This is a genomic window from Cyanobium sp. Cruz CV13-4-11, from assembly GCF_024346055.1.
Lineage (GTDB): Bacteria > Cyanobacteriota > Cyanobacteriia > PCC-6307 > Cyanobiaceae > Cyanobium.
Genome location: NZ_JAGQCH010000001.1, coordinates 53,025 through 273,030, shown reverse-complemented (window position 1 = coordinate 273,030; position 220,006 = coordinate 53,025). Strand labels below are relative to the sequence as shown.

222 protein-coding genes, 2 tRNA genes and 3 pseudogenes (2 of these 227 only partly in view) are annotated in these 220,006 nt (G+C 68.6%); 119 read left to right on the top strand and 108 right to left on the bottom strand.

What is annotated here, in order from left to right:
- On the top strand, positions 1–1,069 hold the 3' portion of the coding sequence (locus KBZ12_RS01470) for a type III polyketide synthase (protein WP_254955900.1). Its footprint begins 29 nt before the window's first position; 1,069 of the gene's 1,098 nt are visible here — the last part of the coding sequence; its start codon lies beyond the left edge, outside the window; the stop codon is at positions 1,067–1,069.
- Here KBZ12_RS01470 and glyS read toward each other — a convergent pair whose 3' ends face one another.
- Positions 1,070–3,235, bottom strand: a complete 2,166-nt coding sequence (gene glyS, locus KBZ12_RS01465) for a glycine--tRNA ligase subunit beta (protein WP_254955899.1) — start codon at positions 3,233–3,235, stop codon at positions 1,070–1,072.
- Positions 3,236–3,348: 113 nt separating this feature from the next.
- On the opposite strand from glyS, the gene sir reads away from it, so the two are divergent.
- Together sir and KBZ12_RS01455 are read left to right on the top strand one after the other, a co-directional pair.
- Positions 3,349–5,118, top strand: coding sequence for a sulfite reductase, ferredoxin dependent (sir, locus tag KBZ12_RS01460; RefSeq protein WP_254956027.1), 1,770 nt, complete (start codon positions 3,349–3,351; stop codon positions 5,116–5,118).
- Between the two features lie 53 nt (positions 5,119–5,171).
- Positions 5,172–5,585: a hypothetical protein gene (locus KBZ12_RS01455; protein ID WP_254955898.1), complete on the top strand. Its 414-nt coding sequence runs from the start codon at positions 5,172–5,174 to the stop codon at positions 5,583–5,585.
- On the opposite strand, the gene KBZ12_RS01450 is transcribed toward KBZ12_RS01455, so the two are convergent.
- The 11 genes from KBZ12_RS01450 to KBZ12_RS01400 all read right to left on the bottom strand — a co-directional run bounded on the left by KBZ12_RS01450 (position 5,558) and on the right by KBZ12_RS01400 (position 16,261).
- Positions 5,558–6,265 carry a M15 family metallopeptidase gene (locus KBZ12_RS01450; RefSeq protein WP_254955897.1) on the bottom strand — a complete coding sequence of 236 codons (708 nt, stop codon included), beginning with the start codon at positions 6,263–6,265 and terminating at the stop codon, positions 5,558–5,560. The two genes, KBZ12_RS01455 and KBZ12_RS01450, sit on opposite strands and share 28 nt — an antisense overlap.
- A gap of 35 nt (positions 6,266–6,300) precedes the next feature.
- Complete coding sequence (recG, locus tag KBZ12_RS01445; RefSeq protein WP_254955896.1) at positions 6,301–8,787, bottom strand: ATP-dependent DNA helicase RecG; 2,487 nt, start codon at positions 8,785–8,787, stop codon at positions 6,301–6,303.
- A gap of 23 nt (positions 8,788–8,810) precedes the next feature.
- Positions 8,811–9,902, bottom strand: coding sequence for a hypothetical protein (locus tag KBZ12_RS01440; RefSeq protein ID WP_254955895.1), 1,092 nt, complete (start codon positions 9,900–9,902; stop codon positions 8,811–8,813).
- Between the two features lie 10 nt (positions 9,903–9,912).
- A complete protein-coding gene (tsf, locus tag KBZ12_RS01435) occupies positions 9,913–10,572 on the bottom strand; it encodes a translation elongation factor Ts (RefSeq protein WP_254955893.1) in 660 nt (219 codons plus the stop codon).
- 38 nt (positions 10,573–10,610) lie between these two features.
- Complete coding sequence (rpsB, locus tag KBZ12_RS01430; RefSeq protein ID WP_216908544.1) at positions 10,611–11,327, bottom strand: 30S ribosomal protein S2; 717 nt, start codon at positions 11,325–11,327, stop codon at positions 10,611–10,613.
- A 110-nt stretch (positions 11,328–11,437) separates the two neighbouring features.
- The gene (locus tag KBZ12_RS01425) at positions 11,438–12,376 is read right to left on the bottom strand and encodes a glycosyltransferase family 2 protein (RefSeq protein WP_254956026.1); all 939 of its coding nucleotides are present in this window, start codon (positions 12,374–12,376) and stop codon (positions 11,438–11,440) included.
- A 117-nt stretch (positions 12,377–12,493) separates the two neighbouring features.
- The gene (locus tag KBZ12_RS01420) at positions 12,494–12,649 is read right to left on the bottom strand and encodes a hypothetical protein (protein ID WP_011293689.1); all 156 of its coding nucleotides are present in this window, start codon (positions 12,647–12,649) and stop codon (positions 12,494–12,496) included.
- A 70-nt stretch (positions 12,650–12,719) separates the two neighbouring features.
- Positions 12,720–13,463: a DevA family ABC transporter ATP-binding protein gene (locus tag KBZ12_RS01415; protein WP_254955892.1), complete on the bottom strand. Its 744-nt coding sequence runs from the start codon at positions 13,461–13,463 to the stop codon at positions 12,720–12,722.
- A gap of 4 nt (positions 13,464–13,467) precedes the next feature.
- Positions 13,468–14,634 carry an ABC transporter permease DevC gene (devC, locus tag KBZ12_RS01410; protein WP_254955891.1) on the bottom strand — a complete coding sequence of 389 codons (1,167 nt, stop codon included), beginning with the start codon at positions 14,632–14,634 and terminating at the stop codon, positions 13,468–13,470.
- Positions 14,631–15,497, bottom strand: a complete 867-nt coding sequence (locus KBZ12_RS01405) for an efflux RND transporter periplasmic adaptor subunit (RefSeq protein ID WP_254955890.1) — start codon at positions 15,495–15,497, stop codon at positions 14,631–14,633. The genes devC and KBZ12_RS01405 overlap by 4 nt, the downstream gene beginning before the upstream one ends.
- An 11-nt stretch (positions 15,498–15,508) precedes the next feature.
- Positions 15,509–16,261: a phycocyanobilin:ferredoxin oxidoreductase gene (locus tag KBZ12_RS01400; protein WP_254955888.1), complete on the bottom strand. Its 753-nt coding sequence runs from the start codon at positions 16,259–16,261 to the stop codon at positions 15,509–15,511.
- 42 nt (positions 16,262–16,303) lie between these two features.
- Here KBZ12_RS01400 and KBZ12_RS01395 point away from each other — a divergent pair, with 42 nt between their 5' ends.
- Complete coding sequence (locus KBZ12_RS01395; RefSeq protein WP_254955886.1) at positions 16,304–17,578, top strand: pitrilysin family protein; 1,275 nt, start codon at positions 16,304–16,306, stop codon at positions 17,576–17,578.
- Positions 17,575–18,900, top strand: coding sequence for a pitrilysin family protein (locus KBZ12_RS01390; protein WP_254955885.1), 1,326 nt, complete (start codon positions 17,575–17,577; stop codon positions 18,898–18,900). The genes KBZ12_RS01395 and KBZ12_RS01390 overlap by 4 nt, the downstream gene beginning before the upstream one ends.
- Here the strand turns inward: KBZ12_RS01390 and KBZ12_RS01385 are convergent.
- Positions 18,860–19,147, bottom strand: a complete 288-nt coding sequence (locus tag KBZ12_RS01385) for an NAD(P)H dehydrogenase assembly family protein (protein WP_254955884.1) — start codon at positions 19,145–19,147, stop codon at positions 18,860–18,862. The two genes, KBZ12_RS01390 and KBZ12_RS01385, sit on opposite strands and share 41 nt — an antisense overlap.
- A gap of 82 nt (positions 19,148–19,229) precedes the next feature.
- Between KBZ12_RS01385 and KBZ12_RS01380 the strand changes: the two genes are divergently transcribed.
- From KBZ12_RS01380 to KBZ12_RS01365, 4 genes are read left to right on the top strand one after another with little or no spacing between them, the layout of a single operon-like run.
- Positions 19,230–19,799 carry a biotin transporter BioY gene (locus tag KBZ12_RS01380; RefSeq protein WP_254955882.1) on the top strand — a complete coding sequence of 190 codons (570 nt, stop codon included), beginning with the start codon at positions 19,230–19,232 and terminating at the stop codon, positions 19,797–19,799.
- Complete coding sequence (lspA, locus tag KBZ12_RS01375; RefSeq protein WP_254955880.1) at positions 19,799–20,275, top strand: signal peptidase II; 477 nt, start codon at positions 19,799–19,801, stop codon at positions 20,273–20,275. The genes KBZ12_RS01380 and lspA overlap by 1 nt, the downstream gene beginning before the upstream one ends.
- Positions 20,256–22,448: a transglycosylase domain-containing protein gene (locus KBZ12_RS01370; RefSeq protein ID WP_254955879.1), complete on the top strand. Its 2,193-nt coding sequence runs from the start codon at positions 20,256–20,258 to the stop codon at positions 22,446–22,448. Before lspA ends, KBZ12_RS01370 begins: the two co-directional genes overlap by 20 nt.
- Entirely contained in the window at positions 22,445–24,040 is a 1,596-nt protein-coding gene (locus tag KBZ12_RS01365; protein ID WP_254955877.1) for a YcjF family protein, read from the top strand. The genes KBZ12_RS01370 and KBZ12_RS01365 overlap by 4 nt, the downstream gene beginning before the upstream one ends.
- A gap of 128 nt (positions 24,041–24,168) precedes the next feature.
- On the opposite strand, the gene KBZ12_RS01360 is transcribed toward KBZ12_RS01365, so the two are convergent.
- The gene (locus KBZ12_RS01360; protein ID WP_396100391.1) at positions 24,169–25,626 is read right to left on the bottom strand and encodes a pyridoxal phosphate-dependent decarboxylase family protein; all 1,458 of its coding nucleotides are present in this window, start codon (positions 25,624–25,626) and stop codon (positions 24,169–24,171) included.
- Positions 25,627–25,667: 41 nt separating this feature from the next.
- Here KBZ12_RS01360 and KBZ12_RS01355 point away from each other — a divergent pair, with 41 nt between their 5' ends.
- Complete coding sequence (locus KBZ12_RS01355; RefSeq protein WP_254955874.1) at positions 25,668–26,174, top strand: nucleoside deaminase; 507 nt, start codon at positions 25,668–25,670, stop codon at positions 26,172–26,174.
- Here the strand turns inward: KBZ12_RS01355 and KBZ12_RS01350 are convergent.
- Together KBZ12_RS01350 and KBZ12_RS01345 are read right to left on the bottom strand one after the other, a co-directional pair.
- Positions 26,135–27,316, bottom strand: coding sequence for an alanine--glyoxylate aminotransferase family protein (locus KBZ12_RS01350; protein WP_254955873.1), 1,182 nt, complete (start codon positions 27,314–27,316; stop codon positions 26,135–26,137). The genes KBZ12_RS01355 and KBZ12_RS01350 overlap by 40 nt on opposite strands.
- A gap of 61 nt (positions 27,317–27,377) precedes the next feature.
- Positions 27,378–27,896, bottom strand: a complete 519-nt coding sequence (locus tag KBZ12_RS01345) for an allophycocyanin subunit beta (RefSeq protein WP_254955872.1) — start codon at positions 27,894–27,896, stop codon at positions 27,378–27,380.
- Positions 27,897–28,059: 163 nt separating this feature from the next.
- Between KBZ12_RS01345 and KBZ12_RS01340 the strand changes: the two genes are divergently transcribed.
- On the top strand, positions 28,060–29,388 hold the full coding sequence (locus KBZ12_RS01340; protein WP_254955870.1) for a glutamine synthetase family protein: 1,329 nt from the start codon (positions 28,060–28,062) through the stop codon (positions 29,386–29,388).
- A 1-nt stretch (position 29,389) separates the two neighbouring features.
- Here the strand turns inward: KBZ12_RS01340 and KBZ12_RS01335 are convergent, their stop codons facing one another.
- The gene (locus tag KBZ12_RS01335) at positions 29,390–29,659 is read right to left on the bottom strand and encodes a hypothetical protein (protein ID WP_254955869.1); all 270 of its coding nucleotides are present in this window, start codon (positions 29,657–29,659) and stop codon (positions 29,390–29,392) included.
- Positions 29,660–29,724: 65 nt separating this feature from the next.
- Between KBZ12_RS01335 and KBZ12_RS01330 the strand changes: the two genes are divergently transcribed.
- The gene (locus KBZ12_RS01330; RefSeq protein ID WP_315859261.1) at positions 29,725–30,060 is read left to right on the top strand and encodes a DUF6439 family protein; all 336 of its coding nucleotides are present in this window, start codon (positions 29,725–29,727) and stop codon (positions 30,058–30,060) included.
- Here KBZ12_RS01330 and KBZ12_RS01325 read toward each other — a convergent pair.
- Both KBZ12_RS01325 and KBZ12_RS01320 read right to left on the bottom strand, forming a co-directional pair.
- The gene (locus tag KBZ12_RS01325; protein WP_254955868.1) at positions 30,026–30,451 is read right to left on the bottom strand and encodes an ATP-binding protein; all 426 of its coding nucleotides are present in this window, start codon (positions 30,449–30,451) and stop codon (positions 30,026–30,028) included. The genes KBZ12_RS01330 and KBZ12_RS01325 overlap by 35 nt on opposite strands.
- A 32-nt stretch (positions 30,452–30,483) precedes the next feature.
- Positions 30,484–31,230 carry a GUN4 domain-containing protein gene (locus KBZ12_RS01320; RefSeq protein ID WP_254955867.1) on the bottom strand — a complete coding sequence of 249 codons (747 nt, stop codon included), beginning with the start codon at positions 31,228–31,230 and terminating at the stop codon, positions 30,484–30,486.
- A 118-nt stretch (positions 31,231–31,348) separates the two neighbouring features.
- Between KBZ12_RS01320 and psb28 the strand changes: the two genes are divergently transcribed.
- Genes psb28 through KBZ12_RS01305 form a run of 3 tightly spaced genes read left to right on the top strand, consistent with a single transcriptional unit; the run spans position 31,349 to position 33,797 of the window.
- Positions 31,349–31,723: a photosystem II reaction center protein Psb28 gene (psb28, locus tag KBZ12_RS01315; RefSeq protein WP_254955866.1), complete on the top strand. Its 375-nt coding sequence runs from the start codon at positions 31,349–31,351 to the stop codon at positions 31,721–31,723.
- Positions 31,720–32,793 carry an AI-2E family transporter gene (locus tag KBZ12_RS01310; protein WP_254955865.1) on the top strand — a complete coding sequence of 358 codons (1,074 nt, stop codon included), beginning with the start codon at positions 31,720–31,722 and terminating at the stop codon, positions 32,791–32,793. The genes psb28 and KBZ12_RS01310 overlap by 4 nt, the downstream gene beginning before the upstream one ends.
- Positions 32,790–33,797 (top strand): AI-2E family transporter, encoded by a 1,008-nt coding sequence (locus KBZ12_RS01305; protein WP_254955864.1) that lies wholly within the window; start codon positions 32,790–32,792, stop codon positions 33,795–33,797. The genes KBZ12_RS01310 and KBZ12_RS01305 overlap by 4 nt, the downstream gene beginning before the upstream one ends.
- A 27-nt stretch (positions 33,798–33,824) precedes the next feature.
- Here KBZ12_RS01305 and KBZ12_RS01300 read toward each other — a convergent pair whose 3' ends face one another.
- From KBZ12_RS01300 to rsmA, 7 genes are all read right to left on the bottom strand, one after another.
- Positions 33,825–34,004 carry a hypothetical protein gene (locus KBZ12_RS01300; RefSeq protein WP_315859262.1) on the bottom strand — a complete coding sequence of 60 codons (180 nt, stop codon included), beginning with the start codon at positions 34,002–34,004 and terminating at the stop codon, positions 33,825–33,827.
- A gap of 41 nt (positions 34,005–34,045) precedes the next feature.
- On the bottom strand, positions 34,046–34,999 hold the full coding sequence (gene secF / locus KBZ12_RS01295) for a protein translocase subunit SecF (protein ID WP_254955861.1): 954 nt from the start codon (positions 34,997–34,999) through the stop codon (positions 34,046–34,048).
- A gap of 9 nt (positions 35,000–35,008) precedes the next feature.
- Entirely contained in the window at positions 35,009–36,535 is a 1,527-nt protein-coding gene (gene secD, locus KBZ12_RS01290) for a protein translocase subunit SecD (RefSeq protein WP_254955860.1), read from the bottom strand.
- A 1-nt stretch (position 36,536) separates the two neighbouring features.
- Positions 36,537–37,520 (bottom strand): pyruvate dehydrogenase complex E1 component subunit beta, encoded by a 984-nt coding sequence (locus KBZ12_RS01285; RefSeq protein ID WP_254955859.1) that lies wholly within the window; start codon positions 37,518–37,520, stop codon positions 36,537–36,539.
- A gap of 154 nt (positions 37,521–37,674) precedes the next feature.
- Entirely contained in the window at positions 37,675–37,977 is a 303-nt protein-coding gene (locus KBZ12_RS01280) for a DUF3082 domain-containing protein (protein ID WP_254955858.1), read from the bottom strand.
- Entirely contained in the window at positions 37,974–38,924 is a 951-nt protein-coding gene (gene ispE / locus KBZ12_RS01275; protein WP_254956024.1) for a 4-(cytidine 5'-diphospho)-2-C-methyl-D-erythritol kinase, read from the bottom strand. Before ispE ends, KBZ12_RS01280 begins: the two co-directional genes overlap by 4 nt.
- 5 nt (positions 38,925–38,929) lie before the next feature.
- A complete protein-coding gene (gene rsmA, locus KBZ12_RS01270) occupies positions 38,930–39,775 on the bottom strand; it encodes a 16S rRNA (adenine(1518)-N(6)/adenine(1519)-N(6))-dimethyltransferase RsmA (RefSeq protein ID WP_254955857.1) in 846 nt (281 codons plus the stop codon).
- A gap of 77 nt (positions 39,776–39,852) precedes the next feature.
- On the opposite strand from rsmA, the gene KBZ12_RS01265 reads away from it, so the two are divergent.
- Positions 39,853–40,164, top strand: coding sequence for a hypothetical protein (locus KBZ12_RS01265; RefSeq protein ID WP_254955856.1), 312 nt, complete (start codon positions 39,853–39,855; stop codon positions 40,162–40,164).
- A 25-nt stretch (positions 40,165–40,189) separates the two neighbouring features.
- On the opposite strand, the gene KBZ12_RS01260 is transcribed toward KBZ12_RS01265, so the two are convergent.
- Together KBZ12_RS01260 and KBZ12_RS01255 are read right to left on the bottom strand one after the other, a co-directional pair.
- Positions 40,190–40,555 (bottom strand): YraN family protein, encoded by a 366-nt coding sequence (locus KBZ12_RS01260; protein ID WP_254955855.1) that lies wholly within the window; start codon positions 40,553–40,555, stop codon positions 40,190–40,192.
- A gap of 172 nt (positions 40,556–40,727) precedes the next feature.
- A complete protein-coding gene (locus tag KBZ12_RS01255) occupies positions 40,728–41,249 on the bottom strand; it encodes an EAL domain-containing protein (RefSeq protein ID WP_254955854.1) in 522 nt (173 codons plus the stop codon).
- Between the two features lie 153 nt (positions 41,250–41,402).
- Here KBZ12_RS01255 and KBZ12_RS01250 point away from each other — a divergent pair, with 153 nt between their 5' ends.
- The 4 genes from KBZ12_RS01250 to KBZ12_RS01235 are packed head-to-tail and all read left to right on the top strand — an operon-like array spanning position 41,403 to position 44,017.
- The gene (locus KBZ12_RS01250; RefSeq protein ID WP_315859263.1) at positions 41,403–41,930 is read left to right on the top strand and encodes a pentapeptide repeat-containing protein; all 528 of its coding nucleotides are present in this window, start codon (positions 41,403–41,405) and stop codon (positions 41,928–41,930) included.
- Positions 41,931–41,940: 10 nt separating this feature from the next.
- Complete coding sequence (locus tag KBZ12_RS01245) at positions 41,941–42,369, top strand: hypothetical protein (RefSeq protein ID WP_254955853.1); 429 nt, start codon at positions 41,941–41,943, stop codon at positions 42,367–42,369.
- Between the two features lie 44 nt (positions 42,370–42,413).
- Complete coding sequence (locus tag KBZ12_RS01240; RefSeq protein WP_254955850.1) at positions 42,414–42,740, top strand: LexA family transcriptional regulator; 327 nt, start codon at positions 42,414–42,416, stop codon at positions 42,738–42,740.
- A complete protein-coding gene (locus KBZ12_RS01235; protein WP_254955848.1) occupies positions 42,737–44,017 on the top strand; it encodes a Y-family DNA polymerase in 1,281 nt (426 codons plus the stop codon). The genes KBZ12_RS01240 and KBZ12_RS01235 overlap by 4 nt, the downstream gene beginning before the upstream one ends.
- Positions 44,018–44,034: 17 nt before the next feature.
- Here KBZ12_RS01235 and KBZ12_RS01230 read toward each other — a convergent pair whose 3' ends face one another.
- Entirely contained in the window at positions 44,035–44,880 is an 846-nt protein-coding gene (locus KBZ12_RS01230; RefSeq protein ID WP_254955846.1) for a hypothetical protein, read from the bottom strand.
- Between the two features lie 446 nt (positions 44,881–45,326).
- Between KBZ12_RS01230 and KBZ12_RS01225 the strand changes: the two genes are divergently transcribed.
- Positions 45,327–46,196, top strand: coding sequence for a hypothetical protein (locus KBZ12_RS01225; protein WP_254955844.1), 870 nt, complete (start codon positions 45,327–45,329; stop codon positions 46,194–46,196).
- Between the two features lie 90 nt (positions 46,197–46,286).
- On the opposite strand, the gene KBZ12_RS01220 is transcribed toward KBZ12_RS01225, so the two are convergent.
- The 3 genes from KBZ12_RS01220 to dnaG form a co-directional block, all read right to left on the bottom strand.
- Positions 46,287–46,547 (bottom strand): hypothetical protein, encoded by a 261-nt coding sequence (locus tag KBZ12_RS01220; protein WP_254955842.1) that lies wholly within the window; start codon positions 46,545–46,547, stop codon positions 46,287–46,289.
- A gap of 13 nt (positions 46,548–46,560) precedes the next feature.
- On the bottom strand, positions 46,561–47,559 hold the full coding sequence (locus tag KBZ12_RS01215; protein ID WP_254955841.1) for a sensor domain-containing diguanylate cyclase: 999 nt from the start codon (positions 47,557–47,559) through the stop codon (positions 46,561–46,563).
- A 73-nt stretch (positions 47,560–47,632) separates the two neighbouring features.
- Entirely contained in the window at positions 47,633–49,717 is a 2,085-nt protein-coding gene (gene dnaG, locus KBZ12_RS01210; protein WP_254955840.1) for a DNA primase, read from the bottom strand.
- Between the two features lie 175 nt (positions 49,718–49,892).
- On the opposite strand from dnaG, the gene KBZ12_RS01205 reads away from it, so the two are divergent.
- Both KBZ12_RS01205 and KBZ12_RS01200 read left to right on the top strand, forming a co-directional pair.
- Entirely contained in the window at positions 49,893–50,714 is an 822-nt protein-coding gene (locus KBZ12_RS01205) for a DMT family transporter (protein WP_254956022.1), read from the top strand.
- Positions 50,715–50,734: 20 nt separating this feature from the next.
- A complete protein-coding gene (locus KBZ12_RS01200) occupies positions 50,735–52,126 on the top strand; it encodes a cation:proton antiporter (RefSeq protein WP_254955839.1) in 1,392 nt (463 codons plus the stop codon).
- Here the strand turns inward: KBZ12_RS01200 and KBZ12_RS01195 are convergent.
- Entirely contained in the window at positions 52,092–52,553 is a 462-nt protein-coding gene (locus KBZ12_RS01195; RefSeq protein WP_254955838.1) for a hypothetical protein, read from the bottom strand. The two genes, KBZ12_RS01200 and KBZ12_RS01195, sit on opposite strands and share 35 nt — an antisense overlap.
- Before the next feature lie 22 nt (positions 52,554–52,575).
- On the opposite strand from KBZ12_RS01195, the gene ruvA reads away from it, so the two are divergent.
- The 3 genes from ruvA (at position 52,576) to KBZ12_RS01180 (ending at position 54,009) form a co-directional block, all read left to right on the top strand.
- The gene (ruvA, locus tag KBZ12_RS01190; RefSeq protein ID WP_254956021.1) at positions 52,576–53,229 is read left to right on the top strand and encodes a Holliday junction branch migration protein RuvA; all 654 of its coding nucleotides are present in this window, start codon (positions 52,576–52,578) and stop codon (positions 53,227–53,229) included.
- Positions 53,230–53,306: 77 nt separating this feature from the next.
- A complete protein-coding gene (rpsO, locus tag KBZ12_RS01185) occupies positions 53,307–53,576 on the top strand; it encodes a 30S ribosomal protein S15 (RefSeq protein ID WP_015108092.1) in 270 nt (89 codons plus the stop codon).
- A 10-nt stretch (positions 53,577–53,586) separates the two neighbouring features.
- Positions 53,587–54,009, top strand: a complete 423-nt coding sequence (locus KBZ12_RS01180) for a PAM68 family protein (protein WP_254955837.1) — start codon at positions 53,587–53,589, stop codon at positions 54,007–54,009.
- On the opposite strand, the gene KBZ12_RS01175 is transcribed toward KBZ12_RS01180, so the two are convergent.
- The 22 genes and pseudogenes from KBZ12_RS01175 to KBZ12_RS01065 all read right to left on the bottom strand — a co-directional run bounded on the left by KBZ12_RS01175 (position 53,989) and on the right by KBZ12_RS01065 (position 76,007).
- Complete coding sequence (locus KBZ12_RS01175; RefSeq protein WP_254955836.1) at positions 53,989–57,519, bottom strand: DNA polymerase III subunit alpha; 3,531 nt, start codon at positions 57,517–57,519, stop codon at positions 53,989–53,991. The genes KBZ12_RS01180 and KBZ12_RS01175 overlap by 21 nt on opposite strands.
- Positions 57,520–57,628: 109 nt before the next feature.
- Positions 57,629–62,623, bottom strand: a complete 4,995-nt coding sequence (locus KBZ12_RS01165) for an FG-GAP-like repeat-containing protein (RefSeq protein ID WP_315859265.1) — start codon at positions 62,621–62,623, stop codon at positions 57,629–57,631.
- 326 nt (positions 62,624–62,949) lie between these two features.
- Entirely contained in the window at positions 62,950–63,336 is a 387-nt protein-coding gene (locus tag KBZ12_RS01160; protein ID WP_254955835.1) for a type II toxin-antitoxin system VapC family toxin, read from the bottom strand.
- Positions 63,336–63,590, bottom strand: a complete 255-nt coding sequence (locus tag KBZ12_RS01155) for a type II toxin-antitoxin system Phd/YefM family antitoxin (protein WP_254955833.1) — start codon at positions 63,588–63,590, stop codon at positions 63,336–63,338. Before KBZ12_RS01155 ends, KBZ12_RS01160 begins: the two co-directional genes overlap by 1 nt.
- Before the next feature lie 96 nt (positions 63,591–63,686).
- Complete coding sequence (locus KBZ12_RS01150; protein ID WP_254955832.1) at positions 63,687–64,079, bottom strand: type II toxin-antitoxin system VapC family toxin; 393 nt, start codon at positions 64,077–64,079, stop codon at positions 63,687–63,689.
- Complete coding sequence (locus KBZ12_RS01145; protein ID WP_254955831.1) at positions 64,076–64,318, bottom strand: type II toxin-antitoxin system Phd/YefM family antitoxin; 243 nt, start codon at positions 64,316–64,318, stop codon at positions 64,076–64,078. The genes KBZ12_RS01150 and KBZ12_RS01145 overlap by 4 nt, the downstream gene beginning before the upstream one ends.
- Before the next feature lie 106 nt (positions 64,319–64,424).
- Positions 64,425–64,691, bottom strand: coding sequence for a hypothetical protein (locus tag KBZ12_RS01140; protein ID WP_254955829.1), 267 nt, complete (start codon positions 64,689–64,691; stop codon positions 64,425–64,427).
- Between the two features lie 3 nt (positions 64,692–64,694).
- The gene (locus KBZ12_RS01135; protein WP_254956020.1) at positions 64,695–65,117 is read right to left on the bottom strand and encodes a hypothetical protein; all 423 of its coding nucleotides are present in this window, start codon (positions 65,115–65,117) and stop codon (positions 64,695–64,697) included.
- A gap of 9 nt (positions 65,118–65,126) precedes the next feature.
- Positions 65,127–65,588 (bottom strand): annotated as a pseudogene (locus KBZ12_RS01130) (hypothetical protein); the annotation flags it as partial.
- A gap of 232 nt (positions 65,589–65,820) precedes the next feature.
- Positions 65,821–65,946, bottom strand: a pseudogene (locus tag KBZ12_RS18605) (hypothetical protein); the annotation flags it as partial.
- A 196-nt stretch (positions 65,947–66,142) separates the two neighbouring features.
- Positions 66,143–67,624 carry a tetratricopeptide repeat protein gene (locus KBZ12_RS01120; RefSeq protein WP_254955825.1) on the bottom strand — a complete coding sequence of 494 codons (1,482 nt, stop codon included), beginning with the start codon at positions 67,622–67,624 and terminating at the stop codon, positions 66,143–66,145.
- Complete coding sequence (locus tag KBZ12_RS01115; RefSeq protein ID WP_254955823.1) at positions 67,624–67,767, bottom strand: hypothetical protein; 144 nt, start codon at positions 67,765–67,767, stop codon at positions 67,624–67,626. Before KBZ12_RS01115 ends, KBZ12_RS01120 begins: the two co-directional genes overlap by 1 nt.
- Positions 67,768–67,830: 63 nt before the next feature.
- Complete coding sequence (locus tag KBZ12_RS01110) at positions 67,831–68,283, bottom strand: hypothetical protein (protein ID WP_254955821.1); 453 nt, start codon at positions 68,281–68,283, stop codon at positions 67,831–67,833.
- Positions 68,284–68,424: 141 nt separating this feature from the next.
- Entirely contained in the window at positions 68,425–68,823 is a 399-nt protein-coding gene (locus KBZ12_RS01105; protein WP_254955820.1) for a nuclear transport factor 2 family protein, read from the bottom strand.
- Positions 68,824–68,861: 38 nt separating this feature from the next.
- A complete protein-coding gene (gatA, locus tag KBZ12_RS01100; protein WP_254955818.1) occupies positions 68,862–70,334 on the bottom strand; it encodes an Asp-tRNA(Asn)/Glu-tRNA(Gln) amidotransferase subunit GatA in 1,473 nt (490 codons plus the stop codon).
- 44 nt (positions 70,335–70,378) lie between these two features.
- Entirely contained in the window at positions 70,379–70,630 is a 252-nt protein-coding gene (locus KBZ12_RS01095) for a DUF1816 domain-containing protein (protein WP_190541154.1), read from the bottom strand.
- A gap of 61 nt (positions 70,631–70,691) precedes the next feature.
- Positions 70,692–72,389 carry a 23S rRNA (guanosine(2251)-2'-O)-methyltransferase RlmB gene (rlmB, locus tag KBZ12_RS01090; RefSeq protein WP_254955814.1) on the bottom strand — a complete coding sequence of 566 codons (1,698 nt, stop codon included), beginning with the start codon at positions 72,387–72,389 and terminating at the stop codon, positions 70,692–70,694.
- On the bottom strand, positions 72,386–72,793 hold the full coding sequence (locus tag KBZ12_RS01085) for a ribonuclease III domain-containing protein (RefSeq protein ID WP_254956019.1): 408 nt from the start codon (positions 72,791–72,793) through the stop codon (positions 72,386–72,388). The genes rlmB and KBZ12_RS01085 overlap by 4 nt, the downstream gene beginning before the upstream one ends.
- Before the next feature lie 16 nt (positions 72,794–72,809).
- Positions 72,810–73,193 (bottom strand): STAS domain-containing protein, encoded by a 384-nt coding sequence (locus tag KBZ12_RS01080; protein WP_254955813.1) that lies wholly within the window; start codon positions 73,191–73,193, stop codon positions 72,810–72,812.
- Between the two features lie 68 nt (positions 73,194–73,261).
- Positions 73,262–74,461 carry a glutamine-hydrolyzing carbamoyl-phosphate synthase small subunit gene (carA, locus tag KBZ12_RS01075; RefSeq protein WP_254955812.1) on the bottom strand — a complete coding sequence of 400 codons (1,200 nt, stop codon included), beginning with the start codon at positions 74,459–74,461 and terminating at the stop codon, positions 73,262–73,264.
- Positions 74,458–75,498 (bottom strand): anthranilate phosphoribosyltransferase, encoded by a 1,041-nt coding sequence (gene trpD / locus KBZ12_RS01070; RefSeq protein ID WP_254955809.1) that lies wholly within the window; start codon positions 75,496–75,498, stop codon positions 74,458–74,460. Before trpD ends, carA begins: the two co-directional genes overlap by 4 nt.
- A 185-nt stretch (positions 75,499–75,683) precedes the next feature.
- Positions 75,684–76,007, bottom strand: a complete 324-nt coding sequence (locus KBZ12_RS01065; protein ID WP_254955807.1) for a DUF3288 family protein — start codon at positions 76,005–76,007, stop codon at positions 75,684–75,686.
- Between the two features lie 55 nt (positions 76,008–76,062).
- Between KBZ12_RS01065 and KBZ12_RS01060 the strand changes: the two genes are divergently transcribed.
- From KBZ12_RS01060 to KBZ12_RS01030, 7 genes are all read left to right on the top strand, one after another.
- Positions 76,063–77,811 carry an ABC transporter ATP-binding protein gene (locus KBZ12_RS01060; protein WP_254956017.1) on the top strand — a complete coding sequence of 583 codons (1,749 nt, stop codon included), beginning with the start codon at positions 76,063–76,065 and terminating at the stop codon, positions 77,809–77,811.
- A gap of 128 nt (positions 77,812–77,939) precedes the next feature.
- Positions 77,940–78,218: a hypothetical protein gene (locus KBZ12_RS01055; protein WP_254955806.1), complete on the top strand. Its 279-nt coding sequence runs from the start codon at positions 77,940–77,942 to the stop codon at positions 78,216–78,218.
- 26 nt (positions 78,219–78,244) lie between these two features.
- Positions 78,245–78,982: a peptide-methionine (S)-S-oxide reductase MsrA gene (gene msrA / locus KBZ12_RS01050; protein ID WP_261359695.1), complete on the top strand. Its 738-nt coding sequence runs from the start codon at positions 78,245–78,247 to the stop codon at positions 78,980–78,982.
- Between the two features lie 11 nt (positions 78,983–78,993).
- A complete protein-coding gene (locus KBZ12_RS01045) occupies positions 78,994–79,302 on the top strand; it encodes a hypothetical protein (RefSeq protein ID WP_254955805.1) in 309 nt (102 codons plus the stop codon).
- Complete coding sequence (locus KBZ12_RS01040) at positions 79,299–79,460, top strand: hypothetical protein (RefSeq protein ID WP_254955804.1); 162 nt, start codon at positions 79,299–79,301, stop codon at positions 79,458–79,460. Before KBZ12_RS01045 ends, KBZ12_RS01040 begins: the two co-directional genes overlap by 4 nt.
- The gene (locus KBZ12_RS01035; RefSeq protein ID WP_254955803.1) at positions 79,457–79,813 is read left to right on the top strand and encodes a hypothetical protein; all 357 of its coding nucleotides are present in this window, start codon (positions 79,457–79,459) and stop codon (positions 79,811–79,813) included. Before KBZ12_RS01040 ends, KBZ12_RS01035 begins: the two co-directional genes overlap by 4 nt.
- A 14-nt stretch (positions 79,814–79,827) precedes the next feature.
- Positions 79,828–79,901 (top strand) — tRNA-Pro (locus KBZ12_RS01030).
- 119 nt (positions 79,902–80,020) lie between these two features.
- Here the strand turns inward: KBZ12_RS01030 and KBZ12_RS01025 are convergent.
- Together KBZ12_RS01025 and KBZ12_RS01020 are read right to left on the bottom strand one after the other, a co-directional pair.
- A complete protein-coding gene (locus KBZ12_RS01025; protein WP_254956015.1) occupies positions 80,021–80,275 on the bottom strand; it encodes a hypothetical protein in 255 nt (84 codons plus the stop codon).
- Positions 80,276–80,386: 111 nt separating this feature from the next.
- Positions 80,387–81,316 carry a 3'-5' exonuclease gene (locus KBZ12_RS01020; protein WP_254955802.1) on the bottom strand — a complete coding sequence of 310 codons (930 nt, stop codon included), beginning with the start codon at positions 81,314–81,316 and terminating at the stop codon, positions 80,387–80,389.
- A 101-nt stretch (positions 81,317–81,417) separates the two neighbouring features.
- Between KBZ12_RS01020 and KBZ12_RS01015 the strand changes: the two genes are divergently transcribed.
- From KBZ12_RS01015 to KBZ12_RS01000, 4 genes are all read left to right on the top strand, one after another.
- On the top strand, positions 81,418–81,882 hold the full coding sequence (locus KBZ12_RS01015) for a peroxiredoxin (protein WP_254955801.1): 465 nt from the start codon (positions 81,418–81,420) through the stop codon (positions 81,880–81,882).
- 34 nt (positions 81,883–81,916) lie between these two features.
- On the top strand, positions 81,917–82,651 hold the full coding sequence (locus KBZ12_RS01010; RefSeq protein ID WP_254955800.1) for a DUF1350 family protein: 735 nt from the start codon (positions 81,917–81,919) through the stop codon (positions 82,649–82,651).
- 201 nt (positions 82,652–82,852) lie between these two features.
- Positions 82,853–83,920: an FIST N-terminal domain-containing protein gene (locus KBZ12_RS01005; protein WP_254955798.1), complete on the top strand. Its 1,068-nt coding sequence runs from the start codon at positions 82,853–82,855 to the stop codon at positions 83,918–83,920.
- Positions 83,920–85,656: a bifunctional diguanylate cyclase/phosphodiesterase gene (locus tag KBZ12_RS01000; RefSeq protein WP_254955797.1), complete on the top strand. Its 1,737-nt coding sequence runs from the start codon at positions 83,920–83,922 to the stop codon at positions 85,654–85,656. Before KBZ12_RS01005 ends, KBZ12_RS01000 begins: the two co-directional genes overlap by 1 nt.
- A 1-nt stretch (position 85,657) precedes the next feature.
- Here the strand turns inward: KBZ12_RS01000 and acs are convergent, their stop codons facing one another.
- Positions 85,658–87,631, bottom strand: a complete 1,974-nt coding sequence (gene acs / locus KBZ12_RS00995) for an acetate--CoA ligase (protein WP_254955796.1) — start codon at positions 87,629–87,631, stop codon at positions 85,658–85,660.
- A gap of 80 nt (positions 87,632–87,711) precedes the next feature.
- Between acs and KBZ12_RS00990 the strand changes: the two genes are divergently transcribed.
- The 3 genes from KBZ12_RS00990 (at position 87,712) to KBZ12_RS00980 (ending at position 89,262) form a co-directional block, all read left to right on the top strand.
- The gene (locus KBZ12_RS00990; RefSeq protein WP_254955795.1) at positions 87,712–88,164 is read left to right on the top strand and encodes a tryptophan-rich sensory protein; all 453 of its coding nucleotides are present in this window, start codon (positions 87,712–87,714) and stop codon (positions 88,162–88,164) included.
- 115 nt (positions 88,165–88,279) lie between these two features.
- Positions 88,280–88,591: a hypothetical protein gene (locus KBZ12_RS00985; RefSeq protein ID WP_254955794.1), complete on the top strand. Its 312-nt coding sequence runs from the start codon at positions 88,280–88,282 to the stop codon at positions 88,589–88,591.
- 14 nt (positions 88,592–88,605) lie between these two features.
- A complete protein-coding gene (locus tag KBZ12_RS00980; protein ID WP_254955793.1) occupies positions 88,606–89,262 on the top strand; it encodes an HAD family phosphatase in 657 nt (218 codons plus the stop codon).
- Here KBZ12_RS00980 and sds read toward each other — a convergent pair.
- From sds to KBZ12_RS00955, 5 genes are all read right to left on the bottom strand, one after another.
- Positions 89,259–90,230, bottom strand: a complete 972-nt coding sequence (sds, locus tag KBZ12_RS00975) for a solanesyl diphosphate synthase (protein ID WP_216908406.1) — start codon at positions 90,228–90,230, stop codon at positions 89,259–89,261. The two genes, KBZ12_RS00980 and sds, sit on opposite strands and share 4 nt — an antisense overlap.
- Before the next feature lie 37 nt (positions 90,231–90,267).
- Positions 90,268–91,092: a glutamate racemase gene (murI, locus tag KBZ12_RS00970; protein WP_254955792.1), complete on the bottom strand. Its 825-nt coding sequence runs from the start codon at positions 91,090–91,092 to the stop codon at positions 90,268–90,270.
- Entirely contained in the window at positions 91,089–92,189 is a 1,101-nt protein-coding gene (locus tag KBZ12_RS00965) for an N-acetylmuramoyl-L-alanine amidase (RefSeq protein WP_254955791.1), read from the bottom strand. Before KBZ12_RS00965 ends, murI begins: the two co-directional genes overlap by 4 nt.
- A gap of 6 nt (positions 92,190–92,195) precedes the next feature.
- Positions 92,196–93,014: a carbon-nitrogen hydrolase family protein gene (locus tag KBZ12_RS00960; RefSeq protein WP_254955790.1), complete on the bottom strand. Its 819-nt coding sequence runs from the start codon at positions 93,012–93,014 to the stop codon at positions 92,196–92,198.
- Between the two features lie 61 nt (positions 93,015–93,075).
- A complete protein-coding gene (locus KBZ12_RS00955; RefSeq protein WP_254955788.1) occupies positions 93,076–93,831 on the bottom strand; it encodes a 2-phosphosulfolactate phosphatase family protein in 756 nt (251 codons plus the stop codon).
- A 72-nt stretch (positions 93,832–93,903) separates the two neighbouring features.
- On the opposite strand from KBZ12_RS00955, the gene KBZ12_RS00950 reads away from it, so the two are divergent.
- Both KBZ12_RS00950 and KBZ12_RS00945 read left to right on the top strand, forming a co-directional pair.
- A complete protein-coding gene (locus KBZ12_RS00950; RefSeq protein ID WP_254955786.1) occupies positions 93,904–95,478 on the top strand; it encodes a UbiD family decarboxylase in 1,575 nt (524 codons plus the stop codon).
- Positions 95,478–95,924, top strand: coding sequence for an Rrf2 family transcriptional regulator (locus KBZ12_RS00945; RefSeq protein WP_254955785.1), 447 nt, complete (start codon positions 95,478–95,480; stop codon positions 95,922–95,924). The genes KBZ12_RS00950 and KBZ12_RS00945 overlap by 1 nt, the downstream gene beginning before the upstream one ends.
- Here KBZ12_RS00945 and ubiG read toward each other — a convergent pair.
- Complete coding sequence (gene ubiG, locus KBZ12_RS00940; RefSeq protein ID WP_254955783.1) at positions 95,893–96,678, bottom strand: bifunctional 2-polyprenyl-6-hydroxyphenol methylase/3-demethylubiquinol 3-O-methyltransferase UbiG; 786 nt, start codon at positions 96,676–96,678, stop codon at positions 95,893–95,895. The genes KBZ12_RS00945 and ubiG overlap by 32 nt on opposite strands.
- Between ubiG and KBZ12_RS00935 the strand changes: the two genes are divergently transcribed.
- Positions 96,653–97,396, top strand: a complete 744-nt coding sequence (locus tag KBZ12_RS00935; protein ID WP_254955781.1) for a TIGR04283 family arsenosugar biosynthesis glycosyltransferase — start codon at positions 96,653–96,655, stop codon at positions 97,394–97,396. The two genes, ubiG and KBZ12_RS00935, sit on opposite strands and share 26 nt — an antisense overlap.
- Positions 97,397–97,399: 3 nt before the next feature.
- Here the strand turns inward: KBZ12_RS00935 and KBZ12_RS00930 are convergent, their stop codons facing one another.
- Positions 97,400–98,086: a DUF547 domain-containing protein gene (locus KBZ12_RS00930; protein ID WP_254955779.1), complete on the bottom strand. Its 687-nt coding sequence runs from the start codon at positions 98,084–98,086 to the stop codon at positions 97,400–97,402.
- Between the two features lie 94 nt (positions 98,087–98,180).
- On the opposite strand from KBZ12_RS00930, the gene KBZ12_RS00925 reads away from it, so the two are divergent.
- From KBZ12_RS00925 to KBZ12_RS00905, 5 genes are all read left to right on the top strand, one after another.
- Complete coding sequence (locus KBZ12_RS00925) at positions 98,181–98,510, top strand: DUF2605 domain-containing protein (protein WP_254955777.1); 330 nt, start codon at positions 98,181–98,183, stop codon at positions 98,508–98,510.
- A gap of 94 nt (positions 98,511–98,604) precedes the next feature.
- On the top strand, positions 98,605–99,912 hold the full coding sequence (aroA, locus tag KBZ12_RS00920) for a 3-phosphoshikimate 1-carboxyvinyltransferase (protein ID WP_254956014.1): 1,308 nt from the start codon (positions 98,605–98,607) through the stop codon (positions 99,910–99,912).
- Positions 99,887–100,813: an MnmC family methyltransferase gene (locus KBZ12_RS00915; protein ID WP_254955775.1), complete on the top strand. Its 927-nt coding sequence runs from the start codon at positions 99,887–99,889 to the stop codon at positions 100,811–100,813. Before aroA ends, KBZ12_RS00915 begins: the two co-directional genes overlap by 26 nt.
- Positions 100,814–100,842: 29 nt before the next feature.
- Positions 100,843–102,219 (top strand): bifunctional UDP-N-acetylglucosamine diphosphorylase/glucosamine-1-phosphate N-acetyltransferase GlmU, encoded by a 1,377-nt coding sequence (gene glmU, locus KBZ12_RS00910; protein ID WP_254955773.1) that lies wholly within the window; start codon positions 100,843–100,845, stop codon positions 102,217–102,219.
- A gap of 46 nt (positions 102,220–102,265) precedes the next feature.
- Positions 102,266–102,637, top strand: a complete 372-nt coding sequence (locus KBZ12_RS00905) for a VOC family protein (RefSeq protein ID WP_254955772.1) — start codon at positions 102,266–102,268, stop codon at positions 102,635–102,637.
- 3 nt (positions 102,638–102,640) lie between these two features.
- On the opposite strand, the gene KBZ12_RS00900 is transcribed toward KBZ12_RS00905, so the two are convergent.
- The 6 genes from KBZ12_RS00900 to thrS all read right to left on the bottom strand — a co-directional run bounded on the left by KBZ12_RS00900 (position 102,641) and on the right by thrS (position 112,208).
- Positions 102,641–104,377: an FAD-dependent oxidoreductase gene (locus KBZ12_RS00900; protein ID WP_254955771.1), complete on the bottom strand. Its 1,737-nt coding sequence runs from the start codon at positions 104,375–104,377 to the stop codon at positions 102,641–102,643.
- Positions 104,378–104,431: 54 nt separating this feature from the next.
- The gene (locus KBZ12_RS00895; protein ID WP_254955770.1) at positions 104,432–106,549 is read right to left on the bottom strand and encodes a M3 family metallopeptidase; all 2,118 of its coding nucleotides are present in this window, start codon (positions 106,547–106,549) and stop codon (positions 104,432–104,434) included.
- Between the two features lie 60 nt (positions 106,550–106,609).
- Entirely contained in the window at positions 106,610–108,205 is a 1,596-nt protein-coding gene (locus tag KBZ12_RS00890) for an NAD(P)H-quinone oxidoreductase subunit 4 (protein WP_254955768.1), read from the bottom strand.
- 111 nt (positions 108,206–108,316) lie between these two features.
- A complete protein-coding gene (thrB, locus tag KBZ12_RS00885; protein WP_254956013.1) occupies positions 108,317–109,291 on the bottom strand; it encodes a homoserine kinase in 975 nt (324 codons plus the stop codon).
- A 53-nt stretch (positions 109,292–109,344) separates the two neighbouring features.
- The gene (gene glk / locus KBZ12_RS00880; RefSeq protein WP_254955766.1) at positions 109,345–110,376 is read right to left on the bottom strand and encodes a glucokinase; all 1,032 of its coding nucleotides are present in this window, start codon (positions 110,374–110,376) and stop codon (positions 109,345–109,347) included.
- Positions 110,373–112,208, bottom strand: coding sequence for a threonine--tRNA ligase (gene thrS / locus KBZ12_RS00875; RefSeq protein ID WP_254955764.1), 1,836 nt, complete (start codon positions 112,206–112,208; stop codon positions 110,373–110,375). Before thrS ends, glk begins: the two co-directional genes overlap by 4 nt.
- Before the next feature lie 39 nt (positions 112,209–112,247).
- Here thrS and KBZ12_RS00870 point away from each other — a divergent pair, with 39 nt between their 5' ends.
- Positions 112,248–112,862, top strand: coding sequence for an NINE protein (locus KBZ12_RS00870; protein ID WP_254955762.1), 615 nt, complete (start codon positions 112,248–112,250; stop codon positions 112,860–112,862).
- Positions 112,863–112,868: 6 nt separating this feature from the next.
- Here the strand turns inward: KBZ12_RS00870 and KBZ12_RS00865 are convergent, their stop codons facing one another.
- From KBZ12_RS00865 to KBZ12_RS00850, 4 genes are all read right to left on the bottom strand, one after another.
- The gene (locus KBZ12_RS00865; protein ID WP_396100433.1) at positions 112,869–113,468 is read right to left on the bottom strand and encodes a glycoside hydrolase family 104 protein; all 600 of its coding nucleotides are present in this window, start codon (positions 113,466–113,468) and stop codon (positions 112,869–112,871) included.
- 367 nt (positions 113,469–113,835) lie between these two features.
- On the bottom strand, positions 113,836–114,873 hold the full coding sequence (gene trpS, locus KBZ12_RS00860) for a tryptophan--tRNA ligase (RefSeq protein ID WP_254955761.1): 1,038 nt from the start codon (positions 114,871–114,873) through the stop codon (positions 113,836–113,838).
- Entirely contained in the window at positions 114,870–115,412 is a 543-nt protein-coding gene (locus KBZ12_RS00855) for a hypothetical protein (RefSeq protein ID WP_254955760.1), read from the bottom strand. The genes trpS and KBZ12_RS00855 overlap by 4 nt, the downstream gene beginning before the upstream one ends.
- Positions 115,413–115,427: 15 nt before the next feature.
- Complete coding sequence (locus KBZ12_RS00850; RefSeq protein ID WP_254955759.1) at positions 115,428–115,994, bottom strand: hypothetical protein; 567 nt, start codon at positions 115,992–115,994, stop codon at positions 115,428–115,430.
- Positions 115,995–116,130: 136 nt separating this feature from the next.
- Here KBZ12_RS00850 and KBZ12_RS00845 point away from each other — a divergent pair, with 136 nt between their 5' ends.
- The 6 genes from KBZ12_RS00845 (at position 116,131) to KBZ12_RS00820 (ending at position 122,746) form a co-directional block, all read left to right on the top strand.
- A complete protein-coding gene (locus KBZ12_RS00845) occupies positions 116,131–117,528 on the top strand; it encodes a YcjF family protein (protein WP_254955758.1) in 1,398 nt (465 codons plus the stop codon).
- Between the two features lie 156 nt (positions 117,529–117,684).
- A complete protein-coding gene (gene psbA / locus KBZ12_RS00840; RefSeq protein ID WP_254955757.1) occupies positions 117,685–118,761 on the top strand; it encodes a photosystem II q(b) protein in 1,077 nt (358 codons plus the stop codon).
- Positions 118,762–118,910: 149 nt separating this feature from the next.
- Positions 118,911–119,870 (top strand): metal ABC transporter substrate-binding protein, encoded by a 960-nt coding sequence (locus KBZ12_RS00835; protein ID WP_254955756.1) that lies wholly within the window; start codon positions 118,911–118,913, stop codon positions 119,868–119,870.
- A 4-nt stretch (positions 119,871–119,874) separates the two neighbouring features.
- Positions 119,875–120,672 (top strand): metal ABC transporter ATP-binding protein, encoded by a 798-nt coding sequence (locus KBZ12_RS00830; RefSeq protein WP_254955755.1) that lies wholly within the window; start codon positions 119,875–119,877, stop codon positions 120,670–120,672.
- Complete coding sequence (locus tag KBZ12_RS00825) at positions 120,669–121,541, top strand: metal ABC transporter permease (RefSeq protein WP_254955754.1); 873 nt, start codon at positions 120,669–120,671, stop codon at positions 121,539–121,541. Before KBZ12_RS00830 ends, KBZ12_RS00825 begins: the two co-directional genes overlap by 4 nt.
- Positions 121,538–122,746 carry a DUF4336 domain-containing protein gene (locus KBZ12_RS00820; protein WP_254955753.1) on the top strand — a complete coding sequence of 403 codons (1,209 nt, stop codon included), beginning with the start codon at positions 121,538–121,540 and terminating at the stop codon, positions 122,744–122,746. Before KBZ12_RS00825 ends, KBZ12_RS00820 begins: the two co-directional genes overlap by 4 nt.
- On the opposite strand, the gene KBZ12_RS00815 is transcribed toward KBZ12_RS00820, so the two are convergent.
- Together KBZ12_RS00815 and lepB are read right to left on the bottom strand one after the other, a co-directional pair.
- Positions 122,743–123,102: a DUF760 domain-containing protein gene (locus KBZ12_RS00815; RefSeq protein ID WP_216908177.1), complete on the bottom strand. Its 360-nt coding sequence runs from the start codon at positions 123,100–123,102 to the stop codon at positions 122,743–122,745. The genes KBZ12_RS00820 and KBZ12_RS00815 overlap by 4 nt on opposite strands.
- A 49-nt stretch (positions 123,103–123,151) precedes the next feature.
- Entirely contained in the window at positions 123,152–123,760 is a 609-nt protein-coding gene (gene lepB, locus KBZ12_RS00810; RefSeq protein ID WP_254955752.1) for a signal peptidase I, read from the bottom strand.
- A gap of 53 nt (positions 123,761–123,813) precedes the next feature.
- Here lepB and menD point away from each other — a divergent pair, with 53 nt between their 5' ends.
- Positions 123,814–125,637 (top strand): 2-succinyl-5-enolpyruvyl-6-hydroxy-3-cyclohexene-1-carboxylic-acid synthase, encoded by a 1,824-nt coding sequence (menD, locus tag KBZ12_RS00805; protein ID WP_254955751.1) that lies wholly within the window; start codon positions 123,814–123,816, stop codon positions 125,635–125,637.
- Positions 125,634–126,488, top strand: coding sequence for a 1,4-dihydroxy-2-naphthoyl-CoA synthase (gene menB, locus KBZ12_RS00800; RefSeq protein ID WP_254955749.1), 855 nt, complete (start codon positions 125,634–125,636; stop codon positions 126,486–126,488). The genes menD and menB overlap by 4 nt, the downstream gene beginning before the upstream one ends.
- A 184-nt stretch (positions 126,489–126,672) precedes the next feature.
- Here menB and KBZ12_RS00795 read toward each other — a convergent pair whose 3' ends face one another.
- Positions 126,673–127,020 carry a PAS domain S-box protein gene (locus tag KBZ12_RS00795; RefSeq protein ID WP_254955748.1) on the bottom strand — a complete coding sequence of 116 codons (348 nt, stop codon included), beginning with the start codon at positions 127,018–127,020 and terminating at the stop codon, positions 126,673–126,675.
- A gap of 743 nt (positions 127,021–127,763) precedes the next feature.
- On the opposite strand from KBZ12_RS00795, the gene KBZ12_RS00790 reads away from it, so the two are divergent.
- The 5 genes from KBZ12_RS00790 (at position 127,764) to KBZ12_RS00770 (ending at position 132,508) form a co-directional block, all read left to right on the top strand.
- A complete protein-coding gene (locus KBZ12_RS00790) occupies positions 127,764–128,318 on the top strand; it encodes a L,D-transpeptidase (RefSeq protein WP_254955747.1) in 555 nt (184 codons plus the stop codon).
- Between the two features lie 74 nt (positions 128,319–128,392).
- Positions 128,393–129,937, top strand: a complete 1,545-nt coding sequence (gene glgA, locus KBZ12_RS00785) for a glycogen synthase GlgA (RefSeq protein ID WP_254955746.1) — start codon at positions 128,393–128,395, stop codon at positions 129,935–129,937.
- Between the two features lie 24 nt (positions 129,938–129,961).
- The gene (locus tag KBZ12_RS00780) at positions 129,962–130,672 is read left to right on the top strand and encodes a hypothetical protein (RefSeq protein ID WP_254956031.1); all 711 of its coding nucleotides are present in this window, start codon (positions 129,962–129,964) and stop codon (positions 130,670–130,672) included.
- Entirely contained in the window at positions 130,672–132,093 is a 1,422-nt protein-coding gene (murF, locus tag KBZ12_RS00775; protein WP_254955745.1) for a UDP-N-acetylmuramoyl-tripeptide--D-alanyl-D-alanine ligase, read from the top strand. The genes KBZ12_RS00780 and murF overlap by 1 nt, the downstream gene beginning before the upstream one ends.
- Before the next feature lie 49 nt (positions 132,094–132,142).
- Positions 132,143–132,508 (top strand): YbjQ family protein, encoded by a 366-nt coding sequence (locus KBZ12_RS00770; protein WP_254955744.1) that lies wholly within the window; start codon positions 132,143–132,145, stop codon positions 132,506–132,508.
- Here the strand turns inward: KBZ12_RS00770 and KBZ12_RS00765 are convergent.
- The gene (locus KBZ12_RS00765; protein WP_254955742.1) at positions 132,451–132,582 is read right to left on the bottom strand and encodes a hypothetical protein; all 132 of its coding nucleotides are present in this window, start codon (positions 132,580–132,582) and stop codon (positions 132,451–132,453) included. The genes KBZ12_RS00770 and KBZ12_RS00765 overlap by 58 nt on opposite strands.
- A gap of 90 nt (positions 132,583–132,672) precedes the next feature.
- Here KBZ12_RS00765 and KBZ12_RS00760 point away from each other — a divergent pair, with 90 nt between their 5' ends.
- Positions 132,673–133,155, top strand: coding sequence for an META domain-containing protein (locus KBZ12_RS00760; RefSeq protein ID WP_254955741.1), 483 nt, complete (start codon positions 132,673–132,675; stop codon positions 133,153–133,155).
- A 19-nt stretch (positions 133,156–133,174) separates the two neighbouring features.
- Here KBZ12_RS00760 and pyrC read toward each other — a convergent pair whose 3' ends face one another.
- The 4 genes from pyrC to def form a co-directional block, all read right to left on the bottom strand.
- Positions 133,175–134,248, bottom strand: a complete 1,074-nt coding sequence (pyrC, locus tag KBZ12_RS00755; RefSeq protein WP_254955740.1) for a dihydroorotase — start codon at positions 134,246–134,248, stop codon at positions 133,175–133,177.
- 14 nt (positions 134,249–134,262) lie between these two features.
- Positions 134,263–134,811, bottom strand: a complete 549-nt coding sequence (locus KBZ12_RS00750; RefSeq protein WP_254955739.1) for a YqhA family protein — start codon at positions 134,809–134,811, stop codon at positions 134,263–134,265.
- Between the two features lie 78 nt (positions 134,812–134,889).
- Positions 134,890–136,518 (bottom strand): NCS2 family permease, encoded by a 1,629-nt coding sequence (locus KBZ12_RS00745; RefSeq protein ID WP_254955738.1) that lies wholly within the window; start codon positions 136,516–136,518, stop codon positions 134,890–134,892.
- Positions 136,469–136,963 carry a peptide deformylase gene (def, locus tag KBZ12_RS00740; RefSeq protein ID WP_254955736.1) on the bottom strand — a complete coding sequence of 165 codons (495 nt, stop codon included), beginning with the start codon at positions 136,961–136,963 and terminating at the stop codon, positions 136,469–136,471. The genes KBZ12_RS00745 and def overlap by 50 nt, the downstream gene beginning before the upstream one ends.
- 85 nt (positions 136,964–137,048) lie before the next feature.
- Between def and KBZ12_RS00735 the strand changes: the two genes are divergently transcribed.
- The 6 genes from KBZ12_RS00735 to KBZ12_RS00710 are packed head-to-tail and all read left to right on the top strand — an operon-like array spanning position 137,049 to position 140,647.
- Complete coding sequence (locus KBZ12_RS00735; RefSeq protein WP_254955735.1) at positions 137,049–137,354, top strand: hypothetical protein; 306 nt, start codon at positions 137,049–137,051, stop codon at positions 137,352–137,354.
- Positions 137,351–137,923 carry a formyl transferase gene (locus tag KBZ12_RS00730; RefSeq protein WP_254955732.1) on the top strand — a complete coding sequence of 191 codons (573 nt, stop codon included), beginning with the start codon at positions 137,351–137,353 and terminating at the stop codon, positions 137,921–137,923. The genes KBZ12_RS00735 and KBZ12_RS00730 overlap by 4 nt, the downstream gene beginning before the upstream one ends.
- Positions 137,920–138,438, top strand: coding sequence for a hypothetical protein (locus tag KBZ12_RS00725; protein WP_254955731.1), 519 nt, complete (start codon positions 137,920–137,922; stop codon positions 138,436–138,438). Before KBZ12_RS00730 ends, KBZ12_RS00725 begins: the two co-directional genes overlap by 4 nt.
- Positions 138,439–138,464: 26 nt before the next feature.
- Positions 138,465–138,926 (top strand): polysaccharide deacetylase family protein, encoded by a 462-nt coding sequence (locus tag KBZ12_RS00720; RefSeq protein ID WP_254955729.1) that lies wholly within the window; start codon positions 138,465–138,467, stop codon positions 138,924–138,926.
- 24 nt (positions 138,927–138,950) lie between these two features.
- Positions 138,951–139,616: a DedA family protein gene (locus KBZ12_RS00715; protein ID WP_254955727.1), complete on the top strand. Its 666-nt coding sequence runs from the start codon at positions 138,951–138,953 to the stop codon at positions 139,614–139,616.
- Positions 139,616–140,647: a DUF475 domain-containing protein gene (locus tag KBZ12_RS00710; RefSeq protein WP_254955726.1), complete on the top strand. Its 1,032-nt coding sequence runs from the start codon at positions 139,616–139,618 to the stop codon at positions 140,645–140,647. The genes KBZ12_RS00715 and KBZ12_RS00710 overlap by 1 nt, the downstream gene beginning before the upstream one ends.
- A 21-nt stretch (positions 140,648–140,668) precedes the next feature.
- On the opposite strand, the gene KBZ12_RS00705 is transcribed toward KBZ12_RS00710, so the two are convergent.
- Both KBZ12_RS00705 and KBZ12_RS00700 read right to left on the bottom strand, forming a co-directional pair.
- Positions 140,669–142,489: an SLC13 family permease gene (locus KBZ12_RS00705; protein ID WP_254955723.1), complete on the bottom strand. Its 1,821-nt coding sequence runs from the start codon at positions 142,487–142,489 to the stop codon at positions 140,669–140,671.
- A gap of 8 nt (positions 142,490–142,497) precedes the next feature.
- Positions 142,498–144,378: an APC family permease gene (locus KBZ12_RS00700; RefSeq protein ID WP_254955722.1), complete on the bottom strand. Its 1,881-nt coding sequence runs from the start codon at positions 144,376–144,378 to the stop codon at positions 142,498–142,500.
- Positions 144,379–144,483: 105 nt separating this feature from the next.
- Between KBZ12_RS00700 and KBZ12_RS00695 the strand changes: the two genes are divergently transcribed.
- The 11 genes from KBZ12_RS00695 (at position 144,484) to KBZ12_RS00645 (ending at position 159,000) form a co-directional block, all read left to right on the top strand.
- Complete coding sequence (locus KBZ12_RS00695) at positions 144,484–145,656, top strand: cation:proton antiporter (RefSeq protein WP_254955720.1); 1,173 nt, start codon at positions 144,484–144,486, stop codon at positions 145,654–145,656.
- 53 nt (positions 145,657–145,709) lie between these two features.
- On the top strand, positions 145,710–148,475 hold the full coding sequence (locus tag KBZ12_RS00690) for a cation-transporting P-type ATPase (RefSeq protein ID WP_254955719.1): 2,766 nt from the start codon (positions 145,710–145,712) through the stop codon (positions 148,473–148,475).
- A gap of 144 nt (positions 148,476–148,619) precedes the next feature.
- Positions 148,620–150,536, top strand: a complete 1,917-nt coding sequence (locus KBZ12_RS00685) for an NAD(P)H-quinone oxidoreductase subunit F (protein WP_254955718.1) — start codon at positions 148,620–148,622, stop codon at positions 150,534–150,536.
- Complete coding sequence (locus tag KBZ12_RS00680; protein ID WP_254955717.1) at positions 150,536–152,056, top strand: NADH-quinone oxidoreductase subunit M; 1,521 nt, start codon at positions 150,536–150,538, stop codon at positions 152,054–152,056. Before KBZ12_RS00685 ends, KBZ12_RS00680 begins: the two co-directional genes overlap by 1 nt.
- Positions 152,053–153,363: a CO2 hydration protein gene (locus KBZ12_RS00675; protein ID WP_254955715.1), complete on the top strand. Its 1,311-nt coding sequence runs from the start codon at positions 152,053–152,055 to the stop codon at positions 153,361–153,363. Before KBZ12_RS00680 ends, KBZ12_RS00675 begins: the two co-directional genes overlap by 4 nt.
- Positions 153,364–153,372: 9 nt before the next feature.
- The gene (locus tag KBZ12_RS00670) at positions 153,373–153,774 is read left to right on the top strand and encodes a fasciclin domain-containing protein (RefSeq protein ID WP_254955713.1); all 402 of its coding nucleotides are present in this window, start codon (positions 153,373–153,375) and stop codon (positions 153,772–153,774) included.
- Positions 153,771–154,820, top strand: a complete 1,050-nt coding sequence (locus tag KBZ12_RS00665; protein ID WP_254955711.1) for an amino acid ABC transporter substrate-binding protein — start codon at positions 153,771–153,773, stop codon at positions 154,818–154,820. The genes KBZ12_RS00670 and KBZ12_RS00665 overlap by 4 nt, the downstream gene beginning before the upstream one ends.
- Positions 154,821–154,864: 44 nt before the next feature.
- Positions 154,865–155,950, top strand: a complete 1,086-nt coding sequence (locus KBZ12_RS00660; protein ID WP_254955710.1) for an amino acid ABC transporter substrate-binding protein — start codon at positions 154,865–154,867, stop codon at positions 155,948–155,950.
- Positions 155,950–156,987: an ABC transporter permease subunit gene (locus tag KBZ12_RS00655; RefSeq protein WP_254955709.1), complete on the top strand. Its 1,038-nt coding sequence runs from the start codon at positions 155,950–155,952 to the stop codon at positions 156,985–156,987. Before KBZ12_RS00660 ends, KBZ12_RS00655 begins: the two co-directional genes overlap by 1 nt.
- A gap of 1 nt (position 156,988) precedes the next feature.
- Positions 156,989–158,200: an amino acid ABC transporter permease gene (locus KBZ12_RS00650; RefSeq protein WP_254955708.1), complete on the top strand. Its 1,212-nt coding sequence runs from the start codon at positions 156,989–156,991 to the stop codon at positions 158,198–158,200.
- Positions 158,201–158,250: 50 nt separating this feature from the next.
- Positions 158,251–159,000 (top strand): amino acid ABC transporter ATP-binding protein, encoded by a 750-nt coding sequence (locus tag KBZ12_RS00645; protein ID WP_315859266.1) that lies wholly within the window; start codon positions 158,251–158,253, stop codon positions 158,998–159,000.
- Between the two features lie 36 nt (positions 159,001–159,036).
- Here the strand turns inward: KBZ12_RS00645 and KBZ12_RS00640 are convergent, their stop codons facing one another.
- On the bottom strand, positions 159,037–160,602 hold the full coding sequence (locus KBZ12_RS00640; RefSeq protein ID WP_254955707.1) for a glycoside hydrolase family 57 protein: 1,566 nt from the start codon (positions 160,600–160,602) through the stop codon (positions 159,037–159,039).
- 97 nt (positions 160,603–160,699) lie between these two features.
- Here KBZ12_RS00640 and KBZ12_RS00635 point away from each other — a divergent pair, with 97 nt between their 5' ends.
- Positions 160,700–162,325 carry a 2-isopropylmalate synthase gene (locus KBZ12_RS00635; RefSeq protein WP_254955706.1) on the top strand — a complete coding sequence of 542 codons (1,626 nt, stop codon included), beginning with the start codon at positions 160,700–160,702 and terminating at the stop codon, positions 162,323–162,325.
- The gene (locus KBZ12_RS00630) at positions 162,322–163,158 is read left to right on the top strand and encodes a carbohydrate ABC transporter permease (RefSeq protein WP_254955705.1); all 837 of its coding nucleotides are present in this window, start codon (positions 162,322–162,324) and stop codon (positions 163,156–163,158) included. The genes KBZ12_RS00635 and KBZ12_RS00630 overlap by 4 nt, the downstream gene beginning before the upstream one ends.
- Positions 163,159–163,184: 26 nt before the next feature.
- Here KBZ12_RS00630 and KBZ12_RS00625 read toward each other — a convergent pair whose 3' ends face one another.
- Both KBZ12_RS00625 and KBZ12_RS00620 read right to left on the bottom strand, forming a co-directional pair.
- Complete coding sequence (locus tag KBZ12_RS00625) at positions 163,185–163,703, bottom strand: hypothetical protein (RefSeq protein WP_254955704.1); 519 nt, start codon at positions 163,701–163,703, stop codon at positions 163,185–163,187.
- Positions 163,704–163,726: 23 nt separating this feature from the next.
- On the bottom strand, positions 163,727–165,238 hold the full coding sequence (locus KBZ12_RS00620) for a peptide ligase PGM1-related protein (RefSeq protein ID WP_254955703.1): 1,512 nt from the start codon (positions 165,236–165,238) through the stop codon (positions 163,727–163,729).
- Positions 165,239–165,289: 51 nt separating this feature from the next.
- Between KBZ12_RS00620 and KBZ12_RS00615 the strand changes: the two genes are divergently transcribed.
- Genes KBZ12_RS00615 through KBZ12_RS00605 form a run of 3 tightly spaced genes read left to right on the top strand, consistent with a single transcriptional unit; the run spans position 165,290 to position 166,424 of the window.
- Positions 165,290–165,595: a SemiSWEET family sugar transporter gene (locus KBZ12_RS00615; RefSeq protein WP_254955702.1), complete on the top strand. Its 306-nt coding sequence runs from the start codon at positions 165,290–165,292 to the stop codon at positions 165,593–165,595.
- 1 nt (position 165,596) lies between these two features.
- Positions 165,597–165,980 carry a CrcB family protein gene (locus KBZ12_RS00610; RefSeq protein ID WP_254955701.1) on the top strand — a complete coding sequence of 128 codons (384 nt, stop codon included), beginning with the start codon at positions 165,597–165,599 and terminating at the stop codon, positions 165,978–165,980.
- A gap of 9 nt (positions 165,981–165,989) precedes the next feature.
- On the top strand, positions 165,990–166,424 hold the full coding sequence (locus KBZ12_RS00605) for a CrcB family protein (protein ID WP_254955700.1): 435 nt from the start codon (positions 165,990–165,992) through the stop codon (positions 166,422–166,424).
- On the opposite strand, the gene KBZ12_RS00600 is transcribed toward KBZ12_RS00605, so the two are convergent.
- Entirely contained in the window at positions 166,414–168,504 is a 2,091-nt protein-coding gene (locus KBZ12_RS00600) for an HDIG domain-containing metalloprotein (RefSeq protein ID WP_254956010.1), read from the bottom strand. The genes KBZ12_RS00605 and KBZ12_RS00600 overlap by 11 nt on opposite strands.
- Before the next feature lie 82 nt (positions 168,505–168,586).
- On the opposite strand from KBZ12_RS00600, the gene folD reads away from it, so the two are divergent.
- The 5 genes from folD to KBZ12_RS00575 all read left to right on the top strand — a co-directional run bounded on the left by folD (position 168,587) and on the right by KBZ12_RS00575 (position 172,881).
- Positions 168,587–169,465: a bifunctional methylenetetrahydrofolate dehydrogenase/methenyltetrahydrofolate cyclohydrolase FolD gene (gene folD / locus KBZ12_RS00595; protein ID WP_254955699.1), complete on the top strand. Its 879-nt coding sequence runs from the start codon at positions 168,587–168,589 to the stop codon at positions 169,463–169,465.
- Positions 169,466–169,583: 118 nt separating this feature from the next.
- A complete protein-coding gene (gene crtE / locus KBZ12_RS00590) occupies positions 169,584–170,486 on the top strand; it encodes a geranylgeranyl diphosphate synthase CrtE (protein WP_254955698.1) in 903 nt (300 codons plus the stop codon).
- Positions 170,483–171,028, top strand: a complete 546-nt coding sequence (locus tag KBZ12_RS00585) for a divergent PAP2 family protein (protein ID WP_254955697.1) — start codon at positions 170,483–170,485, stop codon at positions 171,026–171,028. Before crtE ends, KBZ12_RS00585 begins: the two co-directional genes overlap by 4 nt.
- Positions 171,025–172,494 carry an ATP-dependent RecD-like DNA helicase gene (locus KBZ12_RS00580; protein WP_254955696.1) on the top strand — a complete coding sequence of 490 codons (1,470 nt, stop codon included), beginning with the start codon at positions 171,025–171,027 and terminating at the stop codon, positions 172,492–172,494. Before KBZ12_RS00585 ends, KBZ12_RS00580 begins: the two co-directional genes overlap by 4 nt.
- A 189-nt stretch (positions 172,495–172,683) precedes the next feature.
- On the top strand, positions 172,684–172,881 hold the full coding sequence (locus KBZ12_RS00575) for a hypothetical protein (protein ID WP_254955695.1): 198 nt from the start codon (positions 172,684–172,686) through the stop codon (positions 172,879–172,881).
- 2 nt (positions 172,882–172,883) lie between these two features.
- Here the strand turns inward: KBZ12_RS00575 and KBZ12_RS00570 are convergent, their stop codons facing one another.
- The 6 genes from KBZ12_RS00570 to petH all read right to left on the bottom strand — a co-directional run bounded on the left by KBZ12_RS00570 (position 172,884) and on the right by petH (position 179,659).
- A complete protein-coding gene (locus KBZ12_RS00570) occupies positions 172,884–173,570 on the bottom strand; it encodes a GAP family protein (RefSeq protein WP_254955694.1) in 687 nt (228 codons plus the stop codon).
- A 59-nt stretch (positions 173,571–173,629) separates the two neighbouring features.
- The gene (locus KBZ12_RS00565; RefSeq protein WP_254955693.1) at positions 173,630–173,932 is read right to left on the bottom strand and encodes an acylphosphatase; all 303 of its coding nucleotides are present in this window, start codon (positions 173,930–173,932) and stop codon (positions 173,630–173,632) included.
- Positions 173,881–175,377: a cobyrinate a,c-diamide synthase gene (locus KBZ12_RS00560; protein ID WP_254955691.1), complete on the bottom strand. Its 1,497-nt coding sequence runs from the start codon at positions 175,375–175,377 to the stop codon at positions 173,881–173,883. Before KBZ12_RS00560 ends, KBZ12_RS00565 begins: the two co-directional genes overlap by 52 nt.
- 46 nt (positions 175,378–175,423) lie before the next feature.
- Positions 175,424–176,722, bottom strand: coding sequence for a glucose-6-phosphate dehydrogenase assembly protein OpcA (locus tag KBZ12_RS00555; protein ID WP_254955690.1), 1,299 nt, complete (start codon positions 176,720–176,722; stop codon positions 175,424–175,426).
- Between the two features lie 70 nt (positions 176,723–176,792).
- Complete coding sequence (gene zwf / locus KBZ12_RS00550; protein WP_254955689.1) at positions 176,793–178,316, bottom strand: glucose-6-phosphate dehydrogenase; 1,524 nt, start codon at positions 178,314–178,316, stop codon at positions 176,793–176,795.
- 137 nt (positions 178,317–178,453) lie between these two features.
- Positions 178,454–179,659: a ferredoxin--NADP reductase gene (gene petH, locus KBZ12_RS00545; RefSeq protein WP_254955687.1), complete on the bottom strand. Its 1,206-nt coding sequence runs from the start codon at positions 179,657–179,659 to the stop codon at positions 178,454–178,456.
- 230 nt (positions 179,660–179,889) lie between these two features.
- Between petH and KBZ12_RS00540 the strand changes: the two genes are divergently transcribed.
- The gene (locus KBZ12_RS00540) at positions 179,890–180,408 is read left to right on the top strand and encodes an SRPBCC family protein (protein ID WP_254956008.1); all 519 of its coding nucleotides are present in this window, start codon (positions 179,890–179,892) and stop codon (positions 180,406–180,408) included.
- 42 nt (positions 180,409–180,450) lie between these two features.
- Here the strand turns inward: KBZ12_RS00540 and KBZ12_RS00535 are convergent.
- Both KBZ12_RS00535 and KBZ12_RS00530 read right to left on the bottom strand, forming a co-directional pair.
- Positions 180,451–180,523: transfer RNA gene (locus tag KBZ12_RS00535), tRNA-Glu, on the bottom strand.
- 64 nt (positions 180,524–180,587) lie between these two features.
- Complete coding sequence (locus tag KBZ12_RS00530; protein ID WP_254956007.1) at positions 180,588–181,769, bottom strand: histidine kinase; 1,182 nt, start codon at positions 181,767–181,769, stop codon at positions 180,588–180,590.
- 145 nt (positions 181,770–181,914) lie between these two features.
- Between KBZ12_RS00530 and KBZ12_RS00525 the strand changes: the two genes are divergently transcribed.
- The 3 genes from KBZ12_RS00525 to pepN all read left to right on the top strand — a co-directional run bounded on the left by KBZ12_RS00525 (position 181,915) and on the right by pepN (position 185,718).
- Positions 181,915–182,472, top strand: coding sequence for a hypothetical protein (locus KBZ12_RS00525; RefSeq protein ID WP_254955685.1), 558 nt, complete (start codon positions 181,915–181,917; stop codon positions 182,470–182,472).
- 113 nt (positions 182,473–182,585) lie between these two features.
- Positions 182,586–183,002, top strand: coding sequence for a cAMP phosphodiesterase (locus tag KBZ12_RS00520; RefSeq protein WP_254955683.1), 417 nt, complete (start codon positions 182,586–182,588; stop codon positions 183,000–183,002).
- Between the two features lie 7 nt (positions 183,003–183,009).
- Entirely contained in the window at positions 183,010–185,718 is a 2,709-nt protein-coding gene (gene pepN, locus KBZ12_RS00515) for an aminopeptidase N (RefSeq protein ID WP_254955682.1), read from the top strand.
- On the opposite strand, the gene KBZ12_RS00510 is transcribed toward pepN, so the two are convergent.
- Complete coding sequence (locus KBZ12_RS00510) at positions 185,715–186,968, bottom strand: glycoside hydrolase family 10 protein (RefSeq protein WP_254955681.1); 1,254 nt, start codon at positions 186,966–186,968, stop codon at positions 185,715–185,717. The two genes, pepN and KBZ12_RS00510, sit on opposite strands and share 4 nt — an antisense overlap.
- Before the next feature lie 11 nt (positions 186,969–186,979).
- A complete protein-coding gene (locus KBZ12_RS00505; RefSeq protein ID WP_254955680.1) occupies positions 186,980–187,987 on the bottom strand; it encodes a ribose-phosphate pyrophosphokinase in 1,008 nt (335 codons plus the stop codon).
- Positions 187,988–188,054: 67 nt separating this feature from the next.
- Here KBZ12_RS00505 and KBZ12_RS00500 point away from each other — a divergent pair, with 67 nt between their 5' ends.
- Complete coding sequence (locus KBZ12_RS00500; RefSeq protein WP_254955679.1) at positions 188,055–188,612, top strand: hypothetical protein; 558 nt, start codon at positions 188,055–188,057, stop codon at positions 188,610–188,612.
- A gap of 4 nt (positions 188,613–188,616) precedes the next feature.
- On the opposite strand, the gene KBZ12_RS00495 is transcribed toward KBZ12_RS00500, so the two are convergent.
- A complete protein-coding gene (locus KBZ12_RS00495; RefSeq protein ID WP_254955677.1) occupies positions 188,617–188,931 on the bottom strand; it encodes a hypothetical protein in 315 nt (104 codons plus the stop codon).
- A gap of 43 nt (positions 188,932–188,974) precedes the next feature.
- Positions 188,975–189,823, bottom strand: a complete 849-nt coding sequence (locus tag KBZ12_RS00490) for a shikimate dehydrogenase (protein WP_254955675.1) — start codon at positions 189,821–189,823, stop codon at positions 188,975–188,977.
- Positions 189,824–190,016: 193 nt separating this feature from the next.
- On the opposite strand from KBZ12_RS00490, the gene KBZ12_RS00485 reads away from it, so the two are divergent.
- From KBZ12_RS00485 to KBZ12_RS00460, 6 genes are all read left to right on the top strand, one after another.
- Complete coding sequence (locus KBZ12_RS00485) at positions 190,017–190,760, top strand: DUF1819 family protein (protein WP_254955673.1); 744 nt, start codon at positions 190,017–190,019, stop codon at positions 190,758–190,760.
- Positions 190,757–191,371: a DUF1788 domain-containing protein gene (locus KBZ12_RS00480; protein ID WP_254955671.1), complete on the top strand. Its 615-nt coding sequence runs from the start codon at positions 190,757–190,759 to the stop codon at positions 191,369–191,371. The genes KBZ12_RS00485 and KBZ12_RS00480 overlap by 4 nt, the downstream gene beginning before the upstream one ends.
- Positions 191,368–194,853 carry a BREX system P-loop protein BrxC gene (brxC, locus tag KBZ12_RS00475; protein ID WP_254955669.1) on the top strand — a complete coding sequence of 1,162 codons (3,486 nt, stop codon included), beginning with the start codon at positions 191,368–191,370 and terminating at the stop codon, positions 194,851–194,853. Before KBZ12_RS00480 ends, brxC begins: the two co-directional genes overlap by 4 nt.
- Positions 194,854–194,920: 67 nt before the next feature.
- Positions 194,921–196,378: a hypothetical protein gene (locus KBZ12_RS00470; RefSeq protein WP_254955667.1), complete on the top strand. Its 1,458-nt coding sequence runs from the start codon at positions 194,921–194,923 to the stop codon at positions 196,376–196,378.
- 39 nt (positions 196,379–196,417) lie between these two features.
- Entirely contained in the window at positions 196,418–196,669 is a 252-nt protein-coding gene (locus tag KBZ12_RS00465; RefSeq protein ID WP_254955665.1) for a CopG family transcriptional regulator, read from the top strand.
- A complete protein-coding gene (locus KBZ12_RS00460) occupies positions 196,666–197,103 on the top strand; it encodes a TA system VapC family ribonuclease toxin (protein ID WP_261359692.1) in 438 nt (145 codons plus the stop codon). Before KBZ12_RS00465 ends, KBZ12_RS00460 begins: the two co-directional genes overlap by 4 nt.
- A 1-nt stretch (position 197,104) precedes the next feature.
- Here KBZ12_RS00460 and KBZ12_RS00455 read toward each other — a convergent pair whose 3' ends face one another.
- Together KBZ12_RS00455 and KBZ12_RS00450 are read right to left on the bottom strand one after the other, a co-directional pair.
- Positions 197,105–197,512: a type II toxin-antitoxin system VapC family toxin gene (locus KBZ12_RS00455; RefSeq protein ID WP_254955663.1), complete on the bottom strand. Its 408-nt coding sequence runs from the start codon at positions 197,510–197,512 to the stop codon at positions 197,105–197,107.
- Positions 197,512–197,751 (bottom strand): AbrB/MazE/SpoVT family DNA-binding domain-containing protein, encoded by a 240-nt coding sequence (locus KBZ12_RS00450; RefSeq protein WP_254955662.1) that lies wholly within the window; start codon positions 197,749–197,751, stop codon positions 197,512–197,514. The genes KBZ12_RS00455 and KBZ12_RS00450 overlap by 1 nt, the downstream gene beginning before the upstream one ends.
- Positions 197,752–197,876: 125 nt before the next feature.
- Between KBZ12_RS00450 and KBZ12_RS00445 the strand changes: the two genes are divergently transcribed.
- From KBZ12_RS00445 to KBZ12_RS00420, 6 genes are all read left to right on the top strand, one after another.
- Positions 197,877–198,113, top strand: a complete 237-nt coding sequence (locus tag KBZ12_RS00445; RefSeq protein ID WP_254955660.1) for a FitA-like ribbon-helix-helix domain-containing protein — start codon at positions 197,877–197,879, stop codon at positions 198,111–198,113.
- 49 nt (positions 198,114–198,162) lie between these two features.
- Positions 198,163–198,537, top strand: coding sequence for a type II toxin-antitoxin system VapC family toxin (locus KBZ12_RS00440; RefSeq protein ID WP_254955658.1), 375 nt, complete (start codon positions 198,163–198,165; stop codon positions 198,535–198,537).
- Entirely contained in the window at positions 198,534–198,866 is a 333-nt protein-coding gene (locus tag KBZ12_RS00435) for an addiction module antidote protein (protein ID WP_254955656.1), read from the top strand. Before KBZ12_RS00440 ends, KBZ12_RS00435 begins: the two co-directional genes overlap by 4 nt.
- 52 nt (positions 198,867–198,918) lie before the next feature.
- Positions 198,919–202,419 carry a BREX-1 system adenine-specific DNA-methyltransferase PglX gene (pglX, locus tag KBZ12_RS00430; protein ID WP_254955654.1) on the top strand — a complete coding sequence of 1,167 codons (3,501 nt, stop codon included), beginning with the start codon at positions 198,919–198,921 and terminating at the stop codon, positions 202,417–202,419.
- Between the two features lie 5 nt (positions 202,420–202,424).
- Positions 202,425–203,669: an ATP-binding protein gene (locus KBZ12_RS00425; protein WP_254955652.1), complete on the top strand. Its 1,245-nt coding sequence runs from the start codon at positions 202,425–202,427 to the stop codon at positions 203,667–203,669.
- Between the two features lie 556 nt (positions 203,670–204,225).
- On the top strand, positions 204,226–205,482 hold the full coding sequence (locus KBZ12_RS00420; protein WP_254955649.1) for an ATP-binding protein: 1,257 nt from the start codon (positions 204,226–204,228) through the stop codon (positions 205,480–205,482).
- A 32-nt stretch (positions 205,483–205,514) separates the two neighbouring features.
- On the opposite strand, the gene KBZ12_RS00415 is transcribed toward KBZ12_RS00420, so the two are convergent.
- Complete coding sequence (locus KBZ12_RS00415; RefSeq protein WP_254955647.1) at positions 205,515–206,738, bottom strand: AAA family ATPase; 1,224 nt, start codon at positions 206,736–206,738, stop codon at positions 205,515–205,517.
- A 187-nt stretch (positions 206,739–206,925) separates the two neighbouring features.
- Between KBZ12_RS00415 and KBZ12_RS18600 the strand changes: the two are divergent.
- The 7 genes and pseudogenes from KBZ12_RS18600 to brxL form a co-directional block, all read left to right on the top strand.
- Positions 206,926–207,033 (top strand): annotated as a pseudogene (locus KBZ12_RS18600) (hypothetical protein); the annotation flags it as partial.
- Positions 207,034–207,189: 156 nt separating this feature from the next.
- Positions 207,190–207,444 carry a FitA-like ribbon-helix-helix domain-containing protein gene (locus KBZ12_RS00410; protein WP_254955646.1) on the top strand — a complete coding sequence of 85 codons (255 nt, stop codon included), beginning with the start codon at positions 207,190–207,192 and terminating at the stop codon, positions 207,442–207,444.
- Positions 207,445–207,447: 3 nt separating this feature from the next.
- A complete protein-coding gene (locus tag KBZ12_RS00405; RefSeq protein ID WP_254955643.1) occupies positions 207,448–207,876 on the top strand; it encodes a type II toxin-antitoxin system VapC family toxin in 429 nt (142 codons plus the stop codon).
- Positions 207,877–207,971: 95 nt separating this feature from the next.
- Positions 207,972–208,226 carry a helix-turn-helix domain-containing protein gene (locus KBZ12_RS00400; RefSeq protein WP_254955641.1) on the top strand — a complete coding sequence of 85 codons (255 nt, stop codon included), beginning with the start codon at positions 207,972–207,974 and terminating at the stop codon, positions 208,224–208,226.
- Positions 208,226–209,560 (top strand): type II toxin-antitoxin system HipA family toxin, encoded by a 1,335-nt coding sequence (locus KBZ12_RS00395; RefSeq protein WP_254955640.1) that lies wholly within the window; start codon positions 208,226–208,228, stop codon positions 209,558–209,560. The genes KBZ12_RS00400 and KBZ12_RS00395 overlap by 1 nt, the downstream gene beginning before the upstream one ends.
- Positions 209,560–212,094: a BREX-1 system phosphatase PglZ type A gene (gene pglZ, locus KBZ12_RS00390; protein WP_254955638.1), complete on the top strand. Its 2,535-nt coding sequence runs from the start codon at positions 209,560–209,562 to the stop codon at positions 212,092–212,094. Before KBZ12_RS00395 ends, pglZ begins: the two co-directional genes overlap by 1 nt.
- A gap of 8 nt (positions 212,095–212,102) precedes the next feature.
- Entirely contained in the window at positions 212,103–214,163 is a 2,061-nt protein-coding gene (gene brxL, locus KBZ12_RS00385; protein WP_254955636.1) for a BREX system Lon protease-like protein BrxL, read from the top strand.
- Here the strand turns inward: brxL and KBZ12_RS00380 are convergent.
- Positions 214,106–214,483 (bottom strand): hypothetical protein, encoded by a 378-nt coding sequence (locus tag KBZ12_RS00380; RefSeq protein ID WP_254955634.1) that lies wholly within the window; start codon positions 214,481–214,483, stop codon positions 214,106–214,108. The genes brxL and KBZ12_RS00380 overlap by 58 nt on opposite strands.
- 152 nt (positions 214,484–214,635) lie before the next feature.
- Between KBZ12_RS00380 and KBZ12_RS00375 the strand changes: the two genes are divergently transcribed.
- Positions 214,636–214,830 carry a type II toxin-antitoxin system VapB family antitoxin gene (locus tag KBZ12_RS00375; RefSeq protein WP_254955632.1) on the top strand — a complete coding sequence of 65 codons (195 nt, stop codon included), beginning with the start codon at positions 214,636–214,638 and terminating at the stop codon, positions 214,828–214,830.
- A complete protein-coding gene (locus KBZ12_RS00370) occupies positions 214,827–215,216 on the top strand; it encodes a type II toxin-antitoxin system VapC family toxin (protein WP_254955630.1) in 390 nt (129 codons plus the stop codon). Before KBZ12_RS00375 ends, KBZ12_RS00370 begins: the two co-directional genes overlap by 4 nt.
- Positions 215,217–215,262: 46 nt before the next feature.
- On the opposite strand, the gene KBZ12_RS00365 is transcribed toward KBZ12_RS00370, so the two are convergent.
- The 3 genes from KBZ12_RS00365 to KBZ12_RS00355 form a co-directional block, all read right to left on the bottom strand.
- On the bottom strand, positions 215,263–215,625 hold the full coding sequence (locus tag KBZ12_RS00365; RefSeq protein ID WP_254955628.1) for a DUF433 domain-containing protein: 363 nt from the start codon (positions 215,623–215,625) through the stop codon (positions 215,263–215,265).
- A gap of 218 nt (positions 215,626–215,843) precedes the next feature.
- Positions 215,844–216,512: a MarC family protein gene (locus KBZ12_RS00360; protein WP_254955626.1), complete on the bottom strand. Its 669-nt coding sequence runs from the start codon at positions 216,510–216,512 to the stop codon at positions 215,844–215,846.
- A 14-nt stretch (positions 216,513–216,526) separates the two neighbouring features.
- Positions 216,527–217,435 carry an LCP family protein gene (locus KBZ12_RS00355; protein ID WP_254955625.1) on the bottom strand — a complete coding sequence of 303 codons (909 nt, stop codon included), beginning with the start codon at positions 217,433–217,435 and terminating at the stop codon, positions 216,527–216,529.
- Here KBZ12_RS00355 and KBZ12_RS00350 point away from each other — a divergent pair.
- From KBZ12_RS00350 to malQ, 3 genes are all read left to right on the top strand, one after another.
- A complete protein-coding gene (locus KBZ12_RS00350) occupies positions 217,416–217,604 on the top strand; it encodes a hypothetical protein (RefSeq protein WP_254955624.1) in 189 nt (62 codons plus the stop codon). The two genes, KBZ12_RS00355 and KBZ12_RS00350, sit on opposite strands and share 20 nt — an antisense overlap.
- A gap of 136 nt (positions 217,605–217,740) precedes the next feature.
- Positions 217,741–218,928 carry a Coenzyme F420 hydrogenase/dehydrogenase, beta subunit C-terminal domain gene (locus KBZ12_RS00345; protein WP_254955623.1) on the top strand — a complete coding sequence of 396 codons (1,188 nt, stop codon included), beginning with the start codon at positions 217,741–217,743 and terminating at the stop codon, positions 218,926–218,928.
- Positions 218,925–220,006: the 5' portion of a 4-alpha-glucanotransferase gene (gene malQ / locus KBZ12_RS00340; protein WP_254955622.1), read on the top strand. Its footprint extends 472 nt past the window's final position; the window shows 1,082 of its 1,554 coding nt (coding positions 1–1,082); it begins with the start codon at positions 218,925–218,927; its stop codon lies off the right edge, out of view. Before KBZ12_RS00345 ends, malQ begins: the two co-directional genes overlap by 4 nt.

Sequence of the window (220,006 nt, the reverse complement as noted above, 5' to 3'; positions counted from 1 at the left end):
GGCCCTGCCCCCCGAGCGCATCACCCAGGGCGATGCCGCCGCCATCGCAGCCGGGGTGGCCCTGCCCCAGCAGACCCCCTCGCCAGGCCAGCGCCGACTGCTGCAGACCCTGCACCGCCGCTCGGGCGTCGCCAGCCGCCACAGCGTGCTGCTCCAGCCCGCCGGCAGCGACCCCAGGCAGACGTTCTTCGGAGCGACCAGCCCCGGCACCGGCGAGCGGATGCGCCGCTATGCCCGCGAAGCACCGGCCCTGGCCCTGAGCGCCGTCCAGGCGGCCCTGGCCCAGGCCCAGGTGCCTGCCGAACGGATCACCCATCTGATCACGGTGTCCTGCAGCGGCTTCCATGCCCCCGGCGTGGATCTCGCCCTGATGGCCGCCCTGCCGTTGGACGCCGGCGTGGCCCGGACCCATGTGGGATTCATGGGCTGCCACGGGGCCCTCAATGGACTGAGGGTCGCCGCCGGGTTCACCGGTGCCGCACCGGAGGCCTGTGTGCTGTTGTGCGCGGTCGAACTCTGCAGCCTCCATCTCCAGTACGGCTGGGATGCCGAGCGAATCGTGGCCAACGCCCTGTTCGCCGATGGGGCCGCTGCTCTGGTGGCCACCGGGGGGCCGCCCGAGGCGGGGGCGCCATCCATCGACCCGCTGGGGCGGCTGATCGCCAGCGGCTCCCTTCTGGTGCCGGCCAGCAGTGAAGCCATGTCCTGGGGGATCGGCGACCACGGCTTCGCCATGGGCCTCTCCCCCCAGGTGCCTGACTTGATCGGCGAGCATCTACGGCCCTGGCTGGAGGGGTGGCTGGCCAGCCACAACCTCAGCCTCGACGCCATCGGCTCCTGGGCCGTACACCCCGGTGGCCCCCGCATCCTCTCGGCGGTCACGAAGGGCCTTGGGCTCGATCCAGGGCTGATCGAACCCTCGCGGTCGGTGCTGCGGGACTACGGCAACATGTCGTCCCCGACCCTGCTGTTCATCCTCGAGCGGCTGCGGGGCAGCGGCGCTGCCGGGCCCTGCCTGGCCATGGCCTTCGGACCCGGCCTGTGCATCGAGGTGGCCCTGCTGGCGTGATCAAGCCCCCAGCCGGGCGAAGTCGGCCAGTACGGCGGCCTGGTTGCGCAGCACGGCCAGCAGCCGCAGTCGGTTGCGGCGCACCTCGGGCTCGTCGCACATCACCATGACGCTGTCGTCGCCATCGAAGAAGGCGGCCAGGGTGGCGCCGCTCTCCCCCAGCAGGCGGGCGAGGGGGTCGTAGCGGGCCGTGCCGCTGGCGGCGGCATGCACCGCCAACCGCTCCAGCACCGCCAGGACGGCGGCCTCACTGGGCGAGGCAAAGAGGGCCGGATCCACCACCCCGGCGGGGCTGAGCAGGTCGGCGGCCAGATCGGCCTGTTCGGCCAGCCTGGAGGCCCGTTGCACCACCGCCTGCACCAGGGGCAGGCGCTGCTCCGTCCGCAGGCGCCGCAGCAGCTCCACCCGGGCCCGGGCATCGGCCGGGTCCCGCAACAGCCGCTCCAGGGACACGCTCTCTCCGGCCACGGCCTGGACCAGATCGGCGCTGGAGCCCTCCTCCTCCAGCAGGCTGGCGAGGCGCTGACGCAGGAACTCGTGCAGGTCGGCCGCCAGGGCGGCAGGCTGGATGGCCAGGGCGGGCAACAGCCCCTGCCAGTGGGCCGTCGCTTCAGCGATCAGCGCCACCAGATCCAGCGACCAGCCCCGATCCCAGAGGATCTGCAGCAGGCCATTGCCGGCACGGCGCAGGGCATAGGGATCGGAGGAACCGCTGGGCCGCTCGCCCCTGGCGAAGATGCTGAGCAGCAGCTCCAGGCGCTCGGCCAGGGCAAGCAGGGCACCCGCCTCCGACCCCGGCAGGGCATCGCCCGCCCCGCGGGGCTGGTAATGCTCCAGCACCGCCAGGGCCACGGCGCGGGTTTCCCCTTCCGCCAGCAGGTACTTGGCCCCCATCACCCCCTGCAGCTCGGGGAATTCCCCCACCATCTGGCTGACCAGGTCGTGCTTGCAGAGGGGTGCGGCCCGACGGGCGGCGCTGGCGGCTTCCTCGCCGATCTCCAGGCTGCGGCAGAGCAGCTCCGCCAGCCAGGCCAGGCGCCGGCTGCGATCGGCCAGGCTGCCCAGCCCTTCGGCAAAGGTGACCCGGTCGAGGGCCTCAACACGCTCGGCGCTGCTCTGGCGGCGATCCGCCGCCAGGAAAAAGGCTGCATCCGCCAGCCGTGCCCGCAGCACCCGCTCGTTGCCGCGCTGAATCGTGGCGGCGGCGGCCTCCAGGCCGTTGGAGATGCAGAGGAAGTGGGGCAGCAGCACCCCCTCGGCGACCAGGGCGAGGGGATCGGCCGTGGCCGCCGAGAGGCGCAGGGGCACATAGCGCTGGTGGGATCGCATCACCGTGCTGAGCACCTCCGGCGGCAGGGCCAGGTACGCGGCGTCGATGCTGCCCTCGATCAGGCGGGGGGACTCCACCAGGTCAACCAGCTCGTCGAACAGGGCCTCGGGCAGATCCAGCTCGGCCCCGGCCCGCTGCGCGGCCGCCTCCAGCTCCCGCCGGATCGTCCGTCCCCTGGCCTCCCGGTCGACCTGAACATCGGCGGCCTCCAGGGTCGCGGCGTAGGCCGCGGCGGAGGGGATCATCACCGCGCCTGGATGCAGGCGGTGACCCCGGCTGAGGCGGTCGCTGGCCAGGGGAGGATCCACATCGGTGAGCTGCACCGGAACCACCGCCCCATCCAGCAGGGCCACAAGCCAGCGCAGGGGCCGGCTGAAACGGCCGTCCCCGTCCCCCCAGCGCATGAAGCGGCGCCCCTGCAGGGAGCGGATCCAGCCGGGGATGCAGCCGGCCAGAACCTCCTCGGCGGAGCGACCGGCTTCGGTGGTTCGGGCGAACACAAAGGGGCCTTTGTCCGTGTCGCGGATCTCCAGCGCTTCCGGGGTGCAGCCGCAACGGCGGGCGAAACCCAGGGCGGCCGGGGTGGGCAGACCATCGCGGAAGGCCTGCTTGGCCGGGGGCCCCTTACGGTCTTCGAGCAGATCCTGCTGGCGCTCAGGCAATCCGACGATGGTCACCGCCAGCCTCCGGGGGGTGCCGCTGGTCCTGAGGCTGTCCCAGGACAGGCGGGCCTCCTGCAGATCCCTGGCCACGATCATCTCCAGCTGGGGCTGGGCCAGGCGCACGAAATCGGCCGGCAGTTCCTCGGTTCCGATCTCCAGAAGAAAGGTGGCCATGCGGGGGAGTGGGCAGGACGCGACTGTATGCAAAGGACGGCGATGGCGATCAGCGCCAGCGGACCGCCACGTCCCGTTCGCTAGTTTCATTCCATCAACCTTTCAGCATGCCGATGTCCTCGACGACGGTCGCCGACAGCACGTCGCTCCCATCGGCCCCACCCGCCAAACCGCCCACCAAACAGGAGGCGCTCAAAGCCGGCAGCGGCCACCTGCATGATCCCCTGGCCGGCGAACTGGGCAACCCGCTGCCCAGCTTCACCGATCCCGCCGTCCAGATCCTCAAGTTCCACGGCAGTTACCAGCAGGACAACCGGGACAACCGTCGCAAGGGGGCCGACAAGGACTGGCAGATGATGCTGCGGCTGCGCAATCCCGGCGGCCGCATTCCCACCTCCTTGTATCTGGCCCTCGATGCCCTCGCTGATCGGCTGGGCAACGGCACCCTGCGCATCACCACGCGCCAGGCCTTCCAGATGCACGGTGTGCAGAAGACGGATCTCAAGGAGGTGATCGGCGGCATCGTGCGGGCCCTTGGCTCCACCCTGTCGGCCTGTGGCGACATCAACCGCAACGTGATGGCTCCGGCCGCTCCCTTCGAGCGCGATGGCTACCCGGAGGCCCGTCTGCTGGCGGATCAGATCGCCGACCTGCTGGCGCCCCAGGCGGCCGAGGGGTCCTACCTGGATCTCTGGGTCGACGGCGACCTGAGCTACCGCATCAAGCCCAAAGGGCCCGTGAAGAAGGCGCGCAAGCTGCAGGAGAGCGGTGCGGTGTTCAGTGGCGATACGGCCGAACCCCTTTACGGCGGCACCTACCTGCCGCGCAAGTTCAAAGTGGCCGTCACCGTGCCCGGTGACAACTCCGTCGACCTGCTGACCCAGGACATCGGCCTGGTCCTGTTCAGCGATCCCTCCGGCCGCCCCCTGGGCTGCAACGTCTATGTAGGCGGTGGCATGGGGCGGACCCACAACAAGGAGGAGACCTTCGCCCGCACGGCCGATCCCCTCGGCTACGTGGCCGCCGCCCATGTGCTGGAACTGGTGCAGGCGATCGTGGCCCTGCAGCGCGACCACGGCGACCGGGAGCAGCGCCGCCATGCCCGGATGAAGTATCTGATCCACGACCGGGGTGTGGACTGGTTCCGCACCGAACTGGGCCGTTACTTTCCCCATCCGATCAAGGGACTGCGCCGCGAACCGACCGCCGTCCTCACCGACTACCTGGGCTGGCATCGCCAGTCACCGGGCCTGTGGTTCGTGGGTCTGCCCGTGCTCTGCGGACGCCTGCAGGGGGACCTCAAGTCCGGCCTGCGCCGGCTGATCGAGACCTACCAGCTGGAGGTGCGGCTCACCCCCAACCAGGACCTGCTGCTCTGCAACATCGGCAGCGCCCAGCGGGCGTCGGTGCGGGAGGCGCTGGCGGCGCTCGGCCTGTCCAGCCCTGAGGCCCCGCCCGCCCTGGCCCGGCACGCCCTGGCCTGCCCGGCCCTGCCCCTCTGCGGCCTGGCGGTCACCGAGGCCGAACGGATCCTCCCCGATGTGCTGGGTCGACTCGAGGCCCTGCTGGAGCGGCTGGAGATCAGCAAACCGCTCCTGGTGCGCATGACCGGCTGCCCCAACGGCTGCGCCCGCCCCTACATGGCCGAGATCGGACTGGTGGGCAGCGCCGTGGACACCTACCAGCTGTGGCTCGGCGGCAGCCACGGCCTGACGCGCCTGGCCCGGCCCTACCTGGAGAAGATGCCCCTGGAGAAGCTCGAGGCCACCCTGGAGCCCCTGCTGACGGCCTGGCGCGACGAGGGAGGCCCCCGCAGCCGCTTCGGCGACTTCATCGACCGGCTTGGTGACGAGCGGGTCGGCCAACTGCTCGCCCCCGTCTGATCCGGGCGTCCCTGGACGGCTCCTAACCTGGGGGCACCCTCCAGGTCCTGGGCATGCCGAACCGTGCGACCGTCACCCTCCAGCCCCTGCTGGGCTCCCTTCTCTGCGGGGTGCTGGTGGGATTGCTGCCCGGGGCAGGCCACACGAGCGAGGCGGCGGAGCGCCCCCGGCCCCCCGAGGCGCCTGTCCAGTACTTCGATTCGGACCCCCAGGCCTGCAAGCCGGAGTCGATCACCGCGTCCTACAAGAGCCACCTGCTGCCCTACGCCGACCAGAGCCCCGAGGTGCTGGCCAAGTTGCGACGCGTCCAGGACGACCTGACCCTGGCCAGCCTCAAGCGCTGCGTCCAGAAGGGTCTGCTGACCCGGCCCCAGGCCAGCGTGCTGTTCCGGTCACTGGGACTGACCCTGCCCGGCACGGTGATCCCCGTGGCCGCTCCTCAACCCTCCCCGGCGACGGCGCCGTAAACAGCCTGCGGCTCCTGGCAACGCCAGGCCCAGAGCTGGTCACCGTGGCTGAAGTGCCACCACTCGTTCGGATGCTGGGCAAACCCCGCCGCCCCCATCACCGCCGCCAGCAGGCGCCGGCGGGCATGCCAGTCGGCGGCCTCGCCAGCTGCTGAGGCCGTGGCGTAGTGGTCGGGATGGGAGATGGCCCCGATGGCGTCGATCTCCCCGCCCATCGCCAGGGGCTGGCCGTCGGCCTCGGCCAGGGTGAGATCCACCGCCGCCCCCGTGCTGTGGGGCGGAGGCGTGGCCGGATCACGGCTCGGCGGGGCCCAGAAGCGATCCACCTCCGCCGCCACGGCCGCCTGGGGGCCGCCGGCGGCGTCGGGGTCGAGGCCCCGTTCCTGGCAGGCCTGCTGGAAGGCCTGGCGAACCATGAACCCTTGAACGGCGATGGGGCGCCAGGCATCGAAGATGGCGAGCCGCCACTGGGGACGCTGTTGCTGAAGCAGGCCCTGGGCCGTCTCCAGCCGGGCGATCACGCCGCGACGCAGCCGGAACGGACTGGCGCCAGGGCCATAGGGCGCCCCCAGGGCCTGATACGGATGGGGCTCCAGTCGCCACAACGTCGCCGGCAGATCGTCCAGGGGCTCACCGGCCTCCGCGATGGGGATCGGACTCCAGGGGCGCAGGGGAGGCATGGGGGCGGCGGGCGCGGGTCGGCCGGTGGGCTGGATCAATTCAACTGGGCCGCCTCCACGGATCGGCGGCGCTGGGCTTCAAGGGCCCCGCGCAGGTGGGGGTGGCGCTCCAGGCCAGGATCCGCCGCCAGGATCCGCTGCGCCGCCAGCCTGGCCTCCTCCAGCACGGCGCCATCGTCACTGAGGCTGGCCAGGGCCAGGTCCGGCAGCCCCGACTGGCGGGTGCCGAGCACCTGGCCGGGTCCCCGCAGCCTCAGGTCCATCTCGGCGATCTCGAAGCCATCGCCGCTGCGGGCCAGCAGCTCCAGCCGCTGGCGGGCCATGGCGTTATCGCCCTCGTGCAGCAGCAGGCAATGGGAGGCGGCGGCGCCCCGGCCAACCCGGCCCCGCAGCTGGTGCAGCTGGGCCAGGCCGAAGCGCTCGGCATGTTCGATCACCATCACACTCGCCTCCGGCACGTCCACCCCCACCTCCACCACCGTGGTGGATACCAGCACCTCGGAGCGCCCCTCCTGAAAGGCACTGATGGCCCGCTGCTTCTCCTCCCCGGTCATCCGCCCGTGCAGCAAGCCCACCGAGAGCGTGGGAAACACCTCCTCATCGAGGTGGCGGTGCACCTCCACGGCGGAGCGCAGGTCGAGCTTCTCCGATTCCTCCACCAGGGGCAGCACCACGTAGGCCCGCTGGCCCTTGGCCACCTCCTGGCGCACGAGATCCCAGGCGCTGGGGCGCTCCGATCCCCGCAGCAGGCGGGTGCGGATCGGGGTGCGGCCCGGCGGCAGTTCGTCGATCTGGCTGATGTCCAGATCGCCGTGGATCGAGAGGGCCAGGGTGCGGGGGATCGGGGTGGCGGTCATCGTCAGCAGGTGGGGCTGGAGCCCCTTGGCCAGCAGCCGGTTGCGCTGGCGGACGCCGAAGCGGTGCTGCTCGTCCACCACCACCAGGCCAAGGCGGTCGAACTGGACCGGATCCTCGAGCAGGGCGTGGGTGCCCACCAGCAGATTCACCTGGCCGTTGGCCAGGTCCTGCAGCAGCTGGCGGCGGCGACGGGCAGGGGTGGAGCCGGTGAGCAGCTCGATGCTGACGTTGAGCTGGGGCAGCCAGCCGGCCAGTTTGTGGAAATGCTGGGCCGCCAGCACCTCGGTGGGGGCCATCAGGGCCCCCTGATGGCCCGCCTGGATGGCGCCCAGCAGGGCCGCCAGGGCTACCACCGTCTTGCCGCTGCCCACGTCCCCCTGGACCAGCCGGGCCATGGGCTGGGGCCGCTCCATGTCGGCGCGGATCTCGGCCAGCACCCGGTTCTGGGCCCCGGTGAGCGGAAAGGGCAGCAGGGCCAGAAAGCGGCTCACCAGGTCTTCGCCGCCAAGGGGCAGCAGCAGCGGCGGCGCCGGTGAGCGGCGCAGGCGCTCGCGCCGCTGGCCCAGGGCCAGCTGCAGCAGCAGGAACTCGTCGAACACCAGCCGACGGCGGCAGCGCTGCAGCTGCTCCCTGTCGGCGGGGCGGTGCAGGCCCTGCAGGGCCTCGCCACGGCCGACCAGGCCCAGCTCCAGGCGCAGGGGTTCCGGCAGCGGATCGGGCCAGCGGGTCGCCGAGGGGAGCACCGCGGCAATGGCCCGGGCGAGGGTCTCGCCAGTGAGGCCCTCGGTAAGGGCATAGACAGGCACGAAGCGGCCGATCTGCTCCGAGCGCACCGGCGCCCCGGGGGCCTCCAGCACCTCCAGCAGAGGATCGGCGAAGCCGGGGCCGTAGGGGCTTTCCTTGACCAGACCGCTCACCGCCACCGTGGCCCCCACGGGGTAGAGCCGCTGCTGGGACTTCAACCAGCCGGGGCTGCTGAAGCGGCGGCCGGCGAAGAAGCGCGTCACCTTGAGCCGACCGGTCACGTCCTGCAGCTGCAGCTCCAGGATCGCCAGGTTGGGGTTGCGGGGGCTGCCGAAGGCATGGCAGCGGCGCACCGTCGCCACGATGGTGGCGGTGCGTCCTGGCTCCAGGGCCGCGATCCGCACCAGGTGGGCGTAATCGAGGTAGTCGCGGGGGTAGTGGTGCACCAGATCGCGCACCACCAGCAGCCCCAGGGCGGCCAGCCGGGTGGCGGTCTTCGGGCCGATCCCTGCCACCTCCGCAAGGGGGGTCTGGGCCGTGAGGCGGACGGCGGCGCCGCTGGTTGCACGCTCCGCTGCGGCGGGCGGCCCCAGCCGCAGCCGTGGCGGAGCCACCGGCAAGACCTCCCGGCGGCGGCAGCGCAGCTCATGCAGGGCCTGGCGCAGTTGACGCACCAGCGCCTGGCGGCTCGCCAGGGACACCTCGCCATAGCCGCCGAACGCCGCCGCCAGGGCGGCCAGCTGTTGCTTCTCGGCGGGCTCAAGCCCTACCGGCGGGGCCGCCAGGGAGGTGTCGATGAAGCCACTGAACCGGTCCCGCCGTCCCTGGAGATCGCCAAAGCCAGCTTCGGCCTCCAGGCGACAGGCCAGCTGCAGGGGCGTGCACCAGGCCTCGAGAGCCTCCAGGGCGGACACGCTCACCCCTTCCCCGGCGGAGGACCCGGTCAGTCGCTCGGAATCGATGGGGGGCGGATGTCCTGCAGCCAAAGCTGTTCGGCCTGATGGATCCGTGACCGCCGTTGCAGGCGACGGAACTGCTGGGCCATTCTGCGAACCTCCTGGCGATGCTGCTGCAGCCGCCGCCGGCAGGTGCGCAGCCGGGGCTCCTCCAGTTCCAGCTCGACGGGCCGCAGCAGCACCGCCATCGTGTGGGCCTGGGGGGAGCGGCTGGCGCCGAAGGGAAGGGGCAGGCGCATCAGGTTGGCCGGGGCGGCCATGGTCTCCAGCTGGCCGTCCAGGACCGCGTCCAGCAGGCTCACCGGCAGCAGGCTGCGGCTGACACCGCCCCGCAGCAGCTCCACGTTGATGGCATGCGACAGGTTGCGGAGTCGCCGGGCCAGGGCCAGCTCCATGCCGTCCATCCAGCGCAGCAACTGCTCGGGATCCTCCGGTAGCCGCCCCGCCTGCCACAGGGAGCGATCCTCCGGGGAGGCACGCTCTTCGTCGTCGTCCTGTTCGTCGTCTACGGCTTCGTCGCCCTCGGAGTCCCCATCGGCCTCCTCCTGGGCCTCCTCGTCATCGGAAGGGCCGTGATCAGCGGCAGGGCCTGGCCCACCGGCCAGCGCGGCCATCAGGGAGGAGGCCCCGGTCAGGGGCGGGGCCATGGCAATCTGAACCGACCCAGGCGGGAGGGGATCGGGTTCGGGAGAACGGTCGGGGCTCTCCCCATCCCAGGAGAGTTCCTCCAGGAGCTGCTGACGGTCGTGGCGCTCACGGCGTTGCCGCTCCCGGGAGATCTGGGAGGCGAGGATCACCAGCTGCTCCACCGTCAGCAGACTGGAGCAACGGCTCACCAGCTCGTTGATCTGGCCGAGCAGCAGGCGGCGGCGCTCATCGGGGAGGTCGACGTAGCGCTGGGGATGGACCTGGGTGGCCAGATGGAAGCAGGCCTGCTGCACCCGCTGGGGCAGCACCTGGCGCAGCACCTGCAGATACAGGGCCACATGGCGATAGAGCTCCGGGTTCGACGCGGTCAGCTGCCGGGTCAGGGCCTGCAACTGACCCGGCAGATCGATCGCGTCGGAGGGTTCGCTCAACGGCTCCGGCTCAGGCCGCCTTGGCCATCGCCGCCACTTCCGCTGCGAAGTCGGACTGCTCCACCTCGATCCCCTCGCCGAGGGTGTAACGGGTGAAGCGGCGCACGCGGATGTTCTCGCCGGTCTTGCCGGCGGCCGACTTGACCATCTCACCCACCGTCAGGGTGTTGTCACGGATGAAGGGCTGGTCCATCAGGGCCAGTTCCTTGAGGCGTTTGCCGATGCGCCCGGCCACGATCTTGACCTTCATCTCCTCTTTCTTGCCGGCGAGATCGTCGCGACCCATCTCGATGGACTTCTCGCGCTCCGCCACTTCGGGGGGAATGTCCTCGGTGGTGACGTATTCCACGTTGGGGCAGGCGGCGATCTGCATCGCCACGTTGCGCACCAGCTCCTGGAAGAGCTCACCGCGGGCCACAAAATCGGTTTCGCAGTTCACCTCCACCAGCACACCGACGCGGGCGCCGGTGTGGATGTAGCTGCCGACGGCCCCTTCGGCCGCCGTACGGCCGGCCTTCTTCTCGGCGGTGGCGATGCCCTTCTGACGCAGCCATTCGGCTGCCTTGGTGGCATCCCCACCGGACTCGGTGAGGGCCTTCTTGCAGTCCATCATGCCCGCGCCGGTCTTGTCGCGCAGTTCCTTGACGAGCTTCGCTGTGATCTCAGCCATGGGTCGGGAGGGAGGGAGGTCGGGAGGGAGAGAAGGGGTCAGGCGTCGTCGTCGCCGCTGCGCTGATCCTGGGCTCCATGGCGGCCTTCGTTGATGGCATCGGCGAGGCGGCCCAGCACCAGTTGGACAGAGCGCACGGCGTCGTCATTGCAGGGAATGGGAACGTCGCACAGATCCGGATCGCAGTTGGTGTCGAGCATCGACACGAGCGGGATGTCGAGCTTGCGGCACTCGAGCACGGCGTTGGTTTCGCGGCGCTGATCCACCAGCACCACCACATCGGGCAGGCGGCGCATGTTCTTCAGGCCACCGAGGTACTTCTGCAGACGGTCCAGTTCGCGGCGCAGGACGGCGGCTTCCTTCTTGGGACGCATGGCGATGGCGCCAGAGGACTCCATGCGCTCCAGGTCCTTGAGCCGGTCGATGCGGGCGCGCATGGTGCTCCAGTTGGTGAGCATGCCGCCCAGCCAGCGCTGGTTGACATAGGAGGCGCCGCAGCGGGCCGCTTCCTGGGCGATCACTTCAGAGGCCTGCTTCTTGGTGCCGACAAACAGGAAGCGCTTGCCGCTGCGGGCGGCACTGCGGGTCCATTTGTAGGCGTTGTTCATGCAGACGGCGGTCTGCACGAGATCGATGATGTGAACTCCATTGCGCGCGCAATAGATGTAGCGCGACATCTTGGGGTTCCAGCGACGGGTCTGGTGTCCGAAATGGGCACCAGCCTCCATCATCTCGGAGAGAGTGACGACAGCCATTTGGTTGTAGGGGGGTTTCGGGTTGGCCTCCACCTGCCAGGGATGCCGCGCCATAGGACAGGCAGCGGATCACCCGAAACGTGCAGGTGTGCGGTGTTGGGGTTACCGGTTCAACCTACCAAATGGCCCTGCTGGCGGGCTTCGGCATGGAGGGCCCGCACCCCGAAGCGGTTGAGCGGCAGCCTCAGCAGCTCCATCGCCAGACCCGCCTTGCCGTGGCGGATCAGCCAACGCAGCAGGGGCCGCAGGCTGCGTTCATTGATCAGGCCGCCCAGGGTGAGCAGCTCCCACAGGGCCAGATGCAGCCAGGTGTACTGGATGATGAAGCGCACCCGCCAGGTGGGGTGCTTTCGATAGAACACCAGGCCCATCTTGGCCCGTTCCCGCTCCACCCGCACCAGATCCGGAATCTGCTCCAGACTCAGGGGCGGATGCCAGTGATAGCCCACGGCTTCGGGACAGCGCACCAGCCGCACCCCCATGCGGCGCAGCCGTTCCCCCAGCTCCAGGTCCTCCCAGCCGTAGAGGCGGAAGCCGGTGTCGAACAGGCCCGACTGCTCCAGCAGCTGGCGATCGATCGCCACGTTACCGGTGGCGAAGTAGGCCCAGGAGAGATCGCGCAGCTTGTGGGGCTCCGCCGTGGGCGACTCGAAGTTGTGGGTATTGATCACCGCGCCATAGGTGAAGCAGAGCCGGTCGCCGCTCTCCTCCCAGGCCCGCGCCAATGCCGTGGCGTGGTGCAGCAGGAACCGCTCCGTCACCACTAGGTCGCTGTCGATGAAGACGATCACGTCGCCGCGGGCCTCGTCCACCCCCCGGTTGCGCCCTTCGGCAGGGCCACCGTGGTCCTGGCGGATCAGGCGCAGATGGGGGAAGGCGGTGGCATGGGCATCCAGCCAGCGGACGGTGTCGTCGGTGGAGCCGTCATCCACCAGCACCACCTCGTAGGACTGCAGGGGGCCGCCGGTCTCCTGGCGCTCCAGGGCCTGCAGGCACTGGCGCAGGATCGGCAGCCGGTTGTAGGTGGGGATGACGACGCTGATGAACATCGGGGTCCGGGGCGTGGCAGGGCCGCAGAAAGCGGCAAGGGGGTGGGGGATGGCGGCCATGAAAAAGGGGGATCCCGATCGAATCCCCCCGGTGCCGTCCTGACGGGGCAGGCGCGGTCAGTCGGCGGCGCCGCCGTTGTTGGCCGTGCCGGTCACGCCGTTGCCGGCCCCTTCACCGCGGCCGTCGTTACGCAGCTTGCGCTTCTTGAACTTGCGGGCGTAGGCCCGGTTGCGTTCCTGCTTTTCCTTCTTCAGGTTCCTGCGTTTCGACATAGGGCTTCGGCGCTTCGAAAAGACTGTGAGGTTCCACCTTACTCAACAGACCAGGATCAACTGAGCGTCATCAGCCGACGGTGGCGTCACTGGCCCAGAGCCGGCCATCCTCCATGCGCACCAGGCGATCGGCCACATCGAGGATGCGCGGGTCGTGGGTCACCATCAGCACCCCGCAGCCCTCATCGCGCGCCAGCCGCTTGAGCAGATCCACCACCTCGCGGCCGGTGCGGCTGTCGAGGGCGGCGGTGGGTTCATCGGCCAGCAGCAGACGGGGGTGGGCGGCCAGGGCCCGGGCGATCGCCACCCGCTGCTTCTGGCCGCCGGAAAGGTCGTGGGGGAGCTTGCCGAGGTGGTCGGAGAGACCCACGGCCCGCAGCCATTCCCGGGAGAGATCGCGGCGGGCGCGATAGGCCAGGTCCGGTAGCAGGTCGGCCCCCATCTGCACGTTCTGCTCCGCAGTAAGGCAACGCAGCAGGTTGTGGCCCTGGAAGATCATGCCGACGCTGCGGCGCAGCAGCTGCCGCTCATGGCGGCTGGAGCCCTTCAGCTCGCAGCCGAGCACCCGCACCGATCCCTCCATCACCTGGCGCAGGGCCCCCACCAGCGTGAGCAGGGTGGTCTTGCCGCACCCCGAAGGCCCGGTGAGCAGCACCACCTCGCCGGGATGGATCTCCAGGTCGATGCCCTGCAGCACCTGGCGCTCCATGGAACCCGTGCCATACCAGTGGCTGAGACCCCGCACCGACACCGTGGCGGGGCCATCACCCGTGCTGGCGGTGGCGGGGGCTGAACCGGGGTGCAGGCTGGTCATCGGCTCAGAAAATGTCCGCAGGATCGGCGTCGCCCAGCTTGCGCATCGCCATCGCCGCCGAGCCCATGCACATCACCAGGATCATCAGGAACACGGTGATGGCACGATCGGCGGCCATGGCCACCGGCAGTTTGGTGGCGGCGTGGATGACGGCGTACAGCACCTGGCCGGCGGCGTAGGCGGGCAGGTAGCCGAAGATCGCCAGCAGCAGGCCCTCCCGCGCCACCACGCCAAGGAGGGTCAGCAGGCTGTAGCCCATGGCCATGAGGGTGGCGTACTCCGGCAGGTGGTCGCTGACATCGGAATAGAGGATCTGATAAACAATCACGCACCCGACGATGAAGCCCATGGCGGCACCCAGGGTGAAGATGAAGCCGATGGCGGTGCTGCTGCGCCAGTAGTCCATCTCCAGATCGAGGAAGCCCTGTTTGGTGAGGACACTGACGTCCTCCGGCAGCAGGGCCTGCAGGCGTTTCACCACCCGGGCGGGATCGGCCCTTGGCCGCAGCCGGATCAGACCCAGTTCGATGCTGCCGGAGGGGGTGTTGGGCAGCAGGCTGAGGAAGGTTTCCCGGCTGGTGAGGATGTTGCCGTCGGCACCGAAAGAGGCGCCGGCAGTGAACAGACCCGCCACCCTCAGCCGCTTACCGGCCACTTCGCTCTCCACGGTGCGCCCTTCGCGGAACCACTTCGCCACCGGTCCGAACTCATCGCGGGACTGGTCGTCGAAGAGCACCCGGCCCTTCTGGGTGAGGCGCGGCGCCAGGGCGGTGACAGCTGGATCGATGAACAGGGGGTCGCGGGGCTCGAAGCCGAGGGCCAGGATGGAGCGGGTGCCCTTGGTCTTGGGGTTGCGCCAGAGCAGGAGGTTCCAGTGCACCGGCGTGGTGCCGGTCACGTCCGGATCGGCCATGGCCTGCACCAGCCGTCGCTGGGGAAAGCCGGTCATGCTGATCGAGCTCTTGGTGCGCGGGCTGAGCAGCACCAGATCGGTGTCGAACAGCTTGTGCACCGTGATGCTGGAGTCGAACAGAGCATCGCGGAAGCCCAGCTGCATGAACATCAGGATCCCGGCGAAGGTGATCCCCGCCAGGGCCACGGCCAGCCGCATCGGCTGGCGGGTGAGCAGCAGCCAGGCCAGGGGAATCCGGCGTCCCTGCCAGGGGGTCATGGCTGCAGGCGGGCAATCACCTTGAGGCCGGTGAGGGAGGCGACCCTGGCTCCATCGCTGGGATCGAGACGCACCCGCACCTCCACCACGCGGGCATCGGCATCACCGGTGGGGTCGGTGGAGAGCACCTCCCGCTGGCGAACCTGGGGGCTGATGCGCCGCACCGTTCCCTTAAGGGTGCCGTCGAAACCGCCGTTCTCGCTGGTGAGGGTCACGGCCTGGCCGAGCCGCACCCGGTCGATGTCGCTCTCATAGACCTCGACGGAGACTTCCATGCGGTCACTGGCCCCCAGTTCGAGGATGCCCTTGTCGCCGGGGCGTTCGCCGACGCGGGACTGGATGCGCAGCACCGTGCCGTCGATCGGTGCCCTCAGTTCGGTGTTAACCAGATCCGTGTTGGCCTTGACCAGGGAGGCCCTGGCCTCCTGCAACTCGCCCTGGAGCTCCAGGGTGCGCTGCTCCAGCACATCCAGATCGGCGGCCGAATAGGCCCCATCGCTGGCCAGCTTGCGGTAGCGCGCCAGGTCGCGGGTCTGGATCGTGAGCCGGCGGCCGAGGTTGGCGATGCGGGTGCGGATCAGTGACAGCTCCGCCCGCTGCAGCGGCTGGTTGTCGAAGCGGGCCAGCAGCTGACCGGCCTGCACCCGGTCGCCCTCGGCCACCAGCAGTTCGGTGATGCGGGGGCTGCCGCCGATGCCGGTGATCGGCGCCGCCAGGAGGCGGACATCACCGTCGGGCTCCAGCTGGCCCAGGGCCGCCACGGCCTCCACCGGGGCCGGCGGCCGGACCACGGCGGCGGCCGGGGGCTTGGTGGGCTGCAGGCGCTGATAAAGAACGACACCACCCACCAGCAGGCCTGCCAAACCGGCGACGATCAGGCCGTTGCGCCAGGGGCCGGTGGGTCGTCGAAGAGCAGGTCTTCGATGTAGCGATCCGCCCACTGGGGGTTGAACGCCTTCTCCAGAACCCTCCGGGTCTTGTCGTTTTGTTTCTGTTGCTTGCAATACCTCAACTGCCCTTGCCATCGGGCAACCGTAGCCGGATGGTCATGGGCTTGGGAAGGACTCACGCTGGCGGCTTCGGCGAGCACGCCGAGGAAGCTGGCAACCTCCTCGACGAACCCCTTTTCCTCCGCCTCCGACCCCGGCCGGACGAACAGCACGTAGGGAGAGAAGATCGAGCCCCAGGGCGGCAACTCCCGCACCTGCTCGAAGGCCTGACGGGGGCGGGACGCCAGGGCCGCGGCGATCGGCGCCGGCAGCGCCTCCCCCACCGGAGAGAGATCAACGATGGCGGCGCTCACCCCGGCCTTGCCGGCCACGATGTCGGCGCCGAACACCGGCAGATCGTGGCGGGGATCGGGGAAGAAGACGCAGTGGAGGATCTGCAGTCCAGCGCCCAGCCGGGCCGTCTCCAGGTGCAGCTTGCGCAGGCCCCGGCAGCGGTGCACCTCATTACGGATGTAGAGGGCATCCCCGTCCAGGCTGCCGCTGATCGCCTCCAGGTCGGGATCGATCGCCATTGGCGCCAGTTCCGGGAGCGCATGGCGACAGAGCCGGATCCGCTCGGCCAGGCCATCCACCAGCGGATGGATGCCACCGTCTCCGGCCGGAGCGACCTCACCCATGGACACGTCGTGACAGCAGAATGCGGATCCTGCCATGCGTGCGTGAGTGTGTCCCTGGGTTGTTGCGGGTCCTTGCTGCCCGGGCTGGCCGATCCCGTCAGCCACACCCTCGCCAATGGCGTCGAGCTGGTGCAGCTGGAGCTGGAGGACGCCCCCCTGGTCTGCCTCGACTTCTGGTGCCGGGCCGGCAGCGCCTTCGAGACGCCCATGGAGAGCGGCATCGCCCATTTCCTCGAGCACATGGTGTTCAAGGGCAGTGACGGGCTGGCGGCCGGCGAGTTCGACCGCCGCATCGAGGCGCTGGGCGGCAGCAGCAACGCCGCCACCGGCTTCGACGATGTCCATTTCCACGCCCTGATGCCACCGGAGGGGGGCGCCGAAGCCCTTGATCTGCTGCTGGATCTGGTGCTGCAGCCCCGCCTCGATTCGGACAGCTTCAGCATGGAGCGGCAGGTGGTGCTGGAGGAACTGGCCCAGAGCGAGGACCAGCCCGAGGAGGTGGCCATCCAGCGCCTGCTGGCCCTGGCCTGCCCCGATCACCCCTACGGTCTGCCGATCCTGGGGCGGCGGGAGGCGCTCGTGGCCCACGACCCGGCCGCCATGGCCGCCTTCCATCAGCGTCAGTACGCCGCCGGCCGTTGCGTCCTGGCCCTCAGCGGCGCCGTGGCGGACGGGGATCTGTTGGCGCGGGCCGCGGCGGGCCCCCTCGCGGCCCTGGCGACCACCCACGCGGCCATGGCCCCGGCAACCCTTCGCGTCACCCCGGGGGTGCACCGCCTGGCCGTGCCGAGGCTGGAGGCTTCCCGGCTGCTGATGCTCTGGTGGCTGCCTGCCGCCAGCGATGTGGAGGGGCTGGTGGGGGCGGATCTGGGCACCACGGTGCTGGCGGAGGGTCGGCGCAGCCGTCTGGTCGACCGCCTGCGGGAGCAGCTGCAGATCGTCGAGAGCATCGACCTGGACCTGCACGCCATGGAGGGCGGCAGCTTCGCCCTGCTGGAGGCGGTCTGCGACGAGGAGGACCTGGACGCGGTGCGAGGGGCCATCACCCAGGTGTGGCAGGAGCTTCGCCAGGAGCCCCTCGGCGAGCAGGAATGGTGGCGGGCCCGCCGACTGGTCGCCAACGGCTATCGGTTTTCCCTGGAATCCCCCGGCGGCGTGGCGTCCCTGATCGGCAGCAGCCGCCTCTGGGGACGGAACCAGCCCCTCGACCAGCCGCTGGCGCTGCTGGACCGTTGGTCGCCAGGCCGTCTCCAGGAGCAGATGCTGGACCTGCTGGATCCGGCCCGGGCCTGCCTGCTCGAGGCGGTGCCGGCATGAGCCTCGCCACTTCTGCCACCGCCGAGGACAGCCGCAGCCTGGACGGGGGCCTGCCCCTGCGGATCCTGCACCGACCCGGTCCGGCGATCCTGGCGGCCCGCCTGGCGATCCCAGGCGGCAGCGGCCGCGACCCCGCCGGTGCCCGCGGCGCCCACCAGCTGCTGGCCGGCAGCATGACCCGGGGCTGCGGCGACCTGGATGCCGAGGCCCTGGCCGATTGCGTCGAGGGGGCCGGCGCCGCCCTGCGGGTGGAGGCCCAGGAGGACGGTCTGGTGCTGGCCCTGAAATGTGCCGCCGAGGATGCCCCCACCCTCGTCCCCCTGCTGCTGACGATGGCGCGGCGGCCGAGGCTGGAGCCCGAGCAGGTGGCGATCGAACGGCAGCTCAATCTGCAGCTGCTGCAGCGCCAGAAGGAGGACCCCTTCCAGTTGGCCCACGACCAGCTGCGCCGCCTTCTCTACGGCGATGGTCCTTACGGCCATGACCCCCTCGGGATCGAGGCGGAACTCGCCGGTCTCGAACCGGAACACCTGCGGCCACTGGCTGATGGCCTCGGGGCCGACGGCGCCGTGCTGGTGCTCTGCGGCGACGCCCCCACCTCCCTGGGGGAGGCGCTGGAACGGGAACTGGCGGCGTCCCCCTGGAGCACCCACGCCCCCCGGCCCCAGGCCTTCGCCGGTCCACCGCTCGCCACGGGGCACTTTGGACAGCACGTGCAGGACACCGAACAGGTGGTGCTGATGCTGGGGGCCGCGACCGTTCCCCTGGGCCATCCCGACGCCCTGGCCCTGCGGTTACTGCAGGCGCACCTGGGTCTTGGCATGTCCAGCCGACTGTTCATCACGATGCGGGAGGAGCGAGGACTGGCCTACGACGTCGGTGTGCACCTGCCGGCCTATTCCGGTGGTCCGCCTTTTGTCATGCACCTGTCCACCTCGGCTGAGCGGGTGGCTGAGGCCACCACCTGCCTGCTGGAGGAGTGGCAACGGCTCCTGGATGAACCTCTTGACGAGGGCTCGCGGCTGCTGGCCCTGGCCAAGTTCCAGGGGCAGGACGCCATGGGGCGCCAGACCTGCTCCCAGATCGCCGAGCGCCAGGCCCTGGTGCTCAGCCATGGCCTGCCCTCCGACCATGTGCGCCAGGTGATGGAGCGGGCTCCGGGGCTCGACGCCGAGGATCTGCGGGCGGCGGCCCACCGCTGGCTGGCCGTTCCCAGTCTGAGCCTGGTAGGCCCGGCCCCGGCCCTGGAGCGGGCGCACCAGGCCTGGCTGAACCATGGACTCAGCCGTCCGGGGAGGCCGGCTCCAGATCGGAGAGGTTGATCAGGAAGGTGCCGCGGCGGAAACGGATGGCCCTCAGCTCCAGGGCCCGGATTTCCACCACCCGGCCCACTTCCCCTGGATCCACCAGATCCGGGGGACGCAGCATCGGCATCGGGTCGGCGGTCTTGAGGTAGCGGAGCGGCTGGCGCAGCCGCACGGCATCACCCAGATGGATCAGCACCGGTTCCGCCGCCTCCGGAGGCGCTTCCTGGGGAATCGCGGGATCGGTGGGGGTGAGATCCGGCATCGGTACGGCGCTCCAGCGGGCTGGGGGCCCTTCTCAGCCGAACCTAGCTGGAGCAGGATGGGCGCCAGCCACGGACGGTTCATTGCGAGCCCTTGCCACCTGGAGCGGAGCGATCGCCGGCCTCCTGCTCATCCTTGTCGGCGGTCTGGTGCCGGCGGCCTTCCCATTCCATGAGGCCGGTGGCTGGGGCGTGCGGCCCCTCGGCATCACCCTGCAGGTGCCGGCCCTGCTCCTGACCGCCCTGGTCTGCGGGCCCCGCAGTGCCACCCTGGCGGCCGTGGCCTATCTCAGCGTCGGTCTGTTCCAGCTGCCGGTGTTCCACGAGGGGGGTGGCATCGGCTACCTGCTGGATCCGGGCTTCGGCTACCTGGCGGGTTTCCTGCCGGCCGCCTGGATCACCGGCAAGCTGGCGCGCCAGCCGGGCATGGACGACCCGCTCACCCTCGCCGGGGCCGCCGCCATCGGCCTGGTGGTGCTGCATCTCTGCGGCCTCACCAACCTGCTGCTGGGCAGCCTGGCCGGCCGCTGGGGGGGTGACACCCTCACCCTGGTGGTGGGCTACAGCCTGGCCCTGCTGCCCCAGTTGCTGCTCTGTTGCGCCGCCGGCGTTCTGGGCTGGTTGCTGCGCCGGCTGCTGCTGGTGCCCTCGTGATGGCCCGTCCCCTGCGCCGGCGGCTCGGGATCGTGCTGCTGGCGGCCCTTGCCCTGCTGCTCGATCAGATGAGCAAGGCCTGGGCCCTCGACCACCTCGCCAACGGCAGTATCCGGCCGCTGCTGCCTGGCCTGCTCCAACTGCAGCGGTTCAGCAACACCGGCGCCGCCTTCAGCCTGTTCACCGGGGCATCGATCCAGCTGGGTCTGGTGAGCGCCCTGGTGAGCCTGGGGCTGCTGGTCTGGATCCTCTGGCGCCCTCCCGCCGGCCTCTGGAGCGGCCTGGCCCTGGGACTGCTGCTCGGAGGGGCCGTGGGCAACGGCATCGACCGCTGGCGCTATGGGGCGGTGGTGGACTTCCTGGAGTTCGTCCCGATTCACTTCCCGATCTTCAACCTCGCCGACGTGGCCATCAACCTGGCCGTGGCGTGCTTCCTCCTTGATCTGCTGCGACCCCATGCCGACCGCCATCCTTGAGGGGCTGGAGCGGCGGCTGCGGCCCCGCTCATCGGCCGCAGGTCCCCAGCTCCGGGTGCTGCGCCCCGGCCTGCCGGAGCAGAGCCATCCGCTGCACGGCAGCCTCTACCGGATCGGCCGCGCCACGGACAACAGCATCGTCATCGACCACACGGCCGTGAGCCGCCACCATGCCCTGCTGGAAAACCACGGCGGCCACTGGCTACTGAGCGATGCCGGCTCCACCAACGGGCTCTGGTGGCAGGGCCGCCGGGTGCGGGAGCTGGTGCTGCGCGAGGGGGATCGGGTGCGCTTCGGGCCCGCTGATCAGGAGGATCTGCCCACGCTGCTGTTCGGGCCTGAGGGGGGCCTGCGCCGTTCCTGGAAGGGGCGCTGGGGGGCGCGGGTCGCGGTGGCCGTGGCGGGCGCGGGCAGCCTGCTGCTGGCCCTGTCCCTGCTGCAGGTGCCCACCAGCGGCAGCCTGGCGACGGTGCGGGGGCCGCTGCTCCTGTACGACCGCAGCAATCGGCCGGTGGCGTCGGTGACCGATCGCAAGCGCCGCGAACTGCCCGACCTGGCCGCCTATCCCGCTGTCCTGATCGATGCCCTGCTGGCCAGTGAGGACAACCGCTTCTGGTGGCATCCGGGGGTGGACCCGATCGGCACGGCCCGCGCCCTGCTCACCAACCTGCTCGGCGGCCGGGTGCTGGAGGGCGGCAGCACCCTGACCCAGCAGATGGCCCGCAGCCTCTACCCGGAGCAGGTCGGGCAGGGCGAAACCCTGGGGCGCAAGTGGCGCGAGTTGCTGGTGGCCCTGCAGCTAGAGGCGCGTTTCAGCAAGCAGGAGCTGCTGCTGAGCTACCTCAACCGGGTCTATCTCGGTGCCGTCTGGGGCTTCGAAGATGCCTCAAGGCGCTTCTTCGGCCGGCCGGCAGCGGCCCTGAAGCTCGAGGAGGCGGCGCTGCTGGTGGGCCTGCTGCCCTCCCCGAATGGCTACGACCCCTGCATCGATCCCACGGCCGCCCTGGCCTCCCGCAACCAGGTGCTCGACAAGATGGCCGCCAGCAACCGGATCAGCGCCGATCAGGCCCGGCGGGCCCGACGCCAACCGATCCGGCTGGCCCCGGATGCCTGCCGCTCCGCCCAGCAGCGGGGGGCCCCCTTCTACACCGACCAGGTGCGCCGCGACCTGGAGAACCTGGTGGGCAAGGAGGTGGCCGCCGAAGGCAACTTCCTGATCGACACCCACCTTGATCCCCTGCTGCAGGAGCGGGTAGAGCTGGTGCTGCGGCAGCGCATCGACGCCAGCCGCTCCCTGGGGGTGAGCCAGGGAGCCGTGGTGGTGATCGACAGCCGCACGGGGGGGATCCGCGCCATCGCCGGCGGTCGGGACTACCTGCAGAGCCAGTTCAACCGGGCCTCGATGGCCCTGCGACAGCCCGGCAGCACGTTCAAGCTCGTGCCCTACGTGGTGGCCCTGGAACGGGGCGCCCGGCCCGGCGACCGGATCAGCTGCGCACCGCTGGACTGGGCCGGCCAGCACTTCGCCAGCGGCTGTGGCGGCAGCCTCAGCCTGCGCCAGGCCCTGGCCATCAGCAGCAACACCGCCGCCCTGCGCCTGGCCCGTAAAGATGGCCTCGACGCCGTCGTCAGCAAGGGGAGGGATCTGGGCTTCACCAGCCCCCTGGCCCCGGTGCCGGGCCTGGCCCTGGGCCAGAGCGAAGTGACCCTGCTGGAGCTCACGGCGGCCTATGCCACCGTCGCCGCCGATGGGCTCTGGCGGGCGCCCACCACGATCCGGCGGCTCACCGATGCCGAAGCCTGCGGCGTCTCCCAGGCGCAGGGGGAGCGGGGAGGGGCTGATTGCCGTGCCTCCGCGGGCAGCTCCCGGACGGTGAGCAGCCCCGGGCGCCGGGTGATGACCCCCGCCACCGCCAAGGCGATGCGAACGCTGCTGGAAGCGGTGGTCAGCGGCGGCACCGGCAGCGCCGCCTATGTGGGCGCAGGCAGCTGGGGCAAGACCGGCACCACCAACGAAGGCCGGGACCTGCTGTTCGTGGGCTACGCGCCCAGGCGCCAGTGGGTGATCGGCATCTGGCTGGGCAACGATGACAACAGCCCCACCGCCGCCAGCAGCGCCCTGGCGGCCTCCCTGTTCGGCGAGATCGTGCGCTCGGCCCCACCGGGGCCATGAAGCTGCCCCAACGCCTCTGGCTCTGGATCCTGCTGGGTCTGCTGGCGTTGGTGGTGCTGGGCATGGTGCTGCAGGCGGTCCAGCAGCTGCAGTGGACCCTGAGCACCTGGCTGCCCTACTGGATGGTTGGGCCGCTGATGCTGATCGTGCTGGTGGCCTTGCTGCTGGCCCTGGCCCAGGTCGGTTGGCCCTGGCTGCAGAAGTGGCGTCGTCCGGGCCCTTCGGGGGCGGGCAAGGGCGTGCCCGCGGCCGTGCCCTCCAGCCGCCGCGAGGCGGCCCAGCGCAATCTGGGCGCCATCGACCGCACCCTGGAGCAGGTGCGCCACGCGGTGGAGCGCGAAGCCCTGCGCCAGGAACGGCAGCGGATGGAGGCGGAACTGGAACGGGGCGACCTGGTGATCGTCGTGTTCGGCACCGGATCGGCCGGCAAGACCTCGCTCATCCGTGCCCTGCTGCAGGAGCTGGTGGGCGAGGTGGGTGCCCCGATGGGCTCGACCACCACCGCCACCCGCTACCGGCTGCGGCTGCGGGATCTGCCCCGCGCCGTGATCCTGGAGGACACCCCGGGCATCCTCGAAGCGGGCCCCCAGGGCAGGGAGCGGGAGCGGCTGGCCAGGGGACTGGCCGCCAGGGCCGATCTGTTGCTGCTGGTGCTGGATGGTGACCTGCGCGCCAGTGAGCTGGAGGTGTTCGAGGCCCTGGCCGGGCTGGGCAAGCGTCTGCTGCTGGTGCTCAACAAGTGCGACCTGCGCGGCGAGGAGGAGGAGCGGCGCCTGCTGGCGCTGCTGCGGCAACGCTGCGCCGGACGGCTCGCCCCGGAGGATGTGATCCCCGCCAGCGCAGCCCCGCAGAGTGTGCCGATGCCCGGGGGCCGGCCGCTGCAGCCGTCGCCGGAGGTGGAGGCCCTGCTGCGCCGCATCGCCAGCGTTCTGCATGCCGATGGCGAGGAGCTAATCGCCGACAACCTGCTGCTGCAATGCCGCCGCCTCAACCAGGCTAGCCAGGACCTGCTGGACCGGCAACGAACCAGCGACGCCAGCTCGATCGTGGATCGCTACATGTGGATCGGCGCAGGGGTGGTCATGGTGACCCCACTGCCGGGCGTCGACCTGCTCGCCACCGCCGCGGTCAATGCCCAGATGGTGGTGGAGATCGGCCGTGTCTACGGCGTCAGCCTCAGCCGCGACAACGCCCAGGATCTGGCCCTCTCGGTGGGCCGGACCCTGGCCGGGCTGGGGCTGGTCAAGGGGGGCGTGGGTCTGATCACCTCGGCCCTCAGCCTCAATCTCCCCGCCCTGGTGGTCAGCCGGGCGATTCAGGCGGTCAGCGCGGCCTGGCTGACCCGGGTGGCGGGACGCAGCTTCATCACGTACTTCAGCCAGAACCAGGACTGGGGCGATGGCGGCCTGCAGGAGGTGCTGCAACGCGAATACGACCTCAACAAACGGGAGGGGATACTGCGCAGCTTCCTGGATACAGCCCTCAACAGGGTGGTCGAACCCCTGCAGCAACGCCAGAGACGGCGGCTACCGCCCCGACCAGGGCCTCGGGAGGGGGCGGCTGGAGGGGACCGCGGGAATCCAGCACCGTGATCAGCACCAGGTAGGCCACCCCGATCAGGATCGAGAGGGCACCCGTGAGGATCGCCACCCACCTGCCGCGGGAATCCTTCGACGGGGCCTTGGGGGGGATCGGATCCGGCAACGATTCAGCCACTGGTTCAGCCATGGGTGGGCTCCGCCAGGCTTTGCTGCACCACCTGGCTGAGCCGCTCCAGATGGTACGGGAGCGTATGGGGGTTGCCGAGCACCGCCTTGAGGTGGTGCTGGCCCCGGTAGACCGGCCGCGAGAGCATCAGCTGCTCAGCCAGCAGGGCCGCCCGGGTGGCGGCACTCCAGCGCTCCGCCTCCGCCCCTTCACAGCCCTCGGGCCGGAACGCGAGCAGGTGCAGGGGTCCGCTGCAGAGGCTGAGGCCGCCGATGGCCCGCAGCCGCTGCTCCAGGTCCGTTCGGCGCTGGACGGCCGCGTCGATGAGGGCGGCCACGCCGTCGAGGCCGAGCTGGCGCAGACCCAGCCAGAGCTTGAGGATCTCGCCTGGCCGGGTGCCCTGCAGCCCCGCCTCCCCCTGGTGGCCGCCGCCCCAGCTGGGTTCCATGTAGGGCAGTCCGGTGGCAAAGGCCCGCTGCAGGTGGCGTGGATCCGCCAGCAGCAGCAGGGAGGAGGTCTTGGTGATGCCGAGCAGCTTCTGGGGGTTGACCGTGACCGAATCGGCCAGCCCCAGACCGGCGAGCCGAGTGCGGAATCGGTCGCTGAAGGCGAAGATCGCGCCGATGGCCCCATCCACGTGCAGCCAGTGGCCGTAACGCCGGCACAGGGCCGCAATCGGCTCCAGGGGATCGAGGGCGCCGCGCACGGTCGTGCCGGCGGTGGCCACCACGGCGATCACCGGCGTACCGGCCCGGTCGAGCTGCGCCAGCCGCTTCTCGAGGGCCTGGGGTTCAAGGGCGCCGGCAGCGGTCACGGGGAGCTGCACCAGGGCGTCGGGCGGCAGACCCATCACGGCGGTGGCCTTCATCAACGACACGTGGGCCTCCTCGCTGCACAGCACCACCGCGTCCCCCCGGCAGGCCAGGCCCCGCTGGTGGCGGGCGGTGACCAGGCCCATGAGGTTGCTGAGGCTGCCGCCGCTGGCGGCCACGCCACCGGCCCCGTCCGGCAGACCAAGTCGGCCGGCCATCCAGGCGCACAGGGCCCGCTCCAGTCGGCTGAGGCTGGGGGACAGCTCCTCGGCCAGCAGGTTGTTGTTCAGGCCGGCGCAGATCAGGTCGGCCACGATCGAGGCCGACAGGGGCGGCGGATCGAGGTGGGCCAGGGCGCCGGGGTGGTTGGGGTTGTAGGCCCCTTCCATCACCAGCTGCAGATCGGCCAGGAGCCTGTCGCTTCCCAGTCCCGCCAGCTCCGGTTCCACCGCCGGCAGCACACTTAACCCTGGAAGGGGGGTGCCGTGGCCGGCCTGGCCAAGCCAGCGGCAGAGGAGTCCGGACGCCTGCTGCAGGACCTCTTCCAGGGCCGGGTCGAGTTCAAAAGGATCGGCAAAGGCGCCGAAGTCCCGAGGGGACGGCGATGGCCGGTGGGCGGGGGGGACGCTGGCCAACGGCGACTGTGGGGGCTTGGCCATTCTGCCGCCTGCCCTGGCGGAGGGATGGCTAGAAAAAAAGGATGGTGAGTGATGCCGTCAGCCTGCTGTGGATGGACCGGCTCCTGCGGCTTTCCGAGGCGGCCGGGGCCCGGGGGGAAATCCCAGTGGCGGCCGCTTTACTGGATGAGGCCGGCCGCTGTGTCGGTTGGGGCAGCAACCACCGCCACCGACGGGCGGATCCCCTGGGGCATGCCGAACTGCTGGCCCTGCGCCAGGCTGCGGCTGCGAGGGGCGACTGGCGCTTCAACGGCTGCACCCTCCTGGTGACCCTTGAACCCTGTCCGATGTGCGCCGGTGCCCTGATCCAGGCGCGGGTGGGCCGTGTGATCTACGCCGCCGGGGACCCCAAGCGCGGTGCCCTCGGCGGCAGCCTCGACCTGACCAGCCATCCCAGCGCCCACCACCACATGGCGGTCAGCGGTGGGGTGCGGGGCGAGCGGGCCAGCCAGCAACTCGAGGGGTGGTTCCGTCAGCGGCGTCTGGCCCGTCAGGCGATGGCGGCGACCACAGCGGCAGGGGACGACTGAAAGGCGGGCAGTTCGCTGGCGAAGAGGCCGAGCAGGCGATCGACGTTCTCCGGGGTGCTGTTGTACCCCATCAGGCCGATGCGCCATACCTTGCCGGCCAGATCCCCGAGCCCGCCGCCGACCTCGATGCCGAAGCGATCGAGCAAATGGCGGCTGAAGGCCTTGCCGTCGACCCCCTCGGGAATGCGGACAGTGGTGAGGGTGGCCAGACGCAGGGGCTCGCTGACATGCAGTTCGAGGCCCAGACGCTCCAGACCGGCCCAGAGGCGCTCAGCATTGCTGCGGTGTCGCGCCCAGGCGGCCTCCAGCCCTTCTTCGGCCAGAAGCCGCAGGGCCTCACGCATGCCGAAGTTCATGTTCACCGGTGCGGTGTGGTGGTACACCCGGTCGCTGCCCCAGTACTTGTTGAGCAGGGAGACATCGAGGTACCAGTTGGGCACCTTGCCGGAGCGGGCAGCCAGCTTGGCCTCGGCCCGCGGACCCATCGTGAAGGGGCCCAGGCCGGGGGGGCAGCTGAGACCCTTCTGGCTGCAGCTGTAGGCCAGGTCCACCTGCCAGGCATCGATGTGCAGCGGCACCGCCCCAAGCGAGGTGACCGTGTCGAGCAGCAGCAGGCAGTCGTGCTGGCGGCAGAGCTCGCCGATTCCTTCCATCGGCTGACACACGCCGGTGGAGGTTTCGGCATGCACCATCGCCAGGATGGCGGGCTTGTGGGTGATCAGGGCAGCTTCGAGTTCGGCCAGATCAAAGGCCTCTCCCCAGGGCCGCTCGATCGTGACGACGTCGGCCCGATAGCGGCCGGCCATATCGACCAGGCGCTGGCCGAAGTAACCCATCACGGCCACCAGCACCTTGTCGCCGGGCTCGATGGTGTTGGCCAGGGTGGCTTCCATGGCGGCGCTGCCGGTGCCGCTCATCGGGATGGTGAGTCGGTTGTCGGTCTGCCAGGCGTAGCGGAGCAGCTCCTGCACCTCACCCATCAGCTCGATGTAGAGGGGATCGAGGTGCCCGATCGGCATCCGGGCCAGGGCCTGCAGCACCGTGGGGTGGGCGTTGGAAGGGCCAGGGCCAAGCAGCAGCCGCTCCGGGGTGGCGATGGGATCCAGAGCGAGTCTGTGGGTGCTGCTGACGGTGGGAGGCACTGGGGGAAGGGGCAAGACCTGGCGGAGCGGCAGAAGTGATCTGAGACTAGAGAATTGCCGCTCAGCGGGCGCGCACGTTGCTGGAGGCGAGGCCGCGGCAGAGGTGCTCGAAGGGGGCCCGAACCAGGCCGGTGTCCACCAGGCCGGCGTCGGCCAGCATCTCGGCGATCACCTCGCCGAGCAGGGCGATGCTGCGGACGGTCGGTCCAGTGGGGACACCCAGGCTCTTGTAGGTGTCATCGAGTCCGTTGAGAACGCGCTCGTCGAGGATGGTGAAGTCGTCGGCCACCAGGGCATAGCTGGCGTAGCGCAGAAAATAGTCCATGTCGCGCAGGCAGGCCGACAGGCGCCTGGTGGTGTAGGCGTTGCCACCGGGGAGGAGCAGTTCGGGATCCTCAAGCCAGAGGCGCTGGGCCGCCTCGCGCACGATGACGGCCGCTTCCCGATTGATCAGCTCGACGGCGGCGAGTCGCGACTCCGCCTGGCCGTAATAGGCATCGATCCGATCGATCGCGGAACGATCGAAATAGCGGCCCAGCTGGTCGTAGCGACCGATCAGACCGGTGATGGCATCTCGCATGGACGAAACGGATCGACGCACCTGCAGCGGAAGGTAGCACTCGCAATCCGCCAGATTCCTGTCCTGCGGCTGGTTCTGGGGAATCTGACAGAAACGGTTACGCGGCCACCGGTCCGCCGGGGCGGCACCATCGTGGCGGCAGCCTTCCCATCCGCCCACCGCCATGGCCAGCTCCGCCCAGGACGTCCTGCGCCGCCTCGGGGAGGACGGCATCGAGCGCATCGACCTCAAGGTGAGTGACCTGCAGGGGCGCTGGCATTCGTTCGGCTTGGAGACCCACCAGTTCGGTGAGGGGGCCTTTCAGCAGGGCCTTGGCCTCGACAGCCTTGGCCGGGAAAGCCTTTCCCTCAACAGCCTTGCCAGCGGTCTGGTGCTGCATCCGGACCCCGGCACCGCCTGGATCGACCCCTATCTCTCCCCCCGAAGCCTCAGCCTGATCGCGTCGTTCGAGGCGCCGGCGGCGGCAGACGCAAACCTGCGCCACTGCCCCCGCTCCCTGGCTGGCCGCGCCCTGGCCCTGCTGGCCGGCAGCGGCCTGGCCGATGCGGCCCGCTTCGGCGTGACGCAGGACTTTTTCCTGTTCAGCGATCTGACCTGGCACGGCGACGCCCAGGGATATGGCTGCCGGGTCGTCCATGGCACGGAAGCACCGGAGGCGCTCTGCAGCGAGCTGCTGCTCACCCTGGCGGCCCTGGGCCTGCGGGCCCGCCTCGGCCAGCCAGCACCGATGGGGTCCCTGCAGCAGCTGACCCTGGGAAGCGCCGACCCACTGCGGGCCGCCGATGCCCTGATGGTCAGCCGCTACGTGCTGCGTCACGTCGCCCAGCGCCACGGCTGCAGCGCCACCGTGCTGCCGAGGCCCACCCTGGAGCCCATCAGTGCCGGCCTGGCGGTGCACCAGAGCCTCTGGAGGACCGGTCAGCCCCTGTTCTGCGGCGAAGGCACCTACGGCGACCTGTCCCAGACCGCCCGTTGGTACCTGGGCGGGCTGCTGCACCATGGCCCCTCCCTGGCCGCCTTCACCAACCCCGGCGTCAACAGCTACCGACGGCTGCGGTGCGGCCCCGAGGCCCCGACCCGCCTGACCTACGCCAGGAACGACCCCTCGACGGTGGTCGCCGTTCCCGACAGCGGCAGCGACCCCGACAAGCGCCGGCTGGTGGTGCGGCAGGCGGACGGACTGGCCAATCCCTACCTGGCCTTGGCGGCCATGCTGCTGGCCGGGCTTGATGGCGTGCGCCGCCAGAGCGATCCCGGTTCCGCCAGCGATCTGGAGTCCGCCGCCGGTTCCGCCCCGCCCCGTGGCGCCAGCCTGCCCACCGACCTGGGCGGCTCCCTGGCGGCCCTCGCCGCCGACCATGACTACCTCCTCGCCGGTGGCGTGTTCAGCCAGGAGCTGCTCGAGGACTGGATCAGCCTCAAACGCCGGGAGCTGGAGGAGCTGGAGCACAGGCCCCATCCCCTCGAGTTCGCCAGCGACCCCATCGCCTGACTCAAGGACGCAGCAGCCAGGCCAGCAGCAGCCCCAGCCCCCCCCAGCGCAGGGCTGACCAGAACCGCTCACCGTGGCGGCTGCTCGGCAGCAGGGCGTCGGGAAGGGGATCCAGCAGCCTCTGGGCCAGCACGAGCTTCTGCCGCCGCCGCCGCAGGGTCACGCCAGTGGGGGCAACGGCCCCCGGCCGGCCGGCGATGCTCAGCACCGCCGCCAGATGGTGCAGCAGACCGGATGACGGTGTGCGACGGGGGCGCTGGTGCTGGCTCATGCTGGCGCGTTCGACAGGGCGAGACCTGGAACGACAGGATGGGACCACTGCGGTCCGATCGTCCAGTGGCAGCCACCAGCGTTCCAGCCGAAAAGGCCTCTCCTTCCGAAGCTTCGATCCCGTCGCACCGGACGTGGCCGCCGGAGGCCCTGCCCCTGGCCGAACGCCTGCATCGCCAGCTCAGCATCGGCGACCGGGACTGGCATGCCCTCAAGCACCAACGCTCCCGGCGGGCGGCCGAACAGGTGGCGGCAGCCCTGGTTCAGCTTCTGGCCGCCGACCAACCGGCCGCCGGCGCAGCCACCGAGGGTCGGCGCAGCGCCATCGCCTTGCTGGAGAACGCCCAGGCCTGGCTGCGGGCCGAGATCAGCGATCCTGGCTGTCCGGCCCACGGTCGCTGACCGCCGCCCGCCGTGCCGCCAGCTGCAGCCGGTTGCCCCGGCCGCTCCAACGCACGTCATCGAAGCAGTGATGAATCAGGAACAGGCCCCGGCCGGAGGGGGCGTCGTGCTGGCAGGGCAGGGCACTGCGGCGGGCATGGGGCGGCAGCCCCGGGCCTTCGTCCTGCACCTGCCAGACCACCCAGCGGGGGGTGACGATGCGTCGCACCCTCAGGCACTTGCCGGGATCACAGCCATTGCCATGACGCACAGCATTGACCAGGGCCTCCTGCAGACCGAGCTGCAGCTCCGCCTGGCGCAGCGCGCAGCCAATGGGTTCAAGCAGCAGCTCCACCAGCGGGGCCAGCTGCAGGGTGGAGGGGGTGATGTAGTCGGCCCAGCGGAGCTGCATGAAGCAGGTATTCCAGTTCGCCTCATCGGAACCTAACGCGCGCGCCCGGCCGGTGAATCCCCCAGGCGGACCTGTATGGCGGGATGTTGCAGAACGGCGTCCATCAACCGCACACCCCGCAGCTGGTTGATCAGGGGCATGTGGCCCTCCGGCGCCTCCAGCGACCACTGGAAGGAGCCCGGGTAGCGGGTCCAGGTGCCGTCGCTTTTCCAGCCGAGCCGGGGCCAGAGCCGATCCCACTGCCCTTGACACGCCTGCAGCAGGCGGGCCTGGACCGAGAAGCCGAAACGCCCCTGGGAATAGCAGCACCAGAGACGGTCGAGGCTGGTGAGGTCGGTGGCCGGCATCGCCGCAACCTCGCTGTAATAGACGTAGCCGCGCCGCACGGCCGCTTCACCGGCCAGCTGGCGCAGGTGCTCGCTGGTGAGGCGGTCAGCCTCCTCGAAGGCCTGCCGCATCAGATGAAGTTGCAGCGGCGCGTAGTCGAGGCCGGCGACGCTGGCGACGGCGAGCCAGCCGTCGGGGTGGCGCGCCAGCCACCCCTGCTGCAGGCCCGTGTCCGGCGACGCCAGCAGCAGCTGGATCAGATGGCCGGCGGCCCAGTCGTCGCCGGTGGCATCAAGCCGGTCGAGCCGGTCCGGGATCCGTTGCAGCAGGTCGGAGCCGGCCTGCACAAGGGGGCCCAGGAGGCTGCGGCGCTGACGGGCCGAGCCCGCCAGGAAGCGCTCCAGCAGCTGTTCGGCATCGACGGTGCTGAAAACCGGTGGACCGGAGAGCATGGGCAGACGACCAGCCGAAGAGGCAGCATGGTGAAATCCACTATGTCAGGGCCGATGGGCACGGCCACAGGGGGAGCCGGGACAGGGTCTGCCTAAAGTCCCCTTTTGTGCGAGTGCCATGGCCGCCGCCATTCAGTTCTTCCGCGGGGTGGACGAGACGGTCGTGCCCGACATCCGCCTAACAAGGTCACGGGATGGCCGCACCGGCCAGGCCACCTTCGTGTTCGAGGAGCCCAAGGCCCTGGCCCCCCAGGCCGTGGGTGACATCACCGGCATGTTCATGCTCGACGAGGAGGGTGAGATGGTTACCCGGGAGGTCAAGGCCCGTTTCGTCAACGGCAAGGCCAGCGCCCTGGAAGCCACCTACACCTGGAAGAGCACCGCGGATTTCGAGCGCTTCATGCGCTTCGCCCAGCGCTATGCCGACGGCCATGGTCTGGGATTTGCCGGCCAGGGTGACGAGCCGGCCGAGGAGGGCCAGGAGGAGGCTTGAAATTCGGCCAGTGGCTGGGCCTGATCACCCTGCTGGCGGCGCTGGTTCTCTTATGGAGCCTGCGTGACGCCCTGATCCTTCTGTTCGCCGCCGTGGTGCTTGCCATGGCCCTGTGCACCCTGGTGGGCGCCATCCGGGAACGCCTCGGCGTGGCCAGGCCCATCGCCCTTCTCCTGGCGCTGCTGCTGGTGACGCTGGTGGTGCTGCTGGTGGCCACGGTCGTGATCCCCCCCTTCATCGCCGAGTTCCGCGAACTGGTGCAGCAGGTGCCGCGGGCCTGGGCCGAGCTATTGAAGCTGGTGCGCCAGTCGCTTGAGGGGGCGTCCCAGATGGTCTACGGCCGCAGGGACGGCAACCTGGACTGGCTCAAATCCACCCTCTCGATTCCCGCCACCCTGCCCCCCGATCTGCTGGGCCGGCTCGGCGGCGGCGCGATCGGCCTGGTGGGTGTGGCCGGCAATCTCGGTGCCGCTCTGCTCCAGACCCTGTTCGTGGTAGCCGTCTCCCTGATGGTCGCCGCCCAACCCACCGGCTACCGGGAGGCCCTGCTGCTGCTGGCACCCTCCTTCTATCGGCGGCGCCTGCGGCAGGTGCTGGTGGCCTGCGGTACGGCCCTCAGCAGCTGGATGGTGGGGGTGCTGATCAGCTCCCTCTGCGTGGGGCTGCTGGCGGCCATCGGCCTGTCCGTGCTGGGCGTGAAGCTGGTGGCGGCCAACGCCCTGCTGGCCGGCCTGCTGAACATCATTCCCAACGTGGGACCGACACTCAGCACGATCTTCCCGATGTCGGTGGCCCTGCTGGATGCTCCCTGGAAGGCCGTGGCCGTCCTGGTGGTCTACGTGGTCATCCAGAACCTGGAGAGCTACGTCATCACCCCCTCGGTGATGCACCACCAGCTGCAGTTGCTGCCGGGCCTGACCCTCACCGCCCAGCTTCTGTTCACCCTGCTGTTCGGCCCCCTCGGCCTGCTGCTCGCCCTGCCGCTGGCGGTGTGTCTGCAGGTGCTGCTACGGGATCTGCTGATCCATGACATCCTCGACCCCTGGAAGCGGGAGCGCCGGCAGACATGAAGGCACGCACCCTGCTCGGGGCCCTGGCCCTTGTGGCGCTGTTCCTGCTGCTCTGGGAACTGCGCTGGGTGCTGCTCATCCTCTTCGGCGCCGTGGTGCTGGCGGTGGCACTGGATGTGCCCACCTCCCTGCTGCGGCGGCTCACCCGTCTGAACCGGGGGGCGGCCCTGTCGCTGGTGCTGCTGGTGCTGGTCGTGATCGGCTGGCTCCTGGGCAATCTGCTGCTGCCGGAGCTGATTGACCAGATCCGCCAGTTCAGCCAGCTGGTCCCCGAGCTGGTCCAGCGGCTCGGCGACGTGGTTCCCAAGACCCCCCTGCTGCGCGACCTGGAACGGCAGCTGGACGATGGAAGCCTCTGGGACCGGCTCCAGCCCCTGGGCAGCCAGCTGCTCGGCGTGGCGGGTGGCGCCGCCAACAGCACCATCCAGCTGCTGCTGATGCTGCTGCTGGCGATCCTGATGGCGCTCGATCCGGTCAGCCATCAACGCCTGGTGATCGCCGCCACACCCCGCTTCTACCGGCGGCGCATGGAACAGTTGCTGCGGGAATGCCGCGAGGCCCTCGGTGGCTGGCTGGCGGGCATGACCATCTCCGGCACCGTGGTGTTCGTCACCACCTGGGCGGGCCTGGCCCTGCTGCAGGTGCCCCTGGCGCTGCTGAGCGGCCTGGTCTGCGGTCTGCTCACCTTCGTGCCCACCATCGGCCCGACGGCCGCCACCCTGCTGCCCTTGGCCGTCGCCCTGCTGATCTCACCGGCGAAGGTGGTCCAGGTGCTGGTGCTGCGCCTGCTGCTGCAGAACGGCGAGGCGTTCCTGCTCACACCCCTGCTGCTGAGCCGCACCGTCAACCTGCTGCCCACCGTCGCCCTGATGGCCCAGCTGAGTCTGGGGGCCCTGCTGGGCTTGCCCGGGCTGCTTCTGGCCCTGCCCCTGGTGGTGGTGCTGCAGGTGGCCTGCGAAGAGGTGCTGGTGCGGGACGTGATGGACCGCTGGGATCTGACCTGATCGCGGCGGTCGATCGGCCCGATCCCCTCAGCCGCGGGAGCGGCGGTAGTGGTGCCAGAGGGAGGGCTGGCTGAGCAGCACCGCCACGGCCAGCAGATGGGAGCGCACGGCGGCGGTGAGGGACGTCAGGGTGAAATGGTCCCAGAGCAGGATCAACTCCACCCGCAGATCGATCAGGGCCAGCACCAGCAGGACCACCGGCAGCATGGGCCAGCCACCCCGGGGCCCCTCAACACGATCGGGGCCTCTCATCGTTTGGAGAGGACCGGCAGCAGGGTGGGAGCCACACCGATGCTCGACCAGCTGCCGACGGCGATGCCCACGGTGAGGGCTACCGCGAACCAGAACAGGGTGCTGCCGCCGAAGAAGATCAGGGCCACCAGGGGCAGCAGGGTGGTGAAGGAGGTGTAAAGCGAGCGGGTGAGGGTGGCGTCGACCGCCACATCCACCTGGTCCACCAGGGAAAGATCACCCAGGGTGCGTCGCTGCTCGCGGATCCGGTCGTAGACCACCACGGTGTCGGTGACCGAATAGCCGGCGACGGTGATCAGGGAGACGGCGAAGAGGGAGTCGACTTCGATGCCCTGCAGAAGCCCCAGCCAGGCGAACAGGCCACAGGTGATCAGCACATCGTGGGCCAGGCACAGCAGGGCCAGGAAAGCGAAGACGCCGCTGTAGCTGAAGGAGATGTAAACGGCGATTCCCGCAAAGCTGACCAGCAGGGAAATGAGGCTCCCCTGCAGGAGTCGGGAGCCGAGGGTGGGGCCGATCGTGTTCACCGAGGTGCCGCTCTTGAGCAGCGGGCCGAACCTGCCGGCAAGGCCATCGATGAGGGCCTTGCTCTGGTCGGCTTCAAGGGCGGGCAGGCGCAGCAGCAGGGAGCGGCCGCCGTCGAGCACCTGAACCGAGGCGCTGCCCAGGCTGGGGGCGATCTCCCCTTCAGGGGACGGCAGGTCGAGGCTGGTGAGGCCCTGGCGGATCTCGGCGGCGCTGATCGCCTTGCAGGGGGAACAGTCGCGTTCCACCTGAACCTGGGTGCCACCGGTGAAATCAAGTCCAGGCCGCAACGGCGCGCCGATCGCCGGGTTCAGCCAGCAGAGCGCCAGGCCCAGCAGGCTCAGGCCACAGGCCAGCAACGAGCCCACCCAGGCCAGACGCCGGTAGCGGCTGATGCGGAAGCGGGGATTAGGGGCAGGGGTCATGGCAGTCATTCAGGCCAGTCCGGGTTGGGGCGTGGCGGATTTGGCAGGGGGCAACTGGCGGGCCGTCAGGAAATAGGTGGGGCGCCGCAGAGCCGGGTAACTCATCAGCAGGCGCAGCAGGGTGCGGGTGCAGGTGAGGGCCGTGAACAGGCTCAGCACCAGGCCGATGGCCAGGGTGACGGCGAAGCCCTTGACCAGGCCGGTGCCGAGGAAGAACAGGGCGGCGCAGCTGATCAGACCGGTGACGTGGCCATCGATGATCGAAGACAACGCCAGGGCGAAGCCCGTGTCGATGGAGCGGATCAAGGTGTTGCCGCCGCGCAGTTCCTCCTTGATGCGCTCAAAGATGAGCACGTTGGCGTCCACGGCCATCCCCACCGAGAGGATGAAGCCGGCAATGCCGGGAAGGGTGAGGGTGACAGGGATGAGGGCGTAGATGGCCAGGTTGAACAGGGCATAGAGGCTCAGGGCCACCACCGCCACGATCCCGGGCAGGCGATACACCACCGCCATGAACACGGCCACCAGCACCAGACCCGAGAGGCCCGCCACCAAGCTGGAGCGGATGTTCTCAGCCCCCAGCGACGGTCCGACCGTGCGCACCTCGACGATCTTCACCGGCAGGGGCAGGGAGCCACCCCGCAACTGGACCTCCAGGTCGCGGGCCTCCTCGGCGCTGAAGTTCCCGCTGATCGAGGCGGAACCACCGGTGATACCGGCCACCTTGAACTGCTCGCCGACGCTGGCCTCGCTGATCGAGCGGCCATCGAGGACGATGCCCAGCACCCGGTTGGTGCCGGCGATCGACTGGGTGAGGGCGGCGAACTTCTCGCCCCCTTCCCTGTTGAAGCCGAGGGTCACCTCCCAGCCGGTTCCTGTGGCCTGCTGCTGGCGGCCGGCACTGGTGAGGTCCTTGCCGGTGATCAGGGGAGGGCCGTAGAGGGCGAGGATGCGGCGATTGGTCTCCCGGAGCAGCAGCTCGAGCTGGTCGATCTCGCTGGTGCCGGCGGGAACCTGAATGCCAAGGGACCGGAGCGCCTTGGCCAGATCCTCCGCCGACAGGGTGACCGGCGGCGGCGCCGGTGTGGCCGTGGGGTCGTCGAGGGCGGAGGGGGGGCGCTTGGAGCGCAGCACCGACTCGGCCTGGCGCTTGAGGCCCAGCAGACCTTGCATCTCCTGCTCGGTGCCGGGCTTCTGGGCCCGGAACTCCAGCAGGGCCGTGCTGCCGAGGACCCGGGCTGCCTGGCTGGGATCCTGCTCGCCGGGGAGCTGCAGCACCAGCTGGTCGCTGCCCACCGCCTGGAGGGTGGATTCAGCCACGCCCAGACCATTGATCCGGCGCTCCAGCACGTCCTTGACGGCCTCCAGCTGCTCGGTGTCCACCCGGGTGATGGCGCCAGCGGGCATCACCTGGAGGGTGAGCTGGCTGCCGCCGCGCAGGTCGAGACCCAGTTGCAGTCCGTAATTGGCTAGGAGGGCGCCGGAGGCGATCGTGAGGGCGAGGATGAGGGCGAACCAGCCCTGTTGGCGTCCCATCTCAGCGACGACCCGCCTTCAGATCGTGTGCCGCGGCGACGATCTGGTGCGGCTGAATGATGGTGAGGTTCTCCAGATTGCCGTTGTAGGGCGTGGGGATGTCCTGGGACGAGAGACGCAAAGGCCGGGCGTCGAGGTCGTCGAAACAGTGCTCCGTGATCAGGGCGATCAGTTCGGCGCCGATGCCACCCGTCTTCATGCACTCCTCCACCACCACCACCTTGTGGGTCTTGCGGATGGAGCGGGCGATGGTCTCCATGTCGAAGGGCTTGAGGCTGATCAGGTCAATCAGCTCGACGTCGACACCCTCGGCCTCCAGCTGCTCCACCGCCTTGAGGCAGTGGTGGCGCATGCGCGAGTAGGTGAGCATCGTGACGTCCTTGCCTTCACGGACGACCTCGGCCTGGTCGAGGGCGCAGATGTAGTCGCCTTCGGGAATGTCCTCGCTGAGGTTGTAGAGCAGAACGTGCTCGAAGAAGAGCACGGGATTGTTATCGCGGATGGCGGCCTTCATCAGGCCCTTGGCGTTGGTGGGGGTGCTCACCGCAACGATCTTGATGCCCGGCACGGCGTGGAAGTAGGCCTCGAGGCGCTGGCTGTGCTCGGCACCGAGCTGGCGGCCGACACCGCCGGGTCCACGCACCACCGCCGGGATGGTGTAGTTGCCGCCGCTGGTGTATCGCAGCATCCCCATATTGTTAGAGATCTGGTTGAAGGCCAGCAGCAGGAAGCCCATGTTCATCCCCTCCACGATCGGCCGCAGGCCGGTCATGGCCGCACCGACGGCCATGCCGGTGAAACTGTTCTCGGCGATGGGGGTGTCCAGAACCCGCAGTTCGCCGTACTTCTCACAGAGGTCCTTGGTGACCTTGTAGGAGCCGCCGTAATGGCCCACGTCCTCACCCATGACACAGACATGGGGGTCGCGCGCCATCTCCTCGTCGATGGCTTCGCGCAGGGCGTTGAACAGGAGAGTTTCAGCCACGGAGCGGGGGCCTTTGCGCGGCCAACCTATCTCAGCCGCCGGCGGCGAAGGTGCTGAGCAGCAGGACCGACAGGAGCATGCCCGGCAGCAGCAGGACCACCAGCAGACCCAGGTCGTGGGGAGTCATCGGGGGAAGGAGGGCGGCGCTGTCAGCTTAGGAAGGGGATTCCGCTTCAGCCGGCAACAGGCTGCGGATGAACACCAGGAACAGCCCCAGGCCGATGAAGGCAAAGGTGAAGGTGGCCAGGAAGCACATCCCCACCATCAGGGTCTTCATCGCCGTGGCGATGCTCTGGGCAAAGGCCGAATCGAAGTGGGGCGGATGGGTCACATACCAGCCCACCACCCGCTGGCTGACGCCCAGGCTGAGCCAGGCCAGCAGACCACTGGTGAGGGAGCCGGACAGGAAGCTCAGCGGTCCCTTGCGCGGCGGCGGGGTGGGGCGTTCGTCCGTCATGGGGGGGATCCATCCGTCACCAGGCTGACACCGGACCCGCCGCAACGGCAGCACCAGGAGGAAAAACCGAGGGCGCCGAGCTCCCCCGCCAGGGCGCTCCGGGCCGCCTCGGCGGCGGCCAGGTCGGGGAAGAGGGCGTAGAGGCTCGGTCCGGAACCGCTCATCGCCACGGCCAGGGCCTGGGGGCCGCGACGCAGCAGATCGAGGCCCAAGCGGACGCTCTCCACCTCCGGCGCCACCACCGACTGGAGGTCGTTGCGCAGGGGTAGCAAGGGGCCGGGATCGGCCAGGGCGGCCAGCAGGGGGCCGTGGCGCAGGGCCTGGCGCCGCTGTTCGAAGTCCGCCTCGCTCTCCAGGTAGAAGTCGCCACGCAGCTCCCGGCAGCGGCCGTAGGCCCAGGGCGTGGACACGCTGGCCTGCGGGTGCTTGAGCAGCAGCACCGCCCGCTCCGCCACCTGCTGCTGCGGCATGGGCTCAAGCCTCTCCCCGCGGCCGAAGCAGAGCTGGGTGCCGCCCTGCAGGCAGAAGGGCATGTCGGATCCCAGCTCGGCCGCCAGGGCGTGCAGCCTCTCGGTGCCCAGGCCCAGACCCCAGAGGGCATCAAGACCCACCAGGGCGGCCGCCCCATCGCTGGAGCCGCCCGCCAGGCCGGCGCCGATGGGGATGCGCTTGCGCAGCGTGATCTCCACCCCCAGTTCCGGCAGGCCGACCCGGGAGCGCAGCCGTTCCGCCGCCTTGACGATCAGGTTGGTGCCATCGGTGGGCAGATCCGCGTTATCGCAACGCAGCCGGATCGTGGCGTCGGCGCTGGAGCGCAGCACCAGGGTGTCGGCCAGGTCGATGCTCTGCATCACCATCGCCAGCTCGTGGTAACCATCGGGCCGCAGGCCCAGCACCTCAAGATGCAGGTTGATCTTGGCGGGGGCCCGCACCGTCACATCTGCCATCGGGGTCACGCTCCGCCGGGATCGGCGCTGGTGAAGCGATTCAAGCCGGTGGCGAGCGCGAGCCACTGGGCGGGCGCCAGCTCCTGGGGCCGCTGCTGCAGGTCCACCCCGGCGGTGGCGGCCAGCTCCAGCAGGGCCGGCGCCGGCAGCAGGCCCGCCAGGCTGGTGCGCAGCATCTTGCGCCGTCCGGCGAAGCAGCGCCGCAGCAGGCCTTCCACCGCCAGGGACTGTTCCAGCGGTGGCAGGTTCTCCGTCGCCACCGGCTCGATCACGATCACCTCCGAGGTGACCTTCGGTGGCGGCAAGAAGCAGCGGGGCGGCACCGTGCAGACGCTGCTGCAGCGAGCCAGCAACTGCATGCGCACGCTGAGGGCCGAAAAGGCGCTGCTGCCCGGCCGGGCCCGGATGCGCTGGCCCACTTCCTGCTGCACCAACAGCACCAGCCGCTGGAAGCGACAGGGTGCCGGCCGGCCCAGGCGGCCCACCAGCACCTCCAGCAACGGGCCTGTGATGTTGTACGGGATGTTGGCGACCACCTTGGTGGGGATGGGCCGTTCGGGGCAAGGCAGGACCAGTTCGAGCACGTCTCCCTCGATCAGGGTGAAGCGCCCGTCGCCGTCGAACCGCTGCCGCAGGCCCACCACCAGGTCCCGGTCCAGCTCCACCGCCAACAGCGACGCCGCCGGCGAGGCCAGCAACCGTTCGGTCAGGGCGCCCCGCCCCGGGCCCACCTCCAGGACATGGTCGGCCCCGTGCAGGTCGGCGGCCGCCACGATGCGATCGAGGATCTGGGGATCGGTGAGCCAGTGCTGCCCGAAGCGCTTGCGAGCCCGGTGGCCGCTGAAGGTCATGGAGGCGCCGGCAGGTCTCCCCAGATTGCAGGGCCGTCAGTCCTGGCTAGAGGTGAAGCAGTCTTCCCCCTTCCGCCATGGCCCCCGGTTTCCAACGCAGCGGTTTCGGCCTGACCGGTGCCCTGCTGGCCGGCGGCCTTGCCCTGCTGGCGGTCCCCGCCTGGGCCGGCAGCGTCACCGCCGAATCGATCTTCGACCGTCAGGCCACCCGCCAGCAGGCCAAGAGCCAGGTGCCCAAGGGCGCCACGATCACCCGCACGGTCTGTGAGGACCTGGAGGTGGGCATGGACAACACCCGTTACCGCTGCACGGTCTTCTACACGACAACCCCTACCAGCCCAGCCCCGGCCACGACGGCACCGGCCGCTCCTGCGTCCAGCAAGCCCTGAGACGGGCTCCCTCTCCCTGCACGGCTCAATCGCCCAGCCGAATCCAGCGCACCGGACCCGGCGAGGGCGGCAGCGGCACCAGGGCCGCCACCTGCTCCACCGGCGTCCGCTCCCAGCGGGGGTGGGCCGCCAGCCAGCAGTTCCAGGCCCGCTCCAGCCGCTGCCGCTTCGGCCGTCGCAGGGCGGCCATCCCCCACCCGTCCAAGCTGCCCCTGCGGCGCCCCTTCACCTCCACCAGCAGCAGCCGTCCCGGCTTGTGGAGCACCAGATCCAGCTCCCCCCAGGGGCAGCGCCAGTTGCGCGCCAGCAGCTGCCAGCCCCGGAGCCGCAGCAGCCGCAGCACCCGCTGCTCCGCCCAGGCTCCCTGACGCTGGGCGGGGCTGGGGGGCATGGCGGCAAGCAGCGGCTGCTGCAGGGTTCCCGGCGGCGGTCAAGCCAGCCAGCGGCACACCAGGGGGCCGGTGGGGCTCAGTCGTACCGACGGGGGTTCGGGCTGATGGCCAGCTGCACCTCCAGCAGGAACAGCAGCAGGGGGGTGATCCAGTGCATCCTGGCGGGACCGCTCAGGCCTCCGGGGTGATCTGGCTCTGGAGCAGGGCCTCCAGTTCCAGATCGGAAAGGGGAGCCAACAGCTGGTAGCCCTGGCCGTGGCGACAACCGAGGGTGAGCAACATCTGCCGCTGACGGGAGCGTTCCACCCCCTCCACCACCACCATGATTCCGGTGGCGTCGCTGAGCCGGATCACGGCGCTGAGCATCGCCTGCTGCAGCTGGTCGTAGTCGATCGCGGAGATCAGGCTCCTGTCGATCTTGACCTCACTGAAGGGCAGCTCGGTGAGCCGCTGCAAGCCCGAATAGCCGGTGCCGAAATCATCCATGGCCAGATCAAAGCCCTGGCGCCGGAGGTCCCGCAGCTGGTTGGCGACGTGGTTCGACATCTCCAGGATGCTGCCTTCGGTGAGCTCCAGCACGATGCGTCCGGGGGGCAGCTGGTGGCGTTCCAGGGCCATCAGCAGGTCGCTGCTCCTGCTCGATCGCCGGGAGTCCCTGGGTTGCAAGTCCTTGGGTTGGAGGCCCTGGGCCATCCACGGATTCGGAGAGCGAACGGTCCAAAGATCCGAACCCAAACCACGGATAGTCGCCCTGTCCCTATCGGCATCGCTGCGCGGGCCTTGCAGTGGGCCGCGGATTGGGGCGCGCAGCCCTTTCCTAGGCTGATTCTCTTCGCTCCATCCCCGATGGCGAGCCCCCTCTCCCCGCTGCTCTACCTGCCCCGGTTCCTGGCCCGGTTCCTGGCTCTGCTGCTGGCCCTGCTGCTGGGCGGACTGCTGCCGCTGGCCCGCCCCGCGCCGGTGGCGGCAGCGATGGACTACGCCAAGCAGGTGCTGATCGGAGCCGATTTCCACGGCGCCGACCTGCGCGGCGTCACCTTCAACCTGACCAACCTGCGCGACGCCGATCTCTCCGGGGCCGACCTGCGCGGCGCCAGCCTGTTCGGCGCCAAGCTCCAGGACGCCGACCTCAGCGGCAGCGATCTGCGGGACGCCACCCTCGATTCTGCCGTGTTTGAGGGCACCGACCTGCGCAACGCCCGCCTCGACGACGCCTTCGCCTTCAACACCAAGTTTCGCGGGGTGCGCATCGACGGCGCCGACTTCACCAACGTGCCCCTGCGCGGCGATGCCCTCACCACTCTCTGCGCCGCCGCCAGCGGCACCAACCCCGTCAGCGGTCGGCTCACCCGCGACACACTGAACTGCAGCTGAGCCCGCCCCGATGAGCTTCGATGCCCGCAGCCGTGAGCGGCTGGAGGCCCTGGGCCGCCAGCTGCCCAGCAAGCTTCCCGCTCCGCCGCCACCCACCCCGACGGCCGGCGATGCGGCCCCGGGCAGCCGCGCGGTCGACCGCCGCCATCCCGTCGAAACGGAGCAGGACCCCGAGAAGCTGTTCCGCGGGCTGATGGACGTCAGCGCCGACGGCAACGTGCCGCCCCACCTGCTGGAGCGGCTGCGGCAACTGGAGGTGCCTCCCCCCACCAGCCCCTCCGCCGGCGGCGACCTGGCCAGCGGCAGCCAGCCTCCTGCCAGCACCGGCCGCCGCTGGACCCAGGCCCCCCGGAGCGGAGGGAACAGCCGCCCCTCGGCCGGCGATCCCGAGCTGGACCTCTACACCGCCTTCCAGCAACTGCTGCTCGAGGACGACTGATCAGTACATTCGTACTAGACTGAAGGCCGTCGCCCGGGACCGGGATGGGGGTCGACCTCAACGAACAGCTGAACCTCCACCCCGGCCGCACCCTGCTGCTGCGCGTCTGCGGCGACTCGATGCTCGGTGCCGGCATCCGCCACGGCGACCTGCTCGTCGTGGATCGGGAGGCCACGCCCCGCTCCGGCGGCATCGTGGTGGCCCTGCTGGAGGGGGGATTCACCCTCAAGCGCCTGATGCGCCGGGGGACGCACTGGTGGCTGGAGCCGGCCAACCCCGCCTACCCGCCCCTCGCCCTCGGTGGCCGCGACGACGACCGCCTCTGGGGCGTGGCGCTGCACGTGATCCGTTCGCTGCCGGGGGGGCGATGAGCCAGGCCACCGTGCTGGTCGACGGCAACAACTTCTACGCCTCCTGCGAAGCCGCCCTCGACCCCTCCGTGATCGGCAAGCCCCTGGTGGTGCTCTCCAACAACGACGGTTGCATCGTCTCCCGCAGCGCCGAGGCCCGCGCCATGGGCATTCCCATGGGCACCCCCTGGTTTCAGGTGCGCCACGACCTGGAACGCCGCGGTGTGATCGTGCGCAGTTCCAACTACGGCCTCTATGCCGACATGAGCCAGCGGCTGATGGCCAGCCTCGAAGCCTGGGTGGAGGAGCTGGAGGTCTATTCCATCGACGAGGCCTTCGGTCGCCTGCACCGCCCCCCCGGCGACGGCGACCTCACCGCCTGGGGGAAAGACCTGCGCCGGCAGGTGCGCCGCCAACTGGGTCTGCCGGTGGCGGTGGGCATCGCCCCCACCAAGGTGCTGGCCAAGGTCGCCAACCGCATCGCCAAGCGCGACCTCACCCATGGCGGCGTTTTCGATCTGGGCCAGGCCGGGGATCCGGGCCCCTGGCTGGAGGCCATCGCCATCGAGGACGTCTGGGGCATCGGCCGCAAGCTGTCCCGCTGGTGCCGGTTGCGGGGCATCAGCCAGGCCCGGGCCCTGCGCGACATGCCGAGCGGCGAACTGCGGCACCGCTGTGGCGTCGTGGGGGTGCGCCTGCAGCAGGAACTGCGCGGCCACAGCTGCCTGCCGCTGGTGGCCGTGCCGCCGGCGAAGCAGGAAACCTGCGTCAGCCGCAGCTTCAGCGAACCGGTCACCAGCCTCGAGGGCCTGCGGCAGGCGATCGCCACCTACCTGAGCCGGGCCTGCGAAAAGCTGCGCCGCCAGGGGCAGCGGGCGAGCAGCGTCACGGTGTTCGTGCGCAGCAGCCCCTTCAACGGCACCCGCTTCTATGCCAATGCCGCCACCGTGGCTCTGCCCCTGCCCAGCAACGACACCGCCGTGCTGCTCGCCGCCGCCCTGCCCCTGGCCGAGCGGCTGTTCCGGCCCCACAAGCCGCTGCAGAAGGCGGGCGTGCTGCTGCAGGATCTGCAGCCGGTGGAGCTGCTGCAGCACCACCTGCTGGTGCCGCTGCCGCCGGAGCAGCAGCGGCGGCGCGAGGCCCTGATGGCCACCGTCGATGGCCTCAACCGCCGCTACGGCAGCGGCACCGTGCAGTGGGCCGCCTGCGGCCTGCGGCCCCGCTGGACGATGCGCCGCTCGCGCCTGTCGCGGGCCTCCACCACCCGGCTGAGCGATGTGCCGGTGGTGCGGGCCTGAGGGCCTTCAGGGGCGCTTCACAGGGGGGGGCTGGCCTGCCCCTGGCGAGCCTGGGTCCTCCCCATCGTCTTGAAGCGATGCAAGCCAGGCCGCATCCACCGGCTGCGGGGACGTCGGCCCAGGCCTTGACGAAAACGCAGGACGTCCGGCAGATGAAGGACGTGGAGCAGCAGGCTGGAGCCTCCACGCTTGAGTTGACCAATGGCGGCGAAGCAGACAGCCAGGGCGAGGGCCGCCAAGCCATCGGTGATCCAGCCCAGCAATCCCCCCTGCAGGCGCAGCTTGCGCAGCTCTGCCAGGCGGTAGTCGGCGCGCTGAATCTGGGGCTGGAGTTGATCAAGCACCACGGCCCGCACCTGGTCGAGGGGCTTGGTGAACGCGCCCTGAATCTGGGCGGGAGCGCCGGGCAGTTGGCTGATCGCCCGCTTCATGGCCGCTTCACTCTTGGCGAGGCGGATCTCCTCAGCCACCTGCTTCACCTGGCGCATGGCGCTCAGTTCCTCGCTGTTGCCGTCACCGAGCAGCTTCAGCCCCGCATGGGTTTGCAAAGGAATCAGCAACAGAAAGCCGATGGCGGCGAAAAAGGCGAGCCGCCGCATCCACTGCACCTGGTCGGCCAGGCGGGTGGACTGGGAGCGCAAGAGCTTGGCCAGCAGCAGCAGCACCGCCCCCAGCAAGGGAAAAAGGGCCGTGGTGCGCAGGGCATTGGCCAGTTTCAACTGCCAGGCGGGCTGCAGCAAGGCCACCGGCAGCACCAGCTTGAGCAGGAAGGCGACAAACAGGCCAAACAGCCCGTAGGCGATGTACTGCAACACCAGGGAGAGCTCGCGGCTCGATTCCCGCTCAGACAGAGATGGGCTCACAGGCAGGAGAAAAAGAACAGGAACCGACCGCGAACCGGATCGCCAAAGGCCGTACCGTGCAGCATCCAAAACTTGGTCCAAGCCAAAAATAGCGCCATCGATGTGAACCTTCACGTCAAAATCCGAGAAAAAGCGCAAACCAGGCAGGCTTTGCCTCAAAAGCTCGATCCACCAGCGCCGGCTGCCTGGAGCCCCGAGGCTGCAAACCCCAAGTCGAAACGGCATGCGCAGACGGCGACACGGACCGAATCGGCACAGGCGCCTGCAGCGCTCGGGCGCGTTGCCACAGCCGACCTCCAGGCTCAGACGCCCGCAATCAGCCGAGCACAACGACATACCGCAGACAGTTCCAGCACTGATCGCAACCGGAAAGCAGCAAAGGCGACGCGTTGAAGTCGCAGATGCGCAGGACGACGGGTACCATTTGCGGGACTGAACTGTTTTCCATGGTTTCGCTGAACTCCCTCAAGCGCTTGCAAAAGCCCATGAGCCTGCTGGGGGTCGGCGGCCTGGCAGCCATGGCCAGCGTGGCGATGGGCGTGGCGCAGCCGGCATCCGCCGCCACGGTGAGTGTCCAGGGCATTGATGCCAGCAGCATCCTCAACAATATTGTTCCCAGCGGGCCATTTACCCCCGTAATGGTAGGCGATACTTTTGAGATTGATTTTAGCAATCTTTTCACTACCACTCCTAGCAACTTTAGCGTCATCAACGACTACAGCCTTCAAATCGCTAACATTGGCACAGGTACACTATCGTTCACGGATGTTGAGCTGTTTGTTGTAGGAACAATTGATACAAACTTCTTTGTGGACCCCATGAACCCAAATATTGTTGCCTTCAATGACACCGTAAGCATCTGGCAGCAATCGTCGATTCCAGGCTTTGCACCCCAAACTGGCCAAGGCATCAGCGACTTCAGTGTCAATGGTACTGGACAGAATTTTGGGGTCGGACCAGCCTTCAAATCGGCAAACTTTAAATTGACGGGTCCAAATATGCCTGTCTTTGGAATGGCTACTGCTGGACTGATCAACACGATTCCTCTTGATCTTTCTTCTGTGGGAGTTCAAACCTTCACCGGCGCCAAGATCAGAGGTAAGTTGTCGGGCTATACAGGGTCTAACCCTCTGTTCTCGGCTGGTCTTGGCATTTTTACAGACAATAACCCGGTTAATGAGCCGCCCAACTTCGTTTACGGCAACGCTTTCAGCACCCCCGTCCCCGGCCCCATGCCCCTCTTTGGTGCCGCCGCTGCCTTCGGCTGGAGCCGCAAGCTGCGTCGCCGCCTCAGTGCCACCAAGATCACATCCTGAGTTTTAGGCCACGCCCACCAGTGCAAGCCTCCCTATCCAGGGGGGCTTTTTTTATGGGTGATGGGTATCAAGTCCGGCGTCCGTCGGCCTTCAGCTGGAGGCCGCCGGTGGCGCCTGCCCCACAGCCGCCTCAATCATCGTGGCGTTCACGGGAATCGTCTCCAGCGCCTCGTCATTGTCGAGAAAGGCCTCGAAGGAGGCGTAACGCTGGATCTCGGGTTCGGCCTCGCCGCAGACGGCCGCCCAATCGCCATCCTCGGGCTTCACCACGCCATAGCTGGCCAGGGCTTCGTCAAGATCGCCGGCATCAGCAATCGCTTCACCGTGCCAGAACACTTCGTAAATACCCATCGCGGCTGCAGGGTCAGAGGTCATGAAATAAACTGGCGATCTGGTTGCGGCCGTTGCCCTTGGCCAGCTCGAGGGCACGCTCGGCCCGTTGCATCAGGTCGGTGAAGCGCTGATCCGAGGGGGACAGGACGGTGAGGCCACCGCTGATGTGCAGGCGGAAGTCGGAATGGCTGTGGACGCCGGGCAGGTGGGCGACGGCGGTGCGCAGGCCATCGGCCAGGGCCATGGCCTGATCACGCTGGATTCCCACCAGCAGCAGGGCGAAATCGCCATCCCCGAGGCGGGCAGCGAAGTCCTGGGGCTGGAGAAAGGTGCGCGTCAGCTGGACCAGATCGGTGAGCACCTGATCGCCGGCGAGGTGGCCCCAGCGATTGTTGATCAGGCGCAGATTGTCGAGATCGAAGAGAAGCAGCGACAGGGGGTGCTGGTCGCGGCGGGCACGGTTGAACTCCCGCTCGCCGATGCTCAGGAAGGTGTGACGGGTGGGCAGGCCGGTGATCGGGCAGAGGTGGGCCAGGCGCCGCAGCTCCAGCTCGCGCATGGCCAGCTGGGCCAGGCGGTGCAGCAGCTCGCGCTGCTCCGGGCTGAGATCACGGGGCTCCCGATCGATGACGCAGAGGGTGCCGAGGTTGTGGCCCTCAGGGGTCTGCAGGGGCGCCCCGGCATAGAAGCGGATGTGGGGATCGGCGAAGACCAGGGGGTTGCTGCGGAAGCGCTCGTCGGCACGGGCATCGGGCACCACCATCACCTCGTCGTGGACGATGGCGTGGGCACAGAAGGCCATGTCACGGGGCGTTTCGCGCACCTGAAGTCCCCGCTTGGCCAGGAACCACTGCCGATCGGCCTCCACCAGGGAGAGGGCCACGATGGGGGTCTGGAAGAGGGCCGCGGTCAGATCCAGGATGCGATCGAAGTGCTCGTCACTGTCGGCATCGAGGATGCCGTAGCGCTCCAGTTCACGGAGCCGCTGGTCCTCGTCGGCGGGGACGGGATAGGCCGGATAGGGAGCCATGGCAAGCCTGCGTCCAAGCAAAATCTAGGCAGAACGGGCGCCGGCAAGTGGAATCCGAAGGGGGAGAACAGACTCAGGCCGCGGGCACCGCCAGGGTTTCCTCGTAACCGGCGCGGCGGCCGTCATCCAGCTGGTTCAGGTAGCGGCGCTCGGCGTAATAGGCCTCCTGGAAACGCAGGGCGTCGACGTTGAGGGCATCGAAGAGCTCATGGATGCGGGTCTCCATGTCGAGCCCGCTGCCGACCGCCGGAGAGGTGGGGGCTGGCGGGGGCACCTGGCGCTCCTCCTCCAGCAGCCGGGCGATGCAGTGCTCCAGGGTCTGCAGGCGCTGACTCGACCAGGCATTGAGCAGGTGACGGCAGCGGCGCAGCACCCGCTGGCGCTCCAGCGACGCCGTGGCCCCGCGTAACTGCAGCGGCGGATGGGCCAGGGCGAGGCGCTGCACCTCACTGGGCTCCAGCAGGGGAGTGAGCCGGCCCAGCAGGGCGCTCTGCTCCACCAGCAGCCGGTCGCCGAGGAGGCGGGGCAGGTCGAGATCGGCCAGATCCAGGCCGGGATCGGTGCCCCGGTTGATCGCCTCGAGCCGCCCGGCGCCGAGGTTGTCCTCCTCCAGCTCGCCGATGGCGGCCCAGAGCTGGCGGTGGTGCTGGAGGGCGAAGTCATCGAGTTCGCGGCGCCGCAGCTCGGCGCGGATCACGCCGCGCCAGGGGGCGCAATGGAGGTAGAGGCGCAGGATCTCCGCCTCGGCCCGCTCCCGGTGCCCCACCTCCCCGGGCTGCTCCCATTTCACGGAGCGGCCGTGCCAGCGCTGGCCCTTGACCTGCTGGCGCAGGTCCTCCTCCAGCTGGATGGCCAGCCGGGCCTGACCGCCCGAGAGGCGCTCGGCCACCTGCTGCAGGTAATGGCTGCGCACGGCCGACTGGGGCAGCTTGCCCAGCAGCTGCACCAGAGCGGAGACGGCCTGCTGGAACTGGTCGGCCCGGGCCAGATCCTTGCCTTCAAACACCTGCTCGATCTGCCAGTCGAGCCAGAGCGGGGCCAGATCGAGCAGGGAGCGGTACTCCCCCGGGCCGTGCTGCTGCAGGAACTCGTCGGGGTCCTTGCCGGCGGGCAGGTGCAGCACCCGCAGCTCCAGCTGGCCCTGCAGCGCCAGCTGCTCCACCTCGCCGATGGCCCGCTGGGCGGCACGGATGCCCGCCCCGTCACTGTCGAAGTTGAGGATCAGCCGCCGGCCGTCGCAGCAGCGGCACAGCTGGGTGATCTGGCTGGAACTGAGGGCCGTGCCGAGGGCCGCCACCGCATTGGTGATGCCGGCGGCGTGCAGGGCGATCACATCGAAGTAGCCCTCCACCACCACGGCCCGGTCGTCGCGGCGGATGGCGTCGGCGGCCCGGTCCAGCCCGAACAGATGCTTGCCCTTCTCGAACACCTCCGTTTCCGGGGAGTTGAGGTATTTCGGTTCGGCCCCGTCCAGACCCCGCCCACCGAAGCCGATCACCCGGCCCTGGCGATCACGGATCGGCACCATCACCCGGTCGCGGAAGCGGTCGTAGAAGCCGCTGCCCCCCTTGCGGGCCACCACCAGACCGGCTGCCTCCAGCAGGTCGGGCCCGAGGCCCTCCACCTGCTGGAGGTGCTGCAGCAAACCATCCCAGCCGGCCGGGGCATAGCCCAGCTGGAAGGCTTCGAGGGTGGTCTCGCTGAGGCCGCGGCTCTGGCGCAGGTAGGTGAGGGCCGCCGCCCCCTCCGGCGAGCGCAGCTGGCCCTGGAACCAGCCCGCCGCCAGGGCCAGCACCCGGTGCAGACGATCGCGGCGGGAGAGCTGCTGGCGCAGTCGCTCCTGCTGGGGGCCGTCGAGGGTCTCGACCGGCAGCTGGTATTTACGCGCCAGATCCAGCACCACCTCGCTGAAGCTGGTGCGCTGCAGCTCCATCAGGAACTTGATGGCGTTGCCGCCCGCCCCGCAGGAGAAGCAGTAATAGAACTGCTTGGCGGGGGACACCGTCATCGACGGGGATTTGTCGTCGTGGAACGGGCAGATCCCGACGAACTCCCGTCCCTTCTTCTTGAGCACCACGTGCTCCCCCACCACATCAACGATGTCGGCCCGCTCCTTGACAGCCTCGATCGTGCGGGGATGGAGACGGGGAAGACTCAAGAGTGCAGGCTCAAGACAGATCGGGGCGTGCAGGGTGAAGGGCCGCCGCTGTGCCGACCCTATCGGTGGTGGTGGACTTGGCCCCATTCTGGGGCCTGACACCACGGATGGAGATCACCGGGTGAACCGAACGCCCCCGATCGACCCCGGTCGAGCCCTGCCGGCCGGGGGCTGGATGGTGCTCAGCGCCCTGGCCTTCAGCCTGATGGTGGTGGGGGTGAAGCAGGTCGGCGACCGGCTGCCGATCGCCGAGGTGGTGCTGGCCAGGGCCCTGGTGAGCCTGGTGCTCAGCTACGCCATGGTCCGAAGGCTGGGTGTGGATCCCTGGGGCCGGCGCCGGGGACTGCTGGTGCTGCGGGGCCTGGTGGGCAGTGCCGCCCTGTTCTGCGTCTATGCCGCCGTGATGCACCTGCCCCTGGCCGCCGCCACGGTGCTGCAGTATCTGTACCCCACCTTCACGGCGCTGCTGGCCTGGCTGCTCCTGGGCGAACGCCTCGGCCGGCGGGTGCTGCTGGCCATGGGGCTGGGCTGGCTGGGCGTGCTGCTGGTGGCCCAGCCGGCGGCCAACTCGGCCCTGCCGGCCGCCTGGGTGGCGGTGGCGGTGGCCGGCGCCCTGCTCACCGCCGTGGCCTACGTGAGCGTGCGGAGCCTGGCCGGGAGCGAACACCCGGCGGTGATCATTTTCTTCTTTCCGCTCATGGCGCTGCCCATGAGCCTGCCCCTGGTGCTGCTCGATCCGGTGCTGCCGACGCCGGGCGAATGGCTCTGGTTGCTGGGGGTGGGGGTGTTCACCCAGGTGGGTCAGGTGGGCCTCACCCGGGCCCTCACCCAGCTACCGGCGGCCCGGGCCACGGCGATCAGTTACGTGCAGGTGGGATTCGCCGCCCTCTGGGGTTGGTGGATCTTCGGAGAAACCGTTGATCTGCCGACGGCGATCGGGGCGGCCCTGATCCTGATGGCCACGCTGATAAGCCTGGGCCAGCCGCCCCTACGATGACGCCGCCAGGTTGGGTTCCCTTGCTGTTGATCCCCCTGCCCGGTGCCGTCCATGCCTGGCTGGCCACGGTGGTGGCGGGCTTCGCTCAGGGGGCGGAGACGCCACTGATCCGGCCGCCGATCGCGCCGGGGATCGTCCCCCTGCCGCTGATCATGGTGACCATCGGCGGCATCTTCCTTGGCACCCTGGCAATCAGTCGCTTCTCCCTGAAGATCGGGGTGCCGGCGATTCTTGGCGTGCTGATCTTCGGCCTGTTCATCAATCCCTCCGTCACCCTGTTCAGCCATGAGACGATCCTGCGGCTGCAGGATCTGAGTCTGTCGATCCTGCTGTTCAACGCAGGCCTGGAAACCGACATCCGCTCGATACGCGGTTTCCTTGAATACGGCATCATCCTGGCGGTGGGTGGCGTGATCCTCTCCAGCCTGATTCTGGGGACGATCGTCTGGTTCGTGGCCTCCCCCGATGCCGGTGGCATCGAGCTCGGCTTCCGGCAGGTGCCGGTGGCCGTGGCGATGCTGGTCGCCGCTTGTCTGGGCTCGACCGACGCCGGGGCCACGATGAATGTCCTGCAAATGGTGCAACGGGCGGTCCCAAACCGGCTTTCGGCCCTGATCCAGTTCGAATCCTCCGTCAATGATCCCACCGGCATCCTGTTTCTGGGGCTGGTGATCGGCCTGACGACCCTGGAAGGAGGCAGCAGCGGGCAGCAGGTGGTGGTGGAGCAGCTGCAGACGTTCCTGCAGAAGATCGGTTCCGGCTTGTTGATCGGCGTCTGCGTCAGCTACCTGGGGCGCTTCAGCCTCAACCGGCTGGTGCGGGAGGCCAGCCAGTTGCTGCTCCTGGGCATCGCCATCGGCCTGATTTCCTATGGCGTGGCGGAGTTGATGGGCGGCTCCGGCTTCATCAGCGCCTATGTGGCCGGACTGATGCTGCGCAACAACACCTACAGCAACAAACAGATCACACCCGAAGCCCTGCAGCAGACGCTGCTGCCGTTCAACAACATGACCGAAATCACCGTCTTCCTGATCTTCGGTTTGAGTGTCCATCCCCTGGATCTCCTGCCGGCATTGCCAGAGGGCATCGTCGTCGCCCTCGCGATGATGCTGGTGGCCAGGCCGGCGAGTGTTTTGCTGCTGCAACGCCTCTCGCCCTTCAGCTTGCGGGACTCGTTGCTGGTCTCCTGGTGTGGTCTGCGCGGCGCCGTTCCGCTCGCCCTGAGTTTCGAGATGGTCGACGCCATCCCCAGGGTGCGTGGCATCGACCCGGCCGCCGTGCCAACCCTGGTGCAGAACGCCGGCGGCATCGTCTTCTGTGTCGTGGTGATCAACCTGCTGGTGCAAGGCCTCACGCTTCCCCACGTGGCCCGCTGGCTCAGGCTTTCCGAGGAAGTGGCAGGGGCTCAGTGATCCAGTCCTGGCTGTTGCCGTCACTGCTGCCGCTGGGGCGGGCCAGGCGCCAGCTCTCACCCCTGGAGCCCCGCTGCAGGTAGAGCTCGAAGGGGCTGTCGACGCGAATGGCATCCCCCGGCAGACGCCAGTCGAAGCGGCCACTCAGGTGCAGGCCCCGTCCTTCGCCGATGGCGATGGTCTCCTGCTCCTCGACCCGCACCCGGCTCACCTCGGGCAGCCCGCCGGCCTCCAGATTGAGGGCGCGGGCAATGGCCCCCTGGGTGAGCTGGATCTGCAGGGAGAGGGCGTCGAGCAACACGCCCCTGGGGGGCTGGGCGGCTCTGGAGCAGCCCCCCAGCAGCAGCACCAGGGCCAGCAGCGATGACAGCACCAGCGACAGCGGCGACCGGGAGCGGCCCGGGGGGCTTGGCAGGAGGGGCAGCATGGGGGCTGACGCACGTCTCACCATGATCGGCTGGCTGCAGGGGCGACTGGCCGAACCATGGCAGCAGGCGAACCGTTGCGGGGCCCTGCTGATCTGCCAGGGGGTGGGCTACGAGGTGCAGTTCACCCTGAGGCAGTGGCAGCGCCTGCCCGAGGTGGGCAGCGATCTGGCTCTGCACGTGCACCACAGCATTCGCGATGACGGCTGGACGCTCTACGGCTTCTCGGCCCGCCAGGAGCGGGACCTGTTCCGCGAGCTGGTGGCCGTGAGCGGTGTGGGGCCCCAGATGGCCCTGGGCCTGCTCGGCGCCCTGGAGGTGCCCGACCTGGTGCGCGCCATCGTCCACGCCGATCTGCGCAGCCTCTGCCTGGCCCCTGGGGTGGGCAAGCGCACGGCCGAGCGGCTGTCGGTGGAGCTGAGAGCGCGCCTGCAGGAGCGCTTCGCCGGCCTGGTGGATCCCCTGGAGGAGGAAGAAGCCCCCGGCAGCGAAACCCCAGGGGGCCCAGCGGCCCCCTGCCGCGAAGAAGTGCAGATCACCCTGGTGGCGCTCGGTTACGAGCCCCTGGAAATCCACCGGGCCCTGCGGGCCGTTGCCGCCGCCGGTATTGAGGCCTCCGCTGGTGCCGATGACTGGATCCGCGAAAGTCTGCGCTGGTTGTCCCGCGCCGTGGCCTGAAGCGGCAGACCCAGAGGGAAGGCCTACGGGCTGCGCGTTAAGGTGTTGGTTTGCACCGTTCGGGCTCAGATCCGCCCATGCCGCTCACCACCACCCAGAAACAGGAACTGATCAATTCCCATCAGGCCCACGGCACCGACACCGGCTCGGTGGAAGTGCAGGTCGCGATGTTGAGCGAGCGGATCCAGCAACTCAGTGGCCACCTGCAGAAGAACATCCACGACTTCTCCTCCCGCCAGGGGCTGCTCAAGATGATCGGTCGCCGCAAGCGCCTGCTCGGCTATCTCCGCGCCCAGAGCGAGACCCGCTACGCCGAACTGATCAAGAAACTCGGCATCCGCGGCTGAGGGACGTCCCATGGCCCGTCGGCCGAAGCCGAAATCCTTCGGGGCAGACCGCCCCGTACCCACGACCCCGGCCAAGGCGCCCCGCCAGCAGGTGATTCCCGAGGCGGTGGCCAACCGCATGGTGCGGCGCATCGCCATCGCCACGGGCACCCCCACCGTCCTTGGCATGGGCGTGTTCGTGGCCAGCTATCTGCTGGTCAGCCGCGGTGTGCTCGACATCCCCCCCGGCCTCACCCTGGTGGGTTCCGGAGCCTTCTTCCTGCTGGGTCTGCTGGGCCTCAGCTATGGGGTGCTCTCCGCCAGCTGGGAGGACGCCCCGGGCACCCTCCTGGGCCTGGAGCAGATCGGCGTCAACATCGGACGGGTACGGACCTCGGTGCGAGCCATGCGCCAGGGCACCTCGGGCTCCGGCTCAGGCAGCCCCCAGGGGTGAGCGCAGCCAGGCCCTGAAATCGGCCGAGGCCAGCGTCTCGACAGCCGCCGGCGCATCGGCGACGCAGAACTGGCCCCCCAGCCGCACGAAGCGGGTTTCGTCCTGGTGCTTCACCAGCGCCACCACGGGCACTCGCACGCCAGCCTCCTCCTGGCCTGGACGGTGGCGTGTCAGGCATTCCCGCAGCCGGTGCTGGACGGCAATGTCGCCGGCCTGCTCAGGCGCCAGTTCCACCATCACCAGCTGCAGATCCTCGATGCTGCGGCAGTCGTCCACGAGCAGCTGCACCCGGTCGTCGCGGCGGTCGACGCCGGCCCAGAGCAGCAGGCGCGCATCCACCATCAGGTGGTCGGCCAGGCGGGCGTAGCTCTTGGGGAACACCACCGCCTCGCAGGAGCCGGTGAGGTCCTCCAGCTGCAGCACGGCCATGCGGTCGCCCTTGCGGGTGGTCACCTGGCGAATCTCGCTCACCATCACCACCACGCTCACCTTGGCCTTGTCGGCCATCTCCTCAAGATTGGCCAGGCCGATCGGGGTGAGCAGCCGCACCTGGGACGCCAGCTGGCGCAGGGGGTGGTCGGAGATGTAGAAGCCGAGCAGTTCCTTCTCCAGCTTCAGCTTCTCGGTGGGGGGATAGTCGGCCACCGAAGCGGCCTTCGGCGGTGCGGGGGCCTCCACGGCAGCGGCGCCCTCGGAAGTCCCCGCAGACCCGCCGCCGAACAGGTCGAACAGGTTGCCTTGGCCGCTGGCCCGGTCGCGGGCGCGGGAGCTGGCCCAATCGAGCACCAGATCGAGATCGGCCATCAACTGGGCCCGGTTGGCCTTGGCCTCAAGGCCATCGAGGGCACCGCAGTGGATCAGCGACTCGATGGCCCGGCGGTTGAGCTGCTGGCCCGGGATCCGGTCGCAGAGATCGGCGAGGTGCAGGAAAGGGCCGCCGCTGGAGCGGGCTTCGATCAGCTGGCGGATGGCGCCATCGCCGAGGTTGCGGATGGCGGAGAGGCCGAAGAGGATCTTCTTGCCCACGGGGGTGAAGTCGATGCCGGAGGCATTCACGTCCGGCGGCATCACCTCGATGCCCATGGCCTGGCAGTTGGCGATGTAACGCTGCACCTTGTCGGTGGTGCCGGCATTCACCGTGAGCAGGGCCGCCATGTAGGCCACCGGATGGTGGGCCTTGAGGTAGGCGGTCTGGTAGGTGACGGCGCCGTAGGCGGTGGAATGGCTCTTGTTGAAGCAGTACTCGGCGAACAGCACCATCTGGTCGAACAGCGCCTCGGCGATGGCGGCGTCCACGCCCCGATCGCTGGCGCCGGTGACGAACTGGTGGCGGTGCTTCTGCATCTCCGACACCTTCTTCTTGCCCATGGCCCGCCGCAGAAGATCCGCTTCACCGAGGGAATAGCCCGCCAGATCCTGGGCGATCCGCATGATCTGCTCCTGGTAGACCATGATCCCGTAGGTCTCCTTGAGGATCGGCTCCAGCTTGGCGTGGGCCACATCAATGGCCTCGCGGCCATGCTTGCGGTTGATGAACTTGGGGATCAGGCCCGCATCGAGGGGCCCCGGCCGGTAGAGGGCCAGGATGGAAGAAATGTCCTCCAGGGAGGAGGGCTTGAGATCGCGGACGATCTGGCGCATGCCGCTGGATTCGAGCTGGAAGATGCCCTCGAGATCCCCCCGGGCCAGCAGGGCGTAGGTGCCGGGATCGTTGGCCGGCAGGGCGTCGGGATCGAGCCGTTCCCCCTCGGCCTGGGCCACCAGTTCAATCGTCTTTTCGATCATGGTGAGGTTCTTGAGGCCCAGGAAGTCCATCTTCAGCAGGCCCATCGCCTCGACGTCCTCCATGAAGTACTGGGTGATCACCTGGCCGTCGTTGTTGCGCTGCAGGGGCACCAGTTCATCGAGGGGTTCGGCGGCGATCACCACCCCGGCGGCATGGACACCGAACGTTTTGTTGGTGCCCTCGATCCGGCGGGCCAGATCCACCCAGTGGCGCACCTTCGGATCGTTCTCGTACTTCTCGCGGAATTCCGGCACCGGCGACTCGGGGCCGATCATCTCGGCGAGCTTGGCCGGCTTGCCCCGGGCCACGGGGATCAGCTTGGCCAGCCGGTCGGCCTCGCCGTAGGGGATGTCGAGCACCCGGGCCACGTCCTTGAGCACCGCCTTGGAGGTCATGCGGTTGAAGGTGATGATCTGGGCCACCTTGTCCTCGCCGTAGCGGCGGGTGACATAGTCGATTACCTCACCGCGGCGCTCGATGCAGAAATCGGTGTCGATGTCAGGCATCGATTGGCGTTCCGGGTTGAGGAAGCGCTCGAACAGCAGGCCGTGCTCCACAGGATCGATGTTGGTGATGCCGAGGGCGTAGGCCACCAGCGAACCGGCGGCCGACCCGCGCCCAGGGCCCACCGGAATGCCCTGCTCCCGGGCGAAGCGGATGTAGTCCCAGACCACCAGGAAGTAGGTGGGGAAGCCCATCTGCTCCATCACCTGGAGCTCGAAGGCCAGCCGCTCGGCGTAGCCGGAATCGATGGCAGCGTCATCTGCCAGGGAGAGGCGGCGGCGCAGCCCCTGGTGGCTCACCTCACTGAGATAACTCACCGGGGTGTGGCCCTCGGGGATCGGGAAGCGGGGCATCTGTTGGCGCCCAAGGATGTCGTAGTCCTCCACCTTCTCGGCCACCATGGCGGTGGTGGCGATGGCGGCGGCGATCACCTCCGGCTCCAGATGGTCGGCGAACAGCTCGGCCATCTCCGCCTCACTCTTGATGTATTCGGTGCCCGTGTAGCGCAGGCGCTTTTCGTCGCTGATCAGCTTGCCGGTGAGCACGCACAGCAGGGCGTCGTGGGCCTCCACGTCGTTGCTGGTGAGGTAATGGGCGTCGTTGGTGGCGAGCAGGGGAATGCCGAGCTCGGCGCTGATCCGCGCCATTTCCACGTTGACGATGCGGTCTTCGAGGCCGCCGTGGTCCTGGATCTCCAGGTAGAAGTCGTCACCGAACACCTCCCGGTACCAGCTGGCCACCTCGCGGGCCACATCGGGGCGCCCCCGCAGGATCGCCTGGGGGATCTCGCCGCCGAGGCAGGCGGTGGCCACCATCAGGCCTTCGCTGTATTGCTGCAGCAAGGATTTATCGATGCAGGCCCGGGCGAAGATCCCCCGGCCGCGCATGCCGCGCAGATGGCTGATGCTGGTGAGCTTGACCAGATTGCGGTAGCCGACGGCGTTGCGGGCCAGCACCACCAGGTGGTAGCGGCGTTCCTTTTTCGGCTGGGGATCCTCGATCGAGCCGTTGATCACGTACATCTCGTTGCCGATGATCGGCTTGATGCCGGCCTTCGTACACAGCTTCAGCAGCTCAATGGCGCCATACATGACGCCGTGATCGGTGAGGGCCAGGGCCGGCATGCCCAGGGCCACCGCTCGCTCCACCATGGCCGGCAGCTGGGAGGCCCCGTCCAGCAGGCTGTAGTCGCTGTGGTTGTGGAGGGGGACGAAGGCCAAAGGCTCTGCGTGGCGGAGCTAAGCCTAGGGGGGAACACCACCAGATCAAGGCCTTTGAGAGCCGAAAGCGCGGCTGGGCACACCAGATATGGGGTCCAGGCCGATGGGTCTAGGTGACCGTGAACTGACTGCTGCTCATCAGCGCCAGCCCCGGGGTGAGCCTGGCGAAGGCCACCGCCGCCACGGCACCGTTGCCATCACTGTCGTAGGAGAGCAGGCCAGTGGCGTTGTTGTAGAGGATGCGCTGGTTGCCGTCGGTGGCGGCCGTGCCGATCTGGAAAGCCGAAGCCGCCAGGGGGCCGGTGCTGGGCAGGGCGGTGAAGATGGCGTTCTCCAGCTCGATCGTGTCCCCCTGGGCGATGGTGAAATCAGTGATCACGTCACGGTTGGTGGTGGTGTTGGGGGCCGCCTGGAAGCGGAAGCGATCGGCGCCGGCGCCACCGGTGAGGGTGTCGTTCCCGGCGCCGCCGATCAGGGTGTCGTTGCCCGCACCGGCGTTGATGACTACGGGTCCGCGGGTGAAGGCGCTGGCGTCGAAGCGGTTGGCGCCGGAGTAGCCGATCAGCTGGGCCTGGTCGATGTCCAGGAGGCTGTCGGTACCCAGGCCGGTGAGTTGGCTGTCGGTGAGGGTGAAGTCGGCATCGCCGGCGGCGCGCACGCGGTCGTTGCCGGTGGCCCGGCCAATGAGAACGTCGTCGCCGCCCCGGCCTTCGTAGATGACGAGGGCGCCGGTGAAGCCGGAGCCTTCCAGGGTGTTGGCGCCGGTGCCGCCGATCAGGTGGGCCTCTTCGATGCCGTCGAAGCTGTCGGTTCCCAGGCCGCTCAACTGGGTGGCGCCCAAGGTGAAATCGGTGTCGCCGCGCCCGACGATGCGGTCGCGCCCGGCCCCACCGCTCAGGAGGTCGTCCCCAGCGCCGCCCTCAAGCTGGTCGTTTCCGTGGCCACCACGCAGGGTGTCGTCGCCGCTCTCGCCGTACAGGAAGACGCTGCCCAGGGTGAAGGCGGAGGCGTCCAGGGTGTTGGCGCTGGCCCCGCCAATCAACGCGGCCTGCTCGATGTGCTGGAGGCTGTCGGTGCCTTGGCCGGTGAGCTGGCTGTCGGTGAGGGTGAAGTCGACATCACCGCGGGCACGCACCCGGTCGAGGCCGCTGGTGCGGCCAATCAGGGTGTCGCTGCCACCGCCGCCTTCCAGGATGGTCAGGGCGCCGGTGAAAGCGGAGACATCCAGGCTGTTGGCACTGGCCCCACCGATCAACTCGGCCTGATCGATGTGCTGGAGGCTGTCGGTGCCCTGGCCGGTGAGCTGGCTGTCGGTGAGGGTGAAGTCGGCATCGCCGCGGGCGCGCACCCGGTCGAGGCCGACGATGCGGCCGATCAGGGTGTCGTCGCCACCGCCGCCTTCGAGGATGGTCTGGTTGCCGGTGAAGGCGGAGACATCCAGGGTGTTGGCGCCTGCCCCCCCGAGGAGGATGGCGGCGTCGATGCGGATCAAGGTGTCGACGCCACGGCCGCTCAACTGGCTGTCGGTGAGGGTGAAGTCGCCGTTGGTTTGGCCGCGCACCCAGTCGTGGGCGACCCCGCCCACAAGGGTGTCGTTGCCACCTCGGCCTTCAAGGACGGTGTGAGTGCCGGTGAAGCCGGCGACATCCAGGCGGTTGTCGCCTTGCCCGCCAATCAGGTAGGCGATGTCCATGCTGGTGAAGCTGTCCGTTCCGTTACCGGTCAACTGGGTGGCGCCCAGGGTGAAGTTGGTGTCGCCGCTTTCGACGATGGCGTCGCTGCCGACCCCGCCCGTGAAGGTGTCGTTGCCGGATCCACCGGTGAAGCGATTGGCATAGAAGCCCCAGGGCCAGTGCCAGGTGCCGGCCTCCCGGGGGCCGATCAGGTGGTCGTCGCCTGCCCCACCGCTAAGGGCAACAGCCCCGCGTGTGAAGGCGCTGGCATCGAGGGTGTTGTTGCCAGATCCGCCGCTGAGGATGGCCCGTTCGATGCTGATGAGGGTATCTGTCCCTAATCCCGTCAGTTGGGTGTCGCTGAGGGTGAAGTTGACATCCCCTTGTTCCTGAAGTTCATCGATGCCATCGCCGCCGCTGAGGGTGTCGTCGCCGGCGCGGCCTCTGAGGGTGTCGTCTCCGGCCGAACCGTTGAGGACATCGTTGCCAGAGGTTCCTGAGAGGACGTCATCCCATGGAGTTCCTACCTGTTCAAAGCTGTCGCTGAGATTGATCCTGATGGCTGCGGTATCGGATAGTCCCCCGCTATCCGTAACTGTGACGGACAGATTGAAGGTCGGCGTGGTCTCGAAGTCGAGGTCATTGCTATCGTTGACTGTAATTTCCCCAGTTGTACTGTCGATGGCAAAAGCTAGATTGCTGTCGCCATCAGGGTTGCTGTTGCCCGCCGTGATGGCGTAGGTGAGCGTGTCTCCTGCGTCAATGTCGGTGGCGGAGACGGTTCCGACTGTCTTGTTGTTGGGACTGTTTTCAGGCAGGGTGAAGGTCGCGTCTTGGGCTTTCGGAGATTCGTTTCCCGGTTCATCCACGTTGGTGAGTTTGATGGTGACGGCTCCGGTAGCGAACAGTCCCCCGCTATCATTACCTTTGACAGTCAGGTTGAAGGTTGGCGTGGTCTCGAAGTCGAGATCGCCGCTGTCGTTGACGGTGATGGCACCGGTGGCAGCGTCGATGGCGAAGGCGGCCTGACTGTCGCTGTCGGGGTCGATATTGCCGCCAATAATGGCGTAGGTCAGGGCTGTGCCAGTCGCCGTGACTGTACCGACAAGGGTTCCCTCTAGGCTATTTTCCGCCACGGTGAAGGTAGCATCTTCCACTTCCGCAGTGGGAGCTGAACCGACCGCGTAGACTTGTTTGGCCCTGACCGCATTGCCTGATATTCCTGGGACAAAATGCACGTCGCCGACGTTATTGAAAATACCATCCAGCCCCACCGAACTATTCTTAACCGCATCGGCAGAGTCCAGCGTATTCCATAGAACTAATTGATTGTTGCCGTCATAGATCTTGAATTCATCAATGGCGACTTCCCCAAGAGGATTGGCGGGGGGTGGATTGCCGGACGTGATCAAATTCAACGTGCCGCCAGTGAGTGGGATAAACGGGCTTATTCGTCCTTCCTGATCCCAACGATTTGAGTTGAGGACTCCGTCCACATAAATTGCGAGTTTCCTGTCGCCGAGTCCAGGAATGCCATCTTCATTCCATTGGTAAACGTAATGGTGCCACTCATCAACGAGTCCAGCTCCCAAGACATCCTCATAGGTCCAATAACCAAAGTCACCTGTACCTGTATGGTTGCCAACTCCGCTTCCAGCACCGCCTACCAGTCCCCCGTCGCCGTTACCATTATTGCCAGCAAACCCCACGCCCCAGCCACTCTGACCATCAGTGAGCGTGAATAAAAAGGGGTCGCGAGCACCCCAATCGATTTCTCCCGAAAAGCCACTTAGTTGAGCCCAAAAATCAATCTTCCCAGCCTCGATCGGTATCACTTCTTTGGGGAAACTCACCGCCGTCAGGGGAAGGGTGACATCAACCGGAACTTCTGCGATATCGCTGAGGTTGACTTTGATGGCGGCGGTATCGAACAGTCCCCCGCTATCGGTAGCTTTGACGGTCAGGTTGAAGGTTGGCGTGGTCTCGAAGTCGAGGTCGCCGCTATCGCTGACGGAAATTTTCCCGGTGGAGTTGTCGATGGCGAAGGCGAGGGTGCTGTCGCCGTCGGGGTCGCTGTTGCCCGCAGTGATGGCGTAGGTCAGGGGTGGGTTGCCGAAGGCGGTCATGGTGCCGACGGCCGTGCCGGCCTGGCTGTTCTCCGGCAGCGCGAAGGTGGCGGGGTCCAGGCTTAATCCGCCCCGGCTCCACAGCACCTGGATGGTGTCGTCGGCGCGGCCCACGACCACGTCAAGCCAACCGTCCCGGTTGAAGTCATCGACCGCTAAAGCCCATGGGGCCGCATCGAGTGCGGTGGACAGCGGTGAAGTAAAATGGCCGCTGCCGTCATTCAGAAGCAGGTCGACCGATTTGGTGGAGGTGGAGGAGACCACGAGGTCGCTGTCACCATCCCGGTCTATGTCCGCCGCGGCGAGATATCCGTCGATACCGCTGACAGCGAAGCTGGCCGTGGACGGGAAGCTGCCGGTACCATCTCCGTAAAGAATGTCCACGCCACTATCCTTGTTGCTGCGCACGGCGATATCTTGGTGACTGTCGCCATTGAAGTCGGAGGTTACAACATATTGATGCTGGGGTGAAAGATAAGTTCCTCCCACTTTGCGTAGGGTGCCGTTCCCATCGGCGTGGTTGAGGAAAACCAGAACACCGTTGTACAAGGCACCCACGACAACATCCGGAGCGCCATCCTCGTTGAAGTCGGCCAGATCAAAATACTGCGGGTTCTGGCCCGCCGGATCGGAGTCGGAGACCGAGAAGCTTCCATTCGCGGCCTGGGTGAGGACGTCCAACGTCCACCCCCCATTGTTGTGACTCACCACGACATCAGGCAGTGCATCGCCGTTGAAGTCAGCGATGCCGGCGAACATCGGGTTGGCCCTTGTGGCCGTGATGATTCCGTTGCCGACCGGCCAGGGGGCGAAGCTGCCGTCGCCGTGACCCCGATAGAGTTGGATCTTGCGCCCTGTGTAGTGACCGCCATAGATGGGAACGACCAGGTCGAGGTTGCCGTCCAGGTCGAGGTCGCCAAGGGCGATGGAGGTGGCACCGATGTTCTGGGAGACGGGCCACCAGGACTCCGAGAGCACCACCTCAGGGGCGAACGACTGGTCGCCGTTGTTGAGGTACACACCAGCGGTACGAAAGCCGTGGGCGGCAGCGATATCGGGGAAACCGTCGTTGTTGAGGTCGCCCGTGACGAGGCGGGTTGTTCTGTTGCCTGGAGAACTGGGATCGGCAGCCATCGGGGTGCCGGGGAGGAACCAGTCGTGCAGCGAAGCGCTCGCGACGAGGGCTTCGCCCAGGGTGGTCATCAAGGCGGGATCCCCATGGTTGGCCTCCTCACCGGTGAGGTTGATCTCACCAGCGAGTGACTGGGGAACGGGGGAGGTGGAGACGATGTTTGTGTATGCCATGAAAAGTTCCCTCGATGGGCCGACTGCAGTGCAGGCAGGCATCTCGCCTCTACGAGAGATGCCTATTCGTAGACTCTGTGACGCTCCAGAACAATGAATGAGTGCTACAAAGTGCTGCTGCCGTGGAGACGATGAATCATCTGTTCATCTCCACTATGGGGCAGATCATCTGGCTCCGTACTCAGTAGTACTTAAATCTTCGTGACGACATCACCTGTTGGAATCCAACGCTAAGGTGGTGATGCTCAATCTTCTGAAACCCCACCAGGAGATGCCAGCCTCGTGCCGCCGCCGCAGAAGCGTTCAGCGCATCTTTTTTGGCGATCTCAGAGGAGCCTCACGCCAGGTCCGTAGCCCTTCAGGGCGCGATCGGTGCTGAGCAGCAGCACCCCTTCTGAACGGGCCTGGGCGACCAGGAGGCGATCCAACGGGTCCTTGTGGTGGGGAGGCAGGAGCGCCGTGGCGACGGCATGGTCGGGGGTGATCGCCAGAAACGCGAAGCCCGCCTGCTGCGCCGCTGTGATCAGGGACTGGGGTGACACCGGCAGCTTGCCCAGCTGATGCTTGATGGCGGCCTCCCAGATCGAGGCGGCACTGACCAGACAGCGGGCCCCACGCAACCGTTCCTCCCATTCCCTGGAGAGGCGGGGGTCCCCACTCAGCCACCAGAGCAGCACGCAGGTGTCGAGCAGGTAGCCCCCTTGAGCCGCCATCAGGGCGATCCCTCAGTGGCGCCAGCGATCAAGACCGCCACCGCGCTCTCCACCTCCGGGGAGAAGGCGGCATCAATGCTGGCTGGCTCCAGATCCAGCGATCCCCGCCCGCCCAGCTGGTGGGCGGGGCTGCCCGGCACCAGCCGCACCAGTGGTTTGCCAGCCCGGGCGATCCATATCTCCTCACCGTCGAGGGCGGCCTGCACCAACTCAGAGAGCTGGGCCTTGGCCGCGTAGATGTTGGCCTGGCGCATGGCCGAATCGCCCGCTTCTTTGCAACACTAACCTGGTCAGACCAGGGTCTCAAGAGCTCTGCGAAGGTATGGATCCCGGGCGCGGCTTTGCTCGCCTCACCCCCCGAAAAGGCGCACACCTTCGAATTGGTGGAAGGCCCCATCGGTGGTGGCCAGCGTCAGGTCGCGCACTGCCGCCTGAGCCGCCAGGATCCGGTCGAACGGATCACGGTGCGGCACATTCCAGCTGCCGGCCAGCAGGCTTTCGCTGCTGAGGATGGGGCACTCGATGGCGCCCAGGCCATCAATCACCCGTTGGAAGTTCTCCACCACCTCACTGGCACCCGGCAGCTTGCCCAGCCGCCACTTGGTGGCAATCTCCCAGGTGGAGGCGGCGCTGATCAGCAGCTGTGTATCTGGGCTTTCCAGCGCCTCACGCAGACCCTGGTTGAGCTTGTGGGGCTCCAGCACGGCCCAGAGGAGCACATGGGTATCGAGCAGCAGCTTCATGCGCCCCAGGCGGCCAGCTCGCTCTCGGGCAGGGCCTCGAAGAAGCTCTCATCGACCGTTCCGGCCAGGAATCCCAACCGGCGGGGCGGTGACGGGCTGAGGGGAACGAGGCGGGCACAGGGTTTGCCATTGCGGGCCAGCACGATCTCCTCGCCGGCGGCCACCCGCAGCAGCAGCGCGGAGAGATGGGTTTTGGCCTCCTGAACGTTCACCATGGCGCCTGAGCTGGGTCGAGGCATCAGACCAGACCAGAATGACCTGGTCATCTTAGCCAGAGAGGCCTGACTTGCTCAGGACCGATCGGCGCCAGCAGGGCGGCGGCCAGTGCCGCAAGCGCTGAGGGAGTCAGGCAACCGTCGCATCGGCCTCAGTCCTGTCGGAATCGTTTCCTGCCTGGCGGAGCAGCAAGACGTGCAGCAGCTCCTCCCAGTGCCGCACCCAGCCGGCTGTATCGAACAGGGGCAGATGGGCGCCCGGATCCAGCAACCGCTGTCGCCGCTCCCGCAACGCCTCGGGGTCGCGGCCCAGTTCGATCGCCCGCGCCACGTAGGCCTCGACGCTGGGGCAGATCAGGTCGTCCATGCCCACGGATGCGCAGAGGCTGGCCCCCATGCGCTACACGAAGGACTCAGCCGGGCAGGTGAGCAGGGGCAGGCCCGCCTGCAGGGCCATGGCGCCGGTGGCGCCGGCGCCGTAGCGGGCGGTGTCGAGGAAGAGATCCGCCAGGCGGCAGAGATCGGCGAACTGGGCGGCGGGGGTCTTGGCCACAAAGATCAATCGGCCGGGCTCCACGCCGCAGGCCCGGGCGCGCTCCCGCAGCCGCCGCTGGCTGGCGGGCTGGGGCACCACCAGCAGCAGCACACTGCCGGGCACCGCCTGCAGCACCGCCATCCAGGCATCGAAGCGCTGAGGATCGAACTTGTCCGGCCGGTTGAAGCAGGCATACACCAGCTGGCCTGGCTCCAGACCGAGGGCGGCGCGGCTGGGGCTGGGGGGCAGGTCCTCCCCCGGATCGGCAGGCAGGGGCGCTGAGCACACGAAGCCATGGGGCAGCCGGTGCACCCGTTCGCTGTAGCCATGCTCGAGTTCGGGGGGGATCAGCCAGGCATCGGCGATCAGGCCATCGATCCAGCTGGCGCCCATGGTTCCCGGGTAGCCCAGGACCAACAGCTGCAATGGGGCAGGCCGCATCGCCAGCACCGCCGGCCGGCTGTGGTGGGTGTGGCCCATCAGGTCGATCAGCACATCGATGCGATCGCTGCGGATCCGCTCGGCGATCTGCCGGTGGCTCCAGCCGAACACCACGGTGAAGTGGTCCACCCCTGCCTGCACCGAAGCGGTGTAGGCGTCGTGGCGATCGGCCAGGCCATAGGCGAACACCTCGAAGCGCTCGCGGTCGTGGTGGGCGAACAGGCCGTGGATCAAGGAGCCCATGGCGTGGTCGCGGAAATCCGCCGAGAGGTAGCCGATGCGGTGCCACGCCCCGGGTGCAGAAGTCGCTGAATCGCGTGGCCAGCTGCCGCTGCAGCTCCAGCGGCAACGGGAAGCACAGCAGCCGCAGTGGCGTCAGCGCCCCCCCATCGGGGTGCTCCCCATGGGCCGCCAGCCGTCGCCGCAGCCGCTGCAGGCGCTCGTCGTAGAGCTCCCAGTCGCAGAGGCCGAGGCGGGCGTACTGGAGGTGCAGCAGCACGTCGGTGGCGGCGGGATCGCGCTGAAGCGCGGCGATGTAGGCCTCGATCGCCGCCTCGGGGTCCCCCAGCGCTTCGCGGGCCTGCCCCAGCTGGAAGATCACCGCCGGCGCCTGGGGCCCCTGGCGCAGCAGGCGCTCGAAGCAGCGCTGGGCCACCTCAAAGCGCGCCTGGGCCATGCGCAGCACGCCCAGGCTGTAGAGCCCGCTGCTGTGACAATGCGCAGAGCCTCCCCGCTGCGGCCCTGGTGGTGGCAGACGTTGGCCAGCTGCGGGTACAGGGCTTCGGCCTCGGCCCAGCGCCGGGAGCGCTCCAGGGCGCGCGCCTCCCCGTACCGCTGCGGCCAGCCGTCGGCGGGGGCCGCTTCGCTCGCACTCAAGGCGGTGGGCCGGAACCTTCGGGGGGATTGAGCTGGCAGGCCAGCTGGCCGTAGTGCTCGGCAGCCTGGCGGTGCAGGCGGGCCAGGGCCCGCACCGGCCGGGACAGCAGCGGATCCAGGGCGCTCGCCTGCTCCAGCGCCGCCTGGGCCAGCCCGGGGCGGCCCTGCTTGAGGTGGCAGAGACCCAGAAAGGCATGGGCGTGGGGGTCGCCGGGGTCGAGTCGCACCGCCTCGCGGAACGCCGCCTCGGCCCGGGCCAGATCCTCGGCCTGGAGCGCGTCCACACCGGCGGCCCGCTGCTGGTCAGCCGGGCTGTCCAGATCAAGATGGTGGAGATGCTCCCCCACACGGCGCAGCCCGGGCAGGGAGTCCAGCCGCCGTGCGCCGGCCCGGCGCACCGGCTCCGGCACAGGCCCGATCGCTGGCTTCACGGCGGCCTGCACCCGCTGGTAGAAGGCGAAGCGCTCGCCGATGTGAGCGTCGAGCCGGCGCTCGCGGGCCACCTGCCCGTAGGCGTTGGCGGCCACCTCCCGGCGCAGGGCTGGGGAGTCCAGGACCCGATCGAGCACCGAGAGCATCTGCGCCGGATCGGCGAACAGGAAACCGGTGACGCCATCCACCACGTCGGCATAGGGATCGAGGCGCTGCAGCACCGGCACCACCCCGTGGGCGGCGTACTCCAGGAACTTCACGTCGGAGCGGCAGCGGTTGTAGTCGGTGGGCAGCAGCGGCGCCATACCGATGTCGAGACCCTGCAGCCATTGCAGGTACTGGGCCAGGGAGCCGGCGCGCCGAAAACGGAACCGCTCGGCGGGGGCCGCCTCGAACAGGCCGGCCAGGGCCGGGTCGCCCATGATCTCCAGCCGCACCCCGGGGTTGGCCTGCAGCCAGCCGCAGAGCGCCGGCGCCACGCTGGCCAGGTCCTGGAGATGGCCGATCGAACCACCCCAGCCCACCACCACGGGCACGGCCTCGCCAGCCGCCGCGACTCGACCGCCCTGGCGCGGCGGGGGCAGCGACGCCAGCTGGTTGGGAAACACCGCCAGCTGCGGCGCCAGTGGAGCCAGCCTCTGGGCCAGCGGCGTCGAGGTCACCTGGGTGGCCTCACAGCGTTGCACCAGTTCCCGGAACAGGCGCAGGCCACGCCGATCCGACCAGGAGCGGTGGGCGGGATTCCACGCCTGCACACCCGGCAGGTAGTCGTTCACCTCACAGAAGGTGGCCTTGCCCAGCAGGCGCCGCTGGTGGATCAGCCGCAGGGCCTCCACATCCATGATCATCGAGAGGACGAGCACATCGGCCGCCAGTGCCGCCGCATCCCGGTGGCGGGCCAGGGGATGCACCTCCACCACCTCCACACCGCCCAGGCGGGCGAGCGCCGCCGCCGGCTCATGCTGCCGGTAGACGTTGTCGCCGATGGCGCCGAAGCTGCCCACCAGAACGATGTGGATGGGTGACCCCCCTGCCGGTACGGACATCAGGCCGTCAGCCCACCCGAATCGATCAACCGGATCGACGGTGCGGGCGTCACGGCAGGGATCTTCGGGGCCACCAGCATCCCAAGGCTCACCAGCCTGCGCTGGCCATTAAGGGGGCTGGCACCGGCGCTGGGCATCCGCATCGCCAGGGAAGCGCCCAGCCGGCACCCGGGAGTCGCTCGGGCCTCGGCCCATTGACGGCCTGGTTACCTGGCAGCCTGGAGGTTGGGGCAGGGCGTGGCCCAGAGGGTCTGGAGCTTCGTGGCCTGATCGGCGTCGCCCTTGGCATTGAGCTGGTTCACCGTCAGCTGAATCCGCGCGCAGTCGACCTGCTTCTCGAGCTTGGTGCGCTGGGTGCGTAGCTCCTGAAGCTCCTGCTCCGCCTGCTGGCGCCTGGCCTGCTGCTGGCCATCGGCCGCCTGGAGCCGGCTCGCGCCGGCGTCCATCTCCCTGAGCTGCAGCTGCAGGGCGGCCTCCCGCTGGGAGGCGGATTCCAGTTCGTTCCTGAGGGCCAGTTCGCCCTGGACCCGCTCCATCACCTGGCGGTTCGCCTGATCCTGGGCGGCCTGGGCCGCCTGGGCTTCGGCCTGAAGCCGTTGCTGGTGCTGGTTGTTGAGGATGGCGAAACCGGCCACCACCACCACAGCGGTGGAAGCCAAGGCGAGCCAAGTCCTGTTCTGGCGACGTGGGATGTTTTCCATACGTCTCTCTAGTCAGGCTGGAGACGTTGGCAGGGCGGTGCGGCGGATCGGTGGCGCATGTACCGCGACGCCTCACCATGGCGCTTGTCGCCGGATCCATCAGCCTCTCTCGATCGGTTTGGAGACGTGCTGGTGAGCCACCTTCCACTGCCCATCACGCTTGCGCAGACCGAACGTGATGCGCACCGTATCGCTGAACGTCCGCCCGTCCGGGAGGGTCCCCCCGCACTGGAGCAGGCCAAAGGCATAGCCCACATCAGCTCCCGCCTCGACCACGAGATCCTGCAGCGCGAACAGCACGGGGCCCCGGGCGTCCGGCTTCCAGGACTCCCAGCTGTCCCGGTACTGCGCCGCCGAGGTGTACCGCAGCGGCGACAGGACATCGAAGATCACCAGATCGTCCTGATGGTGGGCGAGAACCTCGTCCTGGCGGCCATCCCGGGTGGCCTCGGCCCACCGATCCAGCACGGTTCGGATCGCCGCCTCGTCCGCGTTCATGGCCGGCGTCTCCGGAGGATGGGGATTCTGGGTGCTGCTCAGCCCACAAGCGCCGCCGCGGGCCGGGAGTCCATCACCGCCGCCGCCCGTTCGTACTGGTGGGCCACCTGCAGCAGCTTCGCCTCCTCGAGCACCCCGGTGATCAGCTGCAGCCCGATCGGCAGGCCCTGGGCGTCGAAGCCGCAGGGAACGCTGATGGCCGGCAGGCCGGCCAGGTTGGCGGGGATGGTGAGCAGGTCGGCCAGGTACATGGCCAGGGGGTCGCCGGCGTGGGCGCCGCTGGGGAAGGCGGTGGTGGGCGAGGTGGGGGTCAGGAGCACGTCGACGCTCTCGAAGGCGCGGTCGAAATCGCGGCGGATGAGGGTGCGCACCTGCTGGGCCTTGCGGTAGTAGGCGTCCACATAGCCCGCGGAGAGGGCATAGGTGCCGATCAGGATGCGGCGCTGCACCTCCTCGCCGAAACCGCTGGCCCGGCTGCGGGCGGTCATCGCCGCCAGGCCGTCGCTGCCGGCTTCGGTGGCCGGCGCCCGGAAGCCGTACTTGACGCCGTCGTAGCGCGCCAGGTTGGCGGAGGCCTCCGAGGGGGCGATCACGTAGTACGTGGCAATGCCGTCGTTGAAGCGGGGGCAGCTCACATCCACCAGCTCACAGCCGAGGGCCTCCAGCTGGGCGGCGGCCGCCAGGACCGAGGCCTTCACCTCGGGATCGAGTCCGTCCTGGTCGAAGCATTCCCGGATCAGCCCGACCCGGAGGCCCTTGATGGGTGTGTCCAGGTCGGCGGAGTAATCGGGCACCGGCGCCCGCAGGCAGGTGGCATCGCGGGGGTCCTCCCCGGCGATCACCTGCAGCAGCTCGGCGGCATCGGCCACGCTGCTGCTGAACGGGCCCACCTGGTCGAGAGAAGAGGCGAAGGCCACCAGCCCCCAGCGGCTCACGCGGCCGTAGGTGGGCTTGAGACCCACCACACCGCAGAAGCTGGCGGGCTGGCGGATCGAGCCGCCGGTGTCGGAGCCCAGGGCGCCGATGCACTCGCCGGCGGCCACGGCCGCCGCGCTGCCACCGGAACTGCCCCCGGGCACCCGGTCCGGATTCCAGGGGTTGCGGCTGGCACCGAACGCCGAGGTCTCGGTGGAGCTGCCCATGGCGAACTCGTCGAGGTTGGTCTTGCCCAGCAGGACGGCACCGGCCTGCCAGAGCCGTTCGGTCACCGTGGATTCGTAGGGGGGAATGAAGTTCTCCAGCATGCGGCTGGAGCAGGTCGTGCGGATGCCCTTGGTGCAGAGGTTGTCCTTGATGGCCAGGGGGATGCCGGCCAGGGGGGGTAGGGTCTCACCGGCCGCCCGAGCCGCGTCGATACGGTCGGCATCGGCCCGCGCCCGCTCGCTGGTCACCTCCAGGAAGGCATGCAGCGTGGGATCCACCGCCGTGATGCGCGCCAGGTGGCGATCCGTGAGCTCCCGGGCCGACACCTCGCCCCGCTGAAGCTGCTCCCGCCATTCGGCGATGCCCATCCAACCGCTAGCCAGCTGCGTTGGACGCTATCAGTCGGCCAGAATCAGTCGGCCAGATCTGGGGATTCGGTGAACGGCTCGCGGCGGCCGGTGCGCAGGCACTGGTGCTCCAGCGACGCCGGTGACTCCGCCCGCAGGTCGTCGAGAAAGGCGGGCAGCGCCTGCTCCAGCGTCCGCCGCCGCACGAAGGGCCCGAACCAGTACACCGCGTCGGGGGAGCGGGTCTCCACCCGCGCCCACCAGGCCAGGCCCAACCCATTGGCGATGCCGCGCATGGGCCAGAGCAGTGGGTTCATGGAGAAGAGGATGGGAGGTGGCCATTCTGGGGGGCGGTCGGTGCCACCCCCCCTGCGGGGTTCAGAGGCGAATGTCGCCCTCGAAGCCCGCAACCGACGCGGCCGGGTAGGGCAGCGTCTCCAGGGGGGCCTCAGACGGGGAGTCCTGGGGGGCCGCCTCCGGCAGACCGTTGGCAGCCGGCTCGAGAGGCCCTTCCAGTTCGCCATCCACGGGCGGTTCTGGTTCGCTCTCGCCAGGCGCTTCCTGGTGCTGCCAGGCGACTGGCTCGGTCGGTGTTTCGAAGGCAGCGGCCTCAGGCTCCACCTGGGTCAGAAGCTCGGGCTCCACCTGGGCCGGCAGCTCGCTCTCGCTCGGCAGCTCGGGATCGGGCGGCGCCGGCATCGAGGGGCGCACGATCCTGGGGGCGGGGGCGGAGCCCGTCAGGCCCCGCATCCAGCCGCGGCGGGCCACTTCATAGAGCAGCAGCGCCGTGGCCACCGAAGCGTTGAGGCTTGGGGTGGCGCCCCGCAGGGGGATGCGCACCAACTGGTCGCAGGACCGGCGCGTCAGCAGCGACAGGCCGTCCCCTTCCGAACCGGTGACCACCACCAGGGGGCCCTCCAGGTCCACCTCCTCCAGGCTGACCGTGCCCTCCTCGGCCAGACCCACCACCCGGTAGCCCTCTTGCTTGAGGGCGTCGAGGGAACGGTTGAGGTTGACCACCCGGGCCACCGGCAGGTGCTCCAGGGCGCCGGCGGCCACCTTGGCCACTGAGCCGGTGAGGCCGGCGTTGCGGCGCTGGGGCAGCACCATGCCGTGGGCGCCGAGGGCCTCGGCACTGCGGACGATGGCGCCGAGGTTGTGGGGATCGGTAAGGCCATCCACCGCGATCAGCAGGGGGGCCTCACCGATGCTGCGGCAGCCTTCGATCAGGCTGGTCAGGTCGAGGGTCTCGGCGGCGGCGGGCTGCAACACGATGCCCTGGTGCACGGCGCCACCGGTGAGCTGGCCCAGGCGCGCCCAGGTCACCTCCTCCACCAGCACGCCGGAGGCCTTCGCCTCCCGCAGCAGCTGCAGGAAGCGCGGGTTGAAGCGCATCTCGGGGGTGCACCAGACGCGGTGGATCGGCCGGCCGCTCTCCAGGGTGGCCTGGGTGGTGTGGCGGCCCCAGATCAGGTCGGTGGGAGCGGCGGCGGCGAAGGCCTCCGCGGCGCCGCGGAAATCGACATCGGAGCCGTCGGACTCCGGCCGCTCCGGTCCGCTGCGGCCCTGGAAGGTCCGCGGGGCGCGGTCCGCGTCCCGGAACAGGGCCGGGCCGCGGCGGGCCGGCCCGCCGGTCCGCGACGGGATGGGACGGCCGGTGGTCGGGCGTCCGGCTCCACCCCGGCCCGGAACGGGTCGGCCGAAGGAGGGGCGGGCGGGGATGAAGCGGTCACCAGCGCGACGCTCGCGGGTCGGCCGTCCGGCGCCGCCGCGGGAGTCATCGGGGCGATCGGCGCCGGGGCGACCTTCGTAGGGGCGGCGGCCGTAGGGGCTGCCGGCCGAACGGTCGGAGCCACCGGGCCGCTCACCGCCACGCTCCCGCTCGAAAGGAGGCTTGTCACGGCCGAAGGCCTCCCCGGGGCGCCGGGGGCGGGCGGAGCCGGAACCGCGGCTGATGGGGCGGCCACCGGCACCGGAGCCGAGGCGGCGGGGGGTGCGGTCAGCACCGGAATCAGGGCGACGGTCAGGACGTCGGTCGGGGCGGCGATCGCCGCGGCGGTCAGGGGAGGGACTCATGGGCTGGCGGAGGGGGGACAGGGTTCGGTCTTCTCGAGATGGTCCAGCAGCTCAGCCAGCCGTCTGGGGTCCTGCAGAAAAAGCCATCCCAGCATCGTCTCAAATCCCGTGGCCTGCCCATAGGCCCGGGGGGCGCCGCGGCGGGGACCGCGTCCCGCCTGGTTGCGGCCGCGCAGCACGACTCGGCGCTCCGCCTCGCTCAGCAGGGGATCCAGACGCCGAAGGGCCTCCGCCTGGGCTTCGGCCTGGACCTCCGCCACCACAGCCAGGTGGAGGTCGGCCGCCCGGGCCGGTTGCCGGCAGTGCCGCAGCCGCTGGTGCAGTTCCCAGACCGCATCCCCCAACCAGGCCAGCTGGGCCGTGGCCAGGGGCGTGGCGGGAACCTGGCTGGGTACGGAGGCCACCCAGTGGCCGGGCCCCTCAGGCGGGGGCGAGGCTGCCAAGGGCGGACTCCAGATCGGGTTGCAGGTGCAGGAACGCCTCCAGGCGCACCAGCTTGACGGTCTGGACGACGCGGGCGTTGCCGACCACGAGGAACTGGCGGGAGGTCTCGTTGAACAGCTTGGCCAGCTGCACCAGGGCACCGAGTCCGGAGGAGTCGATGAAATCGATGCGGCTGAGGTCGATGACGACAGGGAGGGTCTCGCCCTTGTGCCGGTCGCTGATGAACTCGGTGAACTGCTTGTCGGAATAGGCGTCCAGTTGCCCCGTGAAACTGAACAGCAGGCACGCTTCCCGCCGTTCGCTGCCCCCTCTCAGGGAGACGGTCAGTCGCTGCAGGTCGGTGATGGCCCCAGTCCTCAAGGTGTTGAACGCGCCGAACTGTAGAGACCCCTATCCCGAATGCGGGAACCGCAACGAAACGTGCCGATTCAGCGCCGTTCCGCCATCAGCGCCGTGAACCGGGCGAAGTGGTGGTCGGCATCGTGGGGGCCTGGGCTGGCCTCCGGGTGGTACTGGACGCCGAACACCGGCTGGTGGCGCAGCGCCAGGGCGGCCACGGTGCGGTCATTGAGGTTGTGGTGGGTGATCCACACCCGCTCGGGAGGCAGGGAGGCCGCATCGAGGGCGAACCCATGGTTCTGGCTCGTGATCTCCACCGAACCGGGGGAGCCGCAGGGGTGGTTGAGGCCGCGGTGGCCGTACCCAAGCTTGAAGCTGCGGCCCCCCAGGGCCAGACCGAGGATCTGGTGGCCGAGGCAGATGCCAAAGACCGGCAGCTGCGGTTGCTGCAAAAGGTCGCGGGCCAGGGCGATGCCTTCGTGCACCGCGGCCGGGTCGCCGGGGCCGTTGGAGAGGAACACCCCCTCCGGCTCCATGGCCAGCACCTGCTCCAGGCTGGCATCGGCCGGCAGCACCGTGACCGCGCAGCCGTGGGCCACAAGGCGCTCGAGGATGGCCCGCTTGATGCCGAAATCGATCGCCACCACCCGGTAGGGGCGCTCTGGACGGGGCTGGAGCCTGGTGTCGAAGGGGGCCGCGCAGGGGCGGCTCCAGGTGTAGGGCTCCCTGGTGCTGACCCGGGCCGCCAGGTTGAGGCCATCCATGGCCGGGGTGGCCAGCACCTGTTGCAGCAGGGTGGCCGGGTCGGTGCCGTCGCTGGCGATGGCGCCGTTGATGGCGCCGCCCTCGCGCAGATGGCGCACCAGGGCCCGGGTGTCGACGCCCCGGATGCCAACCACGCCCTGGCGGATCAGCCAGTGGTCGAGGGTCTCCTCGCAGCGCCAGTTGCTGGGTCGGGGGGCGAGCTGGCGGACGATGCAGCCGCGGGCATGGGCCTGGTCGGCCTCCAGATCTTCACCGTTGACGCCGGTGTTGCCGAGCTCGGGATAGGTGAAGGTGATCAGCTGGCCGGCGTAGCTCGGATCGGTGAGCACCTCCTGGTAGCCGGTCATGCCGGTGTTGAAGACCACCTCGCCACAGACACGGCCACGGGCCCCGCAGGCCAGGCCCCGCAGCACGGTGCCATCGGCCAGGACGAGCACGGCCGGAGCGTCGTCTGGAGCGGTGCTGGCCAGGGCAGGGGCCTCCTGTGGGGTGTCCAGGGTGGCGGCGGCGGGAACCCTGATCATCCTTCAGACCCCGAAAGCGCGGCTCGCAGCGCTTCCAGCCTGGCCCAGGCGCTGCCGTCAGCCAGGGCCTGGCGAGCCCGGGCCAGGGCCGCGGCGATGGACGGCTCCAGCCCCGCCGCCTTGAGCACCAGGGCAGCGTTGAGGGCCACCACATCCGCCTGGGCCTGGGTGCCCCGTCCCTGCAGGACCGCCTCCAGAATCAGACGGTTGGCCGCCACATCCCCGCCCCTGAGCGCCTCCAGACCGGCTGGCGCCAGCCCCAGGGCCTCAGGATCAAGCCAGTCGCTGCGCACCTCGCCGTCCTCGAGGAGACGCAGCTCACTGGGACCCGAGAGGGTGGCCTCATCCAGGCCGCCATGGCCATGGACGACGATGGCGCGACGCTGGCCGAGGCGGCGCAGGGCGTCGGCCATCGGATCGAGCAGGTCGGGCCGGGCCACACCCAGCACCTGGGCCTCGGGGGTGAGGGGATTGACGAGCGGTCCGAGCAGGTTGAAGACGGTGCGTACGCCGAGGGTGCGGCGCAGGGGGGCCATCCCCACCAGGGCGGGGTGCCAGCCCGGGGCGAACAGGAAGGTCACGCCGGTGCGCGGCAGGGCCTCCACCACCGTCGCCAGCGGGGCCCCCAGTTGCAGGCCCAGGGCCTCGAGCACGTCGGCCGATCCGACCCGGCCGCTGGCACTGCGGTTGCCGTGCTTGGCCACATGGGCCCCGCAGGCGGCCGCCGTGAAGGCCACGGCCGTGGAGATGTTGAAGCTGTCGGCACCGGCACCGCCGGTGCCACAGGTGTCGATCAACTCCAGCGCTGGCCGTTCCCCCGGCAGGGGGCAGGCCTCCCGCAGGACGGCGGCCATCGCCGCCAGCTCCTCGCCGCTGGTGCCCTTGGCCCGCAGGGCCGCCAGCAGGGCACCGGTCAGCACGGGATCGATGGCGCCGGCCAGCCAGCCCCGCATCAGAGCGTCGGCCTGGTGGGCCTGGAGGTCCTGGCCGCACAGAAGCTGCTCCAACAGCTGGGGCCAGGCGGGGGAGGCAGACATCACCGAAAGCTGAACCGTCAGCGGCAACCTAAGGGAATGGGCTGATCACCACCACGGACCGCGACCCCCCGCAAGGCAAAAAAATAGCCCGGGTGCAGAGCACGCCGGGCCGGGTGATGGGGACAGTCCCACTATCGCCCGAGGAAGCCCATTCTGACCAACAGCCCGAAAACCGGCAGCCCGGCTCAGGCGGCGTCGTCGGAGGCGGTATCAAACCCGGACCCCACCGCTTCGGCCACCGGAGCAGGACCCGGTCGGAACCCTGCCGCCCAGATGGCCCTGGTGCGGGAATGCAGCGATTCGCTGTCCAGACCCCAGAGCCGCAGGAGGCGCTCCAGGTCGTCGCGGATGTCGGCGGCCCCAGGAAAACCCGCATAGCGCGTCTGCAGCCTCGCTGCATCAACCAGGTGCTCGTCCTGGGGGCGCTCCACCGCCAGCAGCCGGTCGACCGTCTCCCGGTCGATGGCATGGAGGGGATGGTTCTGGTCGTCCATGGCCGGGCGGCCCATGGGCCCTGAGGAGCGATGCCTAGGTTAGGAGGCCCCCATGCCCCGTCCGTCCTGCATGAGCGCCCTGCGGCTGGATCTGATCGGGCGCTACCTCCGTCCCCACAGGCGAACGGTGCTGGTGGGGGCCGGTGCCTTGGTGGTGGTCAACCTGCTGGGGGTGGCGATCCCGCTGGTGGTGCGGCAGACGATCAACGCGCTCAAGCCCGGCTTCGTGCTTGGCGATGTGCTCGGTGTGGCGGGGTTGATCATCGTGCTGGCCACGGTGATGGGGGCCACCCGCCTCTATTCCAGGATTCTGGTGTTCGGAGTCGGCCGGCAGGTGGAAGCCAGCCTGAAGGAGCGTATCTTCGACCACGTGCTCACCCAGGACCCCGGCTGGGTTCAGACCACCGGCAGCGGCGAGGTGATCAGCCGGGCCACCAGTGATGTGGAGAACATCCGGCGGCTGCTGGGCTTCGCCCTGCTCAGCCTGACGAACACGGTGCTGGCCTATGCCCTCACCCTGCCGGCGATGCTGGCGATCGACCCCCTGCTGAGCCTGGCGGCGGTGTCCTTGTACCCCGGCATGCTGATGGTGGTGCGCCTGTTCGGCGGCCGCATGATGAAGCAGCAGCGGCGTCAGCAGGAGGTGCTCGCCAACCTCAGCGATCTGGTCCAGGAGGACCTCAGCGGCATCGGCGCCATCAAGATCTACGGCCAGGAGGCCACCGAGGAGAAGGCCTTCGCCGACCTCAACAAGGTGTATCTGGATGCCCAGCTCTCCCTGGCCCGCACCCGCAGCACCCTCTTCCCCCTGCTCGAGGGGATCGCCTCGTTGAGCCTGCTGCTGCTGCTGGCCCTGGGAAGCGGCCAGCTGGAGAGCGGCCGGCTCAGCATCGGCGATCTGGTGGCCCTGATCCTGTTCGTGGAGCGTCTGGTCTTCCCGACCGCCCTGCTGGGCTTCACGCTCAACACCTTCCAGACCGGCCAGGTGAGCCTGGAGCGGGTCGAAGCCCTGCTCAGCCATCCCCCCGCCATCGTGTCCCCCGCCGATCCGCTGCCCCCCGGTCGCCCGGCCCTCGGCGCCGTCGTGGCCCGTGGCCTCACGGTCCGTTACCCCGGGGCGGAGCGGCCGGCCCTGGAGGACCTCAGCTTCGAAATCCGCCCTGGTGAGCTGGTGGCTGTGGTGGGGCCGGTGGGTTGCGGCAAGACCACCCTGGCCCGGGCCCTGGGCCGGATGGTGGAAGTGCCCGCCGGCCAGCTGTTCCTCGATGGGGTCGACGTCACCCGCCTGCGGCTGGGCGATCTGCGCTGCCAGGTGGCCCTGGTGCCCCAGGAGGGGTACCTGTTCACCGCCAGCCTGGCGGACAACCTGCGCTACGGCGATCCCGAGGCCGGCCTGGAGCGGGTGGAGGAGGCCGCCCGCCAGGCCCGCCTGGAGGGGGACATCAAGGGCTTCTCCGACGGCTACCGCACCCTGGTGGGGGAGCGGGGCATCACCCTGAGCGGCGGCCAGCGCCAGCGCACCGCCCTGGGGCGGGCCCTGCTGGTGGACGCTCCGCTGCTGGTGCTCGATGACGCCCTGGCCAGCGTCGACAACACCACCGCCGCGGGCATCCTGCGATCGGTGCGTGAAGAGCAGCGGCGGACCGTGGTGATGATCAGCCACCAGCTCTCGGCGGCGGCGGCCTGCGACCGGATCCTGGTGCTGGAAGCGGGTCACCTCGTCCAGGAGGGCCACCACAACGACCTGCTGCAGCAGGAGGGCACCTACCGCCGGCTCTGGGACCGGGAAGAGGCCGACCGCCAACTCCAGGCCGCCTGAACCTCCGGGGCCTACGGGCGAAATCCGGCACCAGGTTTCAAACAGATGTTGAGTTGCCCCTCCCAGGGACGATGGCTGGGCTTATCTGGAAAGCCCGTGGTTCCATCACCGCCTGCCACGCCGTTCCCATGGCCCCCACTCCGTCGCCCTTCAGCCAGCCGCTCAACGTTCGCTGCACCCTGACCTTCGGTGACATCTACGGCCAGGTCCTGATCTGGATGGCCGTGATCTTCGTGAGCCTGGCGGCGGGTCTGGCCCTGATGGGGGCGAGCCGGCCCCTGTTCGCCCTGGTGGGGGTGGGCCTGATCCTGGTGCTCTCGCTGCCCTTCTTGCTGTTCGCCTTCATCACAACCCTGCTGAACCACATCGCCCTGGTGCCGCAACAGGACCAACAGGGCGCTTCCTAGGGTTGAACGTCTGATGGCATAACGCCTTGTTCGGCCTCTTCAACAACACCTCGGGCGGCAGCAGCAACCCGGCCCCCGACAAAGTCGGCCCAGTGTCCGCAGGTCTCCACGCCGTTCTCGGAACTCCGGTGGAGGCGCCGCCGTCGGACGGCCAGGCGGAGGCCCAGTTTGGCTGCGGTTGCTTCTGGGGGGCGGAGAAGGGTTTCTGGCGGCTGCCCGGGGTGGTCACCACCGCGGTGGGCTATGCGGGCGGCCAGCTGGCTTCCCCCAGCTACGAGCAGGTCTGCAGCGGCCGCAGCGGCCACGCTGAAGTGGTGCGGGTGGTGTGGGACACGGCCCGCGTCTCCTTCGCCGATCTGCTCAAGCTGTTCTGGGAGTGCCACGACCCCACCCAGGGCAACCGCCAGGGCAATGACCGGGGCAGCCAGTACCGATCCGCCATCTTTGTGGACGACCCCGCGCTGCTGGCCCTCGCCGAGACCAGCCGTCAGGCCTACCAGGCGGCTCTCGATGCCGCCGGGGCTGGACGCATCACCACCGAGATCGGCTCCGGCAGACGCTTTCACTTCGCCGAGCCCTACCACCAGCAGTACCTGGCCAAGCCCGGAAGCCGCCCTTACTGCTCCGCCCAGCCCACGGGAGTACCCCTTGGCCCCTTCCCCGGCGCCACCTACCTCCTTCCCGCCGGCGTGTGGGAAAGCTATGACTGGGCCATCCCCCATTGCGTCCTTCGCGGCGACAATGCGCCGATCGCCCTCGTCTGAACGCTTCTTCCATGGCCGCCCCCCCGCTGCTCGCGCTCGGACTCCTGCCCCTGCTCGCCATGCAGTCCCCCTGGTGGGAGAACTACGACATACGGGAACGCTTCCTCTGCGGTGACCGCCTCTCAGTGGTGCTCGAACGCAACGCCTCCCAGGCCTCACTGATCGCCGGCAGGTCCCGCTCCACCCTGTTCCGGGAGAATTCGGATGCGCCGGGTCTTCGCTATCAGAACGAAAGCCTGCGGGTGATCCTGCGGGGTGATGAACTCACCCTTGAACAGCTCCCCAGTCGCCGCATCTGCGTGCGCAGCGAACAGGTATGAAGCCCCTCTCCGATCGGGTGGTGATCGTGGCCCTGATCGTCGCCGTCGGGATCTGTTTTGCCCTGGCCTTCTGGACGGTGCGGCTGCACCCCTCCGGAGAGCCACCGCTGCAATGGCGCCAGGGGCCCAGCGCCATGGCGCCCTTCATGCTCTCGTGAGAGACCCCGTCGAGGACCAGGACCAGCCAAGGCGCCAGCTCCATCCGCTGCCGAAGGGCCTGGTTGAGCTCTACGGCCTGCTGGCGGTGTTGTTCGTGCTGGTGCCGGAATGGATGGCCGGCGGCGCCCTGCAGGGCTTCAGGGAGGGCCGGGAGGGCTCCGAACTGCCCCTGCGGTCGATGGCCTGGCAGCGGTTGCCCGAGCTGCAGCTGGCCACGATGGGGCTGGCGGAACTGCGGTTGATGGCCCGGCGCGAGCGCCTCTTTGGCTACACGGTGATGGGGCGCCAGCGGCTCACGAACCGCCTGATGCGGCGCCTTTCCAAGCGCCGCGGCACCCCCAGGACGCTGTGATAGCTTCATTCCGCCGGGGCGTAGCGCAGCTTGGTAGCGCACCACTTTGGGGTAGTGGGGGTCGTGGGTTCGAATCCCGCCGCTCCGATTCAGCCGGTCCGCCGAACGCTCCACCCATGGGGTCGTCGGTTGTTGTTCGTTTCGTCAGCTGATCCCATCAGCTGATTTTTTTTGGCCGTACAGCGATCCGTACCGCCTGCCGAGGCGTCAGTGCAGCCGGGTAGCGACGTTGAAGCGCACCAGCCAACGGTTGACGCGACGGCGCAGCCGCGGCGGCACCTCCTGCACCAGCTGGAACAGCTCCTGGGAGGCCAGCCGGCGCAGGGCGCGGACGTCGACCCGCCAGAGGGCCTCCGCTTCCCGGATCAGCCGTGCCCAGGTGCGGGCCGTCTGCCAGCGGCGCACCCGGTGCTGGGCGGGTTCAGCGCCTTCACCGGAGCTGGTTGGCAGCCGGGTGACCATGACGGCGGCGCCGGAAGAACACTCCAAGGGTGGGGAGCCCGCAGCGAAGCGCCCCGTATCCCCGGTTCTGCTTCAACCATCGAAACAAAAACGGAAGATTTGGCGGCGACCTCAGGCGCTTCGCGCCAGTCCGTCGCCGGACGCGGGGTCCGGCACCAACTGGACAGGGAAGGCCAGCGCTTCCGCCTCGCGCCGGCTCAAGCGGCGGCTCCAGGCCCTTGGCACCGCTTCGTTCCAGCGGAAACCGGCCTCCCTGGCACGGTGACGCTCGGCATAGGAAAGGTCGGCCCGGTAGAGGCTGCGGGGCTCCAGGGCGGCCTGCAGCAGGGCCTCCAGGTCGGTGCAGCGCTCGAACACCTGGGCCAGGTAGATGCAGTCGGTCAGGGCCCGGTGGGCCGCCCACACCGGCACCCCGTAGGCCAGGGCCAGATCCCGCACCGAGGGGGTGCTGCGCAGCTGGCGCTCCGCCGGCCAGCGGATGTCCTCCATCGAGCAGATCCAGGGGCGGTCCAGCGCCGGCAATGGCCCCAGGCCGAACCACTGACGGTCGAAGGCGACGTTGTGGGCCACCAGGGCCTCACAGGCTTCCACCATCGACCGGAAGCAGGCCAGGGCGTCCTGCCAGGGCTGCTCCAGGCGTGTCACGGCAGCGGGGATGCCGTTGATGCCCTCGGCGGCGTTACCGGTGCAGGGCATCAGGAACGACACCTGGGTCAGCACCGCCCGGTGGGGCACATGGAAGAGGATCGCCCCCACCTCGATGCACTGGCCCTGGAGGGTGGAGAGCCCGGTGGTCTCCGTGTCCAGGATGAGCAGGGTCTCAGGGACCCGGGGCAGGGCCCGCGCTGGGCGACCGGCGCAGGCGGGCAGCGACAGGGACGTTGGCCGGGAGGGCTCGGCGGGAGCAGGGGCAGGGGTAGGAAGCTTGGCCGGGAGCTGGGCCGCGACCCGGGGGGAGGCTGGCGGTTCCGGGGCGGCGGGCAGCGGCGCGGCCATGCCCAGCAGATCGTTCTGTTGCCAGAGACCGGGTTGCTCCTGCATCGGGCGCCGTCCGCACGCGTCCCCATCGTCGCAACCCGGGCAAGGCCTGGCCGGGTGCGCACTTCCTAGGCTGGGTCGGTTCCGCTGACTCCCGACGTTCCGTGGCTCCTGCCCTCGCCCCCGGCGACACCGCCCCCCTGATCGCCCTCAACGACCAGGACGGCACGGAACGGCGCAGTGACCAGCTGGACGGCAAGGCCCTGGTGCTGTTTTTCTATCCCAAAGACGACACCCCTGGCTGCACCATGGAGGCCTGCGCCTTCCGCGACAGCTACGCCGACCTGCAGGCGCTCGGGGCCGAGGTGTGGGGTGTGAGTGGCGACGATGCCGCCAGCCACCGGCGCTTCGCCAACCGCCACCGGCTGCCCTTCCCGTTGCTGGTCGATGCCGTCAACCGGGTGCGCAAGGCCTTCGGCGTGCCCAGCGTGCTGGGCCTGCTGCCCGGCAGGGTCACCTACGTGATCGACGGCCAGGGGGTGATCCGCCACGTGTTCAACAACCTGCTGGACGGCCCGGCCCACCGGCGCGAGGCCCTCGACGCCCTGCGCGGCCTCCAGGCCTCCTGACCCCGCTCGCGAACCAGCACGGGGGGACCGGACGATGACGGCGTGGCGACAGCAAGGGGAGCTCTGGACGCTCGAGCCCACGGTCCGGCCCCGCGGGCTGATTGAGTTCATCGGCGGCAGCTACCTGGCCGCCACCCCCCAGCTGAGCTACCGGCGCCTTCTTGAGGCCCTGGCCGCCCGGGGCTGGCGGATCCATGCCTGGAGCTACGTGCCGGGCTTCGACCACCAGGCCCAGGCCAATGCCGCCTGGCGTCTGTTCCGCCAGCAACGGGAGCAGCAGGTCGGGCCTGGCGACGCAACCCTGCTGCGGCTCGGCCACAGCCTCGGCTGCAAGCTGCACCTGCTCGCCCCCGACGGCGGCCGCCGCTGCGATGGCCTGGTGGCGCTCAGCTTCAACAACTTCTCGGCCGAGCGATCGATCCCCTTCCTGGCGGAGCTGGGCCAGCAATTCCGCTTCCGCAGTGAGTTCAGCCCCTCCCCGGAGGACACCCTGCTCCAGATCGGCAGCAGCTACCGCCAGCCCCACAACCTGCTGGTGCGCTTCCGCCGCGACACGATCGACCAGAGCAGCCGACTCCTGGCAGTGCTGCAGAGCCGAGCCGGGGATGCCAGCCGGCTCACCGAGCTGCCGGGAGACCATCTGGCCCCGGCGAGCGCAGGTCTGCGCCAGAACCTCCTGGGCAGCTGGGCTGACGATCCCAGCCGCCAGCGGGCCGTGGAGCTGATCGCCGACACGATTGACGGCTGCCTCCCCACCAACAGCGCCTGAACCAGACCGGCAGCCGGATCCCCCCCAGCCAAGCGCCATAGTGGTCGGAGGAATTAGTCATCCGGTTCGTGAGCCGGCCCCAGGAGCGACCAAATGGGCACAGAATCTTGGGTCAAGGTCGGGGCCTCCACCAAGCCAGGATCCGCCGAAGCCCTGACTGAGGCGCTCCGCGCCCTGGAGAGCCCGGCTCCCCCGAAGCTGGTGGTGGCCCTGGTGGCGCCGCACTTCGATCTGGCCACCATTGCGGAAGGCCTGTATGAAGCTCTACCCGGCACCCAGGTGATCGGCTGCACAACATCCGGGGAAATCTCCACGGCTGGTGCGATGGCCAACGCGCTGGTGCTCTGGGCCCTCGGCGGTGACGCGATCCGGGTCACCACCGGATCTGGCCAGGGGGATGACCTGGGTCTGCGCAACGCGGCCACCGAAGCCGCCCAATGCCTGGATCAACTCGAGCGGCGGTCCAACACCGTTCTGATGATGCTTTCCGACGGCCTCTGCGGTGATCAGATGGAGGTCGTGCGTGGCGCCTATGACGTGGCCGCCATCGACGTCCCCTTGGTCGGTGGCTGTGCCGGCGATAACCTGGCGATGAAGCACACGCGGCAGATCCACGGGAGACAGGTACTTACCCAGTCGGTGGTTGCCGCCGCCATCAGCTCTGAGCGCCCCCTGGGCATTGGGGTGAGCCATGGATGGACCGCGGCAAGTGAGCCAATGCTGGTGACCGGTAGCAAGGGCAACATTCTCTCCTCTCTGGAGGACAAGCCAGCTCTAGACGTGTATCTGGATTTCTTCAATCCACCTGAGAACGCCAAAACGGATCAGACCACTTTTGCCGCCTTCGCCGCCACCCATCCGATCGGGATCCGCCGTCGCGACAAAATAGAAATGCGCCACATCACGGGTTTCAACCTTCAGACGCGGGAGCTGATAACGATAGCGGAAGTGCCCCAGGGAGCTCTGGCCTTTCTGGCCGAAGGCGATTTCAACTCCGTGCTGGATGCCGCCGCCCAGTCGGTTCAGTCGGCACTGGCAGCCCTGAACGGGGAAGAAGCGGTCGGACTGTTCCTGTTCGACTGTGTCTCCAGGCGTGCAGTGTTTACCGAAGATCGGGTCCACGAGGAAACCGATCTGATCACTAGCACCTGCGGGAACATCTGCGGAAACATCCCGATGGCGGGCTTCTACACCTATGGAGAAATCTGCAGGACCAAAGGGGCCGGCGGGTTTCACAATCAGACGCTGGTGACCCTGGCGATCGGCTAATGGAGACCTCCTGGTCCCTTCACTTGCTCTCGGAGATCCTCTCGGCGTTTTCAACCGAAGATCCCGACAACCTCCGCAACGTGGTCAACCGGGTGGCGGAATCGGTGGATGCGGAGGTCGCCGCCATCCTCTGCGAGGGCCAGATCAGTTGGTGCATCGGACTGAGCGAAACCGACCAGATCCAACTGCTGGAGCAGGCCAAGCAGCAACCGAGCAACATCCCCATCCGCTCTGGAGACCTGCACGCCTGCTGGGCTCCGCTGGGATCCAGCGACGTGCTGTTTGTCGGCCGCCTGGGCGAACGCTTCGATCTGGAGGAGCGGGCCCTGCTAAGGGCGATGGCCCGCAGTATTGAACTCAGCATGAACATGCTGCGGGCAGTGACGTCTGAACGCCAGGCGCGAAATGATGCCTATCAGCAGGCCACCCATGACGCCCTCACCGGCCTGCCCAACCGGCGGATGGTGCTGGATCACCTCAAGGCAACCATTGACCATTTGGTGGCTGACGAAGCTCTGGTGACGGCCGTGCTGTTCATCGACATCGATCGCTTCAAGTGGATCAATGACGCCCATGGCCATGCCGCGGGGGATCAACTGCTGATCCACATCAGCCGCATCCTCACGGATTCAGTGCGCCATGAAGATTTGGTGGGACGGCTGTCAGGCGATGAATTCATCGTGATCACGCAGCTCGGCGATCGCCACGCAACCAACGAGCTGGCCAGAAGAATCATTGAGACGATCCGCCAGCCCATCAGGGTGTTCGGCTCCGAACTCAGCCATACCGTGTCGATCGGCATCAGCTTCGTCCAACCCGGCGATGATCCCTCCGTCGTGCTGGAAAATGCCGATATGGCGATGTATCGGGCCAAGGCGCTTGGCAGGGGTCGTTACGCGAACTTCCATTCCTCGATGCGAGTGCTGGCGCAACAACGCCTCTCCCTGGAAGAGAACCTCGGCCATGCGGCGGACAATGGCGAAATCAGAACCTACCTCCAACCCCTGTTTCGCCTATCCGATAACACGCTGGCAGGCTTTGAGACACTGATACGCTGGCAGCATCCCCAGCATGGAATTCTGCCCCCGGGTAGCTTTTTGAATCAGGCTGAAGATAGCGGCTTGATTCAAGAGATGGACATGATCGTCTTCGAAACGGGTTGCTCAGCCATAGCCAAGTGGCAGCAGATTCCTGGTCTTGAGCATCTGCGACTTTCCTCCAATCTTTCGGCGCACAGCCTGGCCGACCCCCGTACAAAGGAGCGCATCAAGGCAATCCTGGAAACAACAGGAATCAATTCCTGCAACGTCTACCTGGAAATCACCGAAACGGCCCTGGTGGAAGATATTAAATCTACGGCGAGCAACATCATTGCGTTGCGAAATCTCAATCTCCGCCTGGCGATTGACGATTTCGGCACTGGATATTCTTCCTTGCTTTATCTCAAACGCTTCCCGGTGGCTTTGTTGAAGATCGACCGGTCCTTCGTGGATGGACTGGGCCTGAATCCGGAGGATGATGTGATCGCCACCACCATCATCTCCCTGGCCCGGGCCCTCGAGCTGGAGGTTGTAGCCGAAGGGGTGGAAAACGAGAATCAGCTTGATCTGATCCGCGAGCTGGGAAGCGATTACGGCCAGGGCTATCTGTTTGGGCAACCCATGTCCATCGGCGATACCGAACGCTGCTTCATCTCTCCACGACGGCCGCACCCCGCTGTACACACGACACCCTGACCTAAATCCGCAGGGCATCCAGCACGGAGCGATCCTCGAGGGTGCTGGTGTCACCGCTCACCTCTTGGCCCGCCGCCAGGGAGCGCAGGATGCGGCGCATGATCTTGCCGCTGCGGGTCTTCGGCAGGGAATCGGTGAAGCGGATGATGTCGGGCCGGGCGATCGGGCCGATCTCCTGACCCACATGACGGCGCAGTTCGGCCTCTAGGGCCGCGTCGCCGTCCACCCCCACATCCAGGGTGACGAAGGCCACGATCCCTTCCCCCTTGAGGTCGTCCGGTCGGCCCACCACGGCGGCCTCCGCCACGGCGGGATGGCTCACCAGGGCGGATTCGATCTCCATCGTGCCCAGCCGGTGGCCCGAAACGTTGATGACGTCATCGACCCGGCCCATCACCCAGAAATAACCATCCGCGTCCCGGCGGGCGCCGTCGCCGGCGAAGTAGAGGTAACTGCCATCGGCGGGCCGGATGTGCTCCCAGTAGCTGCGGCGGAAGCGGTCGGGATCGCCGTGCACGGTGCGCATCATGCCGGGCCAGGGCCGCCTGACCGCCAGATAGCCTCCCTCCCCGGTGGGCACGCTGTTGCCCTCCAGGTCGACCACTTCGGCCACGATACCCGGCAGGGGCAGGGTGGCCGAACCGGGCTTGGTGGGAGTGGCCCCGGGCAGGGGGCTGATCATGACCCCGCCGGTCTCGGTCTGCCACCAGGTGTCCACCACGGGGCAACGGTCGCCTCCGATCACATCGCGATACCACATCCAGGCCTCGGGATTGATCGGCTCGCCGACGCTGCCGAGGATCCGCAGGCTGGACATGTCGTAGCGGTCGGGCACCGCGCGGCCGCTCTTCATGAAGGCGCGGATGGCGGTGGGGGCGGTGTAGAAGATCGTCACCCGGTGCTTCTCGATCACCTCCCAGAAGGCCCCGGGCTTGGCGGGCCTCGGTGCCCCCTCGTACATGAGCGTGGTGGCGCCATTGGAGAGGGGGCCGTAGACGATGTAGCTGTGGCCGGTGATCCAGCCCACGTCGGCGGTGCACCAGTGGATGTCGTCCTCACGGATGTCGAAGATCCACTGGAAGGTGAGGTGGGCCCAGAGGTTGTAGCCGGCGGTGGTGTGCACCACACCCTTGGGCTTGCCGGTGGAACCGGAGGTGTAGAGAACGAAGAGGCGGTCCTCGCTGGCCATGGGCTCGGCCGGGCAGTCGGCGCTCTGGCCGTCCACCAGCTCATGCCACCAGAGGTCGCGGCCGGCCTCGAAGGCGGTGGCTTCACCGGTGCGGCGCACCACAAGAACGTGCTCGACGCTGGGGCAGCCCTCGGCCAGGGCCTGATCCACCGCCGGCTTGAGGGAGACGGCCTTGTCCTTGCGGAAGCCGCCGTCGGCGGTGATCACCAGCTTCACCTGCCCATCGATCAGGCGGTCGCGCAGGGCCTCGGCGGAGAAACCGCCGAACACCACCGAGTGGGGGGCGCCGATGCGGGCGCAGGCCAGCATGGCGATGGCCGCCTCCGGCACCATCGGCATGTACAGCGCCACCAAGTCCCCCTTGCCCACACCAAGGGCCTTGAGGGCGTTGGCCCCGCGGCAGACCTCGGCGTGCAGTTCGCGGTAGGTGAAGCGGCGCACGTCGCCCGGTTCCCCTTCCCAGATCAGGGCCGTCTTGTCGGCACGGGGGCCATCCAGGTGGCGATCCAGGCAGTTGTAGGAGAGGTTGGTGGTGCCCCCCTCAAACCAGCGGGCGAAGGGCGGGTTGCTCCAGTCCAGCACCGTCTCGAAGGGCTCGAACCAGTGCAGCTCGCGCCGGGCCGCCTCTCCCCAGAAGCCATCGGGATCGGTCTGGGCCCGCGCCACCAGCTCCTCGTAGGCGGCCATCGAACCAATGCGGGCCGCGGCGGCCAGCGCCGGCGGCGGATCGAACTGCCGCTCTTCCTGGAGCACCGACTCGATGGTGGGGGAGGAGTCCTGGGTCATGGCAAAGCCTGCCGTGCGGGCTGGGGCATGGTGCATTCAACCGCAGACAGGCCACGCTGGAGGGACACGGCCCCATTCCCATGCCCGCCTGGCTGACGATCCTGCTGGTGATGGGCCTGGTGATCGCTGTCCTGACCCCGAGCCGCCAGCAGTTCGCCTGGTTCCTGCGGCTGCGGCGCCCCCGCTGGCTCACCTTCGAGCGCTGGATCCCGCTGATCTGGTCGGTCGTCTACGTCTGCTTCTACGCCTCGGCCCTGATCCGCTGGGGGGCCGGTGGGGTGACGGCGCCCCTGGCCATGGCGGGCTTCCTGGTGCTGCTGGTGCTGGTGCAGAGCTACACGCTGCTGATCTGCCGCACCCGGCGGCTCGCCTGGGGCACGGCGGCGGGCCTGGCCGGCTGGCTCTGGGGCCTGGGCCTGGCCCTGGCGCTGCTGGCCGTGTCACGGTCCGCCAGCCTGCTGCTGCTGCCGTTCCTGCTCTGGAGTCCGATCGGCACCTTCGTGACCTGGCGGATGCAGAAGCTGAACCGCTGAGGCCCCCACGGCCTGAAGCACCGATCGGGCCGATCAGGGCTGCTCATCGCTGCTTGGCAAGATCGCCAGGCGGCGTTAGCCAGGGGACGAACCCACCGGAATGGAGCGGAAGGCCATGGAGGAGCAGCCCATCACGCCCCATGCCGGCCCGACACGGGACGCCGAGGGCAACCTCACCTACGTGGGCGACGACGGTCGCCGCTACGTGGTGGGTCTGCCGCCGGACATCGATGAGGACAACGTCGAGAAGGTGATGACCCTGCTGCGGGGCGGCACCGGGCTGTTCCAGCAGATCGAGGCCCTCTGCCACCACTGGATCGATGAGGTGGGCGGCAGCGAACTCGATGAGCGGGCCGCCCTGGTGCTGCTGCTCACCACCCTGGAAACCGCCCTGGAGGACCGTTACCCCGAGACCGATCCGTCCTGATGCAGGCTGGGGGCATGCCCCAGCGACCCGCCGCCTGCCTGTTCGATCTCGACGGTCTGCTGCTGGACACCGAACCCGCCCATGCCAGGGCCTGGCAGGAGGCCTCCACCCGCTTCGGCCGCCCCCTCGCTGGGGCCGAACTGCTGAGCCTGCGGGGCCGGCGGCGCCTCGACTGCGCCAGCCAGGTGCAGCAGTGGATCATTGCCGCCGGAGGGGCGCCGCTCAGCGTCCAGGAGTTGCTGGCCGTACGCCAGCCGATCGCCGAGGCCCTGCTGGCCACAGCCCCGGCCATGCCCGGGGCCGAGGTCCTGGTGCGCCGTTGCGTGGCCCTGGGGATCCCCATGGCCCTGGCCACCAGCAGCGCACAGCAGGCGGTGGCGGTGAAGGTGGCGCCCCACCCCTGGCTGACCCTGATCCGCGAACGGGTCCATGGCGATGATCCGGACCTGGGCGGCGGCAAACCCGCTCCGGATCCCTTCCTGCTCGCGGCCAGGCGCCTCGGGGTGGCACCAACGGCGTGCTGGGCATTCGAAGATTCCAGCGCCGGCGTGGCCGCCGCCCTGGGCGCCGGCTGCCGGGTGCATGTGCTGCTGCCTCCGGGGGTGGGCTGCCAGGCCTACCCCGAAGGGGTGATCTGCCTCAACTCGCTGGAGGAGGTGGAGCTGGATTAGTAGAGGCGGCTGAGGACAAACTCGGGCAGGGCACGCAGGGCGCTGCGGGGCTCCGAGGGGGGCAACCACTCGATCGCCTCGTGGGCTTCACGGGCAAAGCCCTCGGCCAGGGCTCGGGCCCGGCCGATGGCCTCGCAGCCGCGCACCATGGCCAGGGCCTGGTCGAGGTCGCCGGCCTCGCAGAATTCCCGCTCGATCAGCCCGGCCAGGGCCGGCCGCTCCTCGAGGGCATAAAGCACCGGGGCGGTGAGGTAGCCCGAGGCCAGGTCACTGGCGGCGGGCTTGCCCAACTGCTGGTCGCTGGCGGTGAAATCGAGGATGTCATCCACCACCTGGAAGGCCAGGCCCAGCTGACGACCGAAGCGGTAGAGGGCGTCGAGGCGAGGTTCGGGCAGACCGGTGAGCACCCCGGCGGCCCGGGCACTGTTGGCGATCAGCGACGCCGTCTTGCAGTAGCTCTTCTCGAGGTAGGTCTCGAAGCTCTGGCCCGTGTCGTAGCGGAACAGCCCCTGGCGCACCTCGCCATCGGCCAGATCCATGATCACGCGGGAGAGCAGTTTCACCACCTCGAGATCGTCGAGGTTGGCGAGGTGCCAGCTGGCCTGGGCGAAGAGGAAATCGCCGGCCAGCACCGCAACGCGATGGTTGAAGCGGCTGTGCACCGTGGCCACGCCCCGGCGGGTGGCCGCCTCGTCCACCACATCGTCGTGAACAAGCGAAGCGGTGTGGATCATCTCGGTGATCTCCGCCAGCCGCCGGTGACGGGGGCTAAGGCCCCCATCGGGGGCAATGGCCCGGGACAGCAGCAGCACGATGCCCGGCCGCAACCGCTTGCCACCCGCCGCGAACAGATGCTCGGCGGCCGCTTGAAGAATCGGATGGCCGGCGCCGATCAGGCTGCGCAGGTCGGCCAGCAGGGCATCGAGGTCGGACTCCACCGGCTGGAGCAACTCTGCAACCGTCGCCACGTCACCTCCACGATGAATGGATCCTAGGGGCCGTGCCTCAATAGGCGCGGGTGGGCGACTGCAGGCTGACGCTGCGCACCGCCGGCCGGCTGCCCAGCCAGGCGGCGGCCGCGGTGGCAAAGGCCTCGGCGGGCCCGGTGACACAGAACCGGGTGCGCTCCAGGGGCGGCCGCACCGACTCCACCGCCTGGTCGACCTCGGGGGAGTCTCCCAGGCTGGCCAGCAGGGGTCCGAGGCGCTGGGCGGCCGCCAGGGCGGGGTCCACCAGCTGCACATCGGGCGGGAGCAGTTCGGCCAGCAGGGCCCGCAGCAGCGGGTAGTGGGTGCAGCCCAGCACGATCGTGTCCACGTTCGCCGCCAGCAACGGGGCCAGGTAGCGGGCGGCGGCAGCCCGCAGCTCAGGAGCCTGGAGATCGCCCGCTTCGATCAGGGGCACGAAGGCGGGGCAGCCCATCTCCAGCACCCTGGCCGAGGGGCGGCAGGCCTGGATCGAGCGCCGGTAGGCACCGCTGGCGGCGGTGGCCGGGGTCGCCAGCACCCCGACGTGGTCGCTGGTGAGTTCGCTGGCCAGGCTGTCGATCAGCCCCACCACCGGCACGCCCGCTTCGCCCACCGCCACGTCGAGGGCCAGGGCGTTGGAGGTGTTGCAGGCCATCACCAGCACCCCCACCCCCTGCAGTCGCAGCCAGTGCACCACCTCCGAGGCGATCGCCCGGATCTCCTCCTTGGAGCGCTGCCCGTAGGGGACTCGGGCCGTGTCCCCCAGATAGAGGCAGGGGGAATGGGGATAGAGGGCATGGACCTGGCGGAGCACCGTCAGGCCGCCGAGGCCACTGTCGAACAGACCGACGAGCAGGCTCACGAGCCCCCCTGGAGAAAGTCGAGGATGCCGGCGGACACCGCCACGGCCATGCGGCGGCGGAAATTGGGATCGGCCAGGCGGGGGGCGTCGAGGCTGCCGGTGACGAAGCCCATCTCAGTGAGCACCGCCGGCATCACCGTGCGGCGGATCACGAAGAAGCGGCCCGGTCGGGCGCCGCGGTCGGGGGTCCCCGGCGAGATCTCCATGATCCGGGACTGGATCGCCTGGGCCAGCCTCAGGGAGCTGCCCGACTGGAAATAGAACGTTTCCACGCCGTTCACATCCGGGCGGGCCATGCTCAGGGCATTGGCATGGATGCTGACAAAGGCGGCGGCGTTGCTGCTGTTGGCCAGCGACACGCGCGGCGGCAAGTCGACGTCCACGTCCGAGGTGCGGGTCATCAGCACCTGCACCCCCCGGGCCTGGAGCAGCTGGGCCACCTGCAGACTCACATCCAGCACGACGTCGGCTTCCCGCAGTCCACCAATCCCGACGGCCCCCGGATCGGGCCCGCCGTGGCCAGGGTCGATCACCACCCGGAAGCGGCCCCGGGGCACCGGCGGCAGGCCGTCGGTGGAGAGCGGCTGGCCCGAGGTGGTCCGGCCGCTGCTGCCGTAGCCGGTGGGGCGCGAAGCGGTCCAGCTGGAGGTCGGTGCGTCGATGTCGCCCTCACCGACATTGCGGGTGAAGCCACTCAGGGGCAGGCCAGTGAGGCTGAGGCGCCAGCGATCCCGCGCCGTGCCCACCAGCCGCAGCTGGCGGGGATCCAGGCGGGTGCCGGGCCTGAACTCGAGCACCAGCCGCGTGGTTCCGGAATCGGGACGGCCGATGCGCACTTCCCGCACCAACCCGCCGACGGGCACCGAACGGCTGCGCAGGGGGGCACCGGGCAGGTCCACCCAGACCCGGGGCCCGGTGACGCCCGAACCCTCCTCGTAGAAGGCCTGCAGCCGCACCCCCGGAGAGGTGCGCAGTTCCAGCACCCCCTCCCGGCTGAGGCGCCAGGCGGAAAGGGCGCTCGCCGCCTGGGCGGGCAGGGCCCCGAGCAGCAGGGGCAGGCTCAGCAACCAGGCGAATCGCGCCGCACGCACTCCCATGAACACTCAGAAAAGGGCCGGATGACGGTGCTGCAGGCTCGGCATCTGGGCACGGACCCTGGCCTCATGGGCCATGTCGACCGGAGCCATCGCCAGTCCCGGCTCCACCCCGGCATCGGCCATCACGGTGCCCCAGGGATCGATCACCAAGGCATGGCCATGGGTCTGACGGCGGCCGTAGTGGAGCCCCGTCTGGGCGGGCGCCAGGACGTAAGCGGTGTTCTCGATCGCCCGGGCCTGGAGCAGCACCTGCCAGTGGTCCTTGCCGGTGTAGGCCGTGAAGGCGGCCGGAATCATCAGCAACTGGGCGCCCGCACCGGCCAGCTGCCGGTAGAGCTCGGGGAAGCGGACGTCGTAACAGATCGACAGGCCGACGCGGCAGAGGCCGGGCACATCGACCACGGGGGGCAGGTCGTGGCCGGGCTGGACCGTGGCCGACTCCCGGTAGGTGATGCCGTCGGGCAGGTCCACATCGAAGAGGTGGATCTTGTCGTAGCGGGCCAGAAGCTGGCCCTCCCGGCCCACCAGCTCGGCGCGGTTGAACGTCTGACCCTCGCCCGCCGGCACCGGGAAGCCGCCCCCCAGCAGGGTCACCTGGTAGCGGCGAGCCATGGTGACCAGGAAGCGGCTGCAGCGCTCCGCCAGAACCGGTGCCAGTTCCAGCCGGCGGGCGTCGTCGCCCATGAAGGCGAAGTTCTCCGGCAGACCGACCAGGTCGGCACCGCGGCGGGCCGCCAGTTCGATCAGCTCCTCAGCCGCTGAAAAGTTGGCCTCCGGATCCGGCGTGCTGGTGAGTTGCAGCGCTGCTGCCAGAAAACTGCTCACCGCTGGACCGCTCCAAGACGGGCGAATCGTAAGGGAGCCGACGAGCGGGGCAAGGCGCGGCTCAACTGGCGCGCAGCACCCCGGGTTCGGCCTGGATCGGCACGATCTCCAGGCTGTCCACGGCGGCGCAGCAGGCGAAATCGGCGTCATGGTTGCCGAGGCCGATCAGGCGCTGGCCGTGGCTGGCGCTGCGCAGGCAGGTCTCGGTGTCATGGCGCCACTGCTGCCAGAGGGCCAGGGCCGCCAGCATCTCGTCGTTGGCACAGCCGACCCCCATGTGGGGCGCCACCGCCAGCTCGATCGCGGCCGAAGCCACGGCTCCCGCCGCCAGGCTGTCCTCGAGGGAGTAGTCCCCCTCCCAGCCGCTGCCCACGATCCACACCCGCAGGGCACGGCGCTCAATCAGCCGCCGGGCCACGGCGGTGCGGTTGGGCAGGCAGGCGGTGACCAGCAGGGGCACAGGCCGGACCCGATCGAGGGAGCGGGTGCCGTTGGTGGTGCTCAGGAAAATGCGCTTGCTTTCCACCCGCTCCGGCGTGACCGCCAAGGGGGAATTGCCCAGGTCGTAGCCCTCCACCCGCTGGCCGCCCCGCTCACCGGCCCGCAGCCGACGGGCGGCCGGCCAGTCGGCGGCGGCGGCTTCAAGGGCGCCGAGGTCGGCGAAGGCCTGGATCGCCTCGGCCCCGTTCTGCAGCGCCCAGGCGATGGTGGTGGTGGCCCGCAGCACATCGATGACCACGGCCGCATCGGGGCCGCCTTCCTCGGGCGGCAGCAGGGGCGGGACCGCTTCGGAGGTGTGGAAGTAGGAGAGCAGCACGGGACACGATCGCTACGGGGGTGCGTCACAGTAGACAGCAGCTCGACGGCGCAGGACGGGGTGGCGGGAGTGGTGGCCGACGGGATTGGGAGCGGCAAGGCGCTCGGACGGCAGCGCAATCTGCGCGATTTCCTGGCGTTGCTGGAGAAGCGCGGCCAGCTGCGGCGAATCGCGGCGCCGGTGGACCCGGATCTGGAACTGGCGGCCATCGCCGATCGGGTGCTGGCCATGGGCGGCCCGGCCCTGTTGTTTGAAAACGTGATCGGCTCCCCCATGCCGGTGGCGGTGAACCTGATGGGCACCGTGGAGCGGGTGCTCTGGAGCATGGGCATGGAACGGCCCGAGGAACTGGAGGCCCTGGGGGAGCGCCTGGCCCTGCTGCAGCAGCCCCGGCCGCCGAAGGGACTCAAGGAGGTGATGACGTTCGGGGGGGTGTTCTGGGACCTGGTGAAGGCCCGGCCCGACCGCGACCTCACCCCCCCCTGCCACCAGCAGGTGCTGCGGGGCGAGGCGGTGAACCTGGAGCAGCTGCCCCTGCTGCGCCCCTGGCCGGGGGATGCGGGCGGGGTGATCACCCTGGGGCTGGTGATCACCAAGGACCCGGACACCGGCGTCCCCAACGTCGGTGTCTACCGGCTGCAGCGCCAGTCGATCAACAGCGCCACCGTGCACTGGCTGAGCGTGCGGGGCGGCGCCCGGCACCTGCGCAAGGCGGCGTCGATGGGCCGCAAGCTCGAGGTGGCGGTGGCCATCGGAGTGCATCCCCTGCTGGTGATGGCGGCGGCCACGCCAATTCCGGTGCAGCTGAGCGAGTGGCTGTTCGCCGGCCTCTACGCCGGCGAGGGCGTGCGGCTGGCCCGCTGCAAGACCCTCGACCTGGAGGTGCCCTCCCACAGCGAGGTGGTGCTGGAGGGCACGATCACCCCCGGTGAGGTTCTCCCCGACGGCCCCTGCGGCGACCACATGGGCTTCTATGGCGGTGAGGAGGACTCTCCCCTGGTGCGCTTCCACTGCGTCACCCAGCGCCGGGAGCCGATCTTCCTGACCACCTTCAGCGGCCGCCCTCCCAAGGAGGAGGCGATGCTGGCGATCGCCCTGAACCGCATCTACACGCCGATCCTGCGCCAGCAGATCCCGGAGATCGTCGATTTCTTCCTGCCGATGGAGGGCCTCAGCTACAAGCTGGCGGTGATCGCCATCGACAAGGCCTACCCGGGCCAGGCCAAGCGGGCGGCCATGGCCTTCTGGAGCGCCCTGCCCCAGTTCACCTACACCAAGTTCGTGGTGGTGGTCGACAAGTCGATCGCGATCCGCGACCCGCGCCAGGTGATCTGGGCGATCAGCGCCCAGGTGGATCCGCAGCGCGACCTGTTCGTGCTGGAGGACACCCCCTTCGACTCGCTCGATTTCGCCAGCGAACGGCTGGGACTCGGGGGACGGCTGGCCATCGATGCCACCACCAAGATCGGCCCGGAGAAACGCCACGACTGGGGCCAGGCCCTGGGCCGGGATGCCGCCCTGGAGGCGCGGGTGGATGGCCGCTGGAGCGAACTGGGTCTCGACGATCTGGGCCAGGGCGAGCCGGATCCCGCCCTGTTCGGCTACACCCTGGAGCACGTGTTGGAGCGCCTCGCGGCCCGCCGCTGATGCTGCGCCGCAGCGGCATCTACGCCCTCAAGGCCCTGCTGGAGCTGGCCCTGGATCCGCCGCGCTGGCAATCGGTGAATGCCCTCGCCCAGGCCCAGGACCTGCCCGCCCCGATGCTGGAGCAGCTGATGCTCAAGTTGCGCCGGGCTGCCCTGGTGGAGTCGCGGCGGGGCCGGCAGGGGGGCTACCGGCTGCGGCGCCTGCCCGCCGACCTGCCCCTGGCGGCGATCCTGGCGGCGGTGGCGGCCCCGGCCACCAGCCTGATGGCCGCCACGGAGCCGGACGACGACCCCCAACCCAGCGACCGGGTGACCCGGGTGCTCAACCGACGCCTGCTGCAGGCCCTGGAGCGGGAACTGGACCGCCTCACCCTGGAGGACCTGCTCTTTGATCTGCGCAGTGCCCGGGCGGCCTTCAGCGAATCCGGTGGACTGCTGCTGGGCTGAGGCGGGCCGCACCGATGAACATCACGGCCAGATCCTGGTCGAATTCCACCTGGAAGCCACCGGTGCGCAGGTAGTGGAGCAGGCGACCAACGGTGCGCCGTGGACCGCGGCCGAACAGATCCATCCCCTGCATCGTGATGGCCGTGAAGCCATTGGCCAGCAGCCAACCCTCGAGGGCCTCCGGTGTCACGAAGCGCATCCAGTCGTGAACCCCGGCCGGTATCAACCGCAGCAACGTCTCCAACAGCCAGATCATGGTGAGCCGGGAGCGGAAGGTGCGATTGATGGTGTCGAAGCAGAAGGTTCCTCCGGGGGCCAGAACCCTGGCGACCTCCGCGATCACGGCGTCCGGGCGGTCGACATGCTCCAGCACATCGACGCAGATCACCACATCGAAACCTCCGGCGGCAAAAGGAAGTTGCTCCGCCAGTCCCACCCGGTAATCAATCTCCAGACCCGACACGGCCGCATGGCTCCGGGCCGCTTCGATGCAGGGGCCGGAACGGTCGATGCCGCTCAGGCGGGCGCCGCGGCGCGCCAGGAACTCACAGGTGTAACCGCCGCCGCAGCCGATATCCAGGACGCGAAGATCTCTCCATTGGGGAACAAACTGATCGAAGCAGAGAAAGCGCAGTGGATTCAGTTGACGGAGCGGAAAGATGGTGGCGGTCTCCTCCCACCAACAGGCCGCCTGTTGATCGTAGAATGAAAGATTGTTGCGCAACAAGGTGACGGCACCGTCGGTTTCGATCATTATCCCGACCCTCAATGAAGCCGGTCACCTGGGGCGCACCCTCCACCAGCTGGAGATCCTCGATCCGGCTGCCGACGAGGTGATCGTGGTGGATGGCGGCAGCACCGATGCCACCCTGGCCATGGCCCACGTGCACGGCTGTCGAATGATCCGCTGCCAGCAGGTGGGGCGAGCGGTGCAGATGAACCGGGGGGCGTCTGAGGCCCGCGGCGAGATCCTCTGCTTCGTTCATGCCGACACCCTGGTGCCTTCGGATCTGGTGCAGCTGGTGACCGACACCCTGGCCGACCCGACCACCAGCTGCGGGGGCTTCATTTCACTGATGCGGGGCACCCGAAGCACCCGCTGGGGCGTGAGCCTGCACAACGCCCTCAAGACCCACTACGCGGCCCTGCTGTTCCGGCCCCACCGCTACGTCCTGAAGGGTTTCCGGGTGCTGTTCGGTGACCAGGTGATGTTCTGCCGGCGGCGAGACTTTGAGCGCTGCGGGGGCTTTGACGACACCCTGCCGATCATGGAGGACTCCGATCTCTGCGAGCGGCTGGGCCGGCTGGGCCGCATCCGTCAGATCAACCGGGTGGTGGAATCCTCCGACCGCCGGGTGGCGCGCTGGGGGTCCTGGAAGGCCACCGGGATCTACCTGATGATCGGCCTGCTGTGGGGCCTGGGCGTGCCGGCCCCGCGGCTGAAGCGGTTCTACGGCGAGCTCCGCGACTGAACCTCAGCCATTGAGGGCCCAGTCGTAGGGGAGGTGGCTGATCCCGACGCCAGTCGGCAGCGCCAGTTCCGGGCGGTAGCGGCCCACATAGGCGGGGATCGAGGGCGCCACCGCCAGAAAGTCGCGCCGGTACCACTGGAAGATCCTGCTGACGGACAGGCGGCCCCTGGCCGGATCGAAGCGCAGCTTGTGCGGATCCTGCAGGAAGCGCAGGGCGTCCTCCTCCAGCTGGGCCTCGAGCCGCTCGGCCCGGTAGGCCTCCGGCCGCAGCAGGGGGCAGCCGACGGCGGCGCAGACCAGGGCGAAATGGAGACGGGGGTCGCCGAAGCGAGGCCGAAGGATCCCGTGCTCGATGCGGTTGAGGCTGAGGGACTGGCCCTGCAGGCTGATCACCGGCCGGGAGAAGAAGGCCAGGAACGCCGGCCAGTTGGGCAGCCCCGCGATGGTGGGACGAATCGAGGCCAACGGGAAGCGGGCCAGCACCTGGCGGATCACCAGGGCGTTGTAGAGGTTGATCCACAGGGCCATGGCCTCGGGCCTGGAGCCAGGCTCAGGATCAAAGGGCCGCTGGGCCGCCAGCCAGTGCTCCAGTTCCGCCGCACCCTGGCGCTGCCAGGTGGCGTAGTCCACCCGCCCGCGGTCGTCCACGTGGCGACGGAGCAGGCCATCCCAGATGGCGATGTCGAGCATGGGGCGACCCTTCAGGACCCATCGTTCCATGCCGCTGCCGGTGACAGGAGATCCGTACCCGGGCAGCCACGGCAACGATTCCTACGCTGGACCCATGGTTCCCGCCCCCTCCCTGCCCGATCCCACCGGCCCGCTGCTGGACGAGATCCTGGTGCCGCTGCTGCAGGACTACGCCGAGTCCTTCGATCGCGGTCTGCTGCTGCTCGACCACTGCCCGGAGACGGTGATGGCCACCCCGGAGCAGGAGAACCTGCGCCAGCGGCTCGAGGACGCACGCCGGTCCCTGGTGGCGGCCAGGTCCCTGCGGGCCGCCGCCCCCAAGCCCATGGGGCTGTCCATGGAGACGATCACCCCCTGGCACCGGCTGGTGGTGGAGGTCTGGAGCCTGTCGGCCAGGCTGCGGGCTGTCGGCATTCGACCCTGAACGGGGGGCCGCAACCGGCCGCTCCATAGGATCACTCCAGTAGGCGCCACAGCTCTTGTCCTCCTCCGCGGGTGTCGATGTGAGCCTGGCCGCCCTGCCGGCGGCCGTGGTCCTGCCGGCCGGCGGCAGCCTGCGGGGGAGCGTGACGGTGCCCGGCGACAAATCGATCTCCCACCGCTCGCTCCTGTTCGGGGCCATCGCTGAAGGAACCACCCGCATCGAAGGACTGCTGCCGGCCGAGGATCCCCTCAGCACCGCGGCCTGTCTGCGGGCCATGGGTGTGACGGTTTCGGCGATCAGCGCCGGCCAGCCGGTGACCGTGGAGGGAGTGGGCCTCGATGGGCTGCGCGAGCCCACCGACGTGCTCGACTGCGGCAATTCCGGCACCACCATGCGGTTGATGCTGGGGTTGCTGGCCGGCCGGGCGGGGCGCCACTTCGTGCTCACCGGTGATGCCTCCCTGCGTTCCCGGCCCATGGGGCGGGTGGGTGTTCCCCTGGCCCAGATGGGCGCCCGCATCCAGGGTCGCGACAGCGGCAACCTGGCCCCCCTGGCCGTTCAGGGCCAGGCTCTTCACGGTGCCGTGATCAGCACGCCAGTGGCCTCGGCCCAGGTGAAGAGTGCCCTGCTGCTGGCCGCCCTGACGGCGAACGGGCCCACCACCGTGATCGAACCGGCCCCCACCCGCGACCACAGCGAGCGGATGCTGCGGGCCTTCGGTGCCGACCTGGTGGTGGATGGCGACCAGGGAAGGTTCATCACCGTGCGGCCCGGGAACGCCCTGCGGGGCCAAACCGTGGTGGTGCCCGGCGACATCAGTTCGGCGGCGTTCTGGCTGGTGGCGGCGGCGATCACCCCGGGGGCCGATCTCACGGTCGAGAACGTGGGGCTCAACCCCAGCCGCACCGGCATCCTCGATGTGCTGGCCGAGATGGGCGCCCGGATCACCGTGCTCAACAGCCGCGACGTGGCCGGCGAGCCGGTGGGGGATCTGCGCGTCCAGCACGGCCCGCTGCGGGCCTTCCGCATCGAGGAAGCGATCATCCCCCGCCTGGTGGACGAGATTCCCGTGCTGGCGGTGGCGGCCTGCTGCGCCGAGGGGGTCAGCCGCATCAGCGGCGCCGCCGAGCTGCGGGTGAAGGAGACCGACCGCCTGGCGGTGATGGCCCGCCAGCTGACAGCGATGGGGGCCAGGCTCGAGGAGCACGCTGATGGCCTCAGCATCGAAGGCCCCACCCCGCTGCACGGGGCGGAGGTCGACAGCGAGACGGATCACCGGGTGGCGATGAGCCTGGCGGTGGCCTCCCTGGTGGCCCGGGGCGACACCCGCCTGGGGCGGCCGGAAGCGGCCGCCGTCTCCTACCCCGGCTTCTGGGATGACCTGGCCCGCCTGCGGCACTAAGACGGCAGAGCCGGAACCGGGGCCCGAGCTGCTGCCCCGGCTGGGGCGCGATGGCAGCTTCAGCCTCTACAGCTGCGGCGTCGGGGAAGGCTTCCACAATGCCGCCGGAGCCCTGCGGGAGGCCCAGGAGAAGTTCGTGGCGCCGGCGGCGCTGGAACGTTTCGCCCCGGGGCGGCAGCTGGTGGTGGCTGAGATGGCCGTCGGCACCGGCACCAACACCGCCGCCCTGCTCGCGGCAACGGCGGCCGCAGGCCTGGAACTCGACTGGTGGGGCCTGGAGCTGGACCGCCGGCCCCTGGCCCTGGCCCTGGCGGACGCCGGCTTCCGGGCCCAGTGGCCCGCCGCGGTGATCGGCCGGCTGGAGGGCCTCGCCGGCGGCCCCCGGCTGCAGCTCGGCGATGCCCGCCACAGGCTGCCGGGGCTGCTGGACACCCAGGCGGGTCGCTGCGACCTGGTGCTGCTGGATGCCTTCTCCCCCCAGCGCTGCCCCCAGCTCTGGAGCCTGGAGTTCCTGGAGCGGCTGGTGCGGCTGCTGCGGCCCGACGGCCGGCTGCTCACCTATAGCTCCGCGGCGGCGGTGCGTCGCTCCCTGCTGGATCTGGGCCTGGAGCTGCGGGCGATCCGGCCGCCCGCCGACGAACCGGAGCGCTGGAGCGCCGGCACCGTGGCCAGCGTCATCCCCTTCGCACCCCATCCGGCCCTGCGGCCCCTGGAGCCCTTCGAACTGGAGCACCTCGCCAGCCGCGCCGGCCTGCCCTACCGGGACCCCAGCGGCAACGCCACGGCCGCCGAGATCCTGGAGCGGCGGCGGCGGGAGCAGGCGCACAGCCCCGCCCCACCAGGGAGACGGCGTCCGCCAGAAGACCCCGGCGGACTGGGCTGCTCCGAAGGGCACCGGTAGATTCCGGCGCAGACGCCCCGCCGCCGCCGATGCTTGCCGTTGCCGTCCTGGCCGCCGGGAAAGGGACCCGCATGAAGAGTGCCCTGCCCAAGGTCCTCCAGCCCCTGGCCGGCGCGACCCTGGTGGAACGGGTGCTGGGCAGCTGCCAACGGCTCGCCCCCGACCGCCAGCTGCTGGTGGTCGGGCACCAGGCCGAACGGGTGGAGCACACCCTGGCTGGCGTGGAGGGCCTGGAATTCGTGCTGCAGCAGCCCCAGAACGGCACCGGCCATGCGGTGCAGCAGCTGCTCGGGCCGCTGGAGGGCTTCGAGGGCGATCTGCTGGTGCTCAACGGCGACGTCCCCCTGCTGCGGCCGGAGACCCTGGAATGCCTGCTCTCCACCCATCGCACCAGTGGCGCGGCGGTGACCCTGCTCAGCGCGCGGCTGGCGGACCCGGGCGGCTACGGCCGGGTCTTCGCCGACGGGGCGGGCCAGGTGAGCGGCATCGTGGAGCACCGCGACTGCACGGCCGAGCAGCTCGGCAACACCCTCACCAATGCGGGGATCTACTGCTTCGACTGGGTCAGGCTGGCCACCGTGCTGCCCAGCCTGAGCAGCGACAACGACCAGGGGGAGCTCTACCTCACCGACACCGTGGCCCTGTTGCGGCCGGCCATGCACCTGGAGGTGGCCGACCCGGATGAGGTGGCCGGCATCAACGACCGCCAGCAGCTGGCCCACGGCGAGGCGGTGCTGCAGGACCGGCTGCGGCGCCACTGGATGGCGGAGGGGGTGAGCTTCACCGATCCGGCCAGCTGCACCCTCAGCGAGCACACCCGCTTCGGCCGCGACGTGCTGGTGGAGCCCCAGTGCCATTTCCGCGGGTTCACCAGCATCGGCGAGGGCTGCCGCATCGGCCCCGGCTGCCTGATCGAGAACAGCCACCTGGCCGCCGACGTGGAGGTGGTCCATTCGGTGCTGCGCGACAGCCACGTGGAACGCGGCTGCGTCATCGGGCCGTTCGCCCAGCTGCGGGCCGGCACCCATCTGGCCGCCGACTGCCGCATCGGCAATTTCGTGGAGGTCAAGAACAGCCAGCTGGGGGAGGGCTGCAAGGCCAACCACCTCAGCTACCTGGGCGACGCCGACCTGGGCGCCGATGTGAACGTCGGGGCAGGAACGATCACCGCCAACTTCGACGGGGTTCGCAAGCACCGCACCGTGATCGGTGGCGGCAGCAAGACCGGTGCCAATTCGGTGCTGGTGGCACCGATCACCCTCGGGGCCGGGGTGACGGTGGGGGCGGGCTCCACCCTCACCAGGGACGTGCCCGCCGGGGCCCTGGCCCTGGGCCGGGCCCGCCAATTGGTGAAGGAGAACTGGAACGCCGCCGCCCCCCGGCAGCAGCAGGGGGTGGCGGGCTGAATCCCGAATTTCGGGCCTAATCTCGGCCCGCAGTCACCTCGGATCCATGGCCGTCAACCCCGTCATCTGGTTCGAGCTGTACGTCGATGACATGGCCCGGGCCCGGGCCTTCTACGAGACCGTGTTCGAAGTGAGCCTGGAATCGATGGGAGACGCGGGGATGGAGTACTACGCCTTCCCGATGCAGAACGACCAGGTGGGGGCCGGAGGCGCCCTGGCGAAAATGGAGGGCATGGCCCCGGGGGGAGGCGGCACCCTGATCTATTTCCACTGCGACGACTGCGCCGTGGAGGAAGCCCGGGTGGCGGACGCCGGCGGTACCGTGATCAAAACCAAGATGTCGATCGGTACCTACGGCTTCATGAGCCTGGTGCTCGACACCGAGGGCAACACGATCGGGCTCCACTCCCAGGCATGAGCCTCAGCCACCCCGGCGCCAGGTGTGGAAGCGCTCCAGTAGGGCCAGGGTTCGCTGGGGCGCATGGGACTTCTTCCAGGCCCCAGCGGCGTACTTGTTGGCTTCCGCCAGGGTGGGATAGGCGTGGATCGCGCCCATCACCTTGCCCAGGCCCAGGTTCCATCGCATCGCCAGCACAAATTCAGCCAGCAGCTCCCCGGCCTGCTCCGCCACGATGGTGACCCCCAGAATCCTGTCTTTGCCGGGCACGGTGAGCACCGTCACGAAGCCGGTCTCGGCCGATTCAACGATGGCCCGATCCAGCTCGGCCAGCTCGAAGCGGGTGACCTCGAAAGCCACCCCCTGCTCGATCGCCTCCGCTTCGCTCAGCCCCACCCGGGCCACCTCCGGGTCGGTGAAGGTGGTGCGGGGGATGACGCGGCCATCGACGGCGAAGCGCACCGGATCGAACAGCCCGTTCACGGCCGCATACCAGGCCTGATGGGCCGCGGTGTGGGTGAACTGCCAGGGACCGGCCGCATCACCGGCGGCATAGATGTTGGGGTAGAGGGTCTGCAGGTGGGGGTCGGTGTCGATGGTGCGCCCGGTGGGGATGCCCAGGGCCTCAAGGCCGTGGCCCTCCAGCCGGGCCTGGCGGCCCACGGCGCAGAGCAGTTCGTCGGCCTCCAAGCAGAGGGTATGGCCGTCCACCGCAGCCAGCACGCGGACGCCCCCGGCGGAACCAGGCTCGAGGCGCTCCACCCGGCAACCGGTGTGGACCCGGACGCCGTCGCGCTCCAGGGCCTCGCGCAGCAGCGCCCCCACCTCGGGGTCTTCCCGGGGCAGGAGCCGGGCGTTGCGCTGCAGCAGGGTCACCGGCAGACCCAGCTGGGCCAGGGCCTGGGCCAGCTCGCAGCCGATCGGGCCGCCACCCAGCACCAGCAGGCTGGGCCGGGGGGAGGGGTGCTCGGCCAGGGCGTCCCAGAGGGTTTCACTGGTGAGCGCCCGCACCGAAGCGATGCCGGGCAGCGAAGGGATCACCGGGGCGGCGCCGGTGGCCAGCACGATGGCGCGGGCCGTTAGCACCGCCTCGGTGCCATCGACGGCGGTGATCGCCACCTCCCAGGGGCTGAGCAGGCGGGCCTGGCCGAGGCGCACATCCACCCCCAGGGCGGTGTAGCGCTCGACGCTGTCGTGGGGCGCGATGGCCGCCACCTTCTGGCGCACCCGCTCCAGCACCCGACGCAACTCCACCCGGGGCTCCTGGGGGGTCAGGCCGTAGCGGTCGGCGTGGCGCAGGCGGGCGGCGAGGCGGGCGGAGCTGATCAGGGCCTTGCTGGGCACACAGCCGGTGTTCAGGCAGTCACCGCCCATGCGGTGCCGCTCGACCAGGGTCACCTTCGCCCGCACGGTGGCGGCGATGTAGGCGGTGCCCAGGCCAGCCGCACCGGCGCCGATGACAATCAGGTTGCGATCGAAGTGGCGGGGTCGGCTCCAGGGGCGGTAGAGCTGCCAGAGCCGCCAGCGGCCCAGCAGCAGCTTCACGATCCAGGGCAGCAGGCCCAGCAGGGCTAAGGAACCCAGCAGGGCCGGCGAGAGGAGGCCGCTCAGGCTGGAGAGCTGGCCCAGCTGGGCGCCGGCGTTCACATAGACGAGGGTGGCCGGCAGCATGCCCAGCGGATCAGGTTGGCGGGCGGAGGAAAGGGCACTCCAGAGTCCGGCGAAGCCACCGCCCAGCACCAGGATTCGCTGGGCTCCCACCACGTGTCTCCGGCAACAAGGAGGGAGAATCCCCGGACAGGGATCACTCCTGGATCAGGCTATCGAGGCCGCCACCAGCCCCGAGTGCCGGATCAGGGCCTCCGGGCTGGGGGCCCGGCCCCGGAAGGTCTCGAACACCTCGCCGGGGTGGCGGCTGCCGCCGAGGCTGAGCACCGTCTCGCGGAAACGGCGGCCGGTGGCCTGGATCGCCGCCTCGTTCTCCAGCCCCACCTCCTCGAAGGCGCTGAAGGCATCGGCGCTGAGCACCTCGGCCCACTTGTAGGAGTAGTAGCCGGCCGAATAGCCGCCGGCGAAGATGTGGCCGAAGGAGCAGAGGAAGGCGTCCTCCTCGATCGGCTCCAGCACCGTTGTGGTGGCAGCGATCTCCCGGCGCAGCTGTTCCGGCGTCCTGCCGCACTCCGGCGTCCACTGGCTGTGGAGCCGCAGGTCGGTGAGGGCGAAGTGCACCTGGCGCAGGGTGGCGGCACCGCCCATGAAGGTGCGGGCGGCCCGGAGTTTGGCGAACTCAGGCTCCGGCAGCGGTTCGCCGCTCTGCCAGTGGCGGGCCATGCCCATCAAGGTGGCGTGGTCGTAGCACCAGTTCTCCATGAACTGGCTGGGCAGCTCGACCGCATCCCATTCCACGTTGTTGATGCCGGCCGCCTGGGGACGCTCCACGGTGGTGAGCATGTGCTGGAGACCATGGCCGAACTCGTGGAACAGGGTCTCCACCTCCTCGAAGGTCATCAGGCTGGGGGTGTCCCCCACCGGCGCGCTCTGGTTGCACACCAGATAGGCCACGGGCAGCACGTCCTCGCCGGTTCCGTTCACCGAGCGCACCAGGCATTCGTCCATCCAGGCGCCACCGCGCTTGCTGCCTGGGCGGCTGTAGGGATCCAGATAGAAGGCCGCCAGGGGCTCGCCGCTGCCGGCGTCCTCGACGCGGAAGAAGCGCACGTCCTGATGCCAGACGGGGGCCTCGCCATCGGCCGGGAGGATGCGGACGCCAAACAGGCGATCGCAGAGTCCGAACAGCCCATCGAGCACCCGGGGCAGGGGGAACCAGGGCCGCAGGGCCTCGCTGTCGAGGTCAAAGGCCTCCTGGCGCCGCACCTCGGCCCAGAAGCTCACATCCCAGGGTTTGAGGTCCGCCGCCTCGGCCGCTCCCTCCCGGGCCGCACAGGCGCGCAGCGCCTCCAGTTCCAGCAGGGCCACCGGGTAGGCGGCGGTGCGCAGATCCTCCAGCAGGGCTTCCACCTCGGCCACCGAGCCGGCCATCTTCGAAGCCAGGCTCACCTCAGCCCAGGATCCATGGCCGAGCTGGTGGGCCTGCTGCCGCCGCAGGGTGAGAATCCGCTCGATCACGGGCCAGTTGCCGTCGGTTTCGCCCGAGGCCCGGCTCACGTGGGCCTTGTAGGCGATCTCCCGCAGGTCGCGGCGACGGCTGTACTTCAGGAACGGGCCGAAGCGGGGCATGTCGAGCCCCAGCAGCCAGGGCCCCCCGGCCGCCGTCGCCTGGCCATCGCCGGCGTCGCGAGCGGCCTGGGCCAGCTGCTCCCTGAGGCTCTCGGGCAGCCCCTCCACCTCGGCGGGATCGGTGAACCGCAGGGTCCAGCTGTTGGTGGCATCCAGCACCCGGTTGCCGAAGCCGGTGGCCAGCTCCGCCAGCTCCTGGCTGGCGGCATTGAAGGCCTCCTGGGCGGCGCCCTCCAGGCCGACGCCCCGCAGCTCCATGTCCCGCAGTTCCGCCGTGAGGATCCTCTCCTGGGTGGCATCCAGACCCCCCTGGCTCTGGAGCGTGCGCAGGGCCTCGAACAGCACCCGGCTCTGGCCGGCACGGTTGCCGAAAGCCACCACCGCCGCCTGCTGGCTGGCGTGGGCCTCGCGCAGCTCGGAGCTGTTGCAGACACCGTTGAGGTGGCTCACCACCCCCCAACTCCAGCGCAGCCGTTCGCCCAGGCGCTGCAGGGGATCCATCACTTCGGCCCAGCTGAGGGGCCTTGACGCGGCGGGGGCCGCCGCCAGGTCGGTCTCCACCCGCTCCAACTCGGCCTGCAGGCCATTCAGAAGCTCAGGAATGTGGACCCGCACCTGGTCGGGGGTGATGGCCTCGAAGCGGGGCAGACCCTCTCCGGCCAGCAGGGCAGGGGGACTCTGAAGGGTGCTGGTCATCGCCGGGCGGCCGCTTCGATGGAAGCCCCCATTTCAGCCCACCCGGCCCCGGAGTGGGGCTCAGCCCAGGGCGGCCATCCGTCCCATGGCCACGGCACCCCTGCTGGCCAGTTCAGCCGCCAGGCTGTTGGTGCTGGCCTCATAGAGGTCGATGGCCACCCGCGGCCAGAAACCGATCACCAGGGTGGGCACCAGCAGGGTGAGTCCGATGACAAGCTCACGGGGCTTCATGTCGCCCACCACCGCGAGAGCCGGGATCCGTGGACCGAAGAACACCCTGCGGCAGAGGGAGAGCAGGTAGACCGGGGTGAGCACCAGGCCGATGGCGGCCAGGACGATGGCGATGACGCGGAAGCCGATCGTGAAGCCCTCGTAGGAGGTGACCCCGAGGAACACGGTGATCTCGCTGATGAAGCCACTCATCCCCGGCAGGGCCAGGGAGGCCAGGGAGCTGGCCAGGAAGAAGGCGAAGGTGATCGGCAGCACCTTGGCCAGGCCACCCATGTTGGGAATCGAGAGGGTCTCGGTGCGCTCGTAGAAGACGCCGGTGACGAAGAACATCGCCGCCGCGATCAGGCCATGGCTAATCATCTGCAGCATGGCGCCGCTGATGCCGAGGGCATCGATGGCACCGATGCCCAGGAGCACGAAGCCCATGTGACTGACCGAACTACAGGCGATGCGGCGCTTGACGTTGTCCTGGGCGAAGGCATTCAGCGCCCCGTAGACGATGTTGATGATCCCCAGAACGATCAGGGCCGGGGCCAGCCGCAGGTGCACGTCGGGGAGCATCTGCACGTTGAAGCGCAGCAGGGCATAGCCCCCCATCTTGAGAAGCACCCCCGCCAGCAGCATCGAGACCGGTGCATTGGCCTCGCCATGGGCATCGGGCAGCCAGGTGTGCAGCGGGAACATCGGCAGCTTCACGCCGAAGCCCACCAGGAAGCCCAGATAACAGAGCAGGCCGAAGGTGCCCCCGGGGGAGCGGGCCGCCAGCTCGCTGAGGTTGAGGGTGAAGCTGTCGCCGGAGAGAGCCAGGGCCAGGCCGCTGATCAGGATCAGCAGGGAAGCCGTGGCCGTGTAGAGGATGAACTTGGTGGCGGCGTACTGGCGCTGCTTGCCGCCCCAGATGGCGATCAGCAGATAGACGGGCACCAGCTCCAGTTCCCAGGCCAGGAAGAACAGCAGGAAGTCCTGGGAGAGGAACACCAGGCTCTGGGCCGTGGCCTGCACCAGCAGCAGGCCGAAATAGAGGCGTGTCTTGAGGCGGATGTTCCAGCTGGCCGCCACCGACAGAAGGGTGACCAAGCCGCTGAGCACCACCAGCGGGGCCGAAAGACCATCGGCCGCCAGGGACCATTCCAGGCCAAGGGCCGGCACCCAGGAGACCCTTTCCACCAGCTGCAGTTCCGCCAGGCCGCCATCGAAATGGCGGGCGAACACCCAGAGAATCAGGGCGAAGTCCACCCCGAGCACCCCCAGGGCAAACGTGCGCGGCAGGCGGGGGTCGCTGCCGTCTCCGGGCAGCAGCGGCATCACCAGGGCCGCCGTGGCCGGCAACAGCACGATCAGGCTGAGCCAGGGAAACGCTGCACCCTCAGGAAACACGGCGGGAAGCGAAGAGGACGCGAGCGAAAGAGGCAGGCTGGCGTCCATCTCTAAGGGGTGCTCCAGGCAGGAAGTATGGCGGGAGAGGCGGCCTCCAAGGGAGGATGTCCCCGTACGGCAGAGCTTATCAGCTGAGTAGATCTACTCAGCGAGGCTGTTCTAGTCGCCCACGACAGCCTGTGGGCGGCTCCCCTCGGCCAGGGGGACCCAGGTGCTGCCGCCATCCTGGACACCGAGCACGGCGCTGTGGCTGCTCACCCCCTCGCCCTGCCAGGCGCGGGTCATGGCCTCCCCCACCGCCTCGGCACAGCCGGCGGCGGCCAGGGCCAGCAGGCTGGGTCCGGCGCCGCTGATCACGCAGCCCCAGGCGCCGGCCTCCATGGCTGCCTCCCGCACGGCCCGCCCCCCCTGGATCAGACCCCAGCGATAGGGCTCGTGGATGCGGTCGTGCATGCCATCGGCGATCAGGTCGCCGTTGCCAGTGCGCAGCCCCTGCAGCAACAGGGTGAGGGCCCCCAGATTCATCACCGCATCGCTGATCGGGATGCTGCGTGGCATGGCGCGGCGTGCCTCGCTGGTGCTCAGTCGGATCGTGGGAATCGCCACCACCGCCTTGACCAGTGGATTCCACTCGCAGCGGACCACCCGCCAGCGGTGGGAGGCGGCCCGCGCCGTCAGGCACAGGCCCCCCAGCAGGGACGGGACGACGTTGTCGGGATGGCCTTCGATGTCGATGGCCAGCTCCAGCAGCTTTTCCCGGCTGAGGGGTTCCCCCACCAGCGCATTGGCGCCGAGCAGTCCCGCCACGATGGCGGTGGCGCTGCTGCCCAGACCCCGGGCGGGGGGCACGGCCAGCTGCACCCGCGCCTCCAGGGCCACCGCCTCCAGCCCCACCTCGCGCCAGACCCGCTGGGCGGAGCGGTAGACGAGGTTGTCGGGGCCGCCACGCAGGTGGGAACCCTCCGGCCCCTCGATGATCAGCTCGAAACGCTCGCCGCCCCCCTCGATCACCCGCAGCTCGAAGCGGTTGCCGAGGGCCAGGGCGGCACCGAGGCAGTCGAATCCCGGGCCGATGTTGGCGGTGGTGGCCGGAACCTCAACCACCACCCCCTGGCCGATATGGGGCCGGACCATACGTGACATGTCGTTGGGCTCAGTGTTGCAGCCGACGCTTTGCTGTGCTGGCCTCAGCCCAGCAGCATGCGGGCGCGGCAGGCGGCGCTGAAGCTGCCCACCCCCGGATCCAGCACGGCGGTGATCGGCATGGGCTCCAGGGTGGAGCGCAGCCGCCCCTTGTTCAGGAAGGGCTCCAGGAAGGAGGGCGTGCACAGGCTGTCGAGCAGCTTGGCGGCCGTGCCCCCCGCCAGCCAGAGCCCACCCCGACTCAGGGAGGCCAGGGCCAGATCACCGCAGACGCTGCCGTAGGCACCAAGCCACAGGTCAAGGGCGTCGGCCGCCAGGCGTTCGCCGGCGGTGGCGGCCATGGCCACCTCGGCGGGCAGGTCGGCGCGTGCGGGCCCATCGCCGGCCTCGCTCCAGAGCCGGGCACTGGGGCTGAGGGGATGGTCGCCATCGGGGTGGCGGCAGCTGAGCAACCAGCGGGCCACATGGCCCAGGCCCGTACCGCTGACCACCCGCTCGATCGAGACCCGTTCGAGGCCCAGATCGTCTTTGAGCCACTGCTTCAGGTCCCACTCCTGCTGGCAGCGGGGGGCGAACTCCCCATGGGCCGCTTCGCTGGGGATGGCCCGCAGACCAGCGCCGGTGGGCAGGCCCATGGCCACCCCCAGCCCAGTGCCGGCCCCCAGCACCAGCAACGGCGCCTGAGGGTCGCGGCGACCCTCCCGGACGGACGCCACCTGGGCGGCCTCGAGATGGGGAAGGCCGTAGATGAGCACGGCGAAGTCGTTGACCAGCTCCAGATTCGACAGACCGCAGCTGCGAGCCAGGCCGTCCGTGTCGAGGCGCCACGGCAGGTTGGTGAGCTGGGCCCGTCCCCCCTCCACCGGTCCGGCCACGGCGAAACAGGCGGCGGCGGGGGGCGTTCCGCCAGCCACACCGGCGGTGGCCAGGAAGTGGCGCACCATCGGAGCCAGGTCGTCCCAGGCCGCCGAGACGAAGCGCTCCTCCAACAGCCGCTCGAGCCCGTCGCTGCTGGAGCGCCAGAGGCTCAGCAGGGTCTTGGTGCCACCGATGTCGCCCGCCAGCAGCAGGGTCATGCCAAGTCCAAGGTGGCCAGCCGGCCGGCATTGGCTGCCGAGGCGGCGGACACCAGAGCCTGCGCCTCGACGCTGCCCAGATCCCCCTGGCGGCGACTGCGCAGGCTGACGCTGCGGGTTTCGGCCTCCCGGGCACCGATCACCCCCAACAGGGGAATCTTCATCTGCTCGCCGTTGCGGATCAGCTTGCCGAGCCGGTCGCCGCTGTGGTCGATGCCGGCGCGGATGCCGGCGGCCGCCAGCAGGCCCTTGAGCTCGTCGGCCCAGGGGAGGGCCTCATCGGTGACGGGCAGCAGCCGCACCTGCTCGGGGGCGAGCCAGAAGGGGAAGTCGCCGGCGTAATTCTCCACCATCACGCCGAAGAAGCGCTCCAGGGAGCCGAAGATGGCGCGGTGAATCATGATCGGCCGGCAGCGGCTGCCATCGGCCGCCACGTAGTGCAGATCGAAGCGTTCCGGCAGGTTGAAGTCGAGCTGGATGGTGGAGCACTGCCACATCCGGCCGATGGCATCCTCGATCTTGAGGTCGATCTTCGGGCCGTAGAAGGCCCCGCCCCCCTCGTCCACCTTGTAGGCCCAGCCCTTGCGCTCCAAGGCCTCCACCAGGCCGGCGGTGGCCAGTTCCCACACGGCGTCCTCGCCGATCGACTTCTCCGGTCGGGTGGAGAGATGGATCTCGTAGCTGCGGAAGTCGAAGGTGGAGAGGATGCGCTCGGTGAGGTTCAGCACCCGCAGGATTTCATCGGAGATCTGCTCCGGCAGGCAGAACACGTGGGCGTCGTCCTGGGTGAAGCCGCGCACCCGCATCAACCCGTGCATCACCCCGGGCCGTTCGTAGCGGTACACGGTGCCGAGCTCGGCCCAGCGGATCGGCAGCTCCCGGTAGGAGCGCAACCGGCTGGCATAGGTGAGCACATGGAAGGGGCAGTTCATCGGCTTGAGCTGGTATTGCCGCTCGTCCACCGCCATCGGGCCGAACATGCTCTCGCTGTAGAAGTCGAGGTGGCCCGAGGTCTTCCAGAGGCTGAGGTCAGCCACGTGGGGGGTGTACAGCAGCTCGTAGCCGTCCTCGAAGTGGGCTTGGCGCCAGAAGTCCTCGATCAGCAGGCGCATGCGGGCGCCGCGGGGGTGCCAGAACACCAGGCCGGCTCCCGCCTCCTCTTCGATCGCGAAAAGCTCGAGGTCGGTGCCGAGGCGCCGGTGGTCGCGGCGCAGGGCTTCTTCCTTGCGCCGCCTGTGCTCCGCCAGCTGCTCCGGCGTTTCCCAGGCGGTGCCGTAGATGCGCTGCAGCTGGGCGCGGTTCTCGTCGCCGCGCCAGTAGGCCCCGGCCACGCTCTCGAGGGCGAAGGCCTTGGGGTGGAGCTCGCCGGTGTTGGCCACGTGGGGACCGGCGCAGAGGTCCCACCACTGATCTCCCAGGGTGTAGAGGGTGATCGGCTCGTTGAGCCCCGCCAGGATCTCCAGCTTGTAGGGCTCGTTCTGGGCCCGGATGCGGCGCTCCGCCTCCTCCCTGCTCACCTCGATGCGTTCCAGGGGCAGCTTGCGGGCGATGATCTTGCCCATCTCCTTCTGGATCGCCTTCAGGTCGGCCTCGGTGAAGGGATCCGGGTTGTCGAAGTCGTAATAGAAACCGCTCTCGGTCCAGGGACCGATCGTCACCTGGGCCCGGGGGAAGAGCTTCTGCACCGCCATGGCCAGCACATGGCTCATCGAGTGGCGGATCCGCAGCAGCTGGGGGCTTTCGCTGGTTTTCGGCAACACGATGGCGGCGGCAGCACTGGCGGCGGCGAGGCTGGAGGCCGGTGGCACCGGTGAAGGGGGCGCGGACGTCATAAAGGGCACCTGTTGAAGGCATGGTATCGAGGCCCACCGGTGGCCCCCCCTCCCGCACGCCACCGGCAGGGGCCGGTGACGCCCGGCAGCGGCCCTAAGTTGGATGTGCTGAGCACCCTGATGGCTGCCCGACCCACGCCAGGACCCATCCAGAGCCCAGACCAGCGGCCAGCGCCCAGCCGCCCCGCAGGGTTGGTGCTCAACCGCGCCGCCGAGCGGCGCAGTGTTGCCCTCAGCTACCTGTTCTGGTGCACAGGCCTGGTGGGACTGTGCGGCCTGCAGCGCTTCTACAACCGCAAACCCCTGAGCGGCACCCTCTGGCTGCTCACCTTGGGGCTCTGCGGCATCGGCCAGCTGCTGGATCTGGTGCTGGTGCCCGACATGGTGCGGCAGGCCAACCAGTCCCTGCTGCTGGAGGAGGCCCTGGCCGGGAGCGAAACGGCGACCTATCCACCGATCGAACGGCAGTTGCTGCAACTGGCCCGACGGGCCGGCAAGGCCGGCTTCACCCTCAACGATGCTCTGCTGGAACTCCACCTGCCCGCCCAGGCCAACAGCAGCGTGGTCAGTGCCGAGATCGAGAAGCTGTTGATCAGCGACCTGCTCGATGTGGGCAATGACGAACGGGGACGGGTGGTCTATCGGGAACCCTGAGCCCGCTCAGGCGCTGGCGAGCCGGCGCAGCCGCTCCAGTTCCCGCTGGTAGAAGCGCTGCAGCTCGCTGCGGTCCTTCACCGGCTGGCCGTAGTGGCTGCCACCATCAAGCGTCGGCAGGGAGGCCCACTCCGGCGCCAGCCGCGCCAGCACCTCAGCCGTGAGACCGTGGCGATCGAAGCGCTGCAGCGCCCCCCGCTCGTGCACCAGGTGCAGCGCGGCCTGATCCTGGCTTGCGGGACGGAAATCCCGGAGCTGGAGCTCCGAGGCGGCCTGGTCCCAGGTGGTGGGGAGGAACTGATAGGCCCCGGCGGCGGCGCTGGCGTAACGGCGCCGCACAACGATGTCCGGATGGCGGCTGAGATCGTCGAAGCGATCACCGCCGTAGAGCACCTGGTAACCCTCCTGACTGCCACCGATCCAGGTGCCTTCGGCGAAGCGGATCGTGTTGAGCAGGGCCCGCCGTTCGGGGGTGATGCCGTAGGGGCCGCCACCCGGTCGCCGTCCGGTCACCGCCACCGCCGGCTGGGCTGTGGGCATGGCCACCACAGGGGCCGCTGGGGGCAGCGGTGCGACCGGCCGTTGCACCATCGGCAGGAGCATCAGCAGCACAAGGGCAAGCGGGCCGTTTTGGTGCGGCTTCGGTGGTGACGGGAAAGGGCGACGCAAGGGCAAGCGGTCGTCAGGGGACCCTGACCTTGGCCAGGCCCAGCCCCCAAAGGCGAGACCCCTGCGTCCGTACTGGACAAAACAGGGGCCAGCGTGCTTGGACAGCGGCCCCGGGAGAGTGGCTCTCAGGAAAACTTCAGTCAGGGCAGGGAGATGCCCGCGAGTTCCGAGCCGTCAGGCCCCACCGGCCAAGCATCCCGTAAAAAGCGCCACATCCACGACGAACGATCAGCGGTCGTGATCAATACATAACGAATGATTTACACATTCCGGCTGCACCTTGCCGAGAAGGCGGCAGTTCGCTTCAGTTCGAGGCCAGAAATCCCAGGGCGCTGCGGACTCGCTGCAGCGTTGCTTCGGCCACGGCCGCTGCCCGCTCTCTCCCGTCCCGCAGAACGGCCTCCAGGGAGGCCGGATCGCTGCGCAGCTCGGCGTAACGCTGTTGCACGGGCCGGAGGGCTTCCACCGCGGCCTCCGCCAGCAGGGGCTTGAAGCCACCCCAGCCCATCGAGGCGCACTCCGCCGCCGCCCGCTCACGGCCCACGCCGGAGAGCAGGGCATAAAGGCCGAGCAGGTTGTCGGCCTCCGGCCGCTCCGGGTTGCCGAACTCCAGCCCCATGACCGGATCGGTCTTGGCCCGCTTGATCTTGCGGGTGATCAGCTCAGGAGGGTCCAGCAGGGTGATGCGGGAACCCTCATTGGGATCGCTCTTGCTCATCTTGGCGCTGCCGTCCGTCAGGCTCATGACCCGCGCCCCCTCCTTCAGGATCAGGGGCTCGGGCACCTTGAGAATCGGGTGCTCCGGGTCGGGGGCGTAGCGGGCGTTGATGCGCTGCTGGGCGATGTCGCGGGCCAGCTCGAGGTGCTGCTTCTGGTCTTCCCCCACCGGCACCCGATCGGCGTCATAGAGAAGGATGTCGGCAGCCATCAGCACCGGGTAGTCCAGCAGCCCGACGGAGACGTTGTCGCCCTGCTTGAGCGCCTTCTCCTTGAACTGGATCATGCGCTCCAGCCAGTTGAGCGGCGTGACGCAGTTGAGCAGCCAGCAGAGCTCGCTGTGGGCGCTCACCTGGCTCTGCACGAACACCGTGGCCCGCTGCGGGTCGATGCCGCAGGCCAGGTAGAGGGCGGCGGTGGTGAGGGTGTCCTCGGCCAGACGCTTCGGATCGTGGGGGACCGTGATCGCATGCAGGTCGACCACGCAGAAGAAAGTCTCGTGGCTCTCCTGCAGATCCACCCAGTTGCGGATCGCCCCGAGCCAGTTGCCCAGGTGCAGGGCCCCGGTGGGCTGGACGCCGGAGAGCACCCGGGGCCGCGCCGGCGCGGTGCTGGTCTGGTTCACGCGTCGGGGGTGGCGTCGACCTCTGTTTCGGCCGTCTCGGCGACGGCGTCCGGAGCCACCTCGGCGGCCTCTGGCGTCGCTTCAGCCGCCACCTCCTCAGCAGGGGCTTCGGGCTCACTCACCTCGACGGGGAGCGGCGGCTTGCTGGGCCGGGCAAAGGGATCGATGCGGACGGCGCCCTGGCCGCCACGGCCCCCGGAACGGGGTTGGCCGTCGCCACCGATGACGCGGCGGGGCTCACCACCCCCGCGGGGGGCCGGAACGCGGGAGCCCGCCTGGGCGCGGTTCTCGGCCACCAGGGCCTCGAGCTGGCCCTTCTCCAGCTGGTCGGCCAGGGTGCGCAGAGCGAATCCCAGCACCGCCACGGTGGAGCGCAGGCCGAAGGCGTCCTGCAGGGCGCGGGCCGCCTGCAGCTCGTTATCGCTCAGGCGGATGCGGAAACCACCCGGTTCCCGGTTCGGCCCCGAACGGCCGCCGCGCTCGGGGGAATCCCCACGGCCGGAGCCAACGGGATGAGGAGTGTTGGTGTCGTCGCCCATGGCCGCAGCCTGCAATCAGGGGCAAGTGTCGCGCATCGACGGCCGGCCGCCTGCCGCCTCAGGCCCCAGCCACAGCAGCCGATGCCTGCCGAGGCACGCCGCGCCCTCCCGCCGGGCCAGCACCAGCAGCGGCACGGGCCGTGGGCGCTCCAGGGCGAAGCGCTGGCGGTACTGCTGGAGAAGGTCGAGGTAAGTCTCCAGGGTCCAGCCCTGGGTCCCCCGTTCCTGGGCGGACCAGTACTTGCGCAGGGCTTCCCGGCACGCCTCCGCTCCGTAGTCCTCCCAGCAGACCCGTTCGGCCTCCCACCCCGAAAGACCGGCCGCCACCAGCTCCCGGTAGCGGCACAGCTCCGGGGCCTCCTGGCTGCAGTCCGGGGGCAGCCGCTGGGCGAGATGCTCCACCGAGACACGGCTCAGACGCAGCCAGCAGCGCTCGAGCAGCAGCACCGGCAGCCCGCCGTGCCAGTGGTCGCAGCTGCCCAGCTCCTCGAGGGCGTGGCGCAGCTCCTGGAGGTGGTCCGCCAGCAGAAAGAGGCCGTCCACCGTCGCTGCCAGGCCGGCACGGGCATCGGAAGGCGGCACGGTGCGGACCAGGACGACACCACGAATCATGCTGCGTCCCGCCCGGCTCTGCAGGGGCGACGGATTAAGGGAGCTGGTCGGGGGTGTGAGCCCCGTCACTTCTGAGCTAGAGAGGCATCGCCGCCGGCAGCCACCCGTGACGCCCCTGGACCCCCTGCGCCCAGCCGCCCTGTCCTCGCTGTCGCGCACCCTGCTGTCCGCCGGCTGGGGCAGGCAGGCCCTTTTGCTGGCCGGGGGAGTGCTGGGGGGCGAGCTGATCCTGCGGTCGCTGCCCGGGGAAGGCTGGGGCCTGATGGGCGTGGCGGGGATCGCCGCCGGCTGGTGGTGGATGGGAGGGCGACCGTCCCGGCTGGCGGTGCCGCCGTTGCCCACAAACTTCGACGCCTGGCTGCGGCGCTTCGAGGCGTTGCTGCTCCAGTTCGAGCAGCTGGAGGGGGAGCCCGGCGAGGGCCAGGGCCGACGCCGCCAGGCCCTCGCCGCCCTGCGTGAAGAGGGGGCCCGCTCCGGACTTCATCTGGCCCTGGTGGGCTCCGTGGCCCCGGATGCCGCCTGGGCGCCCCAGCTGCAGCGGGCCCTGCGCGGCCGCCTGGCCCTCAGCCTGCGCTGGGGCGAAGCCCTGCCGGCGGTGAGCCCGCAGCGCCGCTGGCCGGACGGCCTGGCCGCCGCCGACGTGGTGCTGTTCCACCTGGTGACTCCCCTGCGGGCCGCCGATCTGCGCTGGCTTGAGGCGGTGCCGGCGGGTCAGCCCGTCTGGCTGCTGGTGCGGCCGGAAGCAACCTGCGACCCCCAGGCCCTGACGGCCGAACTGGTGTCCCAGTGGCCAGCCGCCGTCCCGGAGCGGCTGCTGAGCTGGGATGGCAACCCCGAAACCCTGAGCGACAGCCTGAAGCCCCTGGGCCGCTGGCTGAACAGCGAAGCAACGGCCCTGCGGCGCGGCACACCGCTGCGGCGCTGCGAGGAGCTGCACCGCCATTGGCAGGCGGACCTGGAGCGCCTGCGGCGGCGACAGCTCGTGCAGCTGCAGCAGCGCACCCAGTGGATTGTGGCGGCGGGGGTGTTCGCCGCCCCCCTGCCCTCGCTGGATCTGGTGGTGATGGCGGCAGCCAACGGCCTGATGCTCCAGGAGATGGCCCGTCTGTGGGACTGCCCCTGGAACGCGGAGCAGCTCAAGGCCGCCGCCGTCGAGCTGGCCAAGGCCTCGCTGCTGCTGGGGGTGGTGGAGTGGAGCAGCCAGGCCCTGGCGGCGGCGGTGCGTCTCCACGGCGCCACCTGGCTGGTGGGTGGGGCCCTCCAGGCCCTGAGCGCGGCCTATCTCACGCGGGTGGTGAGCCATGCCATGGCCGATGTGCTGGCGCTCTCGGCTGGCGTGGAGGCGCCGGACCTGGAGCGCATCAAGCGGGAGGCGCCGCTGCTGGTGGCGCGGGCGGCCGAGGCCGAAAAGCTCGACTGGCCTGGGTTCCTGCAGCAGGGACGCGACTGGCTCGGCCAGCAGCTGGCGTCACCGGGGAACGGCTCCCTGTCCGCCACTGCATAAAGAATGTTCATGAAGTCTCTTCATCACTTTTCATTGCACTCAAGACCGATTGGCTGAAGGATCGTTGCGGGGTGTCCTGATCCAGGGCCGCATTACATAACGTGAATGGACCTCCCTTGGGGAGGTATTTCTGCTCGTTTCCCCCGTCTTACTTCCATGACCACTGCCATCCGCAGCGGCCGCTCCGGAAGCTGGGAAAGCTTCTGTAGCTGGGTCACCTCCACCAACAACCGCATCTATGTCGGTTGGTTCGGTGTGCTGATGATCCCCTGCCTGCTGACCGCCACCATCTGCTTCATCGTCGCCTTCATCGCGGCGCCCTCCGTCGACATCGACGGCATCCGTGAGCCTGTCGCCGGCTCCCTGATCTACGGCAACAACATCATCTCCGGCGCCGTTGTTCCTTCCAGCAACGCCATCGGCCTGCACATCTACCCCATCTGGGAAGCCGCCAGCCTCGACGAGTGGCTGTACAACGGTGGCCCCTACCAGCTGGTGGTCTTCCACTTCCTGATCGGCATCTCGGCCTACATGGGCCGCCAGTGGGAGCTCTCCTACCGCCTCGGCATGCGCCCATGGATCTGCGTCGCCTATTCCGCCCCCCTCTCGGCGGCCTTCGCGGTGTTCCTGATCTACCCCTTTGGCCAGGGCTCCTTCTCCGACGGCATGCCCCTCGGCATCAGCGGCACCTTCAACTTCATGCTGGTGTTCCAGGCCGAGCACAACATCCTGATGCACCCCTTCCACATGCTGGGTGTGGCGGGCGTGTTCGGCGGCTCCCTGTTCTCCGCCATGCACGGTTCGCTGGTGACCTCCTCCCTGGTGCGTGAAACCACCGAGGCCGAGTCCCAGAACTACGGCTACAAGTTCGGCCAAGAAGAAGAGACCTACAACATCGTGGCTGCCCACGGTTACTTCGGTCGCCTGATCTTCCAATACGCCTCGTTCAACAACAGCCGCAGCCTCCACTTCTTCCTGGCGGCCTGGCCGGTGGTCGGCATCTGGTTCACCGCCCTGGGCGTGAGCACGATGGCCTTCAACCTGAACGGCTTCAACTTCAACCAGTCCATCCTGGATGGCCAGGGCCGGGTGATCAACACCTGGGCCGACGTGCTCAACCGTGCCGGCCTCGGCATGGAAGTGATGCACGAGCGCAATGCGCACAACTTCCCGCTTGATCTGGCCACCACCCAGTCGATTCCCGTCGCCCTGACAGCCCCGGCGATCGGCTGATCCGGCGGTCGGCCCTGCCTCGGCGGCCAGCCGATCCACCCCTTGGCCCCCTCTGCGGAGGGGGCTTTTCTGTGGGCAGGCCCGGTCACCGACCAGGGCGAACCGCCGCCAAACTGTTCACAGCAAGCTTTCTCACTCCCCCCAGCTGCATGCCCCAGCTCCGCGCGGATGGCCAGGGCCTGAGCCGCCTCAGACAACATCTGACGCGGGTTCTGCTGGGCGCCGCCCTTGTCGTGCCGCTGCTGGCCGGGGGCTGTGGGAGCCAGGACACGGGCGTGGCACCGGACGGGCGCCCCCTGGTGCTCACCACGTTCACGATCCTGGCGGACATGGCCCGCCAGGTGGCCGGCGAGCGGGTGCGGGTGGAATCGATCACACGGCTGGGGGCCGAGATCCACGGCTACGAGCCCACCCCCAGCGACCTGAAACGGGCCTCGGGCGCCCAGATGGTGCTGGAGAACGGCTTCGGGCTGGAGCGCTGGGCCGAGCGCTTCTACGCCAGCCTCCGGGATGTCCCCCATGTGACCCTCACCGAGGGGATCACCCCCCTGCCGATCGCCAGCGACGCCTACCGGGGCCAGCCCAACCCCCACGCCTGGATGTCCCCGCTGCTGGCGAAGGTCTATGTGGAGAACATCCGCCGTGCCCTCACCCGACTCGACCCCGCCGGCACGGCAACGTTCCGCCGCAACGCCGAGCGCTACAACGCCCAGCTCGACGCGCTTCACAGGGAACTGCAGGCCTCCCTGGCCCGGATCCCCCCTGCCCAGCGGGTGCTCGCCACCTGTGAGGGCGCCTTCTCCTACCTGGCCCGCGATTACGGACTCACCGAGGCCTATCTGTGGCCGGTGAACGCCGAATCCCAGGTCACCCCCCAGCGCATGGCCCGGTTGATCGCCCTGGTGAAGGAGCGGCGGGTGCCGGCGGTGTTCTGTGAGAGCACGGTCAATGCCCAGCCCCAGAAGCAGGTGGCCAGGCAGTCGGGGGCTCGCTTCGGGGGGGTGTTCCATGTGGACTCCCTGTCCCTCCCGGACGGTCCGGCCCCCAACCTGCTGGAGCTGCAGCGTCATAACGTGGAGACCCTGCGAGCGGGTCTGGCGGGGAGCTGAACCCATGCCCTCCGGCCAGCCTCAATTCGACGGAAACGAGCGCATCTCGGTCCGCCATCTCTGCGTCGATTACCACGGTGTGGTGGCCATCCATGACGCCTCCCTGCATCTCGATGCCGGCAGCATCTGCGCCCTGGTGGGGATGAACGGAGCCGGCAAATCCACCCTGTTCAAGGCCCTGATGGGCTTCGTGCGCCCCACGTCCGGCAGCATCGCCATCAATGGGCTCCCCCTGAGCCAGGCCCGCCGGGCCCGGGCGGTGGCCTACGTCCCCCAGACCGAGAGCGTCGACTGGAACTTTCCGGTCAACGTCCATGAGGTGGTGATGATGGGCCGTTACGGCGCCATGAATCTGCTGCGGATCCCCCGGCCGCTCGACCGGGAGGCGGTGCAGGAGGCCCTCGAACGGGTCGACCTGTGGCCCCTGCGCCACCGCCAGATCGGCGCCCTCTCCGGCGGCCAGCGCAAACGGGCCTTCCTGGCGCGGGCCCTGGCCCAGGGCGCCTCGGTGATGCTGCTCGATGAGCCCTTCAACGGCGTCGACATCCGCACCGAGAAGCTGATGATCGAACTGTTCGAGCAGTTCCGGCGTGAGGGACGCACGCTGATGATCTCCACCCATGACCTCTCCCATGTCACCGGTTTCTGCGACCAGGTGGTGCTGATCAACAAGACCGTGCTCGCCTACGGCGAAACCGCCTCGGTGTTCACCAGAGAGAACCTGGCCCTGACCTTCGGCGGCCTGGGGCTGGAGGCCGCGGCGGCGGCGGCGATCGATCCCGACCCCCAGCAGGCGCCATGACCACCCTGCTCACCTGGTTGGTCGAACCGCTCCAGCAGGAGTTCATGGTGCGGGCCCTGCTGGTCAGCATGCTCGTCTCCTGTGTCTGCGGCCTGCTCTCCTGCTACATGACGCTCAAGGGCTGGGCCCTGATGGGCGATGCGGTGTCCCATGCGGTGATGCCCGGGGTGGTGATCGCCTACGCCCTGAATCTGCCCTTCGCGGTGGGGGCCTTCGTCTTCGGCGTCGGCTCGGTGGCCCTGATCGGCTACATCAAGCAGATGACCCGGATCAAGGAGGACACGGTGATCGGGCTGGTGTTCACCGGCTTCTTCGCCCTCGGCCTGACGCTGATCTCCAAGGTGCGCAGCAGCATCGACCTGTCGCACATCCTGTTCGGCAACGTGCTGGGCATCAGCTCCTCCGACATCCTCCAGACCGTGCTGATCAGCCTGCTGGTGCTGACCGTGCTGGTGGTGCTGCGCAAGGACCTGCTCCTGTTCTGCTTCGATCCCGCCCACGCCCGCTCCATCGGCCTCCACACCGGCGTGCTGCACTACCTGCTGCTGTCGATGCTCTCTTTGGCGGCGGTGGCCGGCCTGCAGACCGTGGGCATCATCCTGGTGGTGGCGATGCTGGTCACGCCGGGGGCCACGGCTTACCTGCTCACCGATCGTTTCGACCGCATGGTGTGGCTCTCGATCCTGTCGGCGGTGCTCTCCAGCGTGGCCGGGATCTACTGGAGCTACTGGATGGATGCCTCCACCGCCGGCTGCATCGTGCTGGTGCAGACGCTGCTGTTCCTGCTCTGCTTCCTGCTGGCGCCCCGCCATGGCCTGCTGGCCCAACGGCGCCGTTCCCCGCGGGCGTCCCGCTTTCCGTCCGCGTGAGCGCGTCAGCCAACGCCGCTGCAACGCCCTCGCCCGCCGACCAACGCTGGGCCTGGTGGCCCCTGCTGCCCCTCTACCCCTACGGCCGCCGCCGCACCCTGGTGCGGGAGCTGGTCGCCGGGCGCCTCTGGAGCTTCGAGCAGCTGCAGGGGGTCTGGTACGTGGCGGTGCCGATCCGGATGCTGGTGCTGCGGGTGCGCGAAGGGCTGCTGCTCTATGCGCCCGTGGCGCCCACCGCCGAGGTGCGCTCCCGCCTGCGGGAACTGGAGGAGCGCCACGGCCCGGTGTGCACCATCGTGCTGCCAACCGCGTCGGGGCTGGAGCACAAGCTGCCGGTGCCGGCCATGGCCCGGGCCTTCCCCGGGGCCCAGGTGTGGGTGACGCCGCGGCAGTGGAGTTTCCCGCTGCCGCTGCCGCCCGCCTGGCTGGGGTTCCCCGCCTGCCGCACCCGGGTGTTGCTGAGCGATGGCGTGCCCCACGGCGACCAGCTCGACTGGCTGCCCCTGGGCCCCCTGGATCTGGGGCTGGGCACCTTCCTGGAGATCGCCTGCTTCGATCGGGCCAGCGGCAGCCTCTTGCTCACCGATGCCCTGGTGGCGATTCCGCCGGAGCCGCCGGCGGTGTTCGACCTGGATCCCACACCGCTGCTGTTCCATGCCCGCGAGCGGGGGGACGAGCCCCTGATCGACGATCCTGAACGCCGGCGCAAGGGCTGGTGGCGTCTGGTGCTGTTCGCCACCTACCTGCGCCCCCGGCCCCTGGAGGTGCCGCCCCTGGGGGAGGTGCTACGCCACTGCCTGGCACCGGGGTGTCGTGGGGCCAGGGCCCACTTCGGCTTCTATCCGTTCCGCTGGCTGCCCGGCTGGCAGGAGGATTTCGAAGCCCTCACACCAGGTGGCCGCAGCCGTTTGCAGGTGGCGGCGGTGCTGGAGCGGCTGGTGTTCCCTCGCCAGCGCGCCGCCCTGGTGGCCTGGATCCGCCTCCTGGCGGACCTGAAGGATCTGCGCTGGGTGGTGCCGGCCCACCACGAGGCCCCCGTGGCCACCTCAGCGACGGAACTCACCGCCCTGGCCGATCGGATCGAGGCGGGGGAGTGGGCGCCCGATCACGGGGCCTGGGAGACCCTGGCCGGTATCGACAAAACGCTGGTGCGACTGGGGTTGGTGCCGGGGGAAACGCACCAGAATCCCAAGCCCCTGCCCTAGAGCTCCAGCTCGCCGGGGTCGTCGTCGAGGCCAGCTTCGAAACCGCCGCTGCCGAGCATGGCCGATTCCAGTTCCATGCGCTGCTCCATCTGGCGCAGGAAGTAGCCGGTCATCATCGCCGAGGCCAGCAGGCCGGCGAGGTTGTCGCGGCTGGCCTGGATCTTCACCTCGAACTGCTCGCCGGGGAGCATGCCGAGCAGACCCTGAACGTTGTGGCGGATGATGTCCTGAATGTCGCCGGTGGCCGAGCGGGCCACCCTCTGCAGCACGTCCGGGGACTGTTCCTGCAGGTACTGAATCAGCGAATTGTCGCTGATCGCCTCGTTATCGGCGGTCAGAAACTCCGGGTTGAACATGTGCCCTCCGGTGTGCGCTGCAACACGACACGCACCCTAACGCAGTCTTTCAAGCGCCCTCTGCTGGGTGGGGAGAGGAGAACCCAACCGGACCGAACCGGGCCAGGGGCCAGTAGCGCCAGATGGCCGTGCCGATCAGATCCGCCTCCGGCAAGGGACCCCAGAGGTGGGAATCGAGGCTGGCATTGCGGTTGTCCCCCAGCACCAGCACCTCGCCGGCGGGCACCACGAAGGGCTCCAGGGCGTAGGCCATCGGCTCCCGGGCCCAGTCCGGCTCGGCGGGGGTGCCATTGCGCCAGAGCTTGCCGTCCCTCACCTCCACCTGATCGCCGGCCACCGCCACCACCCGCTTGATCAGGGCCGTGCGCGGGTCGTAGCCCGCCTCCTGCAGCCGGGCCGGCGGGTGGAACACGACGATGCTGCCGGTGCGCACACCCGAGCCGAAACGGGGCGTGAGCTTCTCCACCAGGATCCGGTCCTGAAGCTGCAGGGTGGGCAGCATCGAGCCCGACGGGATCCAGCGGGGCTCCACCACCGCCCAGCGCAGCAGCAGGGCCAGCAGCACCCAGAGCAGCAGGCGGCCGGCCTGCTGCAGGAGCCCGGTGGCCCCGCCCTGGGGGCCGGAAGGGGGCTTGGCAATGGCGGGGCCGCTGCCCATGGCGAAGCCGTCGATGAGGATGATTCCCCCATCCTGAACAGTGGAGCTCCCCGGTGGCCGGCCCCCCGTCATCGCTGGCCAATGTGCAGGCGGCCCTGACGCTGTTGCGTGCCCTGCGCCGGGGTGGCCTCACCCATGCCGTGCTCTGCCCGGGCAGTCGCTCGGCGCCCCTGGCGGTGGCCGCCGCCCTGCTGGAGCCCGGGGGTCTGCGGCTGCACACCGCCATCGACGAGCGCAGCGCTGCCTTCTTCGCCCTCGGTCTGGGCCGGGGCAGCGGCCAGCCGGCGGCCGTGATCACCACCTCGGGCACGGCGGTCGCCAACCTGCTGCCCGCGGCGGTGGAAGCCGACTTCGGTGCCATCCCCCTGCTCCTGCTCACAGCCGATCGGCCGGCCCAGCTCAAGGGCTGCGGCGCCAACCAGAGCGTCAACCAGGAGGACTTTCTGGCCTGCAGCTGCCGCTGGCTGGGCAGCGGCGCCCCTGAGGGGCTCTCGGCAATGGCACCCAGGGAGCTGGAGGCCCTGGCCGCCGCCGCCCTGGCCGCCGCCCAGGGGGATGGGGCCGGACGCGGCGCCGGAGCGGTCCACCTCAACCTGCCCTTCGCCGAACCCCTGCACGCCGGCGGCGGGGAGCTGACCCAGCTGGCCGCCACGCTCTCCCGCCAACCTCCGGACGCCGGCGCCATGGCCCAGCTGGGCCGCCCGCCGGCGGCTGCCCGCTTCGCCACCGCAGATGCCGCGACCCTGGACCCGGACCGCGCAGGCGTGGTGGTGGCCGGCCCCTGGCGCGGTAGCCCCGGCGCCTGGCCGGCCCACGTGGAGGCCCTGCGGCGCTGGCAGCGGCGCAGCGGCTGGCCCGTGCTGGCCGATGCCCTCTCGGGCCTCCGGGGCCTGCCGGGGCTCGATGCCGTGAACGCCTACGACCTGATCCTGGCGGAGGGCTGCTCCAGCGCGGCAGCGACCGGGGGCCTGCAGGTGTTGCGGCTGGGGCCTCTGCCGGCCAGCCGTCGCCTGCAGCGCTGGCTGGCGGCCCAGGACGGGCCCCAGGTGCTGGTGAGCGAAGGGGATGGGCGCCCCCTCGATCCGCTGCGGTTGGTGCGGGCCCAGTGCGGCGCCGGCCTGGCGGCCTGGCTGGCGGGCCAACCGCAGGACATCTCGGCGGGTGAGCCCGCCGGGGAAGCGCTGGCGCAGGCGGAGCGCTGGCGCCGGGCGGAGGCGGCGGTGCAGGCGCTGCTGAAGCAGGAGCTGGCCGACGAGAACGGGGAGCCGGCCCTGGCACGCCGGCTCAGCCGGCTGCTGCCGGCGGGGCTGCCGGTGCTGCTGGCCAACAGCAGCCCCGTGCGCGACTGGGAGAACTTCGCTGACCCGGGCGCCCCACCCCGGCCGATGCACGGCTTCCGGGGGGCCTCGGGGATCGATGGCACCCTCTCGAGCGCCTGCGGCCTGGCCGAGGCCCTGGGCGAGCTGGTGCTGGTGAGCGGCGATCTGGCCCTGCTCCACGACGCCAATGGCTGGCTGTGGCGAAGCCAGCTGCGGGGGCGGCTCACCATCGTGCTGATCGACAACGGCGGCGGCGGCATCTTCGAGCAGCTGCCCATCCGCACCGAGCCGGCGGCGGCGATGGATTTCGAGCGCCTGTTCGCCATGCCCCAGGCGGTGGATCCCCTGGCGCTGGCGGCGGTGCATGGGGTGCCGGGCCGGCGCGTTGGGGGCCTGGCCGCCCTGGAGGGCGCCCTGGCCTGGGCCCGGCAGCAGCCCCTGGCGCTGCTGGTGATCAGCACCGACCGGAGCCGCGATGCCGCCCTGCGGCAGCGGCTGCGCACAATGGCCGCAGCAAAGGTCGCCTCCCTGGCCACCGGGCCGATCCCCTCCCCATGACCCCCGTTCCCACAGCCCTGCCGCACTGGACCAGCGCCGGCGACTACAGCGACATCCGCTTCGAGACCAGCGGCGACGGGATCGCCCGGATCAGCCTCAACCGGCCCGAGAAGCGCAACGCCTTCCGGCCGCTCACGGTGCAGGAGCTCTGCGATGCCTTCAACCGGGTGCGGGACGACCCCTCCATCGGGGTGGTGCTGTTCACCGGTGAGGGGCCGGCCGCCGACGGCGTCTGGGCCTTCTGCGCCGGCGGCGACCAGAGCGTGCGCGGCGATGGGGGCTATCTCGACGCCGCGGGGCTGCCGCGGCTGAACGTGCTCGACCTGCAGCGGATCATCCGCAGCCTGCCCAAGGTGGTGATCGCTCTGGTGGCCGGCTATGCCATCGGCGGCGGCCAGGTGCTGCACCTGCTCTGCGACCTGAGCCTGGCGGCCGAGAATGCCGTCTTCGGCCAGACCGGCCCCCGGGTGGGCAGCTTCGACGGCGGCTTCGGAGCCGGCTACCTGGCCCGGGTGGTGGGGCAGCGCAAGGCCCGGGAAATCTGGTTCCTCTGCCGGCGCTACGACGCCAGCCAGGCCCTGGCCATGGGGCTGGTGAATGCGGTGGTGCCCCTGGAGGATCTGGAGCGCCAGGGGGTGGCCTGGGCGCGGGAGGTGCTGCAGCACAGCCCCACGGCGATCCGTTGCCTGAAGGCGGCCTTCAACGCTGAAACCGACGGCCTGGCGGGGATCCAGGAGTTGGCGGGCCAGGCCACCCATCTTTTTTACCGGACCAGCGAAGGCCAGGAGGGGCGCAATGCCTTCCTGGAGAAACGGGACCCGGATTATTCCGAGGCGCCCTGGCTGCCCTGAGGCACCGCAGGCCCAGGTCATCGGCAGGGCTGCTCACACTGGATCTTCCAGGATGATTCGTTAAGTCCACGTTGTCCTAGACATCACTGAAGGTGAGGACCGCATCAAGCGCTGCCACCGCTGACTGCAGCCTGCCCAGGGAGGCCGAAGCCGGGCAACAACAATAAGATTCAGAAACGCCGCCTCACTCCAGCGGGCGCAGGGTTGCTGCGAACACCCAGGTCTCCCCACAGCGCTCGGCCACAATGAAGTGTTCGGAGTTGATGGCTCGGCCGTCTTTGCAGATGGTCATCAGCTCCAGGGGATGGTTGAGAACCTGGGATTCACCAATAATCTTAAAGCGTGAGAAACCAAGGTGGTGGGAGTCTTGATAGGAGGGAGGCAGAATCGTGGAGAGGGACTGCCCCTTGAGATCAGCGAATGTCCATCCGTAGGTCGACTCAAGCAAGTCGTTGATTTCCACAATCATGCCGTCTTGGTCAGCGACGACGAAGGGAAGAGATTTTTGGCGAAGCTCTTCAATCGTGACCATTGGACTAGACACAAAAAATGAAGATTAATCATTTGATTATAGCATTCATCCCCATGGGGCCGCGATTGCCTCCACCACAGAAGCGGCACCCGCCTTCCCGGGCAGATCCCTTGGTGAAGGGATGATGAGATTTGGTGTGGTTTTTTGTCTAGCCTTTGCATTCCGAAGCCCGAGGACCTGCTGGATGTGCCGAGCAGGGCTGACCTGCCGCCACCCACCGGCTCGGTTCTGGAGGGAAAGCCCATGCCCATCTGACGGCGCCAACCCGGGTGCACCTTTCTCTCAAGGAGACCCGTCGCCTTGCCTACCGGCAGATCATTGTTGATAGTGAACACTTCGACCTGGCCTCGGCACTGACCAGGGTGGTAGGGCGGTGGCATCCAATGGCCAGGATCCGCTCGCCATGGAGCTCCATTGGGGCCTGGTGATGGTTGTGAACAGTCAGAAAGCGACTGGATGGGCGATCAGCTGGCAACGACGGGATGATGGGCGCAACTCCCTGAGCCTCAGCCAGCCTCTCCAGGGTGATGAAGTGGCTGGTGGGTCCTATGGAAATCATCGGGATGGGCCCGGGACGATTGAAAGATCGACCATCATGGCCAGGTCCTGCCCCCGAAGGATGTTGCTGAACTGCAGCCAGGAACGGATGCCGACGCTTGGCGTCGCCAGCGCTCTCGGAGAGCCCGTGGCGCCTTTGAGCTGGCTACCCTTCCAGATCAGCCGAGGCCGTCCGCCGTCTGTTTGTGTACCGCCCAGCCACCCTGCCCCTGGCCATTGCCCTGATCGGCTCGTTGAGCGGGTTGGTGCTGCGGCCATCGCTCGCAGCCTCCCCCCCACCGGAGACGGCCACCACCCGTTCGCCGTCGCTCGAGCTGGTCCTGAACCGGCGCCAACGCGTGCTGACGGTGATGGACGGCGACCGGGAAGTGCGCCGTTTTCGCGTCGGTGTGGGCATGCCCGGCTGGGAGACGCCGGTGGGGTCGTTCAGCGTGATCGAAAAGACGGCCTATCCGATCTGGGAGCATCCGGCCAAGGGCGTGCGCATTCCCCCGGGTCCCACCAATCCCCTCGGTTCCCGTTGGATCGGTTTCCACCGCGACTGCAAGGGCCGGCGCGGTTTCAACGGCCAGGAGCATCTGGAGGTGAAAGGCTGCGTCACCTCCGGCTTCCATGGCACGCCGAATCGCAACAGCGTCGGTGGCGCCGTGTCCCATGGCTGCGTGCGGTTGTTTGACGAGGACGTCAAGGTGCTGTTCGAACTGGTTCAGCTGGGCACCCCGGTGACGGTGCTTCCCTGAACGCGCTGACGCCGGCAGCCTGAGACCACCGGGGCAGCCCGTAGAGTTTCTGGCGCCCCAGGAATCGAGAGCGGATGAGGGTTTTGTTTGCCGCCGCGGAGTGCGCTCCGATGATCAAGGTGGGGGGCATGGGCGATGTGGTGGGCTCCCTGCCACCAGCCCTGGCGGCCCTGGGCCACGACGTGCGCATCATCCTGCCGGGCTACGGCAAGTTGTGGAGTCGCCTGAAGATTCCCGCCGAGCCGATGTGGCGCGGCCACGCCATGGGCACCGATTTCGCCATCTACGAAACCCGCCATCCCAGCAGCGGCCTGCCCATCTATCTGGTGGGTCATCCGGTGTTCGATCCGGAGCGCATCTACGGCGGTGAAGACGAAGACTGGCGCTTCACCTTCTTCGCCAACGCCACGGCTGAATTCGCCTGGAACAGCGGCTGGAAACCCCAGGTTCTCCATTGCCACGACTGGCACACGGGCATGATTCCGGTGTGGATGCACCAGGACCCCGAAATCAGCACGGTGTTCACCATCCACAACCTGCGTTACCAGGGCCCCTGGCGCTGGAAGCTGGATCGCATGACCTGGTGTCCCTGGTACATGCAGGGCGACCACACCATGGCCGCGGCCCTGCTCTACGCCGACCGGGTCAACGCCGTCTCGCCCACCTATGCGATGGAGATCCGCACGCCCGAATACGGCGAGCGCATCGACGGCCTGCTCAACTTCATCAGCGGCAAGTTGCGCGGCATCCTCAACGGCATCGACACCGCGGACTGGGATCCGGCCACCGACCCCACCCTGCCGGAACCCTTCTCGGCCGACGACCTCTCCGGCCGCAGCGCCAGCAAACGGCTGCTGCAGGAACGGATGGGGCTGACCGTGAGTCCCCGCACCTACCTGATGGGCATGGTGAGTCGCCTGGTGGATCAGAAAGGGGTCGACCTGCTGCTGCAGGTGGCGGACCGGGTGCTGGCCTACAGCGACAGCCAGTTCGTGGTGCTGGGCACCGGCGACCGCGCCCTGGAATCGGGGCTGTGGCAGATGGCCGCCCGCCACCCCGGCCGCTTCGCCGTGTTCCTCACCTACGACGATGCCCTCTCGCGCCTGATCTATGCGGGCAGCGACGCCTTCCTGATGCCGAGCCGCTTCGAACCCTGCGGCATCAGTCAGATGCTGGCCATGCGCTACGGCTCGATTCCGGTGGTGCGCCGCGTCGGCGGGCTGGTGGACACCGTGCCCCCCAACGACCCCACCGCCGGCACCGGCACGGGCTACGGCTTCGATCGCTACGAAGCGATCGACTTTTACACCACGATCGTGCGCTCCTGGGAGGCCTACCGCAACGAGCCCAGCTGGCAGGAGCTGCAACGCCGGGCCATGGCCACCGACTTCAGCTGGAACCGCTCGGCCCTGGACTACGACGCCATGTACCGCGAGGTCTGCGGCTTCAAGGAGCCCACCCCCGACGCCGCCCAGGTGGAGCGCTTCTCCCAGGGCCAGGGGGCCGACCCCAGCCTGTTGCACGACGAGCCCAGGCCGGACGTGGTCACCAAGGAACCACCGCCAGCCCCGCGCCCCCGCAACCCCCTGGCCCTGCTGCGTCGCCGCAACGACTCCTGAGCCCGCTGCCCGTGTCCGGCGCCCATGGCTGATCCGGTTCCGCCCCCTTCCGACCTGCCGGCGCCCTACGCCAGTCCCTGGGGCCAGCTCGGCAACGCCGTGCGGGCCGTGCTGGCGTCCCTGCGCCTGAAGCTGCGCGAACTTTGGCGGCGCAACCGGGAGGGGGACCTGTCGGTGCCGGGCTTCTGGCCCCAGGGCCTGGCCCCCCTGTTCTGGCCTTTGGTTCTGGCGGCCCTGCTGGCACTCGCCCTGGCCCTGGCGGGACAGGTCTGGCGCGGGCTGTCCCACCGGGTGGTGCGGGCGCCGGGTGAAGCTGCCGTTTCACCGCCGCCGGCCCCGGCAGCCCAGCAGAAGTCTCCACCCATCGCGGCGCCAACCATGGAGGCCCCGCCCCCCATGGCCGTTCAGGAGCCCATGCCCGTGGCGGAGCCGGAGACACCACCGCCCCTGGAGCTCGATCCCCTCCTGGCCCTGCTGGCCCAGGACGATCCCGACCATCTGATCGCCTCGGTCCATCCGGTGCCCGCCGAGGGCCGGCTGGTGCTGACCATGGCGCCGGCCTACACCGGCCTGGGCGAAGCGAGTCGTCGGCGCTGGGCGGAGCGCTGGCAGCAGCGCGCCCTGGTCCTCGGTTACGAGCGGCTGGAGCTGGTGGACGGCCAACAGCGGCTGCTGGCCCGCAGGGCCCTGGTGGGCTCCGGCATGATCCTGCTCGATCCCGGTGCCCCAGGCTGATGCCGCTGCCGTTCGCGTCCTTGCGCCAGCTGTGGGGTGAGCCCCTGATGGCCCCCGGAACCATCGCACCGGAAGGCTTCGCCGGCGTGAGCACCGACAGCCGCGGCGCGCTGGCCGGCGCCCTGTTCGTGCCCCTGGTGGGGGAACGCTTTGACGGGCACCGCTTCCTGGCTGAGGCCTTCGCCGCCGGGGCGGCGGCGGCCGTGGTGCAGCGGGATCGCCTGGCCGATGACAGCGTGACGGAGCTGGTGGCCAGTGGCAACGGGCCCATCTGGCTGGTGGAGGACACGCTGGTGGCCTACCAGCAACTGGCCCTGCTGTGGCGGCGACAGCTGGGGTTGCCGGTGGTGGCGGTGACCGGCTCGGCGGGGAAGACCACGACCCGGGAACTGATCAAGGCAGCCCTGGGCTCCCTGGGGCCGGTGGTGGCCAGCAGCGGCAACGAAAACAATGACGTGGGGGCGCCCCTCACCCTGCTGAAGGCCGACGAGGCCACGGCGGCCCTGGTGGTGGAGATGGGCATGCGCGGCCTGGGGGAGATCGATCGCCTCACCCGCGCTGCCGCACCGGATGTGGCCGTGATCACCAACATCGGCACCGCCCACATCGGCCGCCTGGGCAGCCGCGAGGCCATCGGCCAGGCCAAATGCGAGATCACCGCCGGCCTGGGACCGGACGGGGTGCTGGTGATTCCGGCCGGGGATCCCCTGCTGGAGCTCTCCCTGGCACGGGTCTGGGGGGGCCGGGTGATGCGGATCGCCCTGGAGGACGAACGGGCTGGGTTCCCCGCCGGGACACCGGCGCCGGACCTGGTGGGGCGGCTGGAGGCTGGACGCCTCAACCTGGCGGGCGGGCCGAGCCTGCGGCTGCCCCTGGAGGGGCGCCACAACGCCCGCAACCTGCTGCTGGCGGTGGCGGTGGCCCAGGAGCTGGGCGTGCCGGCCACGGCCCTCGTCGACCTGGTGGTGGAGCTGCCGGGGGGGCGTTCCCGACGCTGGAGCCTGGGCGGGGTGGACCTGCTCGATGAGACCTACAACGCCTCGCCGGAGGCGGTGCTGGCGGCCCTGGATCTGCTGGCCGCCAGCGGCAGCGCAGCGGGGGGCCGTGGCTATGCGGTGCTGGGCACGATGCTCGAGCTGGGGGACCGCAGCCTGGAGCTGCATCGGCAAGTGGCGGCGCGGGCCCGGGAGCTGGGCCTCGACGGGCTGCTGATCGTGGCCACCGGAGAGGAGGCGCAGGCGATGGAGGCTGCCGCCACCGGGCTGCCGCGGCTGGCGCGGGCGGCCACGCCCGAGGAGGCGGCCAAGGTGCTGCTCGACTGGCTGCAACCGGGGGATCGGGTGCTGCTCAAGGCCAGCCGCGGCGTGGCGCTGGAGCGGGCGATTCCCCTGCTGCAGGCCGCCTTCGCCCCAACGGCTTGAAGCCCAGGCTCTGGCCCCCCAGGATGGGGCTCGCAGCGCCCCCGTCCCGATGGTGAAACCCGTCTTCGTGACCACCACCTTCACGATCGAGGGCTACACGATCACCGCCTACCGGGGGCTGGTGCGCGGCATCGTCGTGCGCTCCCCCACCCTGGTGCAGGGCTTCCTGGGCGGACTCAAGCAGATCGTGGGCGGCCGGATCGGGGCCTACACCGAGATGTGCGAGCAGGCCCGGGAGCAGGCCTACGCGCAGATGATCCAGCACGCCAGGGCCCTGGGGGCCAACGCGATCGTCGGCACCCGCTACGACGGATCGGAGGTGCAGGGCGGCACCGCCGCCGCCACCGAAGTGCTCTGCTACGGCACCGCCGTGGTGGTGGAACCTCGGCCCAGCAGCAGCGGCAGCAGCGCATAGAGGAGCAGCAGGGCCAGATACACGGCGCCGGAGACCAGGGCGAAACAGGTGGCGGCGGCGCGCAGGATCCCCATGGCAGCGACAGGGCGGCACGGCCATGCTCGGCCCTGTGCCGCCTCTCCGTCGTCCGTATCCGATTCTGGATAGGCAGCAGGAGTCGTCCGATGCCTTTCCCAGCCAACTCGGTCCGGCTCCTGGCGGCCTGGGCCGGAAGCACCGTCGTCGCGGCCGCGTTCCTGACGGGGGCGTCGCTGCCCCTGGCGGCGGCCCCCCAGACCCCGCCGCTGCAGGGCACCAGCTGGCAGCTGGTGGGGATCCAGTCGATGGATGACGTCCAGGGCCTGCGGCGCCCGGGGGACGCGTCCCGCTACACCCTCTCGCTTCAGGCCGATGGCCGGGCGGTCCTGCAGCTCGACTGCAACCGCGCCTCGGGCAGCTGGCGGGTGGAGCCCAGCGCCGACCCCGGCAACGGCGGCTTCCGCTTCGGCCCCCTGGCCAGCACCAAAGTCCTGTGCCCGGCTCCCAGCCTGGGGGAACCCCTGGCCCGCCAGCTCCCCTACGTGCGGGGTTACCTGCTGCGGGACGGCCGGCTGAACCTGAGCCTGCTGGCCGATGGCGGCATCCTGATCTGGGAACCGCGCCCCTGATCGGCCCAACGCAACCGTTTCAGCTTTCGCTTTCCAGTCGCCACTGCAGCACCTGGCCGGCATGGAAGGGCACCAGGTTCGTGGCGGCGCCGTCGGCGGCGTTGCCGTGCAGACGCGGCGGCACCGTATGGGGCTCCCGCACCAGGGTGATTGTCCCCTCATTGAGGGGAAGCCCGTAGAACGCGGGTCCATGCAGGCTGGCGAAGGCCTCCAGGCGATCCAGGGCCCCCTCCTGCTCGAACACCGCCGCGTAGCTCTCCAGGGCGTAAGGAGCGTTGTAGATGCCCGCGCAGCCGCAGGCGCTTTCCTTGGCCGAGCGGGGGTGGGGGGCCGAATCGGTGCCCAGGAAAAAGCAGGGCTCCCCCGAGGTGGCCGCCTCGCGCAGGGCCAGCCGGTGCCGTTCGCGCTTGGCCACCGGCAGGCAGTAGAAGTCCGGTCGCAGGCCGCCCTGGAACATGGCGTTGCGGTTGATGTGCAGGTGATGAGGGGTGATGGTGGCGGCCAGGTTGGCGCCCCCCCGACGCACGAAGGCGACGGACTCGGCGGTGGTGATGTGCTCCAGCACCACCTTCAGGCAGGGATGGCGCGACAGGAGCGGCGCCAGGTGGCGCTCGATGAACACGGCTTCGCGATCGAAGATGTCGATCTCCGCGTCCGTCACCTCGCCGTGGATGAGCAGGGGCATGCCGATCCGCTCCATCGCGGCCAGCACCGGCTCGATCCGCGCCATGTCGGTGACGCCGGCGGCGGCGTTGGTGGTGGCATGGGCCGGGTAGAGCTTGCAGGCGGTGAAGACCCCCTCGCGGTGGCCGCGCTCGATCTCGGCCGGATCGATCGTGTCGGTGAGGTAGGCGGTGAGCAGGGGGGTGAAACGGCTGCCATCCGGCAGGGCCGCCCGGATCCGGGCGCCGTAGGCCTCGGCCGCCGCCACCGTGGTGATCGGCGGGCTGAGATTCGGCATCACGATCGCCCGGGCGAAGCTCCGGGCCGTGGCCGGGGCCACCAGCTGCAGCAGGGCGCCGTCGCGCAGGTGCACATGCCAGTCGTCGGGGCGCCGCAGCCGCAGCTGCCCGACAGGGAGAGGCGCTGGCAACGGGGAAGGGGATCTCACCTGGAAATGAGCCTGTCAGCAGCGCCGGTGACCAGGTAACCGCTCAGGGCCAGGAGCAGCACGCTCAGGCAGAAGAAGGCCAGGGAGGGACCGTCGTTGATCGGCATGGTGAGCATGGCCTTGAAGGCGGACACGATCAACGCCACCACCAGCACCTTGACCAGCTTCTCCTTCAGTTGGTCGAGGTTGCGGATGTCCAGCAGGCCACCACCCCCCTGGTCGTGCTCCCGGGCCGCCTCGATTGGGGAAATCAGCAACTCATAGACCCCGTAACCGAAGATCAGCAGGGCGATGCCGATCAGATAGAGATCGATCCCCGAGACGATCGCCCCCAGCAGCTCGGCCGCAAACTCCTTATTGAGCTGATCGCCCTTGCCGAAAGCGGCGAGGGCCTTGCCGATCTCGAGCGTGCCCAGCACGAAGGACACGACCGTGCTCACCAGGCTCATGATCACCGGCAGGATCGCAATCAGCCGCAGGCGCCACAGCAGCCTTTCGAAGCGATGCTCCATCCGCTTGAAGCGGCCCTTGAGCGAAGAAGCCATGCGGCGGGGATGCAATCGGACAACCCTAGGCAGCGCATTGTTCCTAGACATCCACCCATCGGCCAAGCCGGTAACGGTTCAGCGCTGCGGGGGCCCCAGCAGAAACACCACCGCCATCGCCAGATAGCCCAGGGCCCAGGGGGTGCCGCTGCCCCAGCCAGGGTCCAGCACCGTGTCGGCCAGGGTGAAACTCCAGGCGTGGATCAGACCCAGCCAGGAGGCGGCCGCCGCCACCAGGGCGCAGAGGGCGGCGGCGCGGAAGCGCTGCTCGATCACGTACACCAGCATCGCCGCCAGCAGCATCGCCGCCAGGATCTGGCCCTGCTCCAGGGCGAAGGCACCCGCGGCCCACACATCTGCCTGTTGCAGGGGCAGCAGCAACTGGGGGCCAAAGGGGTTGGCCGGGGTGCCGCTGCCCCCGGCCCGCAACCCCGCCTTCAGCATCAGGGAGCCCCAGCCCGCCAGGCCGGGCAGCAGACCCAGGGCCACGGCGGGGGCATGGGCCGGCGGTGTGGCCTGGAAGGCCTGGGCCGCCATCACCAGGGCGATGTAGAGCACGATCGCCATGCCGGCCTCGATCGGCACCAGTTGGCCCACCACGCCGAACAGCCCCAGCAGGCAGCCCAGGCCCATCACCAGGCCGTTGAGCCAGGAGTAGCCGATGCGGGCCCCCATGCCCTTCCAACCGGGGTGGCCGATGTAGATGGTGGTGGGGAAGCAGGAGCCCAGCAGGGCGGCCGCGACCGTGCCGATGCCGTTGATCAGCAGCGAGCTCTTCACCGGATAGGCATCGCCGGCTGCCTCGGCGCTTTCCAGGTTCTGCAGCGACCCCAGCAGGTTGAACAGACCCATCGGCACCGTCACCCCCAGCCAGGGCAGCAGGTCGTCACGGCCCTCCCAGAGGGCACCGAGGCGGGGGACGGGCAGGTGCAGTCCCACCTGGGCGATGTTGCTCTGCCATGTGGGGCCATCCAGCCGCAGCAGGCCCGTGACCGCGGCCAGGACGATGCCCACCAGCACCGCCAGAACGCCCCCCGGCAGCGGCAACCGGGCCTGGCCGAAGTAGGCCAGCAGGATCACCGCCAGCACCGCCAGCCCCACCACCGGCACGGCATAGGTGCGCAGCAGGAAACCCAGGCCGATGTAGCCCAGGGCGATGCCGGCCAGGGTGGAGAGCAGGGCCGCCCGGGGCAGCCAATGGCGCAGGGGGGCCACCAGGAAGGCGCCACCCGCCTCGATCAGCCCCGAGCCCAGGCAGGCCAGCAGGCCGGCACGCCAGGAGAGCTGGGCGGCCTCCAGTGGATCCAGACCCTGCCCCACGGCCGCCAGCTTCACCGGCAGCATCACCAGGAACACGTAGGCGAACAGGCTGACCGTGTTGATGCCATAGGGCAGGGCGGTGCGGTCGTCCCTGCCCTCGCGTCGCCCCAGCCGGTGCGCCTGCACGGCGTAGGCCAGGTTGCCCACCACCAGGCTGATGCCGGTGGCCGGCAGGATCGTGGCAAAGATCAGCTCATCGGGGTAGCCCAGCACGCCGCGGCACAGGCCCACGATCAGCAGGATCTGGATGAGGTTGTCGAGGCCCAGCCCGAGGAAGCCGTCCAGGTCGCCGCGCACCCACCAGCGGGGGGCCGGCTGCCGGCCGGGTGCGGTGAGCTCAGCCACGGGGCAGCTCCGCCGGCACCCGGTCTGGAAACAGCACCCCATCGAGGTGATCGCACTCGTGCTGCACCACCCGGGCATGGAAGCCCTCCACCTCCCGCTCGAAAGCCTGCCCCTGGCCGTCGAAGCCCCGATAGCGCAGGCGGCGCCAGCGGGGCACCCGGGCGCGCCAGAGCGGCACGCTCAGGCAGCCCTCCCAGGCGTCGTCGTCGATCGCCGCATCAAGGGGCGTGAGCACGGGATTGATCAGCACCGTCTCCGGGATGGGCGGCGCCTCCGGGTAGCGGGGGTTGTGGGTGATGCCGAAGATCACCACCCGCAGGGGCACGCCGATCTGGGGGGCCGCCAGGCCGGCGCCCGCGTTGGCGACCATGGTGTCGCGCAGGTCGTCGAGCAGGGCCGGCAGGGCGGGGTCGTCGAACCGTTCCACCGGCGCACTCACCTGGCGCAGGCGGGGATCTCCGATGGTGAGCACGTCACGGACGGCCATGGGAGCCTCAGGATCGGTCCCACTGTGCCGCCTTCCGGCCGCCCCGTCCGTTCCATCCGCAGATGATGCTGCGATCGGCGGATCCATGGCCGTGAGCTCCCTGCGGGTGGTCGTGCTCTGCTGCGATGGCCTCTACCAGCGGCATCTGATCCGCCGGGCGGCAGAGGCGTTCACCCTGGTGGGGGTGGTGCTGCAGGTGTCGCCGCCGGCCAGCCGCAGCACGCTCTCCCGGCTGGCGAAGTATCGCCGGCCCCTGCGGCGGCTGCGCCAGCTGGTCGCCCGGGTGCTGCAGGGCGGCCCCACGACCGCCGCGGCGCCGCCCTGCAGCGGCAGCTGTTCCACCGGGAGGGCGCCCCGCCCGAGCTGCCGCCCGATGTGCCGGTGCTGGTGACGTCGGCCATCAACGAGGAGCACACCACCGACTTCCTTCGCCAGGTCGCCCCCGACATCGTCCTGGTGAACGGCACCCAGCTGCTGCGGGCCCCCGTGCTGGAGCTGATCCCCACCATCCGCCACGGCCTGATCAACCTGCACACCGGGCTGTCGCCCTATTCCCGTGGCGCCAACTGCAACCTCTACATGCTGATGGAGGGGCTTCCGGAGCTGGTGGGGGTGACGGTGCACCACATCGACCCCGACATCGATAGCGGCGACATCATCCTGTCGGCCCACGTGCCGATGGAGCCCGACGACGACGTCGAGACCATTGAGGTGCGCAGCTTCCAGGTGGGCATCGAGCTGCTGATCGAGGCGGCCCGCCGGCTCGAGGCCGGAACCGCCCCACGGGTGCCCCAGTGGGAGAAGGGCAAGCTGTTCCTGCGGCGCACCGGCTACGTCTACGAGCCCTGGCAGCGGCTGCTGGCCAACCGCCGCATCGCCCGGGGCCTGGTGCGCGACTACCTGGCCGACCAGCTACGCCGCGACGGGGCCGTGCGGGTGGTGCGGGGGGAGCAGCCATGAGCCGGCTGGGGCGAGCGGCCAACCGGGCGGCGGACCTGCTGTTCCTGCCGCCGTTGGATCGCCTCTGGCTGCGCCGCCTGCGGGGCAAGGTGCTGTGTCTGCTTTATCACCGGGTGGACGAGCCGGGCCGGGAGCCCTTCCTCGACCGCTTCGGGGTACCGCCGATCCCCGCCGCCGCGCTGGCCGCGGAACTGGGCGTCCTGCGGCGCCACGGCGCCCGCTTCCTCACCTACGCCGATCTGCGGGCCGGCCGCTTCCCCAGCGGCTCCGAGATCGAAGTGTTCGTCAGCTTCGATGACGGCCTGCGCTGCAACTACGAGGAAAGGCTGGAGGTGCTGCAGGCGCTGGGTCTGCCCGCCGTGTTCTTTCAGTCGTCCGGGATGCTCGCCGGCGGGGAGCTGGTCTGGGAGCACGCCCTTTACTGGTATGGGGCCCACCCCACCCTGGCGCCCCGGCTGGAGGAGCTGGCCCGCCAGCGGCTGGAGCTGTCGGCCGATCTGGGGGGGCGGCCCTGATCGCCCGGCTGCGGGATGGCACCCCCGTGGCCCTGGTGCGGGAACTGCTTTCGGAGCTGGCGGAGCGCTGGGGCACGGCCGGCGAGCTGGCGGCGGCGGCCGATCGCCTCTACCCCAGCGAAGCCCAGCTGCGCCGGGCCCGGGATGCCGGCCACGAGATCGGCAGCCACGGCCACCACCACGATCCCCGCTGCAACATCAGCTCGGCGGAGTTCGAGCAGGAACTGGTCCGATCCAGCGCCGTCCTCGGCCGGATGCTGGGGCAGGCGCCCCGGTCGTTCTCCTATCCCTTCTACAGCCATCTGCCCGGCGACATGGAGATCTGCGGCCGCCACTTCCTCCAGGTGGCCACCGTCGATGGGGCCCTGCTCACCCCCGCCACCCCAGCCCTGGCCCTGCCCCGCTTCACCTGGCCGGGGCCCCATGCCAACCCCCTGCGCCGCCGCCGCTGGCTCTGGACCGGAACGCTGGCCTGGCCAGGGAGATAGGGTCTGAAGACCTTCCACGTTGCGATGGCCTGGCCCCTGGCCTTTTTCGACGGGGCCATCAGCACCACCAGCCTGGAGTCCCTGCTCCACCACTGGGGCTACTGGGTGGTGTTCGGCGCCATGCTGCTGGAGAACGCCGGCCTGCCCCTGCCCGGTGAGACCGTCACCCTGCTGGGGGGCTATGCCGCCGGCAGCGGCCATCTCAATGTCTTCGGCGTGATGGCGGCGGCGGCCGGCGGCGCGATCCTTGGTGACAACCTCGGCTACTGGGTGGGCCGACGCGCCGGCTGGGGCCTGGTGCTGCGGGTGGGACACCTGCTGCGGCGCTCCCCCGAGCAGATGGAGTCCCTGCGAACCAGCTTCCTGCGCCATGCCGGCAAGTCGGTGCTGATCGGCAGATTCGTGGCGGTGCTGCGGGTGCTGGCCGGCCCCCTGGCCGGGGCCGTGCACATGCCCTACCGCCGCTTCGTGCTGTTCAACTGCCTCGGAGCAGTGCTCTGGGCGGGAACGATGGTGAGCCTGGCCTGGCTGGGCGGGCGCTGGATCCCCTTCGAGCGCATGGTGAGGGGGGTGGTGCAGTTCGGCCTCGGGGCCCTGGTGCTGGTGGTGGTGCTGTTGGCGATTCCCTCGCTGATCTCCCGTTTCGAGGAGCGTCAGCTGGAAGATGGGGCCGAAGAGAACCCCCCCTGATGCGATATCTGCACTATCTGCTTGTCCCCCTGGCCTGCTGCGCCGGGGGACTGGCGATCGTGCTCGGGCTGCAGGGTCTGGAAGCGGCCTGGATCACCCTGGTGCTGCTGCTGCTGGAGATCTCCCTCTCCTTCGACAATGCGGTGGTGAACGCCCGGGTGCTCGACAGGTTGACGCCCGGCCAGCAGCGCTTCTTTCTCACCTGGGGGTTGGTGATTCCCGTCTTCGGCGTTCGCTTTGCGGGCCCCCTGGTGATGGTCTCCCTGGCCGGTGGTGTCGGCATGGGCACCGCCCTCGATGCGGCCCTGCACCACCCGGAGCGCTACCGGGAACTGCTGGAGCTGGCGGAACCCAGGATCCTCGCCTTCGGCGGACTGTTCCTGCTGATGGTGTTCCTGCGCTATTTCTTCGACGAAGCCAAGACCCTTCACTGGTTCCGCCCCCTGGAACGCCGACTCAGCGCCGCCGGACGGGTGGAGGCGCTGGAGGTGGCCCTTGCCCTGATCCTGCTGCTGCTGCTCGTTGCCGCCCTGCCGGAGAGCCTGCGGGCCGAGGTGATGATCAGCGGCGTGATCGGCCTGGTCCTGCAGCTGCTCAGCAGCTCGCTGGGACAGGCCTTTGGCAATGAGGAGCAGGCGGGGCTCCGGCTGGCGGCCGGTGGTGGGCTGGCCAGCCTGCTTTATCTGGAGCTCCTCGATGCCTCCTTCAGCCTGGATGGCACCATCGGGGCCTTCGCCATCACCCAGAACCTGGGCCTGATCCTCACCGGCCTGGGTCTCGGAGCCCTGTTCATCCGCTCCCTCACCCTGATGCTGAGTCGGGAGAAGGCACTCGATCAGCTGGTGTTCCTGGAGCATGGCGCCCATTACGCCATCGGCGCCCTTGGGGTTCTGATGCTGACCAGCATCGTGCTGGCCCAGCACGATCTCCATCTGCCTGAATGGGTCACGGGGCTGATCGGCATCGGCATGCTGATCCTTTCCCTGACCGATTCGCTTCGGCAACGGGGGCGCCTGCGGCCCACGCCCTGAACCCGACGTTGCCCGCAGGACCTACAGGCCGAAGTGACGACAGATCAGCCAGGGCACCACCAGGGCCAGGCCGATCGTGAGCGGTGCCCCATAGCGGGCCATGTCAAGGAAGCGATAGCGACCAGGGCCGAACACCATCAGGTTGGTCTGGTAGCCGATCGGGGTGAGGAAGCTCTGGCTGGCGGCGAAGGTGATCGCGAAGATGAAGGCCATCGGCGGCATCGCCAGCCCCTTGGCCAGTTCGGTGGCGATAGGAATCAGCAGCACCACGGTGGTGCCGTTGCTGAGGGCCTCGGTGAAGACCTGTCCCAGCACGAACACCACCAGCAGCACCCCATAGGCGGGCCAGCCCTTGAGGGAGTGCAGCAGATCGGTGGCCAGGGCCTCGGCCAGGCCGGTCTTCTGCATGGCCACGCTGAAGCAGGAGAGGGAGCCCAGCAGCAGGATCACGTCCCAGCGGATGGAGCGCAGCAATTCACCGGAGCGCAGGCAGCCCGTGGCCACCATGGCCACCATCGCCAGCAGCACCGAGGCCATCAACGGCAGGATCTTGAGCATCGGCAGCAGGATCATCAGTGCACCGATCACCAGGGCGACGCGCTTGCGATCGGTGGTCGGCAGGTCCTTCTCGAGCTCGTCGAGCACCACCAGGTCGTTGTTGGCCTGCAGGCCGCGAATGGCGTCCACCGGGGCCTGCAGCAACAGCACGTCGCCGGCCTGCAGCACCACGCGGCCCAGCAGCTCACGCAGCACCTGGTTGCCCCGCCGCACCGCCAGCAGGGTGGCGTTGTAGCGCTGGCGAAAGCGCATGTCCCGCACGCTCGCCCCGGCCAGGGTGGAACCGTTGGGCAGCAGCACTTCCACCACCCGCTGGGGGGAGGTGGTCTCGCCGGCCAGTTCGCGCAGATCCTCCTCCTGCCCGCCGATCGGGGCGAGGGTGACGGTGTGCTCCTGCTGGAGGCGCAGCAGGTTGTCGCGGTTGCAGCGCAGAAGCAGCCGGTCGCCCCCCTGCAGGGTCAGGTCGGCCAGGGGGGCGCTGAAGCTGTCCTGGCCGCGGTGGAGCTCCAGCACGTCAACGTCGAAGCGCCGCTGCAGGCGGCTGTTGTGCAGCGACTGGCCGATCAGCTCGGACTGCTCAGGGATCAGCACGTCGGTGAGGTAGCCGTCACGGGTGAGACCGCCGAGCAGGTCCCCATCCCCCTGGCCGCGGTCGGGGAGAAACCGGTCGGAGACGACCAGCATGTACAGCCCCCCCAGAAGCCACACGGGGATGCCGATGGCCGTGAAGCTGAACAGCTCCAGGGAACCGAAGCCCAGCTGGCGGCTCACATCACTGGCCAGCAGGTTGGTGGAGGTGCCGAGCAGGGAGATGGTGCCGCCCAGCACGGTGGCGAACGACAGGGGCAGCAGCACTTTCGAGGGGGAAACCCCACGCCGGTGGCACCAGCCCTCGATCACCGGCAGCAGGGTGGCCACGATCGGGGTGTTGGGGATGAAGCCCGAGATGGGGGCCACCACCCCCACCAGCAGGGCGATCATCCGTTTGGGGCTGCGGACCGCATCGGAACCGATCAGGGCCCGCAACCGATCCAGGCCGCCACTGCGGAACAGGCCGGCGGAAACGGCGAACAGGCCCATCAGGGTGATCAGGGCGGGGCTGCCGAAACCCTGCACCGCCTCATCCGGCTTGAGCACCTTGAAGCTGACCAACAGGGCCGCTGCCAGCAGACCGGTCACCTCCGGGGCGAGCCACCCGGTGACGAACAGGACCATCGCTCCCACAAACACCGCCAGGGTGATCAGCCCTTCCGGTGTGGCGGCGACCGTGAGGAACGCTTGCATCGGGCCGTTCAGAGGTAGAAGCCGACCGTAGTGACGACACGGGTGCCGCGCTCGCGCAGGGCCCGCCGCAGGCGGATCGTCGACTGGTTGTGGAGCAGATTCTCCCAGCGGTGGCGGGTGACGAACACCGGCAGCACCACCATGCAGAAGGAGAGGCGACCCTTGTGGTGCTCGCGCTCGAAGCGCCGCACGAAGTCGACCACCGGGTCCACCAAGGAGCGGTAGGGGGACTCCAGCACCTCCAGCGGAACGTCCGGCAGCTGCCGACTCCACTGCTCGCGGAACTTCTCGGCGCGGCCGTCGCCGAGATCCACATGCACGGCCACCAGGTCGCTGGCGTTGCTGCGGGCAAAGCAGAGGGCCTCGAAGCTGCCGCGGTGCAGCTGGCCCACTAGAACGACTGTTGGAGTGCCACCTCCGTTCGGAGGCGAAGGCGGCAGTTTCAGTCGGACGTCGGAGCCCATCCGCAGCCGCTTCGACACATGGTTGTAGTGGGTGCGAATGCGCAGGTACAGCATCACCAGCAGCGGAATCGCCACCACCACCACCCAGGCCCCATGGGTGAACTTGCTGATCAGAAGAATCACCGCCACCACGGCGGTGATCGCGGCGCCGATCCCGTTGATCAGCGCCCTGGAGCGCCAGCCCCGGTCCTGCAGCTTCCACCAGTGCACCACCATCCCGGCCTGGGAGAGGGTGAAACTGATGAACACGCCCACCGCATAGAGGGGGATCAGGCGGCTGACGCTGCCATCCACGATCACCAGCAGCAGGCCGGCCAGGGCGCTGAGGGCAAAGATGCCGTTGCTGAACACCAGCCGGTCGCCCAGGGAGCAGAGCTGGCGCGGCAGGAAGCCGTCCTGGGCCAGGAAAGCGGCCAGCCTGGGGAAATCCGCATAGGCGGTGTTGGCGGCCAGCAGCAGGATCAGCAGCGTCGCCAGCTGCAGCACGAACAGCAGCGGCCCATCGCCGAAGATCCGCTCCCCCAGCTGATAGAGAAGCGTGGGACCGTTCTCCTCCACCACCAGGCCGCCCTGCTGGGCCAGGGCGCTGATGCCGCTGAACATCAGGGCCAGCATCAGCACCATCACCCCGAGCACCCGACGGGCGTTGCGCCACTCCACCGGCTTGAAGGCGGCGACGCTGTCGCTGATCGCCTCGATGCCGGTGAGGGCGGCGCAGCCGGAACTGAAAGCCCGCATCAGCAGCAGGGGGCCAATGGCCTGCAGCCCCTGGGTGCCCTGGTGGGCCGCCGCCAGCAGCCGTTGCTGCTCCGCCAGAGGCAGGGGGGGGAGCTGGCCCAGCCCCGTCTTGATGAACCCGGCCACCAGCAGGGTGACGACGGCGCCCATGAACAGAAAGGTGGGCAAGCTCAGAAACCTGGCGCTGGAGCTCACCCCCCGCAGGTTGGCGAGCATCACCAGCAGCACCGCCAGCAGGCAGAGGGGCACCCGCGCCGGAGCCAGACCAGGGAAATAGGAGGTGAGGGCGGCGATACCGGCGGCCACGCTCACCGCCACCGTCAGCACGTAGTCGATCGAGAGAGAGGCACCCGCCACCAGGCCTGCCGTCTGGCCGAGGTTCTGCTGCGAGACCCGGTAGGAACCGCCACCGTGCGGATAGGCCTTGATCGTCTGCCGGTAGCTGCTGGCCACGATCAGCATCAGCCCCACAATCAGCACGGTGATCGGCAGGGTGAACGGCAGGGCCGCCGCACCACCCATCCCCAGCACCAGCACGATCTCCTGGGTGGCGTAGGCCACCGAGGAGAGGGCGTCGGAGCTGAGAATCGCCAGGGCCTCGGCGTTGCTGTAGCGCTCTTCGTGATGGGCGCTGGTGGGCAGGGGGGTGCCGATCAGCCGACGCCGCAGGTTGTCAAGGATGAGCATGCGACTTCAGCTCTTCCGCTGGATGAATTAGGACGCTAGGTCTGAATCCCTTCGTCACCACAACGTGGCAGGGGGACTTGAATGCCGTCTGGGCAACTGCGTGCCATGGCACAACCTTCGCTGCTCAGCACCCTCCTGATCCTGCTGATCGGCGTGCTGCTGGCCCGCCTCTCGGAAAGCTGGATGGCACGCCTGGCCGTGCCGGCGATCATTCTGGAGCTAGTCATGGGCTTCGTCCTGGGCAACACCGTGGTGCCGTTCGAGGCGATGGCGCCCCTGAGCGGCCTCACGGAGCTGGGGGTGCTCACCCTGTTCTTCCAGGTGGGCCTGGAAGTGCGCGGCGACCTGCTCAGCTCCCGCCGTGCCGCCATCCTGCGCACGGTGGCGCTGAGCTTCTGCACACCGCTGCTGGCGTTCTGGCCCCTCAGGAGTCTGTTCGACCTCTCCATTCCCACCACCCTCCTGTGCCTGGCGGTGCTGAGCGCCACCGGCACCGGTGTGACCCTGCGGGTCCTCGCCCAGCGGGGTGCCATCCAGACCCCCTCGGGTCGGATGCTGGTGGGCGTGTCGGTCCTCGATGATCTGCCGGCCATCGCCCTGCTGGCGATCGCCACCGCCAGCGCGGGCCTGCGGCTGGGAACCCACGGGATCGGCTGGGCCGGTCCGCTGCTGGGGGTGCTGCTGGCGGTGCTGAGCTGGCTGGCGGTGGCGCACTGGAGCCGGCATCACAGCCGCAGGCCCGCCAGTGCTCTGTCGATCCTGATGCTGCTGATCGGTTCGGCCTGGGTGGGCGAGGCCTGCGGCCTGACCAGCCTGCTGGGGGCCCTCTGGGGGGGGGTGCTGATGGCCCGGCTGGGGCCGGTGGAGGGGGAGGTTCAGCGGGTGCTGACCGTGCTCTCGGAGGTGTTCCTGCCGCTGTATTTCATCAGTGTGGGGATGCGCATCAGCGCCGGCACCCTGCTGCAGCCGGCGGCCTGGAGCCTGGCGGCGGCCCTGATCGTGATGGCCGTGCTCAGCAAGCTGGCCTGCGGCCTGGGCATCGACCGCAACGACAGGCGGGAGGGCGTCGACCGCTGGCTGGTGGTGTTCGGCCTGATCCCCCGCGGCCTGCCGGGGCTGGTCTTTGCGACAACAGCACTGAACCAGGGCCTGATCGATGCGGTGCAGTTCTCCTCCCTTGTGCTGATGGTGACGCTCACCACCGTGGTGGGCCTGCTGCTGCTGGAGCGGCGGCTCAAACGCCTCGAGGCTGTTCCGCAAGAGGTGCACGAGGCTTGACCGGAACCGCCGCATCCTGTGACTAATGTTTGAGCGATTCGTGAACCGCTGCGTTGAACTCAGCCACCACCGTGAGCCCCTGGCACGCCCTGGCACCTGAGGAGTGCCTCAAGGGTCTGGAGGCCAGCGCCGACGGCCTGAGCACGGCCCAGTGCGCCGAACGGCTGGCCAGGGTGGGGCTGAACCGGCTGGAACTCAAGGCCGGACGCAGCAACCTGCGCATCCTCTGGGATCAGTTCAGCAACGTGATGCTGATCATGCTGCTGGCCGTGGCGGCGGTCTCGGCCGGTGTGGCCTATGCCGCCCAGCGGTTCCCCAAGGATGCGATCGCCATCGTGCTGATCGTGGGCCTCAATGCCCTGCTCGGCTATCTGCAGGAAAGCCGAGCCCAGCAGGCGCTTCAAGCCCTGCGCGACATGGCCCAGCCCCTGGTGACCGTGCGTCGCGATGGCATCTGGGAACGGCTGCCCAGCGAGCAGCTGGTGCCCGGGGACCTGATCCGGGTGGAAGCCGGCGACCGGGTACCGGCCGATGCCCGCCTGCTGGAGGTGGCCGAGCTGGGCCTGCGGGAGGCGGCCCTCACCGGCGAGGCCGAAGCGGTGAACAAGCTGGCCGTCCTGGTGCTCGAACCCACCACGCCCGTCCTGGAGCGCCAGAACTGCCTGTTCCAGGGCACTGAGGTGGTGCGCGGCCGCGGTCTGGCGGTGGTCAGCGCCACGGGCATGCAGACCGAACTGGGCAAGATCGCCGAGATGATCAACACGGCGGGTGGGGAGACCACACCGCTGCAGGAACGGCTCGATGGTCTGGCCAACGTGCTGGTCGGCTCCGCCCTGGCCCTGGTGGCCGTGGTGGTGCTGCTGGGCTGGCTGATGGGCCAGAAGCTGCTCGATCTGCTGGAAGTGGCCCTGTCGATGGCGGTGGCGATCGTGCCGGAAGGACTGCCGGCGGTGATCACCGTCACCCTGGCCATCGGCACCCAGCGCATGGTGCAACGCGCCGCCCTGATCCGCCGCCTACCGGCGGTGGAGGCCCTGGGTTCGGTCACGGTGATCTGCACCGACAAGACCGGCACCCTCACCCTCAACCGCCAGGTGGTGCAGGAGCTGCGCAGCGGCACCACGGCGCTGGCGGTGAGCGGCAACGGCTACGAGCCCCACGGCGCCTTCCACGCCACCGAACTCACCCCCCCCGCCGGTGGGGCTGCCGGTCTGGCCCCGGGCAGCCGGAATCTGCTGCTCCAGGCCGGTGTCCTCTGCAGCGACGCCGAACTCAAACAGGAACCCGATGGTCGCTGGGAAATCCTCGGCGATCCCACCGAAGGGGCCCTGGTGGTGGCGGCCGCGAAGGCCGACCTGGATGGTTTCGCCCTGCGCAGCCACTTCAAGCGGGACGCCGAGATCCCCTTCAGCTCCGAGCGCCAGCTGATGGCCGTCTGGGTGAACGACCCCGACGGCAGCCTGCAGGCCCCCCTCGGGGACACGGCGGCCGGCTCCACCACTTTGATGATCAGCAAGGGGGCCCCCGAGGTGATTCTCGGCACCTGTGACCGCTGGCTCGACGCCTCCGGTGTGGCGGCCCTCAGCGAGGACCAGCGCCAGTGGTGGCTGGAGCAGGCCAGGGATCTGGCCGCCTCCGGCCTGCGGGTACTCGCCTTCGCCTGCGCCCCCCACCACCCCAGCCCCGAGCACGAACTGGAGCACCAGGTGCTGCTGGGGCTGATGGCCCAGCTCGATCCCGCCCGTCCCGAGGTGGCCGAGGCGGTGGCGCGCTGCCGGGAGGCCGGCATCCGCCCGGTGATGATCACCGGCGACCACCCCCTCACAGCCCGGGCCATCGGCGTCAACATCGGCCTGGTGGACCCCGGCGCCGAGGTGGTTCTGGGCCGGCAGCTGGAGGAGGCTGATTCCGAGGCCCTGGCCGCGATCGTCGCCCGCTGCAACGTCTTTGCCCGGGTGCCGCCCGAGCAGAAACTGCGCATCGTCAAGGCCTTCCAGGGCCTTGGTCAAGTGGTGGCCATGACCGGCGACGGCGTCAACGACGCCCCGGCCCTGAAGCAGGCCCACATCGGGGTGGCCATGGGCATCACCGGCACCGAGGTCAGCAAGGAGGCCTCCGACATGGTGCTGCTCGACGACAACTTCGCCACGATCGTCAACGCCGTGGAGCAGGGCCGGCTGGTGTATGCCAACATCCGCCGCTTCATCAAGTACATCCTCGGCAGCAACGTGGGTGAACTGATCACGATTGCCTCCGCCCCCCTGCTGGGGCTGGTGGGGGTGCCGATGACCCCCCTCCAGATCCTCTGGATGAACCTGGTGACCGACGGGGTTCCCGCCCTGGCCCTGGCCCTGGAGCCCGGGGAGGCCGGCCTGATGCAACGCCCCCCCGCCGAGCCGGGTGAATCGATCTTCGCCAGGGGCATCGGCAGCTACATCCTGCGCATCGGCGTGGTGTTCGCCGTCATCACGATCACGATGATGGTGCTGGCCTCCAGGGCCGGTGCTCCCTGGAAGACGATGGTGTTCACGATGCTGTGCCTGGCCCAGATGGGCCATGCCCTGGCGGCGCGCAGCGACCGTCCCCTGGTGCAGGTGAATCCCTTCACCAACCCCTGGCTGCTGGGAGCGGTGGTGTTCACCACCCTGCTGCAGTTGTCGCTGCTCTATGTGCCGGTGCTGGCGAAGTTCTTCGGCACCGTTCCCCTCTCGGCCCGTGATCTGGGCATCTGCGTGGGCTTCAGTCTGTTGTTCTTCCTCTACCTGGAACTGGAGAAGGTGTGGCGGATCTGGCGCCGTCGTCGCAGTGCCAACGCCTGAGCCCCGCACCGACCCCGGCCGACTGATCACGAGTGCTTGGTGAACCCATAGGTCTTTCCTTCCTGGAAAGGCCTCTGCTCGTCGCCTGGGATCTTAGTGTTCGCCACCACGCGGGCCATCTCCGGTCCCGATCGTTCTCCCGCCATGACCCTGTTCTTCGCCCAGACGGCCTGGCTGGTTCCGCTGTATCCGCTGCTGGCGTCCCTGCTGTCGCTGCTGTGGTCTCCGGGGCTGATCTCACGCACGGGCCCCCGCCCCTGCGGCTATCTCAACCTCACCCTGGTGAGCGTGGCGTTCGTCCATAGCGCCGCCGCCCTGATAGCCCTCCATTCCAATTCCGCCGCCGGTGCCGCTGCCCTCTACAAGCCCCTCACCTTCGGCTGGACCTGGCTGGAGACCGCCGGGCTCAAGGTGGGCTTCGACGGCCTGATCACCGAGCCGGCCCTGATCGCGATGACGGTGATCACCGGCCTGCATGTGCTGGTGCAGATCTACGCCATCGGCTATCTGGAGATGGACTGGGGCTGGCCCCGCTTCTTCGGGTCCCTGAGCTTCTTCGAAGCCGGTCTGTGCGCCCTGGTGCTCACGGATTCTCTGTTCTTCAGCTACGTGATTCTCGAGCTGCTCACCCTCGGCACCTATCTGATCGTGGGCACCTGGTACAACCAGCCCCTGGTGGTGAAGGGCGCGAGGGATGCCTTCCTCACCAAGCGGATCGGCGACCTGATCCTGCTGGCGGGCCTGATAGCCCTGCTGCCGATCACCGGCACCTGGAACTTCCATGGGCTGCAGGCCTGGGCCGCCGATCAGGTCAACAACGGCAACCCCCTTCCCCAGGTTCTGCCGTTGATCCTGCTGGCCTTGATCGCCGGGCCGATGGGCAAGTGCGCCCAGATCCCCCTGCACCTGTGGCTCGATGAGGCCATGGAGAGCCCCTTGCCCTCCACCGTGCTTCGTAACTCGGTGGTGGTGGTGGGCGGCGCCTGGGTGCTGCTGCGGCTCGAGCCCCTGATCGAACTCAGCCCCCTGGTGCAGACCGTGCTCGTGATCGTGGGCGGAACCACTGCCCTGGTGGCCTCCCTGATCGCCCTCGCCCAGATCGATGTGAAGCGCGCCCTCTCCTTCCTGGTGAGCAGCTGGCTCGGCCTGCTGTTCGTGGCGGTGGGTCTGGGTGGCATCAGCGTGGCCGATCACCTGATGCTGGTGTACCCCCTGCCAATGGCGCTGATGTTGATGGTGATCGGCGCCATCGTGATCACCAACGTCACCCAGGACCTCACCCAGCTTGGGGGCCTGTGGAGCAAGCGTCCGCTGATGGGCCTGGCCTTCCTCACAGGCGCCGCTGGCCTGATGGCCTTGCCGCCGTTCGGTGGCTTCGCCGCCCTGCGCGAGCTCATGGAGCTCACGGCCGAGAGCTCCCATCCGGTGCTGCTCGGTTGCCTGGTGCTGTTCACCAATGCCCTGATCAGCGCCGGCCTGATCCGGGTGTTCGGTCTGATCTGGGGCGGGCGTCCGTCGGTGTTCACCACCCGCTCCGCGGAGGTGCTGTGGCTGATGGCCCTGCCCACCTTGGTGCTCATGGGTCTGGTGCTTCACCTGCCGCAGCTGATGGTGATCAACGGCGTCTTCGCCCTGTCCCCCCTTCCGGGCTGGGGTCCGCTGGCGGTGCCCCTGCTGATCTCCACCCTCGTGGGCGGCGGCCTCTCGGCGGCGTTCTACCTGCGGCCCCACCCCCTGGCCCACCTGCCCGCTGCCCTCGGCGGCCTGCAGGACTGGCTGGCCCACGACATGCAGACCGAGAGCTTCTACCACCGCACCGTCGTGTGGCTGGTGGTGGCCCTGGCCCGGCTCAGCGCCTGGTCGGATGACCGGCTGATCGAGGGCTTCAGCGGAGCCTCCGGCAGCGCCGCCCTCGAGGGAGCCCGCCGCCTCAGCTTCACCACCTCCGGCCGCACCCAGGCCTATGCCCTCACCCTCGTTCTCGGGGTGCTGCTGATGGCCGCCTGGCTGCTGGCCTCCGCGCCTTCCGTTCCGTCCGAACTCGTTCGCCCGTTCCGCTGATGGGATCGTCCTCACTCCTGCTTCTCCTGGCGGCACCCCTGGCCGGCACCCTGCTGCTGCCCCTGCTGCCGGCAACCGTTCCTTCCGTTCGGGTCCGCGGCATCGCGGCCCTGTTCGGCGCCCTTCAGTTCCTGGTGGGCCTGCTCTGTTGGCAGCACCCCCCCGCCGACCTGCAGCTCTCCTGGCTGCCGAAACTCGGGCTCAGGCTCGATCTCGGTCTCGACGGGCTCTCGCTGCCGCTGGTGCTGCTCACCGCGCTGATCACCTCCCTTTCGATCCTCTCGGCAGCGGCGGACCAGTCCCGGCCGCGGCTGTTCTTCTCCCTGATGCTGGCCACCAACCTTGGTGTCGTCGCGGGTTTGCTGGCCCGCAACGCCCTGCTGTTCGTTCTGGCCTTCGAGCTGGTGCTGATCCCCATCACCCTGCTGTTGGCGATCTGGGGCGGCGAGAAACGGGCCGGGGCCGCGGTGCGTTTCCTTCTCTATGGCGCCGTCTCCGGCCTGGCCCTGCTGGCGGCCGTGCTGGCCTTCGCCTGGTTCAATCCCGCCGGTCCGCTCTTCGCTTTCGAGGATCTTCGCCAGGCCCAGTTCTCCCCCACGGCCCAACGCTGGATCCTGGCCCTGCTGCTGCTCTCCTTCGGCCTGAAGCTTCCCGTCTTTCCCCTGCACGGCTGGCAGCCCTTCACCTACGGCCAGGCCCCCACCCCGGTGGTGATGCTGCTGGCGGGCTCCGTCTCCAAGCTGGGCGCCTACGGCCTGCTGCGCTTCGGCGTTGGCTTCCTTCCGGACACCTGGGCCGCCTGGTCGCCGTGGATCGCCGCCGCCGGTGCCATCAGCGCGGTGTACGGCGCCCTCAACGCCATCGCCCAGAGCGACATCCGCCGCCTGATGGCCTACAGCTCCCTCGGGCATATGGGCCTGCTGGTGCTGGGGCTCTCGGCCGCCACCCCCCTGAGCCTGCAGGGGGCGGTGGCCCAGATGCTGGCCCACGGAATGATCGTGGCCCTGCTGTTCGCCTGCGTGGGGCTGATCGAGCGCAAGACCGGCACCACCTCCATTCCGGAGCTCTCGGGCTTGATGAATCCGCTGCGCGGACTGCCGTTCACCATGGGCATGCTGCTGCTGGCCATGATGGCGGCCGCCGGCATCCCCGGCCTGGCTGGCTTCCCGGCCGAGCTGCTGGTGTTCGAGGGCAGCTGGACCACCTTCCCCCGCGCCACCCTGGTCAGCCTGATCGCCTCGGGCTTCACTGCCGTCTACGCCGTCCGCCTGTTCAACAGGGTGGGCTTCGGCCGCCTCGACAACGAGCGGGCCGACTGGTCCTCCACCTGCTGGAGCGAGCGGGCGCCGGCCATGGCCCTCACCGTGCTCGTGATCGCAGCGGGCCTCTGGCCTACGGCCCTCACGGGCTGGAGTGAGACGGAATCCACGGCTCTGGCCCTGCGCACCCAGCCGTTCCTGAGCAGCTCCCCCCTCGTCGCCGTCACCCTCCCTTCAGCCTCGGAGCTGCGCACGTCATGACCCCCCCCACCGCCACAGCCCCCGAGCCCGTCACCGCTCCCCTGATCCCGCCCTCCACCCATCGCTATGCCGATGTGATCCACCGGCTGGAGGCCGGCGGCTCGATGCTGCCGGACACGCCGGAGAACCTGATGCAGATCATCGGCATCTACAAGGCCTATGCCGTGCCGATGGACTTCTACTGGCGCGACCTGCTCTACATCGCCGAGCAGGTGTTTCTCGATCCCCTGCCGGCCTTCAAGTACTTCATCAGTCAGGAGTACCTCGATCTCCCCAATTCCTACGCCGGCGATCAATCGAAGCTGCGGATCTGGCGTGGTGGCGAGAAGGCCCACCCCGAATTGCTGGAGTTCATGGCCAAGGGGGAGGCCGGCAAGATGCCGAAGCTGCTCCATCACCTCTGGCATGACCGGATCAACATGGAGTTCGCCGAGGCCTGCATGGAAGCCATGCTCTGGCATCAGGGCATGGGCGGTCGCTTCTACGACTATCTCGCCAGTGATGCTTACCGGGCCAACGCCGATCGCGCCATCAAGGCCTACTTCCGCGGCAATCCACTGATGCTCGGCCTCTATCGCCTGTTCCCTGAGATGTTCATGGAGCAGGTGAAGAAGATGAGCTACTACGCCAACCTCGGCCTGTTCTGGGAGGTGATGGCGCCGGTGTTCTTCGAGATGAGCGACATCTACGACGAGGGAGGTTTCAAGGGTGTTCCCGACGCCATGAACTTCCTGGTCAACGGCATCTTCGCCGTGGCGGGCCGCCCGATCTACCATCATGTGTTCATCGGCGGGGAATGCTTTGAGATCATCCCCAAGAGCGAAGGCTTCACCTGGCTTTACGAAGCGGCTTTGCCCTACGTGGAGGCGGTGTTCTATCGCACGGCGCCATTTCGGGGCACCAAGAGCTACAACGCCCAGGCCGGTCAGGTGCCTGCCGATCAGGCCGATTTCCACTACGGCATCCTTTACGCCGACGTGTTCCCCGTGGGCTCGGCCGGCATCCCTCCCACCCTGCTGATGCAGGACATGCTGCATTTCCTGCCGCCCTATCTGGTGGAGCTCTACAAGAATCACAAGCGCGGTGAGGAGGATCAGCTGATCCAGCTGGGCATCACCTTCCAGCGCTCGATGTACAACGTCACCTCGGCGGTGATCCAGGCCCTGCGCTGCGCCCTGCTCTATCCCCTCGATGACACCGATCCCGAACACCTGATGGCCAACCGGCGTTTCTTCGAGGCCCAGATGGACCGCTTCCTCAGACCCGAGGCCCGCCTTCCCCAGATCCAGACCCCGGACTACCGCTAGGAGATCCCCATGGCCAACATCATCGAGACCGCCAAGGGCGCCGGCGTCTTCGGCACCCTGCTCACCGCCGTCGAGGTGGCCGGGCTCACGGGTGCCCTGGAAAGCCCCGGCCCCTTCACCGTCTTCGCCCCGGTCGACGACGCCTTCGCGGCCCTTCCCCCCGGCACGGTCCAGACCCTGGTGGACAACTTGCCCCAGCTGGCCCGGATCCTCAAATTCCATGTGCTTTCCGGGGCCTACCGGCGGGAGGAACTGGTGACCCAGCCGGAATGGGAGAGCCTGGAGGGGGCACCGGTGGCGATCCGGCGGGCGGAGCCCTTCGAGGTCAAGAACGCCACCGTTGTGTCCGCCGACATCGTCTGCGACAACGGCATCGTGCATGTGATCGACAGGGTGATCCTGCCGGGATGAGTAGAGCGGGCCTGCTGGGGCTGGCGCTGGTCGGTGCCCTGGTGGGCTGCGCCGCCGGCAACGGGGACCCCGGCAGCCCCACCATGGCCAAGATCCGTGAACGGGGACGGCTGGTCTGCGCCGTGGATGGGGCCGTTCCTGGATTCAGCACGGTGGGCCCCGGCGGCGCCTTCGTGGGCATCGACGCCGACTTCTGCCGGGCGGTGGCTGCCGCGGTGCTCGGGGACCCCACCAAGGTGGAGTTCCGGCCGGTGACGGCAGGCGAGCGCTTCGTGGCCCTCAGCAGTGGCGAGGTGGACCTGCTCTCGATCAGCTCCACCCACACCCTCAGCCGCGACGCCCCAGGCGGCAATGCCCTCAGCTTCGGGCCCGTTTTCTTCTATGACGGCCAGGGGGTGATGGTGCCCGCGGCCAGCGGCATCCGCCGCCTGCAGGATCTGGCCGGCAAACCGATCTGCGTCGAGAGCGGCACCAACACCGAGCTCAACCTGGCCGATCGCATGCGGGAGCTGGGGATCACCTACCAGCCGCTGCGGTTCCAGTCGGGCGAGCAGGCCTATCCGGCCTACGAGCAGGGGCGCTGCGCCGCCATCACCAGCGACAGCTCCCTGCTGGCGGCCAAGCGCAGCGGCTTCAAGGAGCCGGCGGCCCATGGGCTGCTCCCCGAGCTGCTCAGCAAGGAGCCCAGCGCCAAGGTGACGGTGCAGGCGGATCCGGCCTGGGCCGATGCGGTGCGCTGGGTCACCCACACCCTGGTCCAGTCGGAGGAGAGCGGCCTCACCCAGGCCAACGTGGAGGCCCGGCGGGCCGCCGCCAAGAAGGACACCAGCCAGGCGGAGCAACGCCGCTTCCTGGGAATCGAGGGGGATTTCGGCCGCCAGCTGGGCCTGCCCGCCGACTTCACGGTGCAGGTGGTGAAGGCGGTGGGCAACTACGGCGAGCTGTTCGAGCGGCACCTGGGCAGCGCCACGCCCTTGGGCCTGGAGCGGGGTCTCAACCGGCTCTGGAGCCGCGGCGGCCTGCACATCGCCCCGCCCTTCCGCTGAGGAGGTTCCGGGCGGCCTACCTGCGCCGGCCCGCACCTGCAACAATGCGGCCACTCAAGGAAGCAAGCATGCTCTGGTACCGGACCCTCTCCCTCGGGGCCTCCCTCCTGGCCGCCGGCCTGCTCGCCGGATGCGCCGGCGATGGTGGCGGTGTGCAGAGCCAGAAGCTCTCCACGATCACCGGGCGGGGCAAGCTGATCTGCGGCGTGGAGGGCAAGCTGCCCGGCTTCAGCTTCGTGGGCCCCGACGGCAAGTACCTGGGCCTCGACGTGGACGTCTGCAAGGCGGTGGCCGCTGCGGTACTGGGGGACCCGGCCAAGGTGGAGTATCGCGACCTGAACTCCAGCGAGCGCTTCGCCGCCCTGGCCAGCGGCGAGGTGGATCTGCTGTCGCGCAACACCACCATGACCCTCAGCCGCGACGCGGCCGGCGGCAATGGCCTCAGCTTCGCCCCCACCACCTTCTATGACGGCCAGGGCGTGCTGGTGCCCGTGGCCAGCGGCATCAAGGACCTCAAGGGCCTCGCCGGCAAGCCGATCTGCGTCGAGAGCGGCACCACCACCGAGCTCAACCTGGCCGACCGGATGCGGGAGCAGAACATCCCCTACACGCCGCTGAAGTTCCAGACCAGCGACCAGACCTTTGCCGCCTATCTCGGCGACCGCTGCGTGGCCGTCACCAGCGACCGCTCCCAGCTGGCGGGCAAGCGCACCAGCTTCCCCAACCCGGATGCCCACACCCTGCTGCCCGTGGTGATGAGCAAGGAGCCCCTCACCCCCGCCACCACCAACGGCGATCCCGCCTGGGCCGATGCGGTGCGCTGGATCGTCTACGGCCTGATGCAGGCCGAAGAGAGCGGCATCACCCAGGCCAACGTGGACGCCAAGCTGGCCGAGGCCAAGGACAACACCAACCAGGCCGACCTGCGCCGCTTCCTTGGCGTCGAGGGTGATTTCGGCAAGCTGCTCGGTCTGCCGCCCGACTTCGTGGTCAAGGCGGTGAAGGCCGTGGGCAACTACGGCGAGATCTTCGACCGCAACGTGGGTCCAGCCTCGGCGCTCAAGCTCGACCGGGGCCTCAACCGCCAGTGGAAGGACGGCGGCCTGATCTACTCGCCTCCCTTCCGTTGATGGCGCCGGTCCCCCCCGCCGACCCGACCCCTTCGCCACTGTCTGCCCCCAAACGGCCTGCCCCCAAGCCGCCCTGGTGGCGCGACCGTCGCATCGTGCCCTGGGTGGTGCAGGCCGTGGTGGGTCTGCTGGTGCTGCTGCTGATCGCCTTCCTGCTGGGCAATCTGATCCGCAACCTGACGGCGGCCGGCCTGCTGCTGAGCTGGCGCTGGCTGCAGCAGCCCGCCGGCTTCGACATCTCGGAATCGGTGATTCCCTTCAATGCCCAGCTGCCCTACTGGCGCGCCCTGGCGGCCGGTCTGGTCAACACGATCCGGGCGGTGCTGGTGGGTCTGGTGGGGGCCACCCTGCTGGGCACCCTGGTGGGAATGGCCTCCTTCAGCCACAACGGCCTGCTGCGGCGGCTGGCTCGGGTCTACGTGGAGGTGGTGCGCAACATCCCGCTGCTGCTGCAGCTGGTGTTCTGGTACTTCGTGGTGTTTCTCACCCTGCCCAACGGCCTGGCGGCGATCCAGCTCCCCGGCGTGGTGCTGGCCAAATCGGGCCTGTACATCGCCGGGTTCGGCGAGGGACTGCGCTGGATGGGCCCCACCCTGGTGAACGGGGTCTGGCAGGCACCGGTGCGTCTGAGCGTCGAGTTCGGCGCCCTGCTCACCGGCCTGATCGTTTATTCGGGGGCCTTCATCGCCGAGGTGGTGCGGGGCGGCATCGCCGCCGTTCCCAAGGGGCAGTGGGAGGCGGCCTCTTCCCTGGGGCTGAGCTGGTTCGCCACCCTGCGCCGCATCGTGCTGCCGCAGTCGCTGCGGGTGATCGTGCCGGGTCTGAACACCCAGTACATCTCCCTGGCCAAGAACTCCTCTCTGGCCGTTGCCGTGGGCTACACCGACCTCTATTCCGTGGCCGAAACCACGCTCAACCAGACCGGACGGGCGGTGGAGGTGATTCTGGTGCTCCTGGCGGCCTACCTCACCCTCGACCTGCTGATTTCGGCCCTGATGAACGGTCTCAACCACCTGGTCCAGATCCGGGAGCGCTGAGATGAACTCCCTGCTGCGGCGGCTGCGCGCCGAACTCTTCGCCACCCGCACCGACACGGTGCTGAGTCTGGCCCTGATCACGATGCTCAGCCTGGGGGCCTTCGGCGTCCTGCGCTGGGCCCTCACCCAGGCCCAGTGGACCGTGGTAAAGGTCAACAGCACCCTGTTCGCCGTGGGCCGCTACCCGGTGGAGCAGCAGTGGCGCCTCTGGCTGCTCACCGCCCTGCTGGTGGCAGCCAGCGGCGCCACCTGGGGCCTGCTGCGGGCCCACCCCCGCCCCGACCGCACCGGCGTGCTCTGGCCGCGCAACGACCGGCTCGCCGTGGGCCTGCTCGGGCTGATCGCCCTGGCCGTGCCCTGGGCCCTGGAACTGAGCCTGGCCATTGCCAGCCGCTGGTGGGGGCTCGCCGTGCTGCTGGTTCTCTGCCGCTGGCTGGCCGGCCGTTTCGGGCCCGGGCTCTCTCCCACCGGCAGGCGGCTCGCCGCCCTGGTGTGGCCGCTGCTCTACCTGGTGGGGATGGTGCTGATCAGCGGCGGCCTGGGCCTGGTCAGCGTCTCCCCTTCGGAATGGGGCGGACTGATGCTCACCCTGCTGGCCTCCAGCTTCGCGATCCTGCTGTGCTTCCCGATCGGGGTGCTGCTGGCCCTCGGGCGCCGCAGCGACCTGCCGCTGCTGCGCTGGGGTTCGGTGCTCTACATCGAGTTCATCCGCGGCGCGCCGTTGATCACCCTGCTGTTCCTGGGCCAGAACATCCTCGGTTTCCTGCTGCCCGGCGGCCTGGCGCCCGACCGGGTCTGGCGGGCGGCCTGGGTGCTCACCTTCTTCGCCGCGGCCTACCTGGCCGAGGCGGTGCGCTCCGGTCTGGCGGCCGTGCCCCGGGGCCAGCTGGAGGCCGCCCGCTCCCTGGGTCTGTCCTATCCGAAGGCGCTTCAGCACGTGGTGCTTCCCCAGGCCCTGCGGGTGGCCCTGCCGGCGATGGTGGGCCAGTTCATCTCGCTCCTGCAGGACACCACCCTGCTGTCGCTGATCGGACTGCTCGAACTGCTCGGCACGGCCCGCACCGTGATGGCCAACCCGGCTTTCCTGGGGCGGAACGGTGAGGTGTACCTCACCCTGGCGGTGCTGTTCTGGGGTTGCTGTGCCGCCCTCGGACTGGGCAGCCGGGCCCTGGAGCGGCGCCTTGATCCCCACGCGGTGCCTTCCGCCACCTGATTCGCGTTCCCCATTCCCACCTCCCCAGCTCCGATCCCGCTGCCCGCCCCATGAGCCAACCCAGTAACGAACTGATGATCGAGGCGCGGGGCGTCGAGAAGTGGTACCCCAACGGATTCCAGGCGTTGCGCGGCGCCAGCCTGACGGTGCGGCGCGGCGAGGTGGTGGTGATCATGGGCCCCTCGGGCTCGGGCAAGAGCACCTTCATCCGCACCTTCAATGCCCTGGAGGATTTCCAGAAGGGCAGCATCACCGTCGACGGCATCGTGCTCTCCGACGACCTGCGCAACATCGACGCCGTCCGCCGGGAGGTGGGGATGGTGTTCCAGCAGTTCAACCTGTTTCCCCACCTCTCGGTGCTCGACAACCTCACCCTGGCCCCGGTGCTCGTCCGCAAGCGCCCGAAGGCCGAGGTGGAGCAGCAGGCCTGGGCCCTGCTGGAGCGGGTGGGCATCGCCGAACAGGCGGGCAAGTTTCCCGGCCAGCTCTCGGGGGGCCAGCAGCAGCGGGTGGCGATCGCCCGGGCCCTCTGCATGGAGCCCCGCATCCTGCTGTTCGATGAACCCACCAGCGCCCTCGACCCGGAGATGGTGCGGGAGGTGCTGGAGGTGATGCAGAACCTCGCCGCCGACGACATCACCATGGTGGTGGTGACCCACGAGGTGAAGTTCGCCCGCCATGTGGCCCACCGGGTGGTGCTGATGGCAGAAGGCGAAGTGGTGGAGGAGGCCGAACCGGAGGTGTTCTTCACCAACCCCAGCCACCAGCGCACCCGTCGTTTCCTGGATCAGATCCTCTGAGGGAGGCTGCCACCGGGGGCCGCGACGCGGGAGCCGCTAGCCCCTGGTCGCCCAGTCGGCGGCATTCAGCTCCGGAAACAGACCGTCCTCCCGCTGCACCCCCACCAGCCATTCCCGGGACAGGTCGGTGCCGTGCTCGAGGGCATCGATCAGGCGCCAGAAACGGTCGAGATGGCGGTGGATGCGCTCGCGGGCCAGGCCGGTGGTGGTGCCGGCCCGCAGGATGAAGCTCCAGTCGGAGCTCTGGGCCAGCAGCAGTTCGCGCCCCGCCTGGGTCAGCAGGGCGCGCTGGTCGGTGCTGCCCACACCCCGGTTGACCCGTTGCACCATGGCGCGGGAGGCCCGCTGCCACTCGGCCACGACCCAGGCATTGGTGTCGTTCAGCCAGTAGTCGTGGTAGCCCCCCTGGCCCCAGCTGGAGGGGGCCGGCCGGCAGACCTGCAGTGCCCGGTTCTGGCTGAGCACGTCGCGCAGGTGGGTGAAGCCCACATCCATCGCCGGGCCCTGGCGGAACAGCTCGGCCAGGAACTGGGGCCCTTCGAACCACCAGTGGCCGAACAGTTCGGCATCGAAGGGCGCCACCAGCAGCGGTGGCGGCTCGATCGTGGCGGCCAGGTGGGCCATCTGCTGGCAGCGACCGCGAAGAAACGCCGCCGCATGCTCCTTCACCTTCTCCGAGGCCCGCTCCGGGTCGTAGGGCTGCTTCATTTCCAGGGGACAGCCCTGGGCGCTGACCCGATGCAACTTGAGGCCCAGGGGGCGCCGGTCGCGGATGCCGAGGGCGCCCAGCGCCTCTTGGGGCAGGTCCCAGCCCAGGTCGCGGTGGAACTCCCGGTAGGCCCCGTCGCCCGGGTAGCCCTGGCTGGCACTCCACACCGGCAGGGTGGATTCGCTGTCACGGGCGAAGAAAGCCACCCCGGCGGTGGAACAGATCGGGGCATAGACCCCGTAACGGGGCCTTGGCAGGCCATGGAGCAGGCCGTGGCCGTCGAGCAGGGAGTAGCGCAGGCCGCACTCAGCCAGGAGCCGGTCGAGATCCTCGTAATAGGCGCATTCCGGCAGCCAGATCCCCAGGGGGCGCACACCGAGCAGCCGCTGGTGCTCCCGCACGGCGGTGAGCAACTGGGCCCGCACCGCCTCGGGCGAATCCCGCAGCAGGGGCAGGTAGCCGTGGGTGGCGCCGCAGGTGATCAGGTCGAGAACCCCCTGCTCCTGCAGGCGCCGGAACCCGGGCAGCAGGCTCCCCCCCAGCTGCCGCCACTGGGCCTCGATGGCCGCGAGCGTGGACTGGAGCTGGCGCGCCGGCAGCTCCAGCTGCGGATCCACCTGGTCGAGCAGGGTGCGGCGCAGGGCCAGCCAGGCCGGGAAACGGCTGTTCAGGGCCCTGTCGCTCAGCAGCGACAACAGGGTGGGGGAGAGGCCGAGGGTGAGTTTCGGCCGTTGCTCCGGGTCGGCGGCGGCCCGCTCCAGCACGGCCAGCAGGGGCAGATAGCATTCCTGCAGGGCCTGGAAGTACCAGTCTTCCTCCAGCGAACCCGGTTCTCCCGATCGCACGTAAGGGAGGTGGGCATGCAACACCAGGGCCAGATCGCCTGCGGCCATGGGGAAACCTCTGTGGCGCCACTGTACGGTCCGCTCACGGAGCCATCCCTGCCGGCCCCTAGAGTGGGCCTAACTCATAGCTGTTCCGCTTAACCCCATGGCCCGCGATCCCGGCCGGGTATTGATCTTCGATACCACCCTCCGCGACGGGGAGCAGTCCCCTGGCGCCAGCCTCAACCTCGAGGAGAAGCTCGCGATCGCCCAGCAGCTGGCCCGCCTGGGGGTCGACATCATCGAAGCCGGCTTTCCCTTCGCCAGCAGTGGCGATTTTCACGCCGTTCAAAAGATCGCCGCCAGCGTTGGCACCCCGGAGGGACCGGTGATCTGCGGCCTGGCCCGGGCCGCCAGCGGCGACATCAAGGCCTGCGCCGACGCCGTCGCCCCCGCCGCCCGCCGCCGCATCCACACCTTCATCGCCACCAGCGACATCCACCTGGAGCACAAGCTGCGCAAGAGCCGCGCCGAGGTGCTCGCCATCACCGCGGAGATGGTGGCCTACGCCCGCTCCCTGGTCGACGACGTGGAGTTCTCCTGCGAGGACGCCGGCCGCAGCGACCCCGCGTTCATGCACGAGGTGATCGAGGCGGCGATCAACGCCGGTGCCACCACCATCAACATTCCCGACACGGTGGGCTACACCACCCCGGCCGAATTCGGCGAGATCATCGCCGGCATCAACCGCTCGGTGCCCAACATCGACCAGGCGGTGATCTCGGTGCATGGGCACAACGATCTGGGGCTGGCCGTCGCCAACTTCCTCGAGGCCGTCAAGAACGGTGCCCGCCAGCTGGAGTGCACCATCAACGGCATCGGCGAACGGGCCGGCAACGCCTCCCTTGAGGAGCTGGTGATGGCGCTGCATGTGCGCCGCAGCTACTTCAATCCGTTCCTGGGCCGTCCGGCCGAGCAGCGCGACCCCCTCACCAACGTGCGCACCGAGGAGATCACCAAGACCTCCCGGCTGGTGTCCAACCTCACCGGCATGGCGGTGCAGCCCAACAAGGCGATCGTGGGTGCCAATGCCTTCGCCCACGAGTCCGGCATCCACCAGGACGGCGTGCTCAAGAACCGGCTCACCTACGAGATCATCGATGCCCGCACCGTCGGCCTGGCCGACAACCGCCTCTCCCTCGGCAAGCTCTCGGGCCGCAGCGCCTTCCGCGCCCGGCTGGAGGAGCTCGGCTACAGCCTGGAGCGCCACGACCTCGACGACGCCTTCACCCGCTTCAAGGAGCTGGCCGACCGCAAGCGGGAGATCACCGACCGGGATCTGGAGGCGATCGTCAGTGAGCAGGTGCAGCAACAGGACGCCCCCCACTACTCCCTGCAATCGGTGCAGGTGAGCTGCGGCACCAACCTGAAGCCCACCGCCACCGTCACCCTGCGGGACGGGGACGGCATCGACCTGACCGAGGCGGCCATCGGCACCGGTCCGGTGGATGCGGTCTGCCAGGCGCTCAACCACCTGGCCCAGGTGCCGAACGAACTGGTGGAGTTCAGCATCAAGTCCGTCACCGAGGGCATCGACGCCATGGGTGAGGTGACCATCCGCCTGCGCCACCAGGGCGTGCTCTATTCGGGCCATGCGGCCGACACCGACATCGTCGTGGCGGCGGCCCAGGCCTTCGTCAACGCCCTCAACCGGCTGGTCTCCGGCAGCCAGCGCGCCCCGCTCCATCCCCAGAAGACCCCCCTTCCGGTGGCGGAACTGCCGCGTCTGTGAACGCCCCCAACCGCTCCCCGCTGGCCACCGGGCTGCAGCTCGCCCTGCTGCTGCTGGTGGCCGTGCTGCTGCTGCTGCCCCTGCTCTGGTTGGTGAGCACGTCCCTGAAGGGGCCGGCGGAGGACATCTTCACCAGCCCCCCGGCCCTGCTGCCGAGCCAGCCGAGCCTGGAGGCCTACGGGCGCCTGTTCGCCGCCAATCCCATGGGCACCTACCTGCTCAACAGCACGATCGTCAGCGCCCTGGCGGTGCTGGCCAACCTGCTGTTCTGCTCCCTGGCGGCCTACCCCCTGGCGCGGATGCGCTTCCGCGGCCGGGGGCTGGTGCTGGCCCTGGTGGTGGCCACGATCCTGATCCCCTTCCAGGTGGTGATGATCCCGCTCTACCTGCTGATGGTGCAGATCGGCCTGCGCAACACCCTCTGGGCCCTGATCGTGCCCCAGGCGGCCACGGCCTTCGGCATCTTTCTGCTGCGCCAGAGCTTCCTGGCGGTGCCGGTGGAACTGGAGGAGGCGGCCCGGATCGACGGCTGCACCCCCGTCGGAGAGTGGTGGAACGTGATGCTGCCGGCGGCGCGGGCCGACCTGATCACCCTGGCGATGTTCGTCTTCATCGGCACCTGGAGTGATTTCCTCTGGCCGCTGATCATTCTTGACGACCCCACCCTCTACACCCTGCCCCTGGGCCTGCAGCAGCTGGCCAGCAGCTTCTCCCTCGACTGGCGCCTGGTGGCGGCCGGCTCGGTCGTCTCGATCCTGCCGGTGCTGCTGCTGTTCGTGCTGCTGCAGCGCTATATCCTGCCCAGCGCCAGCGGTGATGCCGTGAAGGGCTGAAGCGCCCGGTCAGCGTGGAATGGCCCTCAGGGGCTGCCGGGACCTGGCGGGCGCAGAACGCCGCCATCACCGCGGTCGGACGGAGGGGGACTGGGGCGACCGCCGGGGCTTGACGTGGGCGGCGGCGGCGCGGGGAAGAGGTCCGGATCGGCCTGGGGGCGGCGCACGGCGCGGCCCTGCATGTCGGCCAGGGCAGAGCGCCACTGCTCCTGCTGCCGCTCGAGCGCTTCCAGCCGCTGGGCGCCGGACTCAAGCGTCTGCAGGCGTCCCAGCATGGCCCGCTGCTGCTCCTCCAGCACGGAGGTGCGATCGAGGGCCCGGCTGTTCTCCAGTCCCTGCAGGCGCTGCTCGATCCGCATCAGCCGCTGGTTCTGCTCCTGCGTCTTGCTCAGGATCACCAGAAACAGCACCGCCAGCATGGTGCTCAGACCGATCTGGAGCCAGCCGGTCCAGACCGGCGGACCCAGGGGGGCCTGCGGGGGGTGCCCTGCGCCGTCGTCGTCGCGGTCGGTGATCGAGACCATGCGCCCCCTGTCCTGACCCATCCTGCCCTGCGCGGACCTGGCCGTCAGGCCCCGCTGCGAGCGCTGGCGCCGGCCAGCAGCTCGGCCACGGTGGAGCGGTAGACGGCCGAGGCCTGCTCCGGATCGCGGCCGATGCAGGTCATGCCCAGCTTGCCGAACTCCGAGAGGCAGCCCAGCAGGTGGAAGACGCTGCCCTGCAACCGGGCGGGGTCGTAATGCAGGCCGGCCTCGGCGACGATGTCGATCAGATCGAGGGGCATCAGGCCCCGCAGGCGGGGGTCGCTGAAGTTGTCGGTGGCGCGGTAGTGCAACGGCTGGCCCGTGGGGGAGAGGAAGCGGCCCGTGGCGGGCTCCAGGCTGCCGGCGGTGATCGCCCGCAGGGCCATGAACGGATGGGTGGTGCCGCCCTGGCGCAGGTTGACTTCGATGGCCTGGAGATCCCACGTGTCGCCGAAGCGGCGGGCGATGAAGTCGACCCCATAGCGCTCCAGGGCCCCTTCGGCGGCGAGGGCCTGGCCGACGGCTTGGCCGTGCTCCATCAGCGCCACCCGGTAGGGCTCGGCGGCGGGGAAGCAGCAGCCCAGATACGTCTGGCCGCCGGGGCCACCGAGGATCTGCTCGTGGGTGGAGAGCACCTCCACCAGCCCGCCTGGATGGATCGTGCCCTGCACACTGGGAGAACGCAGCTCGGCTCCACCCTCCAGCCAGGCCTCGGCCAGGGCCCCCTGACGGGTCAGCAGTTCCTTCCAGGCGTCCGCCGGCATCGGCAGGCCCTCCAGGGCCTCGGCCAGCCGGACGACCCGCTCCCGCCTGGAGAGACCGGCCAGGGCCAGGGGGGTGAAGTCGAGCCGGGCATTGCCTTCACCGCTGAAGCCCTCGTTCAGCTTGATCACGCAACCGCCCAGCTCGGGGTGCGCGTCCCAGAGATCGGCCACCGCCTCGGCCAGATCCCCGGGGCTGTGGGCCAGCCCGGTGCCAGGGGGATGGGGAACGCCACAACGGCCGAACAGTTCCCGGCTGCCCGCCTTGGTGCCCCAGTAGCCCAGGGCCGGGTCGGTGCCCAGCAGGGGCACCTGCAGACGTTCGGAGAGCGTCTTCTCCAGCTCCGTCACCACGTAGCAGTTGATGAAGCTGCGACCGGGCCGCAACCGTTCCCGGATCCTGCCCAGCAACGCCGGACGCTCCAGCAGCTTCTGGGTGAGCGGCCGGGCGGAGCCGTCATCGGTGTCGAACAGGTGCAGCCGCCGGCGGGCATGGGAGGTGGGGACCCCGGGCATCAGCTCCAGCACGGCATCCACCACCAGTTCCGGCAGCAGCTTGCTGGTCACGTAGACCACCTGAACCCCGGGGTTGCGGAGCCGCATCAGGGAGAACAGCTGCCGTTCCTCGTAGTGGTGGGCTCCGGTCACCAGGGCCAGCTGGGAGGGGTCCATGGTGAGCGAGGGCACCATCAGCAGATCGAAGTCCACACCGGCCCCGCCGGCACCGGCCTCGCCGTGCTCCCGGCCCCAGGGGGCCTGCAGCTGCCCCTGCAGTTCGCGGAAGCTCAAGACCACGGCGCAACGGGCGGAATGTCGTCATGCTGCACCCAACAACGGCCAGCGCCAATGGAGTCCATCGCGGTCAGTGCCCTTGGCTATGGGGCCGCCACGTTGACCACCCTCAGCCTCTTCCCCCAGGCCGTGAAGACGGTGCGCAGCGGCGACACCAGCGCCATCTCGCTGCGGATGTACGGCCTGTTCACCCTGGGCATCCTGGCCTGGGCCGCCTACGGACTGCTCAAGGCCGATGGGCCGGTGATCGTCGCCAACCTGATCACCCTGGTGCCGGCAACGGTGGTGCTGGAACGCAAGCTGCGGGCGCTGCTGGAGGGGCGAGAGCCCTGGGGCCGTGGTCCCCGGGGGAAGGGCTGAGATGGCGGCACCCTTCAGCAACGATGCCCTGTTCGTCGCCATCGGAGCGGTACCAGGGGCCTGGTTGCGCTTCCGGGTCGTCAACCATTTCGAGCCGATGCTGCCCCGCAAGCACTGGGGCACCTTCGGTGTGAACCTGATCGCCTGTTTCGCCCTCGGCCTGCTGGTGAGTCTGCAGACCAGCTGCGGGTTGGCGGCGGGCCGCACCCTGCTGCTGCTGGGCACGGGATTTCTGGGCAGCTTCAGCACCTTCTCCACCTGGATCGCTGAACTGCACGCGACCCTGCACCGGCACCAGCGCCGGGAGGCCCTGCTCCTCTGTGGCGGTTCGGTGCTGGGGGGGCTGCTGGCCGTGGGCGCCGGCCTCGCCCTGGGCAGCTCCTAGGCCGGAGCCATGGCACCATCCCCCACCGGAAGCTCTCCCAGCCTGCGCCGCGAAGCGCGGGACCTGCTGCTGGTGGCCACCGGCGCCGTGCCTGGTGCCCTGCTGCGCTGGCAGCTGGAGGACCTGGGCAAGGGCCTGGCGGGGGGCCACGCCGGTCTGATCGAGTCCGACCTGGTGGCCAACCTGCTCGGCACGTTCCTGATCGGTGTGATCGCGGGGCTGCCTGCCCCCCGGCCCCGGCTGATACTGCTGGGGGGCATCGGCTTCTGCGGCTCGCTCACCACCTTCAGCAGCTGGATGCTGCAGATCAGCCTGGCCCTGCGCCGCGGGCGCCCCGACGAAGCCCTGGCCGTGGTGCTGATCAGCCTGCTGGCGGGGCTGCTGGCGGTGCGTGCGGGTCTGGTGGTGGGCCGCCGGCTCGGCCACGGGAGGCTCAGGCGCTGAAGGCCTTGCGGGGGGAGATGGGGTAAGGAATGCGCCGGTGACGCATGCGCCGCCAGACCCGCACGAAAGCCCGGATCACCAGTTCCAGTTCCGCCCGGGAGATGCCGCTGCCATCGAGCTGGCCGTCGTTCTGTCGGGCTTCGACGAGGCGTCGCACCATCGACTGGGCCTCGGCCTCCGTGGTGCCCGGCGGCAGGGAGCGCAGGGCGGCTTCGCAGCCATCGGCCAGCATCAGGATGGCCGTCTCCCGGCTGCGGGGGGCGGGGCCGCGGTAGCGGAACTGCTCCTCCCGCACCGCAGGATCCCGTTCCTTGGCCTGGTGCAGGAAGTAGCCCATCTTCAGCCTGCCCTGGTGCTCGGGAATGAAATCCGCCAGGGGGCGGGGCAGGCGGTAGCGACGGGCCAGCTTCAGACCCTCATCGACATGGGCCTGGAGGATGGCGGCGCTGGCAAAGGGATCATCCAGTTCGTCGTGGGGGTTGGCGCCGTTCTCCTGGTTCTCGATGAACCACTGGGGACCGTGCAGCTTGCCGACATCGTGGTAAAGGGCACCGGTGCGGATCAGATCCACATCGGCCTGGATGGCACGGGCCCCCTCCTCCGCCAGGCCACAGATCATCAGGGTGTGCTCGAAGGTGCCCGGCGCCTCCATCGAGAGGCGCCGCAGCAGGGGGCGTTCCAGGTCGGCGAGCTCCATCAGCCGGGCCCGGGTGAGCAGGCCGAAGAAGCTCTCCACCAGAGGCGCCAGCAGCAGCCCCGCCATCAGCAGACCCGTGACCAGCAGGGCCTCCTGGAGCAGGTCGCTGCCGCTGAACGGTCCTGGGGAGGTTTCCAGGGCGCGCAGGTTGAACGTCTGGATCAACAGCCACTGGAGCAGCACGGCGCCGACCGGGAGCAAGAGGGCCAGTTGCAGCAGCTGGGCCCGGTTGCGCTGGCGTCCGGCGAGCACGGCGGCGACGGCAGCCAGCAGGGCCGCCACCCCCAGCTGGGTCGCCAGCAGTCCCTGCACCGGCACCGGCCAGAGCATGGCGGCCACGGCCAGCCAGGCCAGGCCGGCGGCCGTGCCCAGGCCCTGGGACAGCAGCAGGGTGGGGGGAAGCAGAAGGGCCAGGGGACTGACCTGGCTGCCCAGCCAGAGCTTGCACCCCTGCACCAGCAGCAGCATCGCCAGCGCCAGCAAGGCCTGGCGGGGTTCGAGACTGGCTCGCCAGCGGCGCATCACCAGGAGCATCACCCCGCAGGCGGCCAGGGCCTCACTGAAGCGGACCAGCCAGGCCAGGGGGCGGGGGCGATGGTTGACCAGGTCGAAGTGCTCCAGCACATCGAAGGCCTGGGGGCTGATCGGTTCCCCCTGGCGGGTGATCAGGTCGTTCTTGCGCACCCGGATCGTGGGCAGCCCCTGGCGGGTGAGCAGGTCTTCGATCCGGCGCTGACTGAGGAAGCTGTCGCCGCGAAGGTTGGTGCGTCCCTGCAGGCTGCTGGCCAGCAGGCGGCTGCCGAGGCTGCGGGCCGGTGGTGACAGGTCGTTGAGCTGCAGCTCCGCCGCCAGCAGCAGCTGACCCTCGGACAGGCTGGCCACGACGCCCTGGCTGAGCATGCGCTGCTGGGCCCGTCGCAGGGAAATCTTCCAACGCATCAGCTCGGGGGGCGTCAAGCCGGTCAGCCAGCGGCGCTCCTCTTCGGTGAGGTTGAGGGAATCGGGGCGGGGCTGGTCGTCGGCCACCTGCTCGCGCACGTTCTGCAGGCGTTGCTCCAGCCGTTGCACCAGGGCCTCGCTGGCCTGGGGGTCAACCACCTGGACCTGGCTGCGCGGCAGCATCTGGCTGCGGCGCTGCTCCAGATCAGCGCTGTCGATGACCGTGGCATCGGCGGGCGCCCGGGCGGTGAAGGGGGCCGCCATGCCGGGCCGCAGGTTGGGCTCCACCAACCAGGGCCAGCTGGAGAGCAGGGCCACCAGGAGGCAGCACAACAGCACCAGCAGGGAGCCCCCGCTGCGCCAGGCCACCAGGGCCTGGCGGGGACGCTCGAGCCGCAACAGCTGGCGCCAGAGTCCCCTGATCGGCCGCAGCCCCATTCTCATAGAGTCCACGCTAGCCAATACAGAACGTCGCTCCATCCGGGGGCTGTCGGTGCATGCTGGAGGTCGGCAGCGCGTTCTCCCCATGGCCACCCTTCTCGACGGCCGGCGATTGGCGGCGCAGATCGAACGGCGCTTGGCCGCCGTGATCAGCGACGGCCTGGAGGTGGCGGGTCGGGCACCCGGCCTGGCGGTGTTGCGGGTGGGGGATGACCCCGCCAGCGGCGTCTATGTCGCCAACAAGGAAAAAGCCTGCAGCCGCGTCGGCATCAGCAGCCATGGCGGCCATCTGGCGGCGGACACCCCGGCCGAGGCGGTGCTGGCCCTGATCCGGCGCCTCAATGCCGACCCGACGGTCGACGGCATCCTGCTGCAGCTGCCCCTGCCGGAGGGGCTCGCCGAAGAACCGCTGCTGGCGGCGATCGACCCGGACAAGGATGCCGATGGTCTGCACACCCTCAACCTGGGTCGGCTGCTGAAGGGGGAGCGGGGCCCGCGCAGCTGCACACCGGCCGGGGTGATGGCTCTCCTGCGCAGCGCCGACGTGCCGGTCGCCGGAGCCCAGGCGGTGGTGGTCGGCCGCAGCATCCTGGTGGGCAAGCCGATGGCCCTGATGCTCCAGGCGGCCGATGCCACCGTCACCGTGGCCCATTCCCGCACCCACCACCTGGCCGAGGTGACCCGCCAGGCCGAGATCCTGGTGGTGGCGGCCGGCCGCCCCCAGCTCATCGGCGCGGTGCATGTCAAACCGGGGGCCGTGGTGGTCGATGTGGGCATCCACCGGGTGGATGGCAAGCTCTGCGGCGATGTGGATTACGAGACGGTCGAGCCGCTGGCGGCGGCCATCACGCCGGTGCCGGGCGGGGTGGGGCCGATGACCGTGGCCATGCTGCTGGTCAACACCGTGGTGGCCTGGTGCAACCGCCATGGGCTGGAGCATGAGCTAGGGGATCTGCTCAGCTGACAACGCCAACGGCAAAGTGAATGCTTCCCTCTGCATCGCAACCGATCCCAAACTGTTGCGCGAACCCGGCACCTGCCACCATCGGCCTGAGAGAATCCGCGCCAACCCTCAGGACCCCATGACCCCGGCGGTGAGCACGGCCTTCGACTTCACCGCCTATCTGGAGGCGTCCCGCTGGCGCGTGGAGGCCGCCCTGGACAGCTCCCTGGGCCCCGAGCGTCCGGAGTCGCTGCGGGAGGCGATGCGCTACTCGCTGCTGGCCGGTGGCAAGCGGCTGCGGCCGATCCTCACCCTGGCGGCCTGTGAGCTGGCCGGCGGTGACGCCGATCTGGCCATGCCCACGGCGGTGGCGATGGAGATGATCCACACCATGTCGCTCATCCATGACGATCTGCCCGCCATGGACAACGACGACCTGCGCCGCGGCCGGCCCACCAACCACAAGGTGTACGGCGAAGCCAAGGCCATCCTGGCCGGCGATGCCCTGCTCACCCGCGCCTTCGAGATGGTGGCCCTGCGCAGCCCGGGGGTGCCCCCCGAACGGCTGCTGCAGGTGGTCGGCGAACTCGCCCTGGCCTCCGGCGCCCCCGGCCTGGTGGGCGGCCAGGTGGTCGACCTGGAATGCGAGGCCCGCCAGGTGGATCTCGACACCCTCGAATACATCCACCTGCACAAGACCGGAGCCCTGCTGCGGGCCTGCGTGATCGCCGGTGCCCTGATCGCCGGGGCCTCCGAGGAGCTGCTGGCGTCCCTGCGCACCTACGCCCGCGGCATCGGCCTGGCCTTCCAGATCATCGACGACATCCTCGATGTCACCGCCAGCAGCGACGTGCTGGGCAAGACGGCGGGCAAGGACCTGGCCGCCGACAAGACCACCTACCCGAAACTGCTGGGCCTGGAGGAATCCCGCCGTCGGGCCGAAGCCCTGGTGAGCGAGGCCAAGGCGGTGCTGGCCCCCTGGAACGCCCAGGCGGCTCCCCTGCTGGCCCTGGCCGACTACATCACCAGTCGCGACCGATGAGCGAAACCGTCGGCGCGCTCAATGCCCTGGGGGAGCTCCTGGCCAACGGTGTGCTCGCCTGGGGTCTGGCCGCCTGCGGCGTGGCCCAGCTCTCCAAGCTGGTGATCGAACTGGTGCTGCACCGGCGCTGGAGGCCCGCGGTGCTGATCGAGACGGGCGGCATGCCCTCGAGCCATTCCGCCCTGATGACCGGGACGGCGGCGGGCCTGGGCTGGGAACTGGGCTTCGCCGATCCCCTGTTCGCCCTGGCGGCCGTGCTCTGCTTCGTCGTCCTCTATGACGCCAGCGGCGTGAGGCGGGCCGCCGGGCTGACGGCCCAGCGGGTCAACGGCCTCCCCGACGGTCTCTGGGACACCCATCCCCAGGACAGCCCGCCGGAGGGGCCCCCGGTGCTGCGCCCCCTCAAGGAAAACCTCGGCCACACCCGCTCCGAGGTGCTGGTCGGCAGCCTGATGGGCCCCCTGGTGGCCCTGCCGGGCCTGGCCCTGCTCGGATCGCCCTGGCAGATCGCCCTCCACGCCGGTTGGTTGCCGCTGGGGTGAGCGATCTCCCCGGCCTGAGCGACGACCAGCAGAACGCTGCCACCGCCTTCGCCGCCTGGCTGTCGGCCCCCGCCGACGGCGTGCCGTTCGTGCTGGAGGGCTATGCCGGCACCGGCAAGACCTTCCTGTCGATGCGCTTCCTGGCCCAGGCGGAGCAGGCCGGCCTCTGCTGGACCGTGGTCGCCCCCACCCACAAGGCGGTGGGCGTCTTGCGCCACCACCTCGCCCTGGCGGGTCTGCGCCCCACCTGGTTCCCCTCCACCATCCACCGGCTGCTGCGGCTCAAGCTGAAGCGGGAAGGGGATCGGGAACGCTGCGAGGAAACGGCCCAGACAGCCCTGGCGCTCGAGAACCTCGGGCTGGTGCTGATCGATGAGGCCTCGATGGTGGATGGCAGCCTGCTGGAGATCACCCTCCGTTGCGCCCAGGCCTACCGCACCCGCCTGGTGTTCGTGGGGGATCCGGCCCAGTTGCCGCCGGTGGGCGAGGAGCAGAGTCCGGTGTTCGCCCTGGGCCGGGCCCAGCGGGTGGCCCTGACCCATGTGGTCCGCCACCAGGGACCGGTGCTGCGCCTGGCCGGCGGCCTGCGGCAGGGGAACCTGCCTTGCCGCAGGCCGCCCGTGCTGGCGCCGGTGCGCACCACCACGGGCCGGGTGTCACTGCTGGGGCGCCGCGACTGGCTGGCGGCCGCCCAGGAGGGCCTGCGCCGCAGCGCCGAAGCCGACGATCCTGACCTGGCCCGGATCCTCTGCTACACCAACCGTTCCCTCGAGCGGCTGGTGCCGATCGCCCGCCGCGCCCTGCACGGCGCCATGGCCGACCAGCTGCCCGTGTTGCCCGGTGAGGTGCTGATCACCCGCACGGCCGTGATGGCGCCGGCCTGCCGCGAAGGGGACGCCGCTGCCGAGGAGCCGGATCTGCTGCTGGGCAGCAACCGGGAGCTGGTGGTGCGCGACGTGCGCCCCGAACGCTGTGAGCTGGCCGAATTCGGCGTGGAGGCCTCCCTTGGCGCCCCCGTGATCGACACCCTCACCGCCACCGTAGAGGCGGGGGAGGCCCAGCTGAACCTGCGCCTGCTGCCGCCCCTCGGCAGTGGTCCCCGGGCGAGCCTGGACGGGGTGATGGAGCAGCTGCGCCAGCAGGCCCGCGAGGCGGGCAAGAAAGACGGCAAACCCTTCTGGCGCCGTTACTTCCTGGTGCGTGACGCCTTCGCCTCCCTGGGACCGGCGGCCGTGCTCACCGTCCACCGCAGCCAGGGCAGCACCTTCGGCGAAGTCTTCATTGATGAGGACGTCTTCTGGCCCCGGGACCTGCTGCTGCGGCAGCGGCTGGTGTACGTGGCGGTGAGCCGGGCCAGCCAGGCGGTGACCCTGATGGCCGGGGCCGGTGATGCCCCCGAGCGGGAGCACTGGGAACGCTGGCTGCGGGAGGCCCACGCCGGCGCAGGGCCCGATGCGGTGGCCTGACCGGAGCCCACCGCCTACCCTCGTGGCGTTGGTTCTTACCGAGGCCCTCCGCTGAAGTCTCTGCACGCCCTATCCCGACCGCTGGCGGATCCGGCGCCCGTCCTGGGCACCACTCCATCGGCCAGCGAGTCCTCTGCCAGCCAGGCCGGAGCCATTGCCTCCGGTGGCGGCGGAGAGCTGGTCACCGAGGTGGGGGCCCTCCTCGTCGCTGCGGTCCTGGTGGGGGTGATCGTGCTGGTGCGGCGGTGGCTGAGGCTGCGCTCGCGGCCGTCGATGCCAGGGCTGCCACGGGAGCGGGTGTTGCCGTTCTCCCGCCACGGCACCCTGCATGATCCCAAGTACCTCGGCCGGATCCTGGAGGCTGAGGACCCCCCGGACGGACCCTGATCTCAGCGGGCCCGCAGCCCCTCGATCCCCTGCCAGCCGAGGTAAGCGGCCAGGCCAAAGCAGATGGCCGCCACGATCAGCTCGGCGTTGGCAAACAGCCAGTCCTTGCCCGCCTGCAGCACGGGCCGCAGGCGTTCCTGGCCCACCAGCGCCAGTCCCGCCAGGGGCAGCAGCAGCAGCAGGCCGCTGAACAGGCTGAAAACCCCCGTGGTGAGCACCTCCCGGGGCCGGCTCAACCCCGCCTCCAGCAGGCTGGCGGCGGTCTTGGCGTAAAGGAACAGATCATCCGGGCTGGACACCTGCACGGCGGCGCTGAGGCCGAGCAGCAGCGGCAGGGGCAGGGCGCAGAAGCCATCCAGCCGGCGGGTCCAGCCGGGGGGGCCACTCCCCTGGCGGCTGCCCTGCAGGCCGTTCAGGCCAAGGGCCAGCAGCGCACCGGCCCCCAGCAGGTCGAGGCCGGTGCGCTGATCGGTGCCCTGCTCCATGGTGAGCAGCAGGCCATGGCCCACGCTCAGCAGCAGGGCGATGGCCGCCGCGGAGGTGAACAGCCACCCCAGCACGAACCAGCTTCCCCTGCGCAGCGGACTGGGGCCCACCAGGATCAGCAGCAGCAGGCCGATGTGCAGCGGGCTGAAGCTGATCGCCAGGCCGAATCCGAACAGTTCACTCCAGAGGTTGGTGGTCGGCATCGCTGCGGGCCGGGGCGTCCCATTCTCCGGTGCCGTGCCACCAGGGGTGACTCAGCCGTTCAGGTGCGGACCTCAAACCAGTCGGTGCCCGCCACGGCCACCTGGCCGCTGCTGACGCCGCTCACCTGGGCCCCCCGGGGCCCCTTTTCGCACCAGAGCCGCAGCTCCTCCAGCCGATCCGGAAGCCCCTCGGCCTCCAGTTCCACCGAACCGTCGGAGCGGTTGCGCACCCAGCCGCTGAGGCCGAGGTCGATGGCCTTCTGGCGGCAGCTCACCCGGTAGCCCACCCCCTGCACCAGCCCGCGCACATTCATGCGCCAGCGCTCATGGGGCGAAGCGGTGACCCGGAGAGCGGGCTGCACGAAACGGCGTTCCTCGGCAGCGGCACGGCGCTGGCGGCGGCTCTGGCCAGTCTCGAGGGAATCGCCGGGCATCCAGCCCAGTGGAGGTGCAGCCAGGTGGCGTGAACGCTCGGAGCGGTCCATCCTTCAATCCTCGCGGGTGTTCCCCAGCCATCAAGTTGCCACAGGCCCTCCCCCCCTGCCAACTCATCGGCCAAGGGTGGTTGGGGCCGCAGCTGCCAGCGGTGGAACTCATGGCCGCTGAGGGCTTCACCGCGGCGCACCAGCAGGCCATCGGCGACGGGCACCGCCTGGCGGTAGCCGAGGCTGAGGCCACCCCGGCGGGCGCTGAAGGGGAGCAGGCCGGCCATGGAATGCCGGTTCCCGTCACCATCCTCCAGCTCCCGGCCCAGCAGCAGCAGGCCGCCGCATTCGGCCACGATCGGCAGACCGGCGCGGGCGGCGGCACCGAGGGATCCCAGGCTGCGCCGGCCGGCCGCCAGCTGGGCGGCATGCAGCTCGGGGTAGCCGCCGGGGAGCAGCACCGCCCGGCAGTCCGCCGGCAGCGGCTCGTCGGCCAGGGGACTCCAGGGCACCGGCCGCAGGCCGCAGGCCGAGAGCAGCTCCTGGGCCTCGGGGTAGCGGAAGTGGAAAGCGGCGTCGCTGGCGATCGCCACGGGCAGCGCGGGGGACGGGGTGCTGGCGGCCGAGGGGGCGGCGGTGGTTGGCTCCGGCGGGACCTGCCCCAGGCACCAGTGAATCGGATCCAGCCCATCCGGCGGACCGGCCGGTGGTGCCAGCAGGGGCCAGAGCCGGCCCAGGTCGAGGTGCTCTTCGGCCAACCGGGCCCAGATCCGCTGGCGCTCGCCCAGGTCGCCCAGCTCCCCCGGGGTGAGCAGGCCCAGGTGGCGGGAGGGTAGTTCCAGGCTTGGATGGCTGGGCAGCACCCCCAGCAGGGGAACCTCGATGGCCTCGAGGGCTTCGGCGAGCAGGCGGTGGTGCCGGTCGCTGCCGACCCGGTTGAGCACCACCCCGGCCAAGGCCACCCGGGGCGGGCCGTGGTCGCGGAAGCCGCGCACCAGGGCCGCCAGGCTGCCGGCCTGGCGCGACGCCTCCACCACCAGCACCACCGGCAGCCCGAGCAGATCGGCCACGGCGGCGGAACTGCCTTCGCTGCCGGAGCCACGGCCATCGAACAGGCCCATGACCCCCTCCACCAGCACCCGGCCGGCCCGGCCGCCATGCCAGCGGTAGCAGCGCCGCACCCACTCCTCGCCGCAGAGCAGGGGGTCGAGGTTGCGGCAGGGGCGCCCCGCCACCGCCCCCAGCAACTGGGGGTCGAGGTAGTCGGGCCCCACCTTGAAGGGCTGGATGGTCTCCCCCCGCGCCCGTGCCACGGCCGCCAGGGTGAGGCTCAACAGGGTCTTGCCGCTGCCGCTGCAGGGGGCGGCGATCAGGCAACTCATGCGATCGGGTCGGGACGGCGTCGGCGCGCCGCGAGAGGAGAGTGCTTCAGCCTGGCAGCAGGGTGACCGCCAGGGGCACGGCCGCCGCCAGCAGCGGGGAGGTGGAATCGTGGCCGCCGGAAAGCAGGCGGGCCATTTCCATCTCTTCGCTCTCCTCGGGCAGGGGCACCACCCCCTCGGCCAGCTCCATGCTCGCCATCCCCCCCGACTCCAGCCGCATGCAGCCCCCCGATTCCGAACAGAGGATCACGCACAGGGGCGGCCGGCTCACCGGTTCGCAGATCAGCCGCATGCCGACGATGGCGCCGGGGTGGGTCTTGGGCACTCCCATGGGCACGGGCATGAGCGTGAACTGGACCGCCACGCCGTCGGTGCGCTCGAACTCAGCGGTGATTCCCGGGCCCGGCCCGTCCACTTCCACCGCATAGCTGGTCACCAGGTGCCAACCCAGGCGGTCGGCGATCCAGGCCGCCAGCAGCAACCCCTTGACCGGGTGGTCCCCCTCCACGTCGATGTCGAGCTGCACCACATGGCCGAGGGCATCCCGACGGGACGGGGGGTCGAACACCATGGCCAGGGACTCGCGCCAGGTGCGCAGCCGCAGCCAGTTGAGATCGTTGACGGCCTGGCCGGAGCTGATCCGGGCCAGCATCAGATCGAGGCAGCGGCGCGGCTCCCCGAGGGAACTGTCGATCACCAGCCGCCGGGGCACCGGCGCCAGCGCCTCCAGCATCTCGGAGGGTTCATCCAGGCTGCTGTTCCACCACACCCAGCAGGGCAGGGTGTCGTCCACCAGGGTCTGGAACAGGTCGAGACTCTGCTGCAGCGCCCCCATGCCGCCGCGCAGCACCACCACGTCGCCGCAGGCGGCTCCGGCGCCACCCTCCTCCGGCAACGGGCAGTAGGCCGCCACCAGGGTCTCGAGGGGATGGCCGGGATCGAGGGTGGGGGCCAGGGTGATCAGCCGCCGCGGCATGTGGGCACTGATGGCGCTTTCAACGAACTGGCCCCGCAGGTCCTGCACCCGGTGGTCGCCATCCTTCTGGCCGATGGCCCAGGCCAGCCGGGGATCCATCGGAGCCGTGCTGAGGGGCAGGTCGGTGTCCGGCAGGGCGTGGCGGGCCGCCTCCAGCAGCTCCTTGCGCAGCAGGCCGGTGATGGGCCCATCCACCCGGCCGATGCGCACCATCTGCTGCTCGAGCCAGGAGGGCTCCCACACCACCAAGGTGAAGGTGGCGGCACCGATGGACCCCTCCAGGTCCTGGGTCCAGAGGCGCTGGAGGTAGGGATGGACCTCCTCGGGCGGCAGATCGAGGGGGGCCTGGAGGGTGAGCTGGGGAGCCATGGGGGCGCGGCAGGGGGCGGTGGTCGCTGGGCTGGGGAGCTGGAGGCAGAGGAGGGACAGGACCCGTCCCTCAGGGGCGGCGCCAGATCAGGCCGTCATCGGCCAGAAGGCCATCGGCGGCGGCCGGCCCCCAGGTGCGGGCTTCGTAGGGGTGAACCGGCAGTTGCCAGGGGGATTCCTCGATCAGGGCCAGCAGCGGCGTGTAGAGGCGCCAGGCCGCTTCCACCTCGTCGCTGCGGGTGAACAGGGTGGGATCCCCCAGCATGGCGTCGGCCAGCAGCCGGACGTAGCCCTCATCGGAGGGTTCACCGAAGGATTCGTCATAGCTGAAGGCCATGTCGACGGGGCGGCTGCGCATCCCGGAGCCGGGGGCCTTGACCTCGAACTTGAACTCGGCGCCCTCATCGGGCTGGATGCGCAGGATGAGCTGGTTGGGGGTGGGGGCGCCACCGGCGGCATCGAACAGGTGCACCGGGGCCTCCCGGAAGGTGAGCACCACCTCGCTGAGGCGCTTCGGCAAGCGCTTGCCGGTGCGCAGATAGAAGGGGACACCCTGCCAGCGCCAGTTGTTGATGGCCACCTTCATGGCCACATAGGTTTCCGTGGTGCTGTTGGCGTTCACCCCCGGCTCCTGGCGGTAGCCGGGCAGGGGCTTGGTCAGGCTGCCGCCGGCGGCGTACTGGCCCCGCACGCAGCACTTCCAGGCCTCCTCCTCGTTGGCCAGGCGGGCCGACTGCAGCACCTTGGCCTTCTCGTTGCGGATGGCCTCCGGATCGAAACGGCCGGGCGCCTCCATGGCCGTGAGGGCCAGGATCTGGGTGAGGTGGTTCTGCACCATGTCCCGCAGGGCGCCGGAGGACTCGTAGTAGCCGGCCCTCTCCTCCACCCCCACGGTTTCGGCGGCGGTGATCTGGACGCTGGAGATGTAGTTGCGGTTCCAGATCGGCTCGAAGATCGTGTTGGCGAAGCGCAGCACCAGGATGTTCTGGACCGTTTCCTTGCCCAGGTAATGGTCGATGCGGAACACCTGGCTTTCCTTGGCGCAGGCCTGCACCACCTTGTTGAGCGCCTGGGCACTGGCGTAGTCGCGGCCGAAGGGTTTCTCAATCACCACCCGGCTGCGTTCCGGATCGGCCAGCAGGCCGGCCCCGGCCAGGGCACGGCAGCCGCTGCCGTAGAACTCCGGCGACACCGAGAGGTAGAAGGTGCGGTTGCCGCGGGTGGCCCGCAACCGGTCGATGCCCTCAAGCCGCTGGCCGAGGCGCACCAGGTGGTCGGGCTGCTGCAGATCCACCGGCTCGTAGAAGAGCCCCTGGGCGAACTGCTCCCAGGCGGTGCGATGGGAGGCGATCTCCTCGGCCATGGCGGCGCCCATCTTGTCGCGGAATTCCTCATCGCTCCAGGGACGGCGGGCGCAACCCAGCACGGCGAACTCGCTGGGCAGCCGCCGCTGGCGGAAGAGTTCGAACAGCGCCGGGATCAGCTTGCGGTGGGTGAGGTCACCACTGGCCCCGAAGATGACGATGCACTGGGGCGAGATCACCCGCTCCTGGCGCAGACCCACCCGCAGGGGATTGGTGAGGATGGCGGTCATGGGGAGGGCGTCCGGTCACCCTGGTTTAACGGCTGCCCAGACATCCCGCTGCATCGCCGCCGCAGGGAGCCTGCCGGTGTGTGCATTCTCGGATCGTCGCCCAGAGAAAAGGCCCGCCGGAGGCGGGCCATGGGGGGTCAGTAGGTCTCGACGTGCCAACGGTCGGCCTTCTTGAGCTGGGGCCGCAGTTCGCTCCAGTTCAGGTCCTTGGCGGCGGCGGCGGCGGTCATGGCCTCATCGATGCCGGGCTCCATGCCACGCAGACCACACATGTACACGTGCGTCTTGGGGTTCTCGATCAGGGAGAAGATCTCATCGGCATGCTCGGTGACCCGGTCCTGGATGTACATGCGGCCGCCACTGGGGTTCTGCTGCTCACGGCTGATCGCCTTGGTGTAGCGGAAGTTCTCGGGGTACTCGGCCAGATAGCGCTGGAAGTCGTCCTCGTAGAGGAGGTTGGGGGTCTTGGGGACGCCCATGATCAGCCAGGCCTTGCCGCGGAACTGGTACTCGGGGTTCTTGGCGCGCTCGCTGGGCTCGAACATGCGGCGCAGGTAGGCCCGCATCGGGGCGATGCCCGTGCCGGTAGCCAACATGATCACGTTGGCGTCCTCATCGGGGGGCAGGAGCATCTCCTTGCCCACCGGGCCGGTGATCTTCACCTTGGCGCCGGGTTCGATGTCGCAGAGGAAGGTGGAGCAGACGCCGTTGATGGTGCTGCCGTCCTTCTCGTACTGGAGCTGGCGGACGCAGAGGGAGACGGTGCCGCCCTCGCAGTTGTCGCCGTGGCGGGTGCTGGCGATCGAATAGAGGCGCAGCTTGTGGGGCTTGCCGTTGGCGTCCTCGCCATCGGGAATGATGCCGATGCTCTGGCCCTCGACGTAGTGGAGGTTGCCTTCGGAGAGGTCGAAGGTGATGTGGTTCACCCGGCCGATGGCCCCTTCGGTCAGGAGGCTGTAGTTGCCGGTGACCGTGCCGATGAAGGGGTCCTTCGGCTTGTAGAGGTTGACCGGGACGTCGGCGTGGCTCACGGGGGCTTTTCTGGCGGGGGTGGGTGGGGCAGCCGGGGCGTCGGCGGGGGCGTCGGCGGCTTGGGTGGCGGCTTGGGTGGCGGCTTCGCTGCCGGAGGCCTGGGGTTCGGAACCGACCGGGACCTCTTCAGCGCTGATGGACCGGATCCGACCACCCTGAAGGGCGATGGTCTGCATCAGTCGCTGCAATTGGCTGAAGGGCACGGTCAGACGGCGTTCCGCCCGCCGCTGCAGACCGACGCCGAAGCCTTCGACGACAACCGTGAACATGCGGCCGTCGGACTGGGTGGCCTTGCCGGTGGAAACGCGCATGCGGGCTACGGTGCCGAAAATCGGGCTGATCATAGAGAACTCGCCTCACGCCCCCTCGGGGTGGGATCTTTGACCGCAAAGCGGAAACGCGGGCTAGTTTGTGTTCCGACACACCCTTACCGGTGCCGTCCGCTGCCACCCTCCCCCCAGCCCCGAGCGAGCTCCGATCCGTCTTGGCCCAGCCCCTGGCGTTCTTTCCCAGCCCCGTGACCCTCCCGTCCCCCGAGGCCATGGTCGCCAGAGAGGCCTGTTGTTCCCTCGATACGATCCAGCAGGAGATGGAACGGCTCCCCCAGGGCACCCGGCGCCTGGCGGTGCAGCTGCGGCTCAGTCTTGCCCCCGATTGGATCTGGTCGGTGCTCACCGACTACGACCACCTCGACCGCTTCATCCCCAACCTGGCCAGTTCCCGCCAGCTCTGGCGTCGCGGCAACCAGGTGGCCCTGGAGCAGGTGGGCACCCAGCAGTTCTGCGGCCTGCGTTTCAGTGCCCGCGTGCAGCTGGAGCTGAATGAAGAGCCCGACCAGGGACGCCTCGCCTTCCGCATGCTGGAGGGCGATTTCCGCTGCTTCCAGGGCCTCTGGCAGGTCGGCGTCGACGACACCAGCACCTGGCTCCTCTACGACCTCACCGTGCAGGGCAAGCCGGGCATGCCGATCGGTCTGATCGAGCAGCGCCTCAAGGAGGACCTGGCCAGCAACCTGCGGGGCGTGCAGCGCGAAGCCCAGCAGCGCTTCGAATCAGGCTGATTCGGTCCAAGGCGACATCGCCTCGGACCCGTAACCGATGCATACCCCCAAGGGGATTCGAACCCCTGTCGCCTCCGTGAAAGGGAGGTGTCCTAGGCCTCTAGACGATGGGGGCGAGGCCACAGCCGGCTTTCGGCCGATCTGATGTGATGGACGCTACGGGCCGAAGGGACCCTTCGTCAAGAAAGGTCGCTGGCGCCAGGCCCGACGGCGGCGACACGATCGGGATCGGGCGAGCTCTGGCCGGTCCAGACCGGCACGGTGAAGTTGAAACAGGCGCCCTCTCCGGGCTCGGACACCACCCAGATGCGGCCGCCGTGCACCTCGGCGATGCGGCGGCAGACGGACAGACCGACGCCGAAGCCGGAGGTGGTGCCGGAGGTCTGGGGCAGCCGCACCCGGTCCTGGAAGATGCGGTGCTGCTCCTGGCGGGGGATGCCAGGGCCGCTGTCGCAGATGCTCACCTGCACCCACTGGCTGGTGCGGTGCATGAGGCTGAGGCTCACCTTACCGCCATCGGGGGTGAACTTCAGGGCGTTCTCCAGCAGGTTGAGGAACACCTGCCGCATGCGCCGCTGGTCGGCGTGGACGTCGGGCAGGTCGGCGGGGATGTCGGTGACCAGCCGCAGCCCCCGACCCACCCAGAGCTTCTCCAGCTCAAGGATCGCCTCGGCCGCCACCTGGCTCAGGTCGAGGCGCTGGGGATTGAACAGGGCCTCCCAGCGGGTGGTGCCCACCTCCAGCAGGTCGCGGGAGAGGGCCTCGATGTCATCGAGCCGGCGGTTGAGCACGTCACGGAAGCGGCTCTCGTCGATCTGGCCCAGGGCGTGGCTCTGCAGGGCCAGCTTGGCGGCGGTGAGGGGGGTGCGCAGCTCATGAGCCACCATGCGCAGCAGCCTCTCCTGGACCCCGAGCCGCTCGATCAGGGTTTCGTTCTCCTGACGCAGCACCAGCAGCTGGTCCTCGAGCTGCACCTCCCGCTGGCTGCGGCTGCCGTCGATCTCCGCCGGCCGCAGGCTGAGCCCGAGGGTGGTGACCACCTCCATCTGCTGCCAGCGGGGCAGCCAGATGCGCAGCTGCTGGGCCAGGGTGTTGCCGGCGAAGACCTGCTTGGGCAGGGGATCGAGCTTGATCAGGGCCGGGGTGGCCACCAGCCGGTGCAGTTCGAGCAGCTCGGGATGGTCGGCCGGGTCGGCCACCTGCAGCGTCAGCTTGCAGGTGCACTCTTCCGAGTTGAGAAAGCCAAGCAGGGCACGAAGATCGGCCGAGGCCATGTGGTGGCGGGCCGCCACCAGCAGCAGCTTGAGCGGTTTCTGGGCCTCAGCGCCGGCGGCGCTGGCCTCGGCGGTGGCGGCTGACACCGCCGACGTCGGGAACTCGGACTCCCCCAAGACCGGCAACGGCAGGCATGCGGCAATGCACCCAACCTTATGGGGTTCTGGGCACAACCCCATGAACCTCGCTAGGACTTCAGGCATCGCGTCCCCGTGCCCGGAAGGTCCAGCCATGACCACACCGACCCATCCCGGTCACTCCAGGGAGAAGCCCGTGCAGAGCCGCATCCGCCTCGACACCAGCCTGAGGCGTTGGTTCGCCCGCAACCTGGGGGTCTGGCGGTCGCGCCGCACCTACTTCTTCACCGAGGACGACGCGGTGCTGCGGGTGGACATGAACCTGCGCATCGAGGTCCACAGCGAACTGGTGGACGGGGATGAGGGCTACCGGTTCACCTGGTGGGCGGAAGGGCATCAGCCCTTCTTCGAGACCAAACCCGAGTACAGGGCGGAGGGGACCATGGAGGCCTGGCTGTGCGGCCACCAGCTGCGGCGCAGCTGCGGCTACCTGGCGGGGGCCCCCACCGTCAGCCAGATCCGCCAGATCGATGAGCACACCATGGCGTTCCAGTCCCACTACGACGATTGGGAGGTGCTGGAGCAGATCCGCCTGGTGGATGGGGACAACTACCGCTCCCGTTCGATCCACACCTGGCGCCACGGCAGCCTCGAGCTGGTGGAGCTGCACCACGAGATCCGGCTGGAGGCCGCCGGAGAACCGATCGGTTAAGCGCTGTCGGCACCGGAGCCATGGCGGCAGGGCCGCCTCGCGGAGCGGACTCTGCGGCGTGTGTGGCAGCTGCTGTGATGCATCACGATGGGGGTTCACGGATTTCTACCCCTTTGTCTTTCCTGCTTCGCCGCACCCGGCCGCTGCTGGTGGCACCCCTGGTGGCTATGCCGATGCTGCTGGCCCCCGTGGCGGCCCATGCCGCACCCGCCACCGCCGCTGAGATGGCTCTGTACACCCGTATCGGCGCCGTCAACGTCTGCATCTCCCGCGCCGCCGGCATCGACTTCGAGAAATCAGTGGGCATCGCCGGCGAGACCATCGCCCAGCTGATCCTCGGCCAGCACAAGGGAGAAATCCAGCAGGTGGGCACCAAGGCCCTCACCATCGAGGAACTGCGCCGCGGCGCCATCAATTCGGCCGTGCTCGGTGCCGCTGAGATCTGCCCCAAGGAAGTGCCTGCCGACGTCATGAAGAAGGTTCAGGACGCCATCAAGCAGCAGGGCGCCACCAAGCCAGCCCCCAAGTGAGGCTCTGATGGCCGTCGTGCACCTCGCCGACTACCGTCCGGCGCCCTACCGGCTCGAGCGCACCGATCTGACGGTGCGCCTGTTCGCCGACCATGCCCTGGTGGAGGCGCGACTGGCGTTCCTCCCCGGGCCTGGTGGCGAGGAGCCGCTGGAGCTGAGAGGCGTGGATCTGGAACTGCGTTCCCTGGAGCTCGACGGCGTTCCCCTGCCCGCCGAAGCGTTCCGGCTCGAGCACGACCGCCTGCTGGTGCTGCAGCCGCCCGATCGGCCCTTCCTCATCACCAGCACGGTGTGGCTCGATCCCCGGGCCAACACCAGCCTGGAAGGGCTCTACGTGAGCGGCGGGATGGTCACCACCCAGTGCGAGGCGGAGGGCTTCCGCCGCATCACGTATCACCCGGATCGCCCCGACCTGCTCAGCCGCTTCCGGGTGCGGATCGAGGCCGACCGGGACAGCTGCCCGGTGCTGCTCTCCAACGGCAACGGCATCGAGGCCGGCGCCCTGCCGCCCGGGCCCGGCGGGGAGGCCCGCCACTACGCCGTCTGGGACGACCCGTTCCCCAAGCCCTCCTACCTGTTCGCCCTGGTGGCGGGCCGGCTGGAGGAGGTGCGCGACACGTTCGTCACCGCCAGCGGCCGGACGGTGCAGTTGCGCCTGCACGTGGAGCCAGGCGATGCCCCCTTCACCGCCCACGCCATGGCGTCCCTGAAGCGGTCGATGGAGTGGGACGAGCGCGTCTACGGGCTGGAGTACGACCTCGACGAGTACAACATCGTCGCCGTGCGCCACTTCAACATGGGCGCGATGGAGAACAAGAGCCTCAACATCTTCAACTCCAAGCTGGTGCTCGCCGATGCCGCCACGGCCAGCGATGGCGAACTGGAGCGGATCGAAAGTGTGATCGCCCATGAGTATTTCCACAACTGGACGGGCAACCGCATCACCTGCCGCGACTGGTTCCAGCTGTCGTTGAAGGAGGGGCTCACCGTCTTCCGCGACCAGAGCTTCTCGGCCGATCTGCATGGCCATGCCCTCAACCGGATCGAGAACGTGGCGATGCTGCGCAACACCCAGTTTCGGGAGGATGCCGGGCCGACGGCCCATCCGGTGCAGCCGGATCAGTACCAGGCGATCGACAATTTCTATACCACCACGATCTACGAAAAGGGCTCGGAGGTGATCCGGGTGCTGCACACCCTGCTGGGGGAAGAAACGTTCCAGCGGGGCATGGCGCTGTACGTGAAGCGCCACGACGGCACCGCCGCCACCTGCGAGGACTTCGTCCAGGCGATGCAGGACGCGGCCGGCGAGCTGGACGACAACTGCCGGCTGCCCCCCTTTGATTTCGTTCAGTTCCGCCGCTGGTACCACCAGGCGGGCACGCCGGTGCTGCACGTGCGGCGCCGCTGGAACAAGGCAGCGGGAATCCTGGAGCTGTTCGTGCGCCAGTCGACCCCCGCCACCCCCGGCCAGCCCCACAAGCAGCCCCTGGTGATCCCGTTGGCCGTCGGCCTGGTGGGTCAGGCGGGCCAGCCCCTGCCGATGCGACTGGTGGCCGAGGATCCCGACCACGGCGCCGCCCCGCTGCTGGACCGCCGCTGGGGGGCGGGCACGCGCCTGCTGCTGATCGACCAGGAGGCGCAGGTGTTCCGCTTTGAGGGGCTGCCGGCCCAGTCACCGCCGCCGGCCCTCTCCCTGTTGCGCCAGTTCTCGGCGCCGGTGAAGGTGGCGCTGGGGCGGCCTTCCAGCGAACTGGTGCACCTGCTGGCCGCCGACAGCGACCCCTTCGCCCGCTGGGACGCGGGCCAGCTGCTGCTGCGGCGGGCCGTGCTGCGCCGGGCCGCCGGACGGGTGGATGGGGGCCTGGAAGAGGCGCTGATCGCCGCCTTCGAGCGGATCCTGGCCGATCCCTCCCTGTCGGAAGCCAGCCGCAGCGTGCTCCTGGCCCTGCCGGGCCTGGCCGAGCTGGAGGATGCCGCGCCGCAGCCCGATCCCCCGGCCCTGTTCGCGGCGCTGCAGGCCCTGCGTTGCCGCTTCGGGGAGGCCCTGGCCGAACCGCTGCAGCGGGCCCTGCAGCGCTGCAGCGACCAATGGTCCCTGGCCTGGCCGGAGGGGGTGGGCGACCGGATGCTGACGGCCTCGATCTGGAGCTGGCGGGTGGCAGCCGGCGACGCGTCGGTGATCGCCGCCGCCCGCTCGGCGGTGGACGGCCCGTCGATGACCCTGGCCCGGGCGGGCCTGAGGGCGCTGCAGGATCACCCGATCGCCGCCCGCCAGGAGGCGGTGGACGCCTTCTATGCCCGCTGGGAGCACAAGCCGGTGATCCTCGATTCCTGGTTCGCCCTGGAGGCCTCCGCCCCCTTCGCCGACGGCCTGGAGCGGGTGCAGCGGCTGCTCGAGCATCCGCGCTTCGATCCGGCCGCGCCCAATTCGGTGCGGGCGGTGCTGGGGGGACTGGCGGGCAATCCATCGGTGTTCCATGCCGACGATGGCAGCGGCTACCGCTTCATGGCCGATCAGATCGCCGCCCTGGACCAGCGCAATCCGATCACGGCGTCGCGCCTGGCCAAGGTGTTCAGCCGCTGGCAGAGCTACGGCCCCGGTCGCCGGGAGCGGATGCGGCAGGCCCTCGACCAGTTGGCGGCCGCCGAACTCTCCACCAACACCCGCGAGGTGGTGGGGCAATGCCTCGGCACGGCTGCCGAGGATGCCTAGCGGCTGCCGAACACCTCCTTGTTGAGGCGGCGGAAGGCGGCCTGCCGGGCGGCGGCTCCCTCCGGCCCGGCGTGCTGGCCCCAGAGGCCCTCCCAGTAGAAGAAGATCACGCCGTGGCCCCGGGCAGCGGAGAGGCGCACCTTCTGCTCGATGGTGGCCATGTCGGGGGTGCGGCCACCGAACCCGGAGAGGATGCCGATCTCCACCGGCATGCCCCAGCGGCGGGCCTTGACCAGCGCCGGCTGGTCGAGATCGCGCTCGAAGCCCTTCACCGAATAGGCGTAGTTCTGCACGATCAGGTCGTCCACCAGTTCGCCCAGGGCCCAGAGCTCCCAGTCCTGCAGCCAGTGGTTGTAGGCGAAGCGGAAGGGGCCCGGCGACAGGCTGATCACCGTGCGGCGCGGGCCGCCCACCTCCTGCATCGTGCCCCGCAGTTCCCGCAGCAGGGCGGTGAGCTGCTGGCGGCGCCACTTCATCCAGTAGCGGTCGTTGAAGTTGGCGGGCGGCTCCCGGCCGGTGTCCGCCAGGTAGAGGGCGCGGGTGTAGGGGTCGTAGCCCAGCTCCACCGGCCAGGCGAAGTGGTCGTCGAGCTGGATGCCGTCGACGCCGCAGCGCTGGACGATCTCCTTGATCAGACCGATGAAGCGGGCGCGCACGCCCGGGTGGGCCGGATTCAGCCACACCCGCAGATCCTTGAGCGGGGAGGTTTTCAGGTTGGCGCCGTGCATGGCATAGAGGGCACTGCCATCGGCGCGGCGCAGCACCCACTCCGGGTTGCGCTGCACGACCTCGGCATCGCCAGGCTCCATCAGGCCGTACTCGAACCAGGGGATCACCTGCATGCCGCGGCGGTGGGCCGCCTTGGTGAAGCGGCAGATCGGGTCGAGGCCGGGGTTGGCCTTCGCAAGGGCCGGCTCCATCGGCGCCCAGCGGCTGCGGTGGAAGGTGGCACCCCTGCTCCAGACGTTGGGGTAGAGGGTGTTGAAGCCGGCGGCATCGAGCTGGGCCACGGCGGCCTCGATGCGACTGACGTCGTAGTAGAGGGGGCTGGGGCTGTTGGTGAGCCAGACCCCGACGCGGCGCTCGAACCCCTTGGGCAGGCGGCCCTCAGCGGCGGCGGGGCGGGGGGCCCACACGGTGAGGGCGAGCAGGGCCGTGACCAGCACGGTGAGCGGCACCGGCAGGTGGCGCTTGAGGTGGGCGAAGCGCTTGAGGGGCACCCGCTGGGCGGGCGGCGGTGTGGCGGTCATGGCGGTGCCGCTCAGCGGAACATCGAGCTGACCGAGCTCTCCTGGTGGATCCGCCAGATCGTTTCCCCCAGCATGTTGGCGATCGAGAGCACCCGCAGCTGGGGGAAGTACAGGTCGGGGGCCAGCGGGATGCTGTTGGTCACCACCACCTCCTCGAACAGGCCCGGCGTGGAGAGCCGCTCGACGGCGGGGGGGGAGAAGACGGCGTGGGTGGCGCAGGCCAGCACCCGGGCCGCCCCCCGGGCCCGCAGCAGCTGGGCGCCCTGGAAGATGGTGCCGCCGGTGTCGATCATGTCGTCGATCAGGATTGCCGTCTTGCCGACCACGTCACCGATCACGGTGAGGCTTTCGGCCACGTTGTGGCCGGAGCGCCGCTTGTCGATGATGGCCAGGGGCGCATCCTTCATCTGCTTGGCGAAGGCACGGGCCCGGGCCACACCGCCCACGTCGGGGGAGACCACCACCACTTCGCCCAGGTCCCGGGTGGAGAGGTAGTCGACCAGCACCGGTGAGCCGTAGATGTGGTCGCAGGGGATGTCGAAATAGCCCTGGATCTGGGAGGAATGCAGGTCCATGGCCAGCACCCGCTCGACGCCGGACTTGACCAGCAGGTTGGCCACCAGCTTGGCCGTGATCGATTCCCGTCCGGCCGTCTTGCGGTCGGCGCGGGCGTAGCCGTAGTAGGGGATGACCGCCGTGATCTGGCGCGCCGAGGCCCGCCGGCAGGCATCCACCATGATCAGCAGCTCCATCAGGTGGTCGTTCACCGGAGCGCAGGTGGGCTGGATCAGGAAGACGTCGCAGCCGCGGATCGACTCCTGGATCTGGATGTAGAGCTCGCCATCGGCGAAACGCTTGATCACCCTTGGGCCATCGGGCACGCCCAGATAGGCGCCGATCTCCCGGGCCAGATCGGGGTTGGCGTTGCCGCAGAACAACCGCAACCGGCGAGGGTCGTGGCTGGTGAGGGGCGGCTGCCCGCTCTGCTCCACCCGTTCAGCGGTCGAGAAAGTGGACAAGGGCGCAGGCGGCGTTGCTTCGCAGCACGATGGTAGAAGCGAGACGGCCCGGACAGTGCAAACAACCATGTCGGTTTCAGGGGCCGAAACGGAGCGCTGCGGCGGCCTGCTGCTGGTGGGGCTGGGGTTGCGGCGGGAGCTGGAGGGCCTGGCGGCGGTGGCGGCGCGGCTCGCCGACGCTGAAGGTGTCGCCCTGCGGCAGCTGGCCGGCGCCGGCGATCCCGATGCCGGCCTGACGGCCCTGACGGCGGGGGCGGCGAGCCCGTGGCTGGCCGCCCTACCCCTGGATCCGGGGCTGCCGCTGGAGCGGGGCGGCAGCTGGGCCGAGGCCCTCGGGGCCTGGCGCCAGCCCTGCCTGCTGGTGCTGCGGGGCGAACAGATGGCCACGGGGCTGCCGGCGGCCGGCGCCGCCCTGCTGGAGCACTGGCGGGTGCCCCTGGCCGGGCTGGTGCAGGTGGGCGGCGACTGGCAGCCGGCACTGCGCCGCCGCGACGGCCTGCCCTGGCTGGGCTGGCTGCCGGAAACGGGCGTGGAGAGCGGCGAGGCAGCCGAGGAAGCCGGGGCCGCGATGGCGGCGCTGCGGCAGGTGCTGCGGGGCCGCTGGCGGGTGCTGCAGGCGGCCTAGGGCCTCACTCGCCGCGTTCCTCACCGCCGTTCTCGCCCTCTTCGGCTTCACCGCCGGAACCGCCCGGCGCTGGGGAGCCCGCCCCGGGGGCGCCGGCGTCCATGGTGACGCCGAGCTCACGGCAGGTGCCGATCGGATCGACGCCCGGTGCCAGGCCGAGGGCCTTGCGAAGCGCATCGATCTGGCCCACCGACTGGAGGTCGATCGTGTTGGCCACCTGCTGGCAAGCGATGGTCTGCAGGGCCCGGCCATCGGGGCGGCCGCACCCGGCCAGGAAGCCGAGGGCCGCAAGGGCGGCGAGAGAGACAACCCGGGTCATGGGGATGCCGGAGACAACGCCCGCCAACGTAAGGGCGCCGGACTCACTCCCCGAGGGCCTCGGCCACGGCGCGCTGGAACACCGCCTCCTCGGGGGTCACGCCGGTCCACTGCTCGAAGATCTGCATGGCCAGCTGCACCAGCATCTCGACGCCATCCACCACCGGGCAGCCGTGCTGCCGCGCCGTGGCCAGGAAGGGGGTGATGCGGGGGTTGGTGATCACATCGACCACCACGCAGGCCGGATCCACCGTGTCCCAGCGGACGGGCACCGGCTCCAGCTCCGGCGCGCAGCCCAGGTGGGTGGCATTCATCAGCAGGGTGGTGCCCGCCGGCAGCGCCACCTCCCCCTCCCAGGCCTGCCACACCGCCGGCACCCCGGAGGCCCGGGTGACGGTGTCGGCCACCTCCTGGCCCTGCTCCTGCCGCCGGGTGATCAGGGTGAGGTGGGACGCGCCGGCCCAGGCCATCTCCACCGCCATCGCCCGACCGGCACCGCCGGCCCCGAGCATCACCACCCGCCGGCCCGCCAGGGGCGCCAGCTTCTCGATCGCCTTCACCACCCCCTTGCCGTCGTTGTTGTGGCCGATCAGGCGGCCCGCCTCGATCGTGATGTAGTTGGCGGCGCCGATGGCTCGTACGTCGTCATCGACGGCATCAAGCAGGGGCAGCACCGCCACCTTGTAGGGCACGGTGATGGCCATGCCGCTGTAGCCCAGGGGCACCAGGGCCCGCACCGCCAGGGCCAGGTCGGCCGTGTTGGCGATGTCGTTCTTCCAGAACTGCCAGCACAGCCCGTGGTGGGCATAGACCGCATCGAACATCCGATCGATCGGGTTCTCGGCCACCGGGTGGCCGAGCATGCCGGTCATCTGCTTCTGGGGAGGGATCAAGGCGAGCCGGCGGGAGGCCCCAGGCTGGCAGGGGTGGGGCGATGGGGCAGCCGGATGGTTCGTTGACGCGTTCACCTCCCGCAGCCTCTGCATCGACTTCACCTCGCTCTGCTGTTTCGCACGTAGGAGAGCTTCCAAATCGGCCAGGCCCCCTAGCTTCCGGGCCATGGATCGCCCAGGGCGCCACACCCCCTTGACCCCCAAGCCCCCCATCCCGGTGCCAAGATTGCGTCGCAGCCTGATGCTGATCGCCTTGGCCCGCACCGCCGAACAGGCGAGCCGCTATTGCCTCAGCTTCACCGCCGCCAGCTTGAGGCCAGAACTGGCCAGCGTGGTCGCCCAGGTCCACCTGGAGCAGGGAGACTGGCGCAAGACCAAGGCGGCTGTGCTGGAGCGCAATGCCCTCCAGGCCCGATCGGCCAGCACGGCCAAGCGGCTGGAGTCCGAACTGCGGCAGCGGTTGCAACAGCTCAACCCATCCCAACTCGAGCTGCTGGCGCAGGGCAGCAGCGATGAGCGCAACGCCATGGCCTGGCTGGCCGTGCTCAAGCGGATCGCGATCGCACTCGACCTGACGCGCGAAGTCCTGGCAAGGAAGCTCAGCAGCCTCGATCCGGTGCTGCGACGCTCCGACATGGCGGGCTTTTACGAGGCCTGCGAACGTGCACACCCCGAGGTGGCAGCTCTGTCTCCTTCCTCCCAGCAGAAGATCCGCTCCACCCTCCTGCACATGCTGCGTGATGCCGGCCTGTTGGCAGGGAAAGCGGGCAAGGGAGGAACGCTCGGCACGGTGCAGCGTCCCCTGCTCTCACCGAAGGCCCATGGGCTGGTGGAGCAGGAAGACCCGGCCCTACTGGGTGGCTTTCTGCTCAGTCCAGCGCCGACGGTCCAACCGGCAGCCAAGCGGGTACGCCGTGCGCAACGGATAACGGCATGAGCAGCAGCGTCACCGGCCTCGACAAGCGCCTGCAGGAGGTGCTCACCCGCCCCGAGTTCCTGGAGATGCGGGGTGTGGCCAAGGAGGTGCCGATCTTCATCCAGACCTACAGCCCCGCCGATGAAGACCAGCTGCGGGTGGTGGTGAAGGGAGCCGAGCAGTTTCTGCGTAAGCAGGGACTGCGGGTGAAGCACGTGGATCTGTTTGAGCTGGTGCTGCAGCTGCTGGAGGCCAAGGGCTACCTGGATGTGGTGCTGCAAGAAGAGGCGAGCTGGAGCAAGAGCGACCTGTTCGACACCCTCCAGAACGTGGCCGAACCCACCACGGCCCTGGTGCCAAAGCTGATGGAGGCGCTAGGGAACGACGCCCAGATCAGCCTGATCACCGGATCAGGCCGGATCTACCCGTTCCTGCGCACCCACACGATCCTGGAAGCGCTGCAGCCGGCGATGGTGCGCCACCCGGTGGTGATCTTCTTCCCCGGCGAGTACTCCCAGGACGCCGACGGCGGCTCGTACCTGCGCCTGTTCGGCACGACAACGGCCAGCAAGATCGAAAACCAGCACTACCGCGCCACCAACCTCGACTACTTCGATATCAAGATCTCATGACAGCCCAAACCATCCGCGAGCTCTTCGCCAAGCCGGTGGATCGACCGATCGAAGGGGTGATCAAGGCCGACGACGAGCGCCATCTCCAGGTCGAGCTCGACGAGTACGTGGTGACCCGGGAGGTGAGCAAGGGCCTGGGTGCCTTCACCGATGCCTACCTCCACAACCCCACCGCCAATGGCGTGTGGATCTCGGGGTTCTTTGGCTCGGGCAAGTCGCACCTGTTGAAAATGCTCTCGCTGATGCTGGATGGCGAGAAGCGGGTGGGCGAGCAGGACAGCCGGCCGGTGGAGATCCTGCTGCCGAAGGTGGAGGACGAAATCATCCGCGCCGATCTGAAGAAGGCGGCGGCGATCCCGGCCCGCAGCCTGCTGTTCAACATCGATCAGAAGTTCGATGGCATCGGCGGCACCCACGAAGCACCGATCCTCGAAGTGTTCATGAAGGTGCTCAATGAGCTGCAGGGCTACTACGGCAACCAGGGCTATGTGGCCCAGTTCGAGCACGACCTCAACAAGCGCAGCCAGTTCGAGGCGTTCAAGCAGACCTATCAGCGGGTGAACGGCCGCTCCTGGGAAAACGACCGTGATGCGCTGGCCACGGTGACCAAGCGCAGCTTCGCAAGGGCCTATGCCGAGCAGTTCGGTGGCAGCGAAGACGACGCGGTGAAGGTGATCAATGACGCCAAGGACAGCTACCGCCTCTCAATCGAGGGCTTCGCCGGCCGGGTGAAGGAGTACCTGGACAGCCAGCCGCCGGGTTTCCGGCTCAACTTCTTCGTGGATGAGGCCGGTCAGTTCATCGGCCAGGAACGCAGCCGCCTGCTCAACCTGCAGACCGTGGTGGAGAGCCTGGCTACTGCCACCGATGGGCGGGCCGCGGTGTTCATCACCTCCCAGGCCGACCTGGAGGGAATCCTGGGGCAGGTGAAGTTTGAGCAGGCCGATGATCTCAGCAAGATCCAGGGCCGCTTCAAGACCAAGCTCACCCTGGCCAGCGCCGATGTGCAGGAGGTAATCCAAAGGCGCCTGCTGGCCAAGACCCCGGATGAACCGGAGCAGCTGATCGCTATCTATGAGCAGGAGAAGGACAACTTCACCACCCTTTTCCGCTTTGGTGATGGCTCGATTCAGCTCAAGGGCTGGGGCGACTGCCAGAGCTTCTGCGGCCTCTACCCCTTTCACCCCTACCAGCTGAGCCTGTTTCAGCAGGCGATCCAGAGCCTGGCGACCCACAGCATCTTCGAGGGCCGCAACATGGCCGTGGGAGAGCGCTCGATGCTCTCGGTGTTTCAGGAGGTGGCCAAAGCCATCAAGGAGCTGCCGGTGGGCCGGCTGGCCAGCTTTGACCAGCTCTACGACGGCATCCGCGATGTGATCCGGGCCGACAAACAGCAGACAATGGTGACCGCCCAGAACCAGGTGGGCGAGCTGGAGCTGCGCATCCTCAAGGCCCTGTTCCTGCTCAAGTGGGTGCAGGGGTTCAAGAGCACGGCGCGGAACATCGCCATCCTGCTGATCCAGGAGCCCAACTTCGACATCCGCGCCCATGAGCAGGCGGTGAAGGAGGCCCTGATCAACCTGGAGAGCCAGAGCTACCTGCAGCGCAGCGGTGAGGTCTACGAGTTCCTCACCGACAAGGAAAAGGATGTGGAGCAGGAGATCAAGCGGGTGGAGGTGTCGGATTCAGTGGTGGTGAAGACCCTGCACGGCGTGGTGTTTGACGACGTGCTGCGCAGCAACAAGATCCGCTTTGAAGACAACGGCAACGACTACCCGTTTGCCCAGAAGATCGACGACGGCCTGATCAAGGGCAGAGACACCGATGTGGCTGTGAACCTGGTGACACCGGAGCACCCCAACTACGGCAGTGAGGGGATCCTCCACAGCCGCAACATGGGCGGCACCGAGCTGATGGCGATCCTGCCGGCCAAGGACCGGTTGCTTGATCAGATCCGCAACCACCTCAAGACCGACCTCTACATTCGCCAGAACAGCGGCGGTGAAGACGAGGCTCTGAACGCCATCCTGGCCGTGCGCTCCAGGCAGAACAGTGCCCGGCGTCAGGAGATCACCCGCCAAGCCGAGGAGCTTTTGCGCACCGCTGCGCTGGTGGTGAACGGGCAGACCCTCTCGGTGGGCGAAGGCGACCCCAAGACCCGTTTCAGCAAGGCCTACCAGGAGCTGATCCGCTCGGCCTTCCCCAAGCTGAAGATGATCCGCGGCAACTTCAGCGAAGCCACCGTGGCCCAGGTGGTGCGGGAGCAGGACGACCTGCTGGAGGGTTCAGCGATCCAGCTCTCAGAGGCGGAGCAGGAGGTGCTGGTGGATGTGGAGCGCCAGCAGAAGCTGGGCGAGCGCCTGAGCGCGGAAGATCTGGTGCGCAAGTTCGAGGCGCGCCCCTATGGCTGGAGCAACTGGGCCACGCTCTCCTTCATCGCCCGGCTGTACCGGCTCGGGAAGCTGGAGCTGCGTGAGAAGGAGCTGCTCAGCAGCGTGGAGGTGATCGAAGCGCTCACCAACAGCCGCCGGCTGGGTGGCGTGAGCGTGCGCAAGCAAGAGCAGTTTGATACGAGCACGGTGAATGCGCTGAAACGCTTCCACCAGGAGCTGTTCAACGTGCAGAGCCTCGGCACCGATGCCCGCAGCACGTGCGAGGCCTTCCGGATGGCGATGGCCGAAGAAGCCCAGGACTTGCGGGAGATCGCAGCCCAAGCCGCCAGCTATCCCTTCCTTGCAGCTGTGAAGCCTTGGGCCGAGAAGGCAGAAGCAATGGCCAAAAAGGACGACGGCTACCTGCTTAACCAGCTGGAGAGCTTCAAGGACAGCTGGCTGGATGCGGAGGAAGACCTGCTCACCCCCCTGAAGCAGTTCCTCAATGGCAACCAGAAAACGGTCTACGACGAGGTGCGGGCCTTTGAACTGCGCTACGGCGATGAATTCGCCGACCTGCCGGCCGATCTGGTGGCTCCGCTGCGAATGCTGCTGGAGAGCGAAAAGCCCTATCCCGGCGGCCTGATCCCCCAGGCAAAAAGCGCCATAGTCGAACTGCAGAAGCAGCTGGGCGAGCGACTGGCGGCGGCCAAGGCCAAGGCGCTGGAGGAGATCAGCGAGCAGGAAGCCCGGCTCAAGGCAACTGCCGACTTCCAGAGGCTGGAGGCGAGCAAACAGGAGCAGGTGCTGGCAGCCACCGCAGCGGCCAAAACCGATGTGGAGGCCGCAAGCCAGCCAGGACGGGCCTTGCTGCGGGTGAGCCGCTACCGCGCTGAGGAGGTGCCTAAACAGCTGCAGCGCCTGGCGGCACTGGCAGATCCGGTAGACACACCAACGGCAGCGCCCATCAAGGTGGTGGCGGCCTCAGCCCTGAAGGTGAACTGCCCGCTGAGCCAGATCACCAACAGCCAGGAGCTGCAGCAGTGGCTCGATGCTCTCCGGGCATCAGCTCAGGCAGAGCTTGAGCTGGGCCATCGGATCAGCCTGTGATAGCCCCAGAAGCCAGGCCAGCACAGCATTGGTCGTTTAACATAAAAAGTCTTAGGTAAAGTGCGCGATGGCGGAGTGGGGCTTCTATGGCCGGCGTCAGGAGCGAGCGCAGCTGGCCCAGGTGCTCAGCCGCGGGCGCTGGTTCTTCCTGCAGATCTCCGGGCGCCGCCGCATCGGCAAGACCCGGCTGGTGCAGGAGCTGCTGCAGCCAGAGCGTCGCGAGCGGGTGCTCTACATCCAGATCCCGGACTCCGATCCGGCCGGCGTGGTGAGCACCGCCCGCGACTTCATGGAGAACTTCGGGGTGAGCCCCCCCCTGCCCCATGACCTGCGCTCGCTGGCGGTGCGCATCGGTCAACTCTGCGCCGAGGGCTGGATCGTGGCCCTCGATGAGTTCCAGTACTTCAGCCGTAAGGCCCTCTATCCCTTCACGTCCGAGCTTCAATCCGAGGTGGACCGACTGGCGGCCACACCCGAGGCCAAGGGTGGCCTGATCGTGCTGGGCTCCCTGCACACCGAGATGCAGGCGCTCCTGGAGGACCGCAGTGCCCCTCTCTACCAGCGCCTCACCGACACCATCAGCCTGGGCCACCTCGACATCGCCTCCCTGCTGGAGCTTCTGCAGGCCCATGCGGACGCCAGCCCGGAGCGGCTGCTGTTTCTTTGGAACCTGTTCGAGGGAGTGCCGAAGTTCTACCGCGACTGCTTCGAGCAAGGGGTGATCAACGCGGATCGGCAAACGTTGCTGGAGCGGATGTTCTTCAGCAGCAGCTCCCCGCTGCGCACCGAGGCCGACAACTGGTTTCTGCGCGAACTGCGGGGCCGCTACGACCTGGTGCTCAAGTACGTGGCCCGCCATCCCGGCTGCACCCACGCCGACCTCCTGGCCCATGTGAACTCGGTGGATCCCGATCTGGGTAGCCAGGTGTGGGTCTACCTGAAGACGCTGGAAGAGAAATACGAGATGGTGGAAAAGCGCCTGCCGGTTTTCGCCAAGCTCAACGCCCGCAAAGGGCGTTACACGATCCGCGATAACTTCCTGCGCAGCTGGCTTGATGCGCTGGCGGTCCCCACCGCCGCTATCCATTTCCGCCCCCTACAAGGCCTTGTCGAGCAGGCCGACCAGCGGCTGATGACGGCGGAGGGCTACGGACTGGAGCGGCTGGTGGGTCAGCTGTATGAAGAACGCAGCCGCCTGGGTGTGGGTGATTTCCCACTCACCTCACGGATTGAAGGCTGGTGGGACCGCAGCGACACCGAGATCGACCTGGTGGCCCTCGATGAACCCTCGCAGCGGCTGCGGCTGGGCAGCTGCAAGCGATCAGAGCAGGCACTGTTGAAGGATCTGGCTAACTTCGATGGCCATGTGGCCCGCTTCCTCAAGGCCTTCCCACGGTTTGAGAACTGGCAGGTGGAGCAGGTGGCGATCGCGCCCTCGCTCACGCCCGAAACCCGCCGTGCGATCCAGGCAGCGGGATACCTGCCGCAGTCACTGGCGGACCTGACGGAGGGGTTGCAGACATGACGCTCAGCCTAAACTTGATGCTTGATGCGGAGTCATCAGATGCGCACCACCCTGCAGCTCGACGACGATGTGCTCGCTGCCGCCCGGGTGCTGGCCCGACAGCGGCACACCAGCCTGGGTGCCGTGATCAGCGCCTTGGCACGTCAGGCCCTGGTGGCCCCGGCGCCTGGCTCCAGCCTTGGCAACCCCGAATCCGACCATTGCAACGGCTTGCCCCTGCTGCCCTGGCAGACCCAGGGCGCGCCGGTCGATCTGGAGTTGGTCAACAGCCTGCGGGACGAATTGGCTTGAGTGTTGCCCTGCTCGATGTGAACGTGCTGATCGCCCTGCTGGATCGGCGCCATGTCCATCACGAGCCGGCCCATGGCTGGTTCGCTGCCGCTGAGGCCAACGGCTGGGCCACCTGCCCGCTCACCCAGAACGCCGTGCTGCGGATCCTGGGCCAGCCGCGCTACCCCAACAGTCCTGGGCCGCCGGCGGTGGTGGCGCCCGTCGTGGCCGAACTGATCCGCCATCCCCAGCACCAATTCTGGCCCGATGCGATCAGCCTGCTCCATCCCATCGGCATCGATGCTTCCCGGCTGCTGGAGTCAGGACAACTCACCGACACCTACCTGCTGGCCCTGGCGGTGCACCACGGCGGGCGGCTGGTGAGCTTCGATCGCCGCCTGAGCTGCGAGGCGGTGGCTGGCGGCCGCGAGGCCCTGTGGTTAATCGATGGATGAATCAAGCGGGGGATGGAGCAATCAGCTCGAGGCCAGGGAAAGCCTGGCGATAGCGGCGCCTGTCGCGGGTGAGCAGGGGGACCCGCTCCACCAGGGCATGGGCGCCGATCAGGAAATCCGCCAGCACGGTCTGGCGCGAACCGCCCCGGGCCCGGTATTCGGCGTGGGCGCGGGCGGCCAGGAAGGCGGCTTCGCGGGGGATGGGACGGTACGCATAAAGATGGGCCGGCAGCAGGTCATCCACGGCCTCGATCGCCTCGCAGGCAAAGGCGATCTCGGCATAGACAATCGGATTGATCAGCACGGGACCGCTGTCGAGCCAGCGGCTGAGTTGCTCCTCGCTCCACGCCTGCCAGAGGGGATCAGCTGTGATCACATCGAGGATCACATTGGAATCCATGAACACCATCAGGATTGCTCTTCGCCGCGGCTGAGGGCGAGCAGTTCATCGGTGCTGAGACGCGTGCGCAAGCGGGCCCGACGCAGCCGTTGCAGGCCTTCGCTGCCGGGCGATCCTTCCGCAGGCGCCTTTTCGATCAGCACCCGGCCGCCCTCCACCAGGAAGCGCACCTGGGTGTGGGGCAACAGGCCACACTGCTCGCGGATCTCCTGGGGAATGGTGACCTGCCCCTTGCTGGTGATCCGCATCGACCGATACTCGGCAATTCCAGTAAGAATCTTACTCGCGTTGGCTGCCGACTCGTGCCAGCTGGTGAAGACGGGCTTCAAGCCCCCCAGCACCGCTAGCATTGATAGCGACCTGGAGGACATGCATGGCTGACCTGCTGGTGCGAGGCGTGGAGGAGTCCCTGGTGCGAGCCTTGAAAAAGCAGGCCGGAGAGCATGGCCGCAGTTCAGAAGCGGAACACCGGGCCATTCTCAAGGCGGCGTTGTTGAGCCCACCCCGCCGCAAACTGGCCGACCTGCTGGCCGCCATGCCGGATGTAGGGCGCGACGCAGATTTCGAGCGTCAGAGCGAGGCCGCGGCCGACACCGATGTATTTAATTGATACCAACGTCATCAGCGAAGCGCGCAAGGGTTCACGGGCTGATCCGGGGGTGCGGGCCTTCTTCGGCGCGGTCAGCGACCAAGACCAGCCGTTGTATCTGGCGTCGATCACCATCGGTGAACTGCGCCGTGGCGTGGATCTGATCCGCCGCAGAGGCGATGCGGCTCAGGCCGATGCATTGGAGCAGTGGCTGGCTGTGCTCCTGGAGACCTACGGCGATCGGGTCCTGGTGCTGGACGCGGAGGCCGCTCAGCTCTGGGGGCGGCTGCGGGTGCCGCATTCCGGACATGCGCTCGACAAGCAGATCGCGGCGATCGCACTGCTGCATGACCTCACGGTGGTGACGCGCAACACGGCCGATTTTCTGCCCACGGGCGTGGCCTTGCTGAATCCCTTTCGAGGGCCAACCGAGCCTGCCCCATGACCCAGACACCTCCCCTTGCCAACGAATCGGCAACCGGCTTTGTGCCCTACGACGTGGCCGAGCATCTCAGAACCCCTGAAGAGATGACGGCCTATCTGGAGGCCTGGCTGGAGGAGGCACCGGATGATGTGGGCGGACTGGCACGGGCCCTGGGGGACATCGCCCGAGCCAAGGGAATGACGCAGGTGGCGAAGGAGACCGGTCTCAGCCGGGAGAGCTTGTATCGGGCGCTCAGCGCCGATGGCAATCCAAGTTTCGCCACCGTGCTCAAGGTGACCAAGGCTCTTGGCCTGAGGCTTCATGCCTGCGCCGCTGCTGTTGAGGGGTAATCCAACACGGCCAACGTCACAAGGTTTCCCCTCATTCCACAGTCCCCCCCCCATGCCCGTTAACACCGCCGCCCTCAAAACCTTCGCCCCGGCGATGCGGCGGCAGCTGATCGAGGCGCTGGGCCGCAAGCTAGACCTGCTGCTGCACCAGGCCAGCGCCGACACGCTGACCACCGCCGCCGGCCCGATCGCAGAGCTGCGGCAGCAGGAGGCTACCAATCGCCAGGAGCTGCTGGAGCGGGTGGCCTACAGCTGGTTCAACCGTCTGGCGGCGCTGCGCTATCTCGATGCCCGGCTTTGGCATCCCTTCGGCGCCAGGGTGTTGATGCCGCAGACGGAAACAGAAACCCAGCCCGAGTTACTGAAATTGCTGCGCAGCGGCAGCCTGCCCGCTGAACTGCAGCCCCACACCGATGAGGCGCGCCTGCAGGGCCTGCTCGATGGCCGGATCCCCACGGCCACGGCCGGCGCCGATCCCCAGGGGGAGGTGTATCGCGAGCTGATCCTGGCGGTGTGCCGCTCCTATCACCAGCTGCTGCCGAATCTGTTTGAAGGGCTGGATGATGCCAGCGAGTTGTTGTTACCGGACGATCTGCTCAGTGATGGCTCGATTGCCGGCGGTTTCCGCAGCCAGATCAGCGATAGCGATTGCGAGGATGTGGAGATTCTGGGCTGGCTGTATCAGTTCTATATCGCCGAAAAGAAAGATGAAGTGATGGCCCGCAAGAAGGCGGTGCCCACCGAAGACATCCCGGCCGTCACCCAGCTGTTCACGCCCCACTGGATCGTGCGCTATCTCGTGGAGAACTCGCTGGGGCGGCTATGGCTGCTGAACCGGCCGGAGTCGAAGCTGCGAGACCAGATGCCGTACTACATCGAAGGCGAAACAGAAACCGACTTCCTACGGATCAACAAACCGGAAGACATCAAACTGCTGGATCCCGCCTGTGGCAGCGGGCACATGCTTACCTATGCCTTTGACCTGCTCAGCCACATCTACACAGAAGAAGGCTATGCGTCGGCTGAAATCCCCAGATTGATCCTGCAGCACAATCTGTATGGGCTGGACATTTGCCCCCGCGCTGCCCAGTTGGCTGGCCTGGCTTTGGTTCTCAAGGCCCGGGAACAATCGCGTCGGTTCTTCCAGCCAGCACAGCTGGTGCAGTCCAAGATTCTTGTGCTGCAGGATGTACGATTTGGGAAAAATGAATTAAATGATTATATTCAGTCCCTAGATTTAGGCGAGCTCTTTGATCCGTCGCTTCTCAAGCTTCTACGACAGTTCGAGGAGGCGAAGACCTTCGGCTCGCTCATCCAGCCGTGCCTCGACGAACGATCAATCGCCGAACTCCGACGTTCAATTGGGCAGAAAGATCTTGGTAGCCAGCTCTTTCTGCGCGTGACGCACCTCAAGGTCCTGCGCGTTATCGAACAATCTGAGGCTCTAACCCAGCGGTATCACGTCGTCGTGGCGAATCCGCCGTATATGGGCGGGAAAGGGATGAACCCTCTCATTAAGCAGTTTCTTCAAGACAACTTTAGTGACTATAAAGCAGATCTTTTCTCGGCCTTTATCGCCCGATCCCTGTCGCTGGCACTTTCAAATGGCTATCTCGGTTTCATGTCACCGTTTGTATGGATGTTCATTTCGTCATACGAAGAACTGCGCAAGCGGCTGATTTCCCAGGCAACGATTTCAACGCTCGTGCAATTAGAATATTCGGGATTCGACGGGGCTGTTGTTCCTATTTGCACCTTCACGCTCCAAAATAAACGTCATGCTCTTTATAGAGGTGGCTATATTCGCCTCTCTGATTTTCGTGGTAGCGAAAACCAAGGCCCGCGAACATTAGAAGCCATCAAGAATCCAGACTGCGGCTGGTTCTTCCACACCGATGCCGCCAACTTTTACAAGATTCCTGGCAGTCCAATCGCATACTGGCTGAACGATGCGTTGCTGACTGTGTTTTCAACCTGCCCACCGGTTGAAGATGTCGCAAAAGTACGGGGCGGGATGACAACTGGAGAGAATGACCGATTCCTTCGGCTCTGGCATGAAGTGTCCAATACCAGTTTTGGCACTGGCTTTGATAACCAGAAATTGGCAGCAGCATCAGGCTGCAAATGGTTTCCATATAACAAGGGCGGCCCTTTTCGGCGTTGGTATGGCAATCAAGACTATGTGGTGAACTGGGCAAACGACGGCCAAGAAATTCTGTCAACTGGGCGGGCTTCACCACGCAGCCGAGATTTCTATTTCAGAGAGGCTTTGACTTACACAGCGACTAGTTCTTCGTATTTCGCTATTCGCTATTCGCCCGTTGGATTCCTCTTTGACGCGAAAGGCTCGTTCGTGGCCCCCGTGAAAGCCAATTGGCAAACACTATTGGGGCTCCTTAATTCAAAGCTCGTCACCTCCCTGTTAAAGGCTCTCAACCCAACTATTGAATTTCAAGCAGGCGACATCTCACGCATTCCGTTCAAGCCGCTGGGGAAACTTGAGGAGATGCACTCGGGATTGGTTCAAGAATTAGTTCAGCTTGGTCGCGTTGACTGGAACAACTACGAGACCTCTTGGGACTTCCGCGACCAGCCGTTGCTGCGACCGGGGCTGAAGGACACGACGCTGGAGGCAAGCTGGCGGAATTGGGAAGCGCAGACCACCACCGCCATCCGCCGGATGCAGGAGCTGGAGACGGAGAACAACAGGCTCTTCATCTCCGCTTATGGCCTAGACGGCGAGTTGCAGCCCGAAGTTCCTGAGGATCAAATCACCCTCGCCCGCGCCGACCCAAAGACGGACATAGCCGCGTTACTCTCCTACGCCACCGGCTGCATGATGGGCCGCTACAGCCTCGCTCACCCCGGCCTGATCCTCGCCAATGCCGGCGACACGTTAGAAAACTATGACGCCAACGTCGGCAAATGCACTGGCGATCTCAGCTTCCAACCCGACCGCGACGGCATCATCCCCGTGCTCGATGGCGAGTGGTTTGAAGACGACATCGTCGCCCGCAGCCGCGAGTTCCTGCGCGTTTGCTTCCCCGCCAGCTCCCTCAACACCGATCTGGCCTTCATCGAAACCTCCCTCGGCAAAGACCTCCGCAAATATTTCTGCACAGACTTCTACAAAGATCACCTGCAAACCTACAAAAAACGCCCGATCTACTGGCTGGTGCAGAGCCCCGCTGGCCCTGCCAAGGGTGGCTTCGCCTGCCTGATCTACCTGCACCGCTACACCAAAGACACCCTCAACCTCGTTCTCAACAACTACTTCCGGCCCTACCTGCAGAAACTGGAAGCCCGCCAAGCCCAGCTCGGCCTCGATCAACTCAACGACGCCATCCCCAGCCGCGACCGCACCGCCGCCCGCAAGGAAGCCGAAAAAATCACCAAGGTGCTCAAGGACTGCCAGGCCTGGGAGCAGGATTCCCTGCTGCCCCTGGCCCAGCAACGCATCGAGCTGGATCTCGATGACGGCGTCAAGGTGAACTACCTCAAGCTCCAGGACGTGCTGGCGCCGATTCCGGGGCTGGCGGCGAAGGAGGACTAATGGTGATGCAGAGATCCATTAACGAGTTGCTCACCACTCCCGAGGGCAAGACCTTCGAGTGCAAGCGCGATCTCTCATCACCCAAGAACCTGCTGCTGGTGGAGGTGTTCCCCAGCAGTCAGAGGCCCCATCACCTGATCAAGCAAGGCCCTGACCAGGGTGTGTTCGTGCGCCTGGGGTCCACCAATCGCCAGGCTGATTCCGCCTTGATCGAGGAGCTGCGCCGCAGTGTGAGTGGCGCAGCCTTTGATGAGCAGCCCATCGCGGAGCTCTCTGTCGATGATCTGGATCGCGATGCGATGACGGCGGCCTTTGAGGGCATCCGATCGATCAGCGACCAGGAGCTGCACAGCCTGCGTGTGCTTACCACCGCTCAGGGCCGTGATGTTCCCACCGTTGGCGGGATGCTGCTCTTCGGCCGCGATCGCCAGCGCTGGTTTCCCGATGCCTGGCTCCAGTGCGCCCGTTTTGTGGGCACCACCAAGGCCGGGATCTTTGATCAGCTCGACATCCAGGCCCCCCTGCCACAGGCATTGGAGCAAGCTCTGGCCTTCCTCAAGAAGCATGCTGTGCGTTCGGCCGATTTCCAGGAGCTGCGGCGCGTGGATCGCTGGAGCATTCCCCTGGCCAGCCTGCGGGAAGCCCTCACCAATGCGCTGGTGCATGCCGATTACTCCCAGCGCGGCGCACCGATTCGCGTTGCCTACTTCGACGACCGAATCGAAATTGAAAACCCAGGTGTGCTGATCCCCGGCCTGAGCCTCGACGACCTTCCGCGCGGGATCAGCCGCCTGCGGAATCGCGTGATCAGTCGCGTGTTCCGCGAACTCGGCCTGATCGAGCAGTGGGGCAGTGGTATCCCTGTGATCCTGGAGGAAGCCGCCAGCCAACACCTGCCGCCACCCCTGTTTGAAGAGGTAGGCCTGCGTTTTCGAGTGACTCTGCCCCTAGACCAAGCCAGCTCCCCAGCCCAGGGGCAGAGTCGGCCAAGGGGGGCAGAGTCAAGGGCAGAGTCAAGGGCAGAGTCGCTGGCGGAGGGCGGACTAGGCCACTTCGTGCTCCAAGTCCTGGCCGACGGGCCCTTGAGCAAGTCTGAAATTGCCCATGCCCTTGGGCGAGATTCCGTCTCCGGGGCACTCAACCGCACGATCCGCCAGCTTCTGGATCGAGACGAGATCGGCTACACCTTGCCGGATACCCCCAACAGCCGGCTGCAGAAATACCGGCGACTCGGACATTCGCGGCGATGATCACTGCCATGCCGGATCCAAACGCGCTCACCGCCAGCCCGCCCAGTCCCGTGGCCTCCTTTGCCGCCACGCCTAGTCCAGCCGCCTGGCCCTACCTCGGCGCTCGCTGGTGGTCGTTCGACTTCCACGCTCACACGCCAGCCTCCTCCGATACCCCCCACTGGCACCAGGCCAACGGCACTGATCAAGAGGTGACACTTGAGCGCTGGTTGAGCCAGTTCATGGCTGCCGGTATGGACTGCGTCGCGATCACCGATCACAACAGTGGCGATTGGATCGATCCTCTGCAGGCTGCCTACCGACAGATGGAACAGGAAGCCGGAGCCATCCCCATCCCTGCCCATGCCGACCATTCCCCCCCCCTCAGGCAAAGCCCTGTTTGCCATTCGAGAGGGCAGCCAAGCCAGCATTGTTGATGCCACCACCTTGAAGCAGTTGTTCGAGGTAGCTCGCCTGCTCGCCTGCTCGCCGTGGAGTGGGAGAACCTCGATCGCCCTTTTCCGGCAGCGACAGGCGCTGGCTCGGCGTTGGGCCCGGCTTGGGCGGGAGGTGTGAGATGCGACTGAGCCGAAATGAACTGATCGCCAAGTTGAGACTGGGAGAAGACAACCTCCTGGGATGCAAAGAGGTTCGCTTTTGCGGAGCGTCTGTGCGTGGCCCTTCCCCAAACGACCTGGCTGATGAGCTCGCTGCCTTCGCCAATAGCAGAACCGGCGGCACTCTGCTGCTCGGCATCAATGACAAGACTCGCGATGTCCTGGGAATCCCTGTTGATCGCCTTGATCTCGTCGAGGCCCTGGTGCGCCAGGCCGTTGAGGACAGCATCAAGCCGCCATTGGCCCCAGTGATTGAGCGGCTCACGCTGCCCGATTCCCTTGGCGTGGATCACGCCACCCTCAGAGTGGACATCGCATCCAGTCTGTTTGTACATCAGAGCCCTGCTGGCTATTTGCACCGGGTCGGTTCCTCAAAGCGCCCTATTCCGCCTGACTACCTGGCGCAGCTTTTTCAGCAGCGCAGTCAGAGCCGAGTGATCCGATTTGATGAGCTGCCGCTTGTGTCTGCTCAATGCGAGGATCTGGATACCGTGTTGCTCGAACGTTTTCACCCTCAGTTATCGCCTGATGCAAATTGGCAGTCGAAGACAGGCCTGGTGGTCGAAGCGGAAGACGGATCTCTCCACCCTTCAGTGGCGGGAGTGTTGCTTGCCAGCCTCAATCCCCAGCCATTCCTGAGGGGCGCTTACATCCAGGCTGTTGCCTATGCGGGTACCCAGGTATCGCCCCTGGGAGAGGACGTCATGTACCAGCGTGACGCTGCCGATCTCACAGGCCCATTGGATCAACAGATCACAGCCGCCTGCAAGTTTGTAGCTCGCAACAGCCGCAGCGGTGCCGCGAAGACGCTGGAGGGAGGCCGGATTGATCGCCCACAGTTTGATGCTCTGGCTGTGTTCGAAGCCATCACCAATGCCGTTGCCCATCGCGATTATTCCATCCCCGGCAGCAAGGTGAGACTCCGTCTCTTTGATGATCACCTCGAGATCTTTTCGCCAGGCATGCTGCCAAACACGATGACTCCTGAAAGCTTGCCGCTCCGTCAGGCTTGCCGCAATGAGCTGGTCGCCAGCCTGCTTGCGCGTTGTCCTGTAGAGGCTGCTGCAGGCGTCAGCCATCGCCGCTACATCATGGATCGTCGCGGCGAAGGTGTGCCCTTGATTCTTTCTCGAACACTGGAGTTGTCAGGACAGCTTCCGCACTACCGCCTCATTGACAACAACGAGCTGCTGCTCACGATTCCTAGTGCTCTGTGATGCTGACCTTACTAATCAGACCAAGCTCAATTTCAAAATGCCAGCCTCGATATTCCGGTCATCAGGTACTGAATCGCCTCACGCCCCCGCCGAGGCAAGGCCTCAACAGCTCCGGCCTCAATCAGTTGCTGCAAGGTTTGCGACACCGAGGGTTGCTTCACCTGCCACAGCTCCACTAGCTCCGCCTGGGTCTGGGCCGTAGCCGCATCCACCTGCGCCCAGGCCAGCAGGCGCTCCCAGGCGGTGTCGCCCAGCTGCTCCTGCAGTTCCACCTGGTTGCGTTGCCGAAGCGAGAGCAGCAGATCCTCCAGCCCTACCGGCGCCACGTCGGCTCCTGCGCTGGTGAGCCCCAGCAGAGCTGTGATCCCATCCTCCAGGGCCTTCAACATGCCGCGCAAATCGCCGCGGAATAGCTCGTACAGCCGCTGCACCACGGCACGCTCCACAGGAGATCGGCAGGGTCTGGCCGGATCCAGCTGCAAAGACCCATAGCGATTGGCCAACAACTGCTCCACATCCGCCAGCCCCAGTGGCTCCAGCACCAACGGATTGCTGAACACCGAGCGGGTGCCCACCACGATCAGATGCAAGCCCTCTTGCAGCAGGGCCTGATCGCGGATGCCCCGCAACAGATCCGCCGCCCGCGTCGCATCCGCCTCACTGAGGTTTTCGAGGTTGTTGAGGTGCAGCACGACGCCGCGGGCCCCCTGACCGATCGCATAGCCCATCAGATCGCGCAATACCCGCGGACCATCCAGCAGCAGCGCCTCTGGCGGTGTGGCCACGCTTTCGCTCTGACTTCCCCCAACCCCAAGCCCAAAGGCCGACACCGTGAGCCCGCCCCCACGCAGGCGGATGCCCCGCACCAGTTGCTGCGCGGCCTCCACTTCGGGTCCCGCCGCCGTCGGGCAGTTCGCCAGAACGGAGTCGTACACACCAGAAAGCAACTGCCCGAGCAGCTGTTCACTGGCGCCCTCGGCGCTGATCGGGATGATCTCGTCGGAACTCCAGTAGCCCTCCGCCTGGGCATCGGCCTTCACCGTCTGCACCAGGGTGGTTTTGCCGATTCCTGGACGCCCCGCCACCGCCTGGCGGGAGCTGGCGCTGCTGCCGATCGTGGTGAGCAGCAGCTGCCGCTCCCGCTGCCTCCCCACGAACAGGCGCAGCGGCGTGGCCTGCGAATCCGCCCGCAGGGTGGCCTGGAAGAAGGGCGAGGAGCGCAGGTTGTAGAGGCCCCAGAGGCTCGGCAGCGCCATGGCGCGAAGTATTGGCAAGGGGCCTCAGCCAGCCAATACTGGTCATGTATTGGCCATTTTGGCAATACAATTCTTTTCGCCAGCAGGAAAATCAATAAATGCCAATCACTAGGAATCCTATTAGTTTGCGTTTATTCAGATTCCGAGTGAGACATGGCCGCAGGCGAGCAGGTCACTGGCGGTGTGGATGAACGGCGAACGCGTCGGCACCTGGACCCTGCCGTTGCGGGGGCCACAGACCTTCACCTACGCCGAATCCTGGCTTCACTCAGGTCAGTTCCGGCCGTTATCGCTGTCACTGCCGGCTGGCCTCCTGCACCATTTGCACGAGGGTGGTTCTGCCAATCCCCGGCCGGTCCGGTGCGAAGTCTTGGCCGATCTGGCGAAACCTGGCCTGCGCCATGCAGGCATTGCTAGCATTGATTTCAATGCAATCGCGCCAGGCGTGCCGATGACATCGATCACCATCCGCAACCTCGACGACAAGCTCAAATCCCGCCTACGCCTGCAGGCCGCAGGCCATGGCCGCTCCATGGAAGAGGAGGTGCGCCAGATCCTTGCCGCAGCCTTGGCGCCTCCAGCGGCCCCTGCCTACAGCGAACCGGGACTGGGCAGCCGCATTCGCGCTCACTTCGCCCAGCTCGGCGGCATGGAGCTCGAACCGCCACGCCGCACCTCCACGCCTGAACCTGCAGCCCTGAGCTGAACCATGGCTCTGCTTCTGCTCGACACCAACGTGCTCTCCGAGCTGATGCGATCGGATCCTCAGCCTGCCGTGCTCGCTTGGGCCGACCAGCTCGACCCAGCAGCGGTGGGCATCACGGCCATGGATGAAGCCGAGATCTTGCATGGCCTGGCCCGCTTGCCGGTTGGTCGACGCCGCCAGGCCCTGGAGGCGCGCTGGGAGCAACTGGTGGCAGATCTATTTGCAGGCCGTGTCTTCTCCTTTGACCGCCCAGCGGCCCACTGGTATGCCGCCTTGCTCCAGCGGCGAGAACGCCTTGGCCAACCGATTTCAACGGCTGATGCCCTCATTGCGGCCATCGCCCTGGCCCTTGGAGCCACCCTTGCCACCCGCAATACCGTCGATTTTGAAGGGATTGGCCTGGCACTGATCAATCCCTGGCCGGCGCCCTGAGCAACCAGAACAGCCCTCCAGTCACTCGGATTGCCAATGAATGCCACTTAGTAGTAATCCTGTTATCCTGCGTTTGTTGAGATTCCAAGTAGGTCATGGCCGCAGGCGAGCAGGTGATCCGCGCCCCTGCCCAGCTGGGGGTCCTCCTCAAGGGTGTCCGGCGGCAGAAAGGCCTGAGCCAGCAAGAGCTAGCCCTCAAGGCCGGAGGCACCAGCCAGGCCAGGCTCTCCCAGCTCGAATTGCAACCGGGGCGCCTCACCGTGGAGCGTCTGCTGTTGATCCTGGCCGCCCTCGACCTCGAACTGGTGCTGCGGCCCCGAGAGATCAGCATCGAGCCGGCCGAGTGGTGATGGGCAGGCCAACGCGGGCGCGCTCCCTGGCGGTGTGGATGAACGGTGAACGGATCGGCACCTGGACCTTGCCGGCGCGGGGGCCACAGACCTTCACTTACGACGAAACCTGGCTGCATTCCAGCCAGTTCCGCCCGGTGTCGTTGTCATTGCCGGCGGGCATCGGGACCTCAACACTCAGCGGTGATGCCGTGGAGAGCTGGTTTGACAACCTCCTCCCGGACAGCGACGCCATCCGAGGCAGGGCCCAGACCCGGTTTCAGACCGCCAGCACCAATGCCTTCGATCTGCTGGCTGCGGTCGGCCGCGACTGTGCCGGAGCCGTGCAGCTGCTGCCGCCAGACCAGAAGCCCAGCGGCATCGATCGCATCGAGGCCCGGCCCCTGAGCAACCAGGAGATCGGCCGGCGCCTGCGCGCCGTCACGGCGGCGCCGGCTCCAGGATCCCTGGGCCCTGAATCCGATGCGCTGCGCCTCTCGGTGGCCGGTGCCCAGGAGAAGACCGCCTTCCTCTGGCACAACAACCAATGGTGTCTGCCGCTGGGCAGTACCCCCACCACCCACCTGTTCAAGCTGCCGATGGGGGTGATCGGTGAGGGCCAGATTGATTTCAGCACCTCGGTGGAGAACGAGTGGCTTTGCAGCAAGGTGCTCAAGGCCTATGGGTTGCCTGTGGCCTCCACGGAGATAGCCAGTTTTGACGGCGAGCGCTGCCTGATTGTTCAACGCTTCGATCGTCGCCTGCATGCCAGTGGCGCCTATTGGCTGCGCCTGCCCACAGAAGACTTTTGCCAGGCCACCTCCAAAGCAGCCGCCAACAAATACGAGAACAACGGCGGTCCAGGCATGGTGCCCATTGCCGAGCTGCTGGCTCAATCCTCCGAGCGCAGCGATCTGGCCACCTTTTTCAAGGCGCAGGTGTTGTTCTGGATGCTGCGCGCCATTGATGGCCACGCCAAAAACTTCAGCCTCTTTCTGAGCCCGGGCGGCCGCTTTCAGCTCACACCGCTCTACGACGTGCTCTCGGCCTGGCCGGTGATCGGCCGCGGCAGCGGCCAATGGCCCCAGCAAAAGCTCAAGATGGCGATGGCCTGGTTTGGTGAACAAGGCCATTCCACCAAGCCTCTGGAGATCACAGGTCGTCGCATGCTGCTCACCGCAAAACGGCTTGGGATTGCTGATGCTCAAGCCATCCTCGAAGCTCTGATCGCTAAGACTCCGGCTGTGATTGGTTCCGTGCGGGCCCAGTTGCCTGCTGGGTTTCCACACGCCGTCGCCGAACCCGTGCTGACAGGCCTGCAAGCCTCCGCCAGCCAGCTCGAATGCCAACTGTGATGCCTGCTTCCCCCGCCACGACTCGCATCCACGAAAGCCTCGACGCCGCGCTCTCCCGCAGGCGCGTGGTGCTCTGGTACGACGCCAACGGTGAATGGGCCTCGGAGTTCGATGGCTACCAACCCGCTGCGGCCGAGAAGCTGCGGGTAGAGGGCAACGAGTTCTCGGTGAAAGTGGCGATCAGCCGCGCCCCCCTCGCCCAACACTTCCTCCTCTACCTCCCCTCCGCCAAACCACCAGAGCCCCAGAACTGGCTCCTGGATCTGCTGCTGGCCGGCCATGAGTTCACCGCCGACCGCGCCTCACTCGACATCCAGGACGCCGGACTAACGCTGGAGTTCAAGGAGCTCGCCCAGCAGCACAAGGCCTTCTTCCGCTCACCGGTTCGCACCAGCAAGCTCAAGGAACTGCTGCGTCCCAACGACGACGAGGTGGCCGTGCGGCTCAAGATGCTGGCCGTGCTGGCCAAGCAGCCGCCCGACATCGACAAGCTGCTGCTGCACGCCTTCAGCCAGCTGGATCCCGCCAATCCAGACGCCGATGACCCCGTGGAGGCCCTCTACGGCAGCCATCAGCTGAGCCGCCACTTCTGGCAGGCCGTCGGCGAGAAGTTCGGCTACCGCTGCCCTGAGCCCAACCTGCGCGACTTCGCCGTTGCCCTGTTCAACAGTGTCAGCGGCATCGGCCCCTCAGGCGAGCTGCTGCCCCACGCCCGCGTCTTCCAGAGCATCTGGAAGGACAGCCTCAGTGCCCGGCCGTCCTTCGAAACATGGAGTGACCACCTTGCCGGCGTGCTGCGGGTGGAGGAGCAGCTCAACGATGCGCCCGACAGTTACGACCCGGACGACGACGACAGTTACGAGCTGATCGAGCGTTTTGTGCTCAGCCGCCTCCTGCAGCGCTTCGTGAGCAACGCCTCAGACGCCGACCTGCTGGAGGCGATCCGCAACCGCAGCAGTTCGTGTTGGTTCGAGAAGCACCAGCACGGCTATCGCGCCCTCGAGCAGGCCATCACCTTCCGCAGCCTGCTGGCGAAAGCCGATCTGCAGGTGCCCAGCTTCGAGGAGGGCCTGCAGCGCTACTGCAACGGCTGGTGGCGGCTGGATCAGGCCTACCGCCGCTGCATCCACCACGCCCGTGCCTATCAACAGCCCGGGCTGCTCAAGCCGCTGCGCGATTGGTTGGAGGCCCAGTACGTCAACAATGTGTTGCTGCCGCTCACCAATCGTTGGAGCGATCAGGTGGCCGGGCTCAGCAGCTGGGGGAGCGAGGTGCTGCCGCGGCAGAAGGAGTTCCACATGCGTTATGTGCATGCTCCCCTCGGCTCCCAGGGGCTCAAGCGCCTGTTTGTGGTGATCTCCGACGCCCTGCGCTACGAAGCGGCCCGCGACTTCGCCGATCGCCTCACCAGCCAGGCCGGCAAGGGCTGGAACGCCGAGGTGGACGCCCTTCTGGGGGCACTGCCCACCTTCACCCAGCTGGGGATGGCGGCCCTGCTGCCCGGGGCGCAACTGGGCCTCAACCCCGCCGATGCCACGGCCCTGGTGGATGGCCAGAGCGCCACCGGCACCGAGAACAGAAGCAAGATCCTCAAGTCCTACGCCAATGGCCGCGCCAGGGCGATCCTGGCGGAGGACTTCCTCAACCTCACCTCCTCCAAGGAAGGGGCCGAGCTCACCCGCGACCACGACCTGATCGTCATCTATCACAACCGCATCGACCGCATCGGCGACAAGCGCGAGAGCGAAGCCGACACCTGCCTGGCGGTGGAGCAGACCTTCGAGGATCTTGAGCTGATCCTGCGCAAGATCGCCAGCCTCAAGGGCAGCCAGGCGGTGATCACGGCCGATCACGGCTTCCTGTTCCAGCAGGAGCCCGTCGCCGCCAACGACCGCTCCCAGTTCCCCGCCGCCAAGGAGCTCACCTTCAAGAACCGACGCTTTGCCCTCGGCACCGGCATCCAGGCCAGTGCCGGCCAGAAGGTGTTCAGCGCCGCCGCACTGGGCCTGGGCGGAAGCTGGGAGGCCGTCTTCCCCCTCGGGCTCGATCGCTACCCCCGCTCGGGGTCGGGCTCACGCTTCGTGCATGGCGGCACCTCCCTCCAAGAGGTGGTGGTGCCGGTGATCCGGCTCAGGCGCGAGCGCAAGGTCGAGACCCGCGTGGTGGAGGCCGAGCTGCTGCGGGTGCCCGCCAAGGTCACCACCGGCAGGCTGTCCTTCGGCCTGTTCCAGCTGGAGCCGGTGGAGCCTCGCAAGCGGCTGCCGTTGAAGCTGCGCATCGGCCTCTACGCCAAGGCGGATGGCGCCCTGCTCTGCGCCCATCGCACCGTGCTGCTCGATTCAGCGGCCAGCGAGGCCCGCGAACGGGAGCAGCAGGTGATTCTGGAGCTCTCCAACGCCGCTGCCGACTACAACAACCAGGTGCTGGAGCTTCGCCTGGAGCAGCAGCTTGAGGGTGTCGCCACGCCCGTTCCCTACAAGACTGTCGAGATGAAGCTGCAGCGGCCCTTCGGCAGTGACTTCGACGATTTCTGATCCTCTCCATGACCCCCACCACGACCCCCGCAGCCCACAGCCCCCTGGATCAGAAGATTCTTGAGCACTTCCCTGGCCTGGTGGTGCGCAAGGACCTCACCACCGAGCTAAAGCAGAACGCCGTGGTACCCACCTACGTGCTCGAATATCTGCTCGGACAGCACTGCGCCACCGATGACCCCACCCTGATCGCCGAGGGGCTGGGTACGGTACGTCGCATCCTGGCCAAGCATTACGTGCACCGCAACCAGGCGGAGCTGGTGAAATCCACGATCAAGGACAAGGGCACCCATAAGGTGATCGACAAGCTCACCGTGACCTTCAACGACAAGGCAGGGTTCCACGAGGTGGAGTTCACCAACCTCGGCATCAAGAAGGTGCCGATCGACGATTCCTACGTGAAGCGGTATCCCAAACTGCTGGTGGGCGGCATCTGGGCGATCACCGATGTGGAGTACGAGCTCCCCGTTGACCCCAAGTCCAGCCCATGGCAGATCGCCGGTGTCAAACCGATTCAGGTGGCGGGTGTCGATCACGAGGCCTTCCTCGCCGCCCGCGCTCAATTCAGCACCGATGAATGGATGGATGTGCTCATGCAGAGCGTGGGCTTCAATCCAGAACACTTCAGCCGCCGCGCCAAGCTGCTCACCCTGATCCGGCTGATCCCCTACTGCGAGCGCAACTACAACCTGCTGGAGCTGGGCCCCAAAGGAACCGGTAAATCCCACATCTTTGCCGAGTTCTCCCCCCACGGCATGCTGATCTCCGGATCGGAGGTCACCGCCCCCAAGCTGTTCGTCAGCAATGCCAACGGCAAGATCGGCCTGGTGGGCTACTGGGATTGCATCTGCTTCGATGAGTTCGCCGGCAAAGACAAAAAAGTTGACAAGACGCTGGTGGATATCATGAAGAACTACATGGCCAACCGCACCTTTTCACGCGGTATCGAGCAGCTCACTGCGGAAGCCTCGATGGTGTTCATGGGCAACACCCAGAAATCCGTGGCCTACATGCTCAAGCACTCCCACTTCTACGAGCCCCTGCCCGATAAGTACATCGATTCAGCCTTCCTCGATCGCATCCACGCCTTCAACCCCGGCTGGGAGGTGGCACCGGTTCGGCACGAGCTGTTCTGCACCGGCTATGGCTTCGTGGTCGACTACATCGCCGAAGTGCTCAAGCACCTGCGCACCGAGGACTACACCGGCCTCTACAAGCCCTTCTTTGAGGTCACCTCAGAAGTTTCCACCCGCGACCAGACCGGCTTTGAGAAGACCTTCTCCGGGCTGATGAAGATCCTTCATCCCAACGGCAAGGCCACCCCGGAGGAGATCGGTGACTTACTGAACTTCGCCATGGAGTGTCGCCGCCGGGTGCGGGAGCAGATCCTGCGAATCGACGACACCTTCAAACCCAATGACTTCGCCTACAGAAATCAGCAATCCGGCACTGAGGTGCTGGTACTGACGCCGGAAGAGCAACAGTACCCCGCCTTCTCTGGACCCCGCCTTCAGCAGCCTGATGCCCCGGGCCCCGTTGAACAGGCCCCGCAGGAAACACCGGAACTTTCCACCTCTTCTCTCCAGGAGCACCATCTGGTCGTCCCTGAAAACTCCAGGGGTTGGAGCTACCGGCGCCTGTTTGGCGACTACCTGATCGGCGCCAGTGGCATCATCATTCGGGATCCCTACATCCGTGCCTTCCACCAGATCCGCAACCTGGTGGAGTTCCTGCGCATGGTGAACGAGATCACCCCCATCGGCGACGAGGTGAGCGTGCATCTGATCACCAGTTCCGACCAGGAATCCATGGAAAAGCAGGTGGAAAACCTCGGCCAGGTGCAGGACTCCTTTGCCGGCACCAGCACCCCCTTCACCTGGGAGATCGATGCCAGCCCCAACTTCCACGCCCGCAGCATCACCGCCAGCACAGGCTGGAAAATCACCCTGGATCGGGGGCTCGACCTCTTCCAATGGTTTGAGTTCAACGCCTTCAACGCCGCCGCCGTTGTTCAGGAGGCCCGGCTGGTGAAAGGCTGCGAGATCAACTTCATCGCGATGAAGCCCTGACGGCTGTCCCGAATCTTCAGCGACGGTGTTTCAAATTCGGCTTCCGCCACTTCCGTCAGCTCCACCGTGAAGCCCCGGGCGATCACGGCCTGATGCAGCAGCGGAGCAGCGCCCCTGGGGGGCTGCAGCACCCATCGCGTTGCGGGCGCGGCGGCCACCAGCTGCAGACGCAGCCGCCCCAGCGGCAGGGCCCGGAGGCCATCCCAGAGAGGCTCCTCACCGGGAGGCAGCGGCTGCGGGAGGCAGAACGCACTCACGATCGCCCCATCCAGCAGGCCGAGGCCTCCAGCGGCATCGGCCTGCTGGATGGGGCTGGCCACGCGGGACAGAGCGGTTGCGGAACGCAGCATCGCCGCCCCCATCGCTCGCCAGGGCAGCCTTCGTGCGAAAGAGGCGGACATCGCCACCGGTGCCGTGATCATCAAATGCGTCATCAAATGATGCTTAGACTGATGACCGCTCAGGACAGAGCATGCGAACCACCGTGACGCTCGACGATGACCTGCTCGCCAGGGCCGAGCAGCTGTGCGGAGATCTGGAACGCAGCGCCCTGCTCAAGGAAGCCCTTCGGGCCCTGGTGCAACGCGAAAGCGCGAAGCGGCTCGCAGCGCTGGGAGGCAGTGAAGCCGCACTGGAGCCGATCCCCCGTCGCCGCAGCCCGATGTGATCCTCGTCGACACCTCCGTGTGGGTGAACCACTTGCGCTGTGGCTTGCCGCGCCTCGCCACGCGCCTGCAGGATGGCGAGGTGCTGATCCATCCCTGGGTGATGGGCGAACTGGCCTGCGGGAATCTGCGCGATCGCGGGCAGGTGCTGAGTCTTCTGCAGGGTCTTCCGGCAGCCGTGGTAGCCAGCGACGAGGAAGTGCTGCTGCTGATCGAGCGCGACCAGCTGATGGGCCGAGGGGTCGGCTATGTCGATGTCCACCTGCTCGCCTCCGCCCGCTTGAGCGGCTGCCACCTGTGGACCCAGGATCGTCGCCTCGCCGCCGTGGCTATGGAGCAAGGGTTGGTAGAGCCGGAAGCAGGGCCCGAGGCACTTGCACGTGAGTAGGTCGGCAGCCCGATCGGATTGGGCAGGCCGAACTTGATCGCGCTACTCAGGCGACAGTCAGTTCGCTGAGACGCTTCTTCCGCTCAGCGGCGTAGCGCAGCACCGCCTGAATATGTTCTGGCCTGAGATCGGGGAAATCACTGAGGATCTTATCCTGGCTCATGCCACCGGCCAGATACTCGAGCACATCCGAAACCGTGATGCGCGTCGCTCGGGCAACCTGCAAGGCGTGTCCTTCATGCTGACAGCTCCAAAGGTTGGTTGACTGCCAAGCGAGGAGACCAGGGAGGTCACAATAAAGGTCATGAAGGAATCTTTGCTTACCATCTGGCTTGACGAAGGCCTTGAGCAGCAGCTGGAAGCCGCCTGCGGAGAATCCCGCCGCTCCCGCAGCGAGCGCCAGGCCCACGGCGACCTGCGCCGCAGCGCCGACTCCCACGTGCTCGATCCCGGCCCCGCCGGCAGCAGCCACCCCTACCCGGTGAAACTCGACCTGCCGAGCTGGAGAGTGGCCGCGAGACGATCGAGGCCAACGGCAGCGAGGAATCCCAGCCCGCCGGATTCAGCTTCCGAAGGCGCGCACGGCCCGACTGAACGTCAGGGGCCGATGGGGGGTCCCGGCCGTCCTCACATCTTCAACGTCACCAGGCTGAGGATGGTGCTGGCCCCGGTGGCGATGAACTGAACCCCGATCGCCAGGGTGAACAGCCCCATCACCTTGATCAGCACCGTCATGCCCACATGGCCGAGCATCTTGGTGAGGCGGGTGGCGAAGGTGAACATCAGGCCGATCAGGCTCGCCATCACCAAGATGGCCGCGAACAGTGCGATGCGGTGGCTGAGGGTGTGAGCACCTTCGGCGTACACCGTGATCGTCGACATCGTGCCGGCGCCGGCGGTGAGGGGCAGGGAGATCGGCACGATCGCCGAGGAGGTCATCTGCCCCACATCCATGTGCGAGACATCGAAGTTCTTCTCGTGCGAATCGCCTGGATCGGTGGCATTCAGCATGCTCAGGCCGCTGAATCCCAGCAGCAGGCCGCCGGCGATCTGGAAGGCACTCACACTGATGCCGAAGAACTGCAGCACCGCCGTGCCCAGGAAGTAGGCGGCCAGCATGATCAGCAGGCTGGACAAGGTGGTGATGCGAATCACCCGCCGCACCTGGCTGCTGGGCAATCCCTGGCTCAGGGTGAGGAAGGGTCCGATGGCGGGGAAGTTATTCGCCACAGCGAACAACCCCAGCAGGTAGTGCTGGAAGGTGCTCGGCACCAGCAGCTCGGGAGAGATGGCCATGGCGCCCAGTATCGCTACGGGGCCGCCGGCTCCTTCCACAGCGGTGGGCTCGCGCCGGGATCCAGCTGGCGCAGGCCCTTGTGCTTCTCCTCAGCGGGCTTCAGCGGCAGGCTGGCGAACTGCACAGGCTTGCTGCCATCCAGTCCGGCCGCCAGCAGGCTGAGGGTCTCACTCGGCGAGAGGTTGGTCTCCACCTTGGGCTGCAGCTGGCTCACCAGGAACGGCAGCTTGGCCAGCCGTTCGGGCTGCAGCATCCGCTCCCGCAGGCTGCTGGCCACCAGCTGCTGGTTGCTGCGCCGGCCGGCGTCGCCCAGCCACGGGTCGCGGAAGCGCACCAGCTGCTCCACCTTGGCGCCACCCAGCTGCTGCAGACCGGCCTCCAGGTCGATGGTCAGTTTCTGGGATTTATCGGTGTAGCTCATCCGCCGGGGCGGGCTGAGTTCCAGGCCCCCCACGCCGTTGACCAGATCCCTCAGCGCCCCCCGCGGGAGCACCAGGTAGCGGTCGGGGGCGGGGGACTGCAGCCCCACCAGCTCCCGCACCGCATCCGCGGTGAGCGCCACGCCCCCGAGGCGGAACGCCTCACCGAGCCGTTTCACTCCCTTCTGGCCGGGCAGGTTCACCGCCACTTCGGTGGGCAGGTTGAGCACCTGCAGGGGCCCCTCGGGATTGATGCGCACCAACACCAGGGCATCGGCGTTCGCCGGCCCTGCGGGGGCGGCTTTGTTGATCGGCTCGCCGACCTTCTCGGCATCACTGCCGATCACCAGCAGGGTGATGGGCCGCGCCGGCGGGGCGGCCAGGCTGGCCGGACCCATCTCCGACGTGGGGGCCAGGGCCCGGTCCGGCATCGGCCAGAGCAGCCCCAGGGTGGCCATCCCCACCACGGCGCCGGCAGCGGTGATGCCGAGGCTCCTGAGCATCCGCCCGCTCAGCCGGGGCCGCTTCGGGGCCGGGGCCGGCACCGTGGACGTCACCGTGGACGTCGTGGTGGGGGTTCCGGTTCCGGGTGCCGGGGATTCGGCGGGGCGGCGGGGCTTCCGGCGGGCGGGCATCGGGGCCGAAACGGAGGGGTGCTGGAGGGCACTCTGACGCAGGCGGCGCCCCCCATGGCCCCGGAGACCATCGCAGGGCGGCGGCATCAGAGCGAGAGGACGGATAGCTTGAGCGTCGAGCCACCGCGACCCACCACCGCTTGTCCTCCGTTCCTTCACCGGCGCCGTCGTCGGTGGCGCCGCATGATCGAGCCCGACCCCTGGCCAAGGGCAGCCCCAAACCGGCCAAGGATCTCTGCAGCGACTGCGGCCTCTGCGACAGCCGCTGGGTGGCCTACGTGCGCCGGGCCTGCGCCTTCCTCGAGCAGCGCTTCGAGGCGATGGAGGAGCAGGCCCACGGCCGCAGCCGCCGTCTCGACGACGAGAACGAGCTCTACTTCGGCGTGCATCAGCGCATGGTCACCGCCCGCCTGCACCAGCCGATCGAGGGGGCCCAGTGGACGGGCATCGTCAGTCGTATCGGCGTGCGGGCCCTGGAGAGCGGCCTGGTGGATGCGGTGCTGTGCGTGCAGCAGAGCGAGGACGACCGCTTCACGCCGGTGCCGGTGCTGGCCCGCACCCCCGAGCAGGTGCTGGCGGCGCGGGTGAACAAGCCCACCCTTTCCCCCAACCTGGAGGTGCTCGAGCAGCTGCCGGGCAGCGGCATCGAACGGCTGCTGGCCATCGGCGTGGGCTGCCAGATCCAGGCCCTGCGGGCGGTGCAGGCCACCCTGCCCCTGCAGAAGCTCTACGTGCTCGGCCTGCCCTGCGTCGACAACGTCAGTCGGGACGGGCTGCAGACCTTCCTGGAGAGCGCCAGCCGCTCCCCCGACACGGTGGTGCACTACGAGTTCATGCAGGACTTCCGCATCCACTTCCGCCACAGTGACGGCCAGGAGGAAACGGTGCCCTTCTTCGGCCTCGACACCCCCGCCCTCAAGGACGTGTTCGCCCCCAGCTGCCTGAGCTGCTTCGACTACACCAACGCCGGCGCCGATCTGGTGGTGGGCTACATGGGCGCCACCTTCGGCCGCCAGTGGGTCACGGTGCGCAATGCCCTCGGCCAGGAGCTGCTGGATCTGGTCGAACCGGAGCTGGATCTTTCGCCGGTGACCAGCTCCGGTGACCGCCGCCAGGCGGTGCAGCAGGGCATCGACGCCTACGAGAAGGCGCTGAAGCTGCCCATGTGGCTGGCCGAACTGGTGGGGGTGTTCGTGCAGCGCTTCGGGCCGAAGGGGCTCGAGTACGGCCGCTTCTCGATCGATTCCCACTTCACGCGCAACGCCCTCTGGCTGCAGCGCCACCACCCGGAGAAGGTGGAGGCCCACATCCCCGCCTTCGCCCGCCAGATCGTGGCCCGCTACCGCCTGCCCCAGCCATGAGCGGCGATCCTCGAGCCTGCGGGGTGCTGCTCCACCCCACCGCCCTGCCGGGCACGCCGGCCTGCGGCAGCTTCGGCGCCGCGGCACGGAACTGGATTGATCTGCTGGGCGCCGAGGGGGTGGGGGTATGGCAACTGCTGCCCCTGTCCCCCACCGATGCCACCGGCTCCCCCTACAGCTCCCCCAGCGGTTCGGCCCTCAACCCCTGGCTGATCGATGCCGACGATCTGGTGGCCGAGGGCCTGATCACCGCCGCCGACCGGGACGCCCTGCCCGCCGGGCCCCTCGATCGCCTCGATCCGGCCGCCGCTGCGGAGCGGGCCTCAGCGATCGCCGTGGCCCTGGGGCGCCGCTGGGCCGACCAGAGCCAGCCGCGCCAGGACGCCTTCGATCACTGGGAGCAGCGCCAGCGCTACTGGCTCGTCGACCACTGCCGCTTCATGGTGATCCGCCGCCTGCAGGGGGGACGCCCCTGGTGGGAATGGCCCGAACCCCTGGCCCGGCGCCAGCCCCCCGCCCTGCGGGCCCTGGTCGAGGCCCAGAGCCTGGCCCTGCAGCAGGAGGCCCTGCTGCAGTGGCAGCTCCAGTGCCAGTGGCACCGCCTGCAGGAGCGGGCCCACGCCCAGGGGATTCGGCTGGTGGGGGATCTGCCCTTCTACGTGGCCCACGACAGCGCCGATGTCTGGAGCCATCGGCACCTCTTCTGCCTGCGCTCCGATGGGGGCCTGGTGGAGCAGAGCGGCGTGCCGCCCGATTACTTCGCCGCCACCGGCCAGCTGTGGGGCACCCCCGTGTACCGCTGGTGGGCGCATCGCCTCAGTGGCTTCCGCTGGTGGCTGCAACGGCTGCAGCGCCAGCTGGAGCTGATGGACCTGCTGCGCCTCGATCACTTCCGGGCCCTGGAGGCCTACTGGAGCGTGCCTGGGGCGGATGTCACCGCCGAACACGGCACCTGGCGACCCTCCCCCGGCCGCGCCCTGCTGCGCCGCCTCTGGAGGCGCTGCCGCCGCCAGGGCCGGCTGCTGGCCGGCGACCGTCTGCCGCTGATCGCCGAAGACCTGGGCGTCATCACCCCGGC

Excerpts from the sequence above, each read along its gene's own strand:
- glyS (WP_254955899.1), bottom strand. The coding sequence starts at position 3,235 with ATGGCCACCTTTCTTCTGGAGATCGGAACCGAGGAACTGCCGGCCGAT.
- sir (WP_254956027.1), top strand. The coding sequence starts at position 3,349 with ATGTCCTCGACGACGGTCGCCGACAGCACGTCGCTCCCATCGGCCCCA.
- KBZ12_RS01455 (WP_254955898.1), top strand. The coding sequence starts at position 5,172 with ATGCCGAACCGTGCGACCGTCACCCTCCAGCCCCTGCTGGGCTCCCTT.
- KBZ12_RS01450 (WP_254955897.1), bottom strand. The coding sequence starts at position 6,265 with ATGCCTCCCCTGCGCCCCTGGAGTCCGATCCCCATCGCGGAGGCCGGT.
- tsf (WP_254955893.1), bottom strand. The coding sequence starts at position 10,572 with ATGGCTGAGATCACAGCGAAGCTCGTCAAGGAACTGCGCGACAAGACC.
- rpsB (WP_216908544.1), bottom strand. The coding sequence starts at position 11,327 with ATGGCTGTCGTCACTCTCTCCGAGATGATGGAGGCTGGTGCCCATTTC.
- KBZ12_RS01425 (WP_254956026.1), bottom strand. The coding sequence starts at position 12,376 with ATGTTCATCAGCGTCGTCATCCCCACCTACAACCGGCTGCCGATCCTG.
- KBZ12_RS01420 (WP_011293689.1), bottom strand. The coding sequence starts at position 12,649 with ATGTCGAAACGCAGGAACCTGAAGAAGGAAAAGCAGGAACGCAACCGG.
- KBZ12_RS01415 (WP_254955892.1), bottom strand. The coding sequence starts at position 13,463 with ATGACCAGCCTGCACCCCGGTTCAGCCCCCGCCACCGCCAGCACGGGT.
- devC (WP_254955891.1), bottom strand. The coding sequence starts at position 14,634 with ATGACCCCCTGGCAGGGACGCCGGATTCCCCTGGCCTGGCTGCTGCTC.
- KBZ12_RS01400 (WP_254955888.1), bottom strand. The coding sequence starts at position 16,261 with ATGGGTGAGGTCGCTCCGGCCGGAGACGGTGGCATCCATCCGCTGGTG.
- KBZ12_RS01390 (WP_254955885.1), top strand. The coding sequence starts at position 17,575 with ATGAGCCTCGCCACTTCTGCCACCGCCGAGGACAGCCGCAGCCTGGAC.
- KBZ12_RS01385 (WP_254955884.1), bottom strand. The coding sequence starts at position 19,147 with ATGCCGGATCTCACCCCCACCGATCCCGCGATTCCCCAGGAAGCGCCT.
- lspA (WP_254955880.1), top strand. The coding sequence starts at position 19,799 with ATGGCCCGTCCCCTGCGCCGGCGGCTCGGGATCGTGCTGCTGGCGGCC.
- KBZ12_RS01370 (WP_254955879.1), top strand. The coding sequence starts at position 20,256 with ATGCCGACCGCCATCCTTGAGGGGCTGGAGCGGCGGCTGCGGCCCCGC.
- KBZ12_RS01365 (WP_254955877.1), top strand. The coding sequence starts at position 22,445 with ATGAAGCTGCCCCAACGCCTCTGGCTCTGGATCCTGCTGGGTCTGCTG.
- KBZ12_RS01360 (WP_396100391.1), bottom strand. The coding sequence starts at position 25,626 with ATGGCCAAGCCCCCACAGTCGCCGTTGGCCAGCGTCCCCCCCGCCCAC.
- KBZ12_RS01355 (WP_254955874.1), top strand. The coding sequence starts at position 25,668 with ATGGTGAGTGATGCCGTCAGCCTGCTGTGGATGGACCGGCTCCTGCGG.
- KBZ12_RS01345 (WP_254955872.1), bottom strand. The coding sequence starts at position 27,896 with ATGCGAGATGCCATCACCGGTCTGATCGGTCGCTACGACCAGCTGGGC.
- KBZ12_RS01340 (WP_254955870.1), top strand. The coding sequence starts at position 28,060 with ATGGCCAGCTCCGCCCAGGACGTCCTGCGCCGCCTCGGGGAGGACGGC.
- KBZ12_RS01335 (WP_254955869.1), bottom strand. The coding sequence starts at position 29,659 with ATGAGCCAGCACCAGCGCCCCCGTCGCACACCGTCATCCGGTCTGCTG.
- KBZ12_RS01325 (WP_254955868.1), bottom strand. The coding sequence starts at position 30,451 with ATGCAGCTCCGCTGGGCCGACTACATCACCCCCTCCACCCTGCAGCTG.
- KBZ12_RS01320 (WP_254955867.1), bottom strand. The coding sequence starts at position 31,230 with ATGCTCTCCGGTCCACCGGTTTTCAGCACCGTCGATGCCGAACAGCTG.
- psb28 (WP_254955866.1), top strand. The coding sequence starts at position 31,349 with ATGGCCGCCGCCATTCAGTTCTTCCGCGGGGTGGACGAGACGGTCGTG.
- KBZ12_RS01305 (WP_254955864.1), top strand. The coding sequence starts at position 32,790 with ATGAAGGCACGCACCCTGCTCGGGGCCCTGGCCCTTGTGGCGCTGTTC.
- KBZ12_RS01300 (WP_315859262.1), bottom strand. The coding sequence starts at position 34,004 with ATGCTGCCGGTGGTCCTGCTGGTGCTGGCCCTGATCGATCTGCGGGTG.
- secF (WP_254955861.1), bottom strand. The coding sequence starts at position 34,999 with ATGACCCCTGCCCCTAATCCCCGCTTCCGCATCAGCCGCTACCGGCGT.
- secD (WP_254955860.1), bottom strand. The coding sequence starts at position 36,535 with ATGGGACGCCAACAGGGCTGGTTCGCCCTCATCCTCGCCCTCACGATC.
- KBZ12_RS01280 (WP_254955858.1), bottom strand. The coding sequence starts at position 37,977 with ATGACGGACGAACGCCCCACCCCGCCGCCGCGCAAGGGACCGCTGAGC.
- ispE (WP_254956024.1), bottom strand. The coding sequence starts at position 38,924 with ATGGCAGATGTGACGGTGCGGGCCCCCGCCAAGATCAACCTGCATCTT.
- rsmA (WP_254955857.1), bottom strand. The coding sequence starts at position 39,775 with ATGACCTTCAGCGGCCACCGGGCTCGCAAGCGCTTCGGGCAGCACTGG.
- KBZ12_RS01265 (WP_254955856.1), top strand. The coding sequence starts at position 39,853 with ATGGCCCCCGGTTTCCAACGCAGCGGTTTCGGCCTGACCGGTGCCCTG.
- KBZ12_RS01260 (WP_254955855.1), bottom strand. The coding sequence starts at position 40,555 with ATGCCCCCCAGCCCCGCCCAGCGTCAGGGAGCCTGGGCGGAGCAGCGG.
- KBZ12_RS01255 (WP_254955854.1), bottom strand. The coding sequence starts at position 41,249 with ATGGCCCAGGGCCTCCAACCCAAGGACTTGCAACCCAGGGACTCCCGG.
- KBZ12_RS01250 (WP_315859263.1), top strand. The coding sequence starts at position 41,403 with ATGGCGAGCCCCCTCTCCCCGCTGCTCTACCTGCCCCGGTTCCTGGCC.
- KBZ12_RS01245 (WP_254955853.1), top strand. The coding sequence starts at position 41,941 with ATGAGCTTCGATGCCCGCAGCCGTGAGCGGCTGGAGGCCCTGGGCCGC.
- KBZ12_RS01240 (WP_254955850.1), top strand. The coding sequence starts at position 42,414 with ATGGGGGTCGACCTCAACGAACAGCTGAACCTCCACCCCGGCCGCACC.
- KBZ12_RS01235 (WP_254955848.1), top strand. The coding sequence starts at position 42,737 with ATGAGCCAGGCCACCGTGCTGGTCGACGGCAACAACTTCTACGCCTCC.
- KBZ12_RS01225 (WP_254955844.1), top strand. The coding sequence starts at position 45,327 with ATGGTTTCGCTGAACTCCCTCAAGCGCTTGCAAAAGCCCATGAGCCTG.
- KBZ12_RS01220 (WP_254955842.1), bottom strand. The coding sequence starts at position 46,547 with ATGGGTATTTACGAAGTGTTCTGGCACGGTGAAGCGATTGCTGATGCC.
- KBZ12_RS01215 (WP_254955841.1), bottom strand. The coding sequence starts at position 47,559 with ATGGCTCCCTATCCGGCCTATCCCGTCCCCGCCGACGAGGACCAGCGG.
- KBZ12_RS01205 (WP_254956022.1), top strand. The coding sequence starts at position 49,893 with ATGGTGCTCAGCGCCCTGGCCTTCAGCCTGATGGTGGTGGGGGTGAAG.
- KBZ12_RS01195 (WP_254955838.1), bottom strand. The coding sequence starts at position 52,553 with ATGCTGCCCCTCCTGCCAAGCCCCCCGGGCCGCTCCCGGTCGCCGCTG.
- ruvA (WP_254956021.1), top strand. The coding sequence starts at position 52,576 with ATGATCGGCTGGCTGCAGGGGCGACTGGCCGAACCATGGCAGCAGGCG.
- rpsO (WP_015108092.1), top strand. The coding sequence starts at position 53,307 with ATGCCGCTCACCACCACCCAGAAACAGGAACTGATCAATTCCCATCAG.
- KBZ12_RS01180 (WP_254955837.1), top strand. The coding sequence starts at position 53,587 with ATGGCCCGTCGGCCGAAGCCGAAATCCTTCGGGGCAGACCGCCCCGTA.
- KBZ12_RS01165 (WP_315859265.1), bottom strand. The coding sequence starts at position 62,623 with ATGGCATACACAAACATCGTCTCCACCTCCCCCGTTCCCCAGTCACTC.
- KBZ12_RS01160 (WP_254955835.1), bottom strand. The coding sequence starts at position 63,336 with ATGGCGGCTCAAGGGGGCTACCTGCTCGACACCTGCGTGCTGCTCTGG.
- KBZ12_RS01155 (WP_254955833.1), bottom strand. The coding sequence starts at position 63,590 with ATGCGCCAGGCCAACATCTACGCGGCCAAGGCCCAGCTCTCTGAGTTG.
- KBZ12_RS01150 (WP_254955832.1), bottom strand. The coding sequence starts at position 64,079 with ATGAAGCTGCTGCTCGATACCCATGTGCTCCTCTGGGCCGTGCTGGAG.
- KBZ12_RS01145 (WP_254955831.1), bottom strand. The coding sequence starts at position 64,318 with ATGCCTCGACCCAGCTCAGGCGCCATGGTGAACGTTCAGGAGGCCAAA.
- KBZ12_RS01140 (WP_254955829.1), bottom strand. The coding sequence starts at position 64,691 with ATGGGGGCCAGCCTCTGCGCATCCGTGGGCATGGACGACCTGATCTGC.
- KBZ12_RS01120 (WP_254955825.1), bottom strand. The coding sequence starts at position 67,624 with ATGTCCGTACCGGCAGGGGGGTCACCCATCCACATCGTTCTGGTGGGC.
- KBZ12_RS01115 (WP_254955823.1), bottom strand. The coding sequence starts at position 67,767 with ATGCGGATGCCCAGCGCCGGTGCCAGCCCCCTTAATGGCCAGCGCAGG.
- KBZ12_RS01105 (WP_254955820.1), bottom strand. The coding sequence starts at position 68,823 with ATGAACGCGGACGAGGCGGCGATCCGAACCGTGCTGGATCGGTGGGCC.
- gatA (WP_254955818.1), bottom strand. The coding sequence starts at position 70,334 with ATGGGCATCGCCGAATGGCGGGAGCAGCTTCAGCGGGGCGAGGTGTCG.
- KBZ12_RS01095 (WP_190541154.1), bottom strand. The coding sequence starts at position 70,630 with ATGAACCCACTGCTCTGGCCCATGCGCGGCATCGCCAATGGGTTGGGC.
- rlmB (WP_254955814.1), bottom strand. The coding sequence starts at position 72,389 with ATGAGTCCCTCCCCTGACCGCCGCGGCGATCGCCGCCCCGACCGACGT.
- carA (WP_254955812.1), bottom strand. The coding sequence starts at position 74,461 with ATGATCAGGGTTCCCGCCGCCGCCACCCTGGACACCCCACAGGAGGCC.
- trpD (WP_254955809.1), bottom strand. The coding sequence starts at position 75,498 with ATGTCTGCCTCCCCCGCCTGGCCCCAGCTGTTGGAGCAGCTTCTGTGC.
- KBZ12_RS01065 (WP_254955807.1), bottom strand. The coding sequence starts at position 76,007 with ATGGGCCGCCCGGCCATGGACGACCAGAACCATCCCCTCCATGCCATC.
- KBZ12_RS01060 (WP_254956017.1), top strand. The coding sequence starts at position 76,063 with ATGAGCGCCCTGCGGCTGGATCTGATCGGGCGCTACCTCCGTCCCCAC.
- KBZ12_RS01055 (WP_254955806.1), top strand. The coding sequence starts at position 77,940 with ATGGCCCCCACTCCGTCGCCCTTCAGCCAGCCGCTCAACGTTCGCTGC.
- KBZ12_RS01045 (WP_254955805.1), top strand. The coding sequence starts at position 78,994 with ATGGCCGCCCCCCCGCTGCTCGCGCTCGGACTCCTGCCCCTGCTCGCC.
- KBZ12_RS01040 (WP_254955804.1), top strand. The coding sequence starts at position 79,299 with ATGAAGCCCCTCTCCGATCGGGTGGTGATCGTGGCCCTGATCGTCGCC.
- KBZ12_RS01025 (WP_254956015.1), bottom strand. The coding sequence starts at position 80,275 with ATGGTCACCCGGCTGCCAACCAGCTCCGGTGAAGGCGCTGAACCCGCC.
- KBZ12_RS01020 (WP_254955802.1), bottom strand. The coding sequence starts at position 81,316 with ATGCAGGAGCAACCCGGTCTCTGGCAACAGAACGATCTGCTGGGCATG.
- KBZ12_RS01010 (WP_254955800.1), top strand. The coding sequence starts at position 81,917 with ATGACGGCGTGGCGACAGCAAGGGGAGCTCTGGACGCTCGAGCCCACG.
- KBZ12_RS01000 (WP_254955797.1), top strand. The coding sequence starts at position 83,920 with ATGGAGACCTCCTGGTCCCTTCACTTGCTCTCGGAGATCCTCTCGGCG.
- acs (WP_254955796.1), bottom strand. The coding sequence starts at position 87,631 with ATGACCCAGGACTCCTCCCCCACCATCGAGTCGGTGCTCCAGGAAGAG.
- KBZ12_RS00990 (WP_254955795.1), top strand. The coding sequence starts at position 87,712 with ATGCCCGCCTGGCTGACGATCCTGCTGGTGATGGGCCTGGTGATCGCT.
- KBZ12_RS00985 (WP_254955794.1), top strand. The coding sequence starts at position 88,280 with ATGGAGGAGCAGCCCATCACGCCCCATGCCGGCCCGACACGGGACGCC.
- KBZ12_RS00980 (WP_254955793.1), top strand. The coding sequence starts at position 88,606 with ATGCCCCAGCGACCCGCCGCCTGCCTGTTCGATCTCGACGGTCTGCTG.
- KBZ12_RS00965 (WP_254955791.1), bottom strand. The coding sequence starts at position 92,189 with ATGGGAGTGCGTGCGGCGCGATTCGCCTGGTTGCTGAGCCTGCCCCTG.
- KBZ12_RS00945 (WP_254955785.1), top strand. The coding sequence starts at position 95,478 with ATGCTGCGCCGCAGCGGCATCTACGCCCTCAAGGCCCTGCTGGAGCTG.
- ubiG (WP_254955783.1), bottom strand. The coding sequence starts at position 96,678 with ATGATCGAAACCGACGGTGCCGTCACCTTGTTGCGCAACAATCTTTCA.
- KBZ12_RS00930 (WP_254955779.1), bottom strand. The coding sequence starts at position 98,086 with ATGCTCGACATCGCCATCTGGGATGGCCTGCTCCGTCGCCACGTGGAC.
- KBZ12_RS00925 (WP_254955777.1), top strand. The coding sequence starts at position 98,181 with ATGGTTCCCGCCCCCTCCCTGCCCGATCCCACCGGCCCGCTGCTGGAC.
- KBZ12_RS00915 (WP_254955775.1), top strand. The coding sequence starts at position 99,887 with ATGACCTGGCCCGCCTGCGGCACTAAGACGGCAGAGCCGGAACCGGGG.
- glmU (WP_254955773.1), top strand. The coding sequence starts at position 100,843 with ATGCTTGCCGTTGCCGTCCTGGCCGCCGGGAAAGGGACCCGCATGAAG.
- KBZ12_RS00905 (WP_254955772.1), top strand. The coding sequence starts at position 102,266 with ATGGCCGTCAACCCCGTCATCTGGTTCGAGCTGTACGTCGATGACATG.
- KBZ12_RS00895 (WP_254955770.1), bottom strand. The coding sequence starts at position 106,549 with ATGACCAGCACCCTTCAGAGTCCCCCTGCCCTGCTGGCCGGAGAGGGT.
- KBZ12_RS00890 (WP_254955768.1), bottom strand. The coding sequence starts at position 108,205 with ATGGACGCCAGCCTGCCTCTTTCGCTCGCGTCCTCTTCGCTTCCCGCC.
- thrB (WP_254956013.1), bottom strand. The coding sequence starts at position 109,291 with ATGGTCCGGCCCCATATCGGCCAGGGGGTGGTGGTTGAGGTTCCGGCC.
- glk (WP_254955766.1), bottom strand. The coding sequence starts at position 110,376 with ATGACCCTGCTGCTGGCGGGCGACATCGGTGGCACCAAGACCCTGCTG.
- thrS (WP_254955764.1), bottom strand. The coding sequence starts at position 112,208 with ATGACGTCCGCGCCCCCTTCACCGGTGCCACCGGCCTCCAGCCTCGCC.
- KBZ12_RS00855 (WP_254955760.1), bottom strand. The coding sequence starts at position 115,412 with ATGGGCGACGACACCAACACTCCTCATCCCGTTGGCTCCGGCCGTGGG.
- psbA (WP_254955757.1), top strand. The coding sequence starts at position 117,685 with ATGACCACTGCCATCCGCAGCGGCCGCTCCGGAAGCTGGGAAAGCTTC.
- KBZ12_RS00835 (WP_254955756.1), top strand. The coding sequence starts at position 118,911 with ATGCCCCAGCTCCGCGCGGATGGCCAGGGCCTGAGCCGCCTCAGACAA.
- KBZ12_RS00830 (WP_254955755.1), top strand. The coding sequence starts at position 119,875 with ATGCCCTCCGGCCAGCCTCAATTCGACGGAAACGAGCGCATCTCGGTC.
- KBZ12_RS00825 (WP_254955754.1), top strand. The coding sequence starts at position 120,669 with ATGACCACCCTGCTCACCTGGTTGGTCGAACCGCTCCAGCAGGAGTTC.
- KBZ12_RS00815 (WP_216908177.1), bottom strand. The coding sequence starts at position 123,102 with ATGTTCAACCCGGAGTTTCTGACCGCCGATAACGAGGCGATCAGCGAC.
- lepB (WP_254955752.1), bottom strand. The coding sequence starts at position 123,760 with ATGGGCAGCGGCCCCGCCATTGCCAAGCCCCCTTCCGGCCCCCAGGGC.
- menB (WP_254955749.1), top strand. The coding sequence starts at position 125,634 with ATGACCCCCGTTCCCACAGCCCTGCCGCACTGGACCAGCGCCGGCGAC.
- KBZ12_RS00795 (WP_254955748.1), bottom strand. The coding sequence starts at position 127,020 with ATGGTCACGATTGAAGAGCTTCGCCAAAAATCTCTTCCCTTCGTCGTC.
- glgA (WP_254955746.1), top strand. The coding sequence starts at position 128,393 with ATGAGGGTTTTGTTTGCCGCCGCGGAGTGCGCTCCGATGATCAAGGTG.
- KBZ12_RS00780 (WP_254956031.1), top strand. The coding sequence starts at position 129,962 with ATGGCTGATCCGGTTCCGCCCCCTTCCGACCTGCCGGCGCCCTACGCC.
- murF (WP_254955745.1), top strand. The coding sequence starts at position 130,672 with ATGCCGCTGCCGTTCGCGTCCTTGCGCCAGCTGTGGGGTGAGCCCCTG.
- KBZ12_RS00770 (WP_254955744.1), top strand. The coding sequence starts at position 132,143 with ATGGTGAAACCCGTCTTCGTGACCACCACCTTCACGATCGAGGGCTAC.
- KBZ12_RS00765 (WP_254955742.1), bottom strand. The coding sequence starts at position 132,582 with ATGGGGATCCTGCGCGCCGCCGCCACCTGTTTCGCCCTGGTCTCCGGC.
- KBZ12_RS00760 (WP_254955741.1), top strand. The coding sequence starts at position 132,673 with ATGCCTTTCCCAGCCAACTCGGTCCGGCTCCTGGCGGCCTGGGCCGGA.
- KBZ12_RS00750 (WP_254955739.1), bottom strand. The coding sequence starts at position 134,811 with ATGGCTTCTTCGCTCAAGGGCCGCTTCAAGCGGATGGAGCATCGCTTC.
- KBZ12_RS00745 (WP_254955738.1), bottom strand. The coding sequence starts at position 136,518 with ATGGGGTGCTGTTTCCAGACCGGGTGCCGGCGGAGCTGCCCCGTGGCT.
- def (WP_254955736.1), bottom strand. The coding sequence starts at position 136,963 with ATGGCCGTCCGTGACGTGCTCACCATCGGAGATCCCCGCCTGCGCCAG.
- KBZ12_RS00735 (WP_254955735.1), top strand. The coding sequence starts at position 137,049 with ATGGCCGTGAGCTCCCTGCGGGTGGTCGTGCTCTGCTGCGATGGCCTC.
- KBZ12_RS00725 (WP_254955731.1), top strand. The coding sequence starts at position 137,920 with ATGAGCCGGCTGGGGCGAGCGGCCAACCGGGCGGCGGACCTGCTGTTC.
- KBZ12_RS00715 (WP_254955727.1), top strand. The coding sequence starts at position 138,951 with ATGGCCTGGCCCCTGGCCTTTTTCGACGGGGCCATCAGCACCACCAGC.
- KBZ12_RS00710 (WP_254955726.1), top strand. The coding sequence starts at position 139,616 with ATGCGATATCTGCACTATCTGCTTGTCCCCCTGGCCTGCTGCGCCGGG.
- KBZ12_RS00705 (WP_254955723.1), bottom strand. The coding sequence starts at position 142,489 with ATGCAAGCGTTCCTCACGGTCGCCGCCACACCGGAAGGGCTGATCACC.
- KBZ12_RS00700 (WP_254955722.1), bottom strand. The coding sequence starts at position 144,378 with ATGCTCATCCTTGACAACCTGCGGCGTCGGCTGATCGGCACCCCCCTG.
- KBZ12_RS00695 (WP_254955720.1), top strand. The coding sequence starts at position 144,484 with ATGGCACAACCTTCGCTGCTCAGCACCCTCCTGATCCTGCTGATCGGC.
- KBZ12_RS00685 (WP_254955718.1), top strand. The coding sequence starts at position 148,620 with ATGACCCTGTTCTTCGCCCAGACGGCCTGGCTGGTTCCGCTGTATCCG.
- KBZ12_RS00680 (WP_254955717.1), top strand. The coding sequence starts at position 150,536 with ATGGGATCGTCCTCACTCCTGCTTCTCCTGGCGGCACCCCTGGCCGGC.
- KBZ12_RS00675 (WP_254955715.1), top strand. The coding sequence starts at position 152,053 with ATGACCCCCCCCACCGCCACAGCCCCCGAGCCCGTCACCGCTCCCCTG.
- KBZ12_RS00670 (WP_254955713.1), top strand. The coding sequence starts at position 153,373 with ATGGCCAACATCATCGAGACCGCCAAGGGCGCCGGCGTCTTCGGCACC.
- KBZ12_RS00665 (WP_254955711.1), top strand. The coding sequence starts at position 153,771 with ATGAGTAGAGCGGGCCTGCTGGGGCTGGCGCTGGTCGGTGCCCTGGTG.
- KBZ12_RS00660 (WP_254955710.1), top strand. The coding sequence starts at position 154,865 with ATGCGGCCACTCAAGGAAGCAAGCATGCTCTGGTACCGGACCCTCTCC.
- KBZ12_RS00655 (WP_254955709.1), top strand. The coding sequence starts at position 155,950 with ATGGCGCCGGTCCCCCCCGCCGACCCGACCCCTTCGCCACTGTCTGCC.
- KBZ12_RS00650 (WP_254955708.1), top strand. The coding sequence starts at position 156,989 with ATGAACTCCCTGCTGCGGCGGCTGCGCGCCGAACTCTTCGCCACCCGC.
- KBZ12_RS00645 (WP_315859266.1), top strand. The coding sequence starts at position 158,251 with ATGAGCCAACCCAGTAACGAACTGATGATCGAGGCGCGGGGCGTCGAG.
- KBZ12_RS00640 (WP_254955707.1), bottom strand. The coding sequence starts at position 160,602 with ATGGCCGCAGGCGATCTGGCCCTGGTGTTGCATGCCCACCTCCCTTAC.
- KBZ12_RS00635 (WP_254955706.1), top strand. The coding sequence starts at position 160,700 with ATGGCCCGCGATCCCGGCCGGGTATTGATCTTCGATACCACCCTCCGC.
- KBZ12_RS00625 (WP_254955704.1), bottom strand. The coding sequence starts at position 163,703 with ATGGGTCAGGACAGGGGGCGCATGGTCTCGATCACCGACCGCGACGAC.
- KBZ12_RS00615 (WP_254955702.1), top strand. The coding sequence starts at position 165,290 with ATGGAGTCCATCGCGGTCAGTGCCCTTGGCTATGGGGCCGCCACGTTG.
- KBZ12_RS00610 (WP_254955701.1), top strand. The coding sequence starts at position 165,597 with ATGGCGGCACCCTTCAGCAACGATGCCCTGTTCGTCGCCATCGGAGCG.
- KBZ12_RS00605 (WP_254955700.1), top strand. The coding sequence starts at position 165,990 with ATGGCACCATCCCCCACCGGAAGCTCTCCCAGCCTGCGCCGCGAAGCG.
- KBZ12_RS00600 (WP_254956010.1), bottom strand. The coding sequence starts at position 168,504 with ATGAGAATGGGGCTGCGGCCGATCAGGGGACTCTGGCGCCAGCTGTTG.
- folD (WP_254955699.1), top strand. The coding sequence starts at position 168,587 with ATGGCCACCCTTCTCGACGGCCGGCGATTGGCGGCGCAGATCGAACGG.
- crtE (WP_254955698.1), top strand. The coding sequence starts at position 169,584 with ATGACCCCGGCGGTGAGCACGGCCTTCGACTTCACCGCCTATCTGGAG.
- KBZ12_RS00585 (WP_254955697.1), top strand. The coding sequence starts at position 170,483 with ATGAGCGAAACCGTCGGCGCGCTCAATGCCCTGGGGGAGCTCCTGGCC.
- KBZ12_RS00570 (WP_254955694.1), bottom strand. The coding sequence starts at position 173,570 with ATGCCGACCACCAACCTCTGGAGTGAACTGTTCGGATTCGGCCTGGCG.
- KBZ12_RS00560 (WP_254955691.1), bottom strand. The coding sequence starts at position 175,377 with ATGAGTTGCCTGATCGCCGCCCCCTGCAGCGGCAGCGGCAAGACCCTG.
- KBZ12_RS00555 (WP_254955690.1), bottom strand. The coding sequence starts at position 176,722 with ATGGCTCCCCAGCTCACCCTCCAGGCCCCCCTCGATCTGCCGCCCGAG.
- zwf (WP_254955689.1), bottom strand. The coding sequence starts at position 178,316 with ATGACCGCCATCCTCACCAATCCCCTGCGGGTGGGTCTGCGCCAGGAG.
- petH (WP_254955687.1), bottom strand. The coding sequence starts at position 179,659 with ATGCGCGTTTCCACCGGCAAGGCCACCCAGTCCGACGGCCGCATGTTC.
- KBZ12_RS00540 (WP_254956008.1), top strand. The coding sequence starts at position 179,890 with ATGGTCGCCAGAGAGGCCTGTTGTTCCCTCGATACGATCCAGCAGGAG.
- KBZ12_RS00525 (WP_254955685.1), top strand. The coding sequence starts at position 181,915 with ATGACCACACCGACCCATCCCGGTCACTCCAGGGAGAAGCCCGTGCAG.
- pepN (WP_254955682.1), top strand. The coding sequence starts at position 183,010 with ATGGCCGTCGTGCACCTCGCCGACTACCGTCCGGCGCCCTACCGGCTC.
- KBZ12_RS00510 (WP_254955681.1), bottom strand. The coding sequence starts at position 186,968 with ATGACCGCCACACCGCCGCCCGCCCAGCGGGTGCCCCTCAAGCGCTTC.
- KBZ12_RS00500 (WP_254955679.1), top strand. The coding sequence starts at position 188,055 with ATGTCGGTTTCAGGGGCCGAAACGGAGCGCTGCGGCGGCCTGCTGCTG.
- KBZ12_RS00495 (WP_254955677.1), bottom strand. The coding sequence starts at position 188,931 with ATGACCCGGGTTGTCTCTCTCGCCGCCCTTGCGGCCCTCGGCTTCCTG.
- KBZ12_RS00480 (WP_254955671.1), top strand. The coding sequence starts at position 190,757 with ATGAGCAGCAGCGTCACCGGCCTCGACAAGCGCCTGCAGGAGGTGCTC.
- brxC (WP_254955669.1), top strand. The coding sequence starts at position 191,368 with ATGACAGCCCAAACCATCCGCGAGCTCTTCGCCAAGCCGGTGGATCGA.
- KBZ12_RS00470 (WP_254955667.1), top strand. The coding sequence starts at position 194,921 with ATGGCGGAGTGGGGCTTCTATGGCCGGCGTCAGGAGCGAGCGCAGCTG.
- KBZ12_RS00465 (WP_254955665.1), top strand. The coding sequence starts at position 196,418 with ATGCGCACCACCCTGCAGCTCGACGACGATGTGCTCGCTGCCGCCCGG.
- KBZ12_RS00455 (WP_254955663.1), bottom strand. The coding sequence starts at position 197,512 with ATGGTGTTCATGGATTCCAATGTGATCCTCGATGTGATCACAGCTGAT.
- KBZ12_RS00450 (WP_254955662.1), bottom strand. The coding sequence starts at position 197,751 with ATGCGGATCACCAGCAAGGGGCAGGTCACCATTCCCCAGGAGATCCGC.
- KBZ12_RS00445 (WP_254955660.1), top strand. The coding sequence starts at position 197,877 with ATGGCTGACCTGCTGGTGCGAGGCGTGGAGGAGTCCCTGGTGCGAGCC.
- KBZ12_RS00435 (WP_254955656.1), top strand. The coding sequence starts at position 198,534 with ATGACCCAGACACCTCCCCTTGCCAACGAATCGGCAACCGGCTTTGTG.
- pglX (WP_254955654.1), top strand. The coding sequence starts at position 198,919 with ATGCCCGTTAACACCGCCGCCCTCAAAACCTTCGCCCCGGCGATGCGG.
- KBZ12_RS00425 (WP_254955652.1), top strand. The coding sequence starts at position 202,425 with ATGCAGAGATCCATTAACGAGTTGCTCACCACTCCCGAGGGCAAGACC.
- KBZ12_RS00420 (WP_254955649.1), top strand. The coding sequence starts at position 204,226 with ATGCGACTGAGCCGAAATGAACTGATCGCCAAGTTGAGACTGGGAGAA.
- KBZ12_RS00415 (WP_254955647.1), bottom strand. The coding sequence starts at position 206,738 with ATGGCGCTGCCGAGCCTCTGGGGCCTCTACAACCTGCGCTCCTCGCCC.
- KBZ12_RS00410 (WP_254955646.1), top strand. The coding sequence starts at position 207,190 with ATGACATCGATCACCATCCGCAACCTCGACGACAAGCTCAAATCCCGC.
- KBZ12_RS00405 (WP_254955643.1), top strand. The coding sequence starts at position 207,448 with ATGGCTCTGCTTCTGCTCGACACCAACGTGCTCTCCGAGCTGATGCGA.
- KBZ12_RS00400 (WP_254955641.1), top strand. The coding sequence starts at position 207,972 with ATGGCCGCAGGCGAGCAGGTGATCCGCGCCCCTGCCCAGCTGGGGGTC.
- KBZ12_RS00395 (WP_254955640.1), top strand. The coding sequence starts at position 208,226 with ATGGGCAGGCCAACGCGGGCGCGCTCCCTGGCGGTGTGGATGAACGGT.
- pglZ (WP_254955638.1), top strand. The coding sequence starts at position 209,560 with ATGCCTGCTTCCCCCGCCACGACTCGCATCCACGAAAGCCTCGACGCC.
- brxL (WP_254955636.1), top strand. The coding sequence starts at position 212,103 with ATGACCCCCACCACGACCCCCGCAGCCCACAGCCCCCTGGATCAGAAG.
- KBZ12_RS00375 (WP_254955632.1), top strand. The coding sequence starts at position 214,636 with ATGCGAACCACCGTGACGCTCGACGATGACCTGCTCGCCAGGGCCGAG.
- KBZ12_RS00360 (WP_254955626.1), bottom strand. The coding sequence starts at position 216,512 with ATGGCCATCTCTCCCGAGCTGCTGGTGCCGAGCACCTTCCAGCACTAC.
- KBZ12_RS00350 (WP_254955624.1), top strand. The coding sequence starts at position 217,416 with ATGCCGAGGCTCCTGAGCATCCGCCCGCTCAGCCGGGGCCGCTTCGGG.
- KBZ12_RS00355 (WP_254955625.1), bottom strand. The coding sequence starts at position 217,435 with ATGCTCAGGAGCCTCGGCATCACCGCTGCCGGCGCCGTGGTGGGGATG.